Source organism: Streptomyces sp. NBC_00249 (assembly GCF_026342355.1).
Taxonomy (GTDB): domain Bacteria; phylum Actinomycetota; class Actinomycetes; order Streptomycetales; family Streptomycetaceae; genus Streptomyces.
The window spans coordinates 737,402-925,002 of sequence record NZ_JAPEMV010000003.1; the positions used below are offsets into that span (position 1 = coordinate 737,402).

Annotated in this window: 174 protein-coding genes, 1 tRNA gene and 19 pseudogenes; 97 read left to right on the top strand and 97 right to left on the bottom strand. The window is 70.3% G+C overall.

The genetic code is table 11. The features are described 5' to 3' along the window. Positions 1 to 69 precede the first annotated feature (69 nt). Complete coding sequence (locus OOK31_RS17270) at positions 70 to 1,242, bottom strand: epoxide hydrolase family protein (RefSeq protein ID WP_267088122.1); 1,173 nt, start codon at positions 1,240 to 1,242, stop codon at positions 70 to 72. A gap of 236 nt (positions 1,243 to 1,478) precedes the next feature. Further along, the gene (locus OOK31_RS17275) at positions 1,479 to 1,844 is read right to left on the bottom strand and encodes a hypothetical protein (protein WP_267088123.1); all 366 of its coding nucleotides are present in this window, start codon (positions 1,842 to 1,844) and stop codon (positions 1,479 to 1,481) included. A gap of 210 nt (positions 1,845 to 2,054) precedes the next feature. Here OOK31_RS17275 and OOK31_RS17280 point away from each other — a divergent pair, with 210 nt between their 5' ends. Continuing rightward, positions 2,055 to 2,699, top strand: coding sequence for a dihydrofolate reductase family protein (locus tag OOK31_RS17280; protein ID WP_267088124.1), 645 nt, complete (start codon positions 2,055 to 2,057; stop codon positions 2,697 to 2,699). Between the two features lie 11 nt (positions 2,700 to 2,710). Here the strand turns inward: OOK31_RS17280 and OOK31_RS17285 are convergent, their stop codons facing one another. The 3 genes from OOK31_RS17285 to OOK31_RS17295 form a co-directional block, all read right to left on the bottom strand. Beyond that, positions 2,711 to 2,932, bottom strand: coding sequence for a helix-turn-helix transcriptional regulator (locus tag OOK31_RS17285; protein ID WP_267088125.1), 222 nt, complete (start codon positions 2,930 to 2,932; stop codon positions 2,711 to 2,713). Further along, positions 2,932 to 3,423, bottom strand: coding sequence for a DUF2975 domain-containing protein (locus OOK31_RS17290; protein WP_267088126.1), 492 nt, complete (start codon positions 3,421 to 3,423; stop codon positions 2,932 to 2,934). Before OOK31_RS17290 ends, OOK31_RS17285 begins: the two co-directional genes overlap by 1 nt. A 142-nt stretch (positions 3,424 to 3,565) precedes the next feature. Then, positions 3,566 to 4,045 (bottom strand): protein kilB, encoded by a 480-nt coding sequence (locus OOK31_RS17295; protein WP_267088127.1) that lies wholly within the window; start codon positions 4,043 to 4,045, stop codon positions 3,566 to 3,568. A 167-nt stretch (positions 4,046 to 4,212) separates the two neighbouring features. On the opposite strand from OOK31_RS17295, the gene OOK31_RS17300 reads away from it, so the two are divergent. The 3 genes from OOK31_RS17300 to OOK31_RS17310 all read left to right on the top strand — a co-directional run bounded on the left by OOK31_RS17300 (position 4,213) and on the right by OOK31_RS17310 (position 7,240). Continuing rightward, on the top strand, positions 4,213 to 4,365 hold the full coding sequence (locus OOK31_RS17300) for a hypothetical protein (protein WP_267088128.1): 153 nt from the start codon (positions 4,213 to 4,215) through the stop codon (positions 4,363 to 4,365). Positions 4,366 to 4,484: 119 nt separating this feature from the next. Further along, complete coding sequence (locus tag OOK31_RS17305; protein WP_267088129.1) at positions 4,485 to 5,966, top strand: UDP-N-acetylmuramoyl-L-alanyl-D-glutamate--2,6-diaminopimelate ligase; 1,482 nt, start codon at positions 4,485 to 4,487, stop codon at positions 5,964 to 5,966. Positions 5,967 to 6,061: 95 nt separating this feature from the next. Further along, the gene (locus OOK31_RS17310; RefSeq protein ID WP_267088130.1) at positions 6,062 to 7,240 is read left to right on the top strand and encodes a copper resistance D family protein; all 1,179 of its coding nucleotides are present in this window, start codon (positions 6,062 to 6,064) and stop codon (positions 7,238 to 7,240) included. A gap of 49 nt (positions 7,241 to 7,289) precedes the next feature. Here the strand turns inward: OOK31_RS17310 and OOK31_RS17315 are convergent, their stop codons facing one another. Continuing rightward, a complete protein-coding gene (locus tag OOK31_RS17315; protein WP_267088131.1) occupies positions 7,290 to 7,796 on the bottom strand; it encodes a DinB family protein in 507 nt (168 codons plus the stop codon). Between the two features lie 131 nt (positions 7,797 to 7,927). Then, the gene (locus tag OOK31_RS17320; RefSeq protein WP_267088132.1) at positions 7,928 to 9,265 is read right to left on the bottom strand and encodes a PLP-dependent aminotransferase family protein; all 1,338 of its coding nucleotides are present in this window, start codon (positions 9,263 to 9,265) and stop codon (positions 7,928 to 7,930) included. Positions 9,266 to 9,353: 88 nt separating this feature from the next. Between OOK31_RS17320 and OOK31_RS17325 the strand changes: the two genes are divergently transcribed. Further along, positions 9,354 to 9,983 carry a DJ-1/PfpI family protein gene (locus tag OOK31_RS17325; RefSeq protein ID WP_267088133.1) on the top strand — a complete coding sequence of 210 codons (630 nt, stop codon included), beginning with the start codon at positions 9,354 to 9,356 and terminating at the stop codon, positions 9,981 to 9,983. Between the two features lie 145 nt (positions 9,984 to 10,128). Here the strand turns inward: OOK31_RS17325 and OOK31_RS17330 are convergent, their stop codons facing one another. Continuing rightward, a complete protein-coding gene (locus OOK31_RS17330) occupies positions 10,129 to 10,992 on the bottom strand; it encodes an alpha/beta fold hydrolase (RefSeq protein WP_267088134.1) in 864 nt (287 codons plus the stop codon). Positions 10,993 to 11,126: 134 nt separating this feature from the next. Next, positions 11,127 to 12,044, bottom strand: a complete 918-nt coding sequence (locus tag OOK31_RS17335; RefSeq protein WP_267088135.1) for a helix-turn-helix transcriptional regulator — start codon at positions 12,042 to 12,044, stop codon at positions 11,127 to 11,129. A 103-nt stretch (positions 12,045 to 12,147) separates the two neighbouring features. On the opposite strand from OOK31_RS17335, the gene OOK31_RS17340 reads away from it, so the two are divergent. Next, the gene (locus tag OOK31_RS17340; RefSeq protein WP_267088136.1) at positions 12,148 to 13,617 is read left to right on the top strand and encodes an MFS transporter; all 1,470 of its coding nucleotides are present in this window, start codon (positions 12,148 to 12,150) and stop codon (positions 13,615 to 13,617) included. Between the two features lie 17 nt (positions 13,618 to 13,634). Here OOK31_RS17340 and OOK31_RS17345 read toward each other — a convergent pair whose 3' ends face one another. The 6 genes from OOK31_RS17345 to OOK31_RS17370 form a co-directional block, all read right to left on the bottom strand. Further along, entirely contained in the window at positions 13,635 to 14,999 is a 1,365-nt protein-coding gene (locus OOK31_RS17345; protein WP_267088137.1) for an LCP family protein, read from the bottom strand. A gap of 125 nt (positions 15,000 to 15,124) precedes the next feature. Beyond that, positions 15,125 to 16,006, bottom strand: coding sequence for an ABC transporter substrate-binding protein (locus OOK31_RS17350; protein ID WP_267088310.1), 882 nt, complete (start codon positions 16,004 to 16,006; stop codon positions 15,125 to 15,127). 100 nt (positions 16,007 to 16,106) lie between these two features. Continuing rightward, a complete protein-coding gene (locus OOK31_RS17355; RefSeq protein WP_267088138.1) occupies positions 16,107 to 18,167 on the bottom strand; it encodes an ABC transporter permease subunit in 2,061 nt (686 codons plus the stop codon). 52 nt (positions 18,168 to 18,219) lie between these two features. After that, the gene (locus OOK31_RS17360; RefSeq protein ID WP_267088139.1) at positions 18,220 to 19,308 is read right to left on the bottom strand and encodes a glycine betaine/L-proline ABC transporter ATP-binding protein; all 1,089 of its coding nucleotides are present in this window, start codon (positions 19,306 to 19,308) and stop codon (positions 18,220 to 18,222) included. After that, complete coding sequence (locus OOK31_RS17365) at positions 19,305 to 20,873, bottom strand: GMC family oxidoreductase (RefSeq protein WP_267088140.1); 1,569 nt, start codon at positions 20,871 to 20,873, stop codon at positions 19,305 to 19,307. Before OOK31_RS17365 ends, OOK31_RS17360 begins: the two co-directional genes overlap by 4 nt. 14 nt (positions 20,874 to 20,887) lie before the next feature. Next, positions 20,888 to 22,372: an aldehyde dehydrogenase family protein gene (locus OOK31_RS17370; protein WP_267088141.1), complete on the bottom strand. Its 1,485-nt coding sequence runs from the start codon at positions 22,370 to 22,372 to the stop codon at positions 20,888 to 20,890. 299 nt (positions 22,373 to 22,671) lie between these two features. On the opposite strand from OOK31_RS17370, the gene OOK31_RS17375 reads away from it, so the two are divergent. Continuing rightward, a complete protein-coding gene (locus OOK31_RS17375; protein ID WP_267088142.1) occupies positions 22,672 to 23,397 on the top strand; it encodes a dienelactone hydrolase family protein in 726 nt (241 codons plus the stop codon). Between the two features lie 265 nt (positions 23,398 to 23,662). On the opposite strand, the gene OOK31_RS17380 is transcribed toward OOK31_RS17375, so the two are convergent. Both OOK31_RS17380 and OOK31_RS17385 read right to left on the bottom strand, forming a co-directional pair. Then, a complete protein-coding gene (locus OOK31_RS17380; protein ID WP_267088143.1) occupies positions 23,663 to 24,325 on the bottom strand; it encodes a response regulator transcription factor in 663 nt (220 codons plus the stop codon). Beyond that, a complete protein-coding gene (locus tag OOK31_RS17385; RefSeq protein WP_267088144.1) occupies positions 24,322 to 25,449 on the bottom strand; it encodes a sensor histidine kinase in 1,128 nt (375 codons plus the stop codon). Before OOK31_RS17385 ends, OOK31_RS17380 begins: the two co-directional genes overlap by 4 nt. A 219-nt stretch (positions 25,450 to 25,668) precedes the next feature. Here OOK31_RS17385 and OOK31_RS17390 point away from each other — a divergent pair, with 219 nt between their 5' ends. Continuing rightward, positions 25,669 to 26,091: a DUF6223 family protein gene (locus OOK31_RS17390; protein ID WP_267088145.1), complete on the top strand. Its 423-nt coding sequence runs from the start codon at positions 25,669 to 25,671 to the stop codon at positions 26,089 to 26,091. A gap of 71 nt (positions 26,092 to 26,162) precedes the next feature. Here the strand turns inward: OOK31_RS17390 and OOK31_RS17395 are convergent. Beyond that, positions 26,163 to 26,239 (bottom strand) — tRNA-Met (locus tag OOK31_RS17395). Positions 26,240 to 26,351: 112 nt separating this feature from the next. Here OOK31_RS17395 and OOK31_RS17400 point away from each other — a divergent pair. The 4 genes from OOK31_RS17400 (at position 26,352) to OOK31_RS17415 (ending at position 29,325) form a co-directional block, all read left to right on the top strand. Then, positions 26,352 to 27,173 carry a hypothetical protein gene (locus tag OOK31_RS17400; RefSeq protein ID WP_267088146.1) on the top strand — a complete coding sequence of 274 codons (822 nt, stop codon included), beginning with the start codon at positions 26,352 to 26,354 and terminating at the stop codon, positions 27,171 to 27,173. Between the two features lie 186 nt (positions 27,174 to 27,359). Next, positions 27,360 to 28,463: a hypothetical protein gene (locus OOK31_RS17405; RefSeq protein ID WP_267088147.1), complete on the top strand. Its 1,104-nt coding sequence runs from the start codon at positions 27,360 to 27,362 to the stop codon at positions 28,461 to 28,463. Further along, positions 28,460 to 28,948 (top strand): TetR/AcrR family transcriptional regulator, encoded by a 489-nt coding sequence (locus OOK31_RS17410; protein WP_267088311.1) that lies wholly within the window; start codon positions 28,460 to 28,462, stop codon positions 28,946 to 28,948. Before OOK31_RS17405 ends, OOK31_RS17410 begins: the two co-directional genes overlap by 4 nt. Next, positions 28,945 to 29,325: a hypothetical protein gene (locus tag OOK31_RS17415; RefSeq protein ID WP_267088148.1), complete on the top strand. Its 381-nt coding sequence runs from the start codon at positions 28,945 to 28,947 to the stop codon at positions 29,323 to 29,325. Before OOK31_RS17410 ends, OOK31_RS17415 begins: the two co-directional genes overlap by 4 nt. 59 nt (positions 29,326 to 29,384) lie before the next feature. Here OOK31_RS17415 and OOK31_RS17420 read toward each other — a convergent pair whose 3' ends face one another. Then, entirely contained in the window at positions 29,385 to 30,425 is a 1,041-nt protein-coding gene (locus OOK31_RS17420; protein ID WP_267088149.1) for a hypothetical protein, read from the bottom strand. An 811-nt stretch (positions 30,426 to 31,236) separates the two neighbouring features. Here OOK31_RS17420 and OOK31_RS17425 point away from each other — a divergent pair. Genes OOK31_RS17425 through OOK31_RS17440 form a run of 4 tightly spaced genes read left to right on the top strand, consistent with a single transcriptional unit; the run spans position 31,237 to position 34,898 of the window. Continuing rightward, entirely contained in the window at positions 31,237 to 33,540 is a 2,304-nt protein-coding gene (locus tag OOK31_RS17425; RefSeq protein ID WP_267088150.1) for a nitrate- and nitrite sensing domain-containing protein, read from the top strand. Continuing rightward, positions 33,537 to 33,941: a roadblock/LC7 domain-containing protein gene (locus OOK31_RS17430; RefSeq protein WP_267088151.1), complete on the top strand. Its 405-nt coding sequence runs from the start codon at positions 33,537 to 33,539 to the stop codon at positions 33,939 to 33,941. The genes OOK31_RS17425 and OOK31_RS17430 overlap by 4 nt, the downstream gene beginning before the upstream one ends. Next, on the top strand, positions 33,941 to 34,312 hold the full coding sequence (locus OOK31_RS17435) for a DUF742 domain-containing protein (protein WP_267088152.1): 372 nt from the start codon (positions 33,941 to 33,943) through the stop codon (positions 34,310 to 34,312). Before OOK31_RS17430 ends, OOK31_RS17435 begins: the two co-directional genes overlap by 1 nt. After that, a complete protein-coding gene (locus OOK31_RS17440; RefSeq protein ID WP_267088153.1) occupies positions 34,299 to 34,898 on the top strand; it encodes an ATP/GTP-binding protein in 600 nt (199 codons plus the stop codon). The genes OOK31_RS17435 and OOK31_RS17440 overlap by 14 nt, the downstream gene beginning before the upstream one ends. A gap of 151 nt (positions 34,899 to 35,049) precedes the next feature. On the opposite strand, the gene OOK31_RS17445 is transcribed toward OOK31_RS17440, so the two are convergent. Beyond that, a complete protein-coding gene (locus OOK31_RS17445) occupies positions 35,050 to 37,392 on the bottom strand; it encodes a M9 family metallopeptidase (protein WP_267088154.1) in 2,343 nt (780 codons plus the stop codon). A 254-nt stretch (positions 37,393 to 37,646) separates the two neighbouring features. On the opposite strand from OOK31_RS17445, the gene OOK31_RS17450 reads away from it, so the two are divergent. Continuing rightward, positions 37,647 to 39,230, top strand: coding sequence for an AMP-binding protein (locus tag OOK31_RS17450; protein ID WP_267088155.1), 1,584 nt, complete (start codon positions 37,647 to 37,649; stop codon positions 39,228 to 39,230). A gap of 386 nt (positions 39,231 to 39,616) precedes the next feature. After that, on the top strand, positions 39,617 to 40,834 hold the full coding sequence (locus tag OOK31_RS17455) for a hypothetical protein (protein WP_267088156.1): 1,218 nt from the start codon (positions 39,617 to 39,619) through the stop codon (positions 40,832 to 40,834). Positions 40,835 to 40,838: 4 nt separating this feature from the next. Here the strand turns inward: OOK31_RS17455 and OOK31_RS17460 are convergent, their stop codons facing one another. Then, entirely contained in the window at positions 40,839 to 41,246 is a 408-nt protein-coding gene (locus OOK31_RS17460; protein WP_267088157.1) for a carboxypeptidase regulatory-like domain-containing protein, read from the bottom strand. Positions 41,247 to 41,520: 274 nt separating this feature from the next. On the opposite strand from OOK31_RS17460, the gene OOK31_RS17465 reads away from it, so the two are divergent. Next, positions 41,521 to 42,681 carry a serpin family protein gene (locus OOK31_RS17465; RefSeq protein WP_267088158.1) on the top strand — a complete coding sequence of 387 codons (1,161 nt, stop codon included), beginning with the start codon at positions 41,521 to 41,523 and terminating at the stop codon, positions 42,679 to 42,681. A gap of 89 nt (positions 42,682 to 42,770) precedes the next feature. Continuing rightward, on the top strand, positions 42,771 to 43,232 hold the full coding sequence (locus OOK31_RS17470) for a hypothetical protein (protein WP_267088159.1): 462 nt from the start codon (positions 42,771 to 42,773) through the stop codon (positions 43,230 to 43,232). A 95-nt stretch (positions 43,233 to 43,327) separates the two neighbouring features. Here OOK31_RS17470 and OOK31_RS17475 read toward each other — a convergent pair whose 3' ends face one another. Then, positions 43,328 to 43,555, bottom strand: coding sequence for a hypothetical protein (locus tag OOK31_RS17475; RefSeq protein WP_267088160.1), 228 nt, complete (start codon positions 43,553 to 43,555; stop codon positions 43,328 to 43,330). Between the two features lie 252 nt (positions 43,556 to 43,807). Here OOK31_RS17475 and OOK31_RS17480 point away from each other — a divergent pair, with 252 nt between their 5' ends. Then, positions 43,808 to 44,224: a hypothetical protein gene (locus tag OOK31_RS17480; RefSeq protein WP_267088161.1), complete on the top strand. Its 417-nt coding sequence runs from the start codon at positions 43,808 to 43,810 to the stop codon at positions 44,222 to 44,224. Positions 44,225 to 44,392: 168 nt separating this feature from the next. Here OOK31_RS17480 and OOK31_RS17485 read toward each other — a convergent pair whose 3' ends face one another. From OOK31_RS17485 to OOK31_RS17500, 4 genes are all read right to left on the bottom strand, one after another. Beyond that, positions 44,393 to 45,142, bottom strand: coding sequence for an MBL fold metallo-hydrolase (locus OOK31_RS17485; RefSeq protein ID WP_267088162.1), 750 nt, complete (start codon positions 45,140 to 45,142; stop codon positions 44,393 to 44,395). 89 nt (positions 45,143 to 45,231) lie between these two features. After that, entirely contained in the window at positions 45,232 to 46,218 is a 987-nt protein-coding gene (locus tag OOK31_RS17490) for a GlxA family transcriptional regulator (RefSeq protein ID WP_267088163.1), read from the bottom strand. 630 nt (positions 46,219 to 46,848) lie between these two features. Then, positions 46,849 to 47,511, bottom strand: a complete 663-nt coding sequence (locus OOK31_RS17495) for an HD domain-containing protein (RefSeq protein ID WP_267088164.1) — start codon at positions 47,509 to 47,511, stop codon at positions 46,849 to 46,851. Further along, on the bottom strand, positions 47,508 to 47,669 hold the full coding sequence (locus OOK31_RS17500) for a hypothetical protein (RefSeq protein WP_267088165.1): 162 nt from the start codon (positions 47,667 to 47,669) through the stop codon (positions 47,508 to 47,510). The genes OOK31_RS17495 and OOK31_RS17500 overlap by 4 nt, the downstream gene beginning before the upstream one ends. Positions 47,670 to 47,747: 78 nt before the next feature. On the opposite strand from OOK31_RS17500, the gene OOK31_RS17505 reads away from it, so the two are divergent. Then, entirely contained in the window at positions 47,748 to 48,713 is a 966-nt protein-coding gene (locus OOK31_RS17505) for a GlxA family transcriptional regulator (protein WP_267088166.1), read from the top strand. Positions 48,714 to 48,923: 210 nt separating this feature from the next. On the opposite strand, the gene OOK31_RS17510 is transcribed toward OOK31_RS17505, so the two are convergent. Further along, positions 48,924 to 50,234: a calcium-binding protein gene (locus tag OOK31_RS17510; protein ID WP_267088167.1), complete on the bottom strand. Its 1,311-nt coding sequence runs from the start codon at positions 50,232 to 50,234 to the stop codon at positions 48,924 to 48,926. 254 nt (positions 50,235 to 50,488) lie between these two features. Here OOK31_RS17510 and OOK31_RS17515 point away from each other — a divergent pair, with 254 nt between their 5' ends. The 5 genes and pseudogenes from OOK31_RS17515 to OOK31_RS17535 all read left to right on the top strand — a co-directional run bounded on the left by OOK31_RS17515 (position 50,489) and on the right by OOK31_RS17535 (position 55,104). Beyond that, complete coding sequence (locus OOK31_RS17515) at positions 50,489 to 51,028, top strand: transcriptional regulator (RefSeq protein ID WP_267088168.1); 540 nt, start codon at positions 50,489 to 50,491, stop codon at positions 51,026 to 51,028. Continuing rightward, on the top strand, positions 51,025 to 52,320 hold the full coding sequence (locus tag OOK31_RS17520) for an MFS transporter (RefSeq protein WP_267088169.1): 1,296 nt from the start codon (positions 51,025 to 51,027) through the stop codon (positions 52,318 to 52,320). Before OOK31_RS17515 ends, OOK31_RS17520 begins: the two co-directional genes overlap by 4 nt. A 231-nt stretch (positions 52,321 to 52,551) precedes the next feature. Next, on the top strand, positions 52,552 to 54,201 hold the full coding sequence (locus tag OOK31_RS17525) for an immunity 49 family protein (protein WP_267088170.1): 1,650 nt from the start codon (positions 52,552 to 52,554) through the stop codon (positions 54,199 to 54,201). A 187-nt stretch (positions 54,202 to 54,388) separates the two neighbouring features. After that, positions 54,389 to 54,806: pseudogene (locus OOK31_RS17530) on the top strand (alpha/beta fold hydrolase); the annotation flags it as partial. Between the two features lie 10 nt (positions 54,807 to 54,816). Next, on the top strand, positions 54,817 to 55,104 hold the full coding sequence (locus tag OOK31_RS17535) for an SDR family NAD(P)-dependent oxidoreductase (RefSeq protein WP_267088312.1): 288 nt from the start codon (positions 54,817 to 54,819) through the stop codon (positions 55,102 to 55,104). Between the two features lie 149 nt (positions 55,105 to 55,253). On the opposite strand, the gene OOK31_RS17540 is transcribed toward OOK31_RS17535, so the two are convergent. Next, the gene (locus tag OOK31_RS17540) at positions 55,254 to 56,384 is read right to left on the bottom strand and encodes a helix-turn-helix transcriptional regulator (RefSeq protein WP_267088171.1); all 1,131 of its coding nucleotides are present in this window, start codon (positions 56,382 to 56,384) and stop codon (positions 55,254 to 55,256) included. A gap of 204 nt (positions 56,385 to 56,588) precedes the next feature. On the opposite strand from OOK31_RS17540, the gene OOK31_RS17545 reads away from it, so the two are divergent. Beyond that, positions 56,589 to 58,025, top strand: a complete 1,437-nt coding sequence (locus OOK31_RS17545; protein WP_267088172.1) for an FAD/NAD(P)-binding protein — start codon at positions 56,589 to 56,591, stop codon at positions 58,023 to 58,025. 33 nt (positions 58,026 to 58,058) lie between these two features. Here OOK31_RS17545 and OOK31_RS17550 read toward each other — a convergent pair whose 3' ends face one another. Then, positions 58,059 to 58,460 (bottom strand): DUF4190 domain-containing protein, encoded by a 402-nt coding sequence (locus OOK31_RS17550; protein WP_267088173.1) that lies wholly within the window; start codon positions 58,458 to 58,460, stop codon positions 58,059 to 58,061. A 604-nt stretch (positions 58,461 to 59,064) separates the two neighbouring features. After that, positions 59,065 to 59,730, bottom strand: coding sequence for a hypothetical protein (locus tag OOK31_RS17555; protein ID WP_267088174.1), 666 nt, complete (start codon positions 59,728 to 59,730; stop codon positions 59,065 to 59,067). Between the two features lie 235 nt (positions 59,731 to 59,965). On the opposite strand from OOK31_RS17555, the gene OOK31_RS17560 reads away from it, so the two are divergent. Both OOK31_RS17560 and OOK31_RS17565 read left to right on the top strand, forming a co-directional pair. Continuing rightward, a complete protein-coding gene (locus OOK31_RS17560) occupies positions 59,966 to 60,274 on the top strand; it encodes a DUF6247 family protein (RefSeq protein WP_267088175.1) in 309 nt (102 codons plus the stop codon). Next, complete coding sequence (locus OOK31_RS17565) at positions 60,271 to 60,531, top strand: hypothetical protein (RefSeq protein ID WP_267088176.1); 261 nt, start codon at positions 60,271 to 60,273, stop codon at positions 60,529 to 60,531. The genes OOK31_RS17560 and OOK31_RS17565 overlap by 4 nt, the downstream gene beginning before the upstream one ends. Positions 60,532 to 60,638: 107 nt before the next feature. On the opposite strand, the gene OOK31_RS17570 is transcribed toward OOK31_RS17565, so the two are convergent. Continuing rightward, positions 60,639 to 61,502 carry an endonuclease/exonuclease/phosphatase family protein gene (locus tag OOK31_RS17570; RefSeq protein ID WP_267088177.1) on the bottom strand — a complete coding sequence of 288 codons (864 nt, stop codon included), beginning with the start codon at positions 61,500 to 61,502 and terminating at the stop codon, positions 60,639 to 60,641. A 91-nt stretch (positions 61,503 to 61,593) separates the two neighbouring features. Between OOK31_RS17570 and OOK31_RS17575 the strand changes: the two genes are divergently transcribed. The 5 genes from OOK31_RS17575 to OOK31_RS17595 all read left to right on the top strand — a co-directional run bounded on the left by OOK31_RS17575 (position 61,594) and on the right by OOK31_RS17595 (position 66,274). Continuing rightward, positions 61,594 to 62,709, top strand: a complete 1,116-nt coding sequence (locus OOK31_RS17575) for an NADAR family protein (protein WP_267088178.1) — start codon at positions 61,594 to 61,596, stop codon at positions 62,707 to 62,709. 94 nt (positions 62,710 to 62,803) lie between these two features. Next, entirely contained in the window at positions 62,804 to 63,322 is a 519-nt protein-coding gene (locus OOK31_RS17580) for a hypothetical protein (protein WP_267088179.1), read from the top strand. Between the two features lie 243 nt (positions 63,323 to 63,565). Then, positions 63,566 to 64,021 carry a transposase gene (locus OOK31_RS17585; RefSeq protein ID WP_267088180.1) on the top strand — a complete coding sequence of 152 codons (456 nt, stop codon included), beginning with the start codon at positions 63,566 to 63,568 and terminating at the stop codon, positions 64,019 to 64,021. 458 nt (positions 64,022 to 64,479) lie between these two features. Beyond that, entirely contained in the window at positions 64,480 to 66,018 is a 1,539-nt protein-coding gene (locus OOK31_RS17590; protein ID WP_267088181.1) for a serine hydrolase, read from the top strand. A 25-nt stretch (positions 66,019 to 66,043) separates the two neighbouring features. After that, a complete protein-coding gene (locus OOK31_RS17595) occupies positions 66,044 to 66,274 on the top strand; it encodes a hypothetical protein (protein WP_267088182.1) in 231 nt (76 codons plus the stop codon). A 283-nt stretch (positions 66,275 to 66,557) separates the two neighbouring features. Here OOK31_RS17595 and OOK31_RS17600 read toward each other — a convergent pair. After that, positions 66,558 to 66,833: pseudogene (locus tag OOK31_RS17600) on the bottom strand (transposase); the annotation flags it as partial. 495 nt (positions 66,834 to 67,328) lie between these two features. Between OOK31_RS17600 and OOK31_RS17605 the strand changes: the two are divergent. The 10 genes from OOK31_RS17605 to OOK31_RS17650 all read left to right on the top strand — a co-directional run bounded on the left by OOK31_RS17605 (position 67,329) and on the right by OOK31_RS17650 (position 77,890). Next, entirely contained in the window at positions 67,329 to 67,766 is a 438-nt protein-coding gene (locus tag OOK31_RS17605; protein WP_267088183.1) for a hypothetical protein, read from the top strand. An 85-nt stretch (positions 67,767 to 67,851) separates the two neighbouring features. Beyond that, positions 67,852 to 68,157: a hypothetical protein gene (locus OOK31_RS17610; protein ID WP_267088184.1), complete on the top strand. Its 306-nt coding sequence runs from the start codon at positions 67,852 to 67,854 to the stop codon at positions 68,155 to 68,157. 342 nt (positions 68,158 to 68,499) lie between these two features. After that, complete coding sequence (locus tag OOK31_RS17615) at positions 68,500 to 69,762, top strand: ATP-grasp domain-containing protein (RefSeq protein WP_267088185.1); 1,263 nt, start codon at positions 68,500 to 68,502, stop codon at positions 69,760 to 69,762. A 16-nt stretch (positions 69,763 to 69,778) separates the two neighbouring features. Next, on the top strand, positions 69,779 to 71,008 hold the full coding sequence (locus OOK31_RS17620; protein ID WP_267088186.1) for a lysine N(6)-hydroxylase/L-ornithine N(5)-oxygenase family protein: 1,230 nt from the start codon (positions 69,779 to 69,781) through the stop codon (positions 71,006 to 71,008). Next, positions 71,005 to 71,382 carry a cupin domain-containing protein gene (locus tag OOK31_RS17625; RefSeq protein WP_267088187.1) on the top strand — a complete coding sequence of 126 codons (378 nt, stop codon included), beginning with the start codon at positions 71,005 to 71,007 and terminating at the stop codon, positions 71,380 to 71,382. Before OOK31_RS17620 ends, OOK31_RS17625 begins: the two co-directional genes overlap by 4 nt. Continuing rightward, positions 71,375 to 72,478 carry an FAD-binding oxidoreductase gene (locus OOK31_RS17630; protein ID WP_267088188.1) on the top strand — a complete coding sequence of 368 codons (1,104 nt, stop codon included), beginning with the start codon at positions 71,375 to 71,377 and terminating at the stop codon, positions 72,476 to 72,478. Before OOK31_RS17625 ends, OOK31_RS17630 begins: the two co-directional genes overlap by 8 nt. Further along, positions 72,475 to 74,106, top strand: a complete 1,632-nt coding sequence (locus OOK31_RS17635; protein ID WP_267088189.1) for a class I tRNA ligase family protein — start codon at positions 72,475 to 72,477, stop codon at positions 74,104 to 74,106. The genes OOK31_RS17630 and OOK31_RS17635 overlap by 4 nt, the downstream gene beginning before the upstream one ends. After that, positions 74,103 to 75,350, top strand: coding sequence for an acetyl-CoA carboxylase biotin carboxylase subunit family protein (locus OOK31_RS17640; RefSeq protein WP_267088190.1), 1,248 nt, complete (start codon positions 74,103 to 74,105; stop codon positions 75,348 to 75,350). The genes OOK31_RS17635 and OOK31_RS17640 overlap by 4 nt, the downstream gene beginning before the upstream one ends. Beyond that, on the top strand, positions 75,343 to 76,620 hold the full coding sequence (locus tag OOK31_RS17645; RefSeq protein ID WP_267088191.1) for an MFS transporter: 1,278 nt from the start codon (positions 75,343 to 75,345) through the stop codon (positions 76,618 to 76,620). The genes OOK31_RS17640 and OOK31_RS17645 overlap by 8 nt, the downstream gene beginning before the upstream one ends. Before the next feature lie 70 nt (positions 76,621 to 76,690). Then, on the top strand, positions 76,691 to 77,890 hold the full coding sequence (locus OOK31_RS17650) for a low specificity L-threonine aldolase (RefSeq protein WP_267088192.1): 1,200 nt from the start codon (positions 76,691 to 76,693) through the stop codon (positions 77,888 to 77,890). Between the two features lie 302 nt (positions 77,891 to 78,192). Here the strand turns inward: OOK31_RS17650 and OOK31_RS17655 are convergent, their stop codons facing one another. The 3 genes from OOK31_RS17655 to OOK31_RS17665 form a co-directional block, all read right to left on the bottom strand. Beyond that, positions 78,193 to 79,746, bottom strand: coding sequence for an alpha/beta hydrolase (locus OOK31_RS17655; RefSeq protein ID WP_267088193.1), 1,554 nt, complete (start codon positions 79,744 to 79,746; stop codon positions 78,193 to 78,195). A gap of 361 nt (positions 79,747 to 80,107) precedes the next feature. Further along, positions 80,108 to 80,383 (bottom strand): hypothetical protein, encoded by a 276-nt coding sequence (locus OOK31_RS17660; RefSeq protein ID WP_267088194.1) that lies wholly within the window; start codon positions 80,381 to 80,383, stop codon positions 80,108 to 80,110. A gap of 425 nt (positions 80,384 to 80,808) precedes the next feature. Beyond that, complete coding sequence (locus OOK31_RS17665) at positions 80,809 to 81,411, bottom strand: CGNR zinc finger domain-containing protein (RefSeq protein ID WP_267088195.1); 603 nt, start codon at positions 81,409 to 81,411, stop codon at positions 80,809 to 80,811. An 84-nt stretch (positions 81,412 to 81,495) separates the two neighbouring features. Here OOK31_RS17665 and OOK31_RS17670 point away from each other — a divergent pair, with 84 nt between their 5' ends. From OOK31_RS17670 to OOK31_RS17680, 3 genes are all read left to right on the top strand, one after another. After that, positions 81,496 to 81,924: a carboxymuconolactone decarboxylase family protein gene (locus tag OOK31_RS17670; RefSeq protein ID WP_267088196.1), complete on the top strand. Its 429-nt coding sequence runs from the start codon at positions 81,496 to 81,498 to the stop codon at positions 81,922 to 81,924. Continuing rightward, positions 81,921 to 82,829, top strand: coding sequence for a phosphotriesterase (locus tag OOK31_RS17675; RefSeq protein ID WP_267088197.1), 909 nt, complete (start codon positions 81,921 to 81,923; stop codon positions 82,827 to 82,829). The genes OOK31_RS17670 and OOK31_RS17675 overlap by 4 nt, the downstream gene beginning before the upstream one ends. Positions 82,830 to 83,703: 874 nt before the next feature. Further along, on the top strand, positions 83,704 to 84,153 hold the full coding sequence (locus tag OOK31_RS17680; protein WP_267088198.1) for a spore-associated protein: 450 nt from the start codon (positions 83,704 to 83,706) through the stop codon (positions 84,151 to 84,153). 66 nt (positions 84,154 to 84,219) lie between these two features. Here OOK31_RS17680 and OOK31_RS39545 read toward each other — a convergent pair whose 3' ends face one another. The 15 genes and pseudogenes from OOK31_RS39545 to OOK31_RS17745 form a co-directional block, all read right to left on the bottom strand. Further along, positions 84,220 to 84,690 carry a DUF4158 domain-containing protein gene (locus OOK31_RS39545; protein WP_353962692.1) on the bottom strand — a complete coding sequence of 157 codons (471 nt, stop codon included), beginning with the start codon at positions 84,688 to 84,690 and terminating at the stop codon, positions 84,220 to 84,222. Continuing rightward, a pseudogene (locus OOK31_RS39550) lies at positions 84,626 to 85,012 on the bottom strand (tetratricopeptide repeat protein); the annotation flags it as partial. The pseudogene OOK31_RS39550 and the gene OOK31_RS39545, both read right to left, overlap by 65 nt. Positions 85,013 to 85,017: 5 nt before the next feature. Continuing rightward, positions 85,018 to 86,601: a serine/threonine-protein kinase gene (locus OOK31_RS17685; RefSeq protein ID WP_267088199.1), complete on the bottom strand. Its 1,584-nt coding sequence runs from the start codon at positions 86,599 to 86,601 to the stop codon at positions 85,018 to 85,020. Next, on the bottom strand, positions 86,598 to 88,190 hold the full coding sequence (locus tag OOK31_RS17690; RefSeq protein WP_267088200.1) for a serine/threonine-protein kinase: 1,593 nt from the start codon (positions 88,188 to 88,190) through the stop codon (positions 86,598 to 86,600). Before OOK31_RS17690 ends, OOK31_RS17685 begins: the two co-directional genes overlap by 4 nt. A 1,334-nt stretch (positions 88,191 to 89,524) precedes the next feature. Then, positions 89,525 to 90,052 carry a GNAT family N-acetyltransferase gene (locus tag OOK31_RS17695; protein ID WP_267088201.1) on the bottom strand — a complete coding sequence of 176 codons (528 nt, stop codon included), beginning with the start codon at positions 90,050 to 90,052 and terminating at the stop codon, positions 89,525 to 89,527. A gap of 70 nt (positions 90,053 to 90,122) precedes the next feature. Next, positions 90,123 to 90,929, bottom strand: a complete 807-nt coding sequence (locus tag OOK31_RS17700) for a CmcI family methyltransferase (RefSeq protein ID WP_267088202.1) — start codon at positions 90,927 to 90,929, stop codon at positions 90,123 to 90,125. Positions 90,930 to 90,932: 3 nt separating this feature from the next. Further along, positions 90,933 to 92,051, bottom strand: coding sequence for a cupin domain-containing protein (locus tag OOK31_RS17705; protein ID WP_267088203.1), 1,119 nt, complete (start codon positions 92,049 to 92,051; stop codon positions 90,933 to 90,935). Between the two features lies 1 nt (position 92,052). Further along, on the bottom strand, positions 92,053 to 92,727 hold the full coding sequence (locus OOK31_RS17710) for a TfuA-like protein (protein WP_267088204.1): 675 nt from the start codon (positions 92,725 to 92,727) through the stop codon (positions 92,053 to 92,055). Then, the gene (locus tag OOK31_RS17715; RefSeq protein WP_267088205.1) at positions 92,724 to 94,007 is read right to left on the bottom strand and encodes a YcaO-like family protein; all 1,284 of its coding nucleotides are present in this window, start codon (positions 94,005 to 94,007) and stop codon (positions 92,724 to 92,726) included. The genes OOK31_RS17710 and OOK31_RS17715 overlap by 4 nt, the downstream gene beginning before the upstream one ends. Beyond that, complete coding sequence (locus tag OOK31_RS17720) at positions 94,004 to 95,857, bottom strand: prolyl oligopeptidase family serine peptidase (protein WP_267088206.1); 1,854 nt, start codon at positions 95,855 to 95,857, stop codon at positions 94,004 to 94,006. The genes OOK31_RS17715 and OOK31_RS17720 overlap by 4 nt, the downstream gene beginning before the upstream one ends. Beyond that, positions 95,854 to 96,669, bottom strand: a complete 816-nt coding sequence (locus OOK31_RS17725; RefSeq protein ID WP_267088207.1) for a hypothetical protein — start codon at positions 96,667 to 96,669, stop codon at positions 95,854 to 95,856. Before OOK31_RS17725 ends, OOK31_RS17720 begins: the two co-directional genes overlap by 4 nt. After that, positions 96,666 to 97,514, bottom strand: a complete 849-nt coding sequence (locus tag OOK31_RS17730) for a cupin domain-containing protein (protein WP_267088208.1) — start codon at positions 97,512 to 97,514, stop codon at positions 96,666 to 96,668. Before OOK31_RS17730 ends, OOK31_RS17725 begins: the two co-directional genes overlap by 4 nt. A gap of 89 nt (positions 97,515 to 97,603) precedes the next feature. Next, positions 97,604 to 97,729 carry a hypothetical protein gene (locus OOK31_RS17735; protein WP_267088209.1) on the bottom strand — a complete coding sequence of 42 codons (126 nt, stop codon included), beginning with the start codon at positions 97,727 to 97,729 and terminating at the stop codon, positions 97,604 to 97,606. A 102-nt stretch (positions 97,730 to 97,831) separates the two neighbouring features. Then, positions 97,832 to 98,740 (bottom strand): transketolase family protein, encoded by a 909-nt coding sequence (locus OOK31_RS17740; RefSeq protein WP_267088210.1) that lies wholly within the window; start codon positions 98,738 to 98,740, stop codon positions 97,832 to 97,834. Positions 98,741 to 98,764: 24 nt separating this feature from the next. Further along, positions 98,765 to 99,448: a transketolase gene (locus OOK31_RS17745; protein ID WP_267088211.1), complete on the bottom strand. Its 684-nt coding sequence runs from the start codon at positions 99,446 to 99,448 to the stop codon at positions 98,765 to 98,767. Between the two features lie 245 nt (positions 99,449 to 99,693). Between OOK31_RS17745 and OOK31_RS17750 the strand changes: the two genes are divergently transcribed. Both OOK31_RS17750 and OOK31_RS17755 read left to right on the top strand, forming a co-directional pair. Continuing rightward, positions 99,694 to 100,914: an MFS transporter gene (locus tag OOK31_RS17750; protein WP_267088212.1), complete on the top strand. Its 1,221-nt coding sequence runs from the start codon at positions 99,694 to 99,696 to the stop codon at positions 100,912 to 100,914. 38 nt (positions 100,915 to 100,952) lie between these two features. Beyond that, complete coding sequence (locus OOK31_RS17755) at positions 100,953 to 101,822, top strand: TIGR03621 family F420-dependent LLM class oxidoreductase (protein WP_267088313.1); 870 nt, start codon at positions 100,953 to 100,955, stop codon at positions 101,820 to 101,822. A 144-nt stretch (positions 101,823 to 101,966) separates the two neighbouring features. Here OOK31_RS17755 and OOK31_RS17760 read toward each other — a convergent pair whose 3' ends face one another. From OOK31_RS17760 to OOK31_RS17770, 3 genes and pseudogenes are all read right to left on the bottom strand, one after another. Then, entirely contained in the window at positions 101,967 to 104,132 is a 2,166-nt protein-coding gene (locus tag OOK31_RS17760) for a TerD family protein (RefSeq protein WP_267088314.1), read from the bottom strand. Between the two features lie 243 nt (positions 104,133 to 104,375). After that, positions 104,376 to 105,117: pseudogene (locus OOK31_RS17765) on the bottom strand (IS5 family transposase); the annotation flags it as partial. Continuing rightward, on the bottom strand, positions 105,110 to 105,430 hold the full coding sequence (locus tag OOK31_RS17770; RefSeq protein WP_267088213.1) for a CPCC family cysteine-rich protein: 321 nt from the start codon (positions 105,428 to 105,430) through the stop codon (positions 105,110 to 105,112). The pseudogene OOK31_RS17765 and the gene OOK31_RS17770, both read right to left, overlap by 8 nt. A 272-nt stretch (positions 105,431 to 105,702) precedes the next feature. Between OOK31_RS17770 and OOK31_RS17775 the strand changes: the two are divergent. Both OOK31_RS17775 and OOK31_RS17780 read left to right on the top strand, forming a co-directional pair. After that, a pseudogene (locus OOK31_RS17775) lies at positions 105,703 to 105,939 on the top strand (hypothetical protein); the annotation flags it as partial. Between the two features lie 123 nt (positions 105,940 to 106,062). Then, positions 106,063 to 106,419: pseudogene (locus tag OOK31_RS17780) on the top strand (hypothetical protein); the annotation flags it as partial. 1,197 nt (positions 106,420 to 107,616) lie between these two features. Here OOK31_RS17780 and OOK31_RS17785 read toward each other — a convergent pair. After that, positions 107,617 to 109,077: a hypothetical protein gene (locus OOK31_RS17785; protein WP_267088214.1), complete on the bottom strand. Its 1,461-nt coding sequence runs from the start codon at positions 109,075 to 109,077 to the stop codon at positions 107,617 to 107,619. A 99-nt stretch (positions 109,078 to 109,176) separates the two neighbouring features. Between OOK31_RS17785 and OOK31_RS17790 the strand changes: the two are divergent. Both OOK31_RS17790 and OOK31_RS17795 read left to right on the top strand, forming a co-directional pair. Continuing rightward, a pseudogene (locus OOK31_RS17790) lies at positions 109,177 to 109,347 on the top strand (DUF6009 family protein); the annotation flags it as partial. 254 nt (positions 109,348 to 109,601) lie between these two features. Next, positions 109,602 to 110,135 carry a hypothetical protein gene (locus tag OOK31_RS17795; RefSeq protein WP_267088215.1) on the top strand — a complete coding sequence of 178 codons (534 nt, stop codon included), beginning with the start codon at positions 109,602 to 109,604 and terminating at the stop codon, positions 110,133 to 110,135. A gap of 37 nt (positions 110,136 to 110,172) precedes the next feature. Here OOK31_RS17795 and OOK31_RS17800 read toward each other — a convergent pair. Together OOK31_RS17800 and OOK31_RS17805 are read right to left on the bottom strand one after the other, a co-directional pair. Further along, positions 110,173 to 110,274: pseudogene (locus tag OOK31_RS17800) on the bottom strand (IS5/IS1182 family transposase); the annotation flags it as partial. A 219-nt stretch (positions 110,275 to 110,493) separates the two neighbouring features. Beyond that, on the bottom strand, positions 110,494 to 111,237 hold the full coding sequence (locus OOK31_RS17805) for a 2OG-Fe(II) oxygenase (RefSeq protein WP_267088315.1): 744 nt from the start codon (positions 111,235 to 111,237) through the stop codon (positions 110,494 to 110,496). A gap of 1,093 nt (positions 111,238 to 112,330) precedes the next feature. On the opposite strand from OOK31_RS17805, the pseudogene OOK31_RS17810 reads away from it, so the two are divergent. The 3 genes and pseudogenes from OOK31_RS17810 to OOK31_RS17825 all read left to right on the top strand — a co-directional run. Beyond that, positions 112,331 to 113,067 (top strand): annotated as a pseudogene (locus OOK31_RS17810) (IS5 family transposase); the annotation flags it as partial. A gap of 321 nt (positions 113,068 to 113,388) precedes the next feature. Beyond that, entirely contained in the window at positions 113,389 to 114,225 is an 837-nt protein-coding gene (locus tag OOK31_RS17820) for a LysR family transcriptional regulator (RefSeq protein WP_323188228.1), read from the top strand. A gap of 740 nt (positions 114,226 to 114,965) precedes the next feature. After that, entirely contained in the window at positions 114,966 to 116,504 is a 1,539-nt protein-coding gene (locus OOK31_RS17825) for a fused MFS/spermidine synthase (protein WP_267088216.1), read from the top strand. Positions 116,505 to 116,741: 237 nt separating this feature from the next. Here the strand turns inward: OOK31_RS17825 and OOK31_RS17830 are convergent. Together OOK31_RS17830 and OOK31_RS17835 are read right to left on the bottom strand one after the other, a co-directional pair. After that, positions 116,742 to 117,388: pseudogene (locus tag OOK31_RS17830) on the bottom strand (IS5 family transposase); the annotation flags it as partial. A 262-nt stretch (positions 117,389 to 117,650) separates the two neighbouring features. Next, the gene (locus tag OOK31_RS17835; protein ID WP_267088217.1) at positions 117,651 to 118,088 is read right to left on the bottom strand and encodes a DUF4345 domain-containing protein; all 438 of its coding nucleotides are present in this window, start codon (positions 118,086 to 118,088) and stop codon (positions 117,651 to 117,653) included. Positions 118,089 to 118,175: 87 nt separating this feature from the next. Between OOK31_RS17835 and OOK31_RS17840 the strand changes: the two genes are divergently transcribed. The 6 genes from OOK31_RS17840 (at position 118,176) to OOK31_RS17865 (ending at position 125,038) form a co-directional block, all read left to right on the top strand. Continuing rightward, positions 118,176 to 118,796: a TetR/AcrR family transcriptional regulator gene (locus OOK31_RS17840; protein ID WP_267088218.1), complete on the top strand. Its 621-nt coding sequence runs from the start codon at positions 118,176 to 118,178 to the stop codon at positions 118,794 to 118,796. A 1,443-nt stretch (positions 118,797 to 120,239) separates the two neighbouring features. After that, positions 120,240 to 120,614, top strand: coding sequence for a hypothetical protein (locus OOK31_RS17845; RefSeq protein ID WP_267088317.1), 375 nt, complete (start codon positions 120,240 to 120,242; stop codon positions 120,612 to 120,614). A gap of 44 nt (positions 120,615 to 120,658) precedes the next feature. Then, entirely contained in the window at positions 120,659 to 121,222 is a 564-nt protein-coding gene (locus tag OOK31_RS17850) for an AAA family ATPase (protein WP_267088219.1), read from the top strand. A gap of 237 nt (positions 121,223 to 121,459) precedes the next feature. Beyond that, positions 121,460 to 123,112, top strand: coding sequence for an IS21 family transposase (gene istA / locus OOK31_RS17855; protein ID WP_267088220.1), 1,653 nt, complete (start codon positions 121,460 to 121,462; stop codon positions 123,110 to 123,112). After that, positions 123,109 to 123,909 carry an IS21-like element helper ATPase IstB gene (gene istB / locus OOK31_RS17860; RefSeq protein ID WP_267088221.1) on the top strand — a complete coding sequence of 267 codons (801 nt, stop codon included), beginning with the start codon at positions 123,109 to 123,111 and terminating at the stop codon, positions 123,907 to 123,909. The genes istA and istB overlap by 4 nt, the downstream gene beginning before the upstream one ends. 298 nt (positions 123,910 to 124,207) lie before the next feature. Next, positions 124,208 to 125,038, top strand: coding sequence for an IS5 family transposase (locus tag OOK31_RS17865; protein ID WP_267013159.1), 831 nt, complete (start codon positions 124,208 to 124,210; stop codon positions 125,036 to 125,038). On the opposite strand, the gene OOK31_RS17870 is transcribed toward OOK31_RS17865, so the two are convergent. The 4 genes from OOK31_RS17870 to OOK31_RS17885 all read right to left on the bottom strand — a co-directional run bounded on the left by OOK31_RS17870 (position 124,956) and on the right by OOK31_RS17885 (position 127,629). Further along, a complete protein-coding gene (locus OOK31_RS17870; protein ID WP_267013158.1) occupies positions 124,956 to 125,522 on the bottom strand; it encodes a hypothetical protein in 567 nt (188 codons plus the stop codon). The two genes, OOK31_RS17865 and OOK31_RS17870, sit on opposite strands and share 83 nt — an antisense overlap. A gap of 200 nt (positions 125,523 to 125,722) precedes the next feature. Continuing rightward, positions 125,723 to 125,995, bottom strand: coding sequence for a hypothetical protein (locus OOK31_RS17875; RefSeq protein ID WP_267088222.1), 273 nt, complete (start codon positions 125,993 to 125,995; stop codon positions 125,723 to 125,725). 213 nt (positions 125,996 to 126,208) lie between these two features. Further along, on the bottom strand, positions 126,209 to 127,051 hold the full coding sequence (locus OOK31_RS17880) for an IS5 family transposase (RefSeq protein WP_267088223.1): 843 nt from the start codon (positions 127,049 to 127,051) through the stop codon (positions 126,209 to 126,211). Between the two features lie 98 nt (positions 127,052 to 127,149). Next, positions 127,150 to 127,629, bottom strand: a complete 480-nt coding sequence (locus OOK31_RS17885) for a hypothetical protein (protein WP_267088224.1) — start codon at positions 127,627 to 127,629, stop codon at positions 127,150 to 127,152. A 209-nt stretch (positions 127,630 to 127,838) separates the two neighbouring features. On the opposite strand from OOK31_RS17885, the gene OOK31_RS17890 reads away from it, so the two are divergent. Continuing rightward, the gene (locus tag OOK31_RS17890; protein WP_267088225.1) at positions 127,839 to 128,159 is read left to right on the top strand and encodes a hypothetical protein; all 321 of its coding nucleotides are present in this window, start codon (positions 127,839 to 127,841) and stop codon (positions 128,157 to 128,159) included. A 225-nt stretch (positions 128,160 to 128,384) separates the two neighbouring features. Here the strand turns inward: OOK31_RS17890 and OOK31_RS17895 are convergent, their stop codons facing one another. Next, a complete protein-coding gene (locus tag OOK31_RS17895) occupies positions 128,385 to 128,747 on the bottom strand; it encodes a DUF6233 domain-containing protein (RefSeq protein ID WP_267088226.1) in 363 nt (120 codons plus the stop codon). A gap of 130 nt (positions 128,748 to 128,877) precedes the next feature. Between OOK31_RS17895 and OOK31_RS17900 the strand changes: the two genes are divergently transcribed. After that, positions 128,878 to 129,117: a hypothetical protein gene (locus tag OOK31_RS17900; RefSeq protein ID WP_267088227.1), complete on the top strand. Its 240-nt coding sequence runs from the start codon at positions 128,878 to 128,880 to the stop codon at positions 129,115 to 129,117. Positions 129,118 to 129,583: 466 nt separating this feature from the next. Continuing rightward, complete coding sequence (locus OOK31_RS17905; RefSeq protein WP_267088228.1) at positions 129,584 to 130,903, top strand: PQQ-like beta-propeller repeat protein; 1,320 nt, start codon at positions 129,584 to 129,586, stop codon at positions 130,901 to 130,903. A gap of 367 nt (positions 130,904 to 131,270) precedes the next feature. Here OOK31_RS17905 and OOK31_RS17910 read toward each other — a convergent pair whose 3' ends face one another. After that, complete coding sequence (locus OOK31_RS17910; protein WP_267088229.1) at positions 131,271 to 131,426, bottom strand: hypothetical protein; 156 nt, start codon at positions 131,424 to 131,426, stop codon at positions 131,271 to 131,273. A gap of 849 nt (positions 131,427 to 132,275) precedes the next feature. Here OOK31_RS17910 and OOK31_RS17915 point away from each other — a divergent pair. Then, positions 132,276 to 132,782, top strand: a complete 507-nt coding sequence (locus tag OOK31_RS17915; RefSeq protein ID WP_267088230.1) for a hypothetical protein — start codon at positions 132,276 to 132,278, stop codon at positions 132,780 to 132,782. Here the strand turns inward: OOK31_RS17915 and OOK31_RS17920 are convergent. Next, entirely contained in the window at positions 132,773 to 134,185 is a 1,413-nt protein-coding gene (locus OOK31_RS17920) for a VCBS repeat-containing protein (protein WP_267088231.1), read from the bottom strand. The genes OOK31_RS17915 and OOK31_RS17920 overlap by 10 nt on opposite strands. 552 nt (positions 134,186 to 134,737) lie before the next feature. On the opposite strand from OOK31_RS17920, the pseudogene OOK31_RS17925 reads away from it, so the two are divergent. Continuing rightward, positions 134,738 to 135,009 (top strand): annotated as a pseudogene (locus OOK31_RS17925) (IS630 family transposase); the annotation flags it as partial. Positions 135,010 to 135,542: 533 nt separating this feature from the next. Here OOK31_RS17925 and OOK31_RS17930 read toward each other — a convergent pair. Then, a pseudogene (locus OOK31_RS17930) lies at positions 135,543 to 135,683 on the bottom strand (IS5/IS1182 family transposase); the annotation flags it as partial. A 352-nt stretch (positions 135,684 to 136,035) separates the two neighbouring features. Between OOK31_RS17930 and OOK31_RS17935 the strand changes: the two are divergent. After that, on the top strand, positions 136,036 to 136,623 hold the full coding sequence (locus OOK31_RS17935; protein ID WP_267088232.1) for a pentapeptide repeat-containing protein: 588 nt from the start codon (positions 136,036 to 136,038) through the stop codon (positions 136,621 to 136,623). Between the two features lie 540 nt (positions 136,624 to 137,163). Here OOK31_RS17935 and OOK31_RS17940 read toward each other — a convergent pair. The 3 genes from OOK31_RS17940 to OOK31_RS17950 all read right to left on the bottom strand — a co-directional run bounded on the left by OOK31_RS17940 (position 137,164) and on the right by OOK31_RS17950 (position 138,671). Then, on the bottom strand, positions 137,164 to 137,418 hold the full coding sequence (locus OOK31_RS17940) for a hypothetical protein (RefSeq protein ID WP_267088233.1): 255 nt from the start codon (positions 137,416 to 137,418) through the stop codon (positions 137,164 to 137,166). Positions 137,419 to 137,455: 37 nt separating this feature from the next. Beyond that, a complete protein-coding gene (locus OOK31_RS17945; RefSeq protein WP_267088234.1) occupies positions 137,456 to 137,653 on the bottom strand; it encodes a hypothetical protein in 198 nt (65 codons plus the stop codon). Positions 137,654 to 137,978: 325 nt separating this feature from the next. Continuing rightward, positions 137,979 to 138,671 (bottom strand): TetR/AcrR family transcriptional regulator, encoded by a 693-nt coding sequence (locus OOK31_RS17950; RefSeq protein WP_267088235.1) that lies wholly within the window; start codon positions 138,669 to 138,671, stop codon positions 137,979 to 137,981. 53 nt (positions 138,672 to 138,724) lie between these two features. On the opposite strand from OOK31_RS17950, the gene OOK31_RS17955 reads away from it, so the two are divergent. After that, complete coding sequence (locus OOK31_RS17955; RefSeq protein ID WP_267088236.1) at positions 138,725 to 139,843, top strand: NAD(P)/FAD-dependent oxidoreductase; 1,119 nt, start codon at positions 138,725 to 138,727, stop codon at positions 139,841 to 139,843. 275 nt (positions 139,844 to 140,118) lie between these two features. Here OOK31_RS17955 and OOK31_RS17960 read toward each other — a convergent pair whose 3' ends face one another. Both OOK31_RS17960 and OOK31_RS17965 read right to left on the bottom strand, forming a co-directional pair. Continuing rightward, positions 140,119 to 140,667: a hypothetical protein gene (locus tag OOK31_RS17960; RefSeq protein WP_267088237.1), complete on the bottom strand. Its 549-nt coding sequence runs from the start codon at positions 140,665 to 140,667 to the stop codon at positions 140,119 to 140,121. 400 nt (positions 140,668 to 141,067) lie between these two features. Then, positions 141,068 to 141,541: a lamin tail domain-containing protein gene (locus OOK31_RS17965; RefSeq protein WP_267088238.1), complete on the bottom strand. Its 474-nt coding sequence runs from the start codon at positions 141,539 to 141,541 to the stop codon at positions 141,068 to 141,070. A 479-nt stretch (positions 141,542 to 142,020) separates the two neighbouring features. On the opposite strand from OOK31_RS17965, the gene OOK31_RS17970 reads away from it, so the two are divergent. The 4 genes and pseudogenes from OOK31_RS17970 to OOK31_RS17985 all read left to right on the top strand — a co-directional run bounded on the left by OOK31_RS17970 (position 142,021) and on the right by OOK31_RS17985 (position 143,615). Beyond that, entirely contained in the window at positions 142,021 to 142,254 is a 234-nt protein-coding gene (locus tag OOK31_RS17970) for a hypothetical protein (protein ID WP_267088239.1), read from the top strand. A 27-nt stretch (positions 142,255 to 142,281) separates the two neighbouring features. Beyond that, positions 142,282 to 142,410 (top strand): annotated as a pseudogene (locus tag OOK31_RS17975) (AAA family ATPase); the annotation flags it as partial. A 51-nt stretch (positions 142,411 to 142,461) separates the two neighbouring features. After that, a complete protein-coding gene (locus OOK31_RS17980) occupies positions 142,462 to 142,965 on the top strand; it encodes a hypothetical protein (RefSeq protein WP_267088240.1) in 504 nt (167 codons plus the stop codon). 461 nt (positions 142,966 to 143,426) lie between these two features. Next, positions 143,427 to 143,615, top strand: coding sequence for a hypothetical protein (locus OOK31_RS17985; RefSeq protein ID WP_267088241.1), 189 nt, complete (start codon positions 143,427 to 143,429; stop codon positions 143,613 to 143,615). A 69-nt stretch (positions 143,616 to 143,684) separates the two neighbouring features. On the opposite strand, the pseudogene OOK31_RS17990 reads toward OOK31_RS17985, so the two are convergent. Next, positions 143,685 to 143,825: pseudogene (locus OOK31_RS17990) on the bottom strand (DUF6207 family protein); the annotation flags it as partial. A 326-nt stretch (positions 143,826 to 144,151) separates the two neighbouring features. Between OOK31_RS17990 and OOK31_RS17995 the strand changes: the two are divergent. From OOK31_RS17995 to OOK31_RS18005, 3 genes are all read left to right on the top strand, one after another. Then, positions 144,152 to 144,442 (top strand): hypothetical protein, encoded by a 291-nt coding sequence (locus OOK31_RS17995; RefSeq protein ID WP_267088242.1) that lies wholly within the window; start codon positions 144,152 to 144,154, stop codon positions 144,440 to 144,442. An 87-nt stretch (positions 144,443 to 144,529) separates the two neighbouring features. After that, the gene (locus OOK31_RS18000; RefSeq protein WP_267088243.1) at positions 144,530 to 145,615 is read left to right on the top strand and encodes an IS630 family transposase; all 1,086 of its coding nucleotides are present in this window, start codon (positions 144,530 to 144,532) and stop codon (positions 145,613 to 145,615) included. A gap of 200 nt (positions 145,616 to 145,815) precedes the next feature. Continuing rightward, on the top strand, positions 145,816 to 145,944 hold the full coding sequence (locus OOK31_RS18005; RefSeq protein ID WP_267088320.1) for a hypothetical protein: 129 nt from the start codon (positions 145,816 to 145,818) through the stop codon (positions 145,942 to 145,944). Positions 145,945 to 146,273: 329 nt separating this feature from the next. On the opposite strand, the gene OOK31_RS18010 is transcribed toward OOK31_RS18005, so the two are convergent. Both OOK31_RS18010 and OOK31_RS18015 read right to left on the bottom strand, forming a co-directional pair. Beyond that, positions 146,274 to 147,473: a S8 family peptidase gene (locus OOK31_RS18010; RefSeq protein ID WP_267088244.1), complete on the bottom strand. Its 1,200-nt coding sequence runs from the start codon at positions 147,471 to 147,473 to the stop codon at positions 146,274 to 146,276. 323 nt (positions 147,474 to 147,796) lie between these two features. Continuing rightward, a pseudogene (locus OOK31_RS18015) lies at positions 147,797 to 148,071 on the bottom strand (diadenosine tetraphosphate hydrolase); the annotation flags it as partial. Between the two features lie 43 nt (positions 148,072 to 148,114). Between OOK31_RS18015 and OOK31_RS18020 the strand changes: the two are divergent. The 3 genes from OOK31_RS18020 to OOK31_RS18030 all read left to right on the top strand — a co-directional run bounded on the left by OOK31_RS18020 (position 148,115) and on the right by OOK31_RS18030 (position 152,224). Continuing rightward, positions 148,115 to 148,747: a hypothetical protein gene (locus OOK31_RS18020; protein ID WP_267088245.1), complete on the top strand. Its 633-nt coding sequence runs from the start codon at positions 148,115 to 148,117 to the stop codon at positions 148,745 to 148,747. Positions 148,748 to 149,240: 493 nt separating this feature from the next. Next, positions 149,241 to 150,350 carry a hypothetical protein gene (locus OOK31_RS18025; protein WP_267088246.1) on the top strand — a complete coding sequence of 370 codons (1,110 nt, stop codon included), beginning with the start codon at positions 149,241 to 149,243 and terminating at the stop codon, positions 150,348 to 150,350. 1,367 nt (positions 150,351 to 151,717) lie between these two features. Continuing rightward, complete coding sequence (locus OOK31_RS18030; protein ID WP_267088247.1) at positions 151,718 to 152,224, top strand: RICIN domain-containing protein; 507 nt, start codon at positions 151,718 to 151,720, stop codon at positions 152,222 to 152,224. A gap of 729 nt (positions 152,225 to 152,953) precedes the next feature. On the opposite strand, the gene OOK31_RS18035 is transcribed toward OOK31_RS18030, so the two are convergent. Beyond that, positions 152,954 to 153,091 carry a hypothetical protein gene (locus OOK31_RS18035; RefSeq protein ID WP_267088248.1) on the bottom strand — a complete coding sequence of 46 codons (138 nt, stop codon included), beginning with the start codon at positions 153,089 to 153,091 and terminating at the stop codon, positions 152,954 to 152,956. 274 nt (positions 153,092 to 153,365) lie between these two features. On the opposite strand from OOK31_RS18035, the gene OOK31_RS18040 reads away from it, so the two are divergent. Next, the gene (locus tag OOK31_RS18040; RefSeq protein ID WP_267088249.1) at positions 153,366 to 153,911 is read left to right on the top strand and encodes a hypothetical protein; all 546 of its coding nucleotides are present in this window, start codon (positions 153,366 to 153,368) and stop codon (positions 153,909 to 153,911) included. Here the strand turns inward: OOK31_RS18040 and OOK31_RS18045 are convergent. From OOK31_RS18045 to OOK31_RS39405, 6 genes are all read right to left on the bottom strand, one after another. Further along, the gene (locus OOK31_RS18045) at positions 153,868 to 154,365 is read right to left on the bottom strand and encodes a transposase (RefSeq protein ID WP_267088250.1); all 498 of its coding nucleotides are present in this window, start codon (positions 154,363 to 154,365) and stop codon (positions 153,868 to 153,870) included. The genes OOK31_RS18040 and OOK31_RS18045 overlap by 44 nt on opposite strands. Continuing rightward, positions 154,362 to 154,604, bottom strand: a complete 243-nt coding sequence (locus OOK31_RS18050) for a transposase (protein ID WP_323188222.1) — start codon at positions 154,602 to 154,604, stop codon at positions 154,362 to 154,364. Before OOK31_RS18050 ends, OOK31_RS18045 begins: the two co-directional genes overlap by 4 nt. A gap of 453 nt (positions 154,605 to 155,057) precedes the next feature. After that, on the bottom strand, positions 155,058 to 155,858 hold the full coding sequence (locus tag OOK31_RS18055; RefSeq protein WP_267088252.1) for a maleylpyruvate isomerase family mycothiol-dependent enzyme: 801 nt from the start codon (positions 155,856 to 155,858) through the stop codon (positions 155,058 to 155,060). Continuing rightward, positions 155,819 to 156,235: a hypothetical protein gene (locus OOK31_RS18060; RefSeq protein ID WP_267088253.1), complete on the bottom strand. Its 417-nt coding sequence runs from the start codon at positions 156,233 to 156,235 to the stop codon at positions 155,819 to 155,821. The genes OOK31_RS18055 and OOK31_RS18060 overlap by 40 nt, the downstream gene beginning before the upstream one ends. A 79-nt stretch (positions 156,236 to 156,314) precedes the next feature. After that, positions 156,315 to 156,860 carry an NUDIX hydrolase gene (locus tag OOK31_RS18065; protein ID WP_267088254.1) on the bottom strand — a complete coding sequence of 182 codons (546 nt, stop codon included), beginning with the start codon at positions 156,858 to 156,860 and terminating at the stop codon, positions 156,315 to 156,317. 11 nt (positions 156,861 to 156,871) lie between these two features. Next, entirely contained in the window at positions 156,872 to 157,000 is a 129-nt protein-coding gene (locus tag OOK31_RS39405; protein ID WP_323188223.1) for a hypothetical protein, read from the bottom strand. A 545-nt stretch (positions 157,001 to 157,545) separates the two neighbouring features. On the opposite strand from OOK31_RS39405, the gene OOK31_RS18075 reads away from it, so the two are divergent. The 5 genes from OOK31_RS18075 (at position 157,546) to OOK31_RS18095 (ending at position 161,684) form a co-directional block, all read left to right on the top strand. After that, positions 157,546 to 157,989: a winged helix-turn-helix domain-containing protein gene (locus OOK31_RS18075; protein ID WP_267088255.1), complete on the top strand. Its 444-nt coding sequence runs from the start codon at positions 157,546 to 157,548 to the stop codon at positions 157,987 to 157,989. Further along, positions 157,986 to 158,516 (top strand): transposase, encoded by a 531-nt coding sequence (locus tag OOK31_RS18080; protein WP_267088318.1) that lies wholly within the window; start codon positions 157,986 to 157,988, stop codon positions 158,514 to 158,516. Before OOK31_RS18075 ends, OOK31_RS18080 begins: the two co-directional genes overlap by 4 nt. 525 nt (positions 158,517 to 159,041) lie before the next feature. Further along, positions 159,042 to 160,055 carry a PIG-L family deacetylase gene (locus OOK31_RS18085; protein ID WP_267088256.1) on the top strand — a complete coding sequence of 338 codons (1,014 nt, stop codon included), beginning with the start codon at positions 159,042 to 159,044 and terminating at the stop codon, positions 160,053 to 160,055. Positions 160,056 to 160,546: 491 nt separating this feature from the next. Beyond that, positions 160,547 to 160,795, top strand: coding sequence for a hypothetical protein (locus OOK31_RS18090; RefSeq protein ID WP_267088257.1), 249 nt, complete (start codon positions 160,547 to 160,549; stop codon positions 160,793 to 160,795). 412 nt (positions 160,796 to 161,207) lie between these two features. Then, the gene (locus OOK31_RS18095; RefSeq protein ID WP_267088258.1) at positions 161,208 to 161,684 is read left to right on the top strand and encodes a hypothetical protein; all 477 of its coding nucleotides are present in this window, start codon (positions 161,208 to 161,210) and stop codon (positions 161,682 to 161,684) included. Between the two features lie 60 nt (positions 161,685 to 161,744). Here the strand turns inward: OOK31_RS18095 and OOK31_RS18100 are convergent, their stop codons facing one another. Next, positions 161,745 to 162,737 carry a DUF4344 domain-containing metallopeptidase gene (locus OOK31_RS18100; protein WP_267088259.1) on the bottom strand — a complete coding sequence of 331 codons (993 nt, stop codon included), beginning with the start codon at positions 162,735 to 162,737 and terminating at the stop codon, positions 161,745 to 161,747. 615 nt (positions 162,738 to 163,352) lie between these two features. Between OOK31_RS18100 and OOK31_RS18105 the strand changes: the two genes are divergently transcribed. Next, positions 163,353 to 163,628: a hypothetical protein gene (locus OOK31_RS18105; protein ID WP_267088260.1), complete on the top strand. Its 276-nt coding sequence runs from the start codon at positions 163,353 to 163,355 to the stop codon at positions 163,626 to 163,628. 232 nt (positions 163,629 to 163,860) lie between these two features. Beyond that, entirely contained in the window at positions 163,861 to 164,007 is a 147-nt protein-coding gene (locus tag OOK31_RS18110) for a hypothetical protein (protein WP_267088261.1), read from the top strand. Between the two features lie 13 nt (positions 164,008 to 164,020). Here OOK31_RS18110 and OOK31_RS18115 read toward each other — a convergent pair whose 3' ends face one another. From OOK31_RS18115 to OOK31_RS18155, 9 genes and pseudogenes are all read right to left on the bottom strand, one after another. After that, positions 164,021 to 164,536 carry a hypothetical protein gene (locus tag OOK31_RS18115; protein ID WP_267088262.1) on the bottom strand — a complete coding sequence of 172 codons (516 nt, stop codon included), beginning with the start codon at positions 164,534 to 164,536 and terminating at the stop codon, positions 164,021 to 164,023. Positions 164,537 to 165,396: 860 nt separating this feature from the next. Further along, on the bottom strand, positions 165,397 to 165,792 hold the full coding sequence (locus OOK31_RS18120; protein WP_267088263.1) for a nuclear transport factor 2 family protein: 396 nt from the start codon (positions 165,790 to 165,792) through the stop codon (positions 165,397 to 165,399). Between the two features lie 22 nt (positions 165,793 to 165,814). Beyond that, on the bottom strand, positions 165,815 to 166,390 hold the full coding sequence (locus OOK31_RS18125) for a MarR family winged helix-turn-helix transcriptional regulator (protein WP_267088264.1): 576 nt from the start codon (positions 166,388 to 166,390) through the stop codon (positions 165,815 to 165,817). Between the two features lie 309 nt (positions 166,391 to 166,699). Beyond that, positions 166,700 to 166,882 (bottom strand): annotated as a pseudogene (locus OOK31_RS18130) (alpha/beta fold hydrolase); the annotation flags it as partial. 277 nt (positions 166,883 to 167,159) lie between these two features. Continuing rightward, entirely contained in the window at positions 167,160 to 167,375 is a 216-nt protein-coding gene (locus tag OOK31_RS18135) for a DUF6207 family protein (RefSeq protein ID WP_267088265.1), read from the bottom strand. Between the two features lie 847 nt (positions 167,376 to 168,222). Then, positions 168,223 to 168,534: a hypothetical protein gene (locus tag OOK31_RS18140; RefSeq protein WP_267088266.1), complete on the bottom strand. Its 312-nt coding sequence runs from the start codon at positions 168,532 to 168,534 to the stop codon at positions 168,223 to 168,225. Continuing rightward, positions 168,531 to 168,875, bottom strand: coding sequence for a hypothetical protein (locus OOK31_RS18145; protein ID WP_267088267.1), 345 nt, complete (start codon positions 168,873 to 168,875; stop codon positions 168,531 to 168,533). Before OOK31_RS18145 ends, OOK31_RS18140 begins: the two co-directional genes overlap by 4 nt. Before the next feature lie 1,238 nt (positions 168,876 to 170,113). Beyond that, positions 170,114 to 170,440, bottom strand: coding sequence for a nuclear transport factor 2 family protein (locus tag OOK31_RS18150; RefSeq protein ID WP_267088268.1), 327 nt, complete (start codon positions 170,438 to 170,440; stop codon positions 170,114 to 170,116). A 31-nt stretch (positions 170,441 to 170,471) separates the two neighbouring features. Further along, on the bottom strand, positions 170,472 to 171,656 hold the full coding sequence (locus tag OOK31_RS18155; RefSeq protein ID WP_267088269.1) for a M20 family metallopeptidase: 1,185 nt from the start codon (positions 171,654 to 171,656) through the stop codon (positions 170,472 to 170,474). A gap of 149 nt (positions 171,657 to 171,805) precedes the next feature. Here OOK31_RS18155 and OOK31_RS18160 point away from each other — a divergent pair, with 149 nt between their 5' ends. The 3 genes from OOK31_RS18160 to OOK31_RS18170 all read left to right on the top strand — a co-directional run bounded on the left by OOK31_RS18160 (position 171,806) and on the right by OOK31_RS18170 (position 175,637). Beyond that, on the top strand, positions 171,806 to 172,852 hold the full coding sequence (locus tag OOK31_RS18160; protein WP_267088270.1) for an Lrp/AsnC family transcriptional regulator: 1,047 nt from the start codon (positions 171,806 to 171,808) through the stop codon (positions 172,850 to 172,852). 421 nt (positions 172,853 to 173,273) lie between these two features. After that, the gene (locus OOK31_RS18165; protein ID WP_267088271.1) at positions 173,274 to 174,929 is read left to right on the top strand and encodes an ISL3 family transposase; all 1,656 of its coding nucleotides are present in this window, start codon (positions 173,274 to 173,276) and stop codon (positions 174,927 to 174,929) included. Positions 174,930 to 175,283: 354 nt separating this feature from the next. Next, entirely contained in the window at positions 175,284 to 175,637 is a 354-nt protein-coding gene (locus OOK31_RS18170; protein WP_267088272.1) for a hypothetical protein, read from the top strand. Positions 175,638 to 175,643: 6 nt separating this feature from the next. Here OOK31_RS18170 and OOK31_RS18175 read toward each other — a convergent pair whose 3' ends face one another. Beyond that, positions 175,644 to 176,384, bottom strand: a complete 741-nt coding sequence (locus tag OOK31_RS18175; RefSeq protein ID WP_267088273.1) for an IS5 family transposase — start codon at positions 176,382 to 176,384, stop codon at positions 175,644 to 175,646. Positions 176,385 to 176,913: 529 nt separating this feature from the next. On the opposite strand from OOK31_RS18175, the gene OOK31_RS18180 reads away from it, so the two are divergent. After that, the gene (locus OOK31_RS18180) at positions 176,914 to 177,924 is read left to right on the top strand and encodes a hypothetical protein (RefSeq protein ID WP_267088274.1); all 1,011 of its coding nucleotides are present in this window, start codon (positions 176,914 to 176,916) and stop codon (positions 177,922 to 177,924) included. Positions 177,925 to 178,119: 195 nt separating this feature from the next. On the opposite strand, the pseudogene OOK31_RS18185 reads toward OOK31_RS18180, so the two are convergent. Further along, positions 178,120 to 179,553 (bottom strand): annotated as a pseudogene (locus OOK31_RS18185) (NF041680 family putative transposase). 255 nt (positions 179,554 to 179,808) lie between these two features. On the opposite strand from OOK31_RS18185, the gene OOK31_RS18190 reads away from it, so the two are divergent. Continuing rightward, entirely contained in the window at positions 179,809 to 181,137 is a 1,329-nt protein-coding gene (locus OOK31_RS18190) for a hypothetical protein (RefSeq protein WP_323188224.1), read from the top strand. A 336-nt stretch (positions 181,138 to 181,473) separates the two neighbouring features. On the opposite strand, the gene OOK31_RS18200 is transcribed toward OOK31_RS18190, so the two are convergent. After that, positions 181,474 to 181,689 carry a DUF6207 family protein gene (locus tag OOK31_RS18200; RefSeq protein WP_267088275.1) on the bottom strand — a complete coding sequence of 72 codons (216 nt, stop codon included), beginning with the start codon at positions 181,687 to 181,689 and terminating at the stop codon, positions 181,474 to 181,476. Between the two features lie 294 nt (positions 181,690 to 181,983). On the opposite strand from OOK31_RS18200, the gene OOK31_RS18205 reads away from it, so the two are divergent. Continuing rightward, entirely contained in the window at positions 181,984 to 182,199 is a 216-nt protein-coding gene (locus tag OOK31_RS18205; protein ID WP_267088276.1) for a hypothetical protein, read from the top strand. Positions 182,200 to 182,261: 62 nt separating this feature from the next. On the opposite strand, the gene OOK31_RS18210 is transcribed toward OOK31_RS18205, so the two are convergent. After that, positions 182,262 to 182,411, bottom strand: coding sequence for a hypothetical protein (locus OOK31_RS18210; protein ID WP_267088321.1), 150 nt, complete (start codon positions 182,409 to 182,411; stop codon positions 182,262 to 182,264). Here OOK31_RS18210 and OOK31_RS18215 point away from each other — a divergent pair. Continuing rightward, positions 182,411 to 183,215, top strand: a pseudogene (locus OOK31_RS18215) (chloride channel protein); the annotation flags it as partial. The gene OOK31_RS18210 and the pseudogene OOK31_RS18215 sit on opposite strands and share 1 nt — an antisense overlap. A gap of 207 nt (positions 183,216 to 183,422) precedes the next feature. Here OOK31_RS18215 and OOK31_RS18220 read toward each other — a convergent pair. Further along, a complete protein-coding gene (locus OOK31_RS18220) occupies positions 183,423 to 184,787 on the bottom strand; it encodes a glutamate decarboxylase (RefSeq protein ID WP_267088319.1) in 1,365 nt (454 codons plus the stop codon). Between the two features lie 126 nt (positions 184,788 to 184,913). Here OOK31_RS18220 and OOK31_RS18225 point away from each other — a divergent pair, with 126 nt between their 5' ends. Further along, positions 184,914 to 185,657, top strand: a complete 744-nt coding sequence (locus OOK31_RS18225) for a potassium channel family protein (RefSeq protein ID WP_267088277.1) — start codon at positions 184,914 to 184,916, stop codon at positions 185,655 to 185,657. A 61-nt stretch (positions 185,658 to 185,718) separates the two neighbouring features. Here OOK31_RS18225 and OOK31_RS18230 read toward each other — a convergent pair whose 3' ends face one another. Then, on the bottom strand, positions 185,719 to 186,492 hold the full coding sequence (locus tag OOK31_RS18230; RefSeq protein ID WP_267088278.1) for a terpene synthase family protein: 774 nt from the start codon (positions 186,490 to 186,492) through the stop codon (positions 185,719 to 185,721). A 388-nt stretch (positions 186,493 to 186,880) separates the two neighbouring features. Here OOK31_RS18230 and OOK31_RS18235 point away from each other — a divergent pair. Next, positions 186,881 to 187,601, top strand: a pseudogene (locus OOK31_RS18235) (hypothetical protein); the annotation flags it as partial.

Consider the following 187,601-nt stretch of genomic DNA (forward strand, 5'->3'; position numbering starts at 1 on the left):
CGGTGTCCGCGGAAAGCCCGGGCACGCCCTCCCGCCCCCGACATCGAGCCGGGGGCGGGGCGGTTCGGGTTACCGCAGTGCGCGGTAGAAGGCGCGGATGTCCGCGGTGAGGAGCTCGGGGACCTCGAGGGCGGGGAAGTGGCCGCCCCGGTCGAACTCGGTCCAGTGGATGACGTTGTGCGCCTTGTCGGCGAAGGCGCGGATGGACGTGTCGGTGGTGAACACGGCGACGCCGGTGGGGACGGTGCCCCGGGGCTTGGGCGCCCACATGCCGGGGTCGTTGAAGCGTTCGTAGTAGGAGTTGGCGACCGAGGTGGCGGTGTCGGTGAACCAGTAGATGCTGATGTCGGTGAGCAGCCGGTCGCGGTCGACGGCGTCCTCGGGCAGGTCGGCGGCGGGGTCGGTCCAGTCCTTGAACTTCTCGACGATCCAGGCGAGCTGCCCGGCCGGGCTGTCGTTGAGAGCGGCGGCGATGGTCTGCGGGCGGGTGCCCTGCAGCTGCATGTAGCCGCCCAGCTCCCCCTGCCAGCGCTTCGCCTCCTTCAGCCGGGCCTGTTCGGCCTCGGTGAGGGCGGCCGTGTCGGCGGGGTCGCCGGTGGGGAAGGTGACCAGGTTGTTGGCGTGTACGCCGATCACGTGGTCGGGGGCGGCCCGGCCGACCAGCGGACCGATGAACGCGCCCAGATCGCCTCCCTGTACGCCGTACCGGTCGTAGCCGAGGCGTGCCATCAGCTCGGCGAGGGCGGCCGCGACACGGCCGTCGGTCCACCCGGTGGCGGTCAGCGGGCCGGAGAAGCCGAATCCGGGGAGCGAGGGGATCACCAGGTGGAAGGCGTCGGCGGCGTCGCCGCCGTGCGCGGTGGGGTCGGTGAGCGGGCCGGTCAGGTCGAGGAACTCGACGATCGAGCCGGGCCAGCCGTGGATCAGCAGCAGCGGGGTGGCCCCGGGGTGCGGGGACCGCAGGTGCAGGAAGTGCAGGTCGGCGTCGTCCACGGTGGTGGTGAACTGCGGGAACTGGTTCAGGTGGGCCTCGTGCTTGCGCCAGTCGTAGGAGGTCGCCCAGTAGGCGGCCAGCTCCCGCAGGTAGCCCACCGGAACCCCCCGCTCCCAGCCTGCGCCGGCCGGCCCGGCGGACCAGCGGGTCCGGGCCAGGCGGTCCTTCAGGTCGTCGAGGTCGGCTTGCGGAACGTCGATGCGGAACGGGCGGATCTCATCCCCGGACGGGGCGGCGCTGCTGGTCATCACACACCCTCCTCAATCAGGACAGCCAGAATGCAGTTCATTCCATGGGCCGACTGGTGACATGGACGGTACGGAGCACGATGGCGGCGGAGAACACCAAGAGGCTGCAGTCCCGGGCGCGCGGCGCCGCCCTCGCAGGTACGGCCCGAGTCCGTGCCGGGTGGCGATGCGCACCACCCCGAGCAGGCGCCGCCCCACCACCGCCCGCGCCACCACCACGAGCAGGAAGAGCCGGACTACGAGAAGGTTGAGCGTGCGGCCGCGTGGAACTCCACGTACTCGATGGTCGCGCCGCCGGGGTGCCGCACGGTCAGATTCCGGCCGGTGGGCACCTCGTTGGGACCGTCGAGGACCTCGCCGCCGTGCTGCTCGGTGATGCGCAGGACGTGGTCCACGGACTCGACGATCGCGGTGGCGTGCGTGCCGCGGTAAGGGGCGAGGGCTTCCTCTGACCCCGCCAGCAGCAGATAGCCGCCGATGCTCGCGAGGTTCAGGCCGCGGTAGGTGAACCGCAGGCGTGGCTGCTCACCGGTCAGCTCGACGAAGGTCGGCAGCGCCGCCTCCAGGTCGTCGACGTAGACGCGGGCAAAGGTGGCGAGCACGGGCACGATCTCCCCCTAGATCATTTCGCTTTTCCCGAAACATCGAAGTGATCTTCATACTACGGGTGTCGCCCGGCGCCGCACCGATCTCGACGCCCGCTTCCCGGACTCCTCGCCGCGGTGCCGGCGGGCAGACGCCCGGAGCGATGAGTTCGCCGGCGCCCAGAGGTCTACCTTCAGAAGGGGTAACCAACTCATCGGGAGCAAGCCATGGGCCTCATCCACATCGAGCTGTTCGCAACCCTCGACCTCGTCGGGCAGGCGCCCGGCGGGCCCGACGAGGATCCGGTGGGCTTCCCGTTCGGCGGCTGGCAGGCACCCCTGCTGGACGAGGTCGCCGGGGCGCAGGTCGGGGCCGCGTACGAGGGCACGGACGCCCTGCTCCTCGGCCGGAGGACGTACGACATCTTCGCCGCGTACTGGCCGCACCAGGAGGGCGGCCAGGACAACGAGATCGCCACCCTCTTCAACAGCGTCCCGAAGTACGTGGCCTCCCGCGGCAGGCCCGACCTCTCGTGGGCCGGGTCCACGCAGCTCGGCCCGGACCTCGCCGAGGCGGTGCGCGAGATCCGTGACCGGCACGAGCACGTGAAGGTCGTCGGGAGCCTGAACCTGGTGCAGACCCTCCTGCGCGAGAAGCTCTTCGACCGTCTCGACCTCTGGGTGCACCCGATCGTGCTCGGCGTCGGGAAGAAGGTGTTCGACGACGGCGCGGTGCCCACGAACGTCACACTCCTGGAACCGCCGGCAGCCGGCCCGAAGGGCACCGTCTACCTGCGCTACGGGCTCGCCGACGGCACTCCCGCGACGGGCGACATGAGCGCACCCGATCGCGGTGCCGGGCACGACGGCTGAAAGCCGCCCCGTCATCCGCCCGTGGCGTCCTCGGGCTCCCAGCGCAGCAGGTCGCCCGGCTGGCAGCCGAGCACCTCGCACAGCGCGGCGAGCGTCGCGAAGCGCACCGCCTTGGCGCGGCCGTTCTTGAGTACCGCCAGGTTGGCGGGAGTGATCCCTACGCGCTCCGCGAGCTCGCCCACGGACATCTTCCGCTTGGCCAGCATCACGTCGATGTCGACGGCGATCGGCATCAGATCACCTCGTCCAGCTCGGCCTGCATGTGCGCCGCCTCGACGTCGCGCGCGACGGCCTGGGCGAGCAGCGTCCGCAGCACGAGCACGATGAGCGCGACCCCCAGGATGGCCAGGCCGACCCCGCCCATGATGACGGTGACGCCCGGGTCTTCCCGCTGGCCCGGCGCGTTGACGGCCGTGACCGCGAACCACACGAGGGAAGCCGCCACGATCGAGCCGATCACGATGTCCACGTACCGGAAGGCGGCGTGGGAGAACACGGTTCCGCGCCGCACCATCGTCACCAGCCGCCATACGCAGACCAGGGCGACCTGGACCGACACCATGCCCAGGATCGTGAGCACGCGCAGCGGGGTCAGCGGCATCGACCCGTCCTCCGGGTCGTTCCCGCTGACCAACACCCACACCATCCCCGCCTGCACGAACGCGGTGCCGGCGAACACCACCGCGAGCACGGCGCGCAGCGCACCCACTGTCAGCTTTCCCATGACCCATCCTTCCATCGACTCACGATGGGAATCTATCGAATATCGATAGGTGAGGCAAGGTCTGGAACGGAGGGCGAACGGCGAACGGCGGGGCCTCGCCTGAGCGCGAACGGACGCCACCCGACCTGATGCCCTGCGGGCATCAACGGTGGTCGGGGGTGAGCAGCGCGGCGGCCGAGGTGACGAAGGCGAGCGAGGCGGCCTTCGCGGCCCGGCGCAGGGCGTTCAGCTCCGGGGTGGTACCGGCGTTGCGCAGGGCGTACGTGGCTTCGGCCGCGCCCTGCGCGGGAGCGGCCAGTTCGGGCACCAGGACCAGGAGCCGGACCAGGGGCGCGGTGATCGCCGCACGGGTGTCGTGGGAGGTCGTCTGGGCGGCGAGCCGCGCCTCGGGGTCGGCGGGGCCGTCGGGAGTGTCGGTCATGGCCAGGCGCTCCCGGTGGAACATCGCCGACCGGTGGGCGTCCAGCGCGGCGGCGAGATCCGTGACCGCCGCGAGCTTCTCCTGACGGCGGGCATCGGCACGGTCCTCGGCGCGGGCGGTACGGGCGGCGCGTTGTTGGAGGAGTCCGGCGGTCAGGACGCCGGCGAGGGTGCCGACTACGGCGACTATGGAAGACCACATGGGGCGATTGTCCTCTCGCGGAGTGGTGGATCAGCGGCGTCGGCAGCTAGGAATCGTACGGGGCCCGAACTTCGGCATCCAGCCCTCAGCCTCCACCTGAACCACCGCCTCCCGCCATGCATCCCGACCGGGACCGCCGGCGGCCGGGTGGGCCGTACACTCGGCCCATGGGTCGCACACGTTCCTCGAAGCAGTGCCTGCAGCAGGCCGCTTTCGGGATGTGCCCGGCCGCCGGGGTTCCGACCGTCGTCGACCCGGCCGACACGGCCTGCGCAGCGGTGCCCGAGACCCGCCGTACCGCCCTGCACGGCCACGGCTAGCGCTTCGCGCCTCCGGCTCCTCCGCTCCACATCACCACAGCAGCTTCCCGGCATGCCGCCGGCGCTGCCGCCTGGCTACGGCCGCACGCCCGGGCCCGCGCCCCCTCGAAGGGATCATTGTGAAGCTGAGCGAATTGCTGGCCGGGCAGGAGCACCACGTTCTCCAGGGTGATCCGGACACGACGCTGATCACCGCGGGAACCACCTTCGACGCCGACCGGGTGACGCCGGGCTCGCTCTTCATCGCCGTACCCGGACACCGGGAAGGCGGCCCCGGCTCCGTCTCGCCCGCCCTGGCCCGGGGCGCCGTCGCCGTACTCGTCGACGGCAACGAAGCAGGCCTGCCGGCCGCGGGGTGGCCCCTGGGCACCTGCGCCGTCCGGGTACCCGACACGCGGACGGCCGCCGCGGTGGTGACCTCCCGTTACTTCGGCGAGCCAGGGCGGCAGATGGACATGGTGGCGATCACCGGCACCAACGGGAAGACCTCGGTCTCGTACATGATCGAGTCCGTCCTGAGGATCGCCGAGGGCTCCAGGGTCGGGGTGATCGGCACCGCCGGAAGCAGGATCGGCGACGAGCCGATCCCCATGCCGCCCTCGGTGCTGACCACGCCGGAATCTCCCGACCTGCAGTACCTGCTCGGGCACATGCGCGACCGCGGGGCCGCCGGCGTGGTGCTGGAGGCCACCTCGATGGCGCTGCTGACGCACCGGGTGGACCGTACGTTCATCGACGTCGGGGTCTTCACCAACCTGACGCAGGACCACCTGGACGACCACGGCACGATGGCGGACTACCGGGACGCCAAGCTGCGGCTCTTCCAGGGCCTGTGCCGGCGTGCGGTGGTCAACGCCGACGACCCGGTGGGCGCGTCCATCGTGGCGATGATGCCGGGCGCGGTGACCACGTACGCCCTGGACCGCCCCGCTGACTACCGGGCCACCGACCTCGTGGTGAGTGCCTCGGGTACGCGGTTCACCCTCCATCACGACGGACGCGCCTACCCGGCCTCGATCCCCGTCCCCGGCCGGTTCTCGGTGGCCAACGCGCTGGCCACCGTGGCGGCCTGCCACGTGCTGGGGCACGAGCTGGGCCCCCTGGTCGACGCGCTCGACCGGATGCCGCCGGTCCCGGGCCGACTGGAGCGCTTCCGGACCCCGCTGGGCACGTCGGTGATCGTGGACTACGCCCACTCGCCGGACTCCCTGGACAAGGTCCTGACCACCATCCGGGGCTTCGCCCGCGGCCGGGTGATCACGGTCTTCGGCTGCGGCGGGGACCGCGACACCACCAAGCGGGCCGAGATGGGCCGGATCGCCGGCACCCATTCCGACCTCTGCGTCCTGACCTCGGACAACCCCCGCAACGAGGACCCCGAGGCCATCCTCGACCAGGTCGCCCCCGGCCTCACGGCGACCGGCACCCCCTTCCGCCGCTACGCCGACCGCCGCCAGGCGATCGCCTTCGCCCTGTCCGCGGCAGGCCCCGACGACACCGTCCTGATCGCCGGCAAGGGCAGCGAACCACACCAGATCGTCGGAGAGGAACTGCTCCCCTTCAGCGATATGGCCACGGTCCGCGAACTGGCCCAGCCCTAGCCACAGGCAGGGGCGGCGGCGGCCCGGAACGGCCGTTTCGGTGATCATGTGCATGGCGACTGGGAGTGAGCGGTGACTTAGGTTAGCCTGCCCTTATGATTTCCATATCTCTGGCCGCCGAGGCCGGCTACACCATGCCTCCGCTGTGGCGCATCCTCACCAAGTCCGGCTACTTCATCGGCCTTTCCGGAGCCATCGGCGCCACCGTGACCTACGCGGCCTCCATCCGCCCCGCACTGCGCGCACCGGAGAACGACAGCGGTGACGTCGACGTCATGAGACGAAGAACGGCCGGCTACCTCGCCTGGGCAGGGGTGGTGTTGCTGGTCGCAGGGTACTTCCAGCTGGCCGGCCGCCTGGCGAGGGCCGGCAAGGGGATGCCGTTCGGCGACGCTCTCGCACCGGGACGGATCTGGGACTTCTTGACGGCGCCGGCCGCGAAGGGGGCGTGGGTCGCGCAGGGCACGATCTACCTGGTCCAGAACCTCGTACTGCTCCTCGCGTCCGCCGCCTTGATCTCGCTGTTCGTTCCCCGGGCACGTCGGCACCTGAACGCCCTCGCGCTGACCGCCCTGCCCCTGACGCTCGCGGTGACGCTCGTCGCCGCGGTTCCGGCCACCAAGCCGAAGGACGCGGACAAGTGGCTGGACCTCGTGTTCACCCAGACCCACATCGTCAGCGGCGTGGTCTGGGTCGGCGGCCTGGTCCTGCTCGCCGTCCTCACCGGTGCCCGCGGCCGCCTGAGCGGGGGAGCGGGCGCACTGTGGGCAGACATCTGGAACCGCTTCGCCTTCGTCGCCCTGATCTGTGTCGGCGCGGTGTTCACCTCCGGCCTCTGGATGAGCTGGAAGCACGTCGGCTCCATCAGCCAGCTCTGGACGACGACCTACGGACTCTTCCTGCTCGTCAAGATCCTGCTGGTCCTCGGCATGGTCACGGCAGGCGGTGTCAACCAGTTCTGGCTGATGCCCCGCATCGTCCGGGCCCGCCGCGACGACGCCACGTCCTCGCTCCTGCACCTGACCCTGAGCCACTTCCCGAAGGTGGTCTGGGCCGAGGTGGCCCTCGGCATCGCCGTCCTGGCCGTCGTCCCCTTCCTCGGCGGCTCGGCCCGTTCCGAGGCGGGCAGCCCCCCGGCCGTGTCGAGCGGCAGCGTCTTCGGCATGGGCGCCGTCCTCGTCCTGGCCCTGGCGGCCTCGCTGTACATCACGGTCAGGACCTCCGACGCGCTGGCGCGGCGCACGGCCGGGGCAGCGACCGCGGCAGCGTCGTGACGTCCACCCGAGCGCGGCGGATATCAACCGCCCGTGCTCGCCGCCGGATCTAGCCGCCGGTCGCGCCGTCGAGCATCTCGCGCAGGATGTCCAGGTGGCCGTTGTGGCGGGCCGTCTCCTCGGTGAGGTGGAGGAGGATCCAGCGCAGGTCGACGTGGAGACCGTCGCGGACGGCTCGCTCGGCCTGGTCGTCCAGGCCGAGCCCGGCGACCAGTTCGCGGTAGCGGGCGCTCTGTTCGGCGTATTCGTCGAGCAGCTGCGCGAGCGGGAAGTCGACGGCGATGCGCATCTCGCGGTCGGGATCCTCCTCCGTCCAGGGGCCCTGGTCCTCCTCGCCGAGGAAGACCACCTGGAACCAGTAGTACTCGACCCAGCGGAGGTGGTTGATCACTCCGCTCATGGTCATCAGCGGTGAGCCCGGCAACAGGGCCTTGCGGGCGTTCTCCGCGGACACGCCCTCACACTTGGCGCGGGCGGTGTCACGTGTGTAGTCGAGGAACGTGGCGAGCTGGGTGCGCTCGTCCCACGCGGGAGGTGTGTCGTCGATTCTGGTCATCGCGCGAAGCCTCCCCGATCACCGCGACCGATGTCGAGGCATTTAACGACGGGCCCAGCCGCTCTGCCCCGCGCCGGCGGCCTTCGAACGCAGAGGCCGGTGCGGGCAGGAACCGCCCGGCCGAAGGGAGTTCAGGCGCAGGCGTCCTCGACAACGACCTGGCGCACCGTTCGCAGGGTCGACCGGAGACTGTCCAGGCTGGTCGAGCCCAGTGCGAGGCGGATCGCCTGCGGTGTGTGGACCGAGGTGGAGAACGGCTCGGCCGTGGCTACCGAGATGTGCCGGCGCGCGAGGGTAGCGGTCAGGCGATCGGCGCGTGCGTCGTCGGGCAGCGGCAGCCAGGTGAAGTAGGACGAGGGGTGGCTGACGAAGGGGAGACCGGCCAGCTCTCGTCCGGCGAGTGCTTGGCGGGCCCCGGCGTCGTCCCGCTTCTGCGCTTCCAGGTGATCCACCGTGCCGTCCTCGAGCCATCGGCAGGCGATCGCGGCGGTGAGGGCCGGGGTGTTCCAGGTGGTCGCCCGGATCGCGCGTTCGACCGACGGCACCGCGGACGGCGGGGCGACGACGAAACCGACCCGGAGACCGGTGGCGACGCTCTTGGACAGCCCCGAGACGTAGACGGTGATGTCCGGCGCGGTGGCGGCCAGCGGCGGTGGAGGGTCCTCGACCAAGTAGGCGTAGGAGGCGTCTTCGATGATGAGCGAACCGTGCTGTCGAGCGATCCTGATCAGGCGGTTCCGGTCCGTTGCCGGCATGACCCAGCCGAGCGGGTTGTGCAAGGTGGGCATGGTGTAGACCGCGCGCACCGGGCGGGTCGCGCACAGCTTCTCGAGGGCATCGAGATCCGGCCCGTCGGCGGTTGCGGGGACGGGTGCCAGGTCGAGATGGTAGGCATGCGCGAGCACCTTGAAGCCCGGGTAGGTGAGTGCGTCGACCGCGACGACGTCGCCGGCGTTGAGCGTGGCCATGACGGTGACGGCCAGGCCGTGCTGCGCACCGTTGACGACGAGGATCCGATCCGCGTCAGTGGTGATTCCCCGACGCCGCAGGTGCCGTGCGATCGAGGCTCTGTCCTGGGGACGCCCTGCATGCGGCTGGTAGCGCAGGAGCGTGTCGAGATCACCAGAGGTGGCCACGTCCCGCAGGGCCTGCCGAAGGAGATCGGCCTGCCCGGGCAGCGACGGATAGTTGAAGTTGAGGTCGACCGTGTCCTTGGCGACGACCTGCTGGTCGATGCCGTGACCGGAGGGCACCGCGAGGTCGCGCACGAACGTGCCGCGGCCCTGTTCCCGGCTCACCAGCCCCATCGCTTCCAGCTCGGCGTACACGCGCGTCGCGGTCACCACGGCGATGCCCTCACGGGCGGCGAGCCCGCGGTGCGTGGGCAGCCGCACGCCCGCGGTGAGCCGCCCGCTCCGGATGTCGGATGCGAGCGCGTCGACCAGCGTCTTGTACCGCGGGGCTGCCATGCACCGGATTGTATGCATGACAATTCTTTGACTGTCCTGTTCGGGGGTCCTTACCGTCAGTACCCACCCCGCCGGAAGGACCGCCACCGTGCACATCGCCATCCTCACCTTCGAGGGCTACAACGAGCTCGACTCCCTGATCGCGCTCGGTGTGCTCAACCGCATCAAGACCGACGACTGGCGCGTCACCATCGCCACCCCCACTCCCAAGGTGACGTCGATGAACGGGGTGGTCATCGAGCAGATGTCCACCCTTGAGGACGCGTGCGCCGCCGACGCCGTCATCGTCGGCAGTGGCATCGCGACCCGCGAGGTCGTCGAAGACCCGGCGATCATGGACACCCTTCGCCGCCTGGACCCCTCGCGCCAGCTCATCGCGGCGCAGTGCTCCGGCGCGCTCGTACTGGCGAGGCTCGGGCTGCTGAACGACGTCCCCGCCTGCACCGACCTGATCACCAAGCCCTGGGTCGTCGCCGCCGGCGTCGAGGTGCTGAACCAGCCCTTCTACGCCAAGGACAACATCGCCACCGCCGGTGGCTGCCTGGCTTCGCACTACCTCGCCGCCTGGATCATCGCCCGCCTCCAGGGCAACGACGCTGCCGAAGACGCGCTGCACTATGTCGCCCCGGTCGGCGAGAAGGAGGAATACATCGAGCGCGCCTGGCGCAACATCACCCCCTACCTGCCCGCTCCCGCTCCCGCACCAGCCCTCGCCTGAACAACCGGACCTTCTGCCGCCGTTGCCCATTGCGGCCGCTGTCATCGGCGTGTAGATCCTCCGGACTGCCGCCAGAAGGCGGCAGCGGGAGAGCGGCAGGGCGGTCACGTCGCTCAGCGCGACCGCCCCACTCGTGATCCCGAGGTCAGCTTCCGGGAGCGTGGGACCCGGAGTTGACGTCGCCGACCAGCCAGGTGAGCATCGCGGGGGTGGCGTCGAAGTGGCCGCCGTGTCCGGCATCGGCCTGCCTGATCATCGTCGCGGTCGGCATGCGTGAGGCGAGCCACTCGCCGTGCGCAGGGGGCACCAGGGTGTCGAGGCCGCCGTGCCAGATCCGCGCCGGGACGGTGATGTCCGCCGGGTCGAACCCCCACGCCGTGCCGAAGAGCGCGGTGACGTCGTCCACCCAGCCGTCCAGCCCCGGCCGGACCGCTTCGGCGAAGGCCGGGCCGATCATCGCGCTGATCTCCGGCCGGGAGAGGACCGCCTGTTCAATGTCCGGGAGGGGCGGGAAATCGGCGGTTCCGATGTTCGCGAGGTGTTCCGTGACGGCCTCCCTCCCGGTCAACGCCACAGCGGCGCTGTGGCGGTTTCCCTCGCTCATGCCGGCGGTCCAGTCCAGCCCGGCCGCGTCACGCGGCGCCAGGCTCGCCAGCGCACCCAGCCGTGTCACCCGCTCGGGATACCGGGCAGCGAAAGCCAGGGCGTGCGGGCCGCCCCCGGACACCCCGAACACCGCGAAGCGGTGCAGGCCGAGTGCCGTGGTGATGGCGGCCACGTCGTCGGCGGCATCGACGACCCGGCGCCCCGGCCTGGGCGTGGAGCCCCCGAACCCGGGCCGGTCGTAGGTGATCAGCCGGACGCCGAGCTCGTGGAACAGGGAATCGTCCGGGTATCGGGCCAGTCGGCTCATCGGGCTGCCGTGCAGGTAGACGACCGGTGTCCCGGTGGGGTCGCCCCATTCCTCCACAGCCAGCGTCCGACGGTCGGTAGTGATCAACTCGCGCATGGCGGCAAAGCTAGCCTCGGCACTGATCGACGGCCAAAGCTTTTCATCCACAGCGCAACATCGCCGTACCGAGCGGGCGGTGGGCCGGCCTCCCCCTGGATGACGTCGCCTGAGGCCACGCCGGCGGAGGGGCCTCAGGCAGGCAGACCCGTCCGCGCTCCCTGCCGCAGCATCTGCGCCGCGCCGACCCTCCGGTACCGCTCCACCTGCTCCCCGAGCAGCCGCTGCGTCCTCGCGTCCTCCGGCGTATAGATCCACATCTTCACGTCCGGCGATGACGCGACCGCGAATGCCGTCGTGGTCACCTCGAGCAGCTCCCCGTCCACCGTCCAGAACGACTTCCGCCGCGTGTCCGGGGCGGCCACCTCGTGCCTCGCCCACATCTCCGCGAACTGCGGGCTCGTCCGCGACAGCTTCCGGATGAACTCGGTCCAGTGCGGATCCCCCAGCCGCCGCCCCGACGCCGACCGCAACTGAGCCACCATGAAGGACGTCTCCCGCTCCCACTCCACCAGTGGCTGCAGATGCCGCCCGACCGTGAACAGATGCCACATGATGTTGCGCTCCGCCTCCGGCAACAGCACGAGGGCCGGATCGAGCGCCGCGTACGCGTCGTTGAAGGCGAGCAGGTCGTACCGCGCGCTCACGATGCTCGCCGGCAGCGGGGTCAGCGCATCCAGGATCGTCTGGTTCTCCGGCGGCTGCGGATCCCGCCCCGGCGCGGCCAACGGCACGCTGGGCACGTCCGCGAGCCGGTACAGGTGGTCCCGTTCCGTCCGGTCGAGCTTCAGCGTCCGCGCGATCGCGTCCAGAACCTGCACGCTCGGGTTGATGCGCCGCCCCTGCTCCAGCCACGTGTACCAGGCGACGCCGATCCCGGAGAGCTGCGCGACCTCCTCGCGCCGCAGCCCCGGCGTACGCCGCCGCGTGCCGTGCGAGATGCCCACGTCCTGCGGGGTGATCCGTTCACGCCGGAGTCTGAGGAACGCCCCCAGTTCGGAGCGTCTGTGTGCCTGGTCGCCCGCGGCGGCCGGGTGTTCGTCGTGCGTCACCGTCCCAGTGTGCGGGACGCCTTCACGCCGTAGCCGGGTACCCCCGGTACCGGGATAACCGGATGTCTGGTACCCGTTTCTCACCACCAGGATCATCGCCGTCATGAACGAGACGACACAGAACCGGGCTGCCATGGCCATGGCGGAACCCGGAGCGAACCCGCCGCCGGCTCCGGACACGGCAGCACACCACCGTCACGACAACCGCATGCTGGCCGTCATGCTGGGCGCCGTCTTCATGGCCCTGCTCGACTCGACCATCGTCAACATCGCGGCCCCGACCATCGGCGCCGACCTCGACACGACCGGCTCGGCGCTCCAACTGGTCGTCTCCGGCTACACCGTCGCGTACGCCACCCTGCTGGTCACCGGTGCCCGCCTCGGCGCCCGCAACGGCTTCCGCTCCATGTTCCTGTTCGGGCTCATCACGTTCACCGCGGCCTCGCTCGCCTGCGGTCTCGCTCCCGACTCCGCCGTCCTGATCGGCGCCCGCCTGGTGCAAGGCATCGGCGCGGCCATGACGATGCCTCAGGTCTACAGCTTGATCCAGCTCCGGTTCGAAGGCGCGGCCCGCGCCCGGGCGTTGAGCCTGTACGCGGCGACCATCGGCCTCGGCGTGGTCGTCGGCCAGGTCGCCGGCGGGCTGCTGGTCAGCGCCGACCTCTTCGGCAGCGGCTGGCGCCCGGTGTTCCTGATCAACGTGCCGATCGGCCTCGTACTCGTCATCGCCGGACTGCGTCTGCTGCCGCACGGCAAGCCGGCCGGCTCCAAGGGCTTGGACCTCCCGGGCCTGATCACCTTGACCGTGGCCCTGCTTCTGCTGGTCGTCCCGCTGGTGATGGGCCACGAGCAGCGGTGGCCCCTGTGGATGCAGATCTCCCTCGTCGCGTCCGTCCCCGTGCTCGTGGGCTTCGCCCTCGTCGAGCGGGCGGTCGCACGTCGGGGCGGTGCGCCCCTGGTGCCGGGCAGGGTGCTGAAGACGCCCGGGCTGGTCCCCGCCGCGACCGCGATGTTCTTCGCGATGGCCGGGTACGCCGGTTTCCTGTTCTCCTTCTCCCAGCACATGCAGTCCGGGCTCGGCGAGTCGGCGACCCGCACCGGCCTCGTCTTCGCACCGCTCGCCCTCGGCGTGGCGACCGGCAGCCTCACCTGGCAGAAGGTGCCGGAACGGCTCCACCGGCCGCTGATCGCCACAGGGTGCGCGGTCGCGGCGCTCGGATACGCCGGCATCGGCTTCGACATGCGCTCGAACGGGCACGGTGGATTCGCCCTGCCGCTGCTCCAACTGGTCGTCGGCATCGGCATGGGGTACGTCACCAGCCCGCTGCTGACCGTCTCGCTCGCCAAGGTCAAGCCGGCCGACGTGGCGGACGCCAGTGGCGTGATGACCACCTCGGCCCAGATCGCGCAGGCGCTCGGCATCGCGGCGTACGGCAGCGTGTATCTGAGCGCCGCCGGCAACCACACCCCGAACGCTTCGGGACACGCCATCGCCGTGACCGCGATGCTCGTCGCGGTCACGGCGCTGGCCGGCGGTCTCGTCTCGCTGAAGCTGCCGGGAGAGCAGCGGTAGCCGCTCTCGACGGACCTCTACTTCCGGTCGGTGAGGTCCGGGTGGGCCGGGCCCGCCGCGGCCGGCGGTACCGGTGTGCCGGTGCAGCCGAGGTGGCCGGCGGTCACGGGGGCGCCGTCGGCGCGGTTCCGGTCGTAGCTGACGGTCTTGACCAGGACGGGTCGGGTGCCGACGGTGACGTCGAAGAACGCGTCGGTCTTCGGGACGGCACGCAGACGGGCGCCGGGCAGGGCGACCGCGAGCGTGGCGGCGTCCTCGTCACGGCCGGCCGGGTAGGTGATGACCGGGGGGCCGGCAGGACGTACCGCGGGTGCGGACGCCGACCTGTCGGTGACGACGAACTGGTCTCTCCGCAGGGCCGTCGCGACGGCCGCGTCGTCCACGCGGACCGCGATCCCGGCCGGGTTGGTAGTGGCCGGGGCCTCCGGGGCGGGCTGAATGCGGGCGTCGCCGGTGATCGGGCGGTCGGCACCCAGGGCGTCCCACAGTGCGTGCGCGCGGGCCTCGTGCCAGAGCAGGGTGGAGCCCACGCCGGGGACGCGATGGTCGAAGTCCTGGATCGGGACGGTCGCGAACTCCGTCCGGTCCGCCCGCAGGCGGCCGAGTGCCCAGCCGATGCGGACCAGGTCGCGCAGGTCCGTACGGTCGTCGGAGCGGACGGACTTCAACAGCGCGCGGGCGGTGCGCGCCGTGCTCGCGGGGTCGGCGAGGGCCTTCTCGGTGGTGAGTCTGGCCAGCAGGCCGGCGACCGTGCGCTGCTGGCGGCGGACGCGGCCGAGGTCCCCGGGCCGGTTGCTGACGTGCCGGGCCCGGACGTAGCGCAGCGTCGTGTTCCCGTCGGTGCGGTGGGTGCCCGCCGTGATGTCGAGTCCGGAGTTCTCGTCCGTGAGGGGCTTGTCGGTGCACACGGTCGCGCCACCGAGGTTGTCGACGGCCTGTTCGAAGCCGGTGAAGCCGGTTTCCAGGAAGTGGTCGATGTGCAGGCCGGTGGCCTTCTCGACGGTGCGTACGGTCAGCGGGCCCCCGCCGGCCGCGTACGCACCGTTGATCTTGCCGCGGCGGGCCGGGCCCGTGGCACCGGCGGCGGTGGCGTATTCGACGTAGGAGTCGCGCGGGATGGAGACGACACTCGCGCGCCGTTCGTCCTCGGACAAGTGGACGAGCATCATCACGTCGGTGCAGTTGCACCCCTTGCCGCCCACGTGCAGCCGTCGTTTCTCGGCGGCGGAGAGGCCGGCGCGGCTGTCGATGCCGACGACGAGGATGTTCGTACCCCGGCCCTTGCCGGGCGCTCCGTTCTCGGCCGAGACGGCTTGCGAGCCGAGGTGGGAGCCGGAGGCGAGGGTGGCGAGCAGGGCGAGAGCAACCGTGAGACGACGCAACGCACATCATCCTCGAGCTAGACAAACCGGGACGAAGTGCGACGGTAGCGTGTCGGTGCGCGCACCACGGGGCTACGCGCCGGAAGCGGCCTCTCATGGCGGTAGTGGGCGGCGGCGGGGGCTGGTCACTGCACCCAGGGCTTCCACACGTTCTCGTTGCGCTCCACCCACTTCTTCGCCGCCTGCTGCGGCGACAGCTTCTCCTCGGCGATCATCAGGGACACCTCGTTCTGCTGCGCCTTGGTCCAGTGGAGCTTCTTCAGGAAGTCGGCTGCCTTTCCGCCCGACTCCGCGAAGCGCGTGTTCAGGTACTTCTGGAGCGGTGTGTGCGGGTAGGCGCAGGCCACCTTCTGCGGGTCGTCCGCGCAGCCCTCGGTGTACTCGGGGAGTTTCACCTCGGTCATCGGGACGCGCTCGAAGAGCCACTGCGGCTCGTACCAGTACGTCAGGAAGGGCTTGTGCTCCTTGGCGAACTGCTTGATCTGGGTGATCTGGGCCGCCTCGGAGCCGGCGAAGACCACTTCGAAATCCAGGCCCAGGTTCTTCACCAGTGCCTTGTCGTTCGTGACGTAGGAGGGGGAGCCGTCCATCAGCTGGCCCTTGCCGCGGCTCTCGGGGGTGCGCAGCTGGTCCGCGTACTTGTCGAGGTTCTTCCAGTCGGTGACGTCGGGATGGGCCTCGGCGAAGTACGTGGGGACGAACCAGCCGATGTGGCCCGTCACTCCCAGGTCCCCGCCGGGGGTGATGGTCTTCTTGCCCTCCACGTACCGCTTCTCCTGCTCGGGGTGGCCCCAGTCCTCCAGGATCGCGTCGACGCGGCCCTGGCTGAGGGCGTCCCAGGCGGGGACCTCGTCGACCTGGACGGTGTCCACCCGGTAGCCCAGCTCGTGTTCGAGGAGGTAGGCGGCGACGGCCGTGTTCGACTGGGCGCCGACCCACGACTGGACCGAAAGCGTGACCGTCTTCGCGCCCTCGGCGGCGGCGTACGGGGAGGACTGGCGGGTCATGTCGGCGGCCCCGCAGCCGGTGAGGACGATGAGTCCGGTCGCGGCGGCGAGGACGGCGGCGGCGCGCCGGCCGGGGCCGCGGTGGTGTGCGTCGCGCATGTCAGGCCTCCTTCACGGGCTGGGTGACGCGGTCGAGGAACAGGCCGAGGCAGACGATCGCGGCGCCCGCCACCAGGCCGGTGGCCAGGTCGCCCTGGGCGAGGCCGAGGACGACGTCGTAGCCGAGCGCACCGCCGCCGACCAGGCCGCCGATGATGACGACGGCGAGGACCAGAACCACGGCCTGGTTGACGGCCAGCAGCAACGCGGGCCGCGCCAGCGGCAGTTGGACCTGCCGTAGCAGCTGCGCACGGGTCGCGCCGAGCGAGCGGGCGGATTCCACGACGGTCGGGTCCACCTCGCGCAGGCCCTGGACGGTGATCCGGACGACGGCCGGGAGCGCGTACACCACGGCGGCCGCGGCGGCCGGTGCGCGGCCGACGCCGAACAGCGCGACCACGGGAATGAGGTAGACGAACTGCGGCAGGGTCTGGCACACGTCGAGGACGGGCCGTAGCAGCCGCTCGGCGCGGGCGCTGCGGGCGGCGCCCACGGCGATCGCGAAGCCCAGTACGAGGGTGACCGCCACGGCGGCCAGGACCTGGGAGAGCGTGTCCAGGGAGGCTTCCCACACGCCGAGCACGCCGACGGCGCCCAGGGCGAGCACCGCGGTGAGCGCGGTGCGCCAGGTGCCCGCGAGCAGGGCGAGCGCGCAGGCCAGGAGCAGGAGCAGCCACCAGGGAGCGGCCTGGAGTCCGCTGCGCAGCGGGTCGAGGATCCAGCCGGTGAAGCGGGCGGCCCAGTCGGCGGTGCCGCCGACGAGGGGTACGCCCGAGTAGAGGTGGTCGGTCATCCAGGCGACGGCCGAGTTCACCGGGGCGGCCAGGGAGACGGTCCAGGACTCGGGCCACAGGGAGCTGCCGGCCATGCGGCCGACGACGGCGGCGGCCACCGCCGCGAGGAGGGTGAGCAGGCGGCCGTACCAGCCCGAGAACACCCGGCGCAGCAGGTGCTGTTCACCGACGGGCACGGTGGCCCCGATCCGGCGGCCCGCGGCGTCGGCGGTGCGGTCCAGTACCACGGCGAGCAGCACGATCGGGATGCCCGCGGCCAGGGCGGCGCCGACGTCCACGGAGGCGAGGGCCTGGTAGACGCGGTCGCCGAGGCCGCCCGCGCCGATCACGGAGGCGATGACGGCCATGGACAGGCCCGTCATGATGGCTTGGTTGACGCCGAGCAGGAGCTGCCGGCGTGCGAGCGGGAGGCGGGCGGTCAGCAGTCGCTGGCGTCCGGTGGCGCCCAGCGAGGCGGCGGCCTCCATGACGCCCGCGTCGGCCTCGCGCAGGCCGAGGGCGGTGAGGCGGGCCATGGGCGGGGCGGCGTAGACCACGGTGGCCAGGACGGCGGCGGGCACGCCGATGCCGAAGACCAGCACCATCGGCAGCAGGTACGCGAAGGCCGGCAGGATCTGCATGGTGTCGAGTACGGGGCGCAGGGCGCGGTCGGCACGCCGGGAGAGTCCCGCGGCGAGGCCCAGCAGGGAGCCGAGCACGACGGAAGCGGCGACGGCGACGGCCATCAGCGCGAGGGTCTGCATGGTCGGCACCCACATGCCGAGCAGCCCGCAGGCGGCGAAGGCGGCGGCGCAGGTCAGGGCGAGCCGGATGCCGGCGAGGCGCCAGGCCACCAGGGCGGCCAGGGCGGTGACCCCGGTCCAGCCGGCGGCGAGCAGGAGCACGTACACGGCGCGGACGCAGACCACGACGGCGTTGCTGATGTGGCCGAAGAAGTAGAGGAACAGCGGGTGGCTGTCGCGGTGGTCGATGATCCAGTCGCCGGCGCGGCCGAGCGGGCCGGACAGGTCGACGGCCAGGGCCGCGGGCCAGCTGCCGGCACCCGGGAAGGCCACGGCGAGCGGGACCAGCAGGGCGACGGCGACGCCCATCGGGAGGAGGACTCCGCGGCGCCCGGCGAGGCCGGGCAGGGCTCTGCCGGGGCGGTCCTGCGCAGCGGACGCGGTACGTGAGTGACGCGGGCCGGCGGGCCGTTCGGCGGACCGCGGGGCCCCCGAAGGGGCGGCGGCACGGGTGTCGGTCGGGGTGTGGGCCGGGGTCGCGCTCATGCGCACCACCTCCGGGCGCCGGGGGCGGGGGCCGCGGGACGGGCAGGGCAGGTCATGCCGCCACCCCCCGTCCGGTGGTGGCCGGGAGCCCGGCGACGACGGCGAGCAGCCCCGCGTCGTCCACGACGCCCAGGCAGCGGCCGCGGTCGACCACGCGGGCCGGGCCGCCGCTGCGGGCGACGGCCACGATGGCCTCGACCACGGTGGTGGCGGGGCCCAGCGCGGGTCCCTGTTCGGCCTCGCCGGCAGTGGCGGGGCGCATCGCGGTGCGGACGGTGAGCACCTGCTCGCGGGGGACGTCGCGGACGAAGTCCCGTACGTAGTCGTCGGCGGGCGAGCCGACGATCTCCTCGGGCGTGCCCAGCTGCACGACGCGGCCGTCGCGCATCAGCGCGATGCGGTCGCCCAGGCGCAGGGCCTCGGCGAGGTCGTGGGTGATGAAGACCATGGTGCGGCCCTCCTCGTGGTGGAGCCGGGAGACCTCCTCCTGCATCTCGCGGCGGATGAGGGGGTCGAGCGCGCTGAACGGCTCGTCGAACAGGAGCACTTCGGGGTCGGCGGCGAGGGCGCGGGCCAGGCCGACACGCTGCTGCTGGCCGCCGGAGAGCTGGCCGGGGAGCCGCTCCTCCAGTCCTTCGAGGCCGACCTTGGCGACGAGTTCGGCGGCCTTGTCCCGGCGGTCGCCGCGTCCGACGCCCTGGATCTCCAGTCCGTACGCCACGTTGTCGAGGACGGTGCGGTGGGGGAGCAGGCCGAAGTGCTGGAAGACCATGGCGGCGCGGTGGCGGCGCAGGGCGCGCAGCCGGGTGGCGTCCATGGCGAGGACGTCCTCGCCGTCGATGGCCAGGCTTCCGGCGGTGGGCTCGATGAGCCGGGTGAGGCAGCGTACGAGGGTGGACTTGCCGGAGCCGGACAGGCCCATCACGACGAAGACCTCGCCCTTGCGGACGTCGAAGGTGACGTCACGGACGGCTGCGGTGCAGCCGGTGCGTGCGCGCAGTTCGGCGGCGGACAGGCCGGCGTCGGCGGAGCCGGGGACCTTCGCGGCCGCCTTCTCGGGGCCGAAGACCTTCCACAGGCCGTCCACGGCGAAGACGGGGGGAGCGGCGGGGGCGGCAGGGGTGGCGGGGGTCGTGTTCACCGGGTACCGCCTTCGCGGGCCAGCAGTTCGGCTGCCTTCTCGCCGACCATGAGCACTCCGATCATCGGGTTGACCGCGGGCATCGTCGGGAAGACGGAGGCGTCCGCGATGCGGATGCCTTCGAGCCCGCGGATCTTCAGGTCCGGGCCCACGACGGCGCCGGGGTCGTCGGCGGCGCCCATGCGGCAGGTGCCGGCCGGGTGGTAGACGGTGTGCGCGACGGAGCGGGCGTAGGCGCTCAGCTCCTCGTCGCCGGTGATCTCCGGGCCGGGGCACACTTCTCGCCGGAGCCAGCCGGCGAGCGGCTGGGTGGCGGCGATCTCTCGGGCGAGCTTGATGCCGTCCACCAGGGTCCGGGCGTCGTAGTCGCCCTCGTCCGTGAAGTAGCGGAAGTCCAGGGCCGGTTTCACCTCGGGGTCCGCACTGGTCAGGTAGAGGCGGCCGCGGCTGCGGGGCTTGGGGATGTTGGGGGTCATCGACACCCCGTGCGCGGGGCGCTCGTAGCCGATGCGCTCGGGGTTGTCGGTGAAGGGGACCTGGTAGAAGTGGAACATCAGGTCGGGTCCCGCGGAGTCGGGGTCGCGCCGGACGAACAGCCCCGCGTCGCTGTCCATCGCGGAGTTCTCCGGTATCGGGCCGTCGGTCTCCCAGACGATCACCGACTCGGGGTGGTCGAGCAGGTTCTCCCCCACGCCGGGCAGGTCGTGCACCGGGGGGATGCCGAGGGCTTCCAGGTCCGCGCGCGGGCCGATGCCCGAGTGCAGCAGCAGCCGCGGGCTGTCCACGGCGCCCGCGCACACCAGTACCTCACGGCGGGCGGTGACCAGGGACTCCGTACCGTCCGAGGCGCGTACGTGGACTCCGCGCACCCGGGTGCCGTCGAGTTCCAGGCGGTGGGCCCAGGTCTCCAGGAGGATCCGGAGGTTGGGGCGTTCGTCCATGACGGGGTGGAGGTAGGCCACCGACGCCGAGGAGCGCTTGTTGTCCTCGGGGTGGTAGGCGAGGTCGAAGAAGCCGGCGCCCTCGTGGAAGGGCTTGCGGTTGAAGCCCTCGACGTGCGGGACGCCCAGGGCGCTCCGCGCGGAGTCGACGAAGTCGCGCGCGATGGCGTTGCGGTCCTTCTCGGCCACCGGGACGATGTTGTTGAGGAGCCGGTCGAAGTACGGCTCCATGGCGGACGCGTGCCAGCCCTCGGCCCCCGCCCTCGCCCACTCGTCCCAGTCGGACGGGAGCGGCTTGAAGGCGATGAGGGTGTTGTGCGAGGAGCAGCCGCCGAGGACGCGGGCGCGGCTGTGGCGGATGTGCGAGTTGCCGCGGGGCTGCTCGGTGGTGGGGTAGTCGTAGTCGAGCTCGCCGCCGAGCAGGCCCATCCAGCGCCGCAGGGTGAGGACTTCGGGGCGGTCGACGTCGCTGGGGCCGCCCTCGATGACGGCGACGGTGACGTCCGGGTCCTCGGTGAGGCGGGAGGCGATCACCGAGCCGGCGGTGCCGCCGCCGACGACGACGTAGTCGTACTCCTGCTGCGCGGGTGCGGGGACGGGGACGGGGGGTGTGGGGGTGGTCATGCTCTGCTCCTCCTTCAGCCCGCGAACCAGCGCACGGGGCGCGGGGCGAGGTTCTGGTACACGTGCTTGGTCTCGCGGTACTCGGCCAGGCCCGACGGGCCCAGTTCGCGCCCGGTGCCGGACTTGCCGAAGCCGCCCCACTCCGCCTGCGGGAGGTACGGGTGGAAGTCGTTGATCCAGACGGTGCCGTGGCGCAGCCGGCCCGCCACGCGGCGGCCGCGACCCGGGTCGGAGGTCCACACCGCGCCCGCGAGCCCGTACTCGGTGTCGTTGGCGAGCGAGACGGCCTCGGCCTCGGTACGGAAGGTCTCGACGGTCAGGACCGGCCCGAAGACCTCCTCCCGTACGACGCGCATCCCGCGGTGGCAGCGGTCCAGCACGGTCGGGCGGTAGAAGTAGCCGGGCCCGTCGGGCCGCTCGCCGCCGGAGCGCAGTACGGCTCCCTCGGCGAGGGCGGAGGCCACGTACTCCTCGGTGCGTTCGCGCTGTGCGGCGGACACGAGCGGTCCGCACTCCACGCCCGGGTCGGTGCCGCGGCCGAGGCGGATCCGGTCGGCCCGGCGGGCGAGTTCGGCGACGAAGCGCTCGGCGACGCCCTCCTCGACGATGAGCCGGGAGCCGGCGGAGCAGACCTGGCCGCTGTGCATGAAGGCGGCGTTGAGGGCCTGGTCGACGGCGGTGTCGAAGCCCTCCTCGGTGGCGCAGGCGTCGGCGAAGACGACGTTGGGGTTCTTGCCGCCGAGTTCGAGGGCGACCTTCTTGACGGAGTCGGCGGCCGCGCGCATCACCTTCGTACCGCTGGTGAGACCGCCGGTGAAGGAGACGAGGTCGACGTCGGGGTGGGCGGCGAGGCGCGCGCCGACGGGGTCGCCGGGTCCGGTGACCAGGTTCGCGACGCCGGCAGGCAGCCTGGCCTCCGCCAGCAGGCCGATGAGGGCCACGGTGGACAGCGGGGTGATCTCGCTGGGCTTGAGCACGAAGGTGTTGCCCGCGGCGAGGGCGGGGGCGATCTTCCAGGAGGCCTGGAGGAGCGGGTAGTTCCACGGGGTGATCAGGGCGCAGACCCCGACGGGCTCGTGGACGACGACGCTGTGGACGTCGGGGGTGCCGGCGTCGACCACGCGACCCGCGCTCTCGCCGGCGACGAGGTCGGCGAAGTAGCGGAAGGCGGCGGCGACGCAGTCCACGTCCACGCGGCCCTCCTCCAGGGTCTTGCCCGCGTCGCGGCTCTCCAGCAGCCCGAGGCGTTCGCGGTCGCGGTGGAGCAGGTCGGCGGTGCGGCGCAGGAGCGCGGCCCGCTCCAGGACAGGTGTCCGGGGCCACTCCCCGCCGTCGAAGGCCGCGCGGGCGGCACTGACGGCCGCGTCGGTGTCCGCGATGCCGCCTTCGGCGACGACGGCGAGGACCGTGGCGTCAGCCGGGTCGAGGATCTCTCGGGTGGCTCCTGATGCCGCGGAACGCCAGGTCCCGGCGATGTGGATGGTCGTCTGCTCGGACACGACGCGCTGTACCTCCGATTCCGGCACCGCGGCTCACCCGCGGTGGTGGTGCTCGTGCCCGCTTGCCCCGGTCCACGCAACCCATGTCTTATCCGTCACTGGAAGTGACGGGAGTCACTCCCCGTCGCCCCGGGGAAGTGTGAAATAAACCGGGGTATATCAGACATTCCCGCAGGGCGCCGGGACGCACGCGGCGTCCAGGGGCGGCGGGCGAGGACTCTTCAGGGGCGCGAGCGCGCTGTTCTGCCGACGGTGAAGACCGGCCCGACCGAGCGCGACGATCACTACAGTCAAATCTCATGACGACAGTCACCACACGCACGGTCGAGTACCCCGCCGACGGCCTGACGATGGTCGGGCACCTCGCGCTCCCCGCCGGTGCCGGCCGCCGGCCCGCGGTCCTGGTCGGACCCGAGGGGCCGGGGCTGAACGACTTCCAGCGCCGCCGGGCCGACGCCCTGGCCGAGCTGGGGTACGTGGCGCTGGCCTTCGACATCAACGGCGGGCGCTGGTTCACCGACCCCGAGGAGATGCTGGCGCGCGCGCTCCCGCTGCTGGCCGACCCCGACCGGATGCGGGGCATCGGCCATGCGGCACTCGATGTACTACGGGCCGAACCGCGGACCGACCCCGACCGGATCGCCGCCATCGGCTACGGAACCGGGGGCGCGATCGCGCTGGAACTCGGGCGCGACGGCGTCGACCTGCGCGCGATCGGGACGGTCAACGCAACTACCACGGGCCGACCGGGCGAGGCGGCGCGCATCCGTTGCCCCGTATGGGCCGGCGTCGGATCGGAGGATCCGATCATGCCCGTTGCGCAACGGGACGCCTTCACCGCCGAGATGCAGGCCGCGGGCGTCGACTGGCGCCTCGTGGTCTACGGCGGAGCCCTGCACGCCTTCCACCACCCGCCGGTCGACCAGGCCGTGCGCGCCGGCGTCGGCTACCACCCGCAGCACGCGCAACGGGCCTGGCGCGACATCGTCGACCTGCTCGCCGAGTGCGTACCCGTGACGGACTGATCCGGCCACCCTTGAAAACACGGGGGCCGTGCGGGCACCCGGGCCCGGCGCCGGCGGCCGCCGACACCCGTCACACCAGTTCGCGGAGCCCCCTGGAGGCGGAGACCAGGTCCTGGCGGATGAACCACTCGGTCCCGAGGACCGCCTCCCTGTCCCGCGCCGGCCAGGAGACCGGCCAGCCCGCTGCTCCCTGACCGCGGGTGTGCTGGGGCAGAAACCAGCCACCATGCCGGTCGGCAGCAGATGCGGTGCCGCTGAGTGGATGTCAGGAGTGACGTGGGGTCACCAGACCGGATTCGTAGGCGAGGACCACGAGCTGGGCGCGGTCGCGGGCGTGGAGTTTGGCCATGGCCCGGTTGATGTGGGTTTTCGCGGTGAGTGGGCTGATGACCATGCGGCCGGCGATCTCGTCGTTGGACAGGCCCTGCGCGACCAGGGCGACGGCTTCGCGTTCGCGGCTGGTCAGGTTGTCCAGCGCCGTCGCGGTGGCCGTGGGGAGGGGCTGGGCCACGTACCTGTGGATCAGCTTGCGGGTGATCGAGGGTGCGAGAAGGGCGTCGCCGCGCGCCGCGACGCGTACGGCGTGCAGGAAGTCCTCCGGGACGATGTCCTTGACGAGGAATCCGGCGGCGCCGGCGCGCAGGGCGTTGAAGACGTATTCGTCCAGGCCGTAGTTGGTCAGGATGACGACGTGCACTCCGGTCAGGGCCGGGTCCGCCGCGATGCGCCGGGTCGTCTCGATGCCGTCCATGACCGGCATCTGGATGTCGACGAGCGCGATGTCGGGCAGGTGCTCTCGGGCGAGGGCCAGGCCCTCGCTGCCGTCGCCTGCCTCGGCGACCACCTCGATGTCGTCCTCGAGGTCGAGGAGCGCGCGGAATCCGCTGCGGATGAGCGGCTGGTCGTCGACCAGCAGGACACGGATCATGAGGCTCGCTCCAGGGGGAGTTCGGCCTCGACGGTGAAGCCGCCTCCGCTGCGCGGTTCCGCCCGCAGACGGCCTCCGAGGGCAGCGACGCGTTCACGCATCCCGAGCAGCCCGATGCCGGGCTCCGGCACGCCGTCAGGCGTGGCCTTGCCGTCGTCGTCGATGCGGATCGCGAGGGCCTGCGGCCGGTAGTCGATACGGACCGACGCCGTGCCGGCGTCCGCGTGCCGGGCGATGTTGGTCAGCGATTCCTGAACGACCCGGTAGGCGGTCCGGCTCACCGCGGCCGGCACGTCGTGCCGCCGGCCCTCGATCGTCAGCGTCGCCTCCAGGCCGGACTTGGCAGCTCGGTCCACCAGTTCAGGAACGTGGTCGAGCCCACGGGGCGGGGACTTGTCGTCGTCGCGCAGCGCCTCCAGGGTCGCGCGCAGCTCCCGGGACGCCTCACGACCGGCTTCCCGGATCGCCAGCAGGGCGTCCGGAACCTCCTCGCCCCGCTTGCGGGCCACGTGGACGGCCACCTCGGCCTGCACCTTGATGACCGAGATCTGGTGCGTGAGCGAATCGTGCAGCTCCCGCGCGATGTGCAGCCGCTCCTCGTCGGCGCGGCGCCGCGCGGTCTCCTCCCGGGTCCGCTCCGCTTCATCCGCGCGCTGCTCGGCCTGGCGCAGCGCCTCACCCGCCGCACCGGCGGCGATCAGCCAGGCGATCTCAAGGGCTCCTCGGGCCTGCGCGAACGCCTCGCCCGTGTCGTGCAGGCCCGAGACCAGGGCCGCCAGGGGAAGCGCGGCCAGCACGGCCACGCTCGCCGCCACCGTGACGGCACGGTGGCCCGCCCGCATGGCCGCGTACACCGCGAACAGGTACGCGACGGCGGCTACGTCGAACCCTGCCGCCTGGTAGCCCACCGCGCACACCCCGGTGACGGCCAGCACGGGAACCGGGGCCCGCCGGCCGACGGCCAGGGCCAGGCCACCGGCCGCCAGCAGTACGTAGCCGAGCAGGTCGAGGCCCGTGCCGGCGTGCTGCCCGGACGCCCCGGTGACCAGCAGCGCCGCAGCCACACCGACGGCGATCAGCCAGTCCCTGACACCGGCGGGAACCCCGAACCGTCCTTTGCTCATGCGCGCACCCTAGCCGGACGTCTCCGCGGGCGAATCCCGCCGGCGGACGAGCAGCCGACTACCGCGTACGCAGTACGTTCGCGGCGCCTGCCGCATCCGCGGTAGCCGGGTGCCGCAGCGACGGCAGGGCGAAGTGCCTGCGTCCGCTGGACGACCCGCAGCAGGTCCGGCGGACATGCTCGGACGACGTCCAGCCGCAAGAAGAGAAGGAGCACGTCCATGTCCGTTCGTCGCCTGTCTGCCGCCGCCCCGGCCGCCCTGCTCACCGGTCTCGCCCTTGCCGCACCAGCGGCAGCACACACCTCGGTGCAGCCGGTCGCCGCCAGCGTCTACGACTTCAGCCTCGGACGGATCGGCGCCACCACCGGCGGGCTGCTGGGGCTGGCAGCCGTGGTCATCGCCGTGCTGGCCCTGGTCCGCCCCACCGGTCGCCTCGGCACCGCCAACGGGACGTTCGCGGTCATGGCGGCCATGGTGGCGGGGCTGACCGGCACGGCCCTCGGCGGGCTGGTCGCAGCGACCGCCGACGGTGGCCTCGGCACCGGCAACGGACTGGGCGGAGCCTACGTGGCCCTGCTGCTGGGCCTGACGGGCACAGCCCTCGCCGGACGGGCCCTGACCCGTACCCGCCGCACCGGCTGACCGCAGCGGACAAGAGCACACCGGGGTACGACAGAAGGGCCCGGATCCATGCGGATCCGGGCCCTTCCGGGTGGTAGCGGGGACAGGATTTGAACCTGCGACCTCTGGATTATGAGCCCAGCGAGCTACCGAACTGCTCCACCCCGCGTCGGTGAACCCCACCCTACGGCACTGCGGGACTGCCCCTGACCAGTTACGACCCGCTGTGTGGCCGTGCTGCCTCAGGCTTGCCGCCGCATCTGTGCGCATACTCTGAGCCGATGTACGAGACCTCTGCCGCTCTGGCGACCGCCCGCTGGCCGCTCGCCGCGCCCGCGGAGACCGACTGGCTGAGGGAACTGGCCGCCGAGGACGGGATCACCGGGTTCATGCCGCCGGCGCTGCCCGATGCGGCGTGGGTGCTCCACGCCATGTATGAACACGAACTCGGGCCGTTCGACATGTCGTACGTCGAATACCGGCGGGCGTTCCTGAACAGGAACAGCACCAGCCCGGAGATCATCCCGGGTCTGGACCCCGCGGACGTCTTCACCGACTCCTCGGACACCCTCGGCAGGCCTGCTGGCGAGCACCCTGGACCACGCTATCGCCGCCTGCGCTGGGCAGAGCTGGCCCGGCGGACCGGAGATCCCGTGGCCGCCGAGGGCCACCTGCCCTGCCACACGTCCTTCCCTTCGCTCAGGGCCGGAGTCTCGGGCGGCTGGCCGGTCGGCATCACGAGTCCGTCCGAGGGCAGCCTGGTCCGCGCCGACTGGAACCGACTGGTCGAGATCCTCACCGAGCACAGCCCTCAGGGCCCGGACACCCGCTGCCTCGCCTACTGCACCCCGCTGGGGCAAAGGGCCGAGGACTTCGACAACCTGCACGTCCGGGCCGGCCGGCTGGCGGACGCCAAGGCCTTGTACGACCACCCCGAAGAAGAGTGCTGGACCCCGACGAACCTCTGGTCCCACGACCGGTCCTGGGTCCTGTGCACGGACTACGACCTGTGGGCCACCAAGGTCGCCGGCCCGGCCCCGCTGGTCGAAGCCCTCCTCGACGACCCGGAGATCGAGGCCGTTCGACTGCCCTGGGCCGCCTGATCCGACCAGCCGACGCGAGAACGACCAGGCATCCGAGCCGGAGTTCGCCGAACTGACCGGGTCGCGCAGCCACGGCCGCACGATGGGCCACACCGGGGGCCGTCATGCCATGATCACGGTCCGGCGGAACGGGTTCCGGCCGCGCACCACTGGGGGAGAGATGAGCGCGACGCCGCAGGCTCGGACATGCTGAGCTTCCTGCTGCCGCCCCGCCGGCCGCGCTCCGCCGCCGCCGCTGCGCGAGCGGTCACCCGCTACCGCCGTCCGGGAACGGCACACTGGCGCGTCATCGCCGAGGCGCTCTGCCGGGGCGACTGGCAGGCGCAGCACCCGGCGGTCCAGGCCGGTCCGGCCCTGGCCCCGTACGCCGACCGCCTCGCCGCCCGGCTCCGACGGACCCAGGACGAGACGCTCGCCCTTGCCCTCGCCGGCACGGGTGACGTCCGGGCCGTACCCGCCCTTCAGGCGCTCGCCGAGGCCGATCGAATGCCGAGCGACCGGATCCACGCGTCCACCCTGGCCGCCTTGCCCGCGGCGGCGCTCCTACCCGCCCTGCGCGCCCAGTTGCGGCACCCCGCCGGCATGAGCACGCTCGTCGTGCTGGACGTCCTCGCCGCCTGGGGCCCCGACGCCGCGCCCGCTGTCCCCGAGGTGGCCGCGCACCTGGCGGAGACCTCGGCGGGCTACGCCGCCGCCCGGGCCCTCGGCCGGATCGGGCCCGCCGCCGCAGCTGCCGCCGAGGCCTTGGCCGCGCACGCCACGGGTCGCACGTGGCACGGGACGCGGATGGCCGCGTGGGCACACGCGCGGGTCACTGGTGACGACTCCCTGGCGCTGGCCGCCTGCGCGGCGGATCTGGACGCCGGCCTCGGCAGTCGGACGCTGCCGTACCTGGCGGACCTGGGCCCGGCCGCCGGGCGACACGCAGACACCGTACGTGCCCTGATGGACTCGCCCGGCGAGTGGACCCGGGTGGCCGCGGCCCACGCCTGGTGGCGGATCACCGGGGACCCGGAGCCCGCGCTGCCGGTGCTGACGGCCACCGTCGCCGCCGGCTGGACGGGGCATCCGGCCCGCCCGGTCCCGAACGCCGTACGCCACCTCGGCGCGATCGGCCGCCCGTCCGCGGGGGCGGCTCCCGCGCTGAGCGCGCTGCTGGCCGCGGAGGAGCGCGTACCGGAGCCTTTCGAGGGGCGCCGGATCCTGGTGGACGACCGCTTCGCAGCCGATCTGACCCGGGCCCTGGAGAGGATCTCCGGCCAGCCCCCTCTCTCCGAGTCACCCAGCTGACGACATCGATCGGGGCGGTGGCCGCGCGGGCCGGTGTCGGCAAGGACACGATCTACCGGCGGTGGTCGGGCAAGCCGGAGTTGGTCTTCGAGGCCGTCTTCACGACCACCGACGATGCTCCGCCCCCGGACACCGGGACGCTGGCCGGGGACCTGACCGTACTGCTGCAGGGCCTGGTCGACGAGTTCCGCGCGCCTGCTGCCGCAGCCGCACTCCCGGGGCTGCTCGCCGACTTCGCCGCCGATCCGGAACTCAAGGCGCGCATCCGCAGCGACTTCCTGGCCCCGTCGAAGGAACGGCTGCTGGTCGTCTTCGAACGCGCCGTGCTGCGCGGAGAGATCGCGCCCGAAACGCCCGTGGACCTGGTCCTGGACACGCTGGCCGGAGCCGTGTTCTTCCACGTAGGCCTGGTCGGGGAGAGCCCTGACCCGCAGCTGGCCGCACTGCTGGCCGCTGTCGTGGCCAAGGGAATCGAGGTCCGGTGAACGGCTGGCTTCTCGCGGCAGGGATCACGGCGCTCGTCGTGGCCGCAGTCCACGTGGCCGGCGGGCACCGCGATGTGGTGCGCCCGCTGCTGTCCTGCGGGCTCGCGGACGAACCCAAGCGTGTCCTGCACGCCGTGTGGCACATGGTGAGCGTCGACCTGGTGCTCTCCGGAGCCGCTCTGGTCTCCCTCTCGCTGATGGACGGCGCGGCAGGGACCGGTCTGGTGGCGTGGTTCGTGGCGGCGCACTTCATCGCGTACGCCGCAGCCTTCCTGGTCGTCACGTTGTCCGTCGGCTGGCCCAGACCGCTGCTCCGGCTGCCGCAGTGGATCCTGCTCCTGCCGGTCGCGGCACTGGCAGCGGCGGGCGCCGCGTAACCGCCGCCCGCCGGGGATCCGGGCCGGCGTTGTGGGGCGGCGCGCCACGGGGGCGACCCCTACTCCTTCGCGTCGGAGAAGCTCACCCTCACCGCGACCACGACGCCCGAAGCATCCCGGTCGACCCACACGGGGAAGTAGCCGTCGCCCCAGCTGGTCATCGCGCAGAGCAGCCGGGCGTCGCCGATGTCCACGGTTCCGGCCCCGACTTCAGAGGCACGAACCTGTCGCATCACCTGCCAGTGATGGGAATGGGGCCGGAAGTCCACCATCATGCGCCGCCCGGTCTCCTCCTTCCAGCTCTGCACGGCGCGAGCCTTCTCCCAGGCCTCCGCCACGGCCAGCCCGCTCCAACCGCGGACACCGTCCTCGCCGGGCTCGCCCAGTTCCGGTGCCGAAAACGCTGCGGCGGCTTCCTCTGCGGCGGCACCCCAGAACGCGACGTCGGCCAAGCCGTCCACCGGCTCGTCGTGCCGCCAGGCGTTCAGGGCATCTGCATCGCCGAAGAGCACCCGCGCCCAGTCGACGCCGACGTCACCCAGCCGCACGGAGGACTCCGTCTCGGCTTCGCTCATCCGAACCGACATCTCGGACCAGCGCGGCCCGAATCCGTCGCCATGGTCGACCCGTGAAGCCAGTACCGGAAGACGACGATCGGTGGGCACCCCTCCCACCGCGACGACGGGCACCCCGAACATCAGGAAACAGCCGCCGCCTTCAGCGGCAGTGCGGCGCGCGCGTCGGGCATGTGGTTCACGGCTGGGCAACGCCGCCAAGCGGGCGTCCGACCCTGTGGTCCGGCAGTGCTCGTCGAACACCGTCTCGAGCTCCGCTGCCCGGGAGGCGGGTATGTCGTGGAGCATGGCACCCGGTTGCCGCCCGAAGGAACGGGCCGCTGCCGAGGCGTCCGGTCCGACCACGGCGAAGTCGACCGAGTTGCGCACTTCGGCAGCCGTCACCGGATCGTCGACACCAAGCAGAGCTGGATCGATCTCCGCAGGCGACCGCTCTCCGCTCCACACCCCCAGATGGCCACCGTCAACGACGACCAGGGTCCCCGACGGGCAGCTGACCTCTCCGAGCATGAAGATCTCTTCCACGGCGCGCGAGTCTACGGCCGCCGCGCGGCCGTGACGTCGTGGGCCTCGCCGTGCGGGGTCGCGTTCACTACCCGGTCGTGGTGGACCCGAGACGAGTCCGACAAGCTCCGGGGCTTCCACGCAGGCGCACCTGTCTCGGTGCCTCGCTTCAACCCTTCACACCGGCATCGCGATGGGGGGGGTGGGCGCGCGCCTCGTGGTCTGCCAGGCAGACTGTTCCCGGGGTGATTCGGGTCGAGGGGGGAAACGGTGTCGCGGCAGGTCTGGTTATGGGCAGGGGCGGTATGGGTGGCTCTTGTGTTGGTATGCGGTGCAGCCGTTCTTTACCTGGATGGATCGGGGAATCCCGGTACGGGGTCGCCCTACTGGGAGCGAGCTCCCGCTCCGAGTGACATGTCTTCGCTCTGTCCCAGCCCGACAGCAGAGGCCGGGGGCCCACGCTCCTGCACCTTCTGGGAACGCGGCTGAGACTGTCCCAGGAGGCCGAGGCCATGCTGTGGCCGGGTACGCGCCGTTGGCACCGGTCTTCGCCGCGCATCTGGATGGTGCCGCTGCCGGCGCCTGCCGCCCTTCCGGGTCCGGGGTCTCCCCGGCGGCGGCCCGCCCCGGCCCTGCACGCACGACAACAGCTCGTTCAGGCTGAGCAGGGCGGCTCGGCCTCGCTACCACGCAAGCGGGTGTGGAAGTAAGGTCTCCGTATATTCGGACTGGCTGGATATGATCGGCATCCTCACCCCGCAGGGCCGTGGCGGCAGTTCCCCCATGCCGTCGTCCGGGCCCGTTCCCGCCCCTCCGCCGCTCCCGAGGACCGATGTCTGCGATGGAACCCGAAGGCCCACCGAGCCCGCCGCCCGTCCGGCGCCGCCGCACCGTGCGCCTGCGTACGATGCTGGTCTGCCTGGCCGTCGTCCCGACCGTGGCGATGGGGGCCCAGGCCACCGTGACCGCCCAGCGGTTGCTGGCCCAGTCGGAGCACCTGCGCGCCGACGTGGAGGCGGGGGAGCGGATCGGCGTGCCGCTGGTCAGGCTGATGACCGAGCTGCAGGACGAGCGGGCGATGACGGCGGCGCGGTGGGCGGGCTCCTCCGTGGCCGACGACGCACTGCACGAGAAGCGGGCCGAAACGGACCGGGCGGCAGCGGAGTTCCGGCGGCTCTCGGACAGCGGCGGGCGCCTCGGCGCCGTGAACGCCCGGCTCGACCTCCTGGCCTCGTACCGCAAACGCGTCGACGCCCACAGCGGCAGTGCCGAACAGGCGGTCGGCTACTACACCGGCGCGATCGACGACATCATCCGCGCCTACCAGGACGAATTCAGCCACGCGGAGGACGCCGAACTCGCCCAGGAGAGCAGGCCCGCCATCGCGCTCTTCTCGGCCTCCGAGATGGTCGCGCGCGAGGACACGGCCCTCGCGCTGGCGGGGCCCTCCCGTGAGCTGGCGGCCACCGGTTTCTCCCAGTTCCTCGACGCCGTCGGTACCCACCGCTACCTGTACGACACGTGGATCGCGCCGTACCTCCCGCCCGCCGAACTGGAGTCGTACGACAAGCTCACCGGCTCGGACGCCTGGCAGACCAAGCTCCGCATCGAGAACGCGGTCGTCGCCAACCACAAGGACACCGCGACCGCGGTGAAGCTGCCGGCCGACGTCGACGGCTGGCCCGCCGCGCACCGCACGTTCGCGCCGAGGCTGGCCGCACTCAACACGGACCGGGCCCGGAACGTGCTCGCGCACGCCGACGCCAAGGCTTCCGACCTGGAGACCGAGGTCTACTGGCTGGTCGGGGCCAGCGGCGGCGCCCTGCTGCTGGTCACCGCAGTCGTCGTTCTCACCACGCGCTCGGTGCTGCGCCGACTGAGCCGCCTGCACACCCGTACGGTCGCCCTCGCCGAGCAGACGCTGCCCGAGGTCGTGGCCCGGCTCCAGCGCGGGGAGGCCGTCGACGAGGAGGCGCTGCCGGCGGTGCGCGGGCGCCAGGACGAGGTCGGGCAGATCACCGACGCTTTCGCCCGGGTGGTCGCCGTGTCCGTCGACGGGCACCGGCAACTCGCCGCCGAGCGGCACGGCTTCGGCCTGTTCGCCTCGGGCATCGCCTCGCGCACCGGAAACCTCGTCAGCCGGCAGCTGAGCCTGACCGAGGACCTCCAGGACACCTTCGGCCACGACGAGGCGCTCCTCGCCCAGCTGATGCGGTCCGACCAGCTGACGGTGGGGATGCGGCGCCAGATCGAGAACCTGCTCATCCTCGCCGGCGGCGAGATCCCGGACCCGCACACCGAACCCATGCGCGTCGCCGACCTGCTGCGCGAGGCCGCCGCGGAGGTCGAGGACTTCCGGCGGATCGAACGGCAGGCACTGGACGAGGCGAGCGTGCAGCCGCACGCGATCAGCCAGATCAGCCACCTGCTGGCGGAGCTGCTGGACAACGCCACCCGGTTCTCGCCGCCGCGGTCGAAGGTGGTCGTCCGCGCCGAACTCGTCGCGGACGGGCTGTCGGTCGAGGTCGAGGACCGCGGACCGCGCGTCTCGGCCACCGGGTACGAGGCCATGAACGAGCGCCTGCACTCGGCGCCGCCGTACTCCGTCCTCGCGGAGAACGCGCACCGGCTCGGCCTCTTCGTCGTGGGCCACCTGGCCGACCAGCTCCAGGCCCGGGTCACGCTGAGGCGCTCGGTGTACGGGGGGACGGCGGCCGTGGTGATCCTGCCGAGCGGGCTGCTGGTGCCCGCCGGAGGGGAGCCGGAGCGGCGGCGGACGCCGACCCCGGCACCGGCTGCGGCGCTCAACCCCGTACGAGTACCCGTACGAGTACCCGTACGCGAGCCCGCGCCCGATGCCGACGCCGCTCCGGCGCCGGCCCCCGTACCCGTACCGCCGCGGCCCGAGCGGTCGCTGCCCGCCCGTGCCGCGACCGCAACCGCCGCCCACGCCCGGCCGGCCCTGCCCGAGCGCGTCCCGCAGACCCACCTCACCCGGCAACTGCGCGGTCCCCGCGCCCCGGAGCCGGACGCCGGCCCGGACGCGGCGACACCCGAAGAGGTGGCCGACGCCTGGGCGGACTACGAAGAGGGGACCAAGAAAGTGGAAGCAGAGTTCGGAGTGAACCAGCCATGACGATGACAGCCGGCGACATGATCTACGGCATCCTGGACAACAACCTGAGCAGGATCGCCGGCATCCAAGGAGCCGTCCTCCTGTCCAACGACGGGATCAAGCTCAGCGCCTATCTGCTGGAGCGGGACCAGGCGGAGCGCATCGCGGCCGCGTCCTCCGGCATAGCCGCCACCATGAAGGCGATATCCAGAGAGATCGACGGCGGCCGGGTCATCCGCCAGCTGGTGGAGATGGACGACCGCTACCTCTGCGTCGTCGGGTGCGGGGAAGGCAGCACGCTCATCGTGGTGACCTCCCGCAAGGCACGGCTCGGAGAACTGGGAGGCGAGGCCGTGCGCACGGCCCAGGCCCTCGGCGAGTGGCTGGGAACCCCCGAGCGCACTTCCGCGCCGACGTCGTAATGCCGGACGAGCCGCAGCGCCGAAGCCCGCGCCGGACACGGCTGTACGCGCTGACCGACGGCCGCACGGCCGCCGCTCCGCAGACCGCCCTCACCATGGACACCACCATCGTGGCGGCGGTCGCCGCGGACGACGCCGACGCCGGTCTGGCCACCGAATGGCAGACCGTCCTCGCCATGTGCGCGCCGCCGCGCGGAATGGCGGTCGCCGAGATCGCCGCCCGCATGCACATGCGCCTCACTCCGACGACGCTCCTCCTGGGCGAACTCGCGGACCGCGGGCTGATCCACCACCGGCCGCCCCTGGAGGGCGCCGAGACCACCAATGTCCACCTGCTCATGAAAATCAGGGACAACCTTGCCCGGATATGACACTCCCGACGCTTCCACCGCCGAGGCCGCGTCCCCTGTCAAGATCCTCATCGCCGGTGGATTCGGAGTCGGCAAGACAACCCTGGTCGAGGCGGTCTCCGAGATCGAGCCGCTGCGTACGGAGGAGCGCCTGACGAGCGCGGGAGTCGGCGTCGACGACCTCGACGGCATCGAGTCCAAGACACTGACCACCGTCGCGATGGATTTCGGCCGGATCACCCTCGCCGACGCCGGAGTCGTGCTCTACCTGTTCGGGACACCCGGCCAAGAGCGGTTCTGGTTCATGTGGGACGACCTGCTGAACGGGGCCCTGGGTGCACTCGTGCTCGTCGACACGCGACGCCTGGACCGCGGTTTCCCCGCGATCGACTTCTTCGAGAGCCGGGGGCTGCCGTTCGTGGTCGGCGCCAACTGCTTCCACGGCGAACAGCCTTATACCGCCGAGGAGATCGCCGCCGCACTGCGCCTGCGGGACCCCGCCACCCCCGTCCTCCTGCTGGACGCCCGTTCCCGTACGGACGTACGCGACTGCCTGCTGGCCCTGCTCGACGTCGTCATCGCCCAGGTGGGAGCCCCGTCGGCGTGAACGCCACGCCGGGCGGGCGGATGTCCGTCCGGTTCCACGACCACGCCTACGTCCTCTTGAACGGCGGTCCTCGCCTTCCGGTCACGGATGGGCAAGGACCGCCGCCATGCTCAGGCTCCGGTGGCGGCAGCGCCGGCCCCGGCGGACCGGGTCACTTCGACTGCGTGGAGACGCTCACACCGCTGAAGTCCTGCGCGGCGGCGAGGCTGAAGTAGACCCAGCCGGACGGCGGGTTGTCGATCGTCAGGGTCTCGCCGTTGCCGGCGTTGGTGGACTTCGCCTGGTAGCTGCTGGTGGTGGCCCAGGTGCTGCCGCCGTAGTACAGGTCGGCGTTGCCGGTGCCGCCGGTGCTGGTGACGGTCAGCTGCTTGACGCCGGCCGGCAGGTACACGAAGTGGTAGCTGTAGTTGCCGGCGGCGGCCGCGAGGTTGTCCCGGCGGCAGTTCCCGTCGAACTGACGGGGGTCGCTGATGGTGCAGAGCGCGGTGGACGAGGCGTCCGGCAGGGGGCCGCAGCCGTCGGTCGCGCAGGCGGTCGTCAGCCAGGTGGAGAAGCCGGCGTCGTAACGGGTGCCGATGGTCTGCTTCAGGAAGGTGCGGGCACCGTTCCAGTCACCGGCGCGGTACTTGCCCAGCACGGTCTCGACGTCTGCGGGGTGCGCCTGGAGCATGTAGCGGACCGCGAGGAAGCCCCAGCGGTAGACCCGGTTCGAGTTGACCTGGGGGTCCTCGTCCTGGCCGTACACGGTGTCGAACAGGTCGCTGAGCTTGTACGTGTTCTTGCGGGCCTCGGCGATCGCGTCGGCGTTGCGTTCGCCCCGGTAGCCGAACGAGATGTTCTCGGCGATGCCCTCGACCCACCAGATGGTCGGCGTGGTGATGCCGGCGTCGAAGTCGCCCGCCATGTTGTAGCGGCCGTCGAGGTAGTGGGTGTACTCGTGGTTGAGGTTCCAGATCTGGAAGGCCGGGCGCAGCCAGTGGGCCTCGTGGGCGATGAAGCGGGCCTGGTTGCCGGGGGCGGCCGGGTTGCCCTCCTCGTACATGCCGCCGTTGTCGACGTCGATGTTGTAGATGGCCCAGGCGTACAGCGAGTACTGGGTGTAGTCGTCGAAGACGACGACCTCGAGGTTGGTGTTCAGGTCACCGGGGACGGCGCCCTTGTCGCCGATGATCCGGTGGAAATAGGCGTCCTGGTTGACCAGGCTGGTGCAGGTGCCGGCCAGCTGGCCGGGGGACATGTCCTGGGCGCGGATCTTCAGGCCGGGCGTGCACGTGTGCTGGATCGGCAGGATCGCCGGCAGCACGCGCTCGCCCAGGTCGCAGATGGCGTAGGCCGCGCAGTTGTTCCTGTCGTACTGGCGCGTGTACCAGCCCAGGTTCATGGTGATCGGCGCGGTGGGGCCGACGTTCGGGTAGCGGTTGATCAGGTCCTTCAGCAGCGGCCGGACCCGGTCCTTGAGCTCGGGGACGTCGAGGGCGTAGCCGAGGTAGCGGCCGACGTTGCTGACGACGTCCAGGCGGTTCAGCTGCGCGCCGTTGCGCGTGATGAAGCCGGCCCAGGTGTTGAGGACGGTGGGGTCGGCCTTGAGGGCGGCCCGCCAGCCGCGGGCGTCGTTCTTGGCCTTGAAGCCGTTCTCGACGACCCACTCGACGTGCTGCATGGCGAGGTCCATCTGGCCGGGCCACGTACCGTCGTAGCTTGCGAGCATCCACTTGACGGCGCCGGCGTACCGGCCGGCCGAGTGGGTGCTGTCGATCAGCGTGACGACCTCGTTGAGGATCTCGCCGTTGGCATCGGTGACGTCCTTGCTGCGCGGGGAGGCGAAGAAGGCGTCCAGCGCGCCGAGCGCCGCGGTGTCCAGCGCCGTGCCGTAGTCGCCGACGACGTCGGCGTGGTTGTCCTGCACGTAGTAGCCGGCGCGCAGGAACAGCACCAGCTGCCCGACGGCGGCGCTGTTGTTGCCCGAGTAAGTGGCGGAGGCGTCCCGCAGCGCGTTGGCGACGGTCACCATCTGGGCTTCGCGGAAGGCCTTTCGCGCGCTCTCCCCGGTGAGGTTGAACAGCGGGTACGTACAGTCGATCCGGGGGAGGGCCTTGAGCTGCTGGACCAACGCGCCGCCCGTGGCGTTGAGCACGCCGGAGAGGTCGCCGCACTCGTCCCCGGCGGCGGCCGAGGACTGCCCGTCGGCCTTGTCGGCCTTGTCGGCCTTGACGGGCCTGGCGGTGGGGGCGGGGGCCGGAGCGGACTCCAGGGCGCTGTCCTGTGAGGAGATCCGCAGGCGCGGGCTGTTGCTCATCGCGTCGGGCGACTTGGGGACCGGGATCGACCGCGGCGCCGAGGCCGCGGTTCCCTTTGCGTTCGTTCCGGCCGGGGCGGTGGCGCCGACCGAGGCTGCCTGGCTCTGGGGCGCGAACAGGCCGAGCGCGATGAAGACGGCCGCGCCGAGCGCGGGAAGTCTGCGCGCGCCGGCCTTCGATATGCGGAAGGGATGCATCTGTGGGGGCCTCCGAGGCAGTTGACGTGTGACATGTAAAATTTCACATGTCGCATCGTGCTGGAAGCCTTCTGGCCAGATTTCCGGCCACCGCAACTGAAACGTTGTCAACTTCTGGGTCCGGATCCCTGTCAGTCATCCGCATCTGCCGCCGAGCGCCGGGTGTTGGCCGGATGTCGGCGTACGGATTGGGCTCGTGGATCGGCGGCCGTTAACCTCACCTAGTTGCTCAAGTCAACCAATGAGGATTTGCGATGGACGACACCACCGGACACTTCCACAGCCACGTGGAAGAGATCCTTGACGCCCTGGAGAAGGAACCCGGCCGTGAGGCCCTCGTACACCGGGGCCGGCGCGTGAGCGCGGGTGAACTACGCGGCCTCGTCTACGGCATGGCCCGCGCGCTGCGGTCCCAGGGGGTGAGGCGCGGCCAGACGGTCACCCTCCTTGCCGGCAACCTTCCCGAGACGATCGCGGCCCGCTACGCCGCCGGGCTCCTCGGCTGCGCCGTGAACCACCTCTACGCCGGCCTTTCGGCCGAAGTGCACGCCGACATCCTGCGGGACGTCGAGACCCGGGCCCTGATAGTCGACCCCGCCCACCGCGAGCGCGCCGCCGACCTGGCCCGGCGGGTGCCGCTGGAACGGGTACTGGTCCTCGGCGCAGTCAGCGGCACGGGCCTGGACACGGGCCTGGACACGGACATGGACACGGCCGTGGAACTGGACCTGGTGAAGCTCGCCGCCGAGGAGTCCACCGAGGGATTACCGGGCTCGGCGCAGCCGCAGGACATCTGCACCATCCGTCACACCGGTGGGACCACCGGTCATCCCAAGGCCATCTGCACGACCTTCGAGCAGTGGGCGTCGATCGGACCGGACTGGACCGAGGAGGAGCAGGTCAGAGCCCTGGCGTGCACCACCCTCGCGCATGCGGCGGGCCTCATGGCGGACGCCACGCTGCACCGCGGCGGCACCGTCGTCCTGCTGGACGAGTTCGAAGCCGGTGCCGTGCTGGCCGCCATCGAGCGTGAGCGCATCTCCCACATGTTCCTACTGCCGCCGCTCCTCTACCAGTTGATGGACCACCCCGAGGTCGACCGCACCGACACCTCCAGCCTGCGCATGCTCACCTACGGAGGCTGCGCCTCTTCCCCGGCCCGCCTGGCGGCCGCGGTCCGGCGCTTCGGCCCCGTACTGAACCAGTTCTACGGCCAGAACGAAGCGGGCGGGATCAGCATGCTCTCCCCGCAGGACCACGATCCCCGGCGCCCGGAGCTGCTGCGCACCGCCGGGAAGGCCATGGAAGGCGTCGAGGTCGCCGTCCTCGACCCCGATGGACGGCACCTGCCCGCCGGCGAGCACGGCGAGATCTGCGTACGCTCGCCGCACGTGATGAAGGGCTACTGGAAGCAGCCCGAGCTCACCGCGGAGGTCCTGCGGGACGGCTGGCTGCACACCGGTGACATCGGGTTCGTCGACCCGGACGGCTACCTCACGATCGTGGACCGGCTGAAGGACATGATCGTGGTGGTGGGAGGCCACGTGTACACGGTGGAACTGGAAGACGCGCTCAACTCCCATCCGCAGGTCCTGCAGAGCGCAGTGCTCGGAGTCCCCGACGCCAATCTCATGGAGCGGGTCCACGCGGTCGTCGTCCGTGCGCAGGGCGGCGATGTCGGCGAGAAGGAGCTGCGCGCCATGGTCCGGGACGGCAAGGGCGCCATGTACGAGCCCGCGAGCATCGTCTTCGTCGACGCCCTGCCCCTGACCGACGCGGGCAAGCCGGACAAGAAGCTGCTCCGCAGCCGGGCTGTCGCGCTGGTCGCGTCTCCCTGACCGCGGACGAACCACGCCCGGGCCTCATGGGCACACCTTCCGGTAGGGGGCGCCCTGGATGTACGTCTGCCATGTCCCGGGCGTGAGGTCGCGGCCGGCGCGGCGGCAGATCTCGGTGATCGCCGGGGTCGAAAGAAAGCGCGGTGGCGGTGGCCGGACGCCGCTCGGGCTCCTTGGCCAGCGCCGCGGCCACCAGAGGGCGGAGCCGGCTCGGCACGGCGGACAGGTCCGGGTCGACTGTGCATCGCCATGCGCGCCCCCGGTGACCGGAGCAACAGCGCCCCGTTCATGCACGACGCGAAAGGCCCGGACGGTCCGAAGGGATCGGCCTGGACGGGTGTCCTGGGCCGGGACTTCACAGCGGCCTTCGTGGGCATCCTCGGGCCATGGCCCTGAAAATATCGTGGCTGAACCACACGGTCGCCGATGCCGGTCTCGTCACCGTGTACTGGTTCACCGAGGAGGCCGGAGGGGCCGAGGGCGCCGTCCCGGGCGTGCTCGGCTCCTCCCGGATGTCGCGCACCCGAGTGCAAGTGACCGGCACCCCGCAGGAGGTGGCCGCCTGGAATGCCGCCGCCCTCGCCTGCCTGGGTGAACTCGCCCCTGCCATAGCGGAATTGGAGCGGGTCGAGGAGCGTGTGCGGCGATGGCGCAGGCGGTTGGTGAGCCGGCGGTGGGCCGAGGCGACGTACGGGAGGGCCGAGGCGGCCTTCCTGGACCGGGTGGAGCCCGTGGCAGCCGCCTACCGGCCGGTGCGGGAGGCCGTGGAGCGGCGGATCGCCGAACAGGAGGCCCAGCGCATCGAGGCGGGCCGACGTGCCTACCGGGAACAGGAACGGCGACGGGAGGAGGCCCGGGCCCGGTTCGAGGAGTGGGAGTGGCGCCAGGCGGCCGCAGACCGTCCCCTACCCGGCGGGAGCACCCCGCGGGAGCTGGCGGCGCGGGACGAGACGCCGCAGGCCTGGCCCGCCGAGCTCCGGGAGACGGTCGGTGACATCGATGCGTGGTGGCAGCGCGTCCACGCGTCGGTCCGCAACGAGCTGGCCCGCGAGGAGGCCGTACGGAAGGTGGCCGCGGCGATCACCGAGACCGCGGCGGCCCTGGAGGCGGCCGGCCGGCCCGGCATCAGCGCCGTCAAGGACAGGCCGTACGAGGTGCGCCACGGCTGGTGGGTGCACTTCACCTGGTCCGGCCTGCCGGACGCCACCTGGCTCAGCACACCGCCGGACATGCCGACGGGACACCTGAACGCAGGGCAGTGGCACCACAACGCGTACCACCTGAGCCGGATCCTCCTCATGCGGAGGCCGTCCGGTGCCTACGGTCTGGCGGTCGTGACCAGTGAGCGCATCGCGAACGGACTGGCGACCCGGTACGGGTGGCGGGAATGGGAGATCGAACCCTTCGCGCAGGCGCTGGTCCCCGACCAGCTCGCCCACCACACGACCCACACGTACGAGGTCGCGGTGCGCCTGCGCATCACCGACCACGCCGACCCGGCCGTCTTCGTGCCGTACGCCGAAGCGGTCGCATGCCGCGCGACCGCGGCCTTCCGGGCGGCGGCGGCCGGGCAGGCCCGGCCTGATCCGGAAGACACGGCGTAGATCGCTAGGTCAGTTCGCTGAAGTGGGCGAGGAGCCTGTTCTGGAGTCCCTGGAGCACCAGGCTCGGCTGCTTGAGCATGGAAAGGCGCTTCACCGCCGTAGCGGCGTACTCCTCGCCCTCACCCACTGCCGCTGCGATCACGTACCCGTTCAGAGCGTCCATGTTCGACGCCGCGCCGAAATCCTGACCTGCCGGAAGCAGGCAGCGGTCCAAGGCGGTCGAGTCGCTGGTGACCACGTTCGCGACCAGCGATGGCTGCCAGTCCGCGGCGTTGGTGAGCGAGTGGTGTGTGTCGAACCGGACGGTGACCGTCTCGTCTGCGGCGACCGCCACGACGTACCGGCCCTCTTCGTCGGTGAAGACGTGATCGATCTCCGTCAGGTCACTGCGGTAGACGCTGACCTTGATCATGAAAATCGGACTGTTGTCAGAAACTGCTCGCACCTGCCCGAACACCTGAGTCTCCTCCCGGTCGGACTACCGCTGGAGGCCACCCCTGCCTCCAGTCTGAGCGCGCCCTACCGCTGCCGCCAGTCGTACGCGACACAGGGGCGGAGGGACCGGATCCGAGGGCGGCGGCCCCTCAGTGATCAAGACGAAGTACCGTTCTCGTCGTCCAGGTTCAGGCGAAACAGGAGTCGCGTACTGCTGGGCGCGTGGCAGGCGTGGTGCGAACGGGGGCGGTATGCGGGTGACGAGCGCGACGATGCAGGCGGTCGACGAGGTGGTCGACGCGGTCAACGGGCTGACGGCACGCTGGGCAGAGCGGGTGGAGGGCGGCACGGTGTTCTCCGCGGCCGGGGTCTGGCCGCTGCTCGCCTTCCTCGCCGACGGTGCGAGCGGCGAGGCGCGGGCGCAACTGGCGGAGGCCGTCGGGCTTCCTGCCGAGCGGGTGGCCCAGGCGGCACGTGAGGGTCTCGTCGCCCTCGGCGGGCTCCGAGGGGTGGACGCGGCGCTGGGCCTGTGGACCGGACGCAAGATGAAGGTGCGCAAGGAGTGGGCCGCCGGGCTGCCGCCGCACGCGCACCGGAAGCTGACGGGCTGGCTGACGTACGACCAGAAGGCGCTCGACGCATGGGCGGCGGAGCAGACGGGCGGACGCGTCCAGCGCATGCCGGTGCAGCTGAGCAGGGACACCACGGTGGTACTGGCGAGCGCGCTCGCCCTGGAGACCCGGTGGATACGCCCCTTCACCGCCGACTGGGCCTGTCCCCGCTCGGGCCCGTGGGAGAACCGGGAGCTGGCAGGCCTGAGCCGTACCACCGCACTGCTCGACCGCGTCGGTGTCGCGGACACACCTGACGGGCAGATCACCGACCTCAGGGTGGTGGGCACCGGCGGTATGGACGTGCATCTGCTCCTCGGTGAGGAGCACATGCCCGCAGGCCAGGTGCTCAAGGCGGGGATGGAGATCAACGCGGGCCGCCAACGGGTCGTGCCGGGCAGCCGACTCCCGCACGGAGAGGCCGGACCGGGCGTGAGCGTGGTCGAGGTGCCCACCCTCCGGCCCGCCCCGCCGACGCTCCATGTCAGCACCGTCGCCTTCGACATGGTCGACAAGCACAACCTCATGGCGCACGCCGACCTGTTCGGACTGGGCCCGACGAGCGACGGGTCCGAGGAGCACTTCCCCGGGATCAGCGACCGTCCCATGCCGATCCGCTCCGCGAGGCAGTCCATCGCGGCGGCCTTCACCGACAAGGGGTTCGAGGCTGCGGCGGTGACTGCTCTGGCAGCGCGCGAGACGAGTGGTGACCGTTTGACGGCACGGCAGACCGCGGACGGCAGCCTCCGCGGCCGGGATCGGATTCCTACGGTTCCACGATGGGCTCCAGGCGCGCTGTGACGACGTGCGCCGGAGCCGTATTCGCCTGGCAAGATCGATGGGGGAAAGCCGTATGCCTGCTCATGTCAGGCCGACGAGAGGGGGTTGGCGTGAGTCGCCTCACTGAAGCGCTGTGGTGGAACACGGGCGAGGCCGTCATCAGCCTGTTCGCAGCCGCTCCTTCCGCAGAGCCGTCCGATCTCGCTTTCGACATCAGCGGATGCACCCCGGATCGGATCGACACCTATCATCTCGAGGACGTCGAGGAGGTCCTCACGGGCCTCCAGGTGGTCGAGTACGACCTGGCCTTCGACGTGCTGCCCGCCGAACTCGGGCCGTACCTCGAGCAATGCCTGCAGCAGGTCTGCGCGCGGGGCGCCCGGGTGGCCTGGCTCGGTTTCGAAGGCTCCTTCCACTTCGATCACCTGCTCACCGAGGACACCGCACAGATGCTCTACGGAGTGGCCGCCTCGGGCGAGCCGACCGTTCTCGCATTGGACGACGCCCTGAGGACCGGCCCCGAGTGGCCGAAGATCCTCGCCGTCTACAGGTCCAAGCTCCTGACGGACTGAACCCTCCGCCTGGTTCGAGAGACGCCCGCTCACACCACGCCACCGGGCACGCTTCGCATCGCCCTTTGGGTGTTGCGGGCTGAAAGAAGCCCCGGTCAGGCGACCTTCTGGCGCTGGGGCGTCTTCCGCGTCCTCACCCCGCCGACGACGAGCGCCAGCCCCACGGCGACGATGCCGAGGTACGCGGTGGACGGAAGGTCGACGACCTTGTGCATCCAGCCCCACTCCGTGCCGAAGAAGGTCTGCGAGGCGAAGCTGACAAGCCCCTGGGCTCCTACGACGTAGCCGATGCTTTCGAGGGTGTATCCGATGGTTGTTCGCACGGATCAACCCTCTCGCGGCGGTGCCGCAGGATCGTCCTCCGCAGGGTCGAAAACGCAGTAGTCCAAAGGATGCAGTCGCGTGCGGAGAGCGCCGGCAGAGCACCCGCCGTGGCAGACGAGTGGTCGACACCGGACGGGCGGGATGGCGGGCCGTCCGCAGACGCCACACTTCGTCACGGTTGACGCGCAAGGACTGCGGGCAACCTTGTGGCGTCATCCCGCGAACCTGCACCGAAGGAGACTCGCGTCGTGTTGGGCCGATCTGCTCTCACCCTCTTCACCGCGGCGGGCCTGGCCATGTCCGCGGCACTGACCGCGCCGGCCGTCGCGGCGACACCGTCCATGGCCGCCGCCTACGCCCCTACCCCGGTCTACGTCTCCGACGGCGCCGGCAGCTATATCTCGGGCACCCTGACCTGGTACAACCGGTCGGTGGTCTTCACAGGGACGTTGAAGTCCGTCGGCTGCCGCAGAGCTTGGTACAGCGTGTTCGATTCCTACGCCAACCCGCTCGGCGCCAGGAGCAGCAGTACGCACTGCAACACGGTGACTTCGGTTCCCGCCACACTTCCCGCGGATGTCGTCGGCGGCGGCTCGTACGTCGGGGTCTGCCTTGACGATGCGAACGGCAAGCCGGTGACGTCGTGCGGCGTCTACCCCCGTCCATGACCGCAGGTGGTGGGCAGGTCTCGTCACCGTGATGTCGGCGACGCATGGGCATGGCTGACTCACCCTGGTGACAGGTGTGTTGATCACCACGAGCGAGTGGCGGCGTGACCGCGCAACGGCCGGTCCCGCGCACCAGGACGGCGGCAAGCGCACCGCGAACCGCCGATGTCAGCTCATGGCGCGGCTTCGGAGGCGGCCACGGGCCGCCAGGCCGGACAGCCGTCGTTGCTCCCGCCGCGCCCACCGCCGGACGCGCTCGGGGTCGAGCGGGACGCCGTGGCCGACGTGGAGCTTCGTGGGGTTCAGGGCGAGCATGGCGCGCAAGCTGGCGAGGTTGCCCAGGGGGTCGTCGTGAAAGGGCGGATTCGCCGGCTTGCCGGGGATGAGGCCCATGAAGGAGTTGGCCACGAGATCGCCCGCCACGAGGTGGCCGTCGTCGGTGAGGACGGAGACGGAGCCCGCGGTGTGACCCGGGGTGGGCACGATACGGCCCTCGACCCCGAAGTCGGCCAAGTCGGTCTCACCGCTGATCAGGACATCGGGCTCGAAGGGATCGGCGGGGACGTGCAGATTCCTGTTCCGGTTCAGCGCGCGGCCCATGGGGCCGGTCGGCAGGTGGGGCATGCGGGCCCGGCCGGTACGGAAGGGTTCGAGGTCGGCGACGTGACCGGCGATCGGGGCGCCGGTGAGGCGGTGCAGCTCTGCCGCTGAGCCGAAGTGGTCGATGTGTCCGTGCGTGATGACGATCAGGGCGATGTCGCAGGGGTCCACGCCGTGGTCGGCGATCCGGTCGTGGATGGTCTGGGCGCTGCCGGGTGTTCCCGCGTCGACGAGGACGGGCCGTCGGCCGAGGAGCAGATGGGCGTTGACGGCGTGCTTGCCGAGCACCGGAATCGGAATGATCTTCGTGCCGGACATGGGGGCCTTTCGGGTACGGGGGACCACGCCGGGGCGCGCTGCGGCGATCACCGGGCGGTGGTGGGGGAGGGGGAGCGGATTTAAGGGCGTCAGCGGAAGCGGCGGCGGTACTCGGCCGGTGTCGTTCCCAGGTGGCGCTGAAAGACACGGTGGAGGGTCTGGAGGGAGCCGAGCCCGCTCGCGGCGGCGATCTGGGGCAGACCTGCCTCGCTCTCCTCGAGGAGCCGCCGGGCCGTCTCCAGCCGGGCGGATTCCACGTACGCGGCGGGCGTGGTGCCGGTGCGCTGCGCGAAGAGCCGGGAGAAGTGGCGTGTGCTGAGGCTGGCGCGCTGGGCGAGCGCCTCTGCGGAAAGGTCCGCGTCGGGGTGTTCGGTGATCCACTGGCGCAGTTCACCGATGCGGTCGCAGGTGGGCTCCTGGACGGAGAGCGGAACGCTGAACTGGCTCTGGCCGCCCGATCGTTTGACGTACATGACCATCATGCGGGCGGTGGCGAGTGCGAGGGCCTGGCCACCGTCCTCGGCCACCATGGCCAGGGCCATGTCCATCCCCGAGCTGATCCCGGCGCAGGTCCACAGTGCGCCGGAGCTGACGAAGATCGAATCGGGGGTCACGCTGATCTCGGGGTGTTCGGCGGCGAGTTGTGCTGCCGTGAGCCAATGCGTGGTCGCGGTCAGGCCGTCCAGCAGGCCGGTCGCGGCCAACAGATGCGCACCGGCACACACCGACCCGGTGCGCCCCGCCCGGGGGACGGCCGTGCGCAGCCAGTCCGTGACGACGGGATCCACGACCGCCCGCACGGCGCCGCCCTCGCAGTGGGTGACGGCTCCGGCCACGAGCAGGGTGTCGACCCGGCCGGTCACCTCGTCGAGCCGGAGGTCGGCGAGCAGCCGGACACCGCTGGAGGTCGTCACGGCGCCACCGTCCGCGGTCGCGATCTGAACGGTGTAGCCGGGGTGCTTGTTGTCGGCTGCTCGGGTGGCGACGGAGAACACCTCGGCGGGTCCTGTGATGTCGAGGAGCTCCACACCGGGGAAGGCGGCGATGACGACACGGTGGGGTCGGCTTGCGGGCATGCGTCGATCCTCGCCCCGGCCCGGCCGTGTCCGCAATGACGAGGTTCTCTCAGATCCGGCCATCCGCTCGGCCGGTGGCGGACTCGCCGCGTCCAAGGAGTCCGGCGAGCCCCCGCCGGTCGGCGGGCAGGGCGACGCGGTTCCTCCGATCCGGTGGGAGTACTGCCCGGATCCGTACGCGACCCGGGAGTTGACGTACTACGGCAGTGCGAAGCCGGACGCGCATCGTCATGACGATCGCCATCGACGACGGCAACAGCAGTGGTAAGGGCCAGGAGCCCGCCTCCACCTAGTGCTGTGACCGGAAAGGTTCACCGTGTCGCGGCGCCCGGCACGGCACCTCGCCGCGTTGTCGGACCACCCGAGTACGTCCAGTACGAGCGGCGGCCCTCCGCCTTGCGATGCACCGCACCGGACACCGCGACCCGGCAAACCTTTCCGGCCACAGCACTAGAGCAGCCGGCCCACCCCGCTCACGATCCACACTCCGGCCACCGGCCCCGACAGCACACCGTCTCCGACTCCCCCGCGCCTTCCCACCTCGACGCCTACCACAGAAAGTACGGCGGGAAGAACCGCCGGTGGCATCAAGCGGCCGCGGCATTCGACCGCAGGGACCGCGAGACCTCGTCAGTCCGGACGCACCGGGGCGGCGATCAGCTCATCCAGCCCGGGGAACGGGTTGTCCGGCCGGTACTTGCGGTACACGACGTCGACGAACGACACGGGCGCCCACTTCGACGGTTGCTCGTCGATCTGATGGACCACCCGCGCTTGGATGTTGTTCCGCAGATCCAGATACGGAAACGCCGCGTGCGCCGCGTCCAGTACCGCCCGGTCCACCTCCTCGACACCGAAGGCGAACATGTCGGCGCCGATACCGAAATGCGCGAGAGCGCCAACCACATGTTTGTGGGGCGCGATCCCCGCCGAGGTGTGGAGGGCCACCGCATCCCAGATCTGGTCGGCGGCCACATCGGACAGCCCGTGCTCCCGCGCGAATCGAGCGGCGCGGAACGCACCGTCCACCTCGAACCGGTTCGGACCTTGCCCCGCCTCGGTCAGACCGATGTCGTGCAGCACCGTGGCGAGGAAGAGCGTCTCGTCGTCGTAGTCCACCCCGGCAACAAGGGTCCTGGCGCTGGCGATACTGCGGGCATAGAAGTAACTGCGGACCGTGTGGTTGAGCAGCCACTTCGGAGAGTGTTCGGCAGTGAAGGCGACGGCGGCCTCCGTAGCCGCCGTACGCGGCCACCCTCCGATCTCCTCCGGCAGATTCTCGAGCACGCTCACTCGGCCCCAGCCCCCAGCGCCAACTGCTCGGCGCTGACCGCCTCGACCGACCGCAGCTCGTCCATGACATCGGACTGCTCCGAGCAGCTGTACCGGCCGGAACTCTCGACACCGAAGCGCACGGGCTTCGGAGTCCACGTCTCTACTGCTACGTACATGTTGCGCATCTCCTCACTCATCACGAGCGGCCTGATGCGACCAGCCTAGGAAGACCGAGGTCACCGTACGATGGCCAGATGGACAGGAATCCCAAAGATCCGGCCAAGGTCGCAGTGGTGGTGCAACCGGGCTACGTCCTGTTGGACGTAGCCGTTCCCCAGCAGGTGTTCGGCTGCTGGCCGGACTACGTGACCGCCTGCTGGCCGGGCGGCGCCCCCTACGACCTGACCTTGGTGAGCGCGGTTCCCGCGGAGAGCTCGCTGGTGCCCCGTGAGGTCGAGCCGCTCGACCGGCTGGACACGGCGGACACCGTGATCGTCGCCGGAGTGCAAGACCCCACCGGGTCTCCGGACGCCGAGCTGGTCGAGCGGCTGCGCGCCGCGCACGACCGGGGCAGCCGCATGGTGTCGATCTGCACGGGCGCCTTCGCCCTGGCGGCGGCCGGGATCCTGGACGGCCGCAGCGCCACCACCCACTGGCACTGGGCCAGACTGCTGCGGGACCGCCACCCGTCGGTCACGGTCCGCGAAGAGGAGCTCTACGTCGAGGACACCGGCGTCTTCACCTCTGCGGGTGTCCTCGCCGGAACCGACCTGTGTCTGCATCTTCTGCGGCTCGACCATGGGCAGGCCGCCGCGAACACGATGGCCCGCTTCCTGGTCAGCCCGCCCCACCGGGACGGGGGACAGGCCCAGTTCATCGAGCACGCCCCGCCTGGCGGCGTCTGCGAGATCACCGACGTGATCACCTGGATCCTGGAACACCTCGATGAGCCGCTCACCCTGGAGTCGGTCAGCCGGCGCAGCCACATGAGCACACGAACCCTGCGCCGCAGATTCCGTGCCGTGACCGGAACGAGCGTCATGCACTGGGTGGCCCTGCAACGCGTAGCCCGCGCGCGCCAACTCCTCGAGACCACTCGCCTCGGCATCGACGACATCGCCCACCAATGCGGCTTCGGCTCCGCGGAGTCCTTGCGCATCCACTTCACCGCGATGACCAGGACCAGCCCGTCGAGGTACCGCCGTACCTTCGCCGCCTGACTCGCGTCTTCCGTCTCCCGCACAGGCCGGTGACACACTGCCGCTCCGGCTCGTCAAGGCGGCCTGCTTCGGCGGCCGGCGCGGCGGCGTTGTCGGGGGTGAGTACGACGTTGCGACATTCCCGCAAGGCTGGCCGCGTCGGGTGTATCGGCCGGGCTCGCGGGCCCGGCTCGCGGCGCCGGAGCGCTGCGCCGCTCCGGTCGGGTCAGATCAGGTGCAGCCGGATCCGGTGGGCGGGCTGACGCAGGTGTTGTGCCCGGATCCGCCGTTGTTGACGTTGGTGCCCGGTCCGCCGTCGAGGGTGTCGTTGCCGGGCCCGCCGTCGTTGCTGTCGTTGCCCGCCCCGCCGGACAGGGCGTCATTGCCGGCGCCGCCTTCGATGCGGTCGTTGCCGGCGCTCCCCGCCAGGCGGTCGTTGCCGTCGCCGCCGCAGATCAGGTCGTTGCCGCCGAGGCCGTCGACCGCGTCGTTCCCGGCGAGAGCGAAGATCACGTCGTCGCCGGGGGTGCCGGTCAGGCGGTCGTTGCGGGGGGTGCCCGTGATGGTGGGAGAGGCGGTCGCGCAGGTGGCGGCAGGGGGCGGGGGAATTTCGTACGTGATGGTCACCTCGGCCGACCCCGTGCCGGTTGCGGAGCTGCCGCCGACGGGCACGAGGTTCGACCCGCCGCCACCCCCACCGGGACCTCGCGTCCCGTCGGGGAAGAGGGTGCTGCAGCCGCCGCCCCCGCCTCCGCCGAACCAGCCGCCGCCTCCTCCGCCCCCACCCACGACGACGAAGCTTCCGCCTCCGCCGCCGTTGCCCCCGAAACCCGCCAGGCCGACGTCGCCGTCCGGGAGCACCTCCGACGGGCAGGACTCCCCGCCGGCGCCGCCGACGGTCTGGGTCCCACCGCCCCCGCCCCGGCCGCCCTCCGGCCGCTCGCCACCGTCCTGACCGGTGTCTCCGGCAGCCCCGCCGACGGCCTCGGGGACCTCACCGTCACGAGCGCCGCCCCCGCCGCCTCCGCCACCCGCGACGATCAGGCGCGGGTCGGTGCCGACGGTGCCGGTCAGGACGCAGCCGGAGTCGGCCGAGCTGCACCTGCGGACGTCGCTGGCACCACCCCCGCTGCCGCCGCGGGTTTCGAAGCCGCCGCCACCGGAGGCGCCACCGGTGTCCACGTTCACGTACAGGGTGGTGAGGGGGGTGACCGGGAGGCTGCCGGTGACGGTGGCGCCGTTCCCGCCCGCGCCACCGAGGCCAGGCGGTGTCCCGCCGCGGCCCGCGGCCCCGGTGGCCGTGACGGTGAGCTGGGTGACACCGACCGGTACGAGGAAGACGTGTTCGCCGGGCGCGGTGAAGGTGACGGTCACGGGCGCCGCCGCCGCGGGCGTGGCGGCGGGCACCACCACCAGCGCCGCCGGCAACGCCGCCGTGGCCAGCAGGACAGCGGCACGCCGGGCCAGGCCGCGCGGCCGGGCACCGCCGGATCCGCCGGGTCGGCGTCGCAGGATCACCGCATGCTGCGTGGCCAGACTCACGATCGCGACTCCTCGGCAATGGCCCGTGGTACCCCGGGGTGTGCCACGGACGTCGACTGTTGGGCCCGGGTTCCGGCGCGGGACCGCCCCGACGATCAAGCCACACCACCCGGTGTGGCCTCCCTCGACACACCGCCACCCACGCCGCGATCCACCGACCAGGCGCAGCCCGCGGCCTCCCTGGACGTCAGGCTTGTGGAAGTCCGCGCGCAATCCCCTTGCGCAATGGTCAAGAATCGTTGACCATTACTCACATGCCTACAGATGATCTTCCCGAGACGTTCCACGTCACCACTGACGAGCAGCTACGCGCCGTTTCCAACCTCACCCGTCACCGGATCATGGCCGTGCTCCGCTTCGAGCCCGCGACGATCACGCAGATCGCCGAGCGGGTGGGCCTTGCGAAGGGGAGTTCCAGCTACCACGTACGGCTACTGGAGCGGGCCGGCCTGGTGAAGGTGGTGCGGACGCGGAAGGTGCGGGGTGTCACCGAGCGGTACTACGCGATGGCCGCGCGGGCGATCGTGCTGCCGGATCCGGGCGAGGGAGGGCCGGACATGCTCATGCGGCATGCGGTGGCGGACCTGGAGGCAGCGCCGGCGGATGGCGAGCGGCACGTACGGATGGCGCATCTGCGGCTCACCGACGAGCAGTTCGCGGAGCTGGGGGCGCGGCTGCAGGCACTGGCGGACGAGTACCGGGAGCTGTCCGATCCGTCGCTGCCGGACGCGTCACTCGTCTTCGCACTGTTCCACCCGGCATCGCACGTGCAGGCTGAAGGGGACGCCAAGTGACCTCGGACATACAGAAGTTGCCGACCGGGTTCGGACGGCTGTGGACCGCTCAGACGGTGTCCTCGCTCGGCGACGGGGTGATGCATGCCGCGCTGCCGCTGCTCGCGTTGACGCTGACACGGGATCCGATGGCGCTCGCCGTCGTCACGGCCGCCGGAACGCTGCCGTGGCTGCTCTTCGGGGTGCTCGGCGGTGCGCTGGTGGACCGCTGGGACCGCCGGCGCACGATGTGGATCGCGGACGCGGCGCGTGCGGTGCTGCTCGCGATACCGGTGGCAGCGGCCGCGCTCGACGTGCTGAGCATTCCGCTGCTCGCGGCCGTCGCCTTCCTGCTCGGCCTCGGCGGACTCTTCTTCGACACGGCCGCCACGGCCTATCTGCCGGATCTGCTCGGCCGCGACCCCGCACTCCTGGAGCGCGCCAACTCCCGCCTGCGCGGCGCCCAGACCGCCATGTCCGGCTTCGCGGGGCCGCCGGCCGGCAGTGCCCTGCTCGCGCTCGGACGGGCGGTTCCGCTGCTCGCCGACGCGGTGTCGTTCGCGCTCTCCGCGCTGCTCGTACGGTCGCTGCCTGCCGTACCCCGGCCCGTACCGCAGGCCCGTGAGTCGCTGCTGCGGCAGGCGCGGGCCGGGGCCTCGTACGTCTTCCGGGACCGGCTGCTGCTCGGGCTCGCGCTCCGCCCGGCGGTCGGGAACATCGCCTTCCTCGCCGTGGAGACCGTACTCGCACTCTTCGCGCACGACCGGCTCGGCATCGACACCTTCGGCTTCGGCCTGCTCCTCACGGCGGAGGCCGCCGGCGGTCTGCTCGGCGCGGGCATCGCCTCCTTCCTCGGCCGACGACTCGGCACCGGCACCGCGCTGACCTCCACGGCCGTGGTCGAGGGACTCGCCATCCTGGGCCTCGCCGCCGCCCCGAACCCGTACGTGGCCGGGCTCGCGCTCGCCGTCTGCGGGGCGGGCATGGGCGCCACGATGGTGCTCGCGCCCTCCCTCCGGCAGTCGATCGTCCCGGCCCACCTGATGGGCCGGGTCGTCTCCACCTCCCGCATGCTCTCCATGTGCGCCGCCCCGTTCGGGGCCTTCCTCGGCGGCTGGCTGGCCACCACCTACGACGTACGCACCCCGCTCTACGCCGCCGCCGTCCTCCTCCTGGCGATGACGGCCGTCACGGCATCCATGACCAGCAACCGCCGCGTCGAAGCGGCGCTGCGTGCCGCCGCCCCGGCCGACGGTCCAGATCACACGGAATCCAAGGATCCCGCCCGGGAGAGCGCACCCGGCTTGCTGTGACGCCGGCCGCGAAGGCCTCACAACACGTCGGCTGCCAGGCCCTAGAGCCAGAGTGCGGCAGCGGCTGGTCTGTCAGAGCCCGCGCCTAGGCTGTCCGCAGAGACTCGATCAAGGAGCAGGGCAGTGCGGATAGAGCGTCATCAGGTGGGCGGGCCGGCCGTGTCGGCGGCGCGCGAGGACTTCACGAACCGGATCGGGGGGCAGGTGCGGTCCATGTCGCGGGCCGGTCGCATGGCCACTTACGAATGGCAGTCGATCGCCGACGAGTTCCTCGACTACCTGGGCGCCCTCTCCGTCGAGACACCCGACCTCGACACCCCGGAGGCCAAGGCCGCCCTCAAGGATGCCTCCGAGGCCGCGGCCGGCGCCGTCGCCTACGCGGCGTACCACCCGCACTGCAGCTTCCAGGTCTTCCTGGATTACGTGAACTTCGGCATGAGCTACGACCCGGGTGAGGATGCCCCCGAGGAGAGCATCAGGCCCGGGGAGTGGATCGACGCGCTCTGCCTGTCGGTTCTCAGGGACAAAGCCAAGTGGCACGGCGAGGCCTTCCACTTCGCTCGGGAGAAGTTCGCCGAGCAGGCGCAGGGAACGCCCGTCGGCGAGCTCGCCACAGGATTGACGGCCGCGGTCCTGGACGACACCGGCGACGACGAGGAGTACCCGCCGAGCGCCCAGGCCAAGCTCGCCGCCATTGACGCGGCCCTGGACCGCATCCGTACCCGCGCCGGGGAAACGGGCGAGCCCTTCCTGGACCGGCCGGACAGCGTGGCGCTGCGCACGCTGCACGCCGTGGCCGCCGAGGACCGGGAGGCCTTCGACGCCGCGCTGGCCGACCTACTGGTCATGCACACCACCCTGCAGGGCCACTCCGCCTCCCCGAGCACCCTTCTCCCGCTCGTCCCCATCGCTCTCGCCGCGCTCGCGTACCGGACCCTGGGCTGGGTGCCTGCCGTCCGCTCCGACTACCTCCCGCACGCGCTGATCACCGGCTTCGAGAGCCGAGGCCCGCGGGTCGCGGGGTTCGGCCGGGACCGGCGGCCGGACGCGGTGGCCGCGCTCGCCGCGGGCCCGCTGGTGGTGGATCGTCCGGCCTTCGACTGGACGGTGGGCCCGCAGATCGAGGCCATGTACGAGGAGGGCATCCGGGAGGCGTTCACCCCCGCCGACGGGGCACCCCTCGCCGTCTGGCGGCTCGACAGCGTCATGGGCGATCAGGAGCGCCTCTTCAAGTGGCGGGCGGGGAACCCCGGCGGGGTCACGGACGCCCTGCTCGCCGACCTTCGTCTGGCATCCCAGATGGGGGCGGCCCTTTTCCGCATAGCCCTCGCGGAGCCGGGCACTGAGGCCGAGGTGACCATCGGCGGCCGCAACCTGCGCTACCCGGCCGAGCGGAAGCAGGAAGCCGGGGCCCACAACTGGGAGAAGGCCGTTGCCTTCGCCCTGATCACCGGTGCACGCGAGGACCTCGCCCCGCTGGTTCTCAGCGGCCCTGCCTTCGCCCGCCCGGACGGCTCCGCCTTCAGCGCGTACCGAGAAGCCCTTCACGCCTACCTGAAGGGCACCGATCCAGAACCGGCCGCGCAGCGCGCGCTGCAGCAGGCCGAGCAGGCCAAGGACTGGGGCTTCCCCATGCCGCCGGCCGTGCTGCTGTCGCAACTCGTGGAAGGTGACGAGGAGAGCTTCAACCTCGCCCTGGCCGACGCGCTCGAAGCCCACCGCGACTACTACCGGGTCGCCGACCGCGCCGACAGTCCGGATGCGTCCTGCAACATCGGCATCCTCGCCCTGGCCTGCCACGCCCGCCGACGCGGCTGGGACATCCGCGTCGAATCCCCCTACCTTCCGCAAGGTCTCCTGCTGGCCGCTGAACCCTTCTAGGGCGGGGTCCGCGGCCCCGACGACCCAGGCCTGCCTCTGATCGCCGGCGGTGAGCCCGGGCCACGGCCGGGTACCTGCAGCTGCTGATCTCAAAGGGTCTGGCCTTCGCGGAAGTCCCGGCGATCGTCGGCCTCGTGACGACATTCGTACAAGACCGAGGGCCGGCAGCCCGGGCACCCTCCCGTGGATGGGTATCTACGACGGTAAGCATGTCCAGGGGATGCACGTGGCCCACGACGGCCCGCGGGAGGCGCCGCCGCTGGTGCTCATCCACGGATCGACCCGCCGCTCGGCCCGCTCCTGTGGAGAGTCCGTTCCGGCGCGATGCTCCGCCGGGGGTGACCGTGGTGTGCAACCGCCCGGTGGACGTCCCGGACGACCTGGTCGCCGACGTACGGGGCCTTGGCTACCGCACGTTCAGGACGGTGCTGCGCCCCAACGGCGCGTACATCGCCGAGAAGAGCGTTCCCGCGCGCCTGACCGCACTCGACGTCCCGGTTCTGGTGATCTTCGGCGCTGCCGGCCCCCGCTGGGATCCGTCCTCGGCGCACCGCTACGACACGGTGCCGAACGCGCGAGTCGAGCAGCTGCCCGACGTCGGGCACCAACAGCGGCCTGGGCTGCGTCACCGCACGCGAACTCGCCCGCCACGGCGCGCACGTCGTCCTCGCCGCGCGAAACACGGACAAGGGAAGGGCCGCGCTCGACAGGCTCCCCGGCGAACTCCCCGAATCCGCCGTGGAGCTGCGCTCCCTGGACCTCGCCGACCTGGACTCGGTCCACACGTTCGCCGACGCCCTCGACACACCCGTGGACGTACTCGTCAACAACGCGGGGATATGGCACTCGTCGACGGCACGACGGACGATCTGGCGGAGGTCGCCGCGGCCGCTAGTGCTGTGACCGGAAAGGTTCACCGTGTCACGGCGCCCGGCACGGCACCTCGCGGCGTTGTCGGACCACCCGAGTACGTCCAGTACACGCGGCGGCCCTCCGCCTTGCGAGGTACCGCACCGGACACCGCGACCCGGCAAACCTTTCCGGCCACAGCACTAGACGATCCGGGCCCGGGCAGGCGGTTGCCCGGGGCGCCGGACCCGTGTCGGTTCCGGCAGCGCGGGCCAGTAGTGGTCGGTGAACAGGCGGGCGACCAGTGCGCCCCGGCTTGAGACATCGGCTTTGGCGAAGATCGTCTTGAGGTGGTCGCGGACGGTGTGCGGCGAGATGAACAGGGCCGCGGCGATCTCGGCGGTGGTCATCCCGCGCGCGGTCAGCTGGGTGATCTGGAGTTCCCGCGGGGTCAGGCCGTACGCCTCGGCGACCAGGACCGCCAGGTCGCCAGGCGTCGCGGGCTCGATGACGAGGGCCACCGGGCCGGGCCTGCCGTCAGGTCCGGTGAGGCACGAGGCGTGGCAGGTCAGCCAGCGGCCTTCGGTGGTCCGGATGCGCACCCGGGCATTGCCGCGGTCCTGGCCGTCGGCGACGGCGCGTGCCTGGAGCGCCGTGCCGATCACCCAGATCGGCAGCTTCAGCCCCAGCGGTGTGGGGAACGAGGGCCCCTTCGGCAGCCGTGCGAGGTGGTGCCGGGCCTCGTCGTTGGCCGACATGGCTTCGCCGGATTCGTCGAAGAGGATCAGGCCGGGCGCCGGGGAATCCGTGCCGCGCGCGGACGCGGGCGGCCGGGCGAACGTCCGCAGCCGCTCGGCCAGTGGGCGGGACAGGTCGGCGAGCAGCGCGGTCTCCTGCGGGCGGAAAGCGTCGGTGGTGCGGAACAGGCTCACCAGGCCCCACGGCCGGTCGCCGATCCGGAGCACGGCGCGCAGTTCGTCGTGCACGCCTTGGTCCAGCAGCAGGCGCCGGAACCGGGCGCTGCGGGCGGGCAGGTCGCCGGTGGCCGCGCGCAGCCCGGCCGCCGGTACGGCGGCGCGGGCCAGGTCACGGAACGGCAGGACGTTCTCCTCCAGCAGTTCGCTTCGCCAGTAGGCGGCGCAGCCCTCGCCGGAACCCAGGTTCTCCACCAGCATCGGTGCGGTGATCAGGCCGGTCTCCGGGTCGGTGGCCGTCCACACGGCCGAGTGGAACGGCACCAGCCGCCGCAGCCGGGCCGAGGCGCGGCTGAACAGTTCCAGGGCGTCGGCCGCCTGTTCGGCGGCAGCGAGCACCGGTCGGCGTTGATCGGTCATGTATGTCCCCTCGACTGATCAGCCCGCACGTCGCGTGCCCCGGCCCTCGCACCTTCCAGTCCCTCAGCCTGCCCTGTCGCCCACACAGCACGGAACCCCTCGTTTGAGGGGGCCGTTCCCCGCCGATCTCCCGGGAGCGGGGGATGGGGCGCCCCGGCAAGGACGGGCAGGGTCGGTGGCACACGAGCATCGGAGAGGGAGATCATGGACATCGCGATCATCGGGGGAGGTGCGGCGGCCGTCGGCCTGTTGGACGCGCTTGCCGCCACCGAGGGCAACGCAGCAGTGGGCGGGACCGGCACCATCACGGTCTTCGAGCCGTCGCCGCACCTGTGGCGGGGGCGGCCGTACGGGCCGGACCTGGACGCGGTGCTGGTCAACACGCCACCCGCGCTCATGTCGGTCCGGGGTGGTGACTTCGGCCACTTCGCGGCCTGGCTCGGGAAACGCGGCGCCGACCACATCGACCCGCTCCTCGGCCAACCGCTGGTCCCGCGCTCCCTCTACGGCCAGTACCTGGTCCACTCCGCGGAGAAGGCCGTGGCGGCTCTGGGCGAACAGGGTTGGCCGGTGCGCGTCGTGGCCGCGCGGGTGACGGACGCCGTCGTCCGCTCCGGCACGCGCTTGGTCCTGCACACGGACGACGGGCAGGAGTACGAGGCCGACCGCGTGGCGCTGTGCATGGGTGGGGGAACACCCCCCGACCTGTACGGACTTACCGGTGAAGCGGGCTTCACGGCCGATCCCTATCCGATCGCCGACACGCTCGACCACATGGCCGCCGGCGACGATGTGGCGGTCATCGGCAGCGGCCTGACCGCCGTCGACGTCGTCGTGGCCCTCGCCGCGCACCGGTATCCGGGACGGATCACGCTCCTGTCGCGCAGCGGGGTGCTCCCGCACGTCTGGCAGCGTCCGGACGGCCGGCGCCCGACACACGTGACCGTCGAGCGGGTGGCAGCGCTGCACAGCACCCGGGGGCACCTCGCGCTCGACGACCTCGTCGGCCTGCTGCGCGAGGAACTGGCCGCCGCGGGGGAGGACTTCGGCGAACTCGCGGCCCGGCTCCGCGGCACTCGGACGGACAACCCGGTCCGACGTCTCCGGCAGCAGATCGCCGCGGTCGACGACCCTCGGATCGGGCGCCGCGTGTTGCAGGAGACGGCACACACCGTCGGCCCTTACGCCTGGCGCCTGTTGCGCGAACCGGACCGGGCACGGCTGCGGTGCCACCTCCGCACGGCCACGAGCGTCGCCTCGCCCATGGTCCCGGTGAACGCGTCCGTCCTGATGCGGCTCCTGGACTCCGGTCAGCTCACCGTCTCTTCCGGCGTCGATGCGATCGAGCCCGTGAACGGGCGGTTCCGGGTGCGGGACGCCGACGGCCAACGCACCGCGCATGTCGTCGTCAACGCCGTGAACCCGCCCGCGCAAGCGGCCCCGGGCATGGCCCGGCACCTGGTCCGATCGCTGACGGGCGCCGGTCTGGCCACCATCCACCCGTCCGGCGGGGTGGTCCCTGCCGACCCGCGCGTGCATGTGGTCGGCGACCTGGCCGGCGGCGGCTCGTTCATCACGTCGAGCATCGCGGGCGTCGCCGCGCAGGCGTCCCGCACCGCCGTGGCGCTCCGGACGCCCTGACCGTCAGCCGCCTGAGGGAGGGGGGAAGGCCGTTCAGTTCAGGTGCTCGCGGACGCACTGCGTGTACTGGTGGAAGCTGTCGGGCTGGTAGCACTCCTGCGTCTTGTTCGCGTACCAGAGCATGAGGACGGCGACCAGCCCGGACACCACGATTGCGAGGGACGACGTCACCACGGCGGTGACGGCCTTGCCCCGTCCCGTACCGGTCCGCTTGGCCGTTGTCAGCGAGGCGATGCCCAGGAGCAGGCCGATCACGGCGAGGGGGCCGCCGATGAAGACGACCGAGGTGCACAGGCCGATGATGCCCAGTGTCATCGCGCCCGTGGCCAGGCTGTTCTTCGGCGCTGTCAGGCCCGGCGCCCTTCCGTTCGGTGGGGCGTGGTCCTGAGCGGACACCGTGTGGTTCAGCGGTGTCTCGATCCCTTGAGCGTTCATCAGCCCGTCCTTCCGTCCCGTCAACTGGTCAGACCCCGATTCTGGTTTCGGGGGCCCACGGACACATCGCGGGAAGGCGGGAGAATTCGCTCCCCCGATCGGGTGAGGCCGCCGGTGGGCCGTCCGGGCACACTTGCCTGGCCATGCTCAGAGGGAATCCGGCCGCTGCTGGGGGTGCCGTTGCCGGATCCCGTGGGCGAGCGTCGGCGTGCGGGCTCGCCTGGTGACGGGGCGGCTTCTTCCACGGCATCGGGCGCGCGGGGACAGCACCGGCCCGGGCCCTGGCCGACCTGCCCGAGCTGCTCGACCGGATGCGGCACACGGGCGCTGTGGTGGAGCCGGAGCTGTCGGGCGACCATGCGCAGGTGCAGGGGACGCTCTCCCGGGCGGCGTACCGGATCCTCAGGAAGGGCTGACGAACGCGCTGCGGCACGGAGCGGGCGGTCCGATCCGGGTCAAGGCGGCGGCCACGCCGGACTCGCTGGAGCTCGAACGCTGTTCCCGGCCTGATCGGGCTGACATGGGCGTCTGCGATCACCTTGGTGACGGCGGGCGCCCGCGCTGTTGTGGAGGCGGTCCAGGGAACGTCAGCCGCGGGCTGGCGTCACCGCCCTGTCGGTCGCCGCGGCCTCCGGCGCCGCTTCTCGTACGCCTCCCGGATTCCGCCGGCCAGCCCCAGGAGCACCGCCGCCCCGACCGCCACCTCGGCTGCGGTGCGCAGGCCCCAGCCGTGGACCTCCGCGGCAGCGCGCGGGGAGACCTTGCCCTGCGGGTCGAGCAGCACCGCCAGGGACTCGCCCTGCTTCGCGAGCCGCGCGGTGGTGTCCAGGTGCTCCGGGCCGCCCGCGGGGCAGTCCAGGCGGTGGTCGTACGAGGTCCGGGTCGTGGAGGTCCAGTGGCCCTGGGCGTCCATGGAGGATTCCGTCTCGGTGCGCTCGGTGACCTTCAGCACGATGCAGCTGATCTCGACGCCCCGGTCCTCCAGAGTGATGTGCCCCACGGACGCGAGTGCCAGGATGGCGCCGAGGCCGGCAGGGAGGGCGGACAGCGAGATGAGCGAGGCCCCGCGCCGCGCGGCGAGGGCGGCGTGCCAGCCGAGCAGGACCAGCGGGAGCAGCAGCCCGCCGAGGAAGAAACCCCAGCTGCCGACAGACCCGTATGCCGACTCCCAGGCCACCCCGAACGCCAGGCCCGCGGTCAGCGGCGGCGCGGCCAGCGCCACCGCGGTCCGCCAGAGCCCGCGTGCCCATCCCCCGTGCCAGCCCGCCATACCCGCCCCCGTGGCTCGTACGTATGCGCTCCAGGTAACCGCGACGGCACGGGGCACGTAAAGAGCGCGGCTGCCCGGCCCGGCTGAGGAGGGCGGCACTTGGTGACGCTGAGACCGCCGGCTGAGCCGATGCCGGCGCAGGCCGCCAAGGCGCTTCCGGCCGTGGGGCCCGAACCCCTCCTCCGTCCACCCCCGGCGCGGCTACCGTGGCGGTACAACCTGTTTGGAGGAGCCCGTGAGCGCTCAACCCGCCGACCACGCAACCGTCCCGCCGTACGCGCCCGCGCCCGGGGCCCCGGCCGAACTCCGTGCCCTGCTGCGCGCCGACCGCCGTGCGGACACGTGGGTGCCGGCGTTCGAGCGGGACTGGGCCAAGGCCCTGGAGGATGCTCGCGACTCCTTCAGCCTCACCCCTTTGCATGACGTGGTGCGTACCTGGCAGTTGCGCGTCGCCGCGGCCCCGGCCGTCGACGCCTTCATGGACTCCGGCCGCGACGAGTCCGGCTTCGTGGACCTGGACGACGTCCTCGGTCGCCGCCGGTGACCGGTCAGCCGTGGGCGGTGCGTCTGTCCCCGCAGGCCGCGAAGACGCTCGCCGAGCTTCCCGGCCCGGCCAGGGAGATGGTCCGCGACGTCCTGGACATCGCGGTGCGCTCCCCGTGGGGCTGGCCGCAGTGGAACGCCGGCGATCCGGAGGGCGAGGACGTCCGCGCCGCGTCCGTCGGACAGCTGTCCGTCGTCTACGTGGCCAACCGCCTCACCCGGCACCTGTCCGTCCTGGACATCGTCTGGCTCGGGTAGCGACGCCTTGCCCTCGGCCGTGTCAAGGGGTCAGCCGACGCTCACCAGCAGGTACCAGCCCCCGCACTCGTAGCTGCGGGAGGCGTCGGGGCGGTCGCCGTTCGGGTTCAGCCTCCAGCCCTGGCCAGGTCGGTGTGCAGCAAGTGGTGGTCCGAGTACGGGCTGGGGCGGACGCGGTGCGTGCGCGGGGTGATGCCGCGCAGGAACACGTAGTCGAACTTGCTGTTCCAATCGGTGGTCGACGTGCAGGCGTCGGCGCCGGCGGCCGAGGGGCGGCAGCCGGGGTCCGTGTCCGGGGCCAGGGCCCACATCGGGCCGAGTTCGGGCGCGTGCGGCACGGCGTTGAAGTCGCCGAGGACGATCGCACGGTCGTGACGGGCGACTTCCGCGGCGAGCACCCCCACCTGGCCCGCCCGCACCTCTCCCTGCCGGCGCTGGGCGAGGTGGGTGTTGAAGACGCGGACGGGCCGGCCGCCCACCAGCGTGGTGACGGCCAGGTAACCGCGGTCCTCGGAGCCGCCGTCGGGGTATTCGACGCTCACCCGGTCCGTCATCGGCGCCGCCGAGAGGATCGCCTGGCCGAAGCCGCCCGGCCACCACGGCAGCCCCCCGCAGCGGTTCCAGTTCCGCAGGACCGTCCCGTACTCGACCCGGTAGACCAGCCCGTAGACATCCTCCAGGTACGCGCGGATTTCCTCGACGTCACGTACGCACGCCTCCTGGAGGCCGATGACCTGCGGCGCGGCCGTGGCGATCTCCGTCGCCCGGCCGAAGTTGAGCCCGCTCCCGCCACACGGATTGCAGATGTTCCACGTGCCGACCCGGTCCGGTACGACTTCCTCGGCGGCGTCGAACGGCAGCGGCCTGGCAAGGGGGCCGACACCGCTCGGTGCGCTGGGGCCCAGGAGCAGCACCATGCAGACCGCGGCCATCGCGCCCGCGGCCCACCGCGCGGCCCTTCTCAGCACCATCGCCTCCCCGGAGTGGATGCACATCATCACACGGCGCCCTCGACACACAATCGAGGTGCTCCCCGGCCGGTCCGTCCGGCATCATCACGGCATGATCGGCAACCGGATCACCCATCGCACGGCGGACGGCGTCCGCGTACCCGGCACCTGGCGGCACGCGTTCATATGCAACGGCGGCTCCTACTTCCTCACCGACCTCTTCATCTACGCCGACGGCCTCGTCGACTGCTGGGAACTGGTCACCCTCGACGAGTTCGAGCAGAAGCTCCGCTGCGGATGGGTGGCCACCGACCTCCCGGACGGCGGACGCGCCTCCGCCCACCACCTGGCCTCGTGGACGTTCGGTGAACCGCGCACCTGGCTGACTCCGGACCTGCTGCTCGCCGAAGTCCGCGACACCATCGACGAGCTGAACGGCCGCCCCGACTCGACCGACCGCTGCCTCGCCGCGGTGGACGTCTTCATGGCGGACCGCACGGAGGACAACCGGGCCGCAGCCCGGGCCGCCTACCTGGCCGTCCCCGAGACCGTGCGGCACTACGCGCTCGGCGACATGGACCGCAAGGACCACCCCCTCCAGGTGCTGGTGGCCGGACCCGGAGGCCGGACCCCGGACGAGCCCGGGGAAACGGTCACGCAGGAGGAGTACGACGAGGCCGTCGCCTACTTCGAGGACCGCGAGCAGTGGCTCGCGAAGGCCCCTTCACGGGTGCCGGCCGACGGGCCGGCCGAGTCCTTCGCCCCCGCGGTCAAGATCTACCACTCGTATCCGCAGCGCGCGCTCGAAGACCCGGGCAAGCAGGCCCTGCGCAATGACTACCCCGCCCCGATCACCGTCGGCGACGTCACCTACCCGTCGGTGGCGCATGCCTACTGGGCCCGGTCCGTCGCCGAACCGGAGGCCCGGACCGCGGTCGTGGCGGCGGAGTCGGGCGCGAAGGCCCGTACGGTCGCGGCCGCGGCGCCGCGGCGCGAAGGCTGGGAGCAGGTCCGGACGGCGGTCATGGCCCGCCTGCTGCGCGCCAAGTACGAGCAGCACCCCGACCTCGCGGCGATCCTGCTGGCCACGGGTGACGCGGCCGTGCTCTACGACGACGCCGACTCGGGCTTCTGGGGCGAGAACGGGGGCCGCGGCCGCAACTGGACGGGCCGTCTCCTGGAACTCGTCCGTTCCGAACTGCTGGCCCGGCAGACCCTCATCGACTGACGCGGGGCTCACCCGTCGGGGGTGTGCGAAGATCCCCAAGGCGGCCCGCCGCCGGGGGCTGATCGGGTGCCGCGAGAAGGTGGAGAGGGCCACGATGGCTGTGGTGTGGATCTTTGACGACTGGATTGAGCGGACCTCGGAGGACGGGGTGCGTGTGGCGCGGACGCGGATGGGCATGCGCATCGTCACCTCGAGTTGGGGGCGCAAACTGCTCCAGCTGAAGCTGGAACGGTTGACGTACAGCCAGGCGGGCGGCGTGCGGAGGATAGAAGCGCCCCGGATTTTCCAGGGGGAACCCGGTATTGCCGGGAAGGTCGAAGTCGTTTCCCCGGGCAGGCGCCGCGAAGTCATGTACTTCCAGGCTCCAAGCCGGATAGTGCTGGACGACGGTGTGCGGTTCTTCGACTGGGTAGGGCTGGACGACGGGGAGTACGTCGCGCGACTCCCCGAAGGTCAGACGACCAGCTGGGTCATCGGCGGCGAGTTCATCAGCGTCCCCCTGCCGCCCCGCCAGTTCGCTTTTACCATCGAAGGCAGTGCGCCGGCTTCGGCCAAGCCGCCGGTGGCGTCGGCTCCCTACGACCCCGACGAGCCCTATCCCTGCTTGTGGTGAGGAGTCGGATCCGCTCAGGTGGCCGGTGCGGCCCCAGCCCGATCTCGGGCGCGGGCCGCGAGGCAGCCGGCCCTCCTTCCGCGGGCCACCCGAGTGGCCTGCCGCGCTCAGGGAGTGGTCGTGGTGGCCCAGGTACGGGAAAGCGCAATGGTCGACGGCGGCATCAAATGGCGGGCGATGCCGGTGGACTTCCCGCCGTGGGACCGGGTCTAGGCCTTCTACCGGCGCTGGCGCGAGAGCGGATTGGTCGCCGGCAGCCGGGGCTATGACGGCGGCAAGAAGATCAATGGCAGGCGCCGGCACCTGATCTGCGACACCACCGGCCTGCTGTTGATGATCAACGTGACCGCGGGGGACGTCACCGATCGCCAGGCCGCCACAGTGATGCTCCCTGGCCTGCGTGAGCGGTTCCCCACCATCACGAAATTGTGGGCAGACGGCGGCTACACCGGTGTCCTGATCACCTGGGCCCTGACCGCGCTCCACCTGGTCGTCACCGTCATCAAACGCAGTGACGACGCCAAAGGCTTCGTGGTGCTGCCCCGCAGGTGGGTGGTGGAACGATCTTTCGCCTGGCTGCTTCGCTCCCGCCGGCTGGCACGCGACTACGAGCAGCGTCCGGACTCCATCGAGGCGATGATCCTTTGGTCGATGACCCGGCTCATGACCCGCCGTCCCGCGGCCCCGGGGCGAGGGTGAACCGGCCCGAGGGCTCCCTCACCAGCCAGCCCCGGTCCACCAGCCGCCTCGCCCTGGCCCTAACCCCTTCCCCCTTCGTCTTCGCCGCCCCCTCTACCCCGAGCCCGGTCGCCGGCTCCTTGCACGTCAACGGCCCGGCCGCGTCGCCCAGGACCGTCACGGCCCGCTGATACTCCGGCGACAGCATCCCGAACCTCCACGACCGCACCGACACGACGTCCTGCCTGCCATCGAGACCACGGCACCATGCCTGACCAGCGAAAACACGGCGATCAAGTACGGAAGGACAACAGCTGTCGAACGCCGGCCACGGGGCAGAACCCGATCCTTGAGCCGCACAGGCCCACGCAGCCAAATCCAGCCCCGCCGGCGATTGAGGCGCGGGGCACGGGGCGGAGCCCCGGTAGGGGGCGCGGGCAGGACAGGCGGGAGCGGCTCGGCGGCGGGACAATGGCGGCATGCGTACGCTGCGCGCACTCGGAGCGGCCGGGGCTGCACTGGTGCTGGCCGGAACAGGGGTGGCCACGGCCGCCCCCAGTCCGCCCCCCGCCCCCAAGCCGCAGCTCACCGACGCCCAGATCGACAAGGCCGTGGCCCGCCTGGATCAGACCATCACCGACCTGATGCGCCGTACCGGCGTCCCCGGCCTCTCTGTGGCCGTCGTCCACGACGACGAGGTGGTCCACCTCAAGGGCTTCGGTGTCCGCCGCACCGGCGAGCCCGCCAAGGTCGGCCCCGACACCGTCTTCCAGATCGCCTCCGTCTCCAAGCCAGTCTCCTCCACCGTCATCGCCGGCACCTTCAGCACCCCCGACGAGTGGGACCGTCACGTCACCCTCCCCGGCTTCGCCTTCAAGGACCCCTGGGTCACCGACCACGTCACGACCGCCGACCTGTTCTCCCACCGCAGCGGCCTGCCCGACCACGCCGGCGACCTCCTCGAAGACCTCGGCTACGACCAGTCGTACATCTTCGACCACCTGCGCCTGGAGCCCCTCACCCCCTTCCGCGCGAGCTACGCCTACACCAACTCCGGTCTCACCGCCGCCGCCGAGGCCGTCGCCCGTGCCAAGGGCACCACCTGGCAGAAGCTCAGCGCGGACACCCTCTTCAAGCCCGCCGGCATGACCCACACCAGCACCGAGTTCTCCGCCTACGTCAACGCCCCCGACCACGCGGCCACCCACGTCAAGAACCAGGACGGCACCTGGAGCCCCCGCTACGTCCGCGACCCGGACGCCCAAGCCCCCGCCGGCGGCGTCAGTTCCACCGCCCGCGACATGTCCCGCTGGCTGCGGCTCCAGCTGGCCGACGGCACCCTCGACGGCAAGCGGATCATCCCCGCCGCCACGCTCGCCCGCACGCACGTTCCCCAGATCGTCTCTCAGCCGCCCACCTCCCCCTCCGGCCGCGCCGGCTTCTACGGCCTCGGCTGGAACGTGTCCTACGACGACTCCGGCCGGCTGCGCCTGAGCCACTCCGGCGCCTTCGAACTCGGTACCAACGCCAACGTCACGATGCTCCCCCTGGAGAAGCTCGGCATCGTCGTCCTCACCAACGGCGCCCCCGTCGGCCTGGCCGACGCCGTCGCCCTCGATTTCTTCGACGTCGCCCAGCACGGCAAGGCCACGACCGACTGGCTTCCCCTGCTCGCGTCCGTCTACGCGAAGGAGGTCGACAACGCCCGATCCCCCACCGACTACGCCCACCCGCCCGCCTCCGCCAAGCCCGCCAAGGAGAGCGCCGCCTACACCGGCAGCTACGACAACCCGTACTACGGCAAGGCGACCGTGACGGCCGACAACAAGGGCACGCTGACCCTCGCCCTCGGCCCCAAGCCGATGCTCTTCCCGCTCACCCACTACGACGGCGACACCTTCAGCTTCGAGACCACCGGCGAGATGGCGGCCGGCCGCACCGGCGTGACCTTCGCAGACGGCACGGTCCGCGTCGAGTCCCTCGATGCGAACCACCTGGGCACCTTCACCGAGCAGTAGCAGTAGGCCGCATGGCCCGTCCCCGATGAGACGCAGAGCCCAGACACCCCCCTCGCCCCTCACCCAGCGCGCCGGCATCGACCCGGTCCGGCTGCGGCTGCCGCCCGACCTGGAGGGAAGCCGGCCGGATCTCGGCGACCACCTCGCCGCGCACTACCCGGGCGGAGCCGGCACCGAGGCCATCGCCCGCCTGCTGGACGCCGGCCGGGTGCTCGCCCGCAGGTCAACGCCGCCTCCGCGGAGGCCAGGACCCTGACGATCTGCTGACAGTCCGGCGACAGCGCCGACACCTCAAGACCTTCCCGCCATACCGGCACCACCGACCCCGACCCCGGCATCGCCCCGCCCTTCGGCGTCGGCGTCGGGGCAGTGTTCTCCGCAACCGGCACGGCAGCCTCCTCGACGTCAGCACCACCGCCCGGACCAGCGAGAAGCTCGGCGAGAACCTCCCGCGCAGTCACGAACCGCTCCCAGAACAGCTCCGCGTCGCGCAGCTCGGCAAGGACCCGATCGGCTTCCTCGCGCAGCAAACCCACGACGGCCGCGGCTTCGCGGGTGAGACGGAGTTGGGTGTGGGCGGCGATGACGAGCCACTTCCACCGGTCCGCCGCCTCGGGAGTGCGGAGCTTGGGACGCGTCCAGCCGAGGGTTTGTTTTCCGAAGCGGACAGTGTGCTCAAGATCGAATCTGCGGAGGAACGCTTGCCGCCGCAGGTCGACGTCTGTGCTGGTCATGCCGGTCTTGGAGGACCACAGCCAGACGGGCAGTGGGTCGCCTCCGCCGGGCAGATGGTCCACCTGGCGGCGAAGTGTGCCAGTACGGCGCGGAGTGGACCGCGACCAACCTCCGTTGGGGCTTGGCGGTGGACGGGCTCGAACGTGACGGGCTCGGCCGTCACCCTCGACGGCGTGAAGGCCCTACGCGTGGTCCCCGCCGGGGCGGAGGCGGCCTGCCTCTGACGGACCCCGGCGGGGGCGGCCCCCATCCGGTGGCGGACCGCGCTGTCGTGTGTCCGAGGCGGGGCCGGGTTTCGCTTGTGCGGGTGTGGCCGGGTCGGGCGGGGGTGGTGGGAGCTGTCCGCTGGTGGTGCTGTACTTGGCGCGGCCGCCCCGAGCTGCGCGGACCACATCGCGGCCCTGCTCGACGGACGCCCGGACGGGGTGTCCGTAGCGACGGCCTGACGGTCCGTAGCCACCGGGGACTCGTTCGGGTGAGGTCAGGACTCAGGGCGAAGGCGCTGGGTAAGCCTGCCGCCGAGGTTCCGTGCAGCATGCAACGGGCCCGATCGTTCCGTCCGCCCTGGAGGGCCCATGTCCGTAGTACCCCGCACCCCCAAGCTCCTGACCGCCGCCTGCGTCGCGGTGCTCCTCTCCGTCGCGGGGGCCGGCCTCGCGGCTCCCGCGAGCGGCGCCACGACCGCCCCGGCGGCGGAGCAGTCCGCCCGGTTGCCCGGGTTCAATGCCACCGGTGTGTACGACATCTACCAGAGCAACGCGACCGTCCGCGTGGACTTCTCGCAGAACGCCGAGGGGCGCCTCTTTGGGTCGGTACGCTCCGGCAACACCGTGGGCAACGTCCGGGAGGGCTCGGTCGACGGCCAGCAGATCTACTTCGTCATTGCCTGGTCGCACGGTCCCGTGGGCCGCTACACCGGAAAGCGGGGCCCGGACGGCCGACTCTCGGGTACGACCTACGACCTGACCAACCCCTCCAGCCAGGCGACCTGGCGCACCGAACAGCGGTTCTGAGCCGGTTCGGAAGACCGGGGCCCCGCGCAGGCGGCGGGGCCCCGGCCAGCCGGGTCCGTTCTCGCCGAGGAACCCTTTCATCCGGGTGATCTCGGCGCCCTGCGAGCTGATGATGGCGGCGGCCATGTCCTTGGCGGACTGGTACTTCCCGTCGATGCGGGTCGACTTCGATGTGCTGGTGAAGCCGGGGTCCAACTCGCCGGTGGCTTCGGTGGACACCGACTCCAAGCGGCAGGGCGGCATCACGACCGTGGCACTGGACTCGGCGGGGGAGGTGGCCCTGCTGCCGGGGTGGACTGGCCGGCGGTGCACACGGTCGCCGCCGGTCACCGCTCACCGGCCGGTCTTGCGAGCGGCCTCGATGTCCATGGCAGGGTCGATCTCGGCTTGAAGAAGGGGACGGTGAGCGGTGCGCGGCCGCGCGGCCGCGCGGCCAGCCTCAGGGCGGGCCGCACGTTCGTGACGGCGTCCCCCGTCCGCCCGCGCCCGAGCCGGCCGAGGGGACGTCTCGCCGCTGAGGACCTTCACGAAGGTGTTCGGTCACTTCCGGGACCCGAACATGCGCTGACAGGGCTCTAGTTCCGGAAGATGTGCGGCTCGGGTTCGCTCCCGCAGATTTTTTTGCGGTGATCCATTGACCGGGACCAAGGCGCCCGGCTAGAAAGATCACGATCACGATCAAGATCGCGATCACGAGTCCGGTCCATACAGCACTGCCTCGGGGGATTTCGCTTTGCCGCACACAGATGTACTCCGTCCTGCCCGCGTCCTCGTGGTCGAACCCGCCTCCTCCGGGGGCGCCACCCTGATCGGCGTCGCGGCCGAGATGGGACTGCGGGTCGTCGTCGCCACCGCAGACTCCGGCGACCGCCGGCTCTCCGACGCCGTACGCGCGGCGGCCGACTCGGTGCTGACGGTGGAGACCAACGACCAGGCCGCCCTCGAAGCGGCCGTGCTCGAACTGCACCGGGCCGAGCCGTTCGAGGCGGTGCTGCCGGGCTCCGACATCTATGTGACGGCGACCGCGCGCGTCGCCGCGGCACTGGACCTGCCCGGCCTGCCCGTGGCGACCGTCGACCGGGTCCGGGACAAGAGCGTCATGCGGGCCGCAGTGGCGGAGGCCGGGCTGCGCACCCCGCGCTTCGCCCAGGCGACCACCGACGCCGAACTGCGCGCCGCGGCCGAACGGGTCGGCTTCCCCTGCGTGCTGAAGCCGGTCGCCTGCTCCGGCAGCATCCACGTCAGCCGCGCCGACGACCTCGACCAGCTCACCGCCGCGTTCCAGCGGCTCGTGACCGACCCGGAGCCCGACATGGGCAAGCTGCACGAGCACCGGGTGCTCGTCGAAGAGTACGTCCAGGGCCCCGAGTTCAGTGCTGACGGCTACGTTCTGGAGAGCGGCGAGGTCATCGTCGTCGCCCTCAGCCGCACGCTGCTCGGCCCCGAGCCCGACTTCGTGGAGCTGGGTCACCTCACCCCGGCCCTCGTCGACGACACCACCCTGAAGAGCGTCGAGGCGTACGTCGGCGACGTCGTCCGCGCCGTCGGCATCACCAGCGGCCCCTTCCACTGCGAACTGCGCCTGGCCGCCGACGGTCCGGTGCTCATCGAGATCGGCGCCCGGCTGCCGGGCGACCGGATCGTGGAGCTGCTGCGGCTCGTGACCGGCGTCAGCCTGCCCAGGGTGGCCGTCGCCACCGCGCTCGGAGTCGGCCTGGAGACGGCCGGCGCCTTCGCGCGGCCGCAGGCCGAGAGCGCCGGCATCCGCTTCTTCTCCGCCGCGGGCCGCTCCTCGTACCAGGAGCTCACCGGGTGGCCCGAGCTGGAAGCACTGCCGGAAGTCACCGAGACCGCCGTGTACTTCGCGCCGGGTGAGACCATCCCGGGCGTCGAGGACTGCCGCTCGCGCCTCGGCCACGCCCTGTTCACCGCCGACTCGCCGCAGGGTGCCCTCGACCGCTGGCAGGCGCTCGGCGACCTCGTCGTCCCGGCCTGACCTGGCGGATCCCACCATGAACGCACACATAATTGACTACGTGGCCGTCGGCATCGGCCCCGCAAACATGAGCCTCGCCGCCCTCGCGCATCCGGTCGAAGGGCTGCGCGGCGCCCACCTGGAACGCCGTGAGAGCTTCGCCTGGCACCCCGGACTTCTGCTGCCCGAGGCCACCCTCCAGGTCTCGCTGCTCAAGGACCTGGTGACGCTGGTAGACCCGACCAGTCCCTTCTCGTTCCTGTCGTTCCTCGCGAGTGAGGGCCGGCTCTACCGGTTCCTGGCCGCGGACTTCCCGGCCGTCCTGCGCGCCGAGTTCAACCAGTACCTCCAGTGGGTCGCCGGGCGGCTGCCGAGCCTGACCTTCGGGGCGGACGTACGCAGTGTGGACTTCCACGACGGGGCCTTCCACCTCCGTACCGGCGAGCACGATGTGACGGCACGTCATCTCGTGCTCGGCACGGGGCTCACCCCGTCCGTTCCCGAGCCGTTCCGCCCCTTCCTCGGCCCCACCGTCTTCCACTCCGGGGAGTTCCTGCTGCGGGCCCCCGAGGTGACCGGACGGCGGGTCGTCGTGGTCGGCGGCGGCCAGAGCGGCGCGGAGATCGTGCGCCACCTGGCGGCCGACGCGGCTCCCGAGAGCATCACCTGGGTCAGCCGGCGCTCGTCGTTCCTGCCGATGGACGACTCGCCGTTCGCCAACGACCTCTACACGCCCGACTACGTACGCCGCTTCCACGCGCTGCCCGCCGACCACAAGGCCCGGCTCCTGGAGCGGCAGAAGTACACCAGTGACGGCATCGACCTCCAAGTCCTGCAGGACATCTACCGGTTGAGCTACCGCGACGAGTTCATCGAGAACAACCCCGGCAGGCTGCGCTTCCTGGCGGACAGCGCGGTCACCGCGATCGAGGGTGGCCCCGACGAATGGAAGCTCGTCGTCGAGTCCTCGGGCCCGGACGCACCCGCCGTGCTCGCCGCCGACATCGTGATCCTGAGCACCGGATACGCCTACGCGCTGCCGGACTTCATGGCACCGCTGGACGCGCGGCTGCGGCGGGACGGCGGGAAGCTCGTCGTCGGCGACGACTTCTCGGTCGCATGGGACGGGCCTGCGGAGAACCGGATCTACCTCCAGAACGGCGCCCGGCACTCCTGGGGCGTCGCCGATCCCAATCTCAGCCTGCTCGCCTGGCGCAGCGCGGTCATCCTCAACAGCATGCTCGGTGAGACGAGGTATCCGGTATGACCGCCCGTCAGGTCACGCAGTTCCAGGCCGATGCGGTCGGCGTCCTGGTCCCCTTCGGTCCGACCGAAGTGGAACCCGACGGAGTGACCGTCGCCGAGGCGGACTTCGCCCGTTCGGTCTTCCCCCGCGTGCCGTTCAAGACGGCCCGCTTCACCGTGCCGCCGGGCGGGACCAGCTCGCCCGACCAGCACGCGGTCCAGGAGATCTGGGTGGTCCACGCCGGATCAGGCACCCTGGAGGTGGACGGCGAACGGTCGCTCGTCGGGCCCGGCTCCCTGGTGGGCTTCGCCTCGCAGGCCGTCCACGAGATCTTCGCCGACCAGGGCGAGGAACTGGTCATCTACTCCTTCTGGTGGTCGGCGCCCGATGAGTGAGCGCACCACCGGGACCGGTGAGGCGCCCCACTACGACCTCGCCGTCCTCGGCGCGGGCGCGGTCGGCGCCCTCGCCGCGTACTACGCCGTGCGCCGGGACCAGGGCCGCCGCGTCGCCGTGATCACGCACGCCGGACGGGGGACGGGCGCGACCCGTCTCTCGGCCGGGTTCGACACGCCCACGGGGCACAACCCGGCCCAGCGCGCCCTGGCCGCCCGCAGCACCGCGCTCTTCGACGAGCTCGCCGCCGGACTCGGCGACGCCGGACGCACGCCGGTCGACGTCCGCTGGCTGGTGGCGCGCGAGAACACGGCCGCGCTCGACGCGACCATGGCCGACGGCGGCCGCACCCGCCCGGTCACCGGGGAGCAGCGGGCCCTGCTCGACCGGACGTTCCCCGGGCTCGCCCACGGCGGCCACGAAGTCCTGCTGGCCACCGCACCCATGACGGCAGGTCAGCCCCAATGGCTCGCCGACCGGCTTCTCGACGAGGTCCTCGGCCGCCCGGACAACACCCTCCTGGAGGGCTTCCGGGTCACCGAAGTACGCCGTACGGGCGGGCGCGTCGAACTGGTCGCCGCCGACGGCAGCCGGATCACCGCCGCCAAGGCGGTCCTCGCGCCCGGCCCCTGGGTCCTCGACGGCCCCGTGGCGGCGGCGGCCCGCGAGCGCGGGGCCCGGGTCAAGAAGGTGGTGGCGTTCCACATCATGACGCCGCCCCCGCCGGGCGCCCCGGCACTCGTCCTGGAGGACGCCGACGCCTTCCTGCTGCCCCACCACCCCGGCGGCCACTGGATCTTCAGCATCACCTCACCCGACTGGGACCGGGGCCCCGACGAACCGCTCGCCATCGACGCCCGCGACCGGGAACTCGCCCGAGCCCTGCTCGCCCGGCACGTACCGGGTTTCCTGCCGCACCTGCTCGGCGGCCGCGTCTTCAGCGACTGCTTCACCCCCGGCCACCTGCCGGTCGTGGACACGGTCGGCGGTGACGACGTGGTCATGGCCATCGGCGGCTCCGGCTCCGGCTACCGACTCGCCCCGGCCATGGCCGAGGACGCACTGAACCTGCTCGATCGGAGAACGCGAACATGAGCCTGCTGACCGGGGACACGCACACCCCCCGGCACTACCTCCTGGTGCCGCCCGAGGCCACGCCCAACGGCCCCCTGCACCTCGGCCACATCGGCGGCCCCTTCCTGTGGTCGGACATGATCGCGCGGCATCTGCGGGTCCGGGGCGACCTGCCGTTGGTGATCACCGGCAGCGATGTGTACGAGTCGTACGTGACGCTCAGGGCGCACGCCGAGGACTCCACGCCCGGCGAGGTCGCCGCCCGCTACGGACAGCGCATCCAGGACGACCTGGCCGCGCTGCGCATCGGCATCGACGCGTTCATCGTCCCCGATCAGCAGCCCTGGCGAGAGCAGTTCGAGCAGGAGGTCGCCGCCTCGATCGAGCGGCTGACGGGCCGGGGCGCGGTGCTGACACGCACCGAGCGCGTGCCCTACTGCACGGCGTCGGACCGCTGGGTGGTGGGCGGCTGGCTCCAGGGCCGCTGCCCCGAGTGCGGTGCGGGCATCGCCAGTTACTTCTGCGAGGAGTGCAGTGCGCACTTCCTGCCCGAGTCGGTCGTCGAGCCGCGCCCCCTGCTCGAGGAGGGGCCGCTGACCTGGCGGGAGATCTCCAGCCTCTTCCTGCGGCTGCCGGACCGCGACCTCCTGGACGGCACGCTCGTGGACCTGGGCGTCGCCGACCGCTACCGGGCGACCGTGGCGCGCTTCCTGGAGCGCGACGGCCTGACCGTACGGCTGAGCGCCCCGCAGACGTGGGGACTTCCGCTGCCCGCCGCCGAACCGGACGTGCCGCGCGCCCTCTTCCCGTACGCCGGGATCTTCATGTTCGCCCGCCTCGCCGGCGCCGTCCACGGCCGGCTCTCCGGCACCGGCGTGAACGCCTTCGACCCCGACTCCGGGGTCACCACCATCACCACCCTGGGGATCGACAACGTGATCCCCACCCTGGTCTCGATCGTCGGCACCAGCCTGCTGCACGGCGACATGAAGCCGTACGACCGGTGCCTGATCAACAACTTCTACCGGCTGGCCGGGCGGAAGTTCTCCACCAGCGCCCGGCACGCCATCTGGGCGGCCGACATCGCCGCCTCGCCCGCGATCGGCGTGGACACCGTCCGGTACTACCTCGCCGGGGCCGATCTGGAGTCCGGGGCGGCGAGCTTCGAGACGGCGGACTTCCTTCGGACCGCGAACGCCACGCTCGCCGAGGGCCTCGGCAAGCGGATCGACGCCGCCTGGAGCCGGCTGCCCGAGGGGCCGCCGCAGGCGCCCGCCCCGGCCGTCGCCGACCTCCTGGAATCCCTGCTCGCCGAGCAGTCCGCGGCGCTCGACGGCGCCCGTGTCTCGACCCGGCGCGCGGTCGCGGCGCTCGACCGCTGGTGCGCCGACGACGCGGTCGCCCACGCGGCCGAGGACGGCGCCTACTGGTGGCTCAAGGGCCTGTCCCTGCTGGCGTTCCCGGTGATGCCGGACCTCGCCGAGCTCGTCTGGCAGAGTCTCGGCGGCGCCGGAGAGCCCCGCGCGGCGGCCTTCCTCGCCAGGACCCCGGCCCACCGTGACCGGCCCGCGCCCGGCTTCGGCCGGGTGAGCGCCGCCGATCTCGACGCCTGCCTTCCCGACACCCTGCGACCGGGAGCGGACGCGTGACCGACCGGACCACACCGCTGTACGTCGTCCTCAACCGCTCCGGCGACGAGTTCGGCGAATACCACCGCTTCCTCGACGGCCACCCCTGCCGGATGGTGTACCTCACCACGCCCGGCGGGCTGCCCGCGCTCGACCAGGACGGGGCGACCGAGGTCCATGTGCGCGACAGCCTCGACCACGACGACCTGCAGCCCCTCGTACGGGAGATCACGGACCGGCACGGCACGCCCGAGGCCGTCTTCGGCCAGTCCGAGTACGACATCCTGACGGCCGCCCGGCTCTCGGCCGCACTCGGCGTCCCAGGCGGCTACGGCCTCGACCTCGTCCAGCGGTTCAAGGACAAGCCCGCCATGAAGAGCGCGGTGGGCGCGGCCGGACTGCGGGTTCCCCGGTTCCGGAGCCTCGACGACGCGCCCTCGGCGGAGGCGGTCGTCGACGCCCTCGGCGGTCTGCCCCTGGTCCTCAAGCCGCGCGCCGCGGCGGGCTCCCAGGGAGTCACGGTCGTCCACAGCACCGACGAACTGCGCGACGCGCTGGGGGGCGTCGACCCCGAGGCGTACGAGTGCGAGGAGTACGTCGACGGGGACATCTTCCACGTCGACGGCGTCCGCCGCTCCGGCCGCCTCCACTTCGTCACCGCCTCCCAGTACGTCCACACCTGCCTGGACTACGCGCACGGCCGCCCGCTGGGCTCGGTCCTGCTCGACCCGGGCCCCCAGCGCGACGAGCTCACCACGTTCGCCGACCGCTGTCTGCGGGCGCTCGGGCTGCGCGACGGGGCGTTCCACCTGGAGGCGATCCGACGTCCGGGGGGCGAGCTGGTGTTCCTGGAGGTCGGGCTGCGGCCGGGCGGCGCGCAGGTGCCGTTCCTGCACGTCGACCTCTACGGCATCGACCTGTTCGCCGAGGCGTTCCGGGCGGCCCTGGGCCTGCCCCCGCTGTGGCAGCCGTCCGAACCGGTCGGGCCCCGGGCCGGCGGCTGGCTCATCTACCCCGCCCCGCGCGAGCTGCCCGGACGGGTCGTCGCGCGCACCTCGCCCGGGTCGGCCGTCCCCGAGGTCTACCACGAGGAACTGCCCGCGATCGGCCAGATCATGACCGGGCCCGGCAGCTATGACGAGGGCTGCGGGATCTTCCGGTTCCGAGGGCGGAGCGCCGCCGGGGTCCGCGCCGCCGTGCACACCGCGATGGAGGTGTACGGGCTGCGGACCGAGCGGGCCGAGGGAGCTGAGCCGCATGGCTGAGGCACGCCGGTACGGCATGCTGCACGCCTGGTTCCGGGAGATCCTTCCGGCCGCCGGGAACGCGCGCAGACTCGGCGTCCTCACGCTCATCCAGTCCCTGGGGCTCGGGGTGTTCCTCACCTCCAGCGCCGTCTTCTTCACCCGGACCATCGGCATCCCCGCCCAGCGGGTGGGCCTCGCCCTGTCGGTCGCCGGGCTCTGCGGTCTGGTCTGCACCGTGCCCATCGGCCGACTCGCGGACCGGCTCGGCGCGGGCCGGGTACTCACCGTCAACTTCCTGCTCGCGGCCGTCGGCTTCACCACGTACTGCCTGGTGGACGGCTTCGCCGCGTTCCTCGCGGTCGCCTGCGCCATCGCGGTCCTGGAGACCTCGGCGGGCGCGCTCCAGGCGTCGCTCACCGACGCGCTGGTGGGCGAGGCGGAACGGGTCAGGGTGAGCGCGCAGATGCGCAGCCTGTTCAACCTGGGCTTCCTCGGCGGCGCCGCGCTGGCCGGAGCCGCCATCGCGGCCGGCACCTCGACCGCCCTGTACGCCACGGTCCTCGCCAACGCCGCCCTCCAGTTGGTCTCCGTCGCCGTGCTGCTCGGAATGCGGCTGCCCGCGGGCGCCGGGCCCCGGGCCGCCGCCGCCGAGGCGCCGGGCGGGGTGCTGCGCAGCGCCGCGCTGCGGGACGTGCGCTATGTGGCGGTCGCGCTGGTGTGCGGCGCCCTGGAGCTGTACCACCCGTTGCTGACGGTCGGTCTGCCGCTATGGATCGTCACCGGCACCGACGCGCCCGCGCTGCTGGTGTCCGGGCTGCTGATCCTGGACACCGTCCTGGTGCTGTTGTTCCAGGTCACGGTCAGCAAGGGCGCGCGTACCCCGGCGGCAGCGGCACGTATGCTGCGCTGGGCGGGGTGGGCACTGGGGGCGTCCTGCCTGGTCTTCGCGGTGAGCGGGGGACACGGTGCGCTCCTGGACAGCGCGGCCCTGCTGGGCGGCGCGCTGGTGCTCGTCCTCGGCGAGCTGTACCAGGCGTCGGCGAGCTGGGGCCTGTCCTTCGGGCTCGCTCCGGCGGGCCGGCAGGGGGAGTACCAGGCGGTGTTCTCCCTGGGGCGCGGGCTCCAGCAGTTCGCCGGGCCGTGGCTGATGACCTCCCTGGTCGTCGGCACGGCGGCGACCGGCTGGCTGGTCCTCGCGGCGCTCTTCGCCCTGCTCGGGCTCGCCGCGCCGCCGTTGGTGCGCGGCCTGGAGAAGGCCCGAGCGCGGACGGAGCCGGCGCCGGCCTGAGCTGACCGGCCGGCGCCCGTCCGGACCACATGTGTCACACCCGTACGAACGAAACAAGTGAGCGAGCACCATGACCCTACAGCGACGACACGACCCGGACGAGCGCGGCTTCGCCAGCGACAACTACGCGGGTGCGCACCCCGAGGTCCTTGCGGCGATAGCCCTGGCCAACGGCGGCCACCAGGTCAGCTACGGCGCCGACGTCTACACCGAGCGCCTCCAGGAAGTGGTGCGCGGCCACTTCGGCCCCACCGCGCACGCGTACCCGGTCTTCAACGGCACCGGCGCAAACGTGTTCGCGCTCCAGACCATGCTCGACCGCTGGGACGCCGTGGTCTGCGCCGCGTCGGCCCACATCAACGTCGACGAGGGCGGGGCGCCCGAGAAGGTCGCCGGGATCAAGCTCCTGACGGTGCCCACATGGGACGGCAAGCTCACCCCTGAGCTGATCGACCGTCAGGCATGGGGCTTCGAGGACGAGCACCGGGCCCGGCCCAGGGTCGTCTCGATCGCCCAGTCCACCGAGCTCGGCACCTGCTACACGCCGGACGAGATCCGTGCGATCTGCGACCACGCGCACGACCTCGGCATGCTCGTCTACCTGGACGGCGCCCGGCTCGCCAACGCCGCCGCCACCCTCGGCGTGTCCCTGCGTGAGATGACCACCGACGCCGGCGTGGACGTCCTCTCGCTCGGCGGCACCAAGAACGGGCTGCTCTTCGGCGAGGTGGTGATCGTGCTCAACGAGAACGCGGTGCGCGGCATGGCCCACCTGCGCAAGACGAGCATGCAGCTGGGCTCCAAGATGCGTTTCATGTCGGTGCAGTTCGAGGCGCTGCTCAGCGGCGACCTCTGGCTGCGCTCGGCGGCCCGCTCCAACGCGATGACCCAGCGTCTGTACGAGGCGGTGCGCGAACTGCCGGGCCTGGAGATCTCCCGCCCGGTGCAGGCCAACCAGATCTTCGCCGTCCTGCCGCCGGCCGTCACCGAGCGTCTCCAGAAGCGTTTCCGCTTCTACACCTGGGACGAGCAGGCCGGCGAGGTCCGCTGGATGACCTCCTTCGACACCACCGAGGACGACGTGGACGCGTTCGCGGCGGCGATAGCGGAGGAACTGGCGGCGGAGCGAGGCCAAGGGCCGACGGGCGCGCTGACCACGGCCGAGCGCGAGGAACTGATGCAACTGCGCCGTAAAGTCCGCGAGATGGAAGAGACGATCGAAGTACTGGGGAAAGCGCCCGCCCTCTCCGCGAACCGCAAGACGAACTAGCCGGCGGCAGAAGCCCGGGGGCCGGTCGAGCGTTCTGGCCCCCGGGCAGGAGAAGCACGAAGAGGTCGTCCAGTTCCAGGTCTTACGGCTCGTCAGCATGCTCGGTGACCACGTGAGGAGGCTGCTCCGTCGCTGCCACGACCGGCCAGCTGAACGGGCCCGGGGGTGGTGGCCTCTGAAGTGAGAGCAGGCTGGCGACGACGCCTGAGCGTGCAGGACCGGACCACCGTCACCAACACCACCACCGGCCCGGTCTCACAGGCGAGCGGTAAGGGCGGCGGCATCCAGGACGATGGCAGGGTTCACGGCGCCGGGGACCTCTTCGGCTCCTGGTCGCGTGGCGGACTCTGACAGGTCACGTCCCTCGCGGGGAGCCGGCCTGTGGTGAGGTAGGTGTTGACGGGGTCGTTGGCGCAGGAGGTGGGGTCGGTGAGGTACACGCCGTGGCCCTGCCCGCCCTTCGCCAGCACCATCCGCGAGCCCTTCAGGGCGCGGTGCAGGCCCTGACCGCTGCTGAGCGGGGTCATCGGATCCCACTCGTTCTGCACGGTCAGCACCTTCGCCTGGTGCGTCATGGGCGTCGCGGCCTCCAACGGCCGCTGCCAGAAGGCGCAGGGCTTGATGTTCGACGCGAAGTCCCCGTACAGCGGGTACTTCACCCTGTCCTGCACCGCGTCCCGCGCGTACTGCTCGGGGTCGCGCGGCCAGTTCTCCGTGTCCCCGCACACCACGGACCAGTAGACGGCGGTGGCGTTGTCACCGGGGGCGGCCGCCGTGTCGGTATCCGGCCCGGCGGCCCCCCGGCCGCCGGCGAGGAGCCTCTTCACGTCCGCCACCCCGGCGTCCGCCGGCAGGGGAGTCCGCTCGGCTGCGGCTTTGAGGGACCTCGTGATGATCGAGGCCTCGACCGGGGAGTAGAACACTCCCGGGTCCCGGATGTCGTCACCCGTGATCTTCTGCCCGAAGTAGTCGATCGGTTCCCGGTCGGCGCGCGCCACCAGTGCCCAGAACGTGTCGGACACCGCCTCGGGGGTCGCGCCGAGGCCGTACTCGGCCGAGCGCTCCGCCGCCCAGCGCGTCCACCGCTCGAAGGCCGGCCCGGAGCTGGTCGCCCACACCTGGTACATGCCGCGCCAGACGCGGTGCGGGTCCACTGAGCTGTCCAGCACGAAGCGGTCCGTCCGCTGCGGGAACATCTGGGAGTACACCGCGCCGAGGTAGGTCCCGTACGAGTAGCCCAGGTACGAGATCCTGCGCTCGCCCAGCGCGGCGCGGATCACGTCCATGTCGCGGGCCGTGTTGCGGGTGGTGATGTACGGGAGCACGTCACCGGCCTTCTCTCGGCACTTGTCCGCGACATTGCGCGCCCACGCCACGTCCGAGGCGAAGCGCTCGGGCCGGTACGCCCCGCCGATGCCCGTCTCGGTATGGTTCAGCCCGCAGGTGATCGGGCTGCTGGCCCCGACGCCGCGCGGGTCGAAGCCGATGAGGTCGTAGTGGTCCCGTACGTCCTTGGGCATCTCCGTGCTCATCCGCATCGGCCGGTAGAGTCCGGTGGTGCCGGGTCCGCCCGGGTTGAGGAGCATGACGCCGTGCCGCTTGGCCGGATTGTCGCTCTTTACTCGGGATATCGCGAGGTCGATCGTGGGGCCTTGGGGGCGCTTGTAGTCGAGCGGGACCTTGAGGGCCGCGCACTCGTAGGTCGCCGGTTTGTCTGCGCTGCAGCGGTGCCAGGCGGGCTTCTGGCTCATGTACTCGGGGGTGGACTGGGCAGCGGATGCCTGGGGAACGGCCAGCTGGGACAGGGTGGTTGCGATGAGTCCGGCGGTCGCTAACAGCGGTGCGAGGCGCTTCATACGTGCGGTGTCCCCTCTTTCGGAGATTGCGTGCCTGCCCACCGTGTTGCATCGGCGGGCGGGGCGAATCCCCCGTAAGGGCCACTCCTCGTACAACTCACGTACCATGCGATATCCGGACAGCTGGCCGACACGCGGCAGTGGGCCTGACGGCGCGTCGGCCGGACCGCGCCAGTCCGACAGAGGACCGGCTTGCCCGGCTGGTCCACCGGTGCGGACGCCGACACCCTCGCCGTCCTGTCCGCAGGCACGTTCGGACTGACCGTCAAGCACCTGGCCACGCCCGGAACGCCGCCCCTGGCCGTCCTCGGCGAGGCCCGCGTGATCGACCGGTTCCGGTCGGGCTCGGGAGGCCTACGCCTCACGCTGGCCTGGCCGGCCGGCCTGCGCGGCACCGCCGCCTCAGGTGCACGAGGCGGGCCGGTCCGGTGACGTGCTGGAGCCGGGCCCGTCCGGCGGGGCCGAGGACGGCCGGGCGGTTCAGGGAGATGCCGGGGTGGGCGAGGACGGCGTCGTGGAGCAGCCCGCACAGCTGATGGCGCGCGTAGGCCTGGGTGGTCGGGCATGCGGCGCTGTCGGCGGTGGCGGAGGCGATGGCCTCGGTGTCGTGGGTGAGGTGGGCCAGCATCAGTCCCAAGGCGGCCGTCTCACCGACGATCTGCTGCGTACTGATCAGGCCCGGTAGCCACCCCCCCCGAAGTGCTCACGGTCAAGGAACGGCAGGACAGCGGGGCGACGGCGCCGCGGTGGTCCGACCAGGCGTTCCGGCGGAGCCAGCCGTTGCTGCCGCCCGGCGACCAGTCAGGTTGTGGCGCGCACGGTTTCGGAGAAGGCGTTGAAGAAGCCCCTCGTGGGCTTGTGCTGGTCAGCTGGGCAGAGACGGCCCTTCAACCGCCCAGGCTGGCGGCGAGCGCCTTGGCGTACTTCGTGACGGCGTCCCACAGAGGTCGCGTTCTCCCAGTGTTTCATCCCAGGAACTGTGGTTTGTGGGGCCTCGGAGAAGTCGTCACCACCGTCGCTGCACGGTGGCGAGCCGCCAGTAGGGGACCCCCAGCAGGCAGTTCAAGTGCTTGGGGCGATTGCGTTGTCGCCGTTCGCATCAGGAGCGGCGGCGCTGCGGCGGGCACGCAGCGCGCGGACCCTGCCCCGGCTCGCACACGACGCGGACGGGCACCAACGCCGGCGGCCAGGCGGATCGATGAAGACGCCCCGGCAGTCGTGTTCCGGGCAGCTCTTCAACGCACGTCGGTCCGAGCTGCTCAGCTGGTCCACCGCCTGACGGGAGATGCGGGCGAGGGCGTCCACGGTTGTCGTCGGTGGTTCGCGTCGCAGTCGGTCGTCCGCTGTCAGCCGGATCGGGTCGTCGTGTCGGGACAGGAACCCGGCCAAGTCCGCCACGGCGTCTGCTGGCGGCGGCTGCTCATGGACGGTTGCCAACGCCAGGACGCGCAGGGTCTCCCGCAGCTGCCGCGCCTGTTCCAGGTCGCCATGGTCCGGTGGCCGGGCCGGGGACAGCTCGCAGTGCTCCAGCCATTCAGCGAGCCGGGCAGGCGTGGCGAGCCGCTCCACCGGCTCCGCGCTGAACGAGCGGCCTTTGGTGGCGAGCAGGTTCAACCAGATGGCACCGCAATCGAAGCGGAAGGCGTACTTGTCTTCTTTGGCCACGCCGACAGTGTAACGCTTCAGCCGTTACTCCTGCTAGCGTCTCCGTAACGCTTGAACCGTTACGAAATCGGTGGAGGACACGGCATGGCGACGAACCCTGCCCTCTCGGAGCAGCTGACACAGACCCGCCTGGATCGCGATGAGGGATACCGGATGCTGAACCTTCTCCAAGACGAGGCCACCCAGCGGGCGACCCTGCCGGGACTGGAGCAGATCGCCCCCGGATACGCCGACTGGATCATCACCACCCTGTTCGGCGGCACCTACCTACGCGAAGGGTTGTCGTTGCGCGACCGGCAGTTGGTCAACCTGGCCGCCCTCACCGCACTCGGCGGCGTGGACCCGCAGCTGACCGGCCACATCAAGACCGGGCTAAGGATCGGGATGACCCGCCAGCAGATCGTCGAGGTCTTCGTTCACCTGGCGCCCTACATCGGCGTGCCCAAGGCGCTGGCCGGACTACGTGTTGCGGCAGCCGCACTGGCCGACGCCGAGCAGGGGAGTGCGGGATGAACGCGCCGGCGATCCGGACCGTGCTCGGGGACATCGCGCCCGAAGAGCTGGGCACGTGCGACGCCCACGACCACCTGTTCATCGGCTCGCCCCTGCTCCCGGGCCAGGAACTGGACGACGCCGAAGCCGCACTTGCCGAACTGAACGCCTTCGCCGCGCACGGCGGAGGCGCGGTCGTGCAGTGGACACCCTGGGGAATGGGGCCACGAGCCGAGGAACTCCCCGCCCTGTCACGGCGGTCCGGCGTCCACGTCATCTCCGCCACCGGATTGCACCAGGCAAGGCACTATGGCCAGGACGAGCTGGAAGGTGTTCGCGACGGGCTGGCTGAGCTGTTCGTCGAGGAGCTGACCAGCGGCCCCGTGAAGGCCGGGCTGATCAAGGTCGCCGGGGCCTATCACCGCCTGGACGACCACGCCCGGCACGTCATGGCCGCCGCCGCCGAGGCGCACCACGCCACCGACGCGCCCATCGGCGTCCACCTGGAGGCTGGAACCGCCGCCCTGGACGTGCTCGAGCTGCTGTGCGGATCACACGGGGTCGAACCACGCCGTGTGATCCTCGGGCACCTGCATCGATTCCCGGACACCAGAATCCACCGGCAGGTCGCCGAAGCCGGCGCCTTCCTGGCATTCGATGGCCCGTCCCGCGTGCACCATGGCACCGACTGGCGTTTGCTGGACTCCCTTGCCGCCCTCGCCGACGCCGGTCACGTCCGCCAGGTCCTGCTCGGGGGTGACACGGTCACATCGGCGGCCAGATCCACTGCGGACGGCCCGGGCATGCCGTTCCTGCTGAGCGGCCTGCGTCCGCGGATCGAGAGCGAACTGGGCCCCGACATCGCATCTGTGATCTTCACCGAGAACCCGGCCCGCGCGTTCGCGGCGCAGTGGCGGCAGCCATAGCCCGCAAGCGGCGCCGACTGCTCCGCACAGTCGCTGTCACCCCCGCCTCGTCCAGGAACTGGCGACAGTTGAAACGCTCGCGTGTGTGCAGATTCCCTGGGGCTCTCGGTCACCCGATCGAGGCTGAGCTGCCCCGGAGGGGGAGGCCGGTACGCCGATTGCGGTGCGGCCGCTGATCGTGGCGCCGAGCGGCCCGCCCCGCTACGGGTGTCGAGTCCCGAACTGTTCGAGCCGGTCACCGTGGACGTTTGTCGGCGCTGGATCAGCCGAATGGCTGACGCCCAGGAAGGGTGAAGAGCCCGGGACGGCCGGACGGAGGAATTCCGACCTGGTCTCCCGGGCACTTGACGCTGATGCACGCAAATGCCTGGTCCGCTCGGCGCCGGGTGACTGGTTATCGGCAGCAGTCGCATCCGCTGCGCCGGTCGAAGCCCGGCCATGGTGGCCTGAGGATGGGCCCGCGCCTCGGGTGTGGGTGTGACCAGCGGGGGACCCTGTCTCTTTGGTCAAGGTGGCGGGGTGGGTGCCGGGCGGGGAGGCTGCCTGGCACTGTGACTGCGTCCGTGTGACTACTGCGGTCACCCGGTCTTGATCGACTCGGTCGACCAGTAGGCCCTTGGGGAGGATCGGACCGGTGAGTAGCGACTCCGCTAAGCGGTGGCGGGCGTAGCCGTCGACCGCTGGCGTAACGCGGCGAAGTCGGCCTGCGTGGTCTCGACGCCTGCGTGCGGCCGTCGGAGGCCGTCCGTCGGCCGGCGGGCGGGGTGGTAGGGCGGCGCGGTCACATCTTTTGAGGACGATGCGCAACCGTTTCGCCGTCCTGCATGTCCCACCATGCAGGAGCGACCAACTCCAATGACCACCGGGGGGAAACATGAGATTCACCCGTTCCGTCCTGACCACCACCGCATTCGCCGCCCTGGCCCTGGGGGCCACGACCGCGCTGGCGGCGCCCGCCACCGCCGCGCCGAACACCACGCCGCAGAAGGTCTGCGGAAGCGCCTACAAGACCGTGAACTCGGCCGCCATCGGCTCGCTGGGCACCGTCTACCTGACGTACAACGCCTCGAACGGCAAGAACTGCGTCGCGACCATCCGCAACAACCCGGGTGCGGCCGTGGACATGGCCCTCTGGATCGAAGTCCCCGAAACCTGGGAGCGGGGCGAGGACTACGGCCGGTACACGTCGTACGCGGGCCCGGCCTACGTGTACGGCAAGGGCCACTGCGTCGACTGGGGTGGGGGCATCAGCAACGTGCACGTGCAGGTGTACAACTCCAACTGTGGCGCGCTCAAGGAGCACCGGGTCACCGAGGTCCGCTGACCCGAACTCCTCCTGACCGCGACGTTCTGTGCCGTCGTGCCGTCGTGCCGTCGTCGGGGGCGGGACCTACGACCCGACGACCGCACGGGAACCGCCGTGGTCCGGCTCGCCCCGGCAGACTCGCCGAGTTCTGCCGGGGCGAGGGTGCGTCCGGCCCCCTCCCTCGGGTGCGCGGCCGTCCGGTCGGCGCGTCGCCGCAACCGGGGCACCTGGAGCAGATGCGGTCCTGGTTCGGCCGACCGCACTCACCCGGACCGACATCCAGCTGCTCGGCGGCGAAACGGACCACCGCCTCCGGGACCACGGACAGGTCCTCGGTGGGGACACCCCGAGCATCCGTACGCAGCCCCACTGCACCGCCCACCCCAGCCGGTTCGCCGGCGCCCGCTTCGACCGCGCCGCCTCCAGCGCCTTCGCATCGAGGCGGAAGGACTGCTCCAGCTCCCCGGGCGAAGGAGAAGCGGCGAACTTGTTCGCACTGCGGAAGGGCGTCGTGGTGCCGGCCGAGTTGGTTGTAGGTGACCGCGAGGTTGGCACGGGCCCAGTGGGTCTCGAGGTGGCTGTCGCCGAAGACGCGGATGGGCGCTGCCAGGACCTGCTCCTCCAGTCGGAGAGCTGTGCCGTAGTCGCCGAGGTGGCAGTAAGTAGCAGCGAGGTAGGCGCGCGCTATACGGGTGCTGGCGTGATCGGCAAGATCACCCCGCAGGTCCTCGCGAAGCTGGGACACCGCGCGGTGCAGTTCCCACAGCGTCGGCTCGGCGCTCGGCGCTCGGCGGCACGGACACGGGTCATCACTCCGGGAAGCCCCACGCCTGATCCGATCGTACGTGTGCGGGATGGACGGCCTGGGCGGACGCATGCCTTTCAGCGGGGCATGGCCGCGATAGCAGCGCGGGCGATCTTCTGGGCCTCCGACTTGCAGGTCGAGGCGGGGTGTTCCTCCCCGCCCAGAGCTACGCGGACCACGAGGTTGCCGTCGCGGACGTACAGGCTGCAGTGTTCTTCGGGATCGGGATAGGTCACGTACGGTGCGCTCCAGTACGCCTCGTCGCCGAAGCCGAGGTCTGTCACGCGGGTTTCCTTGGCGGCTTTCTCCCGGAATCCCTTGCGCTGCTGCTCGGTTTCGTTGGCGTCGCGCTTCAGTTCCCAGCCGACGAACGCGTGGACCTTGTCGACCAGGCCGGCGAGCCTGAAGTTCGTGGGGTCGCTGGATATCTTTCCCCAAGCGCAGCCGGTGGAGGCGGTTGTGTGCCCCTCGTCGTAGTAGTCAAGCTCCTCCGACCGGGCAGGCAGCGGCAGTTGGGCGGCCGCCTCGGAGCAGATCGGCGCCTTCGCATAACGCAGCGGGACTGGTTCGCCATCGTCCTTCAGCGCGTACACCCCGGTTCCGACGCCGACGACAGCGAGCACACAGCCCGCGACCAGAGCGATGATCTTCCCGTTGCGCCGACGGGGCGGGGGCAGGAGTGCCGTGGGGGCGGGCGTCCGTCTCGGAGCGGCCGTTCCCGCGTCGGCGTGAAGGGCCGGGGCCAGAGCCGGCACAAGTGTGCGGTCCGTGTCGCCGAGCAGCCGGTCGATGTCGGCCCGCTGGGCGTTGATCGTCCGGTGCACGGCGGGCGGCCACGGCCGGTCGGCGGGCGCGACCTGCCCGATGAGTCTGAGGAGCTGCTCCGGGGTGGGACGGGCCGTCGGGTCCTTGGCCAGGCACGGCCCGACGACGGTGCGCAGCCCTGGCGTCAGGGCGGACAGGTCGGCTTCGAGGTGCACGACGTTGTAGAGGGTCCCCGCCATCGACGTACCTGCGAAGGGGCTGTCGCCCGTCGCGGCCATCGCCAGGACCGCGCCGAGCGAGAACACGTCGCTGGCCGGGGTCAGTTCGCGGCCTTCGGCCTGTTCCGGTGACATGAACGCGGGCGAGCCGACCACCCAGCCGGTCTGCGTCAGCTCAGTCGCCTCCGTGCCCTCGGTGACGCGCGCGATGCCGAAGTCGATGACACGTACGCCGTCCTCGGCGAGCAGTACGTTCTCGGGCTTGAGGTCGCGGTGGATCAGCCCCGTCCGGTGGATCTCGGCCAATGCGGTGGCCAGTCCGGCGCCGAGGCGGCGTACGGACTCCTCGGGAAGCAGGCCCGCCTTCTCCACGGCCGCGCCCAGCGAAGGGCCGTTGACGAAGACCGAGGCGAGCCACGGTGTGGGGGCATCCGCGTCGGCATCCATCACGGCCGCCGTGTACGCGCCGGACACCCTTCGCGAGGCGGTGACCTCGCGCCGGAAGCGGGCCCGGAAGCCGGCGTCGGCGGCGAAGCGTGCGTGTACCTGCTTGACGGCGACGAGCCGTCCGTCCGGCGCGGAGCCGAGCAGTACCCGTCCCATTCCGCCCCTGCCCAGCTCGGCAAGGAGACGGTAGGGCCCGGCGGTGGCCGGGTCGGCCGTTCCCAGGGGCCTCATCGTGCGGACTCCGCCAGCTTCAGGGCCGACTTCCCTGCGGCCTTGGCGATGTTTCTGGCCTCGTCGTCGGAGTAGCGCGTGGTCTCCACGATGACGTTGAGCTTCATGTTGATGTCGCGGGAGTACAGATTGGCCATGTTTCGTTGCCAGTAGGCCTCCTCGCCGACGCCGACGTCAACGCGTTCGTACGACCCGTGGGCGGAGGCGTAGGCGGACTCGTATTTTTCCTTCGCCAGCTCCGCTCCGGTCTTGCCGCCTTCCGAGAGGTGACGGTTCCAAGACACGATGATCCTGTTTCCGTACCGGTCACTCCAGAAGCACTGGTTCGACTCCTGCGGTGTTTCACCGGCGGCCTCGAGGTTGCCGCTCGGATCTCCGTAGCCCGCCGGCAGCTCCACCTTGCCCTTGGCCTCCTTGCACGACGGCACCCGCTGCGTGTACTTGTCGGGGACCTTCGACAGAGGCGTCGTCCCGGGGGTTGGGACGGTTTCGCTCCCGCTCGGCGCCTTGGTGTCCGGCTTTCGCGGAGATGCACTCGTCCGGCCGCCGCCTCCTCCTTCGCCGTTGCCGTCCGGGGGCAGGAAGTTCAGGGCCGTCACGGTGGCCGCCGCCACCACCGCGGCCGCCCCGGCCAGCCACCAGGCGCGCTTGCGACGGGCTGCGGCGGCAGGCGGTGCGGGCGGGGATGGCGGCGGGGACACGACGGGCGGGCTCGGAATCCTGGCGGGCGCGGGGACGGCGGGGACGGCGGGTCCGGCGGCCAACTGGTCAATGTCTGCGCGCTGTTCGGCCGCAAGCCGGTGTACCGCCTCGGGCCACGGCCGGGACGTCGGCGTCACCGTGCCGATCGCTGTGAGGAGTTCCAGCGGCGACGGACGCTCCGCCGGGTCCTTGGCCAGGCACGACTCGATGAACGGCCTCAGCGCCTGCGGCACCGCGCTAAGGTCCGGTGCGGAGTGCGCGACGTTGTAGAGCACGCCCGGCACCGACGTACCTGCGAACGGCGGCCTGCCGGTGCACGCCATAACGAGGGTCGAGCCGAGCGAGAACACGTCGGCGGCGCCGGTCAGCGGGAGGCCCTGTACCTGTTCCGGCGCCATGAAGGGCGGCGATCCCACCATGGCGCCGGTGTGGGTGAGCTTCGTGTGCCCCTCGGCGGCCCGCGCTATGCCGAAGTCGATGACGCGTACCCCGTACTCGGCGAGCAGCACGTTGGACGGCTTGAGGTCGCGGTGTACCAGGCCCGCCCGGTGCACGTCGATCAGCGCCTGTGCGAGGCCCGCCGCGAGGAGCCTCCCAGCCTCCTCGGGTAACGGGCCCGCGCTGTCGAGAGCCTGGCTCAGCGTGGGGCCAGGTACGAAAACCGAGGCCAGCCAGGGCTCTTGGGCCTCCGTATCGGCGTCGATCACGGCTGCGGTGTAAGCACCGGACACCTTGCGCGAGGCCGCCACCTCGCGCCGGAACCGGGCCCGGAACCCGGCGTCCTCTGCCAGTTCGGGGTGCACCTGCTTGACCGCGACGAGACGGCCGTCGGGGGCGACGGCGAGCACAACGCGTCCCATGCCGCCCTCCCCGAGTTCTGCCACCACCCGGAACGGACCTATGTACGACGGCCCGGACAGCCCTGTTGCACGCATGACGCCCTGCCCCTCCCCGTGGAGGACCTTCCGGTCCCGAAGCGAAAGGATCATACAGACAGACGCCTCGCCATCCGATGGGCACCCTTCGAACCCCACAGCACCTCCTTACCCTTGGGGCTGCAGCTTGATCTGCTGCTCAAGAGGGCGATGTACGGACGGGCCCCCTTCGGCTTCCTCCGAACCCGCATCCTCATCACGCCGTAGTCTTCCAGCGTGCGTTACCTGGCAGAAGCCACGATGTTCCAGCCGGCCCCGCCCGTGCGTACCAGGTGGCGGCGGCCGCCCCGCCAGGGGTTGTTCACGAGAACGGGTTTTGGCACACATCGCGCGCGCTGTTGGTGATCTTTGGTGGGACCCCGCCGGAGTTCGCGCCGGAGATCACCAACAGCATCCGGAAAGTGCGCCAGAACCCGAACTCGGGCTCTGGCTCACTTTCCGTGGAGGGCTGACTGAGTGTGATGTCAGTGGCGTGTGGTGAGATGGCCGGACTATGTGGTCTGTCGTGAACGACTCCGATCGAGTGCACTGCCACTACACCCCCTTCGACAGCGTGGGCCCGCTCCGATTCGGCATGAGTCACGAGGAAGCCGGCGCCGCGATGGACCTGCAGGGGTTCACCGGAACCGTCTCCTCCATGCACCAGCGACACGGCGCCCTTGTGCTCCAGGCCGTCTTCCGTGAGATGACCGCCCCGGCGTACGCAAGGGCTGTCACCGTCTACTACAGGGAATCCGGCAGGCTGGCCTGCGTAATCGTCGACGCAGTGTGCGGACCACTGGATGAGATGCCGTGTCCGCGGAGAGTCTGCGCGAGCAATGAGTCGGCCTGCTCGGAGGCCTGGATGCTCACGTGGGAGGAAGGCGTGGACGCTCACGCGTTGCGTCGTCAGGGATGGACCATCTCGGCGATCGCTCGCCATTTGGGCCGTGATCGAAAGACGATCCGGGCCCATCTCAATGGCGATCGTATTGCGGGTAGTCGGTAATCCCCACCCGATGCTTTGATCCCGTTTTTCGACTACTGCCGCCAACGCCTGCACGATCGACCGCTGTGGGATCGCAGCAGGGGCGATGCTGTCTCAGTTTCGTGCCAGGTTGCTCGCTCCCACCTCGGCTGCTTGATCCCCGAGACCCGCGAAGTCTTCCGGACCCGCTACAAACACCTACGTCACGAACGACCGGGCGAGCTCACCCCGAGTCGGGCCGAGCCTGGTGAGGGTTTCCACTCCGGACCGTTCGCGGCTGCGCCGTCACCCTTGTGCCCTGCCTGCACACCGCCTGCCCTCAGTCGCCGAGGATCCGTTCCCACAGCAGGCCGTCCCGCCAGCTCCCGTCGAGGAGGATCGAGGAGTGGGAGACGCCGTACGGGCTGAATCCGTTGCGGCGCAGTACCCGTTGCGATGGCAGGTTCTCCAGGTTGGTGGAGGCCTCGGCGCGGTGCAGGCCGAGTTCGTCCGTCATGACGCGGAGCACGTGGCCGACGGCGCGTCCGGCGTGCCCTTGGTTCTGGGCGACACTGGCGATCCAGTATCCGACGGAGCCGCGGCGCAGGTGTGGCTGCGGCAGGATGCCTCCGACGGTGACCTGGCCGATCACTCGGTCGCCGGCGAGCACCACACCCGGCCAGACGGTGCCGGCCCGGTGTCCGGCGAGCAGGCCGTCGATCCGCTCTGCCTGGCCCTCCGGGGTGAAGAAGTCGGCGGGTTGTGCCGGTTCCCACCGTCGGAAGGCCTCGACGTCCCGCACGCGGTGGGCGGCGATCGGGGCGGCGTCGGCGGGCTCGATCAAGCGGATCGCGGTACTGGTGTGCATGGGTCGGTCCTTGTCGCGGTGCATGGGATGAGATGGTCGGGCCAGGGGAGGGCGCACATGTTGGCGCGCCCTACACCCGCCGCAGGATCGAGTCGATCGCGCAGCTCGAGTTCTCGCCGAACAGGTCCAGATACCGGGTGTCGAGCTGGTATCGGTGCGGACTGCTGCGGAGGAACTCGCGGAGGGTGGCCCTCTTGGCCAGGCTGTCCTCGACCAAGAGGTAGTCGCCGGAGGTCAGCCGGGCATCGAAGAAGTCGAGCACGGCCCGGACGTGTGCGTGGGCGTCCTCGATCACCAGCCAGGGCCTGGGCAGGTCATCGGAGTCGGCGAGGACCTCGTCGAGACGTCCGACGTCCCCGGTCCGGAACCGCACCCGGTCGTCCGCCAGGTCCACCGGTGTGCGATCGATCGAGATGATTTCCGGTCGCTGTCCGTGCGACGCCGCGACGTCGGCCAGCCAGAGCGCGCTCCCGCCGCTGCCGGAGCCGAGTTCGATGATCGTGCCCGGGACCAGCTCGGCGATCAGCATCGGATAAGCGGCCAGGTCGAACACCGTCTTGTACAGGGGCCGACCGGCCCACATGAGGTGATCGGTGACGCCCTGGGTGGCGACGAAGTTCGGGACCGGGAATGCGAGAGCCGCGAGCACGTCCCGGTCGGATCGATCGAGGCGCGGCAGCGGGTCCCGGTACCGGTCCCCTGTCAGCAGCGCGAGGTACTCGGTCAGTTCGTCGGACCGGCCGGTGCGCCGGGCCTCGGTCACCGCACCCCGGATGTGGTGGTCGTGGTAGGTGGAGATGCCGCCCTGCCGCTCGACCTTCGCGGCCACGAGGCGCTCGGCAGTCTCGGCGAGCCCGTTGACGTCGACTTTGTCCATGGGTCAGCGTCCCGGGCAGGGTGCGGCACAGACCAACCTGGCGTCGACCAGGAGGTCGAGCAGTGCCTGGTCCGCGTCCAGCTCGGTCAGGGTGAAGCCGTCGGTCCGGACCGACACGGCACGCCATAGGGCTTCCTGGCCGGGCTCCAGGGTGATCAGCCGGTCGGCCGTTCGCAACCGGACCCCGTCCGAATGCAGGACCCCCTCCGGATGGGCGTGGAACCGCACAGCCCGGTCTTCGCCGATCACCGACGACACCGGACGGGCGGGGAGCGGGGCGAACTGGTCCAGCCGCGCACCGACCACCCGGGTCGCGACCGTCTCCGGGGCCAGCTTGGCGATCATGTCGGCGATCTCTCCCGTCGCATCGGCCACCGTGGCCTCGGTGCGCGTACCGTCCCGGAACGCGCCCGGGGGTAGTTCCCGGGCCAGCCCGGGATCACGCAGAACCTCGGCCAACAGGGCGCGCAGCACGGCATCCAGCTTCGTGGCCCAGACGGTGAAGGTCAGGTGCAGGCTCGGCTCCGAGCCGCTGCTCCCGCTGTGCCACCACCCCCGAGGTATCCACAGCACGTCACCCTCTGCCAGGACCACTTCCACGTCGGCCGGATCCTTCGCCGGGTCTTGGTCCGGCGCCCACAGTCGCCACGACTTGCTGCCCGAGACCTGCGTCAGCCAGGCGTGGTAGGGGTCGTGGTGGGCGCCGAAGCCCTGCTCCGCGCGAGGTGTCAGGTAGGCGTTGACGAACACCGGATGCCCGATGTCGGCCGCCAGGCGTCGGCAGGTGTCCGCCAACGGTGGCCAGAACCGCTGCAACCCCTGGAGCACGAGCGTCGCCCCGTCGGTCAGTTCGGCGCCGATCCGGACCGGGTCGGCCAGCCCCTGGACGGCCTGCGACGTGTGCCGTTCCGGCCGGGTCACCCGCTCCGCCGGTACCAACTGGTGGTTGCGGGCCAGCCGGAACGCCGGTGCCTGCAGTCCCTGGTCGTTGAGGATCGTGTCCAGCGCCGACCAGGTCAGTGTGGTCCGCAACTCGGAGGCGGTGCCCACCCGGTGGTAGGGCGTGGCGGGCCATTCGGCGGTGAACCAGGCCGGGTCGCCGAGCGCGTCAAGGACGCTCATGTCAGTTCTCCTCTCCGAGTACGGCGCGTACCGCTTCGAGCGCGTCGAGCCGCTTGCGGTCCCAGGTGTCCCGCCGGTCTTCGGCCAGTTCCGGTTCGAGGACCTCGACGACGGCGGCCGGCAGCCGGTCCTTCCACCGCCGGAGCAGGAGGGAAGGCCGCCGGTCCCGGAAGTGCAGGCCGTGGGCCACGCGCAGGGCACGTCGGGCGTCTTCGGCGGACAGCTCCGTTCGGCTCAGCAACCACCGGACGTTCGCCAACGGCACGGTCACGGGGGAGTAGTCCTCCGGGTCGTACAGGAGCGCCACGTCCCCGTCGGACTCGATGGCGCCGGACAGGTACTGCTCGTACACCCAGCCGCTGCCCGTCATGCCCAGGGTCCGGCACTCGACGGCCCGGAGCGCGCCCATCGACGAGGCGCCGGCGAGAGGCTGCCCGGAGGCCAGCACCGAGCGGATCTCGGTGATGCTCACCGCGAGGTTCTGGCCGAACTCGCCGTCCAGGATCAGCACCCGGTCGGTGCCGCCGGCGTCGACCACCTCGACCAGGTCGAGGCGGCGCACCGGGGGCCGCACGTCCAGGTCGTGCCCTGTCCTCGTGGCGAGTGCCCGCAGATCGACCAAGTCGGCGGGGCGCAGGGAGGGCCCGGTGAACAGGATCATGCTGGTGCGGGTCATCGAGGGGACCTCGCCAAGCCGGCTCCGACCATCGCGGCGTGCAGTCTGGTGCCGAGCCGGGCCGGGTCGTTGTGGTGGTTCTCGATGCCGGGCACGACGACTTGGGTCACGGAGAACGGCAGGTCGGGCGGTGCGAGTTCGGTGGCGAACACGAGATCCAATCCGGCGGTCCCGAGTCCGTCGAGAACCAGTCGGAGGTCTCCCTCCACCCTGCCGGTGGTGCTGTGCGGCAGCTCGCCGAAGTCCAGCTCGGAGCGGCCGGCGCTCCAGGTGTGCAGCATCTTGCGCATCTCTTCGTAGGAGGCGTGTCGGCGGTGTACCTGGCCGTTGAGGTCCTCGCGAGCTCCGGAGATCACGTTCAGTCGGGACTGCGCGGCTTCGGTGAGTGCTCGGCTGAGCGCCACGGTGGGGTCGGGATGACAGCCGGCGCCGCCGTTGATCAGGAGGCCGTCCTCCGAGTGGGTGTCGTCGGTCGTGACGAAGACGGTCGGTATGCCGATCTCGTTGACGTAGCCGAACACCTGTACCTGAATTCCGGCCCCTTCGAACCGGGCGACGAGCTCCTGCGCCTCGGCCGGCAACGTGCCCGACCTGATCCGGTGGCCGCCCCGCAGCGTCTCGCCGAACGCGGTGCAGTCGTGTTCGACAAGTTCCAGCAGGCCGTGCAGAAGTGCCTCGCGCGGGCTGTTGCCCGAGGCCAGGCCGATGGTGTTCGAGGAGAACATCCCGTACTCGTCCGGGAACGGGGTGAACACCGCCAGCGCTGGGATGAGTACCTCGGTGTCGGAGTGCAACTCGCGCGCCGGCCACCAGGACAGCGGCTGCCGCTCGGTCCAGCGGTGGCCGCGCCGGAGGATCAGCCGCCGGGGGTCGAGCGTCGGCCGACCGGCCGCGACGAGTTCGGCGTAGCTCGCGCGGAGCGGCGGTTCGGCGGCCCGGGGCTCGCACCAGGTGCGTTCGATCGCCTCCATCATCGCCGAGACCCGTGCGGCCGTCGTGGTCGTGCCCTTGCCGCTGGTGACCGTGTTGAGGCCGGGGGCGGCGTCGGGACGGCAACTGTTGAACACCGGGATGCCGAGCACGTCCAGGTCGGTCACGTCGGCGATTCGGGTGATGCCGCATCGGTCGAGTACCGCGCCGGCCAGTTCCGCGGTCGCCTCCAGGGTGCGGATCCGCAGCGAAGTGCCGCCCGCGGTGGTCGCGTCGGCCGTGGTCGGCGGGAGCCAGTGCTCGCGGCCGAGACTGATCCGCGGGGTGAGCGTGGTCGTGGTGGTCGTCATGCTGCCAGCACCTCCGCGCAGGCCGCACGGACCCAGTCGTACCAAGCGGTCACGTTGGCCGCACGCTCGATGCTGTGGCCTTCGTCGGGAAGCAGCATGAGCCGTACGTCGACCTTCCTGGTGTCCAGGGCCCGGTACATGGCCCGGGCCTCGCCGACCGGGACGTGCTGGTCCGCGCAGCCGTGCGAGAGCAACACGGTGACTCCCGGATCAATGCCGTCCAGTGCGAGGCTCTCCCTGCGGTACGCCCCGGACTCCTCGACCGGCCCGTACTCCCGAAGCCAGTGCCAGTGCAGGTCGCTGGCGCGGGCCACGGCGGCGAAGTCCGACCAGCCGGCGTGACTGGCGACGAGCCGGATCTCGGGCAACCGGGTGGCCAGGGCCAGGGCGAGGTAGCCGCCGAAGCTGCCGCCCATCGCGGCGACGCGCCGTGCGTCCAGGTCAGGTCGCCGGAGCGCCGCGCGGACCTGTTCGGCGGCGACCGAGGCCACCTCGGAACTCCACCGTCCCCAGCCCCGCTCGACCGTCTCCTGGCCGTACCCCATGGACAGAGGAGGATCAGGCATCAGCACGGCGTGGCCCTCCGCGACGAACGGCCACGGATTCCACCGCCACGACCAGTCGATCCAGCTCAACAAGGGGCCGCCATGGCACCAGACGAGTACCGGCAGCGGCTCGGCCGGTTCGTCGGCGGGCAGGCACAGCCAGCTGTGCCACACCGTGCCGTCCTCGGCGCGATGGCTGAGTCGTTCCATGCGTCCGGCCGGCCGGGCGGCGGCCGCCGGGGTCAGCAGGGTGCGCGCGGAGGGTCCGACCAGGTCCACGGAGACCACTTCGGGGGGCAGGTCCACCCGGGACTGTACGACCAGTGCCTCGCCCGCGGTGACGGTGACGGACCCCACGGATCCGGACAGCTCGACGGGCTCGGGACGGTCGCCCTCCGGCAGCACCGTGTACAGACGCCGCCGGCCGTGGTCCTCGCCGACGCAGAGCAGGGTGTGCCCGGACCAAGCCCTCGGCTGGAGCCAGTGCGGGTGACGGGCGGCGGGCCGCAACAGCCGGGAGCCGTCCGACGCCACCAGCACCACGCCCTGGCGCGGTCCGAGCCCCGGGGCGGCCACCCGCTCCGCCGTGCAGGCGAACCAGGAACCGTCCGGGGACGGCACGGCGTCCCGCAGATCCTCGTCCGGCCATACCGGCTGCGCGGCGGCCGGGTCCGCCACGGGGATGAGCAGCAGGCCGTGACGGCGGTGGCCGCCGGGCAGGAAGCGGACCACGCCGGCCGCGCACCGGCTGCCGTCCGGGGTCAGTGACAACAGTCCAGTGAGCCGTTCGTTCGGAGCCAGCGTGACGTCGAGTGGTTCCGGCACCCCGGATTCGAGGGATGTCAGGAGCAGGCCGAGCACCTCACCGGCGGCCTGGTAGCCGGAGCGCGGCCAGAGGTCGCCGTCCAGGAGGACGGCGGTTCGGTGTGGATCGGCCCGGTCGACGGGCACCCAGGCCGCCGCGACGACCACGGAGCCGCCGGCGGAGTAGGACACCACGTCGCGGCCCGGACTCAGCACGAGTTCCGTCTCGGCGCCGGGCCGGTGCCGGCGCAGGCTCCGGCCGTTGCCCGCTTTGGTGTCGGAGAGGAACAGATAGCCGTCGTCGAGCACGGTCACCGCGGAGGCCCCGGCGTAGGCGTGTGCCAGGGTGAGGTCGCCGTCCGGCCCAGGGGCGTAGCCGAGGACGAACGGCACCGGATACGGCCGGTCGGGTCGGGTCATCCTGGCCTCCAGCACCAGGCCGTCCCCGAGCCGGTGCGCGGTCTCCGCGCGGACCTGGCCGAGCAAGACGTCCGGTCTCATGTCTGGCCGCCGCGGCGCGGGCCGACCGCGGCCCGGTCCACCAGCGCTGCGGGGTCGAGGTCGGCCAGTGCCTTGCCCAGTTCCGTACGCAGCCAAGCGGTCTTCTGAGCCGGAGTGAGGAAGTGGTGGGTCCCGGCGATCTCGGTGGCCGCCGGGCCGTCGAGGAACTCGGCGATGATCAGGCCGGCCAGCTCCGAACCGGTCGGCTCTTCGATGGTCACGGTGAGGTGGAACGATCCGTCCGGGCCGGCCTCGCAGCCGGTGTCCTGTCCACCGGGCAGGTACAGCACATCGCCGGGAACGAGTTCGATCGCCGGGCCGGAGGCCGGCGTCCAGTGCGACTCGCCGTCGAGCTGGAAGTGCAGTGCGTGCTGATCCGTGGTGTGCTCCGAAGACGCGCTCGCGCCGGGCGGAGTCAGGAAGACCGCCGACCGCGCCCCGCCCCGCAGGTCCGCCCGCAACGCGTCCAGCAGGCCGCGGATGCCGACGTGCCAGTCCTCGGGCTGGTTGAGGGTGATCACCCGCCCCGACGCGTACTTCGCGCGCACCGCATCCGGATCGGCGTAGGCGGGCAATGCCCGGCCCAACACCTCGCGGGTCGTGGTGATGCCCTGCGCGGTCGCGCCGCCGCCGACCTCGCGGAGCATGCTGAAGTACGGTGCGACCAGCAGCCCGCACTCGACCATCTCCCAGGCTGCGGCCCGTGCGAGCAGGTCCGGCCCGGCCTCGTACCGGAAGACTTCCGGCCGCCGCGCCCATGTCTCGGCGGCGAAGGAGTCGACATCTCCGACGATGTCGGCCAGTAGCGTCATCGGATCGTCCTGTTCCGCATGCGTTCGACGGCCGTGCCGACAAGGGCGTCCGGGTCGGCCGAGTCCAGGTGGTTCAGCAGCGCCTTCGCCACGGCCGCCGCCCGGTCCTCCAGGGGCAGGGCAGGGTCGACCCTCGGCTGTTCGAAGGTCGCCATCAGGGCCCCGGCCAGGTCCCGTGGGGTCGGCTCGGTGATGGTGAAGGTCAGATGCAGGGAAGTGCCGCCCCGGGCGGTGGCCACGTGAGGGAAGCCGTGGGGCAGGTACAGGACGTCGCCGGGTTCCATCACGAAGGTGTGCGAGCGGCTGTCGGCGTCCACGTTCAGCCCCGGACGCGCGTCGATCTGGTCGGGGGCGTCGTAGATCGTCCACTCCTTGGCACCGGCGAGCTGGAGCGCCAGCACGTGCGAGCCGTCCCGGTGGGGGAGCATCCCGGTGTTGTCACAGGGGGTGTAGAAGACGTAGGCCTTGAGTTCGGCGGCGATCCGCGCCTCCAGGGCGCGCATCAGGGTGCGGATCGGAAGGTGCCAGTCTTCGAGCTGGCTGAACTTCATGGTGGCGCCGGCGGCGAGGTGCGACCGGACCTTTTCCGGATCGGCGAACGATCCGACGCGTTGGCCGAGCACGTTCCGCGATCGGGTGAAGTCACCGATCGCGGGCTGGTTGCCCTCGCGCATCAGGGTGAAATAGGGCCAGCGCAGGAGGCCGGCGTCGAGCTGGGCCTGGATGGCGTGCTCGTCGATCAGGCCGTCCGGCGGGGCCGCCTTGGGGAACAAGCCGAACTTCTTGTTCCAGTAAGTGCCCAACAGGTCCACGTCGTCGATCAGTCGGACCAGCGGATGTTCCATGACCACAGCCGTCCCTCTTGGTCGGATCCGGACCAACTCTGGGACCGCCGAAGCGGTTCCCAGAATTGGCTCACCGAAGTCCTGTGTGCTTAGGCCTCGTTGATGTTCTCGATCACCATGGGGCGGGAGTGGTCCGAGAGCTCGTCGATCTCCGCGTTCGCTTCCGCGATGAGCAGCTCGGCCTCGGTCGCCCGGAGCTTGTCGTCAAAAGACATGCCGACTCCTTCTGGTTTGAGATGGTTCCAGCGCGTTTGCACCGGATGAAGCATCGACGGTACGTCGATCTGGATCATTCCGATAGGGCATCTGCCCGCCAACTAATGCATATATCCAAGGAATTGGGCCATGGTGTGGCGCAAACCCGCCGCCCCGAGACCGTGTGCGATCGCGTGCTGACGTGGAGTGCCGTAGTGGCGCAACTCGTCCAGGCCCACGCCGAGGGACAGCGTTCGATGAGCCCGGTCGGGCAGGGCGCGGGCGACTTCGGCGGCGGAGGTGCCCGCGAGATAGGGCTCGACGAGCACGACGTTGGCCTCCGACTGGTCGGCCACCGCGGCCCGCAGCGCCGCCGCGTCGAAGGGCCGGACGGTCGACGCGTACAGCACGGTCACGTCCAGCGGCCCGGTCGCCTCCAGTACGGCGTCGGCCAGCGGCCCGACCGCGATCACGGTGCCCCGCCCGCCCTCGCGCAGCACCCGGAACCCGTTCCCGTCCGGGTGGTAGGCGTTCTCGTTGGCCTGGTTGGACAGGCGGATGTAGACCAGTCCGCTCCCGGCCGCGGCCCGGCGCAGCTGTGCCTCCACCTCGTCGGGATGACCCGGAACGTGGATCGTCCAATCGGGCAGGGTGGCCAGCAGCGCCACGTCACCGGGGGACTGGTGGGTCCGCCCACCGCTGGCGATGTCGTAGGACCCGCCCGCGCTGACCAGCACCGCGCCCACGTCCTGGTGGTTCAGGTCGAGTTTGATCTGCTCGAACGGCCGCTCGATGAGGAACGGCGCGAAGCTGTGCGCGATGGGTCGCAACCCGGCAAGGGCCAGGCCGCCGGACACGCTGATCAGCAACTGTTCGCGGATGCCCAGATTGATCACCCGATCCGGATGCTCGCCGGAGGCCCGGCCGAACATCTTGGCGCTCAGGTCGGCTGTGACCAGCGCGAGGTTCTCGTGTTCGGCGAGCAGTTCGGTCGTGACCTCGACGAACCGCTCTCGCATCTGCCCGGCCATGGCTTCTCCTCCTCGGTTGTGCGGTCAGTGGCTGGGGGTGTACTCGACCTCGGCCACCACCACAGAGGGGCGACCCGGATGAGGTGCGGTGAACGCCGCTTCGAGTGCGGTGTGGCAGCGCCCGTCGACCCGCGCCGTCGCCCAGCCCTCCACGGCGAAGCGGGTCTCCAGTCCGCCGGGCCAGCCCTGGGTCGCGTTGCCGTTGTCGATCACGACGACGTTGAGCTGCTCGAGCCGGCTCCGGCCGGCGTAGGCGATCGCCTCGTGGTTGGAGCCCTCGTCGAGTTCGCCGTCGCCGAGCAGTACCCACAGCCGAGGTGACGTCAGGCCGCGCGCCCGCAGGCCCAGCACGGTGCCCACGGCCAACGGGAGACCGTGGCCGAGAGACCCGCTGGAGATCTCCACCCCCGGTATGAGCAGCCGGTCCGGGTGGTGGCCGAGCGATGCGTGGTAGGTGCCGAACCGGTCGAACTCGGCCGGATCGAGGAAGCCCTTCGCGGCCAGCACCGCGTAATAGGCCATGGGACCGTGCCCCTTCGACAGGTAGAACCGGTCGCGGTCGTCCGCCATGTCGGGCCCGACCCGCAGCACCCGGTCGTAGAGAACCCAGAGCACATCCAGGGTGGAAGACGCCGCCTCGGCGTGCTTCTCGTCCCCGGTCATCGAAGCCATCAAGCGGTACAGGTCGTCGTAGACCAGCCCTGTCATCACACCACCTACTTCCCCAACTCCGGTCAGAGGCGCGAACATACACGACCGTCGATCTTCACCGGCCGTCACTCACGGACCGTGACGGGAGGGCTCGGGGCCACTGCCGTGTCGACGATCATTGGTCTAGGGTGGGCGGCCATGAGGCATTGGTGGGTGTACGACGAACGAATACCGCCGGGGGAGACGACGCGGGTGTTCGAGAGGCTGATTCGGCAGGGGAAGGTTCCCGGGGGGCGGACGGCGTGATCACCTCCTTCGTTCGTGGCAACTACGCCTCGCTGCGCGGCCCGGCCGCCCCCCTGGCGGTGCTGCACCTGCTCGACAGCATCGGCAACGGCCTGTTCCTGGCCAGTTCGACCGTCTACTTCGTCGTGGTCGCCGGGTTGCCCACCGCTCAGGTCGGGATCGGGCTGTCCGTGGCAGGGCTCACGGGATTCTTCTCCAGTGTCCTGATGGGGCGGGCAGCCGACAGGTTCGGTGCCCGGCGCATGCTGCTGATCAGCATGCTGGCCCTCGCCGGCGTCTACTGCATGTACCCGATGGTCGACTCGGCGCCTACGTTCTTCGTGGTGGTGGCCCTGGTAGGCGCCCTCGAATGGGGCAGCGGTCCGCTGTTCCACACCTTGGTCATGGACCTGGTCCCGGAATCCGACCGCGTCACCGCACGGGCCGCGCTCCGTTCGGTGTTCAACGTCGGCTTCTCCGCGGGCGCCCTCATCGCCGCGGGGCTGATCGGCATCGGCGGTGCGGCCATGCAGGCACTGCCGCTCGGCAACGCCCTGTCCTTCGTGCTTGCCGCACTGGTGGTCGTCAGGCTGCCGGTCACCAGCCCCGGGCCGCCACCCGAACGCGCCTCACGGTTCAGGGCGCTGCGTGACGTCCCGTTCCTCGGTGTGATCGGCGTGTCGACCCTGCTCGCCCTCAACGGCACCGTGCTCGCGGTGGGTGTACCGCTGTGGATCCTCAGTGTCGACGGCGTACCGCGCAGCGTGATCCCGCTGGTGTTCATCCTGAACACCGTGCTGGTGGTCCTGTTGCAGGTCCGGGCCGCCCGAGGCTCGGACGACCTGGGCGGCGCTGTCGCCGCCGCCCGCCGATCCGGGCTGGTGAGCGCGGCGGCCTGCCTCGTCATGGTCCTCGGTGGTCTCATCGGGTCCTGGGCGACCGTCGGCATCGCGGTGGTCGCCGTCCTGCTGATCACCGCCGGAGAGCTGTGGCAGTCCGCCGGCGCGTTCGGTATCGGCTACGGGCTGGCGCCTGACACCGCCCGGGGTGAGTACCTGGGCGCGTTCCACCTCAGGATGGTCGCGCAGGCCACACTCGGGCCGGCCGCGGTGGCCTGGTTCGCGACCGACCTCGCGCCCTACGGCTGGGCGATCGTGGCGACGGCGCTCCTCGCCGGGGCAGTGCTGATCGGCCCGGCGGTCCGCCGGGCCGAACGCGACCGGGCCACCGCCGTCTGAGCCTCCCCACACTCAAGGACAGGAGCTGTGCGATGAATATGCGGTTCGGCGTGAGTTTCTGGAAGCTGGAAGACCGGGTCTCCTGGATGGAGAAGTCCCGACGTGCCGAGGACCTCGGCTACCACGTGATCACCGTGCCCGACCACATCGACATGCCGTCGCCCTTCCCGGCGTGCGTTCTGGCTGCCGAGGCGACCAGGAGCGTCCGGGTCGGCACGTTCGTGAGCAACACCTCGTTCTACAGCCCGGCACTGTTCGCCCGGGACGTCGTCACCACCGCCCAGCTCACCGGAGGACGGCTGGAGGTCGGCCTCGGCGCGGGGTGGAAGAAGAAGGAGTTCGACCAGGCCGGAATCCCGTTCGAGGCGGCGGGCAAGCGCGTCGACCGACTCGTCGAGACCCTGGACGAGGTCAACCGGGCCTGGAGCGCCGCCCGGCCGGGCCCCGGCGTCGCGTCCGACCGGCCGCCCCTGATGATCGGCGGAAACGGTGACCGGGTACTGAGACTGGCCGCCAGGCACGCCGACATCGTGTCGTTCGCCGGCACCGGATTCGACCCGCAGGGTCGGGGGATGCAGTTCCTCACCGATCGGCAGATGGACGACCGGGTGGCATTGGTCGATGCGGAACTACGTGCATCCGACCGGGACACCGTGCATCGAAACATCATCGTGCTGCGCACTCAGGTGACGGATGACCGCGCGGCTGCCCGGGAGGACTACTCCCGGTTCCTGCGGGGCACGCTGAGCCCCGAACAGGTCGGTGAACTACCCGCCGTGCTGATCGGGAGCCCGGAACAGATCGCCGAGCAGCTCATCGCCCGTCGGGAACGGTTCGGGTTCGACTACGTCACCGTGCAGGAGTCGGCGCTCGACACCTTCGCCAAGGTGATAGCGCTGCTCCGCTGACGCGGGCCCGGAGTCGACGAGGGAAGCCGTGACGGCGCAGCGGACGTGCGCTGCGGATCCCCGCCACGCACTTCGCGCTGCCGCTGGACCTCACCTGACCGGCCTGCGGGGCAGGACGGTCAGGTGTTACCCCCCCCAGGGGGATCAGCGGCGAACCTTCAGGCTCCACTTCTCCGCGGTGCGAACCCCGATCAGGCCGGGCGGTACCAGGTGGACCCCGGGCTCACCGCACAGCTGCCGCTCGGGACGCAGGTACGCGTCCATGGTGGCCAGTACGATCGCGTCGGACTCGGCCCCGGGATCGACCCGGACCTCCACCTGCGCGGCCGAGCCGGTCATCTCCACCAGCTCCCAGCCCTGGCCGGAGAGCTTCCGCTTCAGCTCGCGGACCTCGCCCAGGGGCAGTACCTCCAGCTTCCACGAAGCCGCGTGGTCCAGCTTCACGACCACGTGGCACCAGCCCTCGGGCCCCACGGCGAGCGGGCCGGTCATCGGCGCCAGGGTGCCGAACCGTCCGACCCTGTCGCTGGTGCCGTCAGGCTGGACGGTGTGCACATAGCTGAAGGCCTCGTCGGAGCCCTCGCACGTGGCCCGGATCAGGGCGGGCGGCCCCGCATAGCGCAGTACGGCCTGGCCCCGCCCCTTGGCGCGCCTGCCCAGGGCCTCCACCGTGTCGATCGGACGGACCCGCAGCCGCCAGTCGCCGGAGCCCTGGACCCGTACCCGCACCTCGGGCTCGCCCTTGGCGAACGCCAGCATCTGCCCTCTCGCGTCCCGGGTGGTGGAGTAGATGCTCAGCTGCTCCACCTCGCCCTTCTCGTCGAGGCGCCAGATCCAGAACCAGCTGTGCCGCTTGGGCACCCGCGTCCGCTCGAACTCCACCACCGCCGGACGGCCGGGCTCCGGGTTCACCACGGTCAGCTCCAGCGTGCCGCGCCCCTCGTGGACGCCTGTGGCCAGGGACCGCGTGAGGGCCCGCTCGGCCTCCTGCGGGGTGCGGTGGTGCCCCGGCGCGGGCGTCAGCTCGGCGCTCCAGCCGGCCTGCGCCGACACGAGCACCAGCAGCGGCCCGGCCGTTACCTGGTGGGTGGCCTCGGCCCGGCCGTCGTCGTCGGCCAGCGGCTTGCGCCGATCCGGCTCCACGCGGTCGAGCTGGGCCGTGGCCGCCTCGAAGCGGGCGGACCGCGGCCCGTGGTGGCGCAGGGTCAGGTCGGCGGCCGGGCCCTCGTGCAGGAGTACGTCCGGACCCGCGCCGGAGACGGTGCCTTCCAGCCGGCGCGCGGCACCGAGCGACAGCACCCGCAGGGTCCAGGCGCCCGCCGCCACGACGCGCAGCAGCAGCGCGCGCTTACCGCGTACGGCCAGGGCCCGCGCCTCCCGGACCGGGGCGGTGGTGTCGAAGAGGACCTGGTCCTGGGCGTCGTCGCGGTCGAGGGTGGCGACGCCGAAGGGGCCCCCGCCGGCCACCGACATCTCGATGATCAGCGGGCCCTCGGGAGCCGGCCGGCCGAAGGAGAGGACCTGCTCCCCTTCGCCGTGCACCTCGTGGAACAACTCCCCGTCGGGGACGGGCACCGCCCCTTGCTCCGGCCCGGCCCCCGAGCCCAGGATCTGCCCGAGGGATGCCGCCAGGGACGCAGCCTGCGCGTTCAACTGGGCCCCGCGAGCGGCCACACTCCCGCCGCCGACCGCCGCCGGGGACCCGACCGGGAGCACACCTGCGGGCGGGGCGGCCTCCTTGTGCACCTCGGTCATCGCGGGGCCCGGCACCGGGGCGGCCGGAAGGGCCTCCAGGGGTATGCCGTGGTCGGCGGCGAGTGCGGCAGGCCCGGCGCGGTAGCCCTGCCCCACGGCGCGGAAGCGCCAGGCCCCGTTCCGGCGGTAGCACTCGCCGAGCACCAGCGCGGTCTCACCGCCGGCGTCCGTGACCTCGTACCGCACCACCAGCGGGCCCTCGCCGCCGGCCACCTCCACGGACAGCCCGGCGACCGCAACGAACGTCCCGCCCGAGGCGAGGACGGCGATCAGCACCCTCTGTACGGCGGGCTCCACCGCCTCCTCGTCCACCTCCAGTCGCTGGACGAGCCGCCCGCCCTCCGCCGCCCCGCCCAGGTACCGTACGGCGCCCGAGGGGTGCGAGGGCCGGTCCCCCCGGACCACATCACCTTCGCCACGAACCCGCCCCACCGCGTCCACCAGCACCGCGACGGCAGCCACCAGGGGGGCGCCCGGCCGGTCCTCCCGGACCACGGTGATACGGAACGGCCCCCCGGGCAACGGGGCGTTGGCCCCCTTGAACATGATCGTCATACCGGCATCCTCGCACCCGCCGCCATGCGCGGCGGATGGATTCCGGCAGCCTCGGGCCGGCCGAGATCGACCGGGACACCAGGGCTGTCGGCCGGGAACCCGGGCGAAGACCGCCGGGCCAGGACGCAAGGTGCCGCCCATGTCCTGCCAGTCGGTGCCCGGAGGCGACCACGTGGTCCCGTTCCAGAGCGTGTGCTGAAGGTGGCCGTGTACGTCCACGGCCATCAGGCTCACGCGGGCGTTGTCGAAGGCAGGTGGTCTACCGCCCTTGCTGCCGAGCCGTTTTCGGTTGGCGATCTGGTCAGCGGGCTGCGGGATCACGGCACGGATCCCGCGTCTACGCAGATGCTTGCGGATCGCGCGGGCTGAGTACGCCTTGTCGGCGAGCACGGTCGTGGGGCGGGTTCGGGGCCTGCCTTTCGGTCTGCCCACCCGGATCGCACCCATCACGTGCTCGAAGGCAGGTGCGTCACCGGCCTGTCCTGGGGTGATGCCGAAGGCCAGAGGCCGGCACCGGCCGTCGGCTGCGAGGTGGATCTTTGTGGTCAGTCCACCGCGGGAACGGCCAAGGGCATGGGGTCGTGCGGCTCGCTGACCGGGGCCCCCTTTGACGGGCCCCGGCAGCGTGCTGATGGGCTCGCACGATGGTGGAGTCGACGGCGACGGCCCACTCCAGGTCGTCCTCGGCGTCGGCCTGAGTAAGAAGGGCGGCGAAGACGCGTTCCCAGGTGCCGTCGATCGCCCACATCCGCAGTCGGCTGTAAGCGCCCTTCCAAGACCCGAACCGTTCGTGCAGGTCCATCCACGGCGTCCCCGTGCGGTACTTGAACGCGATCGCGTCGATCACCTGCGGGTGATCACGCCACCGCCCACCCCTCCTCGACGTCCGATCTGGCAGCAACGGCTCGATCCGAGCCCACTGGGCATCAGTCAGTGACACGACCTGACAACGAAAGCGAGGGCGGCCGGACGCTGTCCTATTCAGCCAGGTCCGGAATCTGGCGCCGCGCTTCCGAGCTCCACAGGCCTTCACCACCTCGCGTGATGGAATCATTGCGTTCCTCGGCGACTTCCTCCAGGTAGTCCAACCGGGCCTGCGTCAGGCTCAGCCGACCGTTGGGCCCACCCCTCACGAAGTGTGCGTCCGCATCGCCCTGCCCGTCGTCCTCCCAGCCGCACTCTGGGCAGATCTCAAAGTTGGCCCGTTCCTGCAGCGTCCGCTGGAAACAACACGGGCACGCAACAAAGCCGCTTGCGGTGTCAATCAAGGAAACCGGGGACGGTTCTTCAGAAGCCATGGCAGCCATCGTTCCGCTCTCGCGGATAATCCACAAAACGGCCTAGCGGCCAGCACGTCCGTCCGGTACGGGACTCTTCCCGTACCGGACGGACGGCCCCCGACTTCTCCCGCACACCAGCGCGCACCCCGGCCCGGGCCAGCGGCCCGCCTGCTCACTCTGGAGGGACCACCAGTGAAACTCCGCCAGGACCTCGCCGCGCTCGCGGCCCCCGCCGCCCGCGCCCTGCCCGCCGGGCCCCCCTTACCCGCCCTCGCCGCGACTACGAGACCAGCGCCCAGCCCACCGTGGACGCCGAGGTCACCACCCCCGGCACCGTCCTGGTCTCCGGTCGCCTCCTCGCCGACATCACCCGCACGATCAAGGGCACCCACCGGGTCGACCTCGAACTCGACGGCGCGCGCCTGATCCTGGCCTCCGGCCGCACCCGCTACACCGTGCACACCCTCCCGCCGGGAGCCGACCCGGCCGCCTGGATCGTCCACCCCGGCGCCGAGCCCACCCGCTGACCCTCACCACCCGCCCCCTTCCCGACCGAGAACGAGGACGTCCTCATGAACCGCGAACACATTCACCGCGACCCCCAGGCCGCTGCCGTCATCGCCGGCGCCGCCCCCGCGGACTCCGACCACCTGCTCAACCCGTCCGACACCTCGGCCGCCCGGCCCAAGGTCGTCACCCTGTGCGGCTCCACCCGCTTCTGGAGCGAACTCGCCGAAGCCAACCTGCGCGAGACCGCTGCCGGCCGGATTGTCCTGGCCCCGGGATGCGACATGAAGACGCCGCACGCGCTGTGGGCGGACGAGCAGGACGCCGAGGAGCTCAAGGTGCGCCTCGACGAGCTGCACCGGGCGAAGGTGCGGATGGCGGACGAGGTCCTGGTGGTCAACCCCGGCGGCTACGTCGGCGACTCGACGCGCTCCGAGATCGCCTACGCGCTCAGCCTGGGGATCCCGGTCCGCTACACCCACCCCGACGAGCCGCTGGCCGGCACGTCCACGGCGGTGCTCGTGGCGGAGTCCCGGTCGACGGAGCCGCGGGCGCTGGCCTCGTACGAGCTCGCGGACTGGAAGTGCCCGCACTGCGAGCAGACGGCGGTGGAGGGTACCCACGCGTGGGACGACCGCGGGCCGTACCAGCTGCTGAGCGTCCACGTCCTGCGGTGCCCGGCCGGGCACGGCTGGTCCAACCACAACGACGGAGGCTGACGCGGAGACGCGCCGCGACACCCCGACCGGCTGCCTGACTGCCGTCCTGTTCGAGCAGGCCCCGCCACCCGAGCGGGCGGGCCTGCTCGAACCCTCAACACGGCGCTCCCGTCGTTCACCCGCGAATCACTGCAGGACCCAGGACCGAAGGCTGCCGCCGACCGGCTGTCGACGGAGATCCACAGTGCGGAAGCCAGGGCGAGCGACGTTAACGTGAGGACCGCGCTCGGCAATTACGCCAACTACGCCCGCACTGGCGTTCCTGACAGCGTGCGGGCCGCGTCCTACCAGCACGTCATCAAGGCGTGCAAGCGCGTCGACAGTACTCCCGCGAGTTGAACCAGCAGCGACTCCAGGTCCGACTGGCGCCGGCTCAGCTCTGCGGGCCCAACGGGCTTGTGCTGTGACCGTGAGGGTTCGCCTCACTGCGAGGTTCTCCCATATTGTCCGCTTCGACTGGTTGGAGACCCACGGCGGACGCCCACTGACCCGACCTGCTTGATCGTGGTGGTGGACCCGACCAGGACCAGTACCGTGCGGACATGGCAGGCAAGCGGCAGCCGTACTGGCGCACCATCGGGACCCCGACGACTCTCGTGCTCTACCGAACCGTCGACAGATGGCGGTACGCGATCTACTTCACCGAACCGTCGGGCGTCGCCGATGGCGCTCTCAACGATCCCGTGTCCTCGTCCGAGCCCAGTATCGCGCAGGCTGCCGTCCTCCTAGAGGGGCGTAGGAGATGCGTGCGGAGCCCGCCACGGCGTGTGCCATGTTCGTCAGCGGCGGAGAGGCTTGCGCTGACGGACCTCGGCTGCCTGTTCACGAACGTACGGGTCGGCGTCCGCTCCCAGTCGGTCGAGCACAGCCGAAGTCGCGGGATCTGGTGCGGGAAAGCGGCCCAGGGCGATCGCGACCCAGGCACGGACACTCGCCGCACGTCGTTTGGGCGTGATCGGACGAGACCGTGCGCGCGGCTCAGGACTGCGCCTGCTTCAGCAATCCCTTGACGGACACTGCCGAGTTGACCCAGACCCAGCTGAGACCGTATCTTTCGGCCTCTCTTTCCACTTCTTTGGAATCCAGGGCTCCGTATATGTCGTAGATTGACTCAGTCTTCTTCTTTTTCTTGAAGTTGAACGAGGAGATGAAGACATCTGGCTCCTCTTCCGGCGACCAGAAAGCAGCCACGTATCGCGGCTTTCTCGTCATGTTGATCAAGTTATTGTTGTAGCGCACCCTGCCGTGGTGTATGACATGCTCGCCGCAGTTTTTGGGCGGACAGTAGTATCTTCCTTCTGATTTCATCCAGGAGAGTTTGGGATAGTTGAATTCTTCGCTGAGCTTCCCCCGGTCCTGCCTCAGGACGGCGAATCGAAGAATGGCGTTCAGTGTCTCGTACTTGGCGCCCTTGGGGAGTGTGATCACCTTCTCCATCGTGAACTCTTCTCCGGCGTCCAGCGTCGTACCAGGGCCCTGGAACTGCCCGGATCCAATGATCTCGCCTTCGACTTTGCTCACGAAGATTTCTGCCTCTGTGCTGTACCACCCTCCCTCCTCGTTGCCCTTCCATTCCTTCATCCCTTGGCCTGAGGCGGAGAACTTTGCCGAGGATCCAGAGACCGTGTAGTCGTCGACGACAAGGTAGACCGGAATCCCTCCGGTATTCTTCGCATAGAGTTTGAGCGGGACGTGGATATAGGGTGAATCGGCGTCCGTCTGTGGCGTGCCGAATTCCGATTTCAGTGCAAAGTGCCAGGGGGCGACAATGGGTTGATAGATAGTCGAGTAACCCAGGCTGATGGCCGTCAGGAGTGCGGTGAAGGTAACCCCTGCCGCGAACTTCCTGGGGTGCGGTATCCCCCTCCACACTTTTTCGTGGATGAGGGTCCAGAGGGCCCACAGTGACCAGAGCCACAAGGCAAGAAAAGCCAGGACATTGGGTATGAGTTCTCGTTCCTGAAGCCAAAGGAAGAGAAGAAGGCTCGTAGTGGCCAGCGCCATGAGCACGCCCAGAAGGACCAGCGCTCCGGACAGTCTGACCTGCTGGCGGCCCCAGTAGTCGACGGCCGCGGGCACGGAAATGCCCTGAACTGCGCCTGCCAGCAGGAACAGAACGCCGACCAAACGTTGCGCGAAAGTGAGCGCTCCGAGGGCGTCCGCCCAGCCGATGACGGCGTGCAGCGCCAGCGATCCGAGCAACCCCACGACCATGACGGCGATGACTACACGCCGTCTCCAGCCCCTATCGTCGGGCCACACGCTGCTATCGCCGCCGCGCCAGTGGACGCACCCACGGTCGTCCACGTCCATGTCGTCGGGGTAGCCGAGGCGGCGGAGCACCTCCCGCAACTCGAGGAGGGACCAGGCGCTCCCCACCGTCTTGTCGTGGATGGTAATCCGGCGCAGACCGCGCCGGTCAGGTGGCTCGACGATCACCCATGGTCGTATACCCATGGAGCCAGGCTCGGCGTCACGCCCACCATGTGCGCGCTGAGCTGCTGCATTCGATTGAATCAGAGGTTTCGACGAAGGTGCTTCCGCCGCCGCGTCTTCTGGCTCCTGCCCCATGACTGCGACACCGTCCCCGACGGCCTTTACGCCAGCGGCGCACCAGCCGAAGCAGTCGACCCGACCACCCTCGTAGCCGGCAGCCGAGGCCGCAAAACCGAGCGCTCCGAACGCCCAGCCCAGGCAGCCGAGGCCTGAACCGGCGGAGACATGTCGGACCCTGAGTCGCTCCAGTCGCTGAACGCCTGACTAAATGCCCTCTGACCTGCATTGACAGGCCAGCGACCGAAACTCTCAAGTGCGTGGCGCTCAGGCGCCCTGCACCTCCCGCAGGCTGTGTCACCGGCTCCGGGCGCCGCTGGGGAGGCAGCCGGCCAGTCCGGAAGCCACGGACACCCCGGCCACGCCCGTGCTGCCCGACCTCCTCGTATCCGTAGTTCTAGAGTCTTTCCGTGGACGTCAACAGCTGGTTCGAGGTCGAGGACCCGGAGGAGTACGGCGAGGAGCCCTGGGACTTCAGTGAGGCCGAACTCGCCTTCCTGGCAGTGCTGCGAGCCCGGGCCGCTGATTGGCGGGTGCCGTGGGCTCCCAGCCAGGTCGGACGGCCCGAGGACGAATCGTCGCTCCTCGTCCATGCCAGCCTTCTCGATGAGGCGCGCCGACTGGTGCTCGGCGAGTGGGCCGTGCACTTTCACGGCACGCACCTGAAGGCCGGGAAAGTCTGCGACCAGCTCTTCAACCTTCACGAGTCGCCCGAGCGCGGCTTCCTCCCGGCCTCCGGCACGGCTGAGGAGCTCGCGGAGCGGTGCGCCGGCTGGTTCGAGAGCCTGTTGAGCCGCCCTGTCGTCCGAGTCGAATGGCCGTTCAAGGACGGGAGGCATGCGACCCACTGGGAGTTCGCCGACACAGGCGAGGTCCTGGCGACACGCGGCTCCATCCCGACCGACGGCTCACACGCGGCCCACCGCCTCCCGGTCCGGCCCTGATCCGCCGGACAGGCTCTAGGCGGTGTCTGACAAATGATCACGGATTGTCGAACCTGGTCGCGATCGCGCGGAACTGTTTGAGGCGTGCGAAGCATCGTTCGACCACGTTGCGGTCGCGGTAGACCTCCTTATCGAAGGCCCCCTCATCACCCGCTGTGAGTTCGGCACGCCCTGTTATCGAAAAGATGTTCTGCCCCAGGTGGGATGCGGGTTACTGTCCCTGCACGCAAGATCCCTTCAGGGGGAGCACCGCATGCACGTCGTCGAATCCGAAGTCCGCCCTGGGCGCCCACCCGGTGTCACCAGCCCGGGCGGGTACCACGTGGGCCCTCCTGTGCGACGGTTGCCTTGCTGTTACTCAAGGCACATCTATGGGCTCGTAGAGCACGTCGGTTCTGAGAATTGTTTTCGTACCCTCAAGAAGCGGGGCCGAGTCGTGAAGCGTCCGATGCCAGAAGAGGAGCGCATCGCCCGGTTCGGGGCGGTGGGCGCTCAATATTTCCTCAGGCTCTGCGAGCCGGGGCCAGTCCGAGAAGTCGCGTTGCGCAAAGGGAAGGTCGTTCTGCTTGTCGGCGATGAACCGCGTTTCTCCGCCCACTGCCTCATACGACAGGTAGACGACGACCGTCAGGTGAGTTCGCGTTCCGTCGGGGGCGAAATAGGGTGAATCGTAGTGCGGGACTAGCAATCCGCCGTGTTCGTACGTGATGAAGCGCATGCGCGGATTGACGGACGCCGGCTTCCAGGTCCTTCCGTCTGAATCCGTCGGATCGTCCGGTCCTACTTGAAACGACAGAAACGTCCGCAGCCTGCGGTAGAACTCTGCCGCCAAGACTTCGGAGTCAGCCGTGGCACGGAGAGAGCCGACCGGATCTCCCTCTGCGTAGTTGGCGGCAATGCCGTCTAGACCCACCGGCACAAAGCGCTGGGCAGCGAGTTCGGCCGCGAATACCTCCACTTCAGCCGGAGTGAGGAAATGGCGAATCACCCTCGCATCGACGTGTGGGATCTCCGACTCGGTCGGGGCCCATGAGTCATCGGCGGATATTCGGCTCAGCGTTTCTTCGGAGAGGTCGAAGGGATTTACCGGCATTCCGAACATGCTCACTTTTCCGTCCTGAGGTCATTGTCGATGCCACCGCGGCCGTGGCCCCAAGAGCCCAGAACGGCCGCGGGCGGCACAGTGAGGTGAATGGCGGGACTGCCCGGCCACTTACTTGTACGCGTTGAATCTGTGGAGGTACTCCAAGCGTGCTGCCGGTTCCTCGAATTCGAGGTGGGTGAATTCCGGCCAACTCTTTTTGTGTGATTCTCTCTCGCCGGACGGGATCGTGAGCCGTTCCGGATAGAGCTCGACGAAGTCGTACGAGGCCCCGAAGGCGACGGAATCGAGGCTGTTGTGCCGCAGGTGCCCGTTCAGCACTCGACACTTCTCGCGAACGTAGTCGGCCGCTTCGAACGCTCGGACTGAGTGGATTCCGGAAAGGCAATCGAGGAGAACAGGGTGCGGCGTGGCGGAGGGCGGAGGGGACTGGCGTGGCGCACGAAACGCTCCTAGCGGGTGAATTTCTCCGGGAGGAGAGGGGTTGCGCCATCCGAGTTCACACTTCGATCGACGCGCTTCTTCGCGTCGGCACGCGGCGCGACGAGCGCCGGAGTCTTCGAGGGTTTGAAGTGCACGAGCGGTGGATCGGAGAGCAGGGATCGCGCATCAGGGATCAGGCGCTGGGGTGCCGCAGCGTTGAAATGGGGACCGCCTTGTGTCGATCTCTGCCGGTGGTCCGGTGGTCGCCGGGTGGCTGGTGCGCGCGCCGGCATGGCTCCGGGCTCGTGCTCGACGTCACGGCCGTGCGCGCGGCGGCGGATCGAGGCCCCTGGAGTCAATGCCCGCAGGGAGCGGGGGCCGCTGAGCGGTTATCGTCATGATGACGAGATTAGACTGGGGTGAACCCACAAAGCAAGCAGGACGTCCCCAACGCGGCGGAAGGGGGCGGGAGGCGGGGCGGGGACCGGCTCGGGGGACTACCGATGCGCGGTAGTCCCAAGCAGCGCTGGGCCGCTCCGTACCGGGTGACCGCACGTGCGGTGTGGGAACACCGCTCTGACGCGGGGCCAGGCCGCCCGGCGTCGTTGTCCGTTGGCAATGAAGTTAGTCGAGTGCGGTGTCCTGACCTGGGTCTCTGATAATTGATCTTGTGGCAGGTCGAGGTGAGTTGACGGAAGCGGCGTGGGATCGGATTGAGCCCTTGTTGCCGCAGGTGGACGGGCGCGGTCGGCCGTGGCGTGATCACCGGCAGGTGGTCAATGGTGTGCTGTGTCGGTTGCGGACCGGGTCTCCGTGGCGTGACCTGCCCGAGCGGTATGGGCCGTGGCAGACCGTCTACGAGCGGTTCGCCCGCTGGGAGGCGGATGGCACGTGGGCAAAGCTGTTGGAGCATGTGCAGGTCCACGACGACGCGGTGGGCCGGGTGGAGTGGACCGTCGCCGTCGACTCCACGGTCAACCGTGCCCACCAGCACGCCGCCGGCGCACGTAAAAGGGGGCCGCTGACGGGGACAGACTGGAAGTTCCGGGCCGCTCGCAGACGCGCCAGGCCCTCGGCCTGTCCCGAGGCGGGCTGACCACCAAGGTCCACCTCGCCGTCGACGGCCGGGGCCTGCCCCTGTCCATCGTGCTCACGCCCGGCAATGTCAACGACGCCGCCGCGTTCGCCCAGGTCCTCGACGGGATCCGCATCCCGCGCATTGCCACGGGCCGCCAGCGCACGACACCGGTGCGGTTGCTGGGCGACAAGGCCTACTCCAGCCGGGCGATCCGTCACCTGCTGCGGCGTTGGGGCATCGCCGTCACGATCCCCGAGCGCCGCGACCAGGCGGCCAACCGCCGGCGCCGAGGGCGCCTCGGCGGCCGGCCGCCCGCCTTCGACAAGGAGTCCTTGCCCCCACTCGATTCCCGCGCGGATCTCCTCGCGGCCGATGAACTCCTTGTCGATGTGCGGCCATCGCATGGTGCCGTCGGGCGTGAACAGCGAGGCGACGCGGTCGAAGTCGCGCATCATCACAGCGTCGGTGACCTCGGCGCGAAGCTCCTCGATCTCGAAGCGATCGAGGACGTTCCGCATAACATTCATCGGGCTTCCCTGCCCTGTCAATGCGTCGGTCAGGCGTCTGCCGCCTGCGCCTGGTGGCTGATGAGTCCAGCATCGATGCAGGTCAGCGGCGGAACAATGTAGAGTCCATGGAGCTATCCATAACTGGGAGCCGCGGAACGACTTCACGTCTCCCAGGCCCGTGTCAGCCAGGCCATCCGCAGACAAGAACGCCGCCTCGGCGTGGCCCTGTTCGATCGCACCAGCCGACGCGTGGCCCTGACCCCTGTCGGCCGGCGCCTGCGTGAAGACCTGCAGCAGGCCCTCGACCTCCTCCACGCGGGACTCGCACGCGCCCAAGCAGCCGGCCCGGGCGCGGGCCGGACCCTGCGGCTGGGTGTCTTCGGCCACGCCGGACACGAACTACACCCCCTCGTCGACGCGTTCCGCACCCGCTACCCCGGCAGCGACATCCAGTTCGGCGAAATCAACGGCGCCGACGCGTTCACCGCCCTGCGCGCCGGAGAGCACGACGCGCACGTGCTGTGGCTGCCCGTCGCCGAACCGGACCTCACCGTCGGCCCCACCGTGCTCACCGGAGGCCGCGTGCTGGCCGTGGCCACAGACCATCCGCTCACCCAACGCGGCACCGCGTCCCTGGAAGACCTCGCCGACAACCATGTCGTCGACCTCGGCCCCGAAGCTCCCGAGTACTGGGTCGCCTCCATGGTCCCCACCCGCACCCCGCTCGGCCGGCGCATCCCCCGCGGGCCCGCCGCGCGGACCTTCCACGAGATTCTCTCCCTGGTCGCGGCCGGACGCTGCGTCCACCCGCTGGGCGAAGTCGCCGCGCGCTACAACAAGCCCCCCGGCATCGCCTTCCTGCCCCTCCATGACGCCCCCACCCTCGAATGGGCGCTCACCTGGCGTACCACCGCTGACAGCCCCAGCATCCGCGCACTGGCCCAAACCGCCGCCGACCTCGGCCCCATCGCACTATGACAGCGACAACGGGCAGCGAACGGGGGGCACGCGGCAAACCCGGCCGCTACGGAAACGGCACCGCGGACATGGACCTCGCGCTGCGAGGGCTGAAGCTCAAGACGCTCGACCCCTACATGGCCGGTTGGCGTCTGCGCGTAGTGCCGAGGTCTCCGGAGTCCGCGTCAAGGACATTGACACCGACAACTGGATCCGGACCGTACGACGGCAGACCACCCCCGCCCGAGGCGGGCTCGTCGGCAAGGCCACCAAGGGAAAGCGCGCCCGCAAGGTACCTCTCATCGAAGAGGTACGGCCGATGGTCGCCCAACGCCTGCTTGCCGCCGGCAACAGCCCGACGCCCGGATCGCCGACGCAGGTGTCGCCCCGCATGTCCTCCGCAAGATCGCCGGACACGGCTCGCTGACCACCACTCAGCGCTACCTGAACCCCGACGCTGGCCAGATCACGGCAGCTGGTGCCGCGCTGTCCGCGCACCTCATGGTGCTCCGTGCACCTCGTTCGCTGCCAGTCACGGCCGATACCGCCGTCTGACCCGCACTGACCGCCCTGGTCCCCAACTGCTCCCCAAGGGATCACCACCTGCTGTTTGCAGATGCTGCCCCTCTCGCCGCGCGCCGCTCAGGGAGAGCTCTGGCTCCGCACCTTCTCTGGCGGGCGAGGAGCCCGCATGGACCCGCATCCAGCTGAATGAGGACTTCCGCCATGCTGTCCATGAGTCGCGTGCAAGGATGTCGGCCGTGACCAGATCGTCCTCCTCTCCTGTCGCCGAGGGCACGTCCCCTCACAACTACGGCCTGGGTCCCCGTGCCGCTGCCGTGCTTGTGTTCGGGTCGTCGGCCGCGGTCCTGGTGGTGGAGATCGTCGCTTTGCGGCTGCTGGCTCCCTACCTCGGCCTCACCCTCGAGACCAGCACCATGGTGATCGGCATCGCCCTCACCGCGATCGCCCTCGGCTCCTGGCTGGGTGGGCGCATCGCCGACCAGGTCAATCCACGCCGTCTCATCGGCCCCTCGCTCGGGGTGTCGGGAGCGGTCGTGGCGCTCACCCCCGCCGTGCTGCGCGCCACTGCGGAGTGGGCGCCAGCGATACTCTTGTTGATCGCGTCTCTGACCATCCTCGTGCCGGGCGCGCTGCTCTCTGCGGTGACGCCGATCGTGACCAAGTTGCGTCTCACCAGCCTCGCCGAGACCGGAGCGGTTGTCGGCCGGCTGTCCGGCGTCGGCACCGTCGGCGCCATCGTCGGCACGGTCCTCACCGGCTTCGTCCTCGTCACGCGGTTGCCGGTCAGCGGCATCCTCATCGGCCTCGGAACACTGCTGGTGGTCGGCTCGGCGCTGGTCGAGTGGCGAACGCGCGGGTGGAGAGGCACCCCTGCCCTCACACTCGTCGTCGTTGCCGGCGGCCTCGCCACCATGGTCGCGCCCGGTGGCTGCGACACGGAGACCAGGTACCACTGCGCACGGGTCGTCGCCGACCCCGACCGGGGCAGCGGCCGCACACTCGTTCTGGACGGCGTGCGGCACTCCTACGTCGACATCGACGACCCGACCTTGCTCAAGTTCGGGTACGTGCGCGCCATCGCGTCGGTGGTCGATGCCGCCTTTCCCAAAGGTGTGCCCCTTGCTGCCCATCACCTGGGCGGCGGCGGGCTCACCTTTCCCCGCTACCTCGCGGCCACGCGGCCCGGGACCCGCAGCCTTGTGTCCGAGATCGACAGCGGGGTCGTGCGCATCGACCGCGACCAACTGGGTCTGAGATCAGAAGGCGGTGTCGACGTACGCGTAGAGGACGGCAGGCTCGGCCTACGACGACTGGACGCCGGCAGTCGTGACCTCGTCGTCGGCGACGCCTTCGGGGGCGTCAGTGTGCCATGGCACCTCACTACGGTGGAAGCGATGACTGACGTACGGCGGGTGCTCAACGAAGACGGCCTGTACGTTGCCAACCTCATCGATCACGGTGGTCTGGCCTTCGCACGTGCCGAAGTAGCCACCATCAGCGAAACTTTCGAGCACGTTGCCCTCGTCGGCGAACCCTCCGATATCGGCCTTGGCCCGACCTCCACCCCCAAGGGCGGCAATCTGGTGGTGCTCGCCTCCAACCGACCCGTCGACCTCCGCGCGACCCAGGAAGCGCTGGACGCCCGGCAAACCGGCTGGAAGATCGCCACCGGCGACGACCTCACCTCCTGGATCGGCGATGCTCAACTGCTCACCGACGACCACGCACCCGTCGACCAGCTCCTCCAGCCCTACAGCCCACGGAGCAGCCAGTGACCGGACACGTGTCCGAGCCATGCCGCACTCCCAACCATCACCACCGTCTCGACCAGCGCAACCCCACCGACAAGCTGCGACGCGAAGCCCACCGCCTGATGGCCCAGGCCGACTGCCACCGCCTGGCCTGGCGCAATGCCGGGCGGTTCGCGGGCGGCAGGTCTGCATAACGTGGATGCGCGAGCACGGTGCCGCCGCCGAGGCCGGGACGGTCAACCACCCGGGAGGGGGGCGATGTTAGAGGTCCTGACAAAGTCGTTGGACGTGTCGGTGGGTGATGAGGCAGGTGGCGAGGCCGAGGAAGGCTTCGTGGATGTCGTCGCGTCGTTCCCACCGGATGCGTAGTCGGCGAAAGCCGTGGAGCCAGGCGATGGTTCGCTCGACAACCCAGCGGTGGACTCCGAGCCCGGATCCGTGCGGGACTCCGCGGCGGGCGATCACCGGTTTGACGTCCATCGCCCAGACGAGCCGACGGTACTTGTCGCGGTCGCGGTCGCGGTCGTGGTCGTGCTCGTAGCCGCGGTCGCCGAGCAAGCTGTCGGGCCGCTTGCGTGGCCGTCCGACCAGGCCGGCGACCGATGGGATCTTCTTCAGCAGCGGTATCAGCTGGGTGACGTCGTTACGATTACCGCCGGTCAGTGAGACGGCGAGCGGGATGCCCTGGCCGTCGACGATGAGGTGGGGCTTGCTGCCCGGACGTGCGCGGTCGACCGGGCTGGGCCCGCTTTTGGGCCCCTTCGAGCGGCCCGGACATGACTGGAGTCGATCACCGCCCTCGGCCAGTCGATCTGCTTCGCCCCCCGCAGCTCGGCAAGGAGGACGGCATGGAGCCGGTCCCAGACGCCGACTGCGTTCCAAGCCTCAAGGCGGCGCCAGCAGGTCATGTCATCCGAGACTGCCCACGGACGAGACTCCCTCTTCCCCACGACCAGACCAACGAGCATCCAAGCCGACAGTCACACCACAACCGGCTTCTGTTAGGCCCTCTAAGAGATGACGCCGCCGGTGGCTGCCGGAGCGGACAGCCCCGCTCTCTCGCGCTCGCCTACGGGTGGGTTGGTCTGAGCTGACATCTCACGTGCTTCCAACGGAATTTCGGATGGGGACGGGGCAGATCGCGCTACGGACGGGGGTTCTGGGTGCGGGTCAGGCGGGATCCGGAAGAGACGGCCCGGCGGCCGGCGTACCCGCGGGCCGTTGCTCCTGGAACGCCCGCTCGTCGGCATCCGCCAGCCAGAACCAGACTGGCGGGAAGGCCAGCTCGATCACGGTCAACGCCACCTGGAACCAGTGCGGCCACCCGTGCACCGCCAGGGACAACAGCCGCCCCACGCCGCCCAGCAGGAACACCGCCGCGAGCCACCGCACCACCTTCGCCGGGACGGGGTCCTGCCGGGCCGCCCACAGCCAGGCCAGCCCGTACCCGGAGAAGATCGCGCCGAAGAACCGGCCCAGGCTGTCCAGAGTGGGGCCGGCGTCGGCCTCGCCCGGAATCGCGGCATTGCCGCCGACCACGTGGAACAGCCCGATCGCCGTGCACGCGAGGCCCATCACCCATGCGAACACCCGGAGTGCCTTGGCCATGACTCCACCCCACTTAGTTGACGTGTGTCTACTTAACTTCAAGATAGCCACCTTTGGTAGACGCGTGTCAAGTAGTAATCTGGGTGCGTGCCACCCCGCCGACGCCTGACCCCTGCCGACCGCCGTGCCCAGCTGCTCGCCGTCGGCGCACGGCTCTTCTCCGCCGCCCCCTACGACGACGTGCTGATGGAGGACGTCGCCCGGCAGGCCGGCGTGTCCCGTGCCCTGCTCTACCAGCACTTCCCGAGCAAGCACGCCCTCTTCGCGGCGGTCTACCAGCAGGCGGCCGACCGGCTGCTGGAGGCGACGACGTTCGACCCCAGTGCCACGCTCGTCGAGCAGCTCACCCAGGGCCTGGACGCCCACCTCGACTACTTCATCACCAACCGCCACGCCGTCCTGGCCGCGAACCGGGTGCTGGCGGGCGACCCTGTCATCCAGACGATCATGACGGACGAACTCGACGCCCTGCGCTCACGCCTGCTCGGTGTGCTCCCGCTCGCCGACGAACGCACGCACGCCGCCGTCTCCGCGGCACTGAAGGCCTGGCTCGTGTTCGTCCAGGTGCTCTGCGTGGACTGGCTCACGCGCGAGACCTGCACCCGCACCGAGCTGCGGGACACCTGCATCGGCGCGGCGGTCGGCGCCCTGCGCCCCCTGCTGTCCAAGGACCCCGCCCCAAACTGGCCGCCCGCCCCGCCCGCCTGAACCGGCCCAACCGGCGAGACCGGCGGGCCTGGTACTCCACGACGACGAGGGGTCCTGACTCCGATACCGCCTGAACTCGACGAGGCAGTGAACCAGGCCGCCGCCTGCTCCCGGTACCTGCGAGGCGAGGGCCCAGACGTCGAATTCCCCGAGGAGGAGTGGCCCAAGGACTTCCTGGGGGGCGAGGCCATCTATCCCAACGTCGAGCGTGCCGTCAGGCGGGACGAGCGGTACGACCACCGGCCTGGACGGTTCCGGCGTGACCAGGTCCCTCGCGGTTGCCTCCGCCGAAGCCGGGGTCGCGGCGAACCCGGCCTGGATGCACCCGTGGTGGGATCCGACCGTTCTCTCCACCGCATCCGCGACGATCCGCCACAGATACCAGGCATCGGCGACCTGCATCGCCTGCGGGGCACCGATTCGGGCTCCCTCCGCGTAGGCGCCACCCCGGGTGTCCCGGCAGGTCACCTCCACCTCCGGGTGGCGGCGAAGCCATGCGGCCAGCGGCTCGGCGTCCCGGCGGGCTTCCAGATCAACCAGGGTCGTTGCATAGGAGTCGCCCTTGCGTAGAGCGAAATCGTCCACGCCCAGGAACCTGACGGCGCCGACGGGTGGCTGCGGAACCGAGCGGAGCAGGTCCAGCAGCGCGCCCTTGGCGATACGGATCCCGAGGGCCGCGGCCAGGCGGGCGCCGGGACCGCCCGCCAAGCAGAGCGCGGTCGAAGCGAGCATCGACCGCAGCACCTGCGTCTGCCGGGCATGCGGCCTGGTCAGCCCCTCGATCTGCTCGGCGAACGCAACGGCCGGGCACCGGCTGCTCAGGCACTTGAACCGGCGCACGGTCAGCTTGATGACCACGGCTACCGGCCACGGGCGCGTCGCCGAGCCGACGGACGCACCGGCCGTGCACCCGCCACGATGGCATACCGCATCCCGGGCACCTCACCGGAGACGTCTGACACCCCGCGCGAAGCGTGATGCCCCAGGCCGTTCGCTTGATCGACTCGATGACAACACCGAACAGATGCGGCAAAAACAGCCCCAACACCACTGAACCGCACACCCGGAGACTGCCCAGCTACATCGCTTGCCGTAACCGGCCCTCGTCAGATTGTCAGTACCGCCATGTTGGAGAACAGCGCCCCCAAGCGCTGTCCTCGCCAGCTTCACCGTCTCGATGATCCCCAAGAGGAACAACCGCGGCACGGAGATTGAGCTTGGTCATCCCCAACGAGGACCTCACCAGCTGGAAAGCCACCACTCTGAAGCCGACCCTAAACAGGCTCGGAACTCTTCGGCCCGTCCCATGGCCGAACTCGCCTCACGCGGAGCCATCACCGTCGGCATCGACCAGAGCTCCGACATGGTCCGCCTCGCCTCGTCCGCCAGCACGACCTCGACGAACCCCTCACCTGGGCCGCCGACGCCAGCTTCGACATCGTCCTGCTCGCCCTGGTCCTCCACTACGCCCAGAACCGCGTCCGCCCCCTGACCGAACTCGCCCGTACCCTGCGCCCTGGCGGAAGGATCATCATCTCCACCAGCCACCCCACCGCGGACCGGCTCGCTGACGGCGGCAGCTACTTCGCCGCCCACCACGCCGAGGAATCCTGGTCCAATGGCATGACCCACCGCTACTGGCGCCAGCCCCTCCAGGCCTGGTTCGACGAGTTCGCAGAAGCCGACCTCACCGTCGACCGCCTCGTCGAACACCAGCCCGCGGCCTCGATGGCCCGTGCCCACCCGGCCGTACACGAAAAGCTCTCCCGCCAGCCTGGCTTCATCGTCTTCCAACTCCGTACTCAGGGAACGCCTTAGGCTCCGTCCTGAACCGCCACGATTCCCGCATCGGAGTAGCGCCCATGCAGAACCGCCCCACCCTTGTCGTCGTCAGCGGCCCGCCCGCCACGGGGAAGAGCACGCTCGCCCGCGTCCTCGGAACACAGCTGGGCTGCCCCACGATCATTCGGGACGAGATCAAACAGGGCGTGGTGATGAACAGCCCGGATCACCGTCCCGACAGAGACGATCCGCTCAACATTCCTGCCTGGGAGACGTTCTTCAACACGATCACCGTCCTCCTCAAGGGGGGTGTCACCGTCGTTGCCGAGGCTGCCTTCCAAGACCGGCTCTGGCGTCCGGGCCTGGAACCCCTCTTGGACCTTGCCGACATCCGCGTCGTCCGGTGCGCCGCTCCCACCTCGACCATCGTCGACCGGATCACCGAGCGAGCACGGACAGACAGTCACCGAGTGGCCCACGGCGATACAGCTCTCCTCGCGGATACGGAAGCCGGAGCGTACGACCCTGCGCAGTTCGTACCCATCAGCCTCGACGTGCCGACACTGGTGGTGGACACATCTGACGGATACAGCCCGGGAACCGCTGAGATCGAAGCGTTCCTGCTACCTCGCAGGCCTTGGTAGAGGTAGGGCCCTGACATCGCGGTCGCGCCACTCGACCGCGACACGAGCCAGACATGCGGGTGGCGGGTCTCGACGAGTTCGGTCCCGCCTGTGGCTCTATAGGCGACAAGTGACTCCAGTCGGAAGGCGAGTTCTGACTCCACCTCGCGTGGGTGGAGTTCGCGTTGATGGGATTTGGCTCCAGTGGAGGGCTGGTCGTGGGAGCATCGGGGTGCTAGCGAGCGTGAGGGGACTTCAGTGCCCGGCTCCAAGGTCGAGTTGTATGCCGCGATCCGTCGTGATGCGCGGGAGTTGGGTCTGTCCAGTCGCGCGCTGGCGTTGAAGTACTCGGTGGGGCGGCGCACAGTGGCTCTCGCGCTGGAGTCGGCGTGGCCCACTGCTCGGAAGCGGATGCCGCCGAGGGGTTCACGTCTTGATCCGTACAAGCTGGCCATCGACGGGATGCTGCGGGCTGATCTGGACGCTCCGCGCAAGCAGCGGCATACACTCACGCGGATCTTCCACCGGTTGCTCGACGAGTACGGCGCTGAGGAAGTGTCGTACGCGATGGTCCGTGACTACGTCTTCGACCGGCGCCGTGAGATCCGGGTCGAGGACGGCCGCGGGCCGCCGGCCTCGTTCATCCCGCAGACCCACCGCCCGGGCGATGAGGCGGAGGTCGATTTCGGGGACGTGTGGATCAACCTGGCCGGCACTCTGACGAAGTGCTTCCTGTTCTCGCTGCGGCTTTCGTACTCGGGGCGGTCCGTCCACAAGATTTTCGCGTCCTGCGGGCAGGAGGCCTTCCTCGAAGGCCACGTCCACGCGCTGAACACGCTCGGCGGCGTCCCCTACGGCAAGATCCGCTACGACAACTTGCGGGCGGCGGTCGCCCAAGTCCTGGGCCTGACCCGGCGCCGGGTGGAATCCGAGCGGTGGACCGCATTCCGCTCGCACTATTCGATCACTAGCTTCTACTGCCACCCAGGCATCGAGGGCGCCCATGAGAAGGGCGGGGTCGAGGGACAGATCGGCTGGTTCCGCAGAAACCACCTGGTCCCCGTCCCGCAGGTGGACACCCTCGCGGAACTGAATCTGCTGGTCGAGCAGTGGGACCGGCAGGACAACGATCGCCGGATCCGGCTCCGCCCCAAGACCATTGGCGAGTACTTCCAGGCCGAGCACGCGCTGCTGGTGCCGCTGCCTGACGAGGTCTTCGAGACGGGGTTCGTCTCCTCGGTGCGGGTGGACCGCTACGGGCAGGTCTCGGCCCGCTCCAACCGGTATTCGGTGCCGGTGCGGCTGATCGGCCAGATGGTGCGGATCGTCCTTCACGCCTCCGAGCTGGTCGTCTACGACGGCTCCAAGGAAGTGGCCCGGCACGAGCGGCTGATCGCCAAGGGCGGATCCCGCCTTGACCTGGACCACTATCTCGAGGCCCTGGTCCGCAAGCCCGGCGCCTTTCCCGGCGCCACCGCGCTCGAGCAGGCCCGTTCGGCCGGCAAGTTCACCCCGGTCCACGACGCGTGGTGGCAGGCCGCATGCAAAGCCCACGGCGACCCCGAGGGCACCCGGGCCCTGATCTCGGTCCTGCTGCTGCACCGGCACATGGCCCACGAGGACGTGGTCGCCGGGATCGCGGCTGCGCTGAAGGCCGGCGCACTGACCGCGGACGCCGTCGCGTTGGAGGCCCGCAAAGCAGCCGACACCGATGCCGGCGTGCCCGCTCCGCACCAGGAACGGATCACACGCCCGGCGGAGGGCGGGGCGACGGTGACCTCGCTGACCGCGCGCCGGCTGGCCGCGCTGCCGCCCGACCCCAGGCCGCTGCCGTCGGTGGCCGCCTACGACGAACTGCTGCGGCTTCGCCGCCGGCACGCCGGACCATCCGCCCAACAGGGGGAATCATGAGCGCAAAGCGCAACCGGGGACTGACCGAGGAAGCCGCGGACGCGGCCGTGGACCAGGCATGCCGGATGCTGCGGCTGCCGACGATCCGGGCCCAGTACCCGGAACTGGCCGCAGGCGCCGCACAGGACCAGATGACCTACCGCGGGTTTCTGGCCGAGCTGCTGATGTCGGAATGCGACGACAGGGCACGGCGCCGCTCCGAGCGGCGCATCAAGGCGGCCGGCTTCCCGCGCGACAAGTCCCTCCGGGCCTTCGATTTCGACGCGAACCCGGCCATCGACCCTGCGGCCATCCACACCCTGGCCTCCTGTGACTGGGTCAAGAAGAGCATGCCGCTCTGCCAGATCGGCGACTCCGGGACAGGGAAGTCACACCTGCTGATCGCGCTCGGCACCGAGGCCGCGATGCACGGCTACCGGGTTAAGTACGTCCTCGCGACCAAACTCGTCAACGAACTCGTCGAAGCAGCCGACGAGAAACTCCTCGCCAAGACCATCGCCCGCTACGGCCGCGTCGACCTTCTCTGTATTGACGAGCTCGGCTATATGGAACTGGACCGGCGCGGTGCCGAACTCCTCTTTCAGGTTTTGACCGAGCGCGAGGAAAATAGCTCTGTGGCGATCGCCTCCAACGAATCGTTTGGAGGCTGGACGAAAACCTTCACCGATCCCCGACTCTGCGCGGCCATCGTGGACCGCCTCACCTTCGGCGGCAACATCATCGAGACCGGCACTGACTCCTACCGCCTGGCCGTCACACGAGCCCGCGCCGAAGCGGCCGCAGCCGTCACGAGCTGACATCTGTCCAGTTCACGGGGGGCTAAGTGCGTTGTGGCAAACCGGATTTCGTTCGAGGCATGCGGGCACGGGTGATCATCTGGACGGAGGTACGGGTGCGACCGTGGGCATGAAAGAACGGGCCCCATGGTAGTGACGCGGTTACGACACCCAGCACGCCCAAGGAAGCCCGTTGCCCGATCAGTTGAGCAGTATCTCTGTGTCTTCGTCCACCGCGGTCACTCCTGGGTGTGACTGCTACGTGCACCGGTTCGGTTCGATCGTTCCGGGGCGGCGGGCGGCCTGCTATCCGAGTGACATGACGGATGCGGAGTGGGCCGAGGTCCGTTCCGCGATGCCGGTGCCGGCCTGGCTCCTCAAGCAGGGCGGGCGTCCCGAGGGGTATTGCCACCGCGAAATACTCGATGCGGTGCGCTACCTGGTCGACAATGGTGTGAAGTGGATGGCTCTGCCGGTCGATTTCCCGTACTGGCGGGCGGTTTACGACTTCTTCCGCCGCTGGCGGGCCTACGACTACGTGCGTGAACTGCATGAACGGCTGCGTCGCACGGCCAGGGAACACGAAGGGCGGAACGCCGAGCCATCCGCGGGGATCATCGACAGTCAGTCGGTGGACGCCTCCGAGACCGTCGGTGCGGAAAGTCGCGGATACGACGGCGGGAAATCACGTGACGGGCGCAAGCGTCACATCCTGACCGACACCGAGGGCCTGCTCCTGGAGGTCACTGTGACCACAGCCGATGTGCACGACTCCAAGGCCGCTCCCGCGCTGCTGGAGACATTCATGGACCAGCCGCGCCGGCTGCTGAAACTGGTGTGGGTCGACAGCGCCTACCAGGGCCCTGCCCTGGCCAAGGCGTTCGCCCGGCACGGAGTGCGGATCGAGGTCGTGCGCCGATCCGACGGACACCGCGGATTTGTCGTGCTGGCCCGCAGGTGGGTGGTGGAGCGAACGCTGAGCTGGCTCTCCCGCTCACGCCGCCTCAACCGCGACCACGAACGCCGCCTCGACCACCACGCCCAGATGGTGTGGTGGGCCGCTGTGATCAGGCTGTCCCGGCGCCTGGCCGCGGACGCCCCGCGCTGGCCGGAGAAGCGTCCCGGCCGACTGCCCCGGGCGCGGGCATGAACCGTCCGTCCTTCGCCCGCACCAGCCAGCCCCGCTTCTCCAGCACGTAGGCACGGTGCCGGATCTTCTCCACCTCGTTCTTGATCTCCGCTTCCCGGCCCACCGCCCGCGTCAGCTCCACTCCGTTCACCGGCCCCGAGGCAGCCACCACCGCGGCGAACACCTCCCGATACAGGCCGCTGAGCACCTCTTCACCCATGCCCGATCGCCGCACCGGCGGCCTCTCGCCATGCCCCGCGCCGGGGCCGCTCGATCCCACGGCGGCAGCCGTCTCACCACCAGACGGCACGGAAACCGGCGTAATCACGGGGCTCTCCTCGGCCAGCACCGACACGAGTTCCTCACGCCCCACCCGGGCCCGCTCGACTCGCTCCCGCGCGGCATCCACCTCCGCCTGAGCCTGCTCCAGGACCTCCGTCCAGGACTCCAGATCCTGCCTCGCCCGCGCCTCACGCTGTTCCATCAACCCCAACACCGACGGCATCGCACCCTCCTCGATCCATAACAAGCCGTCCGCTGCCTGCCCCTACCCCGCCCCGGTCATGCCCCGCACACGAAGAAGTCCCTGCTCATCGAACAGGGACTCCCTTTGCCACAACGCACTAAGAACTCGCGTAGATAGGCGGTGGGCTGTTAGGTGCTGATGGATCACGGGCGCTGTGACGGGCTGTGACGAGAGGGCTGTCAGGGCAGTGGCAGCAAGGTGAGGGCTTGGATCCGCGACGCTGCGAAATCACTGCCGCAGCGGGGGCAGCCGTTGATCAGTTGGTGTGCTCCGATATGCCGTCCGAAGATCGGGAGTCCGGTGTCGGGGTAGACGGCTCGGAAGCGTGCCGTGCAGGCGTGGCAGGTCAGGAAGTGGATTTCCGCGAGGACGACCTCTTCCAGGACATGCGGGTCCGGTGCGGCGTTCTCGGTGAGGCTGGGTGCGGGTCGGTTCGCGGGCCAGACCGCCACGTAGGGAGCCTCTGGTCGCAGGTGCGGCCGGAGGAGCGCCGGGCGGAAACGGCACTCGACATGTTCGAGGGCTACAGCGATGGGTTGCAGGGTTGTGGGGACGGGCTCATGGGGGGCGAACACCTCAAGTTCGCCCCAGGGCAGTGCGAATCGCCGCATGTGTTGTCCTGTCGTCCGGTGATGTCATTGTCGCTGACGCCGTGGGCGGGGAGGTCACGGACGCCGGCGGGGGCGCTCGTCCCAGCGGTGGGTCGTCCAGGCCCGGCGGATGAGGCTGCGGACAGTGATGATCGTGTCTGCCAGATCGAAGAAGGCGTCGATCGCGATGGTGCGGCGCTCGAAGCAGCGGGCAAGGCGGTGGAAGGCGTTTTGCCAGGCATGGGTGCGCTCCACGTGCCAGCGCCGGCTCGCCTGGATCGGCGCCTTCTCGCCCTTGTGGGCAATCTGGCCGCGGAAGCCTCGTTCGGCAAGGAGTGCACGGGTCTTGGTCGAGTCGTAGCCGGCGTCCAGATGCACGGTGATCTCATCGGGCAACGGGCCGAGATCGCCCAGACGGTCCAGAGTGGAGGCCAGCAGCGGGGAGTCGTGGCGGTTCGCACCGGCCAGAAACCGGCCCAGCGGAATTCCGTAGCCGTCGACCATCCCGGAGCGCTTCATGCCCTGCTTTCCGCGGTCGACCGGCGAGCGCCCGGCCGCCTCGCCGCCGCCCGGCGCTTTGGTGATGGCGCCGTCCACCGCGATCTCCTCCAGCACGAGACCGACGATCCGGTCGTAGCCCTCGAGCGCGATCTGCTTGAACCGGCTGAACACCCCGAGCCGGATCCACTCGTCGCGACGGCTTCGGATCGTGCTGGCCGAGCACGTGGCGTCGGCTATCGCCTCATAGGAACACCCGAAGCGCAGCAGCTGCAGAAGCTTGTCGAACACGATCCGGTCGCCGATACGCGGACGATGACACCGCAGCGGATGGTCCGGGTGGTACACCGGCCGCTCGGGCAGCAGCACCGAAAATTGGTCCCACAGCGGTTCGGTCAGCCATGATGGCAGGACAGGCACAGGTCTCTCCGGTGGTCACAGAGCGTCGCAACTCCATGATCGCCAAGACCTGTGCCTGTCGTGTCGCCAGGGTCCGACAACGCCTATCCGCGCGAGTTCTAAGTCCTGTTTGCTTCGTCATCTGCAGGCGCTTGTGGATGGTCCACGGTGGTGCCGTCTGGATTCAGCCCGAAGGCGGCCGAAAGAACGGCAGGGAGATTCGCTTCCGGAAGTGCGGCACGTATTTCAGCCAGTACCTGAGGGAAGTCTTCGTCGTCGATGAAGCCCATGTATTCCTGGCGCAGTCGGTAAATGGTCTCGACAAGCTCGGGCCGTAGTTGCATCCAGGCACGCGACGAACGGATCTGTTCGTCGACCTGGTCCATGAACCAGCGCATGACTTCGTAGGGGACTTCCAGGTGACGCCCGCGAGGGTCGAAACACACCGTCGGTTCTCGTGCAGGATCCTCGTCGGGGACGACTGCGGTCACAAGGTGGAGTTGCTCGGCGGCGAGCTCCAGTTCCAAGTACCAGGCGTCATCGGCTACGGAGTACATCGCGGTGATCGCGTAGTGGCCATTGGGGTGTGGGAGGGGCATGGCCGCATGCTTTCACGCTCGCCAAGGCGGGGCGTCGCGAGCCCTACCGCCACAGCTCGGACCGGCTTGATCCACCGGTCCGGGACGTCGACCAGCATCCAGAACGGCCGAAATATCACCCGCTCACGCATCCGAGGTGGAGTCACTTCTCTGGGCGGATGCGGGGAAAGGCTTGTCCGCCGTATTCACCGCTGCGAAAGGGGTCCACAGTGGCCAAGGAGATGCCCGAACCTGAGTCGACTACTACCGGGGGCGGGGGAGGGCGGGGTGGCCCGGCGCTGCCGCGTAGGTCGAAGAATCCGATCACGTACGCGAAGGGACCGGCCCCCGACTCGAACGCCGACGGCGGGAGCAGCACCGGGAAGGGTTCGACCGATACCGGGGTGCAGACGCCGGAGAAGGCGGGTGGCCTGGAGCTGCCGCATACGTCGAACAACCCGGAGGGCGGCCGGGTGCTGCCGCGTATGCCGAAGAACCCGGCGGGTGGCCCGGAGCTGCCGCGTAAGAAGGCCGGCGGCAGCAGCAGCTAGTCCACGGGCAGCAGAGCGACAGTGAGTGCGGGCCGCCGGACCGGGTGGCGGCCCGCACTGCGTTCACTCCTCGCCGGGGTCGGGGCTCCAGTCGGCCGGCCCACCGCCGCAGGAACTTCAGAAGATCGCCGGGACCGAGGGCGCGGCCGAGGATCTCGCCGTCGACGCGGACGCGGCGCCCGCCCTGGGCGTCCGGTGGGTAGACGATGACGCGCAGGTCAGGGCTCATCCCTCCACCTGCCGGTACCCGGTCATTCGAGCACTCCGAGGGCGGTGTCGGGGCGGCAGTGGATGCAGGCCGGGCACGCCCTCGGTCAAGTGTCGGCGTATCTGTTCCGGGCTGGCGGGGGCGCAGCGTTTGCCGGTGTTCCAGCAGTCCCCGGTGTGCAGCTGTGTGGGGAGTCGGCCGGCGCCGATGCCGCGCTCGACCAGCCACGCGGGCGGCTCCTGCGGTGGCGCCGGTTTCCGGGCGGTGGCGGTCTCGCGTTCCTCGACCGTGGCGAGGGCCGCCTCCGCGCGGTTGAGTTCGCCGCGGAGGTAGGTGATCGAGGTCTGGAGCCGGGGAGGGTCCGGCGGCAGCACGGACACGGTGGTCAGCCCTCGTTCTGTGCCTGCCGGGCGGCGCGACAGGCCGTGCACAAGGGGTTGGCAGGCGCGCCGCACTTCGCGCACACCGTGTGGCACGCCCCGCCCCCGCCCCGTGAAGGAGCACCAACCCATGGCCCGCATCTCCATCAAGGTCGAACCGCTCCACGAAAACGGCACCGTCTGCCTCCACGCCGTCAGCCCCTCCGGCAAGCCCCGCGACCCGAACTCCGGCTGCACCGGTCGCCGCTCCTACCGGGTCCAGTGCAGCGCCTGCGGCACCGTCGGCACGCCGCACGGCCTGCGCGTCCTGGCCGAGCCCGAGCAGACCAAACACCGCGGGCAGCACCCGACGGCCCTCGCCAACCGCTGACCACCGCACCCGCCCGCCCTCGAACGGCGGCACGCAGCACCACCCCTGTTCGGCCCGGGGCGACCGCCGGCTACGAGCCCGGCCGCCCCGGACCCCTCCCACCACGAAGATCGGAACGCGATGCTCACACAGCTCTGGGTCGGCACCTACCACGGCACCCACGACGGACAACACGTCGCCGTCACCACCACACGGAACGACGAGCAGGACCTCCCCTACGGCCTGCAGTGCACCTGCGGCCTCACCCAGCGCTTCACGGATCCGATCGGCATGGACCGCGCCGAACCCGCCCCTTCCCCGAGACGGAGACCGCCCGATGAAGCGCCTCTCTCACCGCTGCGCCACGCCCGGCGCCCTCAGCCCCGAAGACCAGGCCGTCGTGGACGAATACCGAGCGATGCTCGCCGCCGTAGACGTCGTCCTGTGGATGTAGCCATGGTCCGCGATCGTCGCTTAGCCTGCCCCGATGGGTACACCGGGGGGACAGCAGAACGTCGGCCGCCGCCAGGTCCTGAAGCTGGCGACCGGTGCGGTTGGCGGGCTCGCCCTCACCACCTCCGCGTGCGACGTCATCGGCGGCGCACCGGAGGAGGCCAAGCCGCTGGCTCGCACGCCGCTGTGGACCTTGGCTCTGCTGGACAAGGACGGCAGCGGCAAGGGTTTCGACCACGTGGTGCATCAGGACGGCGTGCTCTACGTCAGGTCGAAGAACGAGGGGCTGTACGCGATCGACGCGGCCACCGGGCGCGAGCGCTGGCGGGCGCCCTTGGCCGGCGCCCTCCCCGGCGCACCGGCCGTGACGTCGCGTGCCGTGTTCGTCGCCACGGACGGCGGCGCCGTGCACGCGCTGCGCACCGCAGACGGCGAGCAGATGTGGCGCCAGGCCCCGGCAAGCCGCCTGCGTGAGCCCAGCGCGGGGGCCGTGTGGACCAGCGGTTCCGTCGCCCTGGTCAGCTTTCTGCCGCACACCTACGACGATGATCCTGACCCGCCGCCCATTGCCCTGTATGCACTCGACACGAGGAACGGGGACCTGCTGTGGCACACCGAAGCCTCGATCCTGGAAGTGCGCGACGGCCTCGCGTACGTCAACCCGCCGGACAAGAGCCTGACCGCACTCGACCCCCGCACCGGCGCTGTCCGCTGGTCGGCACCGCCGGAGAAGTCGGGGGGCCGGTGCACCTTGGACGCCTACGCCGCGGGATTGCTCTTCGGGCGCGACGGCAACGTCGGCATCGGCTCGAAGCTGGTGGCGTACGACCCGCGCACCGGCGACGTCCGCTGGACCGCACCAGCGGCGCACGCCTCGGTGGCGGTGGCGCACGGCGACGCCGTCTATATCAGCGCGCCCGGCCGACGCCGGGGCGACCAACAGGAGCTACAGGCCTTCGACGCCACGTCAGGCAAGCGCCGCTGGACCGCGCCCGCCTTCTCGACCACGCTCAACGAAAGCCCCGACATCGCCGCTGACAGGGACTGCGCGTATCTGAGCTGGAGCGAGGACAGCATCGACGAGGACCGCACGACGCTGCGAGCCTATGACGCGCACACCGGGCGTGAACGCTGGCGCAGTAGGCGCCCTGACTCCTCCTATGCGGCGGACGTGGCCCCCGGGAATCTCCTGTTCATCTGCTACTTGCGGGACTGGTACTGCTATGACACCAGCACCGGCAAGGCCCTCTGGCGAGTCAGTGCGGGAGAGAGTACCTCGGGCCCCCCGCCACTCGCCGCCGACGGCCTTCTGTACTTCGCGAACGACGAAGGCGTACACGCCCTCCGCCTCTGACACCCCGCCGCTGCCCGCGCTACCCACACCGGCACGGCGGCTACTGGTGGGACGGCACCACCTGGCACAGGCCCGGCGTGGTCTTCGACGGCGCCTACGAACGCTACGACGGCCGCCCCGTCCAGGACGCGCTCACCGTCACGGCCGCGGACCTCCTGGTCCAACCCGCCAACCCGGGCAAGGTCGGTGCCGCCACCATCGCCGGGTTCACTGCGCCCACGACGGTCTTGCCCAACTGGCGTGACCATCCGGCGCTGTGGGCGGAGCACCGCCGGCGCGTGCCGGACGCGGACGGTCCTGGCGCCGGGCTCGTGGGTCACGCTGTAGACGTGCCGGCGCCCGGCCTTGAGGGCTGCACCCATCTCGTTCAGGCCCCGGCCGTCCTCGTCGTTGCGCAGGTGCCGTTGCCGGACCGGCGGACATCCAGGTGCTGCATCCCCCGGACGGAGTGGAACGCGGTGCCGAACCACTCCGTCGGCTGCCCGCCCTCACCGCGCGGGCTGCGCGGCTTGTGCTGTCCCATCCTGTGCCTCGCAGACGTGACCCGTGCACGGGCCGATCGGTCCGCTGAGCCCCGGCCCGCAGGAGGGTTACACCGGAAGGGGGCTGGACAGTTGTCCGCACGGTTGCACTAGGCGGGGGACCGGAGGTACTACCGGAGGTGTGAACCCCCGACGCTGGTGATCTTCCGTTTGCACAGGTCAGATGCCGTGGGCAAGCCTCCGTCGAAGACGACACGTGCCGCATCGTTCCGGGACCCTCGCTGCCCAGGCCGCAGGGCTATCTGGTGGCTGCTTGTGACGTCCGTGTGCTGCTGTGTGTCGGCGGGAATGCCGGGTCGGCGAAACGGTTCGCCGCAGTGCCGCCCGCCGAGAGGAACCCGCTCATGAGCACCCCCGCCCCCCGCCCCTCGGTCGCAACCTGGGTTCCTTCCCGACCGTGCATGCGCTGCCATCGAACATATTGCCGATATGGGGCCGGTGGGAATCCACTTTCTCTGGGGTGGGACAGCTGTCGTGGGACGTGGGGTGAGGTGGGTTCGTTGATCCCCCGGGACTCGTTCTCGGGGGTTGTGGCTCTGCGGCGGGTTGTTGCACGACTCAGGAGTTGCTGATGCGGGCGTTTCCCGTGATGATGCCGTCCGGGCAGAGGTACTGAAGGGTCCTTGATGGCGACCACCGCCCGCGCGGACGCGATGGACGCCGACACCGTTGGAGTACCTACTGGTCGCGATCCTTGACCGTGAGCGGCCGGATCCCGCGGCAGAGCTGATGGAGCAGTCCTCCGGGCAGGTCGGGAAGCAGGTCAGCGCGAGACGGCCTTCGGTGCTCTCTCGCGTGCGGATCAGGGTCTGCTCGGCGACTCTGGGGACATGAACAGCAGAAGCCCGGGGCAGGATCCGGCAGCCTCGGCGGTCCGAGCCGACTACACGGGTGCCATCTACGGCTCGCTGCTCGCCGCGTCCGTGGTGGTCGGTGCCGGAACGCCCGGAACGTTTCCTCGGCTGCAACTCGTCCTGCTGCTGCTGTGCACCGGTGTGGTGTTCTGGGCCGCACACGTCTTCTCCCGACTTTTCGGGGTCCGGATGGTGCACCACTTGAGTTGGGGCGTGGTCCGCCGTACGTGCAGGGAAGAGCGCCCGATCATCGAGGCGGCTGTCCCACCGGCCGTCGCCGCGGCCATCAGCCCACTCTTCGGGCTGGGACCTCAGGGGATGGCATGGCTGGCACTCGGGGTCGCTCTGGCCGGACAGGTGGGCTGGGCGGCCTTGGCCGCCAGCCGCGTCGGCGCCCCGCGCGGACTGATGGTGATTGCCGGTGCGATCAATCTGTTCCTGGGGTTGATCATCGTGCTTCTGAAGGTTGCGCTTCAGCATTGAGGGCCTGCCGCCGTGACCCCCTCGGCAGGTCCGAGAAACTCGGCTGGGTCGTCGCGAGGTGGAGCGGGTCCGCAGCGGCATGCCTCGGGGAGGGAACGCCAGTGCCGCGGGGCGCCCATTCGCCTGTTCCGGTCCTGCACGGGAGAGGCGGCCGCGTTGTGGGAGGGCTGCACGATGTTTGAGCCCTGTCCGAACACCGGCGCCGGGCGGCAGGCTGACCGCCTTCTACCGTGAGAACACGGTGTCCAGTCGTCCTTCATGCTGACGACGATCCAGCCGAGTTCCTTTGCTTCGGCCAGGGCGGTGTCGGGAGTACCGCAGGGGCGGGGAGGGCGGGACGGCTGGTCCGGCCGCGTGCTGGGCCGCGTAGGCCGCCACCGGGCACACGAACCACCGGTCGGCTTCCTGCGGCGCTGCGGCGCTGCGGGCACGGGCGCGTACGCGCTGTCGTCAGGCAGGCGGAGCGGCGGGCGTTGCGGGGGAACGGCTTCGCCGACGTCGCGGTCCGGAACCGGAGAGATGCGTCCGGCGCTCAGCAGGACCAGGTCGATCAGCAGACCACCAGCCGCCGCTCGTCCGACCTGCGTACGTCGTCGTACGGCACCGGACGCGCCGTCCGTGGCGAGCAGCACGACTTCCTCCGTGGCGAGCAGCACGACTTCCTCGGCCAGCGTCAGCCCCGTACCCGCTCCCTTCGCTGCAGTTGCCCGCGGATCACACTCCGGAGCGAACCCCGCCGGAACCGGACCTCCTACAGCAGTGCGTCGCGTGCCCCGGTACAGCCACACCACACCCGCGGCGTCCTGCGCCACCAGGTCCGCCCGTCCGTCGTCCATCAGGTCACCCGGGCCCGACAGCGAGCGGTAGATGCCCCAGCCCGCACCGATCCGGGTACGGGCACGGAACGGGTCGGTGAGGTTCCCGGCGCCCGCGCGCAGCCACAGCACCCCGGCCCGGTCCCGCGCCACCAGGTCCGGGTTCCCGTCACCCGTCACGTCGGAGGCCCCGACGATCCGGTCGTACCGCTCCCAGCTGCCATCGAGGGTGGTCCGGTCGCCGAACTGCCAGTTCGGACCGGTCCGCCCCTCGTACACGTACAGGTTCCCCTTCGGGTCGCGGGCCAGCAGGTCCGCCGCCCGGTCAACCGTCACATCGGAAGCGCCGACCAGTTCGTCGTACGCGTTCCAGCCGCCGCTGACCCGGGTCCGCGGGACGAAGCCGTCGTAGCGGTCCATCCCGTAAAACCAGAGCACGCCCGACCGGTCCCGGCCAACGACCCCGTCGCCTGAGTTCCGCCCCGTGACCGGGGACAGCTTCACCAGCCGGTCGTACCGCCCGAAGCCCTTGCCGACCAGGTCCGTGGGCTTCTTCTCGAACGGCGCTGCCCCATCGCCCAATCTCACGGTGCGACCACAGCCGGCCGTCCTTGCCGCGCGCCAGCAGGTCGTGCCGGCCGCGCACCGGGCGGCGGCTGCCCACCGCGAACTGCCCCACGGAGGCCGGGTTGCACCGGTCCTCGTTCCACACCCGGAGGGTGGCGGCCGCCCTGATCCTCCAGGGCCGCCACCCTCCGGCCGCGCCTTCAGCCGGTACGACACCGTCACCTCGTCCGGCCGCCGCACCGTGCAGACGATGCTCGGCCCGTAGGCCGTCAACCCGCCGTGGCACGTGACGCACTTCGCTGGGCCCGTCACCGATCGCGATGCCCGGCTCGTTCCCGTCCCAGGGCCGCTGCCCCTTGGCCGGCGCGAACGAGATCTCCAGCTCCGTCGCGTCCACCACGTTCATCTTCACGGCCTACCGGACCGAGCCGCCCGCCTTCAGGCCGCGCGTTCAGATCCACCACGTTCCGCGCCACGTGCTCCGCCGTCTTCACCGTCACGGTCCGGGCCGCGTGCCGGCCGTCCTCGGTCCGGGCCGCCGCCGTCTGCGCCTGCCGGACGGCCCGCTCCACACTGCCGCCCTCCGGCACCAGCACCCGCTGGTCGATCCGCAATCTCGCCGATCACCTGCGACGCAACCTAGCCAGGCATGTCCGGATCGGCCGCGAGACCCTGCGCTGTCTACTGGCCCGCCGCGGGATCTCCTTCCAGAGGACGAAGACCTGGAAGGAGTCCCCGGACCGGACTTCGACGCCAAGCTGGAGCGGATCGACTACCCCGTCAACGAGCGGCCCACCCGCACGTTCGCCTTCGACGAGTTCGGCCCGCTGGGCATCCGCCCGACCGGCGGCTGCGCTGGCGCAACCGACATGCCCGCCACCCCGACCGTCCTGGCCGCCCAACGACGCGAGCGTGCCCGCATCCGCAGCGAGAAGGCCTTCGCTGGGGCGGGCGCCAGAACCACGAGTCGAAGCTTCCCAGGGCCTGCAGGGCTGGTGCGAGTCCGTATCGAAGCTCGCAATGGACCTGGACGTAGTGGTCGTGTTCGCCGTGGCTGTCGGCGATCTCGAACTGTCGGGTGAGGTCCAGTGTGAACGTCGGAGGACCGTCGAACGAGTAGGTCCCGTACTGGAATAGAAGGCCATCAGCATCGGGTGTGTCCGGGACGCCGAACAGCCGTCGGCCGAATCGGAGGTAGGCAAGCCAGGCGTCTTCCGTGTCAATGTCAGCAAGCGCCCGCCGCCCGGCCTCCAATTCGCCCTCAAGCAGTCCCACGGCCTCGTCCATCGACGGTCTCCGCGTCATGCCCACCCCCCCTCGTCCGCCGCTGCGGGGGCTCAGCGCACTCAACCGGCGAACCTTCCCGGTCACAGCACTAGGGGAGGCCGGTTCGCTGCCGGAACGGAATCCCGTTGATCACGCGACGGTGGCATTGCCAGAGTCCACCCCGCCCGCGATTCGCCGGCGAGTGCGGCTCCAGCCGAGCCCACTCTTCATCCGAAGGATCTCCCCGCTTCATACCACCCGAAACGAGCTCCCAGCAGGAGCGTCACATGACCCATCGGATACGACCTAGCCCTCTCGCCATTTGTGCAGAAAAGCAATGGAATTAAATCAAATTCCGTCAAGCAATTCCACTGTGACGTGTTTCCTTTTTCGAATGCGCGGCAGTAGTCGCAGCGGGCCGGCTCCACTAACCACCCCTTACCCCCGACGGGGTGCGAGCCATTTGTCATGCATTCGCAGGACCGTGGACGCAACCAAAAGAGTGCCTCCCATCCCTCAAAGGTGAGATTGACCCTTACGGGGGGCAGGTCTGGAGTTGCTCACGTCACCCAACGGGAGCCTCGCCCAATCGAAAGGAATTCAGGATGCGAACGAACACCACCGTCCGCCGTACCCTAATCGCCGCGCTCATCCTCTCCGGTTATGCGCTGACCGTCCCCGCGGCCTACGCCAGCCCCACCCTCAGTGTGGCCGTCGCCTCTCAGCGAGCCGATGCCGACCAAGTCGCTCTGCTCAAAAGGAGCGTGGCGGAGTGGAACCAGTGGCGTACGGACAACCCCAGCGTCAAGCCCGACCTCACCGAGGCTGACCTCGCCGGGGCGAACCTCCTTGGGGCCGACCTCTCTGCCGCGGACCTCACCGACGCCACCCTCACCGACACGAACCTCACCGAGGCGAACCTCAGCGAGGCCAAGCTCACCGGCGTGAAGGCAACAAGCGCCCTCCTCTTCAGTGCCAACCTCGACAACGCCAACGCCCAGAGCGCCAACTTTGAGGGTGCCAACCTCTCCAGCGCCAAGGCCCGTCACACGGTCTTCGCCAGCGCTGATCTCAGGCGAGCCAATCTCGCCGAGGCCGACCTCGCGGAGGCCGACCTCACCGGCGCCAACCTCGAAGGAGCCAATCTCAACTGCATCAACCACCCCCAATGCACGTCCACCCCTGCCGGGTGACCGTAAGGCGGCTGCGGCACCGCGAGTGACGGGCGCCGGAAGAGCTCTCCCCGTTGTGAGCTGGGAGGGCCCTTCGTCGTGCTGGTGGTGCTAGCGGTGGCCGTTGTGCAGGTAGGGAGAGAACGCCACCGAAGGGTTCACGAAGAGAACCGGGCCGCTGCCCTGTAGCCGGCAGGAAAGGACGTCCAGCACATTCCTGGTGGTCCCCTCTTCGCTTTGCCTCTTCTTGCCGCTGGCCCGGGCCTGGATGCGGCGGAGGAAACCGGCGGCCGTCATCGCCGGCCCGCAGATGGTGCCAAAGTCGCACGAGCAGCTGGCCACGCCACATCAACGGCCCGGCGCTACCCCCGGATGTCCGTGCGGGAACAAGCCCACCCGGATGGCCGGGGACGCTCGTAGCGGTGTTGCCGTCCTCCCGCCGCCATCTGTCCCTGGGGGCCTGGCGGTGTCTGTCGGCGTCCATTCGGGTGTTCCGATCCGGGCTCGGCGGTCTTGGACGAGCTGCTGCCAGCGGGCGCGCACCGTCTCAAGGCCGTCGAGTCAGTGGGCGGAGGAGCCGTTGGGCAGGCGGAGGCCGGCCATGAAGGGTGCGATGTCGGCGTAGTAGGCGTAGTCCCCGGTCCGGGCGAGTTCACGCAGCCGGTCGATGACGGCGCGGACCTTGTCCTCCTCCCTCTGGACGGCGTGGTGGAAGGCAAGGACGAGTTCGAGGACTGCCTCAGCCGCAGTGATGCCGGTGTCGCGGATCTCGGCCCGCAGCGCTCGGGCGGCCTCAAGACCAGGTGGTACGGCCACAGCCCGAAGGGCTGTTCTCGGATGAAAGGCCGCTCGATCAGCCGCTGGGCCGGGGCCTCGTGCGCCAGGCCGCGGTGGCGGTGGCGAGGGTGAGGCCGAAAGCGTCCAGCGGGCTGATGGAGCGCAGGACGTGGCGCTCGTCGGGGGTGAGGTCGGAGAGGGTTCGGGCGATCAGGGCGCCGAAGTCGTGGTCGAAGTCGGAGGGGACCGGCTCTCGGGTACGGCGGATCTCCAAGAAGCGGAGTACCGATAGATCGAGGTAGTGCGGCGGGCCGTGGGCGCGGTCGGTGATGCTCTGCCGGACGGCGGCGTTGATGAGGGGCTGGCCGTCGCGGGAGAGCCGGCGGGCGAGGTAGTCGTCGCAGTCCTCGGGTGAGAAGTCGCCTTTACCGACGCTCGATGTGTGCGGGTGAACTCTGAACTGAGGCGATGTGTCGCGTAGATGTCCGTGACGGTGTTGAGCCGCACATCAAAGCAGCGGCTTTGCACGTCGACGGGTCGTTCACCAACGGTCGATCCGCGCGACCCCGACCTCGCTCACATTCGGCAAGAGCTGAGCGTCACGCCGGTGGCCGGGTGAGTTTGGCGGCCAAGGCGTCCAGGACCCAGTCCAGGCCGGTCGCGAAGGATGTCTCGGCGTCCACGTCCGTGCCGTCGTACACGGCTTTGGCCAGCGCCGGGAAGCGGCCGGTGGCCAACATTCTCGTCACATGAGGGCCGGAGGCGCGCTGCCAGTCGCGCTTGGACAGGCCCGTGGCGCGCTCGGCCCGCAGGTTCGCGATCTCGCGCCTGATCGCGCCGGTGAAGTAGGCGCTGACAGTCTCCACGGCGCGCATGACGGTGTCGATGTCGGCGAGGCCGTCGAGGGCGGCCAGGGTGGCCTCGGTTACAGCGAGGCCGTTCGGGCCCAGGGTCGGGCGGCCGCCGAGCAGGTCGGCCAGCCATTCATGACGGAGAGCGGCCTGCCTGGTGCCATGGGCGAGGATGCACAGCGCCTCCCGCCAGTCACCGGGCTGCTCCTCGGGGAGAACCTCGGCCTGGACGTCGTCCACCATGAGGTCGAACAGCTCCTGCTTGGTGGAGATGTATCCGTACAGCCGCATCGGGCCGGCGTTCAGTCGGGCGGCGACCTTTCGCAAGGACACCGCCTCCAGCCCGCCCTCGTCGGCCAGCGCGATGGCGGCGGCGACGATCCGCTCCCGGTCGAGCGGCACAGGTTGAGCCGGCGGCTCCGGCCGGTCCCACACAGTCATGGTCACACCGTTCTGTTGCGATGCAGAGCAATGGGGAAATACAGTGTATCGACATGAGACACCGTATCGCCGTGGTCGGGAGCGGCCCTGCCGGCCTTACCTTCGCCCGGGTCCTACACCGCCATGGCCACCCCGTCACCGTCCTCGAACGCGATCACGCCCCCGACGCCCGCCCCCCGGGCGGCACGCTGGACCTGCACGAAGGGCTGGGCCAGCTCGCGCTGGACAAGGCGGGGCTGCTGGCGGAGTTCCAGGGGCTGTCTCGCCCTGAGGGGCAGGCGATGCGCATCCTGGACACGGCCGGGACCGTCCTGCGCGACTGGCGACCCCGTCCAGGTGATCGGGCCAATCCCGAGATCGACCGCGGGCAACTCCGTGACCTGCTGCTCGGCCCTCTCGACGTCCGGTGGGGTCGGGGCGTGACGCAGGTGGTGCCGGGAACCCGGGACGGCGTATTGGTCCATTTCGCGGACGGGCGGCAGGAGACGTTCGACCTCGTGGTCGGCGCGGACGGCGCCTGGTCCCGGACCCGCCCGGCAGTCTCGCCGGTGACGCCGCACTACACCGGCGTCACCTATGTCGAGACCTCCCTCGACGGCGTCGACACCCGCCACCCCGACCTCGCCCGGTTGATCGGCGACGGTTCCGTGGCTGTGTACGGCGTGAACCGAGCTCTCGTCGCCCAGCGCAACAGCGGCGGTCACGTCAAGGTGTACGCCCAGTTCCGCGCGCCGCTGGACTGGAACACGAACCTGGACCTGGCCGACGTCGAGGCCGTGCGATCGAGCCTGCTGGCTCTGTTCGACGGCTGGGCCGCTCCCGTCCTCGGCCTCCTCCGCCACGGCACCGCGTTCGTCCACCGCCCCCTCTACGTCCTGCCCGTGTCCCACACCTGGACCCACGTCCCCGGGGTGACGCTACTGGGCGACGCCGCCCACCTGATGCCCCCGTTGGGGGCGGGCGCGAACCTCGCGATGCTGGAAGGCGCCGAACTCGCCGAGTCCATCACTATCGGTCCTGAAGATCTGGACGAGGCCGTTCGTGCCTTCGAGGAACAGATGTGGGCACGGGCCGGCAGGTGGGCGAAGATCACGACGGCCGGTCTGGAACGCCTCGTGAGCCCGGACCCCGCCGAAGCCCTCGCCCTCTTCGACCAGGTCCAGCCATCCTGACTGCCAAGCGCAAGAGCACCAGCACCAGCTCGCCACGGCTTCGCGGGTCAGTACGGCACTGCGCCGGTCCGATCCTCCTCGCGGGTGTGTTCGAGAAGTTGGGATTCGAGGTCGGCGATGCGCTTCTCGGCGAACCGCAGGTTGGAGCGGGCGCCTTCGAGTCGCTCCTGGAGTGAGCGGTGCTCTCACGTCATCTGGTCCAGGCGGCGCTTGAGTGACGCGTTCTCGGTGTGGAGGGCTGGGGCGGAGTCCGCCGGATCACGTGCCGTGGGCGGCTACAGGCCAGAAGCGGGTACGGCGCGTTCCCACTGCTCCTCGAACTCTTCCCGGGTGATCTCCTGGCCTGCCAACTCCGGGTCGAAGAAGTCGACGACCGGCGGGTTGAAGGGCCAGTCGTCAGGTCCGCTCCTGATGCGGCCGCTCCCGTCCTCAGCCAGCTCCACTTCGCGGGTCCGGCGCCCGTCCGATTCAACCTCCATGAGGTAGACCGGGCCGCCGTCGTCCTCGCCGTCCCAGTGGCGCCGCACATACACGATGCTCCTGTCCGCGAGCGCGCCGAAGCCAGGAAGCCCGCGCTGTACGTCGCGTTTGGCCCGCAGGTCGTCCAGACCTGGAGGCATGAGTGGCGCATCGATGTCGACTTCTTCGAGCTTGTCGCCCTCGGCCCAGGTCACCGACTCCTGCCTGGTGACAACCTCGGTCCACGCGAACGTTTCCAGGACCTCCCGGGCCGACCGCGCGTGGACCCACCACCATGAACCGCCCATCCCATAGTCGTGCAGGACGAGGAACCGCGTTTTGGCTGCGGGATTTGAAAGAGTCACAGGACCGGACCCTAACAACGGAGCCGTCAGACCTGTTCAGCTGGTCGGTCCACCTTGGATGGCAACGATCCAGGTTCAGTGACAGCGGACACCGTTCTCATGAGCATCGACCTTGCCCTTCACCAGGTGCCCCGCAACAAGTTCAACACCTGCTGCGCGTTCTCACGGACAAGGACTTCGCTGTGGCACCCGACCGCTGGTCAGCACCCCGGTGGTGGGGAACTTGGGTGTGCAGGTCTGTCTCACCCCAGAGCGTCGGGTGGGGAGATTCGTCGAGCCCCGTCAGAGGTTGGGTGCGGGTCTGCATGGGTGTGGCGTGCCGCGGCTGGTTTGCCGTGGCACGCCCTCGGTTCAGCTGGTGGCAGTTCACGGTCCCGGTGGGTGTGGCTGCCGGGGTGGGTCAGCGGTGGTGGTGGTGTCCGCGGCGGCCCCAGCTTTCGGTGTCGATGACGTTGCCGCGGTTGTCGCGGAGGGTGGCGGTGTCGCGCTCGTCCCAGATCTGGTGGCGGCGGTCCTGGTAGACGTCGCGGTGGGTGTCGCGTCCGTTGCCGGTGTGGACCTTGACGCTGGAGTGGCCGTCGAGGCGGAGGTCCTGGAAGCGGTAGCGGTTGCCGTCGCGGTCGGTGAGGGTGAACCCGCGCAGGTTGACGCTGTGGCGACCGGTGTTCTTCACCTCGACCCATTCGCGGTTCAGGGCGCGTTGGTCGCGCCCGCGGTCGGCGTTCTCGACGTCGCCGATGGCGATGGAGGAGTGCGGGCCGCGGTGGTCGCGCCGGTGGTCGTCGGCGGCGGCCGGTACCGCCGCGGCGCCGATGAGGGCGCCGACGGCCAGGAGGCCGGCGAGAGTGCGGCGGGTGGCGAGAGAAGCAGACATGCGGATGACTCCTTGGGCGGTCAGCCCGGCCCGGCCTCATGCACGCCGGACGGGCTCCGAACAGTTCCCGGCGTCCTGCCGAGGAGCCCCACTCTGGCCCCGAATCACGCCTGAACCGGCGAAAATGGCGCGTGTTGCCCAATGAGGACATATCTGTAACTCTCCCTTGTAGAGGGCATACGTCAAGCCGCATTGACCCCCGGAGGCGGCAGGTCCGATCCCTGCCCAGGAGGCCCATGGACCGCAGCGTCCCGCCTCACCGATGCCGCCGCCCATAGCCCTGCGCCGAACGGGTTCAACGCCTCGTAACAGCCACTTCTGTAATTCCTCCGAACGTCCCCCGACAGCACGACGACATCCGCGACGGAGGGGAGCAACAGATCCGCCAGCCGCCGCGCAACCTCATCCACGGCCCGAACTGTCAGCGCACGGTCTACGCGTATGCCGAAGTGAAGTGGGACGGCCCCGCATTCCGCGAGGTGGACGATCCGACGATCTTCGACGGGGCCAAGCTGCGGTTGCAGATCAAGCAGTCCCGCCAAGGCACCGACCCCGTGGTGGGCGAGCGCGATTTCACCGCGATCGAGGGTCGGCGGGAGGACAGCACGTCGAACGCCGACCACAACGGCCACTACCGCACGCCACGATCAGCCACCGGGCCGGCCCCGGCGCCCTGGCCCGACACGGTTTCTGTTCCTGGACTGGCACGGTGACGGCCGCGGCTACGGACACCACGACTAACTGACCCTCGCCTCTGCGCGGCCATCGTCGACTGGCTCACCTTCAACGGCACCATCATCGAGACCGGCACGGACTCCTACCGCCTCGCCAGCACCCGATCCCGAACCGAACAACCCGCAGCGGGCTGACCCCCTGAAACCGCTGGACTGCTGGTCAGGGCACCTGTCAGGCTCCGCCTTGTGGAGATTCTCGATGTCCTGACCAGCATGGCGAAGACAGGTCGGCTGGGCCCGGTGTTCAGCGGGGCCGGCTGGAACGATGTGACCGCAGCACTCGGCGATCCGTGGGACATCGGAACAATGAGCCGGAACAGAAAGTGGCCGCGACTCTTCGCCTACGGAGACCTTGAGCTGAGTGTCTGCCGCTGCCGCGAGGTTTCCCTCATCTGCGTCCAGACCTGGCGTGACGTCGTCGAACTCCCTCCGTCGGTTGTCGGGGGGACAGGCACCTTCCCGGCAGGGCTCAAGCACGCGGACGTCGTTTCCGCCTTGGACAGGGCCGGCTGTTCCTGGGAGCCGCATGCTCCTCTGACCTTCGGCAACCAGTGCTCGCTCACGGCGATCGCGTCAGGAGCGAACTTCACCTTCGAGATCCCCGAGGGCGAGGAACCCGTGCTGAACGTCATGGGCCTGCCCGGCGACGGACACGACTGCTCCGCACGGACCGCAGGCCAAGATCGCTGACGCGAAGCGCCATCGAAACTCGGGTTCTGGCTCACTTTCCGTGGAGCATGAACTCTGAGTGACGATTGCCGGGCGAGTGGGCCCGGGGGAAGATGCCCTGAATTGATCCGTACGAGGGACGCGGAGGCCCAGGGTCGGCCGACGCTGCCTTGCTGCCCGTAGACCGGAGCCATGGCACAAAACAAGATGCAAGAGGACGTGGCCGCACTCCAGCGCCACGATCCCGACGACATGTGGCACGCCCTCACCCGCTTTCACGCCTCCCACCCCGAGCCGGTCGACCGCTTCGAGTCGTTCGAACGGCCGGAGGTGCTGCTGTCCCTCCTAATCCGGACGACGTCCTCTTCCGGGCGCGGGTGGAGCTGTCCGAGGGAGAGACGATGGCCCACCTGCACGCCCTCACATCCGCGTTGACCAGCTCTGTCCGTGCGGCTCCGGGCTACGCCGTGCAAGGGGAGGTGTTGGAGATCCTGGTGGGCACCCGGCACGAACTCACGCTGCACCCCGCCCACGTCCACGGCCTCACCCAGCTCCTGCGCCAGGCCGTCGGCACCATCGGCGCCCGCAGCACGCCTGGGGGCCGGTGTTTCCACTGCGACGGCACCGGGCTTGCCCGCCCGCTGTGGGAGCTGGCCGCCAGCCAATCCTGAGCGCCTGGGCAAGCCCAAGGCGACCCTGGGCAAGCCACCCGCGAGAGGCGGCTTGCCCAGGGCCTGTGGCTACGGGCCTTCCCGGCCTGGGCGCAGGACGTCGGCGTAGATTCGGGCCCGGACACCAGGCTCGCCGGGATCCCGGCGTACGTCGGCGATGCCCGAGGTGGCCCAGCGCTCTTCCAGTGTGGCCATGACGGCCCGGACGGTGTCTTCGTCCCCGTCGGCGCTGCTCGTCGATCGGCTTCATGACCGCTGCGGCGGCGGTGGAAGCGAGGCGGTTCGCCGGCGGTCTCGGCTCCACCCGCACGAGGGATTCGAAGCCTGGCTCCGGCCACGGGGCATGACGTTCTCGTGCTGTCGGGGTGCGGCCCCCGTCGCGGCCCTGGTGGCCAGGGCCGCACCCCGTACTCCCGAACGTACTCCGCGGCCGGAGGCGTCGGTGCGGCTGTCCGCGAGCTGCGGCCCGGGGTGGGCGTCACCTGTTCGCGCGCGGCCGGGTGCGGGTGGGGAGGGACGGGGGAGAGGCTGGGCGCATGGCTGCCAAGCTGATCGTGTACCCGCCCGACGAGCAGGGCTGGCGCCGGGTGCGTTACGACGGCGTCGCCATCGGGGTCGCGCACCGCCCGTCCGCCATCCGGGTCTTCCTCGCGGCGGCCGGGCTGGAGAACGCCGAGGACGTGGACCTCACCGCCCCCGACTTCGTGGAGTGGCGAGGCGCTGGCCCCCGAAGGCTGGGAGCCCTCCCGCTGAGCCTCCGTGAGGGTTGCACCGGAAGGGGGGCTGGACAGTTGTCTGCAGGGGGTGCACTAGTGATCTGGTTGTGAGTTCGTTCGGCACCACGTGAGTCGTGTTCCGTACCAGTTCCCGGGTTCGGCTGACGGGTGCTGGTCGGCTTCGGTCTGCTGTGGTTTGTGGGTGACAGCAGGCTGGAGCCGCTGGTCTTGAGTGAGACCGAGCGGCAGGTGTTGAACAACTGGGTCAAGCGCCGCCAGACCGCGCAGGGTCTGGCCCTGCGGGCCCGGATCGTGCTGGCGTGCGCGGAGGGCGGGCCGAACCTGGCGGTGGCCGCCCGACTGGGCGTGAACCGGGGGACCGTCACCAAGTGGCGGGCCCGGTTCCTGCGGGACCGGCTGGACGGGCTCGCGGACGAGCCACGGCCCGGGGTGCCGCGGACCATCACGGATGCCCAGGTCGAAGAGGTGGTGGTCCGCACCCTTGAAGAGACTCCCGCGGGCGGGACGCACTGGTCCAAGCGGGAGCTCGCCAAAGCCGTGGGGATCTCTCCGGCGAGCGTGCTGCGGATCTGGCACGCCTTCGGCCTGCAGCCGTGGCGGACCGAGACCTTCAAGATCTCCCCCGACCCGTTTCTGATCGACAAGATCCGTGACGTCGTCGGCCTCTACCTCGCCCCGCCGGCCAACGCGGTGGTGTTCGCTGTGGACGAGAAACCGCAGATCCAGGCCCTGGAACGGACCGCACCGGTGCTGCCGATGCTGCCTGGAGTCCCCGAGCGGCGAAGTTTCGACTACGTCCGGCACGGCACCGTCGATCTGTTCGCCGCCCTGAACACCGCAACCGGCAAGGTGATCACGAAACTGTCCGCGCAGCACCGGGCCGTGGACTTCCGGGACTTCCTCGACGAGATCGACCGCCAGACCGACAAGGGCCTGGCGGTCCACGTGATCTGCGACAACCTCTCCGCCCACAAGGCACCGGTGGTGCACAAGTGGCTGCTCGCGCACCCCCGCTTCCAGCTCCACTTCACACCCACGTACTCGTCGTGGATCAACCAGGTCGAGCGGTGGTTCGCCGAGCTGGAACGGCGCTGCCTCGAACGCGGAGTTTTCTGCTCCCTCGACGACCTCAAGGCCGCACTCGAGAACTGGATCAAGGTCTGGAACGACGAGGCCAGGCCCTTCAAATGGACCAAGACTGCCGACCAGATCCTCGACCGCATCTGCCGCTACTGCTCACGCATCTCCGAACCAGATCACTAGGCGGGGGACCGCAGGTGTGACCGGAGGTGGGAGCCGGGCGAATCGGACACCACGTGTTTCCGCAGATCACCCGCGGTGGGCAAGCCGGTCGCACGCGCCGACACCTCTTCCCCACGCAGTAGCCGTGGGGAAGAGGAACACCCCGCGTTCGGGGCCTGCCGCCCGGATCGCGTGTCGGTGGCGGCTGGAAGGCTGGTCGGATGAACGGTGACGAGCAGGTGCTGAACGGCCGTGTCTACGGCGCGGAACACGACAACCCAACCCCGGCCCGCTTCCGCACCGGACCTACGCCGAACTGGTCGGCGGCCCGCTGGACGGCCTGCTGCTGAACATCCACGGGTGGCGGAGCGAGGAAGTCGACGACGGCGCTGCGGGCGCTGGACATCTGGACCCGGGCGGGGCACCGTCGCCTCCGGATGGTGAACCCCTCCCGGGCGGTCCGCTGCCTCCTCGCCGTGGTGCCGTCGGTGCTCCTGCCGCGCGGCCTTTTCCCCCCGCGGCCGCCGGACGGGCGGCCCCCCACGGTCCGCCGTTCCCGAGACCACCGCGAGAAGCAGTTCACCGTTGACGTCGATCCATGAGGACTGCCCTCCGGACCGCACCGTGAGGGAGCGGCCCGGAGGGCAGTCAGACGATCGGGCTGGGTGGCTTCAGGCCGTTACGGGGCCACCTTCAGGAGCTTGTTCACGGTGCCCGTCGACGGGTTGGTCACCGCGCCGGTGGTCGCCGACGCAGTGAGGGCCGCCGCCGTCTGTGCCGGAGTCGCGGACGGGTGCCCGGCGAGGTAGACCGCCGCGGCGCCGACCACGTGCGGGGTGGCCATGGAGGTGCCGGAGATGGTCTTGGTGCCGGTGTCACTGTCGTTCCAGGCGGACGTGATGTCCGAGCCCGGGGCGTACAGGTCCACCACGGAGCCGAAGTTGGAGAAGGAGGACTGCGCGTCGTCGATGGTGCTCGACGCCACGGTGATCGCCTCCCGGACACGGGCCGGCGACCCCTGCCCGGCGTCGGCCGACTCGTTGCCCGCCGCGACGGCGAAGGTGACGCCCGACGCGATCGCCCGGCGCACCGCCTCGTCGAGCGCCTCGTCCGCGCCGCCGCCCAGGCTCATGTTGGCGACGGAGGGGCCGGAGTGGTTCTTGGCGACCCAGTCGATACCGGCGACGACCTGCTCGGTGGTGCCCGAACCGTTGTCGTCCAGCACCCGCACCGCGACCAGCTTCGTCTTCTTGGCGACGCCGTGCGAGGTGCCGCCGATGGTGCCGGCGACGTGCGTGCCGTGGCCGTTGCCGTCGTCGGCGCTGTTGTCGTTGTCGACGGCGTCGAAGCCGTGCGTGGCGCGGCCCCCGAAGTCCTTGTGGGTCACGCGTATGCCGGTGTCGATGACGTACGCGGTGGCCCCCTCTCCGGCGTTGTCCGGGTAGGTGTACTTCTTGTCACCGGTCTTTGCGACCTGGTCGATCCGGTCCAGCCCCCATGAAGGGGGGTTGTCCTGGGAGGCGTTGATGGTGAATTTCTTGTTCTGTACGACCTTGCCGACGGCCGGGTCCGCGGCGAGCCGCTTGGCCTCCGTCTCGCTCAGGCCCGAGGCCGAGAATCCATTGACCCCGGAGGTGTAGGTGCGTTGCAGTTCGCCTCCGTACTTGTGGGCCAGTTGCTGCCGGTCCGCGGAGCCGTCGAGGATGACGACGTAGCTGCCGCTGATCGCGCCGGGCGCGCCGAGTCCGTACACCGTGCCTTCGGCCGGCGTCGCCGCCCCCGCCAAGGGGGTGCCGAGCAGGGCCACGGCGGCCGCCGTGGCGGCTCCCGCCGTCACTGCTGCATAGCGAAAACGGCGCGAGCGCTTGTGAGTTGCCATGTGGAGGGTTCTCCTCGTGTTGACGTGTGGGGCGTCAGACCTTCTGCAGAACCCTGTGCCGATTGACAGGCGCAAATCAAGGTGGCCAAGCCATCCAATGGTTATTCAACAAGGTTTCTTAAAACACCCCACGCATCGCCTTCACCACGCACACATGTTCCCCCGAACTTCTGCACGAATACGGCACGTTCACGGATGTGATGCGTAACGGCTTCCTTGCGGCCCCGCTCAACTCCCGGCGAAGAAAGCCGGGTTCTGCTCCCCGGCTCGCGGACAATCGCGCCTCGCAGCCCCTCGCGTCGAAACCCCGCGCGGTGGCCGCCTCATCCGGTGAGCCGGTCCAGCTCTTCGCCGATCGCCTCACGCAGCGGGTCGTGCCGCGATCCGAGGGCGTACCTCTCGTCGCTCCAGTTCGCGCGCGGATACAGCCAGACCGGCCTGCGCACCACGTCGGCGGGCTCCCACTCGAACCGCGGCCACACGTGCGCGTGCAGGAAGCCGTCGGTGTTCCCGAGGATCTCCAGGTTCACCCGCCGGAACGCCGGTCCATCCGCCGGCAGGCACCCTCGACGGCCTCTCCCAGTCGGTCCATGTCGGACGCATGGCGGGTCTTGGGGTGCATTGTCGCAGCGACTGCCCTGGTGAGCGCGTCCGTGGTGGGCGGAGCGCCGGCCGTCCACGCTCAGCAGGCCGAGTTTCGTAGTGTCGAGCACAAGAAGCAGTGGGGGCCGGGCCGATGGCTGTGGACCGTCCCTGACGGCGTCACCTCCATCACCACGTACCTCTGGGGCGCCGGCGCCGGCGCAGGCGGGGCGGGCGGCGAGGACGGCGGCGCGGCCGGGGCCGGCGGTGCCCCTGCCTCCAGCTCAAGCAACCAATGCGGCCACTCGCGGGCGTCCGCAGTGGAGGGGGCTGCCGGTCTGAACGGAGCGGCCGGCAAGGCCGGTGCGAAGGGCTCAGACGGCAAGACGAACCCGCAGGGCGGCACCAGCCGGGGTGGAGCGGGCGGGTCTTCCGGCGCTTACGGCGCCGCCGGACGTGGCGGCGCGGCGGCCCTCGCACTGGCCGTGTCCTACGGTGCCGGCGGCCACGGCGGCGCCGGAGCGTACGGCGGATACGGAGGCGTAGGCGGCGGGGGCGGCGAATGGGATCCCAACGTCGGCAACGCCAAGGGTGACAAGTGGAAGGGCCTGGACGGCGGCTTCGGACCGCATGGCGGAGTAGGGGCCAACGGCTCCAAGGGTGGCGACGGCGCCTTCATCCTCACCTGGTGACACCCCCACCAGCCACCCGGTGCCCTGACAGAGTGCCGCTCCCGCAGCCCCTGCACGCCGGAACACCATCGGCCGCCGTCACCGTCGTGGTCACCCACCTCGGCCGTCTCGGCTGCCATCGGGTCCGACCCGTAGAAAGCAAGATCCATGATTTCGCCGCCGCCTCCTCACCGCTGACGTCAAGAAGGCCCCGGGGTCACGACATCCCGGGGCCTCCACTTCGCTGACCTCCCAGCTCAACGATGGGCGAGGTGGCGTGTCACGCCCACTCGACACCCGAGCTCAGCGCCGACACCTCCATCGACCGTGCGGCGTCGACCGGCATCCGGCCCGAGGGACGCCGCAGAATCACTTCCGATGACAGGCCGGCTGAGCCCTCCTGGTCACCCGCGAGCACATCCTTTCGGGCTAATCGGCTAGGTACGGCGCCCCGGCTGGTTCTGTCCCTGGCAGCATCCGGGCCGAACTTGTCGAGCAGTAGAGGGCGCGCGGCGTGAAGCAGACACTCAGCGAACGGCAGTTGGCGGTGCTGGAGTGGGTCGGAACGGGATGCCCCGAGGGGGCCTCCGCGACCTACAAGACCAGCTGTCAGGCTCTGCAAAACCGTGGGCTGGTCACGGTAGCCAGGCGGGGTGGGGTGTGGAATGCGGTGCTGACTGATGCAGGGCGTCATTACCTGGCCCATGGCACCTACCCGGCGCCGAAAGCCCCGGTGCGAGCGCTTCCCATCCGCCGGCTGCCGAAAGCCACCGCCCCACGTCCGTCGCCCGGTGTTCCGCAACAGCCGCGTAAGACGTACACCGACCAGCTCCTGGAGGAGCTGGAGGCAGCCGGCGGCAGGATCCTGAAGTCGGGCCCTGACGCCGATGCCTGGTGGAGCCGTGCCGCCTCGGCCCTGTGCCGCTGGCACCGTGGGCGCGACAACGCCGCCTCACCGCCGCCTCCTGCCCATCCGCACTTCACGATCAAAGCGCAGGGGCAGACGGTCGAGTTCCGGGTGCTGCAGGAGAAGGACCGAAGCGAGCACATTGCGACGGACAAGGAGCTCGGGGAAGCCAAGAAGTCCCCCTGGATCAGGATCCCCCGGTACGACTACACACCCTCCGAGCGGCTGCGCATCGCCCTCAGCGGCGGCCAGTGGCACCACGGGTCCGAGTGGGTCGACAGCGCCGAGCGCCCCTTGGAGGAACAGCTCGCAGAAATAGTCCACGAGATCGGGCTGCGCGGTGAGGCGGCCGAGCGTAAGCGCCTAGCCGATCTCGAGCAGGCGCGGCAGAAGCGCCTGCGCCGGGAAGCCGCGATGGCCGAGGCCCGCGACCAGTACGCTGAGGACTACCGCGTCCGACAGCTGGAATCGCAAGAGGCCGCCTGGCGCCGCGCGACACGCCTGGGCGACTATCTGGAAGCCGCCCGCGCGCACGTGGCGACGCTTCCACCCGGGCCGGAACGAACGGCAGCTGAAGAGTGGATGCAGTGGGCCACGGAACACGTGGCGCGCGCCCATCCGATGTTTCAGCAGCTTCGGCTTCCAGAGATCCCCGAACCCCGCACCGACGATCTGAAGCCGTTTCTCCGCGGCTGGAGCCCGTACGGCGCCTACTGACTCCGATCAACGGCTTGAGGGTGCGGGAGTGCCTGGGATCCCCAGAAGCTGCGGGGCCGGTGTAGGTCGCAGCGCCATCCGGCTGCGTAGAAGCGGGCGGGCTGGCCGCATGTCGGGTTGCCGGTCTCGCACGCACCGCGGTGCAGGAGAGAAGCAGCCTGCGGTGTTGCAGGGGCCGCAGGGGCAGGGGCATTGCCATGGACCTGCGGATCGGGAGCCGGCTCCGTCCTGGGTGCCGGGATCGGCTTGTCGATTGTGATGGAGAGTTCCACGCTGGCGATACCGCGCGGCTTCAGGGGGCGCTGGGTTTCCAGGTGTCCTCGCCGAACCGGCAGGTCGTGTCCGCTTTCCTGCCCGAGTAGTGGATCTCGTCGTCCAGCATCTCGGCTTTGGCGAGGTCCGGGCTGTCCACGCTGCGGTAGTCGGCCCACTTGTTCCGGTCCTTGAGGGGGACCCACAGGTGGCTGCCCGCACGTGAGTCCTTGGAATTCGAGACCGGCCGCCTGCGCGGTACGGGCCAGGAAGTCCTTCATGGCCTTGTGCCGGTCACTCTCCTCCGCCGTCATCTCATGAACGGTCGGAAGGTGCGCCGCGCGCAGTCGAAGAGCACCGTCGGGACCGCGATGCTTGCGCACGTACATGAAGGGGCTCTTCACCCCGCTGAGCTCCGCCTTGCAGCGCCGCCCCTTGCTGCTCTCCACACAGACGAGCAGCTCCCGGTCCCGCTCGGACACCGGCAGGAGGAGCTCCGTGATCACGTCGGGTGCGCTGATGCCCGCGCCCGCGAGGCCGAGGTCGTCCTTGTCGAGTTCGAGAATCGTCGCTGCTGACGATTCCAAGAGCGGCTGACCCGACGGCCTAGGGCCTCGAGGCGAAGCCAGAAGGCCGGGGCGGGAGCGCAGCGGACACCCCAACGGCCCGAAGGCCCGGACCCCGTGAGACGGGGTCACCCAGGCCTGTAGAGTCGGCCGTTCGGGGAGGAGCTGAGATCTCTGCCTGCCGGCCGGCCGTCCGCCACCACGCCGCGCCGGCGCGCTCGTCGAGGGCTGTCCCGCACGCGCCGGCGATGACGACCCCGTGGCACCGTACCGGCTGAACCGGCGTGCCGTTCTGCCGGGAAGGCATGACCGCGGGGCCGGGCACTGAGGACGGCAGAGTCGCGTGGACGGATGTCCCCCGTCCGGTCGCCCCGTAGCACGTAGCGCACAGAAACCCTGCACGTCACGCACACCCCCGCGGTCCCCCTTGGCCCTAGATTCAGCGCCGCTGGAGAACACCGCTGCCGCAGCCACGGTGGCGTGTACCCAGGCCTGTTGCCGACCGTGTATGAGGGAGAGTTTCCTGTGGGACCCAGATTTGTCAGGTCAGTGCGCCGCGTCGTCGGGCTGCTCGCGGCAGCTGTGCTCGTGCCGTTGTTCCTTTCCGCGTCACCCGCGGCCGCGTACGGCGGTGACCTCGGCACCTGGCAGATGCTCCAGAACTACAAGAGCGGCAAGTGCCTGGAGGTCGCGGACTGGAGCACGGCCAACGGCGCCGCGGTCCGGCAGTGGGACTGCCACGCCGGGGGCAACCAGCTGTGGGCCGCGTCCTTCGGCAGCGCGGGCGCACTGGTGTCCAACCGCCACAGCGGCAAGTGCCTGGAGGTCGCGGACTGGAGCACGGCCAACGGCGCTGCGATCCGGCAGTGGGACTGCCACGGAGGCGCCAACCAGCGCTGGGACATCGGCGTCTTCACGAACGATGTGGGTATCGACGTGACCGTCCTTTCGAACCGCCACAGCGGCAAGTGCCTGGAGATCGCGGACTGGCGCACGGACAACGGCGCCCCGGCCCGCCAGTGGGACTGCCACTACGGCGGCAACCAGCTGTTCTGACGGCGGGCCGCCCCGCCGCCGCCCACGCGTCGCGGGGGCCGACGGTGGGGCGAGGACGACAGCGCCATGACGATCTGGTTCGAGCAGGTGTGGACCCGGGCGGGGCGGGCCCTGGGCGGTCAGGCCGACGGGCCCTCGGGTCTCGCTCCGCAGCAGTAGGAGCCGCCCGCCTGCACCGGGCCCCCGACCTCGTGCGCGCAGGCCGACCGGACCTCCTTGCAGCTGCGGGTAGTGCTCGCCGTACGTGTGCAGCGGCGCGGGATCGGCGGCGAGCACGGCGGGCAGGGCGAAGTACGGCTGGGATATCTGCCCGGGGACGATCGGCTCGGCGACGGGGTGCTCCACCAGGAAGGCGCCGTGCCCCGTGCCCGCGGGCGGCGCCGGCGGGCTGTACGGCGCCCGCTCGGGTTCCGGAGGAGGGCATGGCCTCGGCTGGTGTTCCGGGGCTTCGGCCGTGACGCGGCTGCCACCCCGACCGCGGCCGCCAAGGTCGGCAATACCATCCACCCCCTGTGGCGACTCCCGCCAGGTAGCCGGCACCCGGAATGCCGGGATACCACCAGCACAGCTTGCCTGTACGCCAGGACGCCTCCGGCAGCCTGAGTGCGGGCCGCCACCATCCCGTGGCGGTCCGCACTCACATGCCTCCGGCACCACCCCCGGACATCCCGGCAGGGGCACGCCCCATACTGGGATCATCGCGGCATGAGGCGAGATGCGGGATCCAGTTCAAAATGCGCTCAGGTAGGTGACCTCGCACATGCGGACCAGCTCGTCGGCCTTCTTCTCCACTTCCCGCAGAAACGGGGCCGGTGCCGTCCGGGCTGTCGCCTCGGCGCTGAAGGCGTACTCCCACTTCCAGCTCAACCGCGCACCGCCAGCTGGGCTTCGTCGAGTACGGCGCTGAGTTCGGCGAGGGCTTTGTTCACGGCGTCTTCGTCGTCGTGCTCGTGCTTGTCGTACATAGCCAGAGTGTCCTGTGCGTGCTGGTAGCGGGTCCGCAGGTCCAGGCGTCTAGCGATCTCAATGTTCTGAGAGGTTGTTGTCTTCCGGGCTTGAGGACTGCGTTCTCGCTGGTCAGGCACAGGTTCGGCGGTCTCGTGGCAGTGGTGTCGTGTCGTTGCTTTGGTGGAGGTCGAGGATGCCATCGGTCGTGGGACTGCTGGAACAGCGTGAGCTCACCGCTCGCCGTCGCGTCGACGATCTGCGGGAGGAGGCCGACCGCCTCCAGGCGGAGCTGGCCTTGGCTGAGCGGGAGTGGAACGAGTGGGTCATCGCCCGCTCACGCGTTGGCGAGGTACTGGCCCCGGGCAACGACGCCGTCGTCGGCCCCGCCGCCTTCGAGGGTCTGCCGGCTCCCGGTGTGCAACCGGCGCGGCCCGAACTGGCGGAGGAGGCGAAGCCGAAAACAGTGGTGCCGGTGTGGCGCGCGGGGCTGGCCTGGTCGGCGCTGTCGGTGGACTACCAGCGCATCCTGCAGGCCCTCAGCGACCGTAACCGACTCGGTCAAGGAGCGTTGACGTGCCAGGAGATGGCCGCCTGCTCCGGCCTGGACCCCGTACCGGGAAAGGTGGAGGCACTGCGATCGAAGGCCAAGCGGCTGACGGCGCGCGGCTGGCTGATTGAGCCGGCACCTGGCCGATTCACGCTCGCGAAGGACGTGGCCGGGCAACGCGGCGGGTCATGAGCATCGTCATCGACCAGTAGACCATCGCCTCCGCGCTGGCGATGGAACGCTCGAAGTCGCGCACGAGACGGCGACTTCGCATCAGGTGGGCGAAGAACCGCTCGACGATCCACCGCTTGGGCAGCACGACGAAGCCGCGCATGTCGTCGCTGCGTTTGACGATGGCGAGGACCAGGGCGAGGGCCGCGAGGCAGTACGCGACGAGGCTGCCGGTGTATCCGCCGTCGGCCCAGACCAGGGCCAGCAGGTGGTGCGCGGCAGTGACCTGGGTGAGCAGGACCTGGGCCGCGGCGCGGTCGCCCATATCCGCTGCGGTGACCATCACCGCGAGCAGCAGGCCAAGGGTGTCGACCACGACGTGCCGCTTGCGCCCGTTGATCAGCTTGCCGCCGTCGAGGCCGCGGCTGTCAGAGCCGACGCCCGCGTCCGCTTTGATCGACTGCGAGTCGATCACGCCCGCGCCGGCTCCGAGTCCCGCCCGGCCCGCTCGCGGACCAGATCGTGGTTGCGCCAGCGCCGGAAGAACGCGTAGACCCGGTCCCACGGTGGGAAGTCGGCAGGCATGGCCCGCCACTTCGTGCCGTTGTCGACCAGGTAGCGGATCGCGTCCAGCATCGCGCGGTGGCAATAAGCCTCCGGTTGCCCGCCCCGGCTCCGCAGCCAGCCCGGCACCGGCAGCGGTGGCCGGACCACCGCCTACTCGGCGTCCGACATGTCGGTGGGATACCGACGCTCGCGCGCCCCGTGGTCTCTGGCGTTCCCGAACCTGTGAGCCAGACAGTCACACGCGCGAGAGTGGCTGAAGTGGACCCCACTCCCGCGTGCCGTAGAAATGCGATAACAGGGCCTCCTGGACCGCACGTTGGCTTCGACACCCACGAGCTACCAAGAGGCCCTGCTCTCATGCACGGCAGCCGCCGCAGTCACCCGATCGACTGACTTCTCGACGAGATCGGGACGACGGCAGTCGCGTCGCTTCTCGTGATCGCTGGGACGGACAAATTCGCACTGCCATCCAGGTAGACGGTCGGCTTGGTGACGCCCCGAGGCCGCCTCGCGGGTTTGAGCCCGGTGCCGCGACTGACGAACCTGGCGAAGAGTCGTGTCCTTACCGGCTCGAGGCGCGGCCAACCGCCCCGCTACGTCCTACTTCTCCTCCGGCTCCCAGGCGCGGAGCAGGTCGAGCAGCCCTGCGTCTCCGTCAACGTGCAAGGAGTCGGCCTGGATCCGGTCGTACAGGTAGAGGACCAGCTCACTGGCCGTGCCGTGGACGGAGGCGCCGGCTGCGTCCGAGTCTTCGCCGGTCGCGGCGGTGGGCGCGGGTATGCGGGTGGTGCGTGCGCCGTCGCCGTCGACGGTGAGGCGCCAGGAGCGGCCCTCGGCGGCGTGGAAGTCGAAGGCCGTGGGCTTGTGCGGCCAGGCACTCGGCGTTGCGCAGACGGTGAACAGGAACTCCTCCACACCGTCGAGTGCCAGCTCGACCGGCAGCGGCTGCGGGGCGCCCCCGGCGAGCTGGGCGTCGTAGGTGTGCACCGCGGTCTCCTGGACCCGGTGCCGGGCGGTGCCGCCGGCGGTCTGCGGTGACTGCGACGCGGGCCACCACGTCCAGCAACCGCTCTCCGGTCCCGCCTCGCGCAGGGCGCCCAGCAGAAGCTGCGTCGACGCGTCCAGCCAGGCCAGCAGGGCCTCACGCTCCTGCGGCACTTCCAGCGCGGCGCGCGCGGCGACGGCCTCGGCCGGGGGAGCGTCGGCAGGCCCCGCGCCGACGATGGCGGCCCAGAAACGGTCTCCCCCACCCAGGTGCTTCACCAGATCGAACAGCGTCCACCCGGGGCAGGTCGGCACCTGCGCGTCGAGACCGGGCGCGGCGGCGACCACGGCGCGGAAGGCGGTCGACCGTTCATCGATCAGTCGCAAAAGGTCAGGGAACTCAAGATTCTTTTCCACACCGGATGTCTATCACCGTGCTCCGGTGATCGGACAGCGATTTTCACAGTCGCCGCCGGTTGGCCATTGCGGACGTCCTCGCCTCCCACCGCTCGGGTGACAAGCTGCGCACTGCTGCGAGGACGCTGGTGGTGGCGGTCGCTGGCGGTGGCCAGGTCGAGCGCCTGCCGCAGAAACATGCGCGCGTCGTCGTGGTGGCCCGGGCTCATCAGGCCGATCCCGGCCCACCGGGCCAGGATCCGCGTCCGGTCGGGGTCCGTGCCTTCGGGGAGCGCCCGGAGTTCCTCGCAGATCGTCTGTACGGCGGTGGTCAACTGGTCGTGGGCGGTGGGGATCATGCGCAGGTCGCCACCTTGCGTAAGGAGGTGCTGGAGCACTCATCCCTCCTTTGTCGTCGGAATGCCCCGCCTGCGGCGATGGTGCAGTAGGAGGTGCCAGGCGGGGCAGTTTCCGGGTTCAGGCGACGTGCGGGAGGACGCGGCTGCGGAGGCTTTCGTCCACGATGACGTCCGCGTTCTTCCAGGCGTAGCCGCTGACCTCTTCCCCCTGGAGCGCGACGTCGGCGTCCCGGTCGAGGCGGAACACGAACCGGTAGTCGATGTGCTGGTGGTCGCCTTCGTTCTTGGCCGGGTTGGCGGGGATGGGGTGGATGTCGATGTGGGCGGGCTCGGGGTGGGCCAGGGAGATCGCGGCTCCGTTGAGTCCGGCTTCCTCCACGAGTTCGCGCAGGGCCGCCTCTGCGAGGGTGGTGTCGGTGTCTTCGACGTGGCCGCCGGGCAGCAACCACGTGTTGAGCGCGTTGTGGTGGATGTGCAGGACCCGGCCACTGGCGTCGAGGAGTACGGCCCCGGCGGTCACATGGCCGCGCATCTCCTTGCGGCTGGTGACGTCCGCGCCGGTGTCGAGGAGGTCGAAGAGCGGGGCGAGTTCGTGCTTGTCCTCGGGGTGGGCGTCGAGGTAGGCGTTCGTCGTGGCGCGGATGTGGTCGTGGCTGATGGGCACGTGGATGGTCCTTACCGGTTGTAGTGGTCGAGCCAGATGGAGGCGATGGCGCGGCGGTCGGTGTCGGGGATCTCATGCATACCGGGTCCGAGATCGCCGCAGGCGAGTATCCGGACGGCGGCGACAAGTTCTGCCTGCACGAGGTAGATGAACGGGCCGACTGAGGAGCCGTGCAGGAAGTTGACGGCGTTTCCGTCGTTCAGCAGCAGGAAGTAGTGGCCGCTGCCGCTGCTGCATACCGGGTGACGTGCTGTCCGGCGGGCGTGGTGTCGTAGACGGCGGGCAGGTGGGCGAGGTCGAGTTCGTCTTCGCTGCTGGTGACGGTGGCGACGTAGGCGCCGGCGCGCGGGCGGGGGAAGTCGTCTCCGCGCAGGGCGAGTGAGCCGGTGGCGCACAGGACGAGTCCGGCCGATCCGAGGGCGGTGGTGCGGTCCTGGGCGACGGTGAAGCCCTGGGCGAGGGCCTGGGTGCGGCGGACGGGGTCGATGTCGTAGACGGTGACGTGGACGCCCTTGGCGTGCGGGAGGCGGGCGATGGAGCTGCCGAGCTTGCCGAACCGAGGACCAGGGCGCCGCGGCCGTGGAAGATGTCGCCGCGTCCGCGGGTGAGGGCTTCGGTGGAGAACATCGCTGACTGCCCGACCAGGAAGTCCTCGGGGTCTTTGAGCGGGGAGCGGGCGGCCGAGATGACGGGGCAGGGCAGCTTGTCGAGGCCGGTGTACTTCTGGTGGCCGTTCTCGGTCGCCGCATGGAGCCTCGGCGGGGAGTGGGGGCCGAGTCGCAGCCCGCGCTGTGGAGGTGGTCCGAGGCTGAGCCAGAAGCAGTTCACGCAGCTGGAGGCGGAGCTGGCCAAGGGGCCGGCCGCGCATGGCTGGGAAGACCGGCGTTGGTCGCTGGCGCGGGTCAAGAGGGTGATCGGCCGGCGCTTCCACCTGACCTGCACGGTCGAGGGCGTGCGTAAGCTCCTGGTGCGTAATGGCTGGTCATGCCAGGTCCCGGCCCGACGGGCCATGGAACGGGACGACGACGTGGTCGCGGGGTGGGTCAAGGAGGTGTGGCCGTGCGCGGAAGACTCGCGGCGGCCCGTGGAGCCTGGCTCGTCTTCGAGGAGGAGGCCGGTTTCTCCATGACGCCGCCGCAGGCGAGGACCTGGTCACAGCGTGGCCGGACCCCGGTGGTGCGGGTCCGGGGCCGTTCCCGCGGGCGAGTGTCGATCGCCGCGCTGACCTGCTACAAGCCCGGCCACCGGTCCCGGCTGATCTACCGGCCGCGCCGGGACGACGGCCGGCGCGACGGCCGCAAGAGCTTCTCCTGGCGCGACTGCCGAGACCTGCTGACCGCCGCACATCAGCAGCTCGGCGGCCCCATCGTGCTCATTTGGGACAACCTCAACGTCCACAAAGCCGCTGATCTGCGGGAATGGGCGGAAGCCCGGGACTGGCTGACCAACTACTACCTGCCGCACTACGCACCCGACCTCAACCCCGTCGAAGGGATCTGGTCCCTCCTGCGACGCGGCTGGCTCTCCAACGTTGCCTTCAGCACTCCCGAACACCTCGTCCAGCGCATCCGGCACGGCCTACAACCCATCCAGTACCGCAGCCACCTCATAGACGGCTGCCTCGCCGAGACCGGCCTGGCCGTCAGACCCGCCTGACCAACAACACGACATCACGAGTTCAACGTCAGTAGACGTTCGACCAGCTCGCCCACGCCGCTCCAGTACCGGTACCCATCTTGAACTTGTTACGTGGCCCCGCCCCAGCGCCGAACCGACCCGCAAAAGTATGTGCGACCTACTTCTGCAGGCGAAATTTCCTGTTCCGCTTCCACCCCATCGCGTTGACTACGCCCATGAGGACAAGGCGCCAGGCCCACCGGCAGGCCCCCGCACCACGCCTCCCGCACCTGCTGGGATAGGGGCCCCGCGCGGCCCGGCCGCCTTCAGCCTCACCAACCGACCCCGCGAGAACACCCCTGTCCTGACCCACAGGGGACGCTCTCGCCATGTTTCACCGCGCGGATCTCCGCAAGAAGAGTTCAGGGGGTTCGATGCATCCGAGATCCGCAGCGCGGCGCGCCGCCAGAAGGCTCGGCGTGCTGTGCCTCGTGCTGCTCGCCGCGTTCAGCCCGATCAACGCCAGCCCCACACCCGCCCACGCCGAAAATGGGAGTGCACGTCTTGCAAAGCTCACCGAATCCTGCTGCCGACCGCGGTACCGCGATTTCCCGTCGGCGCGCCCTGGGACTCGCCGGGGGCGCGGCGCTGGCCGGCACCGGCCTCCTCGCCGGTACGAGTCCGGCTGCCCGCGCGGCCACGGCGCTGAAGACTCCAGCGATCTTCTACGCCCCGCACCAGGACGACGAGGCCCTGGGATATGTGGGACAGATCCTGGCCCATAAGGCGGCCGGCAGGCCGGTCTTCTTGGTGCTGGTCACCCAGGGCCAGAACGTCGGGCTTGCCCAGAGGATGAACCAGGGAGCATGCGGGTCCGGCCCCTACGGAGGTCCGGGTCCAGACCTGTGCGTCTACCCGAACGCATTCCACAATCTCGGCTGGGACAAGTCCGGCAACAAAATTGACCCCAACACTCCGAGGGTCGTCAAAGCGCGGACCCAGGAGTTCACCGAGGCAGCTCGCATCCTCGGGGTGGACAAGTTCTTCAACTGGCAGCTTCCGGAGATCGACGAAGAACTCGGCCAGTCGTTCGACTCACTCAGGGACGCAGTGTTCACCAAGGTGCGCGCCCTGGAAAAGAAATATCCCGGCTCGTCCCACAAGTTTCCGGCCGGCTGGCTGGACTGCCAGGACACCCACAAGGCCATCTCCGACGCCGCCTACTGGCTCAAGGACGAGGTGAAAGACCAAAGATTCACCTACGGCCACATTTACGGCGACTCCGTAAGCGAAGCATGCAACGGAGGCAAGGTCACCAGCAAAGCATGGCGCGATCGGGTAAGCGCCGACGCCATACAACGCCTGTCCGCCTCCGACATGAAGACCAAGAAGGCAGTTATCCGGGCATACAACACATACGACCCCGATCGCGGGCTCTACGCAACAGGCTTCCACAGCTACGCACCCGGCCTGCTCGAGGCTTACAACGACCCCAGGGAATGGGTCTACCTCATGCCCTCGGACTACTCCCCCGGCCCCATTACCGGGAATCCCGACAAGGGCCCATGGTGCATCTAGCAGTACTTAACCGATAAGGCTCAACCCAACGCGCTGTGCGGCGACACAAAGAGGCCGGGCACTCTCCCCGAAGGTCCGGCAGGAGTGCCTGGCCTCTGCCTGCATCGGCTATCGGTCGCCATCGAAACCGGGGCACAGTTCGTGAACTAAGCCAAGGATCTCGTGGTCCGGGCTGCCGAGGACGCCAGCCGCCTCCATCGCACGATTGGCCTCGAGGATGCACCGGCTTGGCCTGATCGGCCTCCCGCACAACCGGGTCGTCAGCCTCCGTTCTCGTGAACATCGACATCCCGCCCCCCGGCGGGTGCCTCCCGAAGTCGTGAAGAACGGACTTGACGAACCGGGTTCTGGCTCAACTTCTGTGGAGCTGCGTCGCGTGCGCTCGTGCCCGCGTCGGACCAACGCGTTGACCAGCAGGTCCCCATCGTCCAGCGTCCCGATGAACTGAGCGTCTGGCCGTCACCACAGAAGTTGAGCCAGAACCACGAACCGTGTACAAAGCCAGCCACCGCTACACCCGCTTCAAGACCTTCCCGCGGCTGTACGTCGTCCTGGCGGGCAAGGCGGAGCACCTGCTCGACAACCGCCGGCAGGCGCTCACCGACGCCGTGCAGGGCATCACCATCGCGGTGTGGGTGAACACCCTGCCCCGGCTCCAGCGTGGCGAGCCCTGGTACGAGATCGGCGTTGACGACCCGGACCGGCGCCGCGCCCGCTACCCCGAAGCGGTCGGCCGCTGACCGGCTCTGGGCAAGCCCAAGGGGAGCCTGGGCAAGCCGCCCCGAACCGGGCTTACCCACCCCGGCCGGAGGCGCTCCGGCCAGGCGGCGTCGGTCACGGCCATCCCCGGCCTTCCCGGCGAGGGCGCGGCTGACCGATGACGGGTGACCGATGACCGGTCACCGCCTCGGTCGGGAGTTGCACGGGTCGGTCACGGCGCTGACGTGCCGTTTGACCGATCGCGGGAGACGGATCGGTCACGCCTGGTCTGCCGACCGCTCACGGGTCCCGGTGGGCAAGCCCCACCGCGCGAAGGGCTTGCCCACCATCCGGGCCGCAGGGCGGGATGGCTCCCGAGGTCGTGGCGTCACCGTCTGGGACGCGGCGGTCCGGAGCCGACCGACGCCACCTCGCCGGCCGTACACCGGAGCCATGAGCCGAAACGAGCAGAACAATGCCGGGCTCGGGCCAAGCGACCCGGGGGACATGTGGCACGCCCTCGCCGCCCTCCGCGGGACCCGCTCCGAACCCGTCGACCGCCTCGTACCCTTCGAGCGCGCCGACGCGTTGCTCTCCCTCACCCGGCCCGACGACATCGGCTTCACCGCACGGGTGGAACTGTCCGGCGGGGAAACGATGAGCCACGTCCACGACCTGATCACCGCAGTCACTCGCGGCATCACCTACGAACTGGGCGGTCCGGCGGCGGACAGTGCTTCCCGGCACCGTGCCGCGCATGATGCCGGAGATGGTGATCTTGGAGCCGTCGGCTACGGCCTTGTTGGACTTGATGGACACGGAAGTCTCGGACACTCGCTGTTTCCCTGTTCCCCTGTTCGGCGCCGGTGTGCGGATATTGATCTTGCTGGTGGAGCGTTGCACACCGCCTCGGCGCCGATCCCGCGATAGTCCCCGGAACCCTGCTGCGCGACTACGCGGACGAGATCGACGGGGTACGCGTCATTTACCTCATTGACCGCTGCGGATCTCGTCGATGCGCTTCGCCAGAGCCTGTGTCTCCGCGACCAGCCGCCCGTGCGCCTTCTTCTGCTCCTCAGCACCCCGGTCCCTGAACGCCCCGCTGAAGTGGGGTTGGAGCTGGGTCCACCAGCCGTAGTCCAGCATTGCCCACGCCTGCGGGCAGAGGGGGGCGCGGGTCTTCGGGAGATAGCCGCTGTCGACCAGGGACTGCTGGTACTTCTTCGGGTCGCTGCCCTCCAGGTAGCACAGGAAGTTGAAGGCCCGCTGCTGGGTAACGGGGTGGTCGCTCGACATGCCCTCCAGGGTCGGCGTGCCTTCCTTGCGTGCGATCTCGTCGAAGAGGATCGCGGCGGCCAGCGACGGGCCTGGCCCGACCTCGTTGACGGTATAGAAGGACGCGAAGCCGTCCGCCGCGTCCTCTTCGAGACCGAGGTTGGCCAGGAGGAGCTGGCGCTGCAGGGCATGGCCCATCTCGTGGCCGAAGATGAATTCGGTCGACAGCACGGTCAGGTCGTCGGTGTTGTACTCGGACGCGGGGAACGGGGCGGGCCGTTCGACGGTCTTCACGACATCGGAGAAGGCCTTCTCGATCTCGGTCAGGAACGGTGGCGGGACGAAGATCGTCCTGCCGTCGGGCTGGGTGACGGCGTCGGTGACGCCGGGCGGCACGGCGGCGGTGACCTTCACGACCATGTCGTGCGGGAGGGTGAGTGATCTGTTCACCCAGTCGGCCGTACGCTCCAGCACGCGGGAGTTCCGGATCAGTGCCACGGCCTCCCGGTCCTCCGGTTTGACCGTTTGGGCCTCGTAGACGACGGTGACCCTGCCGGAGCGCGCCGCCTGGGGGCGGGGTCCTGCTCCAGGGCCCTGCCCGGCGTCGCGGGCCGCGCCGCTGCACCCGGTCGAGACGACCCCGGCGAGGAGCAGCACACCTGACAGGACGATGCGCGCCCTCTTCGAGCGACCGGCGGTGTTCGGCATCCTTGATCGGCTCCCGTCGCGTGTCCCCTCATTGATCCTCCGGCCGTCCGGAGGCGGGTGCCCGTCGAGCCGCCCGTACGGGGGACCGTTCGCTGTGTGGGCGACCTTCGGCCCTCGGCGCGGTCATCGGCGTCGCCCGCCTCACCGACTGCCACCCCGAGCAGGGACCCGAGCGCTGCACCAGCCCTTGGGCGCAGCGCGAGGCCCACCACCTGGTCCTCACCGACGTCCACGAACTCGCCCTGCCCGTGCCAGCCAAGGGCGCGCTCCCGGCCTGGAAGCCGGCCCGCGACCTCGTGGACCAGGTCCTCGCCCAGTTCCCCCACCTCCGACCGGAGGCCACCTGATGAACAGCAGCCCGCAGGCCGACGACGACCAGGCCCTCGCCTACTCCGAGCCGGCCGCCCACCCGAAGGGCACCGGTACGGGCGGCCAGCCCCCGCGCCGCTCGCCCCGGACCGCCAGCGGCGAGCGAACCACAGGTCAGGGGGCCCTGTGTGATGTCCAGCGTGCCTGCACACACTCGGCTGTAACGACGCCGTCGGTGCGTCGTTGACGACGGAGTCCATAGAAGTGGGTTCATTCTGGATGTCCAGGGCAACGAAGGAGGCGGCGATGATCGCAAGGGTGGCCGTGTGGGAGCCCATGCCAACTGACGACCGAGACTGGGTGCTGGATGCCGCCGCCACCGTGCCCGGCGTGCACGGGGCGTATCACCTCGTCGATCCGGCCACGGGCAACGGACTGTCCATTTCCTTGTTCGAGAACGAAGCCGCAGCTCACGCTGCGCGAGAAGCGATCGAGAGGCGTGCTGAGGAGATCGGCTGGAACAGCGCCCCGCATCCGGCACCCACCTCGCACACGATCTATCAGGTTGTCCGGCACATGTAGTGCGGAGGCAGGGAGCGGTGCCCACGAACGATGCACGCACTCAGCCTGCGATGACACGGGCAGCGTCGGTCAAGTTTCGCTGAGACTGCTCGAACTTCGCTGAGACGAGACACCGACTTCGCCAGCTGTTCGTCATCCGGCGTCGAAGCGCCTCCAGCCGGCCCGGCAACCGCGGGTACCCGTTGGGCAAGCAGGGCCAGCACCCCGTCTCCGAGAGAGCTGAATCCGGGAATTGGGCGAGACCACTGACGGCCACGACCTGGTCCTCATCGATGTCGACCTGCTCGGCCTCTGGAACAGCGGCACGGCACTGACCACGCTCCTCGACCTGGACATCGGCCGGTCCGGCACCAACCGGAGGCTGGCCCCGGACAACTGAGCCCTCCTGCCGCTCAGCGGCCGTCGATGCCTTTCCAGCCGTGCCCGAGCCCGAGGCGTCGGGGCCGCGTTGATGAGACGGCGGGCGCCTGGCGGGGGAGTTCGCGGCGGGCGGCGAGGAGCACGGCGGGGGCCTGGGCGTGGGCCGCGTCCAGCGTGATGGTCAGCAGGGCGGGGCCGAGCTGGTGGACCCGGTGTCCGGTGAGGCTGTGAGCGGCGAGCGCCCGCCGCAGGCCGGTGCTCAGCACTGCCGGATCCTCCGCGGCGTCGGCTCGGCGGGCCTGCCCGGCTGTCGCCGGTACGTGTTCGACGCGTTCGCGGAGCGCGGCGACGGCAGCCGGGATGACCTCCAGGAGCTCAGCGGCCTCCGGGCTGAGCTCGGACAGCGCCCCGGCGAGCACCTCCAGTGCGGTGGCCGCGTCCTCCACAGTGTCGGCACTCCAGCGCTCGGGTCCGGCGGCGTCGGCGAGCGCACACACCGGGACCACCGCGCTCTCGGCCAGCGGGTCCAGGGAGGTGGAGTGCTTCATATCTCGCCCAACGAGTACAGCCAGTCCGCGTGATGCTGGCACCTCATGATCGCTGCCGGGCTGTCTCGGCGGGCACACCCAGAAGCCAGGGACCGGTGAGGATCGAGTGGGTGCCGATGCGGCGCCAGATCACGTGAGGGGTGCCGGGGCGCAGCTCGGGCCCGTCGGCCGCTGACCGCCACGCACGTCTGCTGGGCAAGCCCAAGGGGAGCCTGGGCAAGCCGCCCCGAACAGCGGCTTGCCCACCCTGGCCGGGGCGCGCTGGACACGGCGGCGTCGGTCACGGTCCGCCCGTGGCTTCTCGGCGAGGCCGTGGCTGACCGATGGCCGGTGACCGGTCCGGTCGGTAGTTGCACGGGTCGGTCACGGCGCTGACGTGCTGTTTGACCGATCGCAGGAGACGGATCGGTCACGATTGGCCCGCCGACCGGTCACGGGCCCTGGTGGGCAAGCCTCACCTCTCCTTCTGATCCGAGTCCGCTCGACGCTGTCCGTGGGCCATCCCGGGTGTCGCCCCCGGCCGTTCGAGGGATCTCCGGGCCGCCTCCCCCACGTCTCCCGCCCCGCCGGGCATCTTGTTCCACGTGTGGCCCTTACGCCGCCCTGCCCCCGCAACGACAGCGGGGCAGGGCGGCTGGTCATGCGCACGTGCAGACAAATCTCCGGGTGACGGGGACCTGCATCGGTCCCCTTGGCTTTGTTGATGAGATGCGAGAGCGTTTGTCGCTCAGGGCAGAGAGCGCCCTGTTCCGATGAGAAACGATGTCGCCCAGTTTCGAGAGCACTTGGGTACTTGCTTCGGCGGCGTGCCGATGCTTTGCGTCGTGCTGGCGCGTGGCCGGTCACGGCGTGGGGGAGTCCTAATCGTGGGTCGGGCCGGCCGCGGACATGATGGCCTGCCAGGGGGCGGCGTCGAAGATGAGCTTGATCGAGGTGATCCGGCCGTCGCGCAAGCGGAAGTGCTCGGCCGTGTGCTGGGTGATGCCGACGGCAGGGGCGGTGTGGACGTCGTAGACCAGGGTGGCCTCGGTCTCGCCGTACAGCTCGCTGATCAGCTCCACGCCGGTGACGATGCCGAGGAGCCCGTCCAGGCCGTCGAGGTGGCCGGTAGGGCTGTCGGAGGTGATGAACGGACTGCGGAAGCGGAAGCCTTCGCCGATCTGGGCGGCGGCCGCGCTGACGTCTCCCCGGAAGCGGGCCTCGTGGTAGGCCCGGACCGTGCGTCGGGTGGCTATGGTGGCTGTGTCGGTGGGCATGGGGTGCTCCGTCGTCGTCGGTTCAGGAAGCCGGCGGCTGGTCGTGCCGTCCCGCGTTCAGGTACTGCTCGATGCGTTGCTGGTTCTCGACCACGCGCAGGCACAGGTCGCGGAACCGGGCAAGGTCATCGTCGGTGAAGCCCTGGAAGACGGCGGACATGGCGCGTTGCGTCGGCTGCCGGAAGGCGTCCAGCCAGTCGCGGCCGGCCGGTGTGATCGTGGCTCGTACCGACCGGCGGTCGCGCGGGTCCTGGACCCGCCGCGCCAGGCCGTCACGTTCGAGTGTGTCGACCAAGCCGGTGACGTTGCGGGAACTCACCCCCGCCGCACGAGCCAGTTCGCCAATGCTCAGGCCTTCGTCCACGGCTGTGCTCAGCCGTGCGAGGACGTCGAGCGCCCCCGCGCTGAGCCCACGTCCCCCCGCACCGTGCGACCTCAGCCGGTCGACCGCCTGCGAGGCCGACCGGACGGCTGCGGCCGTCTCCAGCGCGCGGGTGTCGCCGCCTGCCGAGAACGCCTGCATGGAGTCCCGGACGCCGGGGTCGTAGAGGGAGCCATCAGGGTCACGGGCCAGATCAGAATTATGTACGTGCTTCATAATGAAGTCATACTCTACTCTGCCGATGGCGACACCACCAGAGACCGTCGCCCTGCGGGACCCGAAGATCCCACCCTCGCGGGGTAGAAGAGCGGTCGATGTCACCCTCCTGGCGCTGCACACTGCTGCTGGTTCTGACCAACATTCCTTGCCCCCGGAGTCGGCAGCTGCTCTTCAAACCGACCTACAGACGCTCCTCGTTCTCACCTATGCAGCCAGCCCCCGCCGGCGGCATCTACAACAACGGCGGGACGGTCTCGCTGGTCCGCTCCGCGGTGACCGGCAACGTCCCGAACGACTGCGTCACCGTCACCGGTTGCTGAGCCCCACGTCCCGGACGAGGTCCTCCAGGAACGGTTCGATCGCGGCGCGCCACGCGTCCGGGCGGTCGCAGTGGACGAGGTGGCCAGCGTCGGGGACCTCGCCGCACTGGCCGTGCGGAAGCACCCGGACCATCTCCTGGGCTTCCGCACGGCCCAGCTCGCCGTCGAGCGCGACTGGCAGACCCGTCACGTGAGCTCCCGCACCGCGCACGTACGGGCCACGGACGACTCGGGCGGCGAGTGAAGACCGACAAGCCCGAAGCGCTGCGCCGACAGAGCCGATCACCCCGAGCACCCGCTCCCCGGGGGCCTGGTGACCGGCGACCAGCTACCCGACGTCGGGGACGTGGTCCGCGATCAGGCACTCGGCTGCGACGTCGTGGTCACCGACATCCGGCACGGCCGGCCGGTGCTACGACTCACAATCATGATCGGCCGGACAGGTCCTACGGCCCCTCCCGCCCCGGGCGCAGGACGTCGGCGTAGACCCGGGCCCGCTCCCCGGGCTCGCCGGGATCCCGGCGTACCGGGCCGATGCCCGAGGCCGCCCAGAGTTCTTCCAGGGTGGCCATGACGGCCTGGACGGTGTTCTCGTCTCCGCCGGTGATGTGCAGGACCACCAGGCCGGGCTCCGCGATGTGCTGCTCGTCGATCGGCTTCATGACCGCTGCGACGGCGGGGGGAAGCGGGGTGGTTCGCCGGCGGCCCCAGCTCCACCCGCACGAGGGAGTGCAATCTGCGGGCCCCGCCCGGCCGGACACTCTCGCGTTGCCGGGGCGCGGCCCCCGTCGCGGCCTCGGTGGCCAGTGCCGCACCCCGTGCTTCCGAACGTACCCCGCCGCCGAAGCCACCGGTGCGGCTGTCCGTGAGAGGCCGTGATCCGCTTCACGGGGCGGGCGTCACCCGTTCGCACGCGGCCAGGTGCCGCTGGGGAAACCGGGGAAGAGGCTGGGCGCATGTCCGCCAAGCCCGTCACCCACCGGTGAGTGAGGGGTTCTGTAGTCACCACTACATCTCCCTGTCGCAGGTCAGGGCCGGGAGTTGGTGGGCAAGCCGAACCGGGCGGGCGGTGGACACTCCGCCGAGGCCGCTTTTGAAGCCGATGGTGGTCCCGCTTGCCGGCCCCGGACGCGCGGGATGGCTCCGGGAGCCGGTCTGTTGGTCTGGTACTGGGTACACAAGGGAGGGCCCACGCTCGTCCTCACCGGCGGCACCATCGTCCCCTCCCTCATCACCGTCGTGGACGGGGCAGGGAACGTCCTGGCCCAGTACGAGGCGCGCCCTGCCCCGAAGCGGATCGAGCCGGCTGCTTCCCGAGGACCGGAACGAACTCGGCTGCGCCACCCCCGACTGCCGGCCCGTCGGCCTGACCAGGTAGGCCCTGCCGGACCGGGACCGGGACCGAACCGCCCCGTACCAGCTCCGGGCGCGGCCGCCGTCACCACGCCCAGGCGCCCTGAGGCTGGGCCGATTGCGGCAGCCGCCGGGGTGTGACTGCGACCTCGGGTGTTACTGCCAGAAGATGCGTTCGATGACGATCTGGGGGTCGGCGGTGCGACGGGTGAAGGTGTAGCGGAGCCAGCCGTGGCCGTGGTCGAAGTACAGGATGTGCGCGCCGCGGGGGTCGGTGGAGCGGGCGGGTTCGATGCTGACCTTCGCCGTGTCGAGGTGGTCGTCACGGTAGGGGTGGTGGGAGGCCTTCAGCTCGGTGACGGCGTCGATGATCAGGTCTCGCACGCGGGCGGGCAGAGCATCGCGGTACTCGGCGGCCAGCTTGGTCCAGTCCGTGGCCCAGGGCGGGCCGGTGAACTCTGCGCTCACTCGCCGGGCCCGAGCGAAGCCGCCTGGTGGTGGATCCGGGAGGCTTCTTCCAGGAGATCCTTGGCCTTGTCGGGATCGGCGGACTCGGCGGCCCGCTGCTCAAGATCACGCACGTGGTGGTCGAGCTCGGGGTCCCGGGCCAGGGCGTACTCGCCCCACCAGCGTGCCAGAAAGGCGGGGGCCGCGCCGATGTCGTAGGTGTCGGCGATCTTCGCCCGCCAGTTGGCCTCGAAGTCGGCCAGCAGCTGCGGGGCGTGCGCGGCGATCGCGGCACGCAACGCGGGAATGCTGCGCTCGGGCATCGCCGGAACGCCTTGGGAGGGCCCGGGGGCGGTGGTCATGGTCGCATCCTCTTCCGTCGTCGCCCTCCACGATAGTGCGCGGCCCTGTGCGGTGCCGGGCGATTCGTGCTGCGGCCGGTGAGTGTGGTTCCCGACAGCCCGCGAGCGGAGGTCAGCGCGGACCGGGTGCTGGACCGGGGTGGCATCTTCCGACCCCCGTTCCGGTTTCAGCGGTGCGCCTGAACGTCACCGTCGAGGAGGTTCCCCGGTTCGGCCGGGGTCCGGCTGCGGTGGCCGGCTGACCGGTGCATCCTGTTGCCGGTCTCCTCGTTGGCCGGGCACGAAGATCCTTGCTTCCGCCACGCTCGCTGTCGCGGCCCTGCTTCTGGCCGCCGTTCCCGCCTCAGCCGACGGCCCCGCCGGCAAGGGTGCCATCGGGCAAGGCAGCTCATCGCTCGGCTTCGGCGGCTCCGACAGCTCCGGGGACAGTGATGGCCACGCGTCCTCGAACGCCACCTTGTAAAGACGGGCGACCCGGGGGCCCTCTCCGGCCTGGTCAACAACCTGAGCAACCCGCAGCCGAACTGAACAAGGCCTGAGCTGGCCGACGGCATCGACCGCCGTCCCGCGGGCCGCCCAAAGGGCGGCGCGTGCGCAATCTGGATGCCGGGGATGGCATGCCCTGAGCCACGAGAATGGAGGTCGCGGAACGGGGAGGCGGAGCGTGGCGATCCGGCTTGCGCGGTCGGTGAAGGTCTCGTCTTGCGGCTGTTTCGGTTGGACTCCGCCACCGCGTGGCTGGTCAGCGAGGTGCCCGGCCTTCTGACCGCTGTTGACGGGGTCACCGCCCGGCCCGTCGCGCAGATCCGGGTCCCGGAAGCGGCCGCGGGTGCTGGGATGTCGTACACGGCGGCGCGGCTCCCGTGCTCGTGGCGCGGCGCATCGCGGCGGCCAACGTGCTGGACGATTCGCAGCCGGTGCAGTGGCGGGGCGCAGCCGCACACGAGTGGCACGCCGCCTGAGCACGGCGCCCCCCCCGGCCTTGCGCTGGCGGGTACTCAGGTCCGGGCCTTCATGGTTTCGACCCGTCTCCTGCCGCTCTGGCCCTGAGGCCGTGCGGGCAGGGCTTGGCCGCAGGCAGGGCATGCCGGTGCGAGACCGGACTCGCTGGTATCACGGGTGGGGCTGGTGACGTTTTGGCTGCTCAGGTGAGGTCTGTGGGTGGGACGGCGGGTCAGTTGCGGGTGCGGTAGCCGTCGGGGCGCTGTGCGGTGGCTGCCGGTACGGGCCTCTGCTGTTCAGCTGAGGAAGTCGACGCGGTCGATGAGACCTTCGCGCACTCGGTAGGCCACCAGGACGCGGACCGGTTCGTCGGTCAGGCCGTGGGCGATTTCGTGGTCGACCACCCAGTCTCCTTCGCCGAGCCGCCCCACGATCTCCGCCCTGCAGCGGCCTTCGGCGAACTGGCCGGCGTACTTGTCACGCAGAGCTTGCCGGCCCCGCAGTTGGCTGCCGTCGGCCCGGTGGACCGTGATGTCCTCGGCATAGGTGGCGACGAAGGCGTCGATGTCGTGGCTGTTGTAGGCGGCGAGCTGCTGCTCGACCACCTCGCGCGGTTCGGTCATGTGATTGGTCCTTCTTTCCTTGGCTACGGGGTCAGGCTGCGAGACGGCGGGTGGCGAGTTCGGCGTAGAGCGCGGCTCCGTCGGGGAGCACCGCGTCGTCGAACTCCGCGTAGGGCGAGTGATTGAGCGGCAGGTTGTCGGGGTCGGTCCCCTTCGGGGCGGCGCCGAGCCACGCGAACGATCCTGGAACGGCGTCGAGTACTCGGGAGAAGTCCTCCGCCCCGGTCATCGGGTTCGCCATCGTCCGGTAGCGCTCCTCGCCGAAGACCTCGCGGACGGTGTCGGCCAGGAAGTCGGTCTCGGCCCCGTTGGTCACGGTCACCGGGTACCCGGGAAGGTACTCGACCTCCGCCCGCAGGCCGTGGGCGGCTGCGACGGAGTTGACCAGCTCCGCCACGGTGTCGGCGACCTTGGCCCGTGCCTCGGCGGAGAAGGTGCGCACGGTCGCCTCGAAGTAGGCGGTCTCCGGAATGATGTTGCGCTGGGTGCCGGCCCGGAGGAGTCCGACGGTGATCACCACCGGGTCGAACACGTCGAAGCGGCGGGTCACCATGGTCTGTAGGGCGGTGACCATCTCGCAGGCCGCCGGTACGGGGTCCTTGGCCCGGTGAGGTACCGAGCCGTGGCCGCCCGCGCCGTGCACGGTGACGTTCAGCGCATCGGAGGCGGCGAGGATCGGCCCGCGCCGGGAGCTGAACTCCCCGTGCGGCATGGTCGACGCCACGTGCAGGGCGTACGCGGCGACCGGACGTCTGCCTGCCGCGTCCAGCACGCCCTCGGCGAGCATGGCTCCGGCGCCGTCCCAGCCTTCCTCACCGGGCTGGAACATGAAGACCACGTCGCCGTGGAGCTGCTCCCGCCGTGCGGCCAGCAGGTGTGCGGCACCCGCGAGCATGGCGGTGTGCAGATCGTGTCCGCAGGCGTGCATGGCGTCGTTGTCGGCGGCGAACGGCACCGGGGCCTTCTCCGTGATCGGCAGCCCGTCCATGTCGGCGCGCAACAGCACCACCGGCCCCGGCCGCCCGCCGCGCAGCACCGCGGTGACCGAACTCAGCGCGGAGCCCTGGCTCACCTCCAGCGGCAGTCCGTCCAGGGCCTTCAGCACCCGCTCCTGGGTGCGCGGGAGGGTGAGGCCCAGCTCGGGAAACCGGTGAAGGTCGTGGCGGAGCCGGACCAGGTCCGGGGCCAGCCCGAGAGCATCGTCGTACAGGGACACAGGTACCTCCATCGCACCCGCGTGTGGCGGGAACTTGTGCAGAGCGATCTTGTTCCCTGATTCTTGATCTCGAGGCGGGAGTTTCCCGCGATTTCGCAGGATCAAGCCACCAGAGGCCCTTCCATGAACGAATCCACCGGAAGTCACCGGTGACCGGCACCGATGTGACCGTGGACGAACTGGACCTCGCCCTGGTGAACGCGATGCAACTGCGGCCCCGGGCACCTTGGTCGCTGCTCGGCCAGACCCTCGGGATCAGCCCGGTCACCGCTGCCCGCCGCTGGCGCCGCCTCTCGGAGGCCGGGATCGCCTGGGTGACCGCCTACGGTCTGCCGCACCCCGAGGACCGCGGGTGCGTCGCCTACCTCGACCTCGACTGCGCCCCTGACCGGCTCCGGCAGATCGCCAACGAGCTGGCCGAGGACCCGCACGTGATGACCATCGAACATCACTCCCAGGGCTGCGACCTCGTCGTCACCGCGGCCTTCACCGACCTGGCAATGGTCTCCCGGTACACCGCTGAACGCCTCGGCCGGCTCCCCGGGGTCAACGCCGTCCGCGTCCACCTGGCGACCTGCTCCTACGCTGAAGGGATCCGCTGGCGGCTGGACTCGCTGGACCCCGCCCAGCGCGTGGAGCTACACGACGATCACCCGGCGGGCAACGGGACGACGTCCGTAATGCGCACCGAAGTGCGCGCCGAGGACCGCGAGTTGCTCATCAGGCTGGGCGTCGACGGCCGCCTCGACCAAGCCGAGCTGGCCGCCGCCACCGGGCTCAGCCCGTCCACGCTGCGCCGCCGCCTCGACCGACTGGCCGCCTCCGACGCGATCCGCTTCCGCTGCGAGATCGCCGCCCGCGACGCCGGCCGGCCGGTCCTGGCGACCTTCCGGGCCGACCTCCCACCGGACCGGCTCGACGAGGTCGGCCACCAACTCGCCCGACTCCCCGAGATCCGGTTGTGCGTGTCCGTCACCGGCACGCACAACCTCATCCTCTCCGTCTGGCAGCGCTCCCTCGACGACGTTCAACGCCTGGAAACCACTCTCGCCCGCAAGTTCCCCGACCTGCGCGTGGCCGAGCGCCGCGTGTCGCTGCGCACCGTGAAGCGGATGGGCCGGATCCTCGACGAGGACGGACGCGCGGTCCGCGCCGTTCCGATGGACATCTGGCGAGACCCGACCCCGCTCTCCTGACACCCGTTCAGACCGGTCGGCGTCGGCGTATCCGTCCATCACTTGCAGGGACGGACGATATCGGGCGGGCTCACGGACCGACGCGCCGCTGAGTAGGCGGCCCTGAGGGTCCCGCAGCCCACGGTTCGGAGCGCCAGGCGGGGCAGCGGGTTCAGCTCGACTGCGCCGCGGGAGACGCAGAGTGTCCCAGCACCCCTCGCAGCCCCCGCCGAATCCTGTAGCAACGCCTGCGTCCGGTCCCTATGTCGCCGAATGGCCGCCGAGGACGAGAGCCCAAGTCAGCCCGACATAACTGCGATGCTCAAAGGTCAGACCAGTGCCTGTAAGTGGCTGTTGTGAGCGTTCACGTTTTTCGGCTCTGTCGGGGATCTTGTGATGTCACAGGGTTGAGCTGGGCAGTCTCCAGGTGTGCGGTTCAGGGGTGTTGGGGCGGTTGTTGCCGCATCTGTCCGGAGTTGTCATCGAGTCGATCAAGCAAACGGGTGGAGTCATCACCCTGCGCGCGGGGTGCCAGACTTTGCCGGTGAGATGCCCGGGGTGCGGGATGCCGTCGTGGCGCGTGCACGGCCGGTACGTCCGCAGGCCCGGCGACGCGCCGGTCGCCGGCAGGCCAGTGGTGATCGAACTGGTCGTGCGGCGCTTCAAGTGCCTGAACGATCGGTGTCCAGGCGTCACGTTCGCCGAACAGGTCGCAGGGTTGACCAGACCGCACGCCCGACAGACCACGCTCCTGCGGTCGATGCTCTCGTCGATCGCCTTGACCCTGGCAGGCCGACCCGGCGCCCGCCTGGCCGCACTGCTCGGGATCCGCATTGCCAAGGACGCCCTGCTGGATCTGCTCCGCTCGGTGCCGCAGCAGCCGGTCGGCGCGGTCAGGTTTCTGGGAGTGGACGACTTTGCTCTGCGCAAGGGCGACTCCTACGCGACCATCCTGGTCGACCTGGAAGCCCGGCGCCCCGTCGACGTCCTGCCCGGCCGGGACGCCGGACCGCTGGCCGCATGGCTTCGCCAACACCCTGAAGTCGAGGCCATCTGCCGGGACCGGGCCGGCGCCTATGCCGAGGGAGCCCGAACCGGCGCCCCGCAGGCGGTGCAAGTCGCCGACGCCTGGCATCTGTGGCGGAACATCGCTGAGGCCCTGGAGAGAACGGTCGGCTCTCACCACGGATGCATCCGGGACGCGTTCGCGGAGACCGTGGTCGCGGCGGAGAAGACCGTCGAAACCCCGGTCACGACGGAGTTGCCCGTGGCGGTGGCCGTGCCGTTCATTCCACCCGACGGCACGCTTGACGTGCTGGGTCGGCCCCGGCGCCTGGTGGCCCGCACGGCCGAGCGTTACGCGTCGGTCCAGGCCTTGCTGGCCGAGGGGAAAACGCTGGCGGCGATCGGCCGGGCACTGAGGCTGGATCACTCCACCGTCCGCCGCTTCGCCCGCGCCGGCAGCCTCGACGAACTTCTGGCCAAAGCCACCGGACGCCTATCCGTACTGGACGAGCACAAGGAGTACCTTCACGCCCGCTGGCTGGACGGATGTCACGACATTCGCCAGCTTCACCGGGAACTGGGCGAGCGCGGATTCACCGGAAGTATCCAGTGCGTCCGACGCTACTTCCGGTCTTACAAGCCGCCCCGCCAACCAGACCGGAAGCAGCAGCGGGTGCCCCGGCCTCAACCGAGGCCGACCCCGAAACCCCGACGCGTCGTCCGTTGGATCATGACGAACCCGCAGTATCTCGCCCCCGCGGATGCTACGGAACTGAAGGAGATCCGCACTATCTGTCCTCATCTCGACGCCGCGGCACGTCACGTCCACGACTTCGCCGAGATGCTCCACCACCTCCGGGGAGACCAGCTTCCCGACTGGATCGACCGAGTGCTTGCCGACGACCTTCCAGCCCTGCACTCCCTGGTCAGCGGCATGCGACGCGACTTCGACGCCGTCACCGCGGGACTGTCCACACCATGGAGCTCGGGCCAGGTCGAAGGCCACGTCACCCGCGTCAAGCTCCTCAAACGCATGGGCTACGGCCGAGCCAACCTCGACCTCCTACGCCAACGCGTACTCCTCAGCCCTTGACCCTGTGACATCACAAGATCCCCGACAGAGCCGAATAGCGAGAACGTTCACAGCTGTTGCCTCTCCGGACTTGAGGACCGCGTTCTCACTGTCAGGCATAGGGTCGCCGGTCTCGTGGGAGTGGTGACGTGCCTCGTTGTCACTCAGGTGGAGGTCGGGGATGCCGTCGGTCGTTGGGCTTCTGGAAGAGCACGAGCTCACTGCACGCCGTCGCGTGGACGTACTGCGGGAGGAGGCCGACCGTATCCACGCCGAGCTCGCCGTGGCCGAGCAGGAGTGGAGCGAGTGGGTCATCACCCGGTCGCGCGTCGGCGAGGTACTGGCCCGGGGCGACGACAACGCCGCCCGGCCCCGATGCCCTGCGACGACCTGCGGGATCCCGGTGAACAGCAGGCCCGGCCCAAGCCTGCGGAGTCGGCGAAGGCGAAATCGGTGGTGCCGATGTGGCGTGCGGGGCTGGGCTGGTCGGCACTGCCGGTGGACTATCAGCGCATCCTGCGGGTCCTGGCCGACCGCGATCGGCTCGGTCAAGGTCCGCTTTCATGCCAGGAGATGGCCGCCTGCTTCGGCCTGGAGGTGGTGCCAGCGAAGGTGGAGGCGTTGCGGTCGAAGGCGAAGCGGCTGGTGGCCCGGGACTGGCTGGCCGAGCCCGCGCCGGGGCGGTTCACTCTCGTGAAGGACGTGGCCGGGCCAGGCGGCGGGTCATGAGAAGGGTCATCGCCAGTAGATCATCGCCTCGGCAGTGCTGGTGCGGCGTTCGAAGTCCCGCACCAGGCGGCGAGTGCGCATCAGGTGGGCGAAGAATCGTTCGACGATCCACCGCTTGGGTAGCACCGCGAACCCCTTCTGGTCGTCGCTGCGTTTGATGATGGCCAGGACCAACGCCAGGGCGGTGAGGCAGAAAGTGATGAGTCCGCCGGTGTAGCCGCCGTCAGCCCAGATGAGCTCCAGCAGGTGGTGCGCGTCGGTCACTTGGGCGAGCAGCACCTCGGCGGCGGCGCGGTCACCGACATCCGCGGCGGTGACCACCACCCCGAGCAGCAGGCCGAGCGTGTCGACCACGACGTGCCGCTTGCGCCCGTTGATCAGTTTGCCACCGTCGAAGCCGCGACTGTCGGCGCCGACGACGGCGTCCGCCTTGACCGACTGCGAGTCGATCACGCCCGCGCTGGGCTCGGCGTCCCGGCCCGCCCAGGTGCGGACCTTGACGCGCAGCCGGTCGTGGAACTGCTTGACCAGACCCAGGTCGCGCCAGCGGCGGAAGAACGCGTATACACGGTCCCACGGCGGAAAGTCCGCGGGCATCGCCCGCCACTTGATTCCGTTGTCGACCAGGTAGCGGACCGCGTCCAACATCGCCCGGTGGCAGTACGCCTCCGGCTGCCCGCCCCTGCCCTCCAACCACCCCGGCGTGGGCAGCGCGATGCGGACCTGGGTCCACTCGGCATCGGTCATGTCCGACGGATACCGTCGAACGCGCACACCATGGTCGACCGTATTCCCGTATAGGTGAGCGAGGCAATCATACGACCACACGCGGCAGTTGGACGTAACAGGCACGAGACAACAGGGCCTCTCTGCTGCTCGGTAGGACTTCGACAATCCCCGAACTGTGCAGGAGGCCCTGCCTCTATGCGCCCACTGCCCGTAATCACCCGATCGAGACTCCCGTCCGATCGGCAAGCGCCCTGATCGTTACGACAACGGTCGGCGCACCGCACCGTAATCATCCGGCCGGGCTGACACTCACGATCCGGCTTCCCCCGCGCGGGGGAAGCCGGATGATCCGTGGGATGGATGTGATCGGCGCGGGTGACGCGGAATCTTGGAGCGTCGGCAATCCGGATATACGGGGGTCACGGTGGTTGTTCCTGCGAACTCAAAGGTAGGTGGCGTTCCTAAGCCGCCAACCGCAAGCCCGGGGCGGATGTTGTGGTGGCGGCGGTGGCCTGTGTGGGCGCCCCTGGTCGCTGCAGTGTGGGGCGTGTTGTACGCCGCTGTCGAGGTCACCTGGGCGGTGACGGGCACCACCGTGCAATGGAAGGAGGACTCCGCGTACGCGCCGCGGGTCCAGTTCTTCCTGGCAGCCCTCGCGCTCCTGGCCGGCGGCGCCTGCCTGGCCAGCACCCGAACTCTCGCCAAGCTCGACCGGGTTGCGGTAGCGACAGCGCTGATCGTGGCGCTCCCGGTGTTCGTCGTGGGAACGAACGGGCTGCCGATCTATTTCGTGACAATTGCGACGCTCTCGGGGATCGAGAGCGCCACCGGGCTGGCCCAGGTGCTGCTGAACACGGCCGGTGCCGCCCTCCTGCTCCTCGCCGGTTTGTCGTACCGCCGACGGCTACGCGGAGACTGTCCGCGATGCGGGCGGCCGCACGCCGGCGCAGCCGACGGCCCGCTTGCCCACCCAGCCGCCTCCCGAGCCCCGAGGCGGACCCGCATCGCGGTGTACCTGCTCATGGGCGGACTCCTGCCGTGGGCGGGAACCAAGACCATCTGGACGCTGGGCGGCAACGCGCTCAGCGTCGCGGGCGATGACTGGCAGAGGGCGACGAGCGTCGGCGCGTCGGGGCCGTCGAAGGCAACCGCGTCGGCGGGGATCGACGTGACCGTGCTGGCCGCGATGCTCGGGATCTTCCTGCTGCTGGGGCTGTTGTACGCGTGGGGGCAGGTGTTCCCCCGCTGGACGCTGTTCTTGTCCGGACGACGCGTCCCGCGCCTGCTGCCCTTGATCCCGGCCTGGCTGACCGGTATCCCACTGACGATGTACGGGGCCGCCCTCCTCATCATGGCCCCGCTCATGGCTTCCGGTGTGCTGCCCAAGATCAAGCCGGACCCGCCGTTCACCACCAGCTCGGGGATCACCTGGTTTGCCGAGTTCGGCGGCCTGGCATTCGCCGGTCTGGGCATCGGCCTCGTTGTAGCCGCACGCTCCTACGCCGCCCGCACCCGCCCCATCTGTTCCAGCGCCACGGCAACGGAGAGGCCCAAGTAGCCGGGTACCGGAATGTCAGCTTCCCGCTGGCCATCAATGAGCAGCCGCGGCGGTTCCCGGTCAAAGCGCGCAGGATCGCCCGTCAGGGCGACTGGGCTTTCGCACGCCCGGCACCGACCGCGATCACCCGAGCAAGACTCCCGTTCGGTCGACAAGCCCCGCGATCGGTACGACAACGGCTACTTAGCTTGATCTTTAACCTCGTTGTTGTTTCAAGCGGACGTGTTCGGTGAGGGTTTCGGCACGTTTCACGGTCTTCCCGGGTTCGTAGTGTGGGGCTGGCCTGCGGTTTTTGGAGCCGGGTGGGCGTCCGGGGCCGGGCCGGGTGGGCGATCGTCAGGTGGAGGTGGCGGAGCCCCCGGCGGACCCGGGCGGGCGTGAGCCGGCGGGGCTCGGCGGGCCGTTCCCAGGGGCGGCGGAGGTCCTCGGCGAGTGGTCGGGCGAGGCGGAGCTGGGTGTGGGCGGCGATGATCAGCCAGGTCCACAGGTCCGCAGGTCGGCGGTGTGGGGGTCGCGGACCTTGGGGACGGTCCAGCCGGGGGTCTGTTTGAACAGTCGGAAGGTGTGTTCAAGATCGAAGCGCCGTAGGAACGCCTGCCACCGCAGGTCGACGTCCGCGCTGGTCGTCCCGGTCCTGGAGGACCACAGCCAGACCGGTTTCGGGTCGCGGTCGCCGGGCAGGTGCTCGATCTTCAGTCGGATCAATGTGCCGTGAATCAGGGGGAGTTCACCGCAATGGTCGAGCCAGGGGCCGCGGGCCTGCAGGCGGGGGTGCATGCTGTCCCAGGCGAGGGCTTCGGCCGTGCCGTAGCGGGTGGTGTTGCAGGTGGTGGCCTGGTCAGGGGTGTGCCAGGACTCCGGCTTCGCGAAGGTGAGGACACCGCCGTGCTTGCGGGGCTGCCCGCCGCGTGGAGTGGAGCGGCGGATGCCGACGTCGCGGAGCATGACCCGGTCTGAGCGCAGGCGGCCGACCAGCTCGACGGGGAGATCGGCCAGGACGTAGGCGAGGCGGGTGACGTCGTAGCCGGAGTCCACGACGATGAGGATGTCCGGATCTCCCGGCCGCCAGTGCCCTGCGCGTACGAGTCGGCCGACGACCTCGCGGAGCTGGCCGGCGGTGACCGCGGTGGCGTCGTCAGCCGGGCCCAGGCGGACAGCGTCCAGCACTGCGGTCCACGAGGTCCGTCCGGTCTCCAAGGCTGCGACGAAGGAGTAGGGCCAGCCTGGGATCATCTGGTCGGCACTGCGGCCTCGCCCGTGTACATGGCAAAACAGCAGGTCCGGGCTGGTCGGGGCGTCGGGCCGCAGCCAGTTGCTCACGTCGACCGCGAGGACGGTCCGCCCGTCGGCCGCCCTCGGCAACGGCATCGAGGCCACCAGCCGGCGCAACCGGGCAGGCTCCAGCCAGCCGTGATTGACCGCGTCGTACATCGCTCCATGTCCGCGCCGGTGCTCGGCCGTCAGCGTGAGCTCGACCAGCGACCTGACCGGCCCGTCCGTGCACAGCACCGCGTCGGTGAGCTCGAAGAGCGCATCCACACGGGCGTACGGGCACTCGTAGAACTCAACACGAAAGCGGGACAGGACACCCAACGCCTCGACGGCGGGGACATCGGCGGGGAAACTCATCCTCAGCGGCGGTTCCTCGACACTTCGTTACTCGACATCTCGAAGCGTGGAGGGCGGCCGCGTCACCTGCCCCCGGAAGCGGTAGATCTCAGCAGGTCGGATGACGGGCGAGGTTAAAGATCAAGCTGAGGCCTGCAGCCGCCGCGCCAGTTGGGTCATGCGAGCTCCGCCCTTGACTGTGGCTTCCCGAGCCAGGTCTTCGACGCCTTCGCAGCCTCGGGCCTGGTGCCGTGCCCACAAGAGGTTGGCCAGGACATGTGGCTGCCCGGCAGCGGCGGCCTTCTCGGCACGCTTGTACTGGCCCTGTCCGGTGTCGCACTGGCCGCACCGGGGGACCTGGATCCCAGCTTCGACACCGATGGCAAGGTGACCACCGACTTCGGCGGCGACGACGCGGCCCACGCGGTGGCGTTGCAGACAGACGGGAAGATCACCGTCGTCGGCGCGAAAGGCATCGACGGAGCCAGCGACTTCGCGCTGGCCCGCTACAACACCAATGGCAGTCTGGACACGTCCTTCGGCACCGACGGCATGGTCACCACCGACTTCGGCGCCAACGACGGTGCTGTGAAGACGGCGGTGCAGGCCGACGGCAGGATCGTCGCCGTCGGCGTCAATTTCTCCGGCGTGGGCGGCGGCGACGTCGTGCTGGCCCGATACAACACCGGCGGCAGTCTGGACACGTCCTTCGACACCGACGGCAAGGTCACCACCGACTTCGGCGGTGGCTTCGAACAGGCATGGGCAGTGGCTCTGCAGACCGACGGCAGGCTCGTCACCATGGGCGACACCATCCCCAGCGGCCCTGGTGGCCGTGACTGGGGCCTGGTCCGATACAACACCGACGGCAGCCTGGACACCAACTTCAACGGCGACGGCAAGGTGACCACCGACTTCACCGGCACCGACGACCAGGCTTTCGGGGTGGCGGTGCAGGCCGACGGCAAGATCGTCGCTGCCGGAAGCACCAACACGTCGTCCGGCAAAGACATCGCGCTGGCCCGCTACGCGGGCGGTGGTGGTGCCCCTCCCAGCGCGGACGTGTCGGTCACCAAGGCCGGGCCAGGCACCGCCAGCCTGGGCGATCAGGCCTCCTACGCCGTGACGGTGACCAACAACAGCGCCACCGTGCCTGCCACCGGCGTAACGCTGGACGACACCCTCACAGGGCCTGGTCAACTGGCATCCGCCACGTCCAGCCAGGGCACCTGCACCACCACCGCCACCAGCGCCGACTGTGCCCTGGGCACCCTTGCCCCCGGCGCCAGCGCCACCGTGACCGTGACCGTCGAGCCCACCGCCACCGGCACCCTCACTGACATCGCCGCGGTCAGTGCCACGGAGCCCGACCTCACGCCAGCCAACAACACCGCCACAGCTACCACGACCGTGAACAACGCCCACGGCTGCACGATCGCCGGCACCCTCAACGCCGACAGCCTCGTCGGCACGAACGGCAACGACATCCTCAACGGTGGCGACGGCAACGACACCCTGACCGGCGGCAACGGCACCGACACACTGGACGGCGGCAACGGCACCGACACATGCGCTAGCGGCGAAGCTGTAACCAGTTGCCCCTAACACGGGAGCCGCCTGAGTCCTCCGCTTGCCGTTCGGATGCCCGTCCAATGACGCCCATCCGAACGGCAAGCGGCATCACCACCCATCTGGCGCGGTGACCAGCAGCATTGACTATCATCCCGACGCCTGTGGATTGAGTCGTTCCAGCGCTCGCTGCGGAGCGAGTATGCGAGCGCCCTGTCCCTGGCAGCTGGAATGCCAGGGACAGGGCGCTTTTTACGGCGGGCGAGCGCGGGAAGTCCGTGCCGCATCAGGTTCTTGATCACATAGCCGGGTGTAGTCGTCCCGACATCCACCGTAGCCTCCCGTGTGAGGGGGCCTGCCCAGGAATTCCGGCTACTGACATTCCCGGCCTGGGCGCAGGACGTCGGCGTAGACGCGGGCCCGCACTCCGGGCTCGCCGGGATCCCGGCGCACCGGGCCGATGCCCGAGGCCGCCCAGCGCTCTTCCAGCGTGGCCATGACGGCCTGGACTGTGTCTTCGTCCGCGCTGGCGATGTCCAGTACCACCAGGCCGGGCTCCGCGATGTGCTGCTCGTCGATCGGCTTCATGACCGCTGCGACGGCTGTGGAAGCGAGGCGGTTCGCCGGCGGCTTCGGCTCCACTCGCACGAGGGAGTGGAACCCGGCTCTGGCCGCGGGCATCGTCCGGCAGGACGCTCTCGTGCTGTCGGGGTGCGGCCCCCGTCGCGGCCTCGGTGGCCAGGGCCGCACCCCGTACTGCTGACCGTACCTCGCGGCCGGAGACGTCGGTGCGGCTGTCCGCGAGCTGCTGCCCTCGGCGTGCGTCACCCGTTCGCGCGCGGCCGGGTGCCGGTGGGGAGGGACGGGGGAGAGGGTGGGTGCATGTCCGCCAAGCTGATCGTCTATCCGCCCGACGAGCGGGGCTGGCGCCGGGTGCGCTACGACGGCGCCGCCATCGGGGTTGCGCACCGCCCGTCCGACATCAGGGTCTTCCTCGCGGCCGCCGGGCTGGAGAACGCCGAGGACGTAGACCTCACCGACCCCGACTTCGTGGAATGGCGCGGCGTCGGCCCCGAGGCGTGGGACCCCTCCCCCTGAAGCACCCTCCACACCGGCGGAAATGCTCCTCCGTGCCGAGCCGCAGTGACGCCAGGGCGTGGCTAGACGCGGGGCAGCCAGCCATCGGCGAAGTCGGCGCGCTCCCGTGCGCGCTGCGCCTTCTCCTCGAGGAGCCGGCGGAAGCCGGCCAGGGCGAGCGCTCCCCAGTGGCCGCTCTGGGCCCGGGGATGCCGGCCACGGTGGCCATGCACTGTTGGGGCTGATGGAGGTGTCGGGGATCGGCGGGCCGATGCTCGGGGTCCTGCTGGTGCCGGGCTTGCTTGCCGCCGGTATCGGGACGCTCGTCTTCGTCGGCCTGGACAACTGGACCGGTCTGGGCACGATTTCCCTCGCGATTCCGGACGTGTCGCAGGCCACTTCGCCCACCGTGACCGAGTTCGGCTGGGCGCTGGTCATCGGCGTCGCGGCGGCCTTCGTGGGCACGGGCATCCGACGGCTGTCTCTGCTGTTGCAGGCGCGGGTCGAGCGGCGGCACGTGGTCCCCGCCACGGTACTGATGGGCCTGGTGGTCGCCGGGCTCGCAATCGCCTACGCCGCAGGCTCGGGGAAGGGCCGCGACCGAGGTGCTGTACTCGGGGCAGTCCGCTTTGGGACCGCTGCTCGCCGACAGCGCCGGCTACACCGTCGCCACCCTGCTGCTGCTCCTGGCCTGCAAGGGGCTGGCCTACTGCGCCTCGCTGAGCGCGTTCAGAGGGGGCCCGATCTTCCCGGCGATGTTTCTGGGGGCGGCGGGCGGGATCGCTCTTTCGCACCTTCCGGGGCTGCAGTTGACCTTCGCGTTCGCGATGGGCATCGGCGCCATGTCGGTTGCCATGCTCAGGCTGCCGTTGACGTCGGTGCTGCTGGCCACCCTGTTGCTGGGGGCACAGGGCCTGACCGTGATGCCGCTGGTGATCGTCGCGGTCGTGGTCGCCTATGTCGTGACGCTCCGGCTCAGCCCGGCTCCGGCCGGCGGGCCCGAGGCCGGCGCACCGAAGGAGCCCGCGCCGGCATGACGAACCATCGGGCGGGCGCCCCATCCATCGGTGGGCCCGTCCCGGGGATACCGGAAGCGTCACCGCCCACTACTGCCGTGTCACTGCCGCTGTTGCCCGCAGACGCACTGACCGGCTGTCGCCCGTGAGAGCCGGCACCGGCCCGCTGTCCCTCCCGGGCGAGCGGGCGTCGGCGGCCCGCGTGGACCTCTGCTGGCGGACGGTGCGTCAGTAGCCGGTGCCGCGCTTGACCTGGGCCCGCTCGATCACGTGGGCCGCGCCCTTGTCGTCAAGCGTGCGGCATGCGTCGGCGATGTCCTGGGTCAGGCGGTCGATCTGCTCGCGGCTCAGGGTCTCCTTGACCAGGGCGCGCAGGATCTTCACGTTCTCCGCGTTGGGCGGGAGGGTGTAGGCGGGCACCATCCAGCCCCGCTCGGCCGAGAGCTGCCAGGCGATGTCGGACTCGTCGTAGGCGTGTTTGCCGGCGAGGCGGAAAGCGACCAGCGGCAGCTGCTCGAGGTCGGCCCCGATCACTTCGAAGCGGCCGCTGCTTTGCAGGTTGTCCGCCAGTGCGCGGGCGTTCTCCTGCATGATTTTCATGATGTAGGTGTAGCCCTGGCGGCCGAGCCGTACGAAGTTGTAGTACTGCGCGAGCACCATCGACGCACCGGTGGAGAAGTTCAGTGTGAACGTCGCGTCGGTCTTGCCCAGGTAGTTCTCGTAGAAGACGAGGTCCTTGGCGAGGTCGGCTTCCTCGCGGAAGACCAGCCATCCGATGCCGGGGTAGACCAGTCCGTATTTGTGTCCCGAGACGTTGATCGAACGGACTTGTTCGAGCCGGAAGTCCCATTTCGAGTCCGGATAGAGGAAGGGCCACACGAATGCACCGCTGGCGCCGTCGACATGGATCGGAATGTCGAGGTCCCGCTTCTTGCGGACGTCCCGCAGGAGCTTGTCGATGCCGACGACATCGTCCATGTGGCCGGTGAACGTGGTGCCGAGGACGGCGACGACGCCGATCGTGTTCTCGTCGAGGTGGGGCTCCACGTCTTCTGGGCCGATCGTGTACTTGTCCTCGGCGAGCGGCACGATCCGCGGCTCGACGTCGAAGTAGCGGCAGAACTTCTCCCACACGACGTGGACGTCGCCCCCGAAGATCAGGTTGGGCCGGTCGGTCGACAGGCCGGCTGCCTGGCGGCGCTCGCGCCACTTCCACTTCAACGACAGCGCGCCGAGCATGATCGCCTCGGACGAACCCTGGGTCCGGCATCCGGTCGTCCGGCCCGGTGCGTGGAAGAGGTCGGCGAGCATGCGCACGCACCGCTGCTCGATCTCGGCGGAGATCGGGTATTCCGCGTGGTCGATGAAATTGCGGTGGAGGTTCTCGGCGATCAGCCGTTGGGCCTCCGGCTCCATCCACGTGGTGACGAACGTGGCGAGGTTGCGCTGCGGGTCGCCCTCCATGGCGAGATCCACATCCACGAGCCGCATCGCATCGGTGGCGGCCATGCCCTCCTCGGGGAAGGTCTCCGAGGGAGCGGGCACCGTCAGAAAGCGGTTACCGAAAAGAGCTGAATCATCGCGCCTGGTCATGCCTCGATTGAACAGCTCGCGGTCCGGCACAGGCGCGGGACACACCGGTCTCCGACGGTCGCCGCCGCCCGTCGGCGGCGCGGAACAGGGCGCGCCGTAGCCGCCGAGATGTCGTGGGAGTTGTGAGTGCTGATCACTGCGGGCGTGATGACCAGGAGCCAGGCAGGATCCTGCGCCCTCGTGGCCTCTTCGGCGCGGTCCGCCATCCCGGTGAACCGCATGGTGCGCCTGCCGTACGCCGCCCAGGGCAGTGGGAGGCTGGTCCACGAGCCGGCGCGGCAGCGCAAGTGCGGGTGCATCGGGGGGCCGTGGACAAGGGAGCGAGTAGCAGCCGCCGCGAGTCACGGCGCGCCGTCCTGCGGGTCCCTGCTGGCCACGGGAGTCCTGCTCGCCGCCTACTATCTGCTGCCGCTCGATTCGGCGTTCACCACGGAAACGGTCCTCGGGCTCGTCGGCGGCATCGTCGCGGTGACGCTGCTCCTGTCGTGGCAGATCCGGAAGATCTCACGGTCGCAGCGGCCCAAGCTACGGGCCATGGAAGCCGTGGGGACGTCCCTGCCGCTCTACCTGCTCCTGTTCGCCACGACCTACTACCTGATCGAGCACAGCGCCCCCGACAGCTTCAGCGAGCCGCTGTCCCGGTCCGACGCGCTGTACTTCACCATGACCGTGTTCAGCACGGTCGGCTTCGGCGACATCAGCCCACGCAGCGAACCGGCCCGGTTGCTGGTCACGGGGCAGATGACGGCGAACCTGCTGTTGATCGGCGTCGCCGCCCGGTTCCTGATGTCAGCGGTCGAGCAGGCCAGAACGCGCCAGCGGAGCCCATCGGCCGACGACCGGAACGAGGGGACACCGGACGCCCTGTGACGGCCGGCGCATCTCCCCTCAGCTCCCTGCCGTGGCCGTGGCCGTGACGCGGCGGGCCGCCTCAGGCCCTCGTGGTGCGGCCCGCCCGGTGCGGCGGACCGCGACGACACCTTGCCGGTTGCTGCCTACAGCGAGGCCACCTCGTGGGTCTGCGGCGTTCGAGGATGCGGCTGACCGTGTGTGCGTGTCCGGCGACCAGGCCGGCGACTTGGGCCACTGCTTCCTGCATAGAGCATGTTTGCGCCCGCATGGTGAGCGAGACCGCGTTGTAGGGGTAGCCGAGAGTGCTTTCACGCTTGGCGGAGAACACGTCATTGACCAGGGCAATGTGCAACGATCCTGCCCGCCGGAGCGTGCTCATCGCCTCGCAGGTGCGCACGCTCTCGGGGAGGAAGAGCGGCAATCGCAGTTCGTCGAGGTCCCACAGCCAGGGCATGCCGACCGAGTACATCCGCCACCCGAGGTACTCGGGGAGTTCCGGTATCCGGCCCGCTGCCTTGAGCTCTGCCTCCAGGGCGTAAGACCGCAAGAACGCCTCGAAGTCGGCGACGAAGACACGCTGCCAGCTCGCCGGCCGCCCCGCCCGCGTCTCCTTCCACAGTCCGTGCAGGGCACCGGCGACCGGGGACGGCCGGGCTGGAGCGCCGTGCAGGATCGCGCACAGTTCCTCGATGCACTGGGAACGAGAACCCGGCTGCCCGTCCGGGTCGTCTTCGTCGAGCTGGTCATCGATCCGGAACGTCAAGGCGAGCCACTTCAGGCCCAGTGACAGCATGCCGGGTTCGGCTCGCGGCCATACGTACGCGCCCGATAGATCGGCCCCGGTGTTGAGCATGCGGGTACGGGCCTTGGCTGTTGCCGCCAGTCCGTGTGAGTCGATCCACTCCTACATGATCCTGGAGGCTTCCTCCATGTGAGGGTTGCATTCCAGACGGAATGGGGCATAGAAGTCTGGAATGCGGAGAGTTGTCACTATCTGTTCCTGTTTTCTATTTATGAGCCGAGGCTGGGCTTGTCGAGATGCGGTCCCCCAGCGGTACGAAGATCACCACCATATGGCGGACGCGCGCAGCCCCTTGGCCCTCAAGTACTCACAGAGTGAGATTGCGACACGGTTTCTGACGACCGGGCTCACCGTCCGGGCCCGGAACCCACTTCCAGGCGACAGGACGACACGAAGCTCACCCGGCACCCAGGCATGACAGCGCCTGGACTGGCGTCAGGTGTACCGGACGGCCCCCGGCCGGCGTTCCCTCCTTGCGGGCCTGGCCCCGGCCGAACTCCTCACGATGACCGCCGGCCACGGCTTGACCATCGCCACCCTCGACCAAGGCCGCCTCGACGCCTGGCTCGCGGCCAACCCAGGAACCCGCTACGAAGTCCGCGACTTCGTCGTCTGGGCCCACCCCCGCCACCACGCCCGCGACCTGCTCGTGCCGCACCGCCCGAAGGCCGACCCGGTCGGCCTGGACGAGGACTCCCACTGGGACCTCCTCCACCAGTGCCTCACCGACACCCGCCTCGACCTCGACGTCCGGGCCGTCGGCGCGATCCTCCTGCTGTTCGGCCAACACCTCACCCGGATCGCAGCACTGCCCACCACTGCCATGACCACCCACGACGGGACGACGGTCCTCACCCTGGGCCGGACCCCAATCCCGCCGCCCACCACCCTGGCCGACATCCTCACCACCCTTGCCGACCACCCCGCTCCCCAAGGCTGGGCCGCGAACATCAGCGCAGGCTGGCTGTTCCCCGGCCACCTGCCCGGCGCCTACATCTCCGCCGCCGCCCTCAGCCGACGCCTGGCCGCCCATCACATCCCCAACCGACCCGCCCGGACCACCGCCCTGGTGGCCCTCGCGTGCGACCTCCCGCCCGCGGTCCTCGGCCCGATGCTCGGCCTCCACCCGATCACGGCCGTCCAGTGGCGCCGTCGCGCCA

Coding starts and splice junctions, on each gene's coding strand:
- OOK31_RS17270 (WP_267088122.1), bottom strand. CDS start 1,242: ATGACCAGCAGCGCCGCCCCGTCCGGGGATGAGATCCGCCCGTTCCGC.
- OOK31_RS17280 (WP_267088124.1), top strand. CDS start 2,055: ATGGGCCTCATCCACATCGAGCTGTTCGCAACCCTCGACCTCGTCGGG.
- OOK31_RS17285 (WP_267088125.1), bottom strand. CDS start 2,932: ATGCCGATCGCCGTCGACATCGACGTGATGCTGGCCAAGCGGAAGATG.
- OOK31_RS17290 (WP_267088126.1), bottom strand. CDS start 3,423: ATGGGAAAGCTGACAGTGGGTGCGCTGCGCGCCGTGCTCGCGGTGGTG.
- OOK31_RS17295 (WP_267088127.1), bottom strand. CDS start 4,045: ATGTGGTCTTCCATAGTCGCCGTAGTCGGCACCCTCGCCGGCGTCCTG.
- OOK31_RS17300 (WP_267088128.1), top strand. CDS start 4,213: ATGGGTCGCACACGTTCCTCGAAGCAGTGCCTGCAGCAGGCCGCTTTC.
- OOK31_RS17310 (WP_267088130.1), top strand. CDS start 6,062: ATGATTTCCATATCTCTGGCCGCCGAGGCCGGCTACACCATGCCTCCG.
- OOK31_RS17315 (WP_267088131.1), bottom strand. CDS start 7,796: ATGACCAGAATCGACGACACACCTCCCGCGTGGGACGAGCGCACCCAG.
- OOK31_RS17320 (WP_267088132.1), bottom strand. CDS start 9,265: ATGGCAGCCCCGCGGTACAAGACGCTGGTCGACGCGCTCGCATCCGAC.
- OOK31_RS17330 (WP_267088134.1), bottom strand. CDS start 10,992: ATGCGCGAGTTGATCACTACCGACCGTCGGACGCTGGCTGTGGAGGAA.
- OOK31_RS17340 (WP_267088136.1), top strand. CDS start 12,148: ATGAACGAGACGACACAGAACCGGGCTGCCATGGCCATGGCGGAACCC.
- OOK31_RS17350 (WP_267088310.1), bottom strand. CDS start 16,006: ATGACCCGCCAGTCCTCCCCGTACGCCGCCGCCGAGGGCGCGAAGACG.
- OOK31_RS17355 (WP_267088138.1), bottom strand. CDS start 18,167: ATGAGCGCGACCCCGGCCCACACCCCGACCGACACCCGTGCCGCCGCC.
- OOK31_RS17365 (WP_267088140.1), bottom strand. CDS start 20,873: ATGACCACCCCCACACCCCCCGTCCCCGTCCCCGCACCCGCGCAGCAG.
- OOK31_RS17375 (WP_267088142.1), top strand. CDS start 22,672: ATGACGACAGTCACCACACGCACGGTCGAGTACCCCGCCGACGGCCTG.
- OOK31_RS17380 (WP_267088143.1), bottom strand. CDS start 24,325: ATGATCCGTGTCCTGCTGGTCGACGACCAGCCGCTCATCCGCAGCGGA.
- OOK31_RS17385 (WP_267088144.1), bottom strand. CDS start 25,449: ATGAGCAAAGGACGGTTCGGGGTTCCCGCCGGTGTCAGGGACTGGCTG.
- OOK31_RS17390 (WP_267088145.1), top strand. CDS start 25,669: ATGTCCGTTCGTCGCCTGTCTGCCGCCGCCCCGGCCGCCCTGCTCACC.
- OOK31_RS17400 (WP_267088146.1), top strand. CDS start 26,352: ATGTACGAGACCTCTGCCGCTCTGGCGACCGCCCGCTGGCCGCTCGCC.
- OOK31_RS17405 (WP_267088147.1), top strand. CDS start 27,360: ATGCTGAGCTTCCTGCTGCCGCCCCGCCGGCCGCGCTCCGCCGCCGCC.
- OOK31_RS17425 (WP_267088150.1), top strand. CDS start 31,237: ATGTCTGCGATGGAACCCGAAGGCCCACCGAGCCCGCCGCCCGTCCGG.
- OOK31_RS17430 (WP_267088151.1), top strand. CDS start 33,537: ATGACGATGACAGCCGGCGACATGATCTACGGCATCCTGGACAACAAC.
- OOK31_RS17435 (WP_267088152.1), top strand. CDS start 33,941: ATGCCGGACGAGCCGCAGCGCCGAAGCCCGCGCCGGACACGGCTGTAC.
- OOK31_RS17445 (WP_267088154.1), bottom strand. CDS start 37,392: ATGCATCCCTTCCGCATATCGAAGGCCGGCGCGCGCAGACTTCCCGCG.
- OOK31_RS17450 (WP_267088155.1), top strand. CDS start 37,647: ATGGACGACACCACCGGACACTTCCACAGCCACGTGGAAGAGATCCTT.
- OOK31_RS17455 (WP_267088156.1), top strand. CDS start 39,617: ATGGCCCTGAAAATATCGTGGCTGAACCACACGGTCGCCGATGCCGGT.
- OOK31_RS17460 (WP_267088157.1), bottom strand. CDS start 41,246: ATGATCAAGGTCAGCGTCTACCGCAGTGACCTGACGGAGATCGATCAC.
- OOK31_RS17465 (WP_267088158.1), top strand. CDS start 41,521: ATGCGGGTGACGAGCGCGACGATGCAGGCGGTCGACGAGGTGGTCGAC.
- OOK31_RS17485 (WP_267088162.1), bottom strand. CDS start 45,142: ATGTCCGGCACGAAGATCATTCCGATTCCGGTGCTCGGCAAGCACGCC.
- OOK31_RS17490 (WP_267088163.1), bottom strand. CDS start 46,218: ATGCCCGCAAGCCGACCCCACCGTGTCGTCATCGCCGCCTTCCCCGGT.
- OOK31_RS17500 (WP_267088165.1), bottom strand. CDS start 47,669: ATGTACGTAGCAGTAGAGACGTGGACTCCGAAGCCCGTGCGCTTCGGT.
- OOK31_RS17505 (WP_267088166.1), top strand. CDS start 47,748: ATGGACAGGAATCCCAAAGATCCGGCCAAGGTCGCAGTGGTGGTGCAA.
- OOK31_RS17515 (WP_267088168.1), top strand. CDS start 50,489: ATGCCTACAGATGATCTTCCCGAGACGTTCCACGTCACCACTGACGAG.
- OOK31_RS17525 (WP_267088170.1), top strand. CDS start 52,552: ATGGCCACTTACGAATGGCAGTCGATCGCCGACGAGTTCCTCGACTAC.
- OOK31_RS17540 (WP_267088171.1), bottom strand. CDS start 56,384: ATGACCGATCAACGCCGACCGGTGCTCGCTGCCGCCGAACAGGCGGCC.
- OOK31_RS17545 (WP_267088172.1), top strand. CDS start 56,589: ATGGACATCGCGATCATCGGGGGAGGTGCGGCGGCCGTCGGCCTGTTG.
- OOK31_RS17550 (WP_267088173.1), bottom strand. CDS start 58,460: ATGAACGCTCAAGGGATCGAGACACCGCTGAACCACACGGTGTCCGCT.
- OOK31_RS17555 (WP_267088174.1), bottom strand. CDS start 59,730: ATGGCGGGCTGGCACGGGGGATGGGCACGCGGGCTCTGGCGGACCGCG.
- OOK31_RS17570 (WP_267088177.1), bottom strand. CDS start 61,502: ATGGTGCTGAGAAGGGCCGCGCGGTGGGCCGCGGGCGCGATGGCCGCG.
- OOK31_RS17575 (WP_267088178.1), top strand. CDS start 61,594: ATGATCGGCAACCGGATCACCCATCGCACGGCGGACGGCGTCCGCGTA.
- OOK31_RS17580 (WP_267088179.1), top strand. CDS start 62,804: ATGGCTGTGGTGTGGATCTTTGACGACTGGATTGAGCGGACCTCGGAG.
- OOK31_RS17590 (WP_267088181.1), top strand. CDS start 64,480: ATGCGTACGCTGCGCGCACTCGGAGCGGCCGGGGCTGCACTGGTGCTG.
- OOK31_RS17595 (WP_267088182.1), top strand. CDS start 66,044: ATGAGACGCAGAGCCCAGACACCCCCCTCGCCCCTCACCCAGCGCGCC.
- OOK31_RS17605 (WP_267088183.1), top strand. CDS start 67,329: ATGTCCGTAGTACCCCGCACCCCCAAGCTCCTGACCGCCGCCTGCGTC.
- OOK31_RS17620 (WP_267088186.1), top strand. CDS start 69,779: ATGAACGCACACATAATTGACTACGTGGCCGTCGGCATCGGCCCCGCA.
- OOK31_RS17625 (WP_267088187.1), top strand. CDS start 71,005: ATGACCGCCCGTCAGGTCACGCAGTTCCAGGCCGATGCGGTCGGCGTC.
- OOK31_RS17630 (WP_267088188.1), top strand. CDS start 71,375: ATGAGTGAGCGCACCACCGGGACCGGTGAGGCGCCCCACTACGACCTC.
- OOK31_RS17635 (WP_267088189.1), top strand. CDS start 72,475: ATGAGCCTGCTGACCGGGGACACGCACACCCCCCGGCACTACCTCCTG.
- OOK31_RS17645 (WP_267088191.1), top strand. CDS start 75,343: ATGGCTGAGGCACGCCGGTACGGCATGCTGCACGCCTGGTTCCGGGAG.
- OOK31_RS17650 (WP_267088192.1), top strand. CDS start 76,691: ATGACCCTACAGCGACGACACGACCCGGACGAGCGCGGCTTCGCCAGC.
- OOK31_RS17655 (WP_267088193.1), bottom strand. CDS start 79,746: ATGAAGCGCCTCGCACCGCTGTTAGCGACCGCCGGACTCATCGCAACC.
- OOK31_RS17670 (WP_267088196.1), top strand. CDS start 81,496: ATGGCGACGAACCCTGCCCTCTCGGAGCAGCTGACACAGACCCGCCTG.
- OOK31_RS17675 (WP_267088197.1), top strand. CDS start 81,921: ATGAACGCGCCGGCGATCCGGACCGTGCTCGGGGACATCGCGCCCGAA.
- OOK31_RS17680 (WP_267088198.1), top strand. CDS start 83,704: ATGAGATTCACCCGTTCCGTCCTGACCACCACCGCATTCGCCGCCCTG.
- OOK31_RS17685 (WP_267088199.1), bottom strand. CDS start 86,601: ATGAGGCCCCTGGGAACGGCCGACCCGGCCACCGCCGGGCCCTACCGT.
- OOK31_RS17695 (WP_267088201.1), bottom strand. CDS start 90,052: ATGCACACCAGTACCGCGATCCGCTTGATCGAGCCCGCCGACGCCGCC.
- OOK31_RS17700 (WP_267088202.1), bottom strand. CDS start 90,929: ATGGACAAAGTCGACGTCAACGGGCTCGCCGAGACTGCCGAGCGCCTC.
- OOK31_RS17705 (WP_267088203.1), bottom strand. CDS start 92,051: ATGAGCGTCCTTGACGCGCTCGGCGACCCGGCCTGGTTCACCGCCGAA.
- OOK31_RS17710 (WP_267088204.1), bottom strand. CDS start 92,727: ATGACCCGCACCAGCATGATCCTGTTCACCGGGCCCTCCCTGCGCCCC.
- OOK31_RS17715 (WP_267088205.1), bottom strand. CDS start 94,007: ATGACGACCACCACGACCACGCTCACCCCGCGGATCAGTCTCGGCCGC.
- OOK31_RS17720 (WP_267088206.1), bottom strand. CDS start 95,857: ATGAGACCGGACGTCTTGCTCGGCCAGGTCCGCGCGGAGACCGCGCAC.
- OOK31_RS17725 (WP_267088207.1), bottom strand. CDS start 96,669: ATGACGCTACTGGCCGACATCGTCGGAGATGTCGACTCCTTCGCCGCC.
- OOK31_RS17730 (WP_267088208.1), bottom strand. CDS start 97,514: ATGGAACATCCGCTGGTCCGACTGATCGACGACGTGGACCTGTTGGGC.
- OOK31_RS17735 (WP_267088209.1), bottom strand. CDS start 97,729: ATGTCTTTTGACGACAAGCTCCGGGCGACCGAGGCCGAGCTGCTCATC.
- OOK31_RS17740 (WP_267088210.1), bottom strand. CDS start 98,740: ATGGCCGGGCAGATGCGAGAGCGGTTCGTCGAGGTCACGACCGAACTG.
- OOK31_RS17745 (WP_267088211.1), bottom strand. CDS start 99,448: ATGACAGGGCTGGTCTACGACGACCTGTACCGCTTGATGGCTTCGATG.
- OOK31_RS17755 (WP_267088313.1), top strand. CDS start 100,953: ATGCGGTTCGGCGTGAGTTTCTGGAAGCTGGAAGACCGGGTCTCCTGG.
- OOK31_RS17760 (WP_267088314.1), bottom strand. CDS start 104,132: ATGACGATCATGTTCAAGGGGGCCAACGCCCCGTTGCCCGGGGGGCCG.
- OOK31_RS17770 (WP_267088213.1), bottom strand. CDS start 105,430: ATGGCTTCTGAAGAACCGTCCCCGGTTTCCTTGATTGACACCGCAAGC.
- OOK31_RS17805 (WP_267088315.1), bottom strand. CDS start 111,237: ATGTTCGGAATGCCGGTAAATCCCTTCGACCTCTCCGAAGAAACGCTG.
- OOK31_RS17835 (WP_267088217.1), bottom strand. CDS start 118,088: ATGGCCAAGGCACTCCGGGTGTTCGCATGGGTGATGGGCCTCGCGTGC.
- OOK31_RS17850 (WP_267088219.1), top strand. CDS start 120,659: ATGCAGAACCGCCCCACCCTTGTCGTCGTCAGCGGCCCGCCCGCCACG.
- istB (WP_267088221.1), top strand. CDS start 123,109: ATGAGCGCAAAGCGCAACCGGGGACTGACCGAGGAAGCCGCGGACGCG.
- OOK31_RS17865 (WP_267013159.1), top strand. CDS start 124,208: ATGACGGATGCGGAGTGGGCCGAGGTCCGTTCCGCGATGCCGGTGCCG.
- OOK31_RS17870 (WP_267013158.1), bottom strand. CDS start 125,522: ATGCCGTCGGTGTTGGGGTTGATGGAACAGCGTGAGGCGCGGGCGAGG.
- OOK31_RS17885 (WP_267088224.1), bottom strand. CDS start 127,629: ATGCCCCTCCCACACCCCAATGGCCACTACGCGATCACCGCGATGTAC.
- OOK31_RS17900 (WP_267088227.1), top strand. CDS start 128,878: ATGGCCCGCATCTCCATCAAGGTCGAACCGCTCCACGAAAACGGCACC.
- OOK31_RS17905 (WP_267088228.1), top strand. CDS start 129,584: ATGGGTACACCGGGGGGACAGCAGAACGTCGGCCGCCGCCAGGTCCTG.
- OOK31_RS17910 (WP_267088229.1), bottom strand. CDS start 131,426: ATGGGACAGCACAAGCCGCGCAGCCCGCGCGGTGAGGGCGGGCAGCCG.
- OOK31_RS17915 (WP_267088230.1), top strand. CDS start 132,276: ATGAACAGCAGAAGCCCGGGGCAGGATCCGGCAGCCTCGGCGGTCCGA.
- OOK31_RS17935 (WP_267088232.1), top strand. CDS start 136,036: ATGCGAACGAACACCACCGTCCGCCGTACCCTAATCGCCGCGCTCATC.
- OOK31_RS17950 (WP_267088235.1), bottom strand. CDS start 138,671: ATGACTGTGTGGGACCGGCCGGAGCCGCCGGCTCAACCTGTGCCGCTC.
- OOK31_RS17955 (WP_267088236.1), top strand. CDS start 138,725: ATGAGACACCGTATCGCCGTGGTCGGGAGCGGCCCTGCCGGCCTTACC.
- OOK31_RS17965 (WP_267088238.1), bottom strand. CDS start 141,541: ATGTCTGCTTCTCTCGCCACCCGCCGCACTCTCGCCGGCCTCCTGGCC.
- OOK31_RS17995 (WP_267088242.1), top strand. CDS start 144,152: ATGGCTGCCAAGCTGATCGTGTACCCGCCCGACGAGCAGGGCTGGCGC.
- OOK31_RS18005 (WP_267088320.1), top strand. CDS start 145,816: ATGAACGGTGACGAGCAGGTGCTGAACGGCCGTGTCTACGGCGCGGAA.
- OOK31_RS18010 (WP_267088244.1), bottom strand. CDS start 147,473: ATGGCAACTCACAAGCGCTCGCGCCGTTTTCGCTATGCAGCAGTGACG.
- OOK31_RS18040 (WP_267088249.1), top strand. CDS start 153,366: ATGCCATCGGTCGTGGGACTGCTGGAACAGCGTGAGCTCACCGCTCGC.
- OOK31_RS18075 (WP_267088255.1), top strand. CDS start 157,546: ATGACGGGGCAGGGCAGCTTGTCGAGGCCGGTGTACTTCTGGTGGCCG.
- OOK31_RS18080 (WP_267088318.1), top strand. CDS start 157,986: ATGACGCCGCCGCAGGCGAGGACCTGGTCACAGCGTGGCCGGACCCCG.
- OOK31_RS18095 (WP_267088258.1), top strand. CDS start 161,208: ATGAGCCGAAACGAGCAGAACAATGCCGGGCTCGGGCCAAGCGACCCG.
- OOK31_RS18100 (WP_267088259.1), bottom strand. CDS start 162,737: ATGCCGAACACCGCCGGTCGCTCGAAGAGGGCGCGCATCGTCCTGTCA.
- OOK31_RS18105 (WP_267088260.1), top strand. CDS start 163,353: ATGATCGCAAGGGTGGCCGTGTGGGAGCCCATGCCAACTGACGACCGA.
- OOK31_RS18115 (WP_267088262.1), bottom strand. CDS start 164,536: ATGAAGCACTCCACCTCCCTGGACCCGCTGGCCGAGAGCGCGGTGGTC.
- OOK31_RS18120 (WP_267088263.1), bottom strand. CDS start 165,792: ATGCCCACCGACACAGCCACCATAGCCACCCGACGCACGGTCCGGGCC.
- OOK31_RS18125 (WP_267088264.1), bottom strand. CDS start 166,390: ATGAAGCACGTACATAATTCTGATCTGGCCCGTGACCCTGATGGCTCC.
- OOK31_RS18135 (WP_267088265.1), bottom strand. CDS start 167,375: ATGAAGCCGATCGACGAGCAGCACATCGCGGAGCCCGGCCTGGTGGTC.
- OOK31_RS18145 (WP_267088267.1), bottom strand. CDS start 168,875: ATGACCACCGCCCCCGGGCCCTCCCAAGGCGTTCCGGCGATGCCCGAG.
- OOK31_RS18150 (WP_267088268.1), bottom strand. CDS start 170,440: ATGACCGAACCGCGCGAGGTGGTCGAGCAGCAGCTCGCCGCCTACAAC.
- OOK31_RS18170 (WP_267088272.1), top strand. CDS start 175,284: ATGCCCTGCGACGACCTGCGGGATCCCGGTGAACAGCAGGCCCGGCCC.
- OOK31_RS18175 (WP_267088273.1), bottom strand. CDS start 176,384: ATGACCGATGCCGAGTGGACCCAGGTCCGCATCGCGCTGCCCACGCCG.
- OOK31_RS18190 (WP_323188224.1), top strand. CDS start 179,809: ATGTGGCTGCCCGGCAGCGGCGGCCTTCTCGGCACGCTTGTACTGGCC.
- OOK31_RS18200 (WP_267088275.1), bottom strand. CDS start 181,689: ATGAAGCCGATCGACGAGCAGCACATCGCGGAGCCCGGCCTGGTGGTA.
- OOK31_RS18205 (WP_267088276.1), top strand. CDS start 181,984: ATGTCCGCCAAGCTGATCGTCTATCCGCCCGACGAGCGGGGCTGGCGC.
- OOK31_RS18220 (WP_267088319.1), bottom strand. CDS start 184,787: ATGACCAGGCGCGATGATTCAGCTCTTTTCGGTAACCGCTTTCTGACG.
- OOK31_RS18230 (WP_267088278.1), bottom strand. CDS start 186,492: ATGCTCAACACCGGGGCCGATCTATCGGGCGCGTACGTATGGCCGCGA.